The sequence below is a fragment of the Kribbella sindirgiensis genome (assembly GCF_004331435.1).
Taxonomy (GTDB): domain Bacteria; phylum Actinomycetota; class Actinomycetes; order Propionibacteriales; family Kribbellaceae; genus Kribbella; species Kribbella sindirgiensis.
Window position 1 is genome coordinate 337,603 of sequence record NZ_SJKA01000002.1, and the last position, 223,264, is coordinate 560,866.

At 68.8% G+C, this 223,264-nt stretch carries 234 protein-coding genes, 1 tRNA gene and 1 pseudogene (2 of these 236 running past the window's edge); 110 read left to right on the top strand and 126 right to left on the bottom strand.

What is annotated here, in order from left to right:
• Nucleotides 1–503 carry the 3' portion of an O-methyltransferase gene (locus E0H50_RS06155; RefSeq protein ID WP_131285588.1) on the top strand. It extends 199 nt beyond the left edge of the window, so only the last 503 of its 702 coding nucleotides appear in the window; the start codon falls outside the window, past its left edge; it ends in the stop codon at nt 501–503.
• 3 nt (nt 504–506) lie between these two features.
• On the opposite strand, the gene E0H50_RS06160 is transcribed toward E0H50_RS06155, so the two are convergent.
• The 8 genes from E0H50_RS06160 to glgC form a co-directional block, all read right to left on the bottom strand.
• Nucleotides 507–1,229, bottom strand: coding sequence for an alpha/beta hydrolase family protein (locus E0H50_RS06160; RefSeq protein ID WP_131285589.1), 723 nt, complete (start codon nt 1,227–1,229; stop codon nt 507–509).
• Nucleotides 1,222–2,220 carry an amidohydrolase family protein gene (locus tag E0H50_RS06165; RefSeq protein ID WP_131285591.1) on the bottom strand — a complete coding sequence of 333 codons (999 nt, stop codon included), beginning with the start codon at nt 2,218–2,220 and terminating at the stop codon, nt 1,222–1,224. Before E0H50_RS06165 ends, E0H50_RS06160 begins: the two co-directional genes overlap by 8 nt.
• A gap of 151 nt (nt 2,221–2,371) precedes the next feature.
• Nucleotides 2,372–2,890 (bottom strand): 3-hydroxyanthranilate 3,4-dioxygenase, encoded by a 519-nt coding sequence (locus E0H50_RS06170; protein WP_131285592.1) that lies wholly within the window; start codon nt 2,888–2,890, stop codon nt 2,372–2,374.
• Between the two features lie 3 nt (nt 2,891–2,893).
• On the bottom strand, nt 2,894–3,313 hold the full coding sequence (locus E0H50_RS06175; protein WP_131285594.1) for a RidA family protein: 420 nt from the start codon (nt 3,311–3,313) through the stop codon (nt 2,894–2,896).
• Complete coding sequence (locus E0H50_RS06180; RefSeq protein ID WP_131285596.1) at nt 3,310–4,812, bottom strand: 2-hydroxymuconic semialdehyde dehydrogenase; 1,503 nt, start codon at nt 4,810–4,812, stop codon at nt 3,310–3,312. The genes E0H50_RS06175 and E0H50_RS06180 overlap by 4 nt, the downstream gene beginning before the upstream one ends.
• Nucleotides 4,809–6,107, bottom strand: a complete 1,299-nt coding sequence (locus E0H50_RS06185; protein ID WP_131285598.1) for an FAD-dependent oxidoreductase — start codon at nt 6,105–6,107, stop codon at nt 4,809–4,811. Before E0H50_RS06185 ends, E0H50_RS06180 begins: the two co-directional genes overlap by 4 nt.
• Nucleotides 6,104–7,333, bottom strand: coding sequence for a kynureninase (gene kynU, locus E0H50_RS06190; RefSeq protein WP_131285599.1), 1,230 nt, complete (start codon nt 7,331–7,333; stop codon nt 6,104–6,106). The genes E0H50_RS06185 and kynU overlap by 4 nt, the downstream gene beginning before the upstream one ends.
• A complete protein-coding gene (gene glgC, locus E0H50_RS06195; RefSeq protein ID WP_131285601.1) occupies nt 7,330–8,592 on the bottom strand; it encodes a glucose-1-phosphate adenylyltransferase in 1,263 nt (420 codons plus the stop codon). The genes kynU and glgC overlap by 4 nt, the downstream gene beginning before the upstream one ends.
• Before the next feature lie 64 nt (nt 8,593–8,656).
• Here glgC and E0H50_RS06200 point away from each other — a divergent pair, with 64 nt between their 5' ends.
• The 3 genes from E0H50_RS06200 to E0H50_RS06210 all read left to right on the top strand — a co-directional run bounded on the left by E0H50_RS06200 (nt 8,657) and on the right by E0H50_RS06210 (nt 11,690).
• Nucleotides 8,657–9,205: a GNAT family N-acetyltransferase gene (locus E0H50_RS06200; RefSeq protein ID WP_131285602.1), complete on the top strand. Its 549-nt coding sequence runs from the start codon at nt 8,657–8,659 to the stop codon at nt 9,203–9,205.
• 19 nt (nt 9,206–9,224) lie between these two features.
• Nucleotides 9,225–10,382: a glycogen synthase gene (gene glgA / locus E0H50_RS06205; RefSeq protein WP_131285604.1), complete on the top strand. Its 1,158-nt coding sequence runs from the start codon at nt 9,225–9,227 to the stop codon at nt 10,380–10,382.
• A 69-nt stretch (nt 10,383–10,451) separates the two neighbouring features.
• Nucleotides 10,452–11,690: a dienelactone hydrolase family protein gene (locus E0H50_RS06210; RefSeq protein ID WP_131285606.1), complete on the top strand. Its 1,239-nt coding sequence runs from the start codon at nt 10,452–10,454 to the stop codon at nt 11,688–11,690.
• Here E0H50_RS06210 and E0H50_RS06215 read toward each other — a convergent pair.
• Nucleotides 11,662–12,522, bottom strand: coding sequence for a helix-turn-helix domain-containing protein (locus tag E0H50_RS06215; RefSeq protein WP_131285607.1), 861 nt, complete (start codon nt 12,520–12,522; stop codon nt 11,662–11,664). The two genes, E0H50_RS06210 and E0H50_RS06215, sit on opposite strands and share 29 nt — an antisense overlap.
• Nucleotides 12,523–12,625: 103 nt before the next feature.
• Between E0H50_RS06215 and E0H50_RS06220 the strand changes: the two genes are divergently transcribed.
• The gene (locus E0H50_RS06220) at nt 12,626–13,480 is read left to right on the top strand and encodes an oxidoreductase (RefSeq protein WP_131285609.1); all 855 of its coding nucleotides are present in this window, start codon (nt 12,626–12,628) and stop codon (nt 13,478–13,480) included.
• A 214-nt stretch (nt 13,481–13,694) separates the two neighbouring features.
• Here the strand turns inward: E0H50_RS06220 and E0H50_RS06225 are convergent, their stop codons facing one another.
• The 3 genes from E0H50_RS06225 to E0H50_RS06235 form a co-directional block, all read right to left on the bottom strand.
• Nucleotides 13,695–14,651, bottom strand: coding sequence for a type IV toxin-antitoxin system AbiEi family antitoxin domain-containing protein (locus tag E0H50_RS06225; RefSeq protein WP_165547011.1), 957 nt, complete (start codon nt 14,649–14,651; stop codon nt 13,695–13,697).
• A 189-nt stretch (nt 14,652–14,840) separates the two neighbouring features.
• Nucleotides 14,841–16,361 carry a leucyl aminopeptidase family protein gene (locus E0H50_RS06230; RefSeq protein WP_131285612.1) on the bottom strand — a complete coding sequence of 507 codons (1,521 nt, stop codon included), beginning with the start codon at nt 16,359–16,361 and terminating at the stop codon, nt 14,841–14,843.
• 297 nt (nt 16,362–16,658) lie between these two features.
• Nucleotides 16,659–16,826, bottom strand: coding sequence for a DUF3117 domain-containing protein (locus E0H50_RS06235; protein ID WP_012923066.1), 168 nt, complete (start codon nt 16,824–16,826; stop codon nt 16,659–16,661).
• A gap of 176 nt (nt 16,827–17,002) precedes the next feature.
• On the opposite strand from E0H50_RS06235, the gene E0H50_RS06240 reads away from it, so the two are divergent.
• The 3 genes from E0H50_RS06240 to E0H50_RS06250 all read left to right on the top strand — a co-directional run bounded on the left by E0H50_RS06240 (nt 17,003) and on the right by E0H50_RS06250 (nt 20,914).
• Nucleotides 17,003–17,821 carry a PaaX family transcriptional regulator gene (locus tag E0H50_RS06240; protein ID WP_131285613.1) on the top strand — a complete coding sequence of 273 codons (819 nt, stop codon included), beginning with the start codon at nt 17,003–17,005 and terminating at the stop codon, nt 17,819–17,821.
• Between the two features lie 32 nt (nt 17,822–17,853).
• A complete protein-coding gene (locus E0H50_RS06245; RefSeq protein WP_131285615.1) occupies nt 17,854–18,645 on the top strand; it encodes an enoyl-CoA hydratase/isomerase family protein in 792 nt (263 codons plus the stop codon).
• Between the two features lie 151 nt (nt 18,646–18,796).
• Nucleotides 18,797–20,914 carry an alpha/beta hydrolase-fold protein gene (locus tag E0H50_RS06250; RefSeq protein WP_131285617.1) on the top strand — a complete coding sequence of 706 codons (2,118 nt, stop codon included), beginning with the start codon at nt 18,797–18,799 and terminating at the stop codon, nt 20,912–20,914.
• Between the two features lie 226 nt (nt 20,915–21,140).
• Here the strand turns inward: E0H50_RS06250 and E0H50_RS06255 are convergent, their stop codons facing one another.
• From E0H50_RS06255 to E0H50_RS06285, 7 genes are all read right to left on the bottom strand, one after another.
• On the bottom strand, nt 21,141–21,701 hold the full coding sequence (locus E0H50_RS06255) for a DNA-3-methyladenine glycosylase I (protein ID WP_131285618.1): 561 nt from the start codon (nt 21,699–21,701) through the stop codon (nt 21,141–21,143).
• Nucleotides 21,698–22,162, bottom strand: a complete 465-nt coding sequence (locus tag E0H50_RS06260; protein ID WP_131285619.1) for an SRPBCC family protein — start codon at nt 22,160–22,162, stop codon at nt 21,698–21,700. Before E0H50_RS06260 ends, E0H50_RS06255 begins: the two co-directional genes overlap by 4 nt.
• Nucleotides 22,162–23,136, bottom strand: coding sequence for a DivIVA domain-containing protein (locus E0H50_RS06265; RefSeq protein WP_272948491.1), 975 nt, complete (start codon nt 23,134–23,136; stop codon nt 22,162–22,164). Before E0H50_RS06265 ends, E0H50_RS06260 begins: the two co-directional genes overlap by 1 nt.
• A gap of 214 nt (nt 23,137–23,350) precedes the next feature.
• Nucleotides 23,351–24,208 (bottom strand): LOG family protein, encoded by an 858-nt coding sequence (locus E0H50_RS06270; protein ID WP_131285622.1) that lies wholly within the window; start codon nt 24,206–24,208, stop codon nt 23,351–23,353.
• 37 nt (nt 24,209–24,245) lie between these two features.
• Entirely contained in the window at nt 24,246–25,310 is a 1,065-nt protein-coding gene (gene dapE / locus E0H50_RS06275) for a succinyl-diaminopimelate desuccinylase (protein ID WP_131285624.1), read from the bottom strand.
• Nucleotides 25,307–25,990 (bottom strand): VOC family protein, encoded by a 684-nt coding sequence (locus E0H50_RS06280; RefSeq protein WP_131285625.1) that lies wholly within the window; start codon nt 25,988–25,990, stop codon nt 25,307–25,309. The genes dapE and E0H50_RS06280 overlap by 4 nt, the downstream gene beginning before the upstream one ends.
• 10 nt (nt 25,991–26,000) lie before the next feature.
• Nucleotides 26,001–26,612 carry a CGNR zinc finger domain-containing protein gene (locus tag E0H50_RS06285; RefSeq protein WP_131285627.1) on the bottom strand — a complete coding sequence of 204 codons (612 nt, stop codon included), beginning with the start codon at nt 26,610–26,612 and terminating at the stop codon, nt 26,001–26,003.
• Between the two features lie 63 nt (nt 26,613–26,675).
• Between E0H50_RS06285 and E0H50_RS06290 the strand changes: the two genes are divergently transcribed.
• A complete protein-coding gene (locus tag E0H50_RS06290; RefSeq protein WP_165547012.1) occupies nt 26,676–27,326 on the top strand; it encodes a pyridoxine/pyridoxamine 5'-phosphate oxidase in 651 nt (216 codons plus the stop codon).
• Nucleotides 27,317–27,982, top strand: a complete 666-nt coding sequence (locus E0H50_RS06295) for a maleylpyruvate isomerase family mycothiol-dependent enzyme (protein WP_131285630.1) — start codon at nt 27,317–27,319, stop codon at nt 27,980–27,982. Before E0H50_RS06290 ends, E0H50_RS06295 begins: the two co-directional genes overlap by 10 nt.
• A 144-nt stretch (nt 27,983–28,126) precedes the next feature.
• Here E0H50_RS06295 and E0H50_RS06300 read toward each other — a convergent pair whose 3' ends face one another.
• On the bottom strand, nt 28,127–28,339 hold the full coding sequence (locus E0H50_RS06300; protein ID WP_131285631.1) for a hypothetical protein: 213 nt from the start codon (nt 28,337–28,339) through the stop codon (nt 28,127–28,129).
• A 428-nt stretch (nt 28,340–28,767) separates the two neighbouring features.
• Here E0H50_RS06300 and E0H50_RS06305 point away from each other — a divergent pair, with 428 nt between their 5' ends.
• From E0H50_RS06305 to E0H50_RS06315, 3 genes are all read left to right on the top strand, one after another.
• A complete protein-coding gene (locus tag E0H50_RS06305) occupies nt 28,768–29,430 on the top strand; it encodes a KpsF/GutQ family sugar-phosphate isomerase (RefSeq protein ID WP_238150805.1) in 663 nt (220 codons plus the stop codon).
• On the top strand, nt 29,427–30,365 hold the full coding sequence (locus E0H50_RS06310; RefSeq protein ID WP_131285632.1) for a ribokinase: 939 nt from the start codon (nt 29,427–29,429) through the stop codon (nt 30,363–30,365). The genes E0H50_RS06305 and E0H50_RS06310 overlap by 4 nt, the downstream gene beginning before the upstream one ends.
• Nucleotides 30,366–30,468: 103 nt before the next feature.
• The gene (locus E0H50_RS06315) at nt 30,469–31,467 is read left to right on the top strand and encodes a LacI family DNA-binding transcriptional regulator (RefSeq protein WP_131285633.1); all 999 of its coding nucleotides are present in this window, start codon (nt 30,469–30,471) and stop codon (nt 31,465–31,467) included.
• Nucleotides 31,468–31,518: 51 nt separating this feature from the next.
• Here E0H50_RS06315 and E0H50_RS06320 read toward each other — a convergent pair whose 3' ends face one another.
• From E0H50_RS06320 to E0H50_RS06330, 3 genes are read right to left on the bottom strand one after another with little or no spacing between them, the layout of a single operon-like run.
• On the bottom strand, nt 31,519–34,593 hold the full coding sequence (locus E0H50_RS06320) for a GH92 family glycosyl hydrolase (RefSeq protein WP_131286041.1): 3,075 nt from the start codon (nt 34,591–34,593) through the stop codon (nt 31,519–31,521).
• 54 nt (nt 34,594–34,647) lie between these two features.
• Nucleotides 34,648–35,541 carry a Rossmann-fold NAD(P)-binding domain-containing protein gene (locus E0H50_RS06325; RefSeq protein ID WP_131285634.1) on the bottom strand — a complete coding sequence of 298 codons (894 nt, stop codon included), beginning with the start codon at nt 35,539–35,541 and terminating at the stop codon, nt 34,648–34,650.
• Entirely contained in the window at nt 35,538–36,368 is an 831-nt protein-coding gene (locus tag E0H50_RS06330) for a phosphotransferase (RefSeq protein ID WP_131285636.1), read from the bottom strand. The genes E0H50_RS06325 and E0H50_RS06330 overlap by 4 nt, the downstream gene beginning before the upstream one ends.
• A gap of 54 nt (nt 36,369–36,422) precedes the next feature.
• Here E0H50_RS06330 and dapD point away from each other — a divergent pair, with 54 nt between their 5' ends.
• On the top strand, nt 36,423–37,361 hold the full coding sequence (gene dapD / locus E0H50_RS06335) for a 2,3,4,5-tetrahydropyridine-2,6-dicarboxylate N-succinyltransferase (protein WP_131285638.1): 939 nt from the start codon (nt 36,423–36,425) through the stop codon (nt 37,359–37,361).
• A 100-nt stretch (nt 37,362–37,461) separates the two neighbouring features.
• A complete protein-coding gene (locus E0H50_RS06340) occupies nt 37,462–38,439 on the top strand; it encodes a VldE C-terminal domain-containing protein (protein ID WP_131285639.1) in 978 nt (325 codons plus the stop codon).
• 64 nt (nt 38,440–38,503) lie between these two features.
• Here the strand turns inward: E0H50_RS06340 and fdxA are convergent, their stop codons facing one another.
• On the bottom strand, nt 38,504–38,830 hold the full coding sequence (gene fdxA, locus E0H50_RS06345) for a ferredoxin (protein ID WP_131285641.1): 327 nt from the start codon (nt 38,828–38,830) through the stop codon (nt 38,504–38,506).
• A gap of 116 nt (nt 38,831–38,946) precedes the next feature.
• Between fdxA and E0H50_RS06350 the strand changes: the two genes are divergently transcribed.
• Both E0H50_RS06350 and E0H50_RS06355 read left to right on the top strand, forming a co-directional pair.
• A complete protein-coding gene (locus E0H50_RS06350) occupies nt 38,947–39,879 on the top strand; it encodes a GNAT family N-acetyltransferase (RefSeq protein WP_238150806.1) in 933 nt (310 codons plus the stop codon).
• An 11-nt stretch (nt 39,880–39,890) separates the two neighbouring features.
• Entirely contained in the window at nt 39,891–40,328 is a 438-nt protein-coding gene (locus E0H50_RS06355) for a type II toxin-antitoxin system PemK/MazF family toxin (protein WP_131285643.1), read from the top strand.
• Between the two features lie 4 nt (nt 40,329–40,332).
• Here E0H50_RS06355 and E0H50_RS06360 read toward each other — a convergent pair whose 3' ends face one another.
• The 10 genes from E0H50_RS06360 to E0H50_RS06405 form a co-directional block, all read right to left on the bottom strand.
• A complete protein-coding gene (locus E0H50_RS06360) occupies nt 40,333–42,117 on the bottom strand; it encodes a VanW family protein (protein ID WP_131285645.1) in 1,785 nt (594 codons plus the stop codon).
• A 113-nt stretch (nt 42,118–42,230) separates the two neighbouring features.
• The gene (locus E0H50_RS06365; protein WP_131285647.1) at nt 42,231–42,749 is read right to left on the bottom strand and encodes a flavin reductase family protein; all 519 of its coding nucleotides are present in this window, start codon (nt 42,747–42,749) and stop codon (nt 42,231–42,233) included.
• Nucleotides 42,750–42,810: 61 nt separating this feature from the next.
• A complete protein-coding gene (gene mshB, locus E0H50_RS06370; protein ID WP_131285648.1) occupies nt 42,811–43,722 on the bottom strand; it encodes an N-acetyl-1-D-myo-inositol-2-amino-2-deoxy-alpha-D-glucopyranoside deacetylase in 912 nt (303 codons plus the stop codon).
• A gap of 45 nt (nt 43,723–43,767) precedes the next feature.
• Nucleotides 43,768–44,064, bottom strand: a complete 297-nt coding sequence (locus E0H50_RS06375; RefSeq protein ID WP_131285650.1) for a LuxR C-terminal-related transcriptional regulator — start codon at nt 44,062–44,064, stop codon at nt 43,768–43,770.
• A gap of 157 nt (nt 44,065–44,221) precedes the next feature.
• Nucleotides 44,222–45,919, bottom strand: coding sequence for an ABC transporter substrate-binding protein (locus E0H50_RS06380; protein ID WP_131285651.1), 1,698 nt, complete (start codon nt 45,917–45,919; stop codon nt 44,222–44,224).
• A gap of 189 nt (nt 45,920–46,108) precedes the next feature.
• Nucleotides 46,109–47,152, bottom strand: a complete 1,044-nt coding sequence (locus E0H50_RS06385) for an ABC transporter ATP-binding protein (protein WP_131285653.1) — start codon at nt 47,150–47,152, stop codon at nt 46,109–46,111.
• 16 nt (nt 47,153–47,168) lie between these two features.
• Nucleotides 47,169–48,239 (bottom strand): ABC transporter ATP-binding protein, encoded by a 1,071-nt coding sequence (locus tag E0H50_RS06390; RefSeq protein WP_131285654.1) that lies wholly within the window; start codon nt 48,237–48,239, stop codon nt 47,169–47,171.
• 14 nt (nt 48,240–48,253) lie between these two features.
• The gene (locus E0H50_RS06395; protein WP_131285655.1) at nt 48,254–49,258 is read right to left on the bottom strand and encodes an ABC transporter permease; all 1,005 of its coding nucleotides are present in this window, start codon (nt 49,256–49,258) and stop codon (nt 48,254–48,256) included.
• Between the two features lie 3 nt (nt 49,259–49,261).
• The gene (locus E0H50_RS06400) at nt 49,262–50,308 is read right to left on the bottom strand and encodes an ABC transporter permease (RefSeq protein WP_131285656.1); all 1,047 of its coding nucleotides are present in this window, start codon (nt 50,306–50,308) and stop codon (nt 49,262–49,264) included.
• A 147-nt stretch (nt 50,309–50,455) separates the two neighbouring features.
• On the bottom strand, nt 50,456–50,824 hold the full coding sequence (locus tag E0H50_RS06405) for a (deoxy)nucleoside triphosphate pyrophosphohydrolase (RefSeq protein WP_131285657.1): 369 nt from the start codon (nt 50,822–50,824) through the stop codon (nt 50,456–50,458).
• 49 nt (nt 50,825–50,873) lie between these two features.
• Between E0H50_RS06405 and E0H50_RS06410 the strand changes: the two genes are divergently transcribed.
• The 10 genes from E0H50_RS06410 to E0H50_RS06455 all read left to right on the top strand — a co-directional run bounded on the left by E0H50_RS06410 (nt 50,874) and on the right by E0H50_RS06455 (nt 63,036).
• Nucleotides 50,874–51,500: a hypothetical protein gene (locus E0H50_RS06410; RefSeq protein WP_131285658.1), complete on the top strand. Its 627-nt coding sequence runs from the start codon at nt 50,874–50,876 to the stop codon at nt 51,498–51,500.
• A gap of 107 nt (nt 51,501–51,607) precedes the next feature.
• Nucleotides 51,608–51,910 (top strand): hypothetical protein, encoded by a 303-nt coding sequence (locus tag E0H50_RS06415; RefSeq protein ID WP_131285659.1) that lies wholly within the window; start codon nt 51,608–51,610, stop codon nt 51,908–51,910.
• A gap of 80 nt (nt 51,911–51,990) precedes the next feature.
• On the top strand, nt 51,991–52,710 hold the full coding sequence (locus tag E0H50_RS06420; RefSeq protein WP_238150807.1) for a hypothetical protein: 720 nt from the start codon (nt 51,991–51,993) through the stop codon (nt 52,708–52,710).
• Nucleotides 52,711–52,728: 18 nt separating this feature from the next.
• Nucleotides 52,729–54,606 (top strand): fumarate reductase/succinate dehydrogenase flavoprotein subunit, encoded by a 1,878-nt coding sequence (locus E0H50_RS06425; protein ID WP_131285661.1) that lies wholly within the window; start codon nt 52,729–52,731, stop codon nt 54,604–54,606.
• Nucleotides 54,603–55,355, top strand: coding sequence for a succinate dehydrogenase/fumarate reductase iron-sulfur subunit (locus E0H50_RS06430; protein ID WP_131285662.1), 753 nt, complete (start codon nt 54,603–54,605; stop codon nt 55,353–55,355). The genes E0H50_RS06425 and E0H50_RS06430 overlap by 4 nt, the downstream gene beginning before the upstream one ends.
• Before the next feature lie 236 nt (nt 55,356–55,591).
• Nucleotides 55,592–57,568: an ABC1 kinase family protein gene (locus tag E0H50_RS06435; protein ID WP_131285663.1), complete on the top strand. Its 1,977-nt coding sequence runs from the start codon at nt 55,592–55,594 to the stop codon at nt 57,566–57,568.
• Nucleotides 57,569–57,602: 34 nt separating this feature from the next.
• Complete coding sequence (locus E0H50_RS06440; protein WP_131285664.1) at nt 57,603–58,994, top strand: MFS transporter; 1,392 nt, start codon at nt 57,603–57,605, stop codon at nt 58,992–58,994.
• A 130-nt stretch (nt 58,995–59,124) separates the two neighbouring features.
• Entirely contained in the window at nt 59,125–61,599 is a 2,475-nt protein-coding gene (locus E0H50_RS06445; protein ID WP_131285665.1) for a DUF4091 domain-containing protein, read from the top strand.
• Nucleotides 61,600–61,603: 4 nt separating this feature from the next.
• Nucleotides 61,604–61,891 carry a 4a-hydroxytetrahydrobiopterin dehydratase gene (locus E0H50_RS06450; RefSeq protein WP_131285666.1) on the top strand — a complete coding sequence of 96 codons (288 nt, stop codon included), beginning with the start codon at nt 61,604–61,606 and terminating at the stop codon, nt 61,889–61,891.
• Nucleotides 61,892–61,977: 86 nt separating this feature from the next.
• Nucleotides 61,978–63,036, top strand: coding sequence for a WD40/YVTN/BNR-like repeat-containing protein (locus E0H50_RS06455; RefSeq protein ID WP_131285667.1), 1,059 nt, complete (start codon nt 61,978–61,980; stop codon nt 63,034–63,036).
• A gap of 114 nt (nt 63,037–63,150) precedes the next feature.
• On the opposite strand, the gene E0H50_RS06460 is transcribed toward E0H50_RS06455, so the two are convergent.
• The 3 genes and pseudogenes from E0H50_RS06460 to E0H50_RS44370 form a co-directional block, all read right to left on the bottom strand.
• The gene (locus E0H50_RS06460; RefSeq protein ID WP_165547013.1) at nt 63,151–63,498 is read right to left on the bottom strand and encodes a VOC family protein; all 348 of its coding nucleotides are present in this window, start codon (nt 63,496–63,498) and stop codon (nt 63,151–63,153) included.
• 10 nt (nt 63,499–63,508) lie between these two features.
• Nucleotides 63,509–64,030, bottom strand: coding sequence for a helix-turn-helix domain-containing protein (locus E0H50_RS06465; protein ID WP_337590365.1), 522 nt, complete (start codon nt 64,028–64,030; stop codon nt 63,509–63,511).
• 27 nt (nt 64,031–64,057) lie between these two features.
• Nucleotides 64,058–64,321, bottom strand: a pseudogene (locus tag E0H50_RS44370) (DUF6597 domain-containing transcriptional factor); the annotation flags it as partial.
• A 70-nt stretch (nt 64,322–64,391) separates the two neighbouring features.
• On the opposite strand from E0H50_RS44370, the gene E0H50_RS06470 reads away from it, so the two are divergent.
• Entirely contained in the window at nt 64,392–65,216 is an 825-nt protein-coding gene (locus tag E0H50_RS06470) for an acyltransferase domain-containing protein (protein ID WP_131285670.1), read from the top strand.
• On the opposite strand, the gene E0H50_RS06475 is transcribed toward E0H50_RS06470, so the two are convergent.
• The 3 genes from E0H50_RS06475 to E0H50_RS06485 all read right to left on the bottom strand — a co-directional run bounded on the left by E0H50_RS06475 (nt 65,211) and on the right by E0H50_RS06485 (nt 68,368).
• Nucleotides 65,211–66,383, bottom strand: a complete 1,173-nt coding sequence (locus E0H50_RS06475) for a polysaccharide deacetylase (RefSeq protein WP_131285671.1) — start codon at nt 66,381–66,383, stop codon at nt 65,211–65,213. The genes E0H50_RS06470 and E0H50_RS06475 overlap by 6 nt on opposite strands.
• A gap of 75 nt (nt 66,384–66,458) precedes the next feature.
• Nucleotides 66,459–67,088, bottom strand: a complete 630-nt coding sequence (locus E0H50_RS06480; RefSeq protein WP_131285672.1) for a DedA family protein — start codon at nt 67,086–67,088, stop codon at nt 66,459–66,461.
• A gap of 98 nt (nt 67,089–67,186) precedes the next feature.
• On the bottom strand, nt 67,187–68,368 hold the full coding sequence (locus E0H50_RS06485; protein ID WP_131285673.1) for a cytochrome P450 family protein: 1,182 nt from the start codon (nt 68,366–68,368) through the stop codon (nt 67,187–67,189).
• A gap of 60 nt (nt 68,369–68,428) precedes the next feature.
• Between E0H50_RS06485 and E0H50_RS06490 the strand changes: the two genes are divergently transcribed.
• On the top strand, nt 68,429–68,746 hold the full coding sequence (locus E0H50_RS06490; RefSeq protein ID WP_131285674.1) for an ArsR/SmtB family transcription factor: 318 nt from the start codon (nt 68,429–68,431) through the stop codon (nt 68,744–68,746).
• Complete coding sequence (locus tag E0H50_RS06495; RefSeq protein WP_131285675.1) at nt 68,736–69,176, top strand: SRPBCC family protein; 441 nt, start codon at nt 68,736–68,738, stop codon at nt 69,174–69,176. The genes E0H50_RS06490 and E0H50_RS06495 overlap by 11 nt, the downstream gene beginning before the upstream one ends.
• Nucleotides 69,177–69,278: 102 nt before the next feature.
• Here the strand turns inward: E0H50_RS06495 and E0H50_RS06500 are convergent, their stop codons facing one another.
• Both E0H50_RS06500 and E0H50_RS42780 read right to left on the bottom strand, forming a co-directional pair.
• Nucleotides 69,279–69,539, bottom strand: a complete 261-nt coding sequence (locus E0H50_RS06500; protein WP_238150808.1) for a UTRA domain-containing protein — start codon at nt 69,537–69,539, stop codon at nt 69,279–69,281.
• 72 nt (nt 69,540–69,611) lie between these two features.
• The gene (locus E0H50_RS42780; RefSeq protein ID WP_157996243.1) at nt 69,612–69,788 is read right to left on the bottom strand and encodes a DUF5302 domain-containing protein; all 177 of its coding nucleotides are present in this window, start codon (nt 69,786–69,788) and stop codon (nt 69,612–69,614) included.
• 147 nt (nt 69,789–69,935) lie between these two features.
• Between E0H50_RS42780 and E0H50_RS06505 the strand changes: the two genes are divergently transcribed.
• From E0H50_RS06505 to E0H50_RS06515, 3 genes are read left to right on the top strand one after another with little or no spacing between them, the layout of a single operon-like run.
• On the top strand, nt 69,936–70,586 hold the full coding sequence (locus E0H50_RS06505) for a LysE family translocator (protein ID WP_202868031.1): 651 nt from the start codon (nt 69,936–69,938) through the stop codon (nt 70,584–70,586).
• A 34-nt stretch (nt 70,587–70,620) separates the two neighbouring features.
• Nucleotides 70,621–71,295: a hypothetical protein gene (locus E0H50_RS06510; RefSeq protein WP_131285676.1), complete on the top strand. Its 675-nt coding sequence runs from the start codon at nt 70,621–70,623 to the stop codon at nt 71,293–71,295.
• A gap of 44 nt (nt 71,296–71,339) precedes the next feature.
• On the top strand, nt 71,340–72,227 hold the full coding sequence (locus tag E0H50_RS06515; RefSeq protein WP_131286044.1) for an aminoglycoside phosphotransferase family protein: 888 nt from the start codon (nt 71,340–71,342) through the stop codon (nt 72,225–72,227).
• On the opposite strand, the gene E0H50_RS06520 is transcribed toward E0H50_RS06515, so the two are convergent.
• The gene (locus E0H50_RS06520) at nt 72,214–72,948 is read right to left on the bottom strand and encodes a class I SAM-dependent DNA methyltransferase (protein ID WP_131285677.1); all 735 of its coding nucleotides are present in this window, start codon (nt 72,946–72,948) and stop codon (nt 72,214–72,216) included. The genes E0H50_RS06515 and E0H50_RS06520 overlap by 14 nt on opposite strands.
• 218 nt (nt 72,949–73,166) lie before the next feature.
• Here E0H50_RS06520 and E0H50_RS44645 point away from each other — a divergent pair, with 218 nt between their 5' ends.
• Together E0H50_RS44645 and E0H50_RS44650 are read left to right on the top strand one after the other, a co-directional pair.
• Nucleotides 73,167–73,763 (top strand): helix-turn-helix transcriptional regulator, encoded by a 597-nt coding sequence (locus E0H50_RS44645; RefSeq protein WP_131285678.1) that lies wholly within the window; start codon nt 73,167–73,169, stop codon nt 73,761–73,763.
• A 110-nt stretch (nt 73,764–73,873) separates the two neighbouring features.
• Nucleotides 73,874–74,098, top strand: a complete 225-nt coding sequence (locus tag E0H50_RS44650) for a WCX domain-containing protein (RefSeq protein ID WP_475009211.1) — start codon at nt 73,874–73,876, stop codon at nt 74,096–74,098.
• A 3-nt stretch (nt 74,099–74,101) separates the two neighbouring features.
• Here E0H50_RS44650 and map read toward each other — a convergent pair whose 3' ends face one another.
• Nucleotides 74,102–74,875, bottom strand: a complete 774-nt coding sequence (map, locus tag E0H50_RS06535; RefSeq protein ID WP_131285680.1) for a type I methionyl aminopeptidase — start codon at nt 74,873–74,875, stop codon at nt 74,102–74,104.
• Nucleotides 74,876–74,920: 45 nt separating this feature from the next.
• Here map and E0H50_RS06540 point away from each other — a divergent pair, with 45 nt between their 5' ends.
• Nucleotides 74,921–75,187, top strand: a complete 267-nt coding sequence (locus E0H50_RS06540) for a helix-turn-helix domain-containing protein (protein ID WP_131285681.1) — start codon at nt 74,921–74,923, stop codon at nt 75,185–75,187.
• 3 nt (nt 75,188–75,190) lie between these two features.
• On the opposite strand, the gene E0H50_RS06545 is transcribed toward E0H50_RS06540, so the two are convergent.
• The 3 genes from E0H50_RS06545 to E0H50_RS06555 form a co-directional block, all read right to left on the bottom strand.
• On the bottom strand, nt 75,191–75,694 hold the full coding sequence (locus tag E0H50_RS06545) for a hypothetical protein (RefSeq protein WP_165547014.1): 504 nt from the start codon (nt 75,692–75,694) through the stop codon (nt 75,191–75,193).
• 482 nt (nt 75,695–76,176) lie between these two features.
• Nucleotides 76,177–77,253 (bottom strand): redox-regulated ATPase YchF, encoded by a 1,077-nt coding sequence (gene ychF / locus E0H50_RS06550; protein ID WP_131285683.1) that lies wholly within the window; start codon nt 77,251–77,253, stop codon nt 76,177–76,179.
• 42 nt (nt 77,254–77,295) lie between these two features.
• Complete coding sequence (locus E0H50_RS06555; RefSeq protein ID WP_131285684.1) at nt 77,296–77,817, bottom strand: GNAT family N-acetyltransferase; 522 nt, start codon at nt 77,815–77,817, stop codon at nt 77,296–77,298.
• A 76-nt stretch (nt 77,818–77,893) separates the two neighbouring features.
• Between E0H50_RS06555 and E0H50_RS06560 the strand changes: the two genes are divergently transcribed.
• The 9 genes from E0H50_RS06560 (at nt 77,894) to E0H50_RS06605 (ending at nt 85,838) form a co-directional block, all read left to right on the top strand.
• Nucleotides 77,894–78,760 (top strand): DUF817 domain-containing protein, encoded by an 867-nt coding sequence (locus E0H50_RS06560; protein WP_238150809.1) that lies wholly within the window; start codon nt 77,894–77,896, stop codon nt 78,758–78,760.
• 233 nt (nt 78,761–78,993) lie between these two features.
• On the top strand, nt 78,994–79,761 hold the full coding sequence (locus E0H50_RS06570; RefSeq protein ID WP_131285685.1) for a polysaccharide deacetylase family protein: 768 nt from the start codon (nt 78,994–78,996) through the stop codon (nt 79,759–79,761).
• 31 nt (nt 79,762–79,792) lie between these two features.
• Nucleotides 79,793–80,791, top strand: coding sequence for a methyltransferase (locus E0H50_RS06575; protein ID WP_131285686.1), 999 nt, complete (start codon nt 79,793–79,795; stop codon nt 80,789–80,791).
• Between the two features lie 46 nt (nt 80,792–80,837).
• Entirely contained in the window at nt 80,838–82,007 is a 1,170-nt protein-coding gene (locus E0H50_RS06580) for a DNA recombination protein RmuC (protein WP_131285687.1), read from the top strand.
• A gap of 46 nt (nt 82,008–82,053) precedes the next feature.
• Entirely contained in the window at nt 82,054–82,596 is a 543-nt protein-coding gene (locus E0H50_RS06585) for a DinB family protein (protein ID WP_131285688.1), read from the top strand.
• A 95-nt stretch (nt 82,597–82,691) separates the two neighbouring features.
• Complete coding sequence (locus E0H50_RS06590; protein ID WP_131285689.1) at nt 82,692–83,885, top strand: glycoside hydrolase family 64 protein; 1,194 nt, start codon at nt 82,692–82,694, stop codon at nt 83,883–83,885.
• A 45-nt stretch (nt 83,886–83,930) separates the two neighbouring features.
• Nucleotides 83,931–84,269: an ArsR/SmtB family transcription factor gene (locus E0H50_RS06595; protein ID WP_202868033.1), complete on the top strand. Its 339-nt coding sequence runs from the start codon at nt 83,931–83,933 to the stop codon at nt 84,267–84,269.
• The gene (locus E0H50_RS06600; protein WP_131285691.1) at nt 84,266–84,715 is read left to right on the top strand and encodes an SRPBCC domain-containing protein; all 450 of its coding nucleotides are present in this window, start codon (nt 84,266–84,268) and stop codon (nt 84,713–84,715) included. The genes E0H50_RS06595 and E0H50_RS06600 overlap by 4 nt, the downstream gene beginning before the upstream one ends.
• A gap of 7 nt (nt 84,716–84,722) precedes the next feature.
• Nucleotides 84,723–85,838: an aromatic ring-hydroxylating oxygenase subunit alpha gene (locus E0H50_RS06605; protein WP_131285692.1), complete on the top strand. Its 1,116-nt coding sequence runs from the start codon at nt 84,723–84,725 to the stop codon at nt 85,836–85,838.
• A gap of 662 nt (nt 85,839–86,500) precedes the next feature.
• On the opposite strand, the gene E0H50_RS06610 is transcribed toward E0H50_RS06605, so the two are convergent.
• Nucleotides 86,501–87,109 carry an NAD(P)-dependent oxidoreductase gene (locus E0H50_RS06610; protein ID WP_131285693.1) on the bottom strand — a complete coding sequence of 203 codons (609 nt, stop codon included), beginning with the start codon at nt 87,107–87,109 and terminating at the stop codon, nt 86,501–86,503.
• Nucleotides 87,110–87,186: 77 nt separating this feature from the next.
• Between E0H50_RS06610 and E0H50_RS06615 the strand changes: the two genes are divergently transcribed.
• From E0H50_RS06615 to E0H50_RS06625, 3 genes are all read left to right on the top strand, one after another.
• Nucleotides 87,187–87,546, top strand: a complete 360-nt coding sequence (locus E0H50_RS06615) for a winged helix-turn-helix transcriptional regulator (RefSeq protein WP_131285694.1) — start codon at nt 87,187–87,189, stop codon at nt 87,544–87,546.
• 83 nt (nt 87,547–87,629) lie between these two features.
• Nucleotides 87,630–88,148 carry a SigE family RNA polymerase sigma factor gene (locus E0H50_RS06620; protein WP_131285695.1) on the top strand — a complete coding sequence of 173 codons (519 nt, stop codon included), beginning with the start codon at nt 87,630–87,632 and terminating at the stop codon, nt 88,146–88,148.
• 3 nt (nt 88,149–88,151) lie between these two features.
• The gene (locus tag E0H50_RS06625; RefSeq protein WP_131285696.1) at nt 88,152–88,928 is read left to right on the top strand and encodes a hypothetical protein; all 777 of its coding nucleotides are present in this window, start codon (nt 88,152–88,154) and stop codon (nt 88,926–88,928) included.
• On the opposite strand, the gene E0H50_RS06630 is transcribed toward E0H50_RS06625, so the two are convergent.
• The 3 genes from E0H50_RS06630 to E0H50_RS06640 all read right to left on the bottom strand — a co-directional run bounded on the left by E0H50_RS06630 (nt 88,921) and on the right by E0H50_RS06640 (nt 91,016).
• Nucleotides 88,921–89,949 carry a 4-hydroxy-3-methylbut-2-enyl diphosphate reductase gene (locus E0H50_RS06630; RefSeq protein WP_131286046.1) on the bottom strand — a complete coding sequence of 343 codons (1,029 nt, stop codon included), beginning with the start codon at nt 89,947–89,949 and terminating at the stop codon, nt 88,921–88,923. The two genes, E0H50_RS06625 and E0H50_RS06630, sit on opposite strands and share 8 nt — an antisense overlap.
• Nucleotides 89,950–89,963: 14 nt before the next feature.
• Nucleotides 89,964–90,374, bottom strand: a complete 411-nt coding sequence (locus E0H50_RS06635; RefSeq protein WP_131285697.1) for a hypothetical protein — start codon at nt 90,372–90,374, stop codon at nt 89,964–89,966.
• A 144-nt stretch (nt 90,375–90,518) separates the two neighbouring features.
• Entirely contained in the window at nt 90,519–91,016 is a 498-nt protein-coding gene (locus tag E0H50_RS06640) for an HAD domain-containing protein (RefSeq protein WP_131285698.1), read from the bottom strand.
• A gap of 46 nt (nt 91,017–91,062) precedes the next feature.
• On the opposite strand from E0H50_RS06640, the gene xseA reads away from it, so the two are divergent.
• The 3 genes from xseA to E0H50_RS06655 all read left to right on the top strand — a co-directional run bounded on the left by xseA (nt 91,063) and on the right by E0H50_RS06655 (nt 92,998).
• A complete protein-coding gene (gene xseA, locus E0H50_RS06645; protein ID WP_131285699.1) occupies nt 91,063–92,277 on the top strand; it encodes an exodeoxyribonuclease VII large subunit in 1,215 nt (404 codons plus the stop codon).
• 17 nt (nt 92,278–92,294) lie between these two features.
• Nucleotides 92,295–92,489, top strand: coding sequence for an exodeoxyribonuclease VII small subunit (locus E0H50_RS06650; RefSeq protein ID WP_131286047.1), 195 nt, complete (start codon nt 92,295–92,297; stop codon nt 92,487–92,489).
• Between the two features lie 62 nt (nt 92,490–92,551).
• Nucleotides 92,552–92,998 carry a GNAT family N-acetyltransferase gene (locus E0H50_RS06655; protein ID WP_131285700.1) on the top strand — a complete coding sequence of 149 codons (447 nt, stop codon included), beginning with the start codon at nt 92,552–92,554 and terminating at the stop codon, nt 92,996–92,998.
• Between the two features lie 53 nt (nt 92,999–93,051).
• Here E0H50_RS06655 and E0H50_RS06660 read toward each other — a convergent pair whose 3' ends face one another.
• On the bottom strand, nt 93,052–93,678 hold the full coding sequence (locus E0H50_RS06660; RefSeq protein ID WP_131285701.1) for a TetR/AcrR family transcriptional regulator: 627 nt from the start codon (nt 93,676–93,678) through the stop codon (nt 93,052–93,054).
• 38 nt (nt 93,679–93,716) lie between these two features.
• Between E0H50_RS06660 and E0H50_RS06665 the strand changes: the two genes are divergently transcribed.
• Nucleotides 93,717–94,310: a flavodoxin family protein gene (locus E0H50_RS06665; RefSeq protein ID WP_131285702.1), complete on the top strand. Its 594-nt coding sequence runs from the start codon at nt 93,717–93,719 to the stop codon at nt 94,308–94,310.
• Nucleotides 94,310–94,630, top strand: a complete 321-nt coding sequence (locus E0H50_RS06670; protein WP_131285703.1) for a DMT family transporter — start codon at nt 94,310–94,312, stop codon at nt 94,628–94,630. Before E0H50_RS06665 ends, E0H50_RS06670 begins: the two co-directional genes overlap by 1 nt.
• Before the next feature lie 435 nt (nt 94,631–95,065).
• On the opposite strand, the gene E0H50_RS44180 is transcribed toward E0H50_RS06670, so the two are convergent.
• Nucleotides 95,066–95,722, bottom strand: a complete 657-nt coding sequence (locus E0H50_RS44180) for a nucleotidyltransferase family protein (RefSeq protein WP_131285704.1) — start codon at nt 95,720–95,722, stop codon at nt 95,066–95,068.
• 187 nt (nt 95,723–95,909) lie between these two features.
• On the bottom strand, nt 95,910–96,536 hold the full coding sequence (locus E0H50_RS06680; protein ID WP_131285705.1) for a DUF4245 domain-containing protein: 627 nt from the start codon (nt 96,534–96,536) through the stop codon (nt 95,910–95,912).
• A gap of 149 nt (nt 96,537–96,685) precedes the next feature.
• On the opposite strand from E0H50_RS06680, the gene glpX reads away from it, so the two are divergent.
• From glpX to E0H50_RS06695, 3 genes are read left to right on the top strand one after another with little or no spacing between them, the layout of a single operon-like run.
• Nucleotides 96,686–97,720 (top strand): class II fructose-bisphosphatase, encoded by a 1,035-nt coding sequence (glpX, locus tag E0H50_RS06685; RefSeq protein WP_131285706.1) that lies wholly within the window; start codon nt 96,686–96,688, stop codon nt 97,718–97,720.
• A complete protein-coding gene (locus E0H50_RS06690; RefSeq protein WP_131285707.1) occupies nt 97,717–98,661 on the top strand; it encodes a carbohydrate kinase family protein in 945 nt (314 codons plus the stop codon). The genes glpX and E0H50_RS06690 overlap by 4 nt, the downstream gene beginning before the upstream one ends.
• 3 nt (nt 98,662–98,664) lie before the next feature.
• Nucleotides 98,665–99,138, top strand: coding sequence for a hypothetical protein (locus tag E0H50_RS06695; RefSeq protein ID WP_131285708.1), 474 nt, complete (start codon nt 98,665–98,667; stop codon nt 99,136–99,138).
• On the opposite strand, the gene E0H50_RS06700 is transcribed toward E0H50_RS06695, so the two are convergent.
• The gene (locus E0H50_RS06700) at nt 99,127–99,795 is read right to left on the bottom strand and encodes a FadR/GntR family transcriptional regulator (RefSeq protein WP_238150810.1); all 669 of its coding nucleotides are present in this window, start codon (nt 99,793–99,795) and stop codon (nt 99,127–99,129) included. The genes E0H50_RS06695 and E0H50_RS06700 overlap by 12 nt on opposite strands.
• Nucleotides 99,796–99,982: 187 nt before the next feature.
• Between E0H50_RS06700 and E0H50_RS06705 the strand changes: the two genes are divergently transcribed.
• The 3 genes from E0H50_RS06705 to E0H50_RS06715 all read left to right on the top strand — a co-directional run bounded on the left by E0H50_RS06705 (nt 99,983) and on the right by E0H50_RS06715 (nt 102,662).
• Nucleotides 99,983–101,311 (top strand): 2-isopropylmalate synthase, encoded by a 1,329-nt coding sequence (locus E0H50_RS06705; RefSeq protein ID WP_238150811.1) that lies wholly within the window; start codon nt 99,983–99,985, stop codon nt 101,309–101,311.
• Nucleotides 101,299–102,087, top strand: coding sequence for an ABC transporter ATP-binding protein (locus tag E0H50_RS06710; protein ID WP_131285710.1), 789 nt, complete (start codon nt 101,299–101,301; stop codon nt 102,085–102,087). Before E0H50_RS06705 ends, E0H50_RS06710 begins: the two co-directional genes overlap by 13 nt.
• A gap of 92 nt (nt 102,088–102,179) precedes the next feature.
• Nucleotides 102,180–102,662: a hypothetical protein gene (locus E0H50_RS06715; protein ID WP_131285711.1), complete on the top strand. Its 483-nt coding sequence runs from the start codon at nt 102,180–102,182 to the stop codon at nt 102,660–102,662.
• On the opposite strand, the gene E0H50_RS06720 is transcribed toward E0H50_RS06715, so the two are convergent.
• The gene (locus E0H50_RS06720) at nt 102,659–103,351 is read right to left on the bottom strand and encodes a DUF1707 SHOCT-like domain-containing protein (RefSeq protein WP_131285712.1); all 693 of its coding nucleotides are present in this window, start codon (nt 103,349–103,351) and stop codon (nt 102,659–102,661) included. The two genes, E0H50_RS06715 and E0H50_RS06720, sit on opposite strands and share 4 nt — an antisense overlap.
• A 127-nt stretch (nt 103,352–103,478) precedes the next feature.
• On the opposite strand from E0H50_RS06720, the gene E0H50_RS06725 reads away from it, so the two are divergent.
• Entirely contained in the window at nt 103,479–105,143 is a 1,665-nt protein-coding gene (locus E0H50_RS06725) for a fumarate hydratase (protein ID WP_131285713.1), read from the top strand.
• 83 nt (nt 105,144–105,226) lie between these two features.
• A complete protein-coding gene (locus tag E0H50_RS06730; RefSeq protein ID WP_165547015.1) occupies nt 105,227–105,649 on the top strand; it encodes a nitroreductase/quinone reductase family protein in 423 nt (140 codons plus the stop codon).
• Between the two features lies 1 nt (nt 105,650).
• Here the strand turns inward: E0H50_RS06730 and E0H50_RS42785 are convergent, their stop codons facing one another.
• From E0H50_RS42785 to E0H50_RS06740, 3 genes are read right to left on the bottom strand one after another with little or no spacing between them, the layout of a single operon-like run.
• Nucleotides 105,651–105,809 carry a hypothetical protein gene (locus E0H50_RS42785; RefSeq protein WP_165547016.1) on the bottom strand — a complete coding sequence of 53 codons (159 nt, stop codon included), beginning with the start codon at nt 105,807–105,809 and terminating at the stop codon, nt 105,651–105,653.
• A gap of 55 nt (nt 105,810–105,864) precedes the next feature.
• The gene (locus E0H50_RS06735) at nt 105,865–106,533 is read right to left on the bottom strand and encodes a ribonuclease FAU-1 family protein (protein WP_131285715.1); all 669 of its coding nucleotides are present in this window, start codon (nt 106,531–106,533) and stop codon (nt 105,865–105,867) included.
• Between the two features lie 8 nt (nt 106,534–106,541).
• Nucleotides 106,542–107,945: a class II fumarate hydratase gene (locus E0H50_RS06740; protein ID WP_131285716.1), complete on the bottom strand. Its 1,404-nt coding sequence runs from the start codon at nt 107,943–107,945 to the stop codon at nt 106,542–106,544.
• A gap of 84 nt (nt 107,946–108,029) precedes the next feature.
• Here E0H50_RS06740 and E0H50_RS06745 point away from each other — a divergent pair, with 84 nt between their 5' ends.
• Entirely contained in the window at nt 108,030–108,407 is a 378-nt protein-coding gene (locus tag E0H50_RS06745; RefSeq protein ID WP_131285717.1) for a DUF3224 domain-containing protein, read from the top strand.
• Here the strand turns inward: E0H50_RS06745 and E0H50_RS06750 are convergent.
• Entirely contained in the window at nt 108,392–109,036 is a 645-nt protein-coding gene (locus E0H50_RS06750) for a spermine/spermidine synthase domain-containing protein (protein WP_131285718.1), read from the bottom strand. The genes E0H50_RS06745 and E0H50_RS06750 overlap by 16 nt on opposite strands.
• A 125-nt stretch (nt 109,037–109,161) precedes the next feature.
• On the opposite strand from E0H50_RS06750, the gene E0H50_RS06755 reads away from it, so the two are divergent.
• Nucleotides 109,162–110,121, top strand: a complete 960-nt coding sequence (locus E0H50_RS06755; protein WP_131285719.1) for a hypothetical protein — start codon at nt 109,162–109,164, stop codon at nt 110,119–110,121.
• A gap of 55 nt (nt 110,122–110,176) precedes the next feature.
• On the opposite strand, the gene E0H50_RS06760 is transcribed toward E0H50_RS06755, so the two are convergent.
• From E0H50_RS06760 to E0H50_RS06775, 3 genes are all read right to left on the bottom strand, one after another.
• Nucleotides 110,177–110,878 carry an aggregation-promoting factor C-terminal-like domain-containing protein gene (locus E0H50_RS06760; RefSeq protein WP_131285720.1) on the bottom strand — a complete coding sequence of 234 codons (702 nt, stop codon included), beginning with the start codon at nt 110,876–110,878 and terminating at the stop codon, nt 110,177–110,179.
• A gap of 172 nt (nt 110,879–111,050) precedes the next feature.
• Complete coding sequence (locus E0H50_RS06765; protein ID WP_131285721.1) at nt 111,051–112,382, bottom strand: PhoH family protein; 1,332 nt, start codon at nt 112,380–112,382, stop codon at nt 111,051–111,053.
• Between the two features lie 1,448 nt (nt 112,383–113,830).
• Nucleotides 113,831–114,610 carry an isoprenyl transferase gene (locus E0H50_RS06775; RefSeq protein ID WP_131285722.1) on the bottom strand — a complete coding sequence of 260 codons (780 nt, stop codon included), beginning with the start codon at nt 114,608–114,610 and terminating at the stop codon, nt 113,831–113,833.
• Nucleotides 114,611–114,870: 260 nt separating this feature from the next.
• Here E0H50_RS06775 and trhA point away from each other — a divergent pair, with 260 nt between their 5' ends.
• Complete coding sequence (gene trhA / locus E0H50_RS06780) at nt 114,871–115,566, top strand: PAQR family membrane homeostasis protein TrhA (RefSeq protein ID WP_131285723.1); 696 nt, start codon at nt 114,871–114,873, stop codon at nt 115,564–115,566.
• 173 nt (nt 115,567–115,739) lie between these two features.
• On the opposite strand, the gene E0H50_RS06785 is transcribed toward trhA, so the two are convergent.
• Complete coding sequence (locus tag E0H50_RS06785; RefSeq protein WP_131285724.1) at nt 115,740–116,183, bottom strand: MarR family winged helix-turn-helix transcriptional regulator; 444 nt, start codon at nt 116,181–116,183, stop codon at nt 115,740–115,742.
• A gap of 53 nt (nt 116,184–116,236) precedes the next feature.
• On the opposite strand from E0H50_RS06785, the gene E0H50_RS06790 reads away from it, so the two are divergent.
• Nucleotides 116,237–117,391: a phosphotransferase gene (locus E0H50_RS06790; RefSeq protein WP_131285725.1), complete on the top strand. Its 1,155-nt coding sequence runs from the start codon at nt 116,237–116,239 to the stop codon at nt 117,389–117,391.
• Nucleotides 117,392–117,488: 97 nt separating this feature from the next.
• Nucleotides 117,489–117,968: a hypothetical protein gene (locus E0H50_RS06795; RefSeq protein WP_238150812.1), complete on the top strand. Its 480-nt coding sequence runs from the start codon at nt 117,489–117,491 to the stop codon at nt 117,966–117,968.
• Here E0H50_RS06795 and E0H50_RS06800 read toward each other — a convergent pair.
• The 3 genes from E0H50_RS06800 to E0H50_RS06810 all read right to left on the bottom strand — a co-directional run bounded on the left by E0H50_RS06800 (nt 117,965) and on the right by E0H50_RS06810 (nt 123,789).
• Nucleotides 117,965–119,383, bottom strand: coding sequence for a M28 family metallopeptidase (locus E0H50_RS06800; protein ID WP_131285726.1), 1,419 nt, complete (start codon nt 119,381–119,383; stop codon nt 117,965–117,967). The genes E0H50_RS06795 and E0H50_RS06800 overlap by 4 nt on opposite strands.
• 140 nt (nt 119,384–119,523) lie before the next feature.
• Nucleotides 119,524–121,572, bottom strand: coding sequence for a M4 family metallopeptidase (locus E0H50_RS06805; RefSeq protein ID WP_131285727.1), 2,049 nt, complete (start codon nt 121,570–121,572; stop codon nt 119,524–119,526).
• A 252-nt stretch (nt 121,573–121,824) separates the two neighbouring features.
• Complete coding sequence (locus E0H50_RS06810) at nt 121,825–123,789, bottom strand: thioredoxin domain-containing protein (RefSeq protein WP_131285728.1); 1,965 nt, start codon at nt 123,787–123,789, stop codon at nt 121,825–121,827.
• Nucleotides 123,790–123,825: 36 nt separating this feature from the next.
• Here E0H50_RS06810 and E0H50_RS44185 point away from each other — a divergent pair, with 36 nt between their 5' ends.
• On the top strand, nt 123,826–124,353 hold the full coding sequence (locus E0H50_RS44185) for a nitroreductase family protein (protein WP_272948490.1): 528 nt from the start codon (nt 123,826–123,828) through the stop codon (nt 124,351–124,353).
• On the opposite strand, the gene E0H50_RS06820 is transcribed toward E0H50_RS44185, so the two are convergent.
• From E0H50_RS06820 to mca, 3 genes are all read right to left on the bottom strand, one after another.
• Nucleotides 124,350–125,348 (bottom strand): copper resistance D family protein, encoded by a 999-nt coding sequence (locus E0H50_RS06820; protein ID WP_238150813.1) that lies wholly within the window; start codon nt 125,346–125,348, stop codon nt 124,350–124,352. The genes E0H50_RS44185 and E0H50_RS06820 overlap by 4 nt on opposite strands.
• Before the next feature lie 168 nt (nt 125,349–125,516).
• Nucleotides 125,517–125,801, bottom strand: a complete 285-nt coding sequence (locus E0H50_RS06825) for a hypothetical protein (RefSeq protein ID WP_131285731.1) — start codon at nt 125,799–125,801, stop codon at nt 125,517–125,519.
• A gap of 43 nt (nt 125,802–125,844) precedes the next feature.
• A complete protein-coding gene (mca, locus tag E0H50_RS06830) occupies nt 125,845–126,708 on the bottom strand; it encodes a mycothiol conjugate amidase Mca (RefSeq protein WP_131285732.1) in 864 nt (287 codons plus the stop codon).
• 59 nt (nt 126,709–126,767) lie between these two features.
• On the opposite strand from mca, the gene E0H50_RS06835 reads away from it, so the two are divergent.
• Nucleotides 126,768–127,196 (top strand): DUF4307 domain-containing protein, encoded by a 429-nt coding sequence (locus E0H50_RS06835; protein WP_238150814.1) that lies wholly within the window; start codon nt 126,768–126,770, stop codon nt 127,194–127,196.
• A gap of 425 nt (nt 127,197–127,621) precedes the next feature.
• Here the strand turns inward: E0H50_RS06835 and E0H50_RS06840 are convergent, their stop codons facing one another.
• The gene (locus tag E0H50_RS06840) at nt 127,622–128,935 is read right to left on the bottom strand and encodes a peptidase MA family metallohydrolase (protein ID WP_238150815.1); all 1,314 of its coding nucleotides are present in this window, start codon (nt 128,933–128,935) and stop codon (nt 127,622–127,624) included.
• A gap of 274 nt (nt 128,936–129,209) precedes the next feature.
• Between E0H50_RS06840 and greA the strand changes: the two genes are divergently transcribed.
• A complete protein-coding gene (greA, locus tag E0H50_RS06845) occupies nt 129,210–129,722 on the top strand; it encodes a transcription elongation factor GreA (protein ID WP_131285734.1) in 513 nt (170 codons plus the stop codon).
• A 168-nt stretch (nt 129,723–129,890) separates the two neighbouring features.
• On the opposite strand, the gene E0H50_RS06850 is transcribed toward greA, so the two are convergent.
• Nucleotides 129,891–130,727, bottom strand: coding sequence for an ABC transporter permease (locus E0H50_RS06850; RefSeq protein ID WP_131285735.1), 837 nt, complete (start codon nt 130,725–130,727; stop codon nt 129,891–129,893).
• Nucleotides 130,724–131,701: an ATP-binding cassette domain-containing protein gene (locus E0H50_RS06855; protein WP_131285736.1), complete on the bottom strand. Its 978-nt coding sequence runs from the start codon at nt 131,699–131,701 to the stop codon at nt 130,724–130,726. Before E0H50_RS06855 ends, E0H50_RS06850 begins: the two co-directional genes overlap by 4 nt.
• Nucleotides 131,702–131,849: 148 nt before the next feature.
• Between E0H50_RS06855 and E0H50_RS06860 the strand changes: the two genes are divergently transcribed.
• Nucleotides 131,850–133,082 carry an MFS transporter gene (locus tag E0H50_RS06860; RefSeq protein ID WP_131285737.1) on the top strand — a complete coding sequence of 411 codons (1,233 nt, stop codon included), beginning with the start codon at nt 131,850–131,852 and terminating at the stop codon, nt 133,080–133,082.
• Nucleotides 133,083–133,141: 59 nt separating this feature from the next.
• Here E0H50_RS06860 and E0H50_RS06865 read toward each other — a convergent pair whose 3' ends face one another.
• Complete coding sequence (locus E0H50_RS06865) at nt 133,142–134,113, bottom strand: hypothetical protein (protein ID WP_131285738.1); 972 nt, start codon at nt 134,111–134,113, stop codon at nt 133,142–133,144.
• 274 nt (nt 134,114–134,387) lie between these two features.
• On the opposite strand from E0H50_RS06865, the gene E0H50_RS06870 reads away from it, so the two are divergent.
• The 3 genes from E0H50_RS06870 (at nt 134,388) to E0H50_RS06880 (ending at nt 136,525) form a co-directional block, all read left to right on the top strand.
• Nucleotides 134,388–134,711 carry a hypothetical protein gene (locus E0H50_RS06870; protein WP_131285739.1) on the top strand — a complete coding sequence of 108 codons (324 nt, stop codon included), beginning with the start codon at nt 134,388–134,390 and terminating at the stop codon, nt 134,709–134,711.
• A 240-nt stretch (nt 134,712–134,951) separates the two neighbouring features.
• On the top strand, nt 134,952–135,521 hold the full coding sequence (locus E0H50_RS06875) for a copper resistance CopC family protein (protein ID WP_131285740.1): 570 nt from the start codon (nt 134,952–134,954) through the stop codon (nt 135,519–135,521).
• Nucleotides 135,518–136,525: a CopD family protein gene (locus E0H50_RS06880; RefSeq protein WP_131285741.1), complete on the top strand. Its 1,008-nt coding sequence runs from the start codon at nt 135,518–135,520 to the stop codon at nt 136,523–136,525. Before E0H50_RS06875 ends, E0H50_RS06880 begins: the two co-directional genes overlap by 4 nt.
• Before the next feature lie 87 nt (nt 136,526–136,612).
• On the opposite strand, the gene E0H50_RS06885 is transcribed toward E0H50_RS06880, so the two are convergent.
• On the bottom strand, nt 136,613–138,076 hold the full coding sequence (locus E0H50_RS06885) for an MFS transporter (protein WP_131285742.1): 1,464 nt from the start codon (nt 138,074–138,076) through the stop codon (nt 136,613–136,615).
• Nucleotides 138,077–138,194: 118 nt separating this feature from the next.
• Between E0H50_RS06885 and E0H50_RS06890 the strand changes: the two genes are divergently transcribed.
• From E0H50_RS06890 to E0H50_RS06900, 3 genes are all read left to right on the top strand, one after another.
• On the top strand, nt 138,195–138,686 hold the full coding sequence (locus E0H50_RS06890) for a MarR family winged helix-turn-helix transcriptional regulator (RefSeq protein ID WP_131285743.1): 492 nt from the start codon (nt 138,195–138,197) through the stop codon (nt 138,684–138,686).
• A 126-nt stretch (nt 138,687–138,812) separates the two neighbouring features.
• A complete protein-coding gene (locus tag E0H50_RS06895) occupies nt 138,813–139,553 on the top strand; it encodes an alpha/beta fold hydrolase (RefSeq protein ID WP_238150840.1) in 741 nt (246 codons plus the stop codon).
• A gap of 33 nt (nt 139,554–139,586) precedes the next feature.
• Nucleotides 139,587–140,792, top strand: a complete 1,206-nt coding sequence (locus E0H50_RS06900; protein ID WP_131285744.1) for an aminoglycoside phosphotransferase family protein — start codon at nt 139,587–139,589, stop codon at nt 140,790–140,792.
• 52 nt (nt 140,793–140,844) lie between these two features.
• Here E0H50_RS06900 and E0H50_RS06905 read toward each other — a convergent pair whose 3' ends face one another.
• The 7 genes from E0H50_RS06905 to E0H50_RS06935 form a co-directional block, all read right to left on the bottom strand.
• Nucleotides 140,845–141,621 (bottom strand): hypothetical protein, encoded by a 777-nt coding sequence (locus tag E0H50_RS06905; protein ID WP_131285745.1) that lies wholly within the window; start codon nt 141,619–141,621, stop codon nt 140,845–140,847.
• Between the two features lie 68 nt (nt 141,622–141,689).
• Nucleotides 141,690–142,733 carry a hypothetical protein gene (locus E0H50_RS06910; protein ID WP_131285746.1) on the bottom strand — a complete coding sequence of 348 codons (1,044 nt, stop codon included), beginning with the start codon at nt 142,731–142,733 and terminating at the stop codon, nt 141,690–141,692.
• A 56-nt stretch (nt 142,734–142,789) separates the two neighbouring features.
• Nucleotides 142,790–143,872, bottom strand: a complete 1,083-nt coding sequence (locus E0H50_RS06915; RefSeq protein ID WP_131285747.1) for a hypothetical protein — start codon at nt 143,870–143,872, stop codon at nt 142,790–142,792.
• 46 nt (nt 143,873–143,918) lie between these two features.
• The gene (locus E0H50_RS06920) at nt 143,919–144,722 is read right to left on the bottom strand and encodes an ABC transporter permease (protein WP_131285748.1); all 804 of its coding nucleotides are present in this window, start codon (nt 144,720–144,722) and stop codon (nt 143,919–143,921) included.
• Nucleotides 144,722–145,504, bottom strand: coding sequence for an ABC transporter permease (locus tag E0H50_RS06925; RefSeq protein WP_131285749.1), 783 nt, complete (start codon nt 145,502–145,504; stop codon nt 144,722–144,724). Before E0H50_RS06925 ends, E0H50_RS06920 begins: the two co-directional genes overlap by 1 nt.
• A gap of 1 nt (nt 145,505) precedes the next feature.
• A complete protein-coding gene (locus E0H50_RS06930; protein WP_131285750.1) occupies nt 145,506–146,453 on the bottom strand; it encodes an ABC transporter ATP-binding protein in 948 nt (315 codons plus the stop codon).
• A gap of 10 nt (nt 146,454–146,463) precedes the next feature.
• Entirely contained in the window at nt 146,464–147,261 is a 798-nt protein-coding gene (locus tag E0H50_RS06935; RefSeq protein WP_165547018.1) for a MerR family transcriptional regulator, read from the bottom strand.
• Nucleotides 147,262–147,319: 58 nt separating this feature from the next.
• Between E0H50_RS06935 and E0H50_RS06940 the strand changes: the two genes are divergently transcribed.
• The gene (locus E0H50_RS06940) at nt 147,320–148,579 is read left to right on the top strand and encodes an amidohydrolase family protein (protein WP_131285752.1); all 1,260 of its coding nucleotides are present in this window, start codon (nt 147,320–147,322) and stop codon (nt 148,577–148,579) included.
• On the opposite strand, the gene E0H50_RS06945 is transcribed toward E0H50_RS06940, so the two are convergent.
• Nucleotides 148,561–149,289: an SDR family oxidoreductase gene (locus E0H50_RS06945; protein ID WP_131285753.1), complete on the bottom strand. Its 729-nt coding sequence runs from the start codon at nt 149,287–149,289 to the stop codon at nt 148,561–148,563. The two genes, E0H50_RS06940 and E0H50_RS06945, sit on opposite strands and share 19 nt — an antisense overlap.
• Entirely contained in the window at nt 149,286–150,059 is a 774-nt protein-coding gene (locus E0H50_RS06950; RefSeq protein ID WP_131285754.1) for a CPBP family intramembrane glutamic endopeptidase, read from the bottom strand. Before E0H50_RS06950 ends, E0H50_RS06945 begins: the two co-directional genes overlap by 4 nt.
• A 248-nt stretch (nt 150,060–150,307) precedes the next feature.
• Here E0H50_RS06950 and E0H50_RS06955 point away from each other — a divergent pair, with 248 nt between their 5' ends.
• From E0H50_RS06955 to E0H50_RS06980, 6 genes are all read left to right on the top strand, one after another.
• A complete protein-coding gene (locus E0H50_RS06955) occupies nt 150,308–150,910 on the top strand; it encodes a MarR family winged helix-turn-helix transcriptional regulator (RefSeq protein ID WP_131285755.1) in 603 nt (200 codons plus the stop codon).
• Nucleotides 150,907–152,517: an MDR family MFS transporter gene (locus E0H50_RS06960; RefSeq protein WP_131285756.1), complete on the top strand. Its 1,611-nt coding sequence runs from the start codon at nt 150,907–150,909 to the stop codon at nt 152,515–152,517. Before E0H50_RS06955 ends, E0H50_RS06960 begins: the two co-directional genes overlap by 4 nt.
• A gap of 165 nt (nt 152,518–152,682) precedes the next feature.
• The gene (locus E0H50_RS06965) at nt 152,683–153,276 is read left to right on the top strand and encodes a hypothetical protein (protein WP_131285757.1); all 594 of its coding nucleotides are present in this window, start codon (nt 152,683–152,685) and stop codon (nt 153,274–153,276) included.
• A complete protein-coding gene (locus E0H50_RS06970) occupies nt 153,273–153,593 on the top strand; it encodes a hypothetical protein (RefSeq protein WP_131285758.1) in 321 nt (106 codons plus the stop codon). Before E0H50_RS06965 ends, E0H50_RS06970 begins: the two co-directional genes overlap by 4 nt.
• 38 nt (nt 153,594–153,631) lie before the next feature.
• A complete protein-coding gene (locus E0H50_RS06975; protein ID WP_131285759.1) occupies nt 153,632–154,213 on the top strand; it encodes a hypothetical protein in 582 nt (193 codons plus the stop codon).
• A gap of 8 nt (nt 154,214–154,221) precedes the next feature.
• Nucleotides 154,222–155,391 carry a hypothetical protein gene (locus tag E0H50_RS06980; RefSeq protein WP_131285760.1) on the top strand — a complete coding sequence of 390 codons (1,170 nt, stop codon included), beginning with the start codon at nt 154,222–154,224 and terminating at the stop codon, nt 155,389–155,391.
• A gap of 54 nt (nt 155,392–155,445) precedes the next feature.
• On the opposite strand, the gene E0H50_RS06985 is transcribed toward E0H50_RS06980, so the two are convergent.
• The 3 genes from E0H50_RS06985 to E0H50_RS06995 all read right to left on the bottom strand — a co-directional run bounded on the left by E0H50_RS06985 (nt 155,446) and on the right by E0H50_RS06995 (nt 159,440).
• Complete coding sequence (locus E0H50_RS06985; protein WP_238150816.1) at nt 155,446–156,702, bottom strand: AI-2E family transporter; 1,257 nt, start codon at nt 156,700–156,702, stop codon at nt 155,446–155,448.
• Nucleotides 156,703–156,733: 31 nt separating this feature from the next.
• Entirely contained in the window at nt 156,734–158,110 is a 1,377-nt protein-coding gene (locus E0H50_RS06990) for a glutamate mutase L (protein WP_238150817.1), read from the bottom strand.
• Between the two features lie 175 nt (nt 158,111–158,285).
• Nucleotides 158,286–159,440: a cystathionine gamma-synthase gene (locus tag E0H50_RS06995; protein ID WP_131285763.1), complete on the bottom strand. Its 1,155-nt coding sequence runs from the start codon at nt 159,438–159,440 to the stop codon at nt 158,286–158,288.
• Between the two features lie 193 nt (nt 159,441–159,633).
• Here E0H50_RS06995 and E0H50_RS07000 point away from each other — a divergent pair, with 193 nt between their 5' ends.
• Nucleotides 159,634–160,215 (top strand): hypothetical protein, encoded by a 582-nt coding sequence (locus tag E0H50_RS07000; protein WP_131285764.1) that lies wholly within the window; start codon nt 159,634–159,636, stop codon nt 160,213–160,215.
• A gap of 10 nt (nt 160,216–160,225) precedes the next feature.
• Nucleotides 160,226–162,505: a DUF4097 family beta strand repeat-containing protein gene (locus E0H50_RS42790; protein WP_165547019.1), complete on the top strand. Its 2,280-nt coding sequence runs from the start codon at nt 160,226–160,228 to the stop codon at nt 162,503–162,505.
• A 44-nt stretch (nt 162,506–162,549) separates the two neighbouring features.
• Here E0H50_RS42790 and E0H50_RS07020 read toward each other — a convergent pair whose 3' ends face one another.
• Together E0H50_RS07020 and E0H50_RS07025 are read right to left on the bottom strand one after the other, a co-directional pair.
• Nucleotides 162,550–162,846, bottom strand: a complete 297-nt coding sequence (locus E0H50_RS07020; protein WP_131285768.1) for a DUF1905 domain-containing protein — start codon at nt 162,844–162,846, stop codon at nt 162,550–162,552.
• Entirely contained in the window at nt 162,843–163,424 is a 582-nt protein-coding gene (locus tag E0H50_RS07025) for a TetR/AcrR family transcriptional regulator (RefSeq protein ID WP_131285769.1), read from the bottom strand. Before E0H50_RS07025 ends, E0H50_RS07020 begins: the two co-directional genes overlap by 4 nt.
• Before the next feature lie 101 nt (nt 163,425–163,525).
• Here E0H50_RS07025 and E0H50_RS07030 point away from each other — a divergent pair, with 101 nt between their 5' ends.
• Nucleotides 163,526–165,685 (top strand): MMPL family transporter, encoded by a 2,160-nt coding sequence (locus E0H50_RS07030; RefSeq protein ID WP_131285770.1) that lies wholly within the window; start codon nt 163,526–163,528, stop codon nt 165,683–165,685.
• Nucleotides 165,686–165,757: 72 nt separating this feature from the next.
• On the opposite strand, the gene yczE is transcribed toward E0H50_RS07030, so the two are convergent.
• Nucleotides 165,758–166,417 carry a membrane protein YczE gene (yczE, locus tag E0H50_RS07035; protein ID WP_131285771.1) on the bottom strand — a complete coding sequence of 220 codons (660 nt, stop codon included), beginning with the start codon at nt 166,415–166,417 and terminating at the stop codon, nt 165,758–165,760.
• A 63-nt stretch (nt 166,418–166,480) separates the two neighbouring features.
• Between yczE and yczR the strand changes: the two genes are divergently transcribed.
• On the top strand, nt 166,481–167,920 hold the full coding sequence (yczR, locus tag E0H50_RS07040) for a MocR-like transcription factor YczR (RefSeq protein ID WP_131285772.1): 1,440 nt from the start codon (nt 166,481–166,483) through the stop codon (nt 167,918–167,920).
• Between the two features lie 200 nt (nt 167,921–168,120).
• Complete coding sequence (gene msrA, locus E0H50_RS07045; RefSeq protein ID WP_131285773.1) at nt 168,121–168,759, top strand: peptide-methionine (S)-S-oxide reductase MsrA; 639 nt, start codon at nt 168,121–168,123, stop codon at nt 168,757–168,759.
• On the opposite strand, the gene E0H50_RS07050 is transcribed toward msrA, so the two are convergent.
• Nucleotides 168,726–169,667, bottom strand: a complete 942-nt coding sequence (locus E0H50_RS07050; protein WP_238150818.1) for a lysylphosphatidylglycerol synthase transmembrane domain-containing protein — start codon at nt 169,665–169,667, stop codon at nt 168,726–168,728. The two genes, msrA and E0H50_RS07050, sit on opposite strands and share 34 nt — an antisense overlap.
• A gap of 117 nt (nt 169,668–169,784) precedes the next feature.
• On the opposite strand from E0H50_RS07050, the gene E0H50_RS07055 reads away from it, so the two are divergent.
• Nucleotides 169,785–172,070: a CDP-alcohol phosphatidyltransferase family protein gene (locus E0H50_RS07055; protein WP_238150819.1), complete on the top strand. Its 2,286-nt coding sequence runs from the start codon at nt 169,785–169,787 to the stop codon at nt 172,068–172,070.
• A gap of 7 nt (nt 172,071–172,077) precedes the next feature.
• Here the strand turns inward: E0H50_RS07055 and E0H50_RS07060 are convergent, their stop codons facing one another.
• Together E0H50_RS07060 and E0H50_RS07065 are read right to left on the bottom strand one after the other, a co-directional pair.
• Nucleotides 172,078–172,806, bottom strand: a complete 729-nt coding sequence (locus E0H50_RS07060) for a class I SAM-dependent methyltransferase (RefSeq protein ID WP_238150820.1) — start codon at nt 172,804–172,806, stop codon at nt 172,078–172,080.
• A gap of 89 nt (nt 172,807–172,895) precedes the next feature.
• Nucleotides 172,896–173,216 carry a nucleoside triphosphate pyrophosphohydrolase gene (locus E0H50_RS07065; RefSeq protein WP_131285775.1) on the bottom strand — a complete coding sequence of 107 codons (321 nt, stop codon included), beginning with the start codon at nt 173,214–173,216 and terminating at the stop codon, nt 172,896–172,898.
• Nucleotides 173,217–173,339: 123 nt separating this feature from the next.
• On the opposite strand from E0H50_RS07065, the gene E0H50_RS07070 reads away from it, so the two are divergent.
• Nucleotides 173,340–173,762: a hypothetical protein gene (locus E0H50_RS07070; protein ID WP_131285776.1), complete on the top strand. Its 423-nt coding sequence runs from the start codon at nt 173,340–173,342 to the stop codon at nt 173,760–173,762.
• Nucleotides 173,763–173,771: 9 nt separating this feature from the next.
• Here the strand turns inward: E0H50_RS07070 and E0H50_RS42795 are convergent, their stop codons facing one another.
• The gene (locus E0H50_RS42795) at nt 173,772–173,948 is read right to left on the bottom strand and encodes a hypothetical protein (RefSeq protein ID WP_165547020.1); all 177 of its coding nucleotides are present in this window, start codon (nt 173,946–173,948) and stop codon (nt 173,772–173,774) included.
• A 120-nt stretch (nt 173,949–174,068) separates the two neighbouring features.
• On the opposite strand from E0H50_RS42795, the gene E0H50_RS07075 reads away from it, so the two are divergent.
• Complete coding sequence (locus tag E0H50_RS07075) at nt 174,069–174,698, top strand: chloramphenicol phosphotransferase CPT family protein (protein WP_202868036.1); 630 nt, start codon at nt 174,069–174,071, stop codon at nt 174,696–174,698.
• Here E0H50_RS07075 and E0H50_RS07080 read toward each other — a convergent pair.
• Entirely contained in the window at nt 174,683–176,644 is a 1,962-nt protein-coding gene (locus E0H50_RS07080) for a heparinase II/III domain-containing protein (RefSeq protein ID WP_131285777.1), read from the bottom strand. The genes E0H50_RS07075 and E0H50_RS07080 overlap by 16 nt on opposite strands.
• A 178-nt stretch (nt 176,645–176,822) precedes the next feature.
• Nucleotides 176,823–177,344 carry a DinB family protein gene (locus E0H50_RS07085; RefSeq protein WP_131285778.1) on the bottom strand — a complete coding sequence of 174 codons (522 nt, stop codon included), beginning with the start codon at nt 177,342–177,344 and terminating at the stop codon, nt 176,823–176,825.
• Between the two features lie 140 nt (nt 177,345–177,484).
• On the opposite strand from E0H50_RS07085, the gene E0H50_RS07090 reads away from it, so the two are divergent.
• Complete coding sequence (locus E0H50_RS07090; RefSeq protein WP_131285779.1) at nt 177,485–178,309, top strand: alpha/beta fold hydrolase; 825 nt, start codon at nt 177,485–177,487, stop codon at nt 178,307–178,309.
• A 71-nt stretch (nt 178,310–178,380) separates the two neighbouring features.
• On the opposite strand, the gene E0H50_RS07095 is transcribed toward E0H50_RS07090, so the two are convergent.
• Nucleotides 178,381–179,244: an LLM class flavin-dependent oxidoreductase gene (locus E0H50_RS07095; protein ID WP_165547021.1), complete on the bottom strand. Its 864-nt coding sequence runs from the start codon at nt 179,242–179,244 to the stop codon at nt 178,381–178,383.
• Between the two features lie 109 nt (nt 179,245–179,353).
• Here E0H50_RS07095 and E0H50_RS07100 point away from each other — a divergent pair, with 109 nt between their 5' ends.
• A complete protein-coding gene (locus E0H50_RS07100) occupies nt 179,354–180,382 on the top strand; it encodes an NADPH:quinone reductase (protein ID WP_131285781.1) in 1,029 nt (342 codons plus the stop codon).
• Here E0H50_RS07100 and E0H50_RS07105 read toward each other — a convergent pair.
• Genes E0H50_RS07105 through E0H50_RS07115 form a run of 3 tightly spaced genes read right to left on the bottom strand, consistent with a single transcriptional unit; the run spans nt 180,369 to nt 182,402 of the window.
• A complete protein-coding gene (locus E0H50_RS07105; protein ID WP_202868037.1) occupies nt 180,369–181,019 on the bottom strand; it encodes a DUF2625 family protein in 651 nt (216 codons plus the stop codon). The genes E0H50_RS07100 and E0H50_RS07105 overlap by 14 nt on opposite strands.
• Before the next feature lie 15 nt (nt 181,020–181,034).
• Nucleotides 181,035–181,877 carry an AAC(3) family N-acetyltransferase gene (locus tag E0H50_RS07110; protein ID WP_131285783.1) on the bottom strand — a complete coding sequence of 281 codons (843 nt, stop codon included), beginning with the start codon at nt 181,875–181,877 and terminating at the stop codon, nt 181,035–181,037.
• Nucleotides 181,878–181,922: 45 nt separating this feature from the next.
• On the bottom strand, nt 181,923–182,402 hold the full coding sequence (locus tag E0H50_RS07115) for an NUDIX domain-containing protein (RefSeq protein ID WP_238150821.1): 480 nt from the start codon (nt 182,400–182,402) through the stop codon (nt 181,923–181,925).
• An 18-nt stretch (nt 182,403–182,420) separates the two neighbouring features.
• Here E0H50_RS07115 and E0H50_RS07120 point away from each other — a divergent pair, with 18 nt between their 5' ends.
• Together E0H50_RS07120 and E0H50_RS07125 are read left to right on the top strand one after the other, a co-directional pair.
• Nucleotides 182,421–183,188 (top strand): hypothetical protein, encoded by a 768-nt coding sequence (locus tag E0H50_RS07120; protein WP_165546995.1) that lies wholly within the window; start codon nt 182,421–182,423, stop codon nt 183,186–183,188.
• Nucleotides 183,189–183,204: 16 nt separating this feature from the next.
• Nucleotides 183,205–183,891, top strand: coding sequence for a DUF4389 domain-containing protein (locus E0H50_RS07125; protein ID WP_131285785.1), 687 nt, complete (start codon nt 183,205–183,207; stop codon nt 183,889–183,891).
• Here the strand turns inward: E0H50_RS07125 and E0H50_RS07130 are convergent.
• Nucleotides 183,888–185,267 (bottom strand): FAD-binding oxidoreductase, encoded by a 1,380-nt coding sequence (locus E0H50_RS07130; RefSeq protein WP_131285786.1) that lies wholly within the window; start codon nt 185,265–185,267, stop codon nt 183,888–183,890. The genes E0H50_RS07125 and E0H50_RS07130 overlap by 4 nt on opposite strands.
• A 184-nt stretch (nt 185,268–185,451) precedes the next feature.
• Between E0H50_RS07130 and E0H50_RS07135 the strand changes: the two genes are divergently transcribed.
• A complete protein-coding gene (locus tag E0H50_RS07135; RefSeq protein ID WP_238150822.1) occupies nt 185,452–186,675 on the top strand; it encodes a lactate racemase domain-containing protein in 1,224 nt (407 codons plus the stop codon).
• A gap of 22 nt (nt 186,676–186,697) precedes the next feature.
• A complete protein-coding gene (locus E0H50_RS07140; RefSeq protein WP_131285788.1) occupies nt 186,698–188,149 on the top strand; it encodes a flavin-containing monooxygenase in 1,452 nt (483 codons plus the stop codon).
• Nucleotides 188,150–188,365: 216 nt separating this feature from the next.
• Here the strand turns inward: E0H50_RS07140 and E0H50_RS07145 are convergent, their stop codons facing one another.
• Nucleotides 188,366–189,739, bottom strand: coding sequence for a cystathionine beta-synthase (locus tag E0H50_RS07145; protein ID WP_131285789.1), 1,374 nt, complete (start codon nt 189,737–189,739; stop codon nt 188,366–188,368).
• Between the two features lie 78 nt (nt 189,740–189,817).
• On the opposite strand from E0H50_RS07145, the gene E0H50_RS07150 reads away from it, so the two are divergent.
• Both E0H50_RS07150 and E0H50_RS07155 read left to right on the top strand, forming a co-directional pair.
• Nucleotides 189,818–190,834, top strand: coding sequence for an SGNH/GDSL hydrolase family protein (locus E0H50_RS07150; RefSeq protein WP_131285790.1), 1,017 nt, complete (start codon nt 189,818–189,820; stop codon nt 190,832–190,834).
• Nucleotides 190,835–190,949: 115 nt separating this feature from the next.
• Nucleotides 190,950–191,180 carry a DUF4287 domain-containing protein gene (locus E0H50_RS07155; protein WP_130384213.1) on the top strand — a complete coding sequence of 77 codons (231 nt, stop codon included), beginning with the start codon at nt 190,950–190,952 and terminating at the stop codon, nt 191,178–191,180.
• Nucleotides 191,181–191,234: 54 nt separating this feature from the next.
• Here E0H50_RS07155 and E0H50_RS07160 read toward each other — a convergent pair whose 3' ends face one another.
• The 3 genes from E0H50_RS07160 to E0H50_RS07170 all read right to left on the bottom strand — a co-directional run bounded on the left by E0H50_RS07160 (nt 191,235) and on the right by E0H50_RS07170 (nt 194,193).
• Complete coding sequence (locus E0H50_RS07160; RefSeq protein WP_131285791.1) at nt 191,235–192,284, bottom strand: VOC family protein; 1,050 nt, start codon at nt 192,282–192,284, stop codon at nt 191,235–191,237.
• A 95-nt stretch (nt 192,285–192,379) separates the two neighbouring features.
• A complete protein-coding gene (locus E0H50_RS07165; protein ID WP_131285792.1) occupies nt 192,380–193,213 on the bottom strand; it encodes a Bax inhibitor-1/YccA family protein in 834 nt (277 codons plus the stop codon).
• 230 nt (nt 193,214–193,443) lie between these two features.
• Entirely contained in the window at nt 193,444–194,193 is a 750-nt protein-coding gene (locus tag E0H50_RS07170) for a DUF4118 domain-containing protein (protein ID WP_131285793.1), read from the bottom strand.
• A 378-nt stretch (nt 194,194–194,571) separates the two neighbouring features.
• On the opposite strand from E0H50_RS07170, the gene E0H50_RS07175 reads away from it, so the two are divergent.
• The 3 genes from E0H50_RS07175 (at nt 194,572) to E0H50_RS07185 (ending at nt 197,798) form a co-directional block, all read left to right on the top strand.
• Nucleotides 194,572–195,762: a GNAT family N-acetyltransferase gene (locus E0H50_RS07175; protein WP_131285794.1), complete on the top strand. Its 1,191-nt coding sequence runs from the start codon at nt 194,572–194,574 to the stop codon at nt 195,760–195,762.
• Between the two features lie 189 nt (nt 195,763–195,951).
• Nucleotides 195,952–197,259, top strand: a complete 1,308-nt coding sequence (locus tag E0H50_RS07180; RefSeq protein WP_131285795.1) for an NAD(P)/FAD-dependent oxidoreductase — start codon at nt 195,952–195,954, stop codon at nt 197,257–197,259.
• Between the two features lie 98 nt (nt 197,260–197,357).
• Nucleotides 197,358–197,798 (top strand): nitroreductase/quinone reductase family protein, encoded by a 441-nt coding sequence (locus E0H50_RS07185; protein ID WP_131285796.1) that lies wholly within the window; start codon nt 197,358–197,360, stop codon nt 197,796–197,798.
• Here E0H50_RS07185 and E0H50_RS07190 read toward each other — a convergent pair.
• Nucleotides 197,795–198,454, bottom strand: coding sequence for a response regulator (locus E0H50_RS07190; protein ID WP_130384221.1), 660 nt, complete (start codon nt 198,452–198,454; stop codon nt 197,795–197,797). The genes E0H50_RS07185 and E0H50_RS07190 overlap by 4 nt on opposite strands.
• Entirely contained in the window at nt 198,451–199,563 is a 1,113-nt protein-coding gene (locus E0H50_RS07195) for a sensor histidine kinase (RefSeq protein ID WP_131285797.1), read from the bottom strand. The genes E0H50_RS07190 and E0H50_RS07195 overlap by 4 nt, the downstream gene beginning before the upstream one ends.
• 104 nt (nt 199,564–199,667) lie before the next feature.
• On the opposite strand from E0H50_RS07195, the gene E0H50_RS07200 reads away from it, so the two are divergent.
• From E0H50_RS07200 to E0H50_RS07210, 3 genes are all read left to right on the top strand, one after another.
• A complete protein-coding gene (locus E0H50_RS07200; protein WP_131285798.1) occupies nt 199,668–200,174 on the top strand; it encodes a glycine cleavage system transcriptional repressor in 507 nt (168 codons plus the stop codon).
• 23 nt (nt 200,175–200,197) lie between these two features.
• Nucleotides 200,198–200,713 (top strand): peptide deformylase, encoded by a 516-nt coding sequence (gene def, locus E0H50_RS07205; RefSeq protein ID WP_238150824.1) that lies wholly within the window; start codon nt 200,198–200,200, stop codon nt 200,711–200,713.
• A 19-nt stretch (nt 200,714–200,732) separates the two neighbouring features.
• Nucleotides 200,733–200,815 (top strand) — tRNA-Leu (locus E0H50_RS07210).
• A 307-nt stretch (nt 200,816–201,122) separates the two neighbouring features.
• Here E0H50_RS07210 and E0H50_RS07215 read toward each other — a convergent pair.
• The 4 genes from E0H50_RS07215 to E0H50_RS07230 all read right to left on the bottom strand — a co-directional run bounded on the left by E0H50_RS07215 (nt 201,123) and on the right by E0H50_RS07230 (nt 204,950).
• A complete protein-coding gene (locus E0H50_RS07215; RefSeq protein ID WP_131285800.1) occupies nt 201,123–201,800 on the bottom strand; it encodes a DUF4190 domain-containing protein in 678 nt (225 codons plus the stop codon).
• Nucleotides 201,797–202,474, bottom strand: coding sequence for a hypothetical protein (locus E0H50_RS07220; RefSeq protein ID WP_131285801.1), 678 nt, complete (start codon nt 202,472–202,474; stop codon nt 201,797–201,799). The genes E0H50_RS07215 and E0H50_RS07220 overlap by 4 nt, the downstream gene beginning before the upstream one ends.
• 145 nt (nt 202,475–202,619) lie before the next feature.
• On the bottom strand, nt 202,620–203,453 hold the full coding sequence (locus E0H50_RS07225) for a uracil-DNA glycosylase (RefSeq protein WP_131285802.1): 834 nt from the start codon (nt 203,451–203,453) through the stop codon (nt 202,620–202,622).
• Nucleotides 203,454–203,531: 78 nt separating this feature from the next.
• Nucleotides 203,532–204,950, bottom strand: a complete 1,419-nt coding sequence (locus tag E0H50_RS07230; RefSeq protein ID WP_131285803.1) for an MFS transporter — start codon at nt 204,948–204,950, stop codon at nt 203,532–203,534.
• A 152-nt stretch (nt 204,951–205,102) separates the two neighbouring features.
• Between E0H50_RS07230 and E0H50_RS07235 the strand changes: the two genes are divergently transcribed.
• Nucleotides 205,103–205,687 (top strand): TetR/AcrR family transcriptional regulator, encoded by a 585-nt coding sequence (locus E0H50_RS07235; protein WP_131285804.1) that lies wholly within the window; start codon nt 205,103–205,105, stop codon nt 205,685–205,687.
• Nucleotide 205,688: 1 nt separating this feature from the next.
• Here E0H50_RS07235 and E0H50_RS07240 read toward each other — a convergent pair whose 3' ends face one another.
• From E0H50_RS07240 to E0H50_RS07270, 7 genes are all read right to left on the bottom strand, one after another.
• Nucleotides 205,689–206,090, bottom strand: a complete 402-nt coding sequence (locus tag E0H50_RS07240) for a type II toxin-antitoxin system VapC family toxin (RefSeq protein WP_131285805.1) — start codon at nt 206,088–206,090, stop codon at nt 205,689–205,691.
• Nucleotides 206,087–206,383: a type II toxin-antitoxin system Phd/YefM family antitoxin gene (locus E0H50_RS07245; protein ID WP_131285806.1), complete on the bottom strand. Its 297-nt coding sequence runs from the start codon at nt 206,381–206,383 to the stop codon at nt 206,087–206,089. The genes E0H50_RS07240 and E0H50_RS07245 overlap by 4 nt, the downstream gene beginning before the upstream one ends.
• Before the next feature lie 38 nt (nt 206,384–206,421).
• Nucleotides 206,422–207,330, bottom strand: coding sequence for a Ppx/GppA phosphatase family protein (locus tag E0H50_RS07250; protein WP_165547022.1), 909 nt, complete (start codon nt 207,328–207,330; stop codon nt 206,422–206,424).
• Nucleotides 207,323–207,805 carry a DUF501 domain-containing protein gene (locus E0H50_RS07255; protein WP_131285807.1) on the bottom strand — a complete coding sequence of 161 codons (483 nt, stop codon included), beginning with the start codon at nt 207,803–207,805 and terminating at the stop codon, nt 207,323–207,325. Before E0H50_RS07255 ends, E0H50_RS07250 begins: the two co-directional genes overlap by 8 nt.
• Nucleotides 207,802–208,410 (bottom strand): FtsB family cell division protein, encoded by a 609-nt coding sequence (locus tag E0H50_RS07260; protein ID WP_131285808.1) that lies wholly within the window; start codon nt 208,408–208,410, stop codon nt 207,802–207,804. Before E0H50_RS07260 ends, E0H50_RS07255 begins: the two co-directional genes overlap by 4 nt.
• A 30-nt stretch (nt 208,411–208,440) precedes the next feature.
• Complete coding sequence (gene eno / locus E0H50_RS07265) at nt 208,441–209,721, bottom strand: phosphopyruvate hydratase (protein WP_131285809.1); 1,281 nt, start codon at nt 209,719–209,721, stop codon at nt 208,441–208,443.
• 360 nt (nt 209,722–210,081) lie between these two features.
• Entirely contained in the window at nt 210,082–210,915 is an 834-nt protein-coding gene (locus E0H50_RS07270; RefSeq protein ID WP_131285810.1) for a phosphotransferase enzyme family protein, read from the bottom strand.
• A gap of 209 nt (nt 210,916–211,124) precedes the next feature.
• Between E0H50_RS07270 and E0H50_RS07275 the strand changes: the two genes are divergently transcribed.
• Both E0H50_RS07275 and E0H50_RS07280 read left to right on the top strand, forming a co-directional pair.
• Entirely contained in the window at nt 211,125–211,358 is a 234-nt protein-coding gene (locus E0H50_RS07275; protein ID WP_131285811.1) for a CopG family transcriptional regulator, read from the top strand.
• Nucleotides 211,355–211,786 (top strand): type II toxin-antitoxin system VapC family toxin, encoded by a 432-nt coding sequence (locus E0H50_RS07280; RefSeq protein ID WP_131285812.1) that lies wholly within the window; start codon nt 211,355–211,357, stop codon nt 211,784–211,786. The genes E0H50_RS07275 and E0H50_RS07280 overlap by 4 nt, the downstream gene beginning before the upstream one ends.
• 1 nt (nt 211,787) lies before the next feature.
• Here the strand turns inward: E0H50_RS07280 and E0H50_RS07285 are convergent, their stop codons facing one another.
• Genes E0H50_RS07285 through E0H50_RS07305 form a run of 5 tightly spaced genes read right to left on the bottom strand, consistent with a single transcriptional unit; the run spans nt 211,788 to nt 218,331 of the window.
• A complete protein-coding gene (locus tag E0H50_RS07285; protein ID WP_131285813.1) occupies nt 211,788–212,777 on the bottom strand; it encodes a MazG family protein in 990 nt (329 codons plus the stop codon).
• Between the two features lie 9 nt (nt 212,778–212,786).
• Nucleotides 212,787–213,413: a SurA N-terminal domain-containing protein gene (locus tag E0H50_RS07290; protein WP_131285814.1), complete on the bottom strand. Its 627-nt coding sequence runs from the start codon at nt 213,411–213,413 to the stop codon at nt 212,787–212,789.
• Between the two features lie 28 nt (nt 213,414–213,441).
• Nucleotides 213,442–217,071, bottom strand: coding sequence for a transcription-repair coupling factor (mfd, locus tag E0H50_RS07295; protein WP_131285815.1), 3,630 nt, complete (start codon nt 217,069–217,071; stop codon nt 213,442–213,444).
• Nucleotides 217,068–217,643, bottom strand: a complete 576-nt coding sequence (gene pth / locus E0H50_RS07300; RefSeq protein WP_131285816.1) for an aminoacyl-tRNA hydrolase — start codon at nt 217,641–217,643, stop codon at nt 217,068–217,070. Before pth ends, mfd begins: the two co-directional genes overlap by 4 nt.
• A gap of 43 nt (nt 217,644–217,686) precedes the next feature.
• Entirely contained in the window at nt 217,687–218,331 is a 645-nt protein-coding gene (locus E0H50_RS07305; protein ID WP_131285817.1) for a 50S ribosomal protein L25/general stress protein Ctc, read from the bottom strand.
• Between the two features lie 287 nt (nt 218,332–218,618).
• On the opposite strand from E0H50_RS07305, the gene E0H50_RS07310 reads away from it, so the two are divergent.
• Nucleotides 218,619–219,287, top strand: coding sequence for a DUF3137 domain-containing protein (locus E0H50_RS07310; RefSeq protein ID WP_131285818.1), 669 nt, complete (start codon nt 218,619–218,621; stop codon nt 219,285–219,287).
• On the opposite strand, the gene E0H50_RS07315 is transcribed toward E0H50_RS07310, so the two are convergent.
• From E0H50_RS07315 to E0H50_RS07325, 3 genes are read right to left on the bottom strand one after another with little or no spacing between them, the layout of a single operon-like run.
• Nucleotides 219,280–220,041 carry a DUF1932 domain-containing protein gene (locus tag E0H50_RS07315; protein ID WP_131285819.1) on the bottom strand — a complete coding sequence of 254 codons (762 nt, stop codon included), beginning with the start codon at nt 220,039–220,041 and terminating at the stop codon, nt 219,280–219,282. The two genes, E0H50_RS07310 and E0H50_RS07315, sit on opposite strands and share 8 nt — an antisense overlap.
• 9 nt (nt 220,042–220,050) lie before the next feature.
• On the bottom strand, nt 220,051–220,692 hold the full coding sequence (locus E0H50_RS07320; RefSeq protein ID WP_131285820.1) for a response regulator transcription factor: 642 nt from the start codon (nt 220,690–220,692) through the stop codon (nt 220,051–220,053).
• Complete coding sequence (locus E0H50_RS07325) at nt 220,680–222,584, bottom strand: sensor histidine kinase (protein ID WP_131285821.1); 1,905 nt, start codon at nt 222,582–222,584, stop codon at nt 220,680–220,682. The genes E0H50_RS07320 and E0H50_RS07325 overlap by 13 nt, the downstream gene beginning before the upstream one ends.
• 137 nt (nt 222,585–222,721) lie before the next feature.
• Here E0H50_RS07325 and E0H50_RS07330 point away from each other — a divergent pair, with 137 nt between their 5' ends.
• Nucleotides 222,722–223,264, top strand: the 5' portion of a protein-coding gene (locus tag E0H50_RS07330; RefSeq protein WP_131285822.1) for a hypothetical protein. The gene runs 147 nt beyond the window's last position; only the first 543 of its 690 coding nucleotides appear in the window; its start codon is at nt 222,722–222,724; its stop codon lies off the right edge, out of view.

The following is a 223,264-nucleotide window of genomic DNA, read 5'->3' on the forward strand; positions in this document are numbered from 1 at the left end:
GCCTGCTCGCCGCCGGCGTCAGCGCGAAGGCGGTCGTCGAGATCGGCACCGGGACCGGCGTCTCCGGGCTCGCGCTGCTCCGCGGTATGCGCGCCGACGGCACGCTCACCACGGTCGACATCGACGCGGAGAACCAGCGGCTGGCCCGCAAGACGTTCCTGGACGCCGGCGTCGCGTCGAACCGGTTCCGCCTGATCGCCGGCGCCGGGCTGGACGTCGTCACTCGGCTCACCGACGGTCACTACGACCTGGTCTTCTGCGACGCGGACCGCCGCGAGAACACGGCGTACCTGCACGAGGCCCTGCGCCTGCTCCGCCCCGGCGGCATCGTCGCCTTCGCCGGCATCCTCACCGCCGGCCGCGTCGCCGACCCCGCCCGCCGCGACCCCGACACCATGGCCCTCCGAGACCTCGTCCGCGCCGTCCGGGACGACGACAACCTGGTCTCAGCCCTCCTCCCCACCTCCGAAGGCCTCCTCACCGCCGCCAAACGGCTCAAGTAGCGGCTAGCTCGTCAGGCGGGTCAGTTCGGTGGTTACTTCGTGCCACGGGTCGGACTGGGGATCTATCAGTTCGTAGTGGCCGCAGTGCGGGACGCGGTGGAAGTGGGCCGTGGGGTGCGCGGTGAAGTAAGAGTCGGTGATGGTGATGGGCACGACTGTGTCGTTGACGCCGTGGATGAGGGTCACCGGGGCTATCGACGCGGGGAGGTGGGCTGGGTCCAGGTCGTTGCGGACACCGCCTCCGATGAAGGCCTGTACGGCGCCTTCGCCGATGTGCTCGCGGTCGGCCTTCAGCAGGTCGGCCACGGGGGCCAGAGCGACCACACTGCGGAGCCGGACCGGGTTGTGCGTCGACGCGGCCCACAGGGCGAGCTGACCGCCGGCGGAGTGGCCCATCAGCACGTAGCCCGCGTGCACGTCCACGAGGTCGGGTAGCGCGTCCAGCGCCGTACGGATGTCGCTGGTGGTCGCGTCGGGGTTGCCGGGCTCGCGGCGGTACTCCAGGGACAGGACCGGCCAGCCGAGGTCGGACAGCGCCGCACCGAGTGAGCGGGCGTGCACCCGGTCGTACTCCGGCCGCCAGAACCCGCCGTGGATGAACACGATCAACGGCCGGTAGTCCTTCGCGTGCCAGTAGTCGATCACCTGGTCCGCGTGGTCGCCGTACCGCAACTCCTCGTCCGGTTCCGGTGCTTTGCGCGACAGTACCGATCGGTCTTCACTCATCAGACCTCCCGAGATAACGCAGGGCGTTCAGAGTCAGCAGTTTGTGCTGCTGCTCCGCGGTCAGGAAGCCGGCCTTCCGTACCACCTCCCCGACCGGCCGCTCGCCCAATGGATAGGGATAGTCACTGCCGACCAGAACGCGGTCTTCCCCCAAGGTATCGACAAGTAGCCGCAAAGGCGCTGATTCGAACACCACCGTGTCGACCAGGATCCGGTCCAGGTACGTCGACGGTGGGTGCTCGGAGCAACCACGGACGATGTCGCCGCGCCGGTGCCACGCGTTCTCCAGCCGCCCGAGCCAGAACGCGAAACTCCCACCCCCATGAGCGAAACAGATCCGCAAGGACGGCGGTAACCGGTCGAAGGCCCCGCCCAGCATCATCGCCAGCAACGACAGATGCGTCTCGGCAGGCATCCCGGTCAGCCAGCGCGCCATCCAGCGATCCAGCCGCGGACCGCCCGGCATGTCCCACGGGTGCACGAGGACCGGCGTACCGGTCTCCGCGCAGTGGTTGAAGAAGGCAACGATCCCGGCGTCGTCGAGGTCCTTGTCGCCGACGTGGTTGCCGATCTCCACACCGACGTGCCCAGCCGCGCGGCACCGGTCCAGTTCGGCGCAGGCCAGGTCCGGATCCTGCAACGGCACTTGGCAGAACGGCACGAACCGGTCGTCACCGGCCAGCGTCTCCAACGTGAGGTCGTTGAAGATCTCCGCCAGCTTCACGGCCTGCCCCGCAGGGCGTTCATACCCGAAGAACACCGGGGTCGGCGACACCACCTGGAGATCGATGCCGTCAGCATCCATATCGGCACGGCGTACGGCTGGATCCCAGGCCTGCGGTCCGATCGGGCGGAACTCGGTCTCGCCGATCATGATCATCGCGGCCCGCTCGGAGTCGATCCGCAACCACGGCCAGCCGTCGCCACCGCACGCCGCCGACAGATCCGGCCATCCATGAGGCACGAGGTGGGTGTGGACATCAACGGTCATCCGACAGCCCTTCCATCACCGCTCCCGGGTCCTCCCCAAACCGGTTTGGGGAGACTGTCTGCCCGATTCGGGGGGAACTTCCTTCCCAAACCGGTTTGGGAGCATCTTCGGCAGGTTCCCCAAACCGGTTTGGGGAGGTTTTCGGCCGCGGTCAGCCCTTGCCGGGGTGCACCGTGCCGCAGTTGGGGCAGGTGCGGGCGTCCTCGCTGTCGTAGAAGGCTTTGAACACGGGCGGCAGGTCCGCGACGATGTCGGTCACCTGGAGCTCGACCTCGTGCACGATCGCGTTGCAGTTGGCGCAGTACCAGCGGAACTTCTCCAGTACGCCGGGCTCCCGGACTCGCTCGATCACCAGGCCGATCGAGTTCGGGCCGCGCTGCGGCGAGTGCGGCATGTTCCGCGGCAGGACCCACATCTCGCCGGCGTTCACCGCGACCGTCGCGGGGCCGTCGTCGGTCATCACGTTGACCTTGAGCTCGCCGGAGATCTGGTAGAAGAACTCCTCGTACGGGTCGACGTGGAAGTCGGTGCGCTGGTTCGGGCCGCCGACCACCATCGTGATGAAGTCGTCCCCGGTCGGGAACATCTGCTTGTTGCCGACCGGCGGCTTCAGCAGGTGCTTGTTCTCCTCGATCCATTCCGGAAAGTTCGTCGACTCCAAGTTCGCCATACCCTATTCCTCCTTCGAGTGTTGCGGGATCGCCGCAACAGCCTGGATCTCGATCAGCAGCTGGGGATGCGGCAGCTGATGGACTGCGACGGTCGTCCGGGCCGGCCCGGACTCGTCGAAAAACTCACCATAGATCTCGTTGTACCCCCCGAAGTCGTTCATCGACACCAGGTACGTCGTCACGCTGACGAGATCCTCCAACCCGGCCCCGACCGCCCCGAGGATGTCCCGGATGTTCTCCAGCACCGCCCGCGTCTGCTCGCGAATGTCCAGCGCGACGGTGCCCAGCTCGTCGACGGATGCACCCGCGATCGTGTTGTCGGGTCGCCGGCTCGACGTCCCCGACACGAACGCGAACCCGCCCGCGACCCGCACATGCGGAAACCGGCCGCGCGGCGTGGCCTTCCCCGGCACAACGGTCATGAGAGCTCCACGCAGACATTGGTGATTTCGGTGTAGAAGTCCACCGAATGCCGTCCGCCTTCACGGCCGACGCCGGACAGCTTCACTCCGCCGAACGGTGTCCTGAGGTCTCTGAGGAACCAGGTGTTGACCCAGCACAGGCCGACGTCGAGGGCGGCGCCGGCGCGGTGGGCGCGGCCGACGTCGCGGGTCCAGACGGTTGCCGCCAGCCCGTAGTCGGAGGAGTTGGCGAGGGCATAGGCCTCCTCCTCGGTGTCGAAGGGTGCGATGTGGCAGATCGGGCCGAAGATCTCCTCACGATTGGTCCGAGCGTCCGGTGGTAGACCGGTGACCACGGTCGGCTGTACGTAGGACCCGCCGTCGCGAGCATCCCCGAACGTCGGTACGCCGCCACCGGCCAGCACCTCAGCACCTTCACGGCGGGCGAGGTCGTAGTACGACAGGACCTTGTCGCGGTGCTGCTTGGAGATCAGTGGCATGTTCATCGTCGCCTCGTCGGCGGGCCAGCCGTACGTCAGCTCCTCCGCCCGCCGCGCCAGCCGGGACGTGAACTCCTCGAAGATCGGGCGTTCGACGTACAGGCGTTCCGTGCACAGGCAGACCTGTCCGCCGTTCGTGAAGACGGAGCGCACCGAGCCCTCGACCGCGGCGTCGAGATCGCAGTCGGCGAAGATCAGGCCCGCGTTCTTCCCGCCGAGCTCGAAGGACACCGCCTTGACGCGGTCCGCGGCGACCTTCGCGATCGCCGTACCGGTCGCGGACTCCCCGGTGAACGTGATCGCGTCGACGCCTGAGTGCCGAGTCAGGTACTCCCCCGCCGACGACGGCCCGAACCCGTGCACGAGATTGAAGACCCCATCAGGTACGCCGGCCTCGGCCATCACCTCGGCGAGAACGGTCGCCGACGACGGCGTCTCCTCGGACGGTTTCACCACGACCGCGTTGCCGCAGGCAAGCGCCGGCGCGACCTTCCAGGTGAGCAGCAGCAACGGCAGATTCCACGGTACGACGATCGCGACCACCCCGACCGGTTTCCGTACGGCGTAGTTCAGCGCGCGCCGCCCGTCGGGGAGGACGGTCGTGTACGACTCGGTCGGTACTGTCGTCGCGAAATCCGCGAACGCGCGGAAGTTCGCCGCACCGCGCGGGATGTCCAGCGTGCGCGCCTGGCTGATCGACTTCCCGGTGTCGCCGACCTCCGCGGCCACCAGATCCTCGAACCGCCGCTCCAGCACGTCCGCGACCCGCCGCAGTACGACGGCCCGCTCCTGCTCGCTCATCCGTCCCCACGGACCGCTCAGCGCCTGCCGAGCCGCGTCCACCGCCGCGTCCACGGTCGACTGATCCGCCTCACAGACGTCGAAGATCTGCTCCCCCGTCACCGGCGAAACCTTCGCGAACCGCGAGGCACTCTCCACAAACGCACCCCCGACGAAGTGCCGCAGCACCCCAACCGACGACGGCTGCCCGGTGAGCAACTCCGCAGACCACAAACTCACCGTCGTCGCCTCCGAGCAAGTCCCAGCAGGACCCCGGCCGACGCGACCGCAGCAGCGCCGAGGAGCTGGTGCTGGCGGTGGACTCGGCGTTGGACTTCGGCGTACGGGGTGGTGGAGAAGGAGACGAGTTCGTAGCGGGAGACGTACTTGCCCGGGAGCAGGCGTTCGAGGGCGTGTTCCACCTGTTTTTGAAGGCGGAAGACGGGTGAGGCGACCTTGTCGCGCATCTCGACGAAGTTCGCGAGGGCCATCTCGGCGATCGCCTCGGTGTTCTCGCGCCGCCGGGTCTCGAACAGCGGCAGGGCCCGCGCCCACGAGCCGCCCGTGTCGTCCAGACAGCGATCCAGCTCGACCACGTCCTCGAAGGCGCAGTTCGCGCCCTGCCCGTAGAACGGCACGATCGCGTGGGCCGCGTCGCCGAGCAACGCCGTACGTCCGTGGGCCTGCCACGGGAGCGTGTGCACAGTCCCGAGCACCCCGACCGGATTGTGCAGATAATCGTCGACCAGTGAAGGTGCTAACGGCAACAGATCGGGATAGTGCTCCTGGAAATGCGCGGAGATGCCGTCGGCGGTAGTCAGTGCGTCGAACGACCCGGCCGGCCAGAACAGCGTGCAGGTGAACGAGCGGTCCGGGTTCGGCAGGGCGATCATCATCGACGTGCCGCGCGGCCAGATGTGCAACGCGCCGGGATCGAGTGCGAACTCACCGGATGCAGCCGGGATCGACAGCTCCTTGTAGCCGTAGTCGAGGAAGTCGACGTCCTCCGCGACGATGCCCTCGGCAAGCAACTGCTCGCGGACGGCGGACCCCGCACCGTCAGCGCCCAGCACCACATCGGCCGATGCCGACACCTTCCCGGACGGCGTGGCGAACACCAGCGAACCAGCCGCGGAATCCAGCTCCACCAACCGGTGCTCGAACTCCACCGACACACCAGGAGCCGCCGCTGCTGCCGACAGCAAGGCGTTGTTCAGCGCGCCCCGGCTGATCGAGTTGATCGCCCGGTCCCCGGACGCCGAGTACGCCTGGAAGTCCAGCGGACCCGTCACCGGATGGATCATCCGGCCCTTCATCGGCAGCGCGTCCGCCATCACCTCGTCGACCAGGCCGATCCGCCGCAACGCGTCCAGCCCGCGTTCGGAGATCGCCAGGTTGATCGACCGGCCGCGTTCCACCTGCGCGACCCGCGGATCCGGACGCCGCTCGTACAGCGTCACGGTCAGCCCGCGGCGCGCGAGGAAACACGCGAGCAGCGAACCGGTCAGTCCCGCACCGACGATCGCGACCTTCATGCCGTCACCGCGGCCATCGCCGCCCCCGCCCGCCAGCAGTCGTGGTACGTCGAGTACAACGGCACCGGCGCGAACCGCAGTACGTCGGGCTCCCGCGAGTCCGCGATCACGCCGTACTCGAACCGCAACCGCCGCGACAGCGCCCCGGCGCCGGGCACACGCACGGACAACTGGGCGCCGCGGCGCGCCGGATCGGCCGGGGTGATGACCTCGAAGTCCGCCAGCAGCTCCGCCAGGTACGCCGTCAACCGCACACTCCGCTCCCGTAGTACCTCGATACCGATCTTGTCGAAGATCTCCAGTGACGTCCGCACCGGGCTCATCGCGAAGATCGGCGGGTTCGACACCTGCCACGCGTCCGCGGTCGCCGGCGGCCGTGACTCCGGTGTCATCTCGAACCGCGTCTTCGCGTCGGTACTCCACCAGCCCTCGAACCGCGGCAGGTCCGCGCCGAGATGCCGTTCGTGGACGAACGCGCCGGCGATCGCCCCCGGACCGGAGTTCAGGTACTTGTACGAGCACCAAGCCGCGAAGTCGACGTCCCAGTCGTGCAAAGCGAGCGGCACGTTCCCGGCCGCGTGCGCGAGGTCCCACCCGACGATCGCCCCGGCCGCGTGACCGGCCTTCGTGATCGTGGGGATGTCCATCAGCTCACCGGTCAGGTAGTTCACGCCACCCAGCAGTACGAGCGCCACGTCGCCACCGAGCTGCTCGACGACGTCCGCCGTCCGCAGACTGTTCTCCCCCGGCCGCGGACGCAGCCGGATCACCGCGTCTTCCGCGTCGTACCCGTGGAACTCGACCTGCGACCGTACGGCGTAACTGTCCGACGGGAACGCCGAGTCCTCGATGACGATCCGGTGCCGGGACCGCGTCGGCCGGTAGAACGACACCATCAACAGGTGCAGGTTGACGGTCAGCGTGTTCATCACGACCGTCTCGCTCGGCAACGCGCCGACGAGCCGCGCCGCGGGACCGGTCAGCAGCTCGTGGTAGGGCAACCACGGGCGGGCCGCGTCCAGGTGCCCTTCGACCCCGAGCGCCGCCCACGAGTCCAGGTCCTCGAGCAGCTCGGACCTGGTCGCCTTCGGGCGCAGGCCGAGTGAGTTGCCGGCGAAGTACGCGACCTCCGGATAGCCGCCGCCCTCCGCGGGCGGTACGTCGAACAGCTCCCGGTGCCCGGGATCCGCGGCATCGAGCTCCAGCGCCTCGGCCTCGGTGATCACGCCTCAGCGACCTCGTCAGCTACGGCGGCCTTCGGAGGCTCGATCACCTGCCCCTTGCCGAGCACCGTGACGCCGCCCTTGGAGACGGTGAACCCGCGTTCCCGGTCGTAGTCCTGGTCGACGCCGATCTGGGTGCCGTCCGGGATCACGATGTTCTTGTCCAGGATCACGTTCTTCAGCACGACGTTCTTGCCGATCTTGCAGTTGTCCATGATCACGGAGTGCTGGATGTCGGCGCCGGCGCTGACGATCACGTTCGACCCGAGCACCGAGTGGTCCACGTGCGCGCCGGACACGATCGAGCCCTGGCAGACGATCGACTCGCCGACCGTCGCGTCGTCGGTGAACTTCGCGCCCGGCAGCTGCGGGTGCGAGGTGAAGATCGGCCAGTCGTTGTTGTAGAGGTTGAACACCGGCTGGATCGACACCAGGTCCATGTGCGCCTCGTGGTACGAGTCCAGCGACCCGACGTCGCGCCAGTACGAGCGGTCTCGGTCGAGCGCACCCGGTACGTCGTTGTCCTTGAAGTCGTAGACGCCCGCCTTGCCCTCGGCAACGAGCATCGGGACGATGTCGCCGCCCATGTCGTGCCGCGAGGCCGGGTTCGCGGCGTCCTTGCGGAGCGCCTCGACCAGCACGTCCCGGCTGAACACGTAGTTGCCCATCGACGCGAACGTCTCGTCCGGCGAGTCCGGCAGCCCGGGCGGATCGGCCGGCTTCTCCAGGAACTCCTCGATCGCGTGCCCGTCCGCGGCGGTCTTGATCACGCCGAACTCGGTGGCCTCGACCCGCGGCACCCGGATACCGGCCACCGTCACGCCGTTCCCGCGCTCGATGTGCGCGGCGACCATCTGCGACGCGTCCATCCGGTACACGTGGTCGGCGCCGAAGACCACGATGTACTCCGGGTCGGCGTCCTTGATCAGGTTCATCGACTGGTAGATCGCGTCCGCGCTGCCCTGGTACCACTGCGGGCCGAGCCGCTGCTGCGCCGGGACGCAGGTCACGTAGTTGCCGAGCAGGGTGGACATCCGCCAGGTCAGCGTCACGTGCCGGTCCAGCGAATGCGATTTGTACTGGGTCAGCACGCAGAGATTTCGATAACCCGCATTGACCAAATTCGACAGCACGAAATCGATGAGGCGATAACTGCCGCCGAACGGCACGGCCGGTTTGGCCCGGTCCGCCGTCAGCGGCATCAACCGCTTCCCCTCACCACCGGCCAGCACGATTCCGAGAACTCTGGGCGCCTTTGCCATGCCCGCACCTTAGCTCCGGATCCCCCGGTGCATAAGCCGTTGTGTGTGTCGCGACACTGTAAAGATGCCGATCCTCGTCGTACCGACCACTGCCGTTCACCGATCGTTTCTCGCGGCCTGGGACGAGCTCGGTCCGGATCATGAGCGGTGGATGGGTGCGCGCGCCCACGCCGCCGGAGCCGAGGAGGACTGGACCCGGGACCAGACCGCGGACCCGGCAGAGTTCGCGCGGCTGGTCGCCGAGATCCGGCGCGAGGCGGAGCCGGACACCGCACTGGCGCCGGGCATCGTGCACCAGACCGTGCTGTGGTTCGTGGACGGCGTCGAGTTCCTGGGCCGGCTCTCGATCCGGCACGACCTGACACCGGCGCTCACCGAGGTCGGCGGGCACATCGGGTACTGCGTCCGCCCGTCCGCCCGGCGGCGCGGGTACGCGACCCAGATGCTCACCCAGTCCCTCCCGATCGCCGCCGCCCTCGGCATCGAGCCGGCCCTGGTCACCTGCGACCTGGACAACACCGGATCGCGCAAGGTGATCGAGGCAGCTGGTGGCGAACTGGAAGACGAACGACACGGAAAGCTGCGCTTCTGGGTGCCGACACAGGTGACCTGATGACCTATGGTCGGAGCTTATGAAGGTCGCCATCCTGACGCGTGAGTTTCCTCCGGACGTGTACGGCGGGGCGGGGGTGCACGTGGACTTCCTGGTCCGCGAGCTGCGCCGGCTGATCGACGTCGACGTCCACTGCATGGGCGAACCCCGGAAGGGCGCGACCGCGCATTCCGAGGACGACCCGCGGATCCCGAACGCGAACGCGGCACTGCGCATCCTGTCCACCGACCTGACCATGACCGCAGCGGTCGGCGACGCGGACCTGGTGCACTCGCACACCTGGTACGCGAACATGGCGGGGCACTGGGCCAAGCTGCTGTACGACGTACCGCACGTGGTGACCGCGCACTCGCTGGAGCCGCGCCGCCCGTGGAAGGCCGAGCAGCTCGGCGGCGGGTACCGGCTGTCCAGCTGGGCCGAGCAGACGGCGTACGAGGCGGCCGACGCGGTCGTCGCGGTGAGCCGCGGGATGCGTACCGACGTACTGGAGTGCTACCCGTCGATCGACCCGGCGCGCGTTCACGTGATCTCCAACGGCATCGACGCCGACTTCTACCGCCCGGATCCGTCGACGCATGTCCTCGAGCGGCTGGGCGTCGACCTGAGTCGGCCGTATGTGACGTTCGTCGGCCGGATCACCCGGCAGAAGGGCGTACCGCACCTGCTCCGCGCGGGGCTGCGCCTGGATCCGTCCGTACAGCTCGTACTGCTGGCCGGCGCCGCCGACACGGTCGAGTTGAAGGCCGAGACCGACGCGCTGATCGACGACCTGAAGTCGGCCCGCGACGGCGTGTTCGTGGTGTCCGAGATGCTGCCGCGGGAGGAGGTCCGGCAGGTGCTGACGCACGCGCTGGCGTTCTGCTGCCCGTCGATCTACGAGCCGCTCGGGATCGTCAACCTGGAGGCGATGGCGTGTGAGACCGCGGTCGTGGCGAGCGCGGTCGGCGGCATCCCCGAGGTGGTCGACGACGGCGTGACCGGCACGCTGGTCCGGTACGACGAGAACGACCCGGACGGCTTCGAGCGCGGTCTCGCGGACGGGATCAACGCGCTGGTCGACGACCCTGCCCGGGCTGACGCGATGGGCAAGGCCGGGCGGGAACGCGCGGTCTCCGAGTTCGGCTGGGACGCCGTCGCGCAACGCACCGTCGACCTGTACAACAGCCTGCGCGGGTAGGCAAAACCCCACCTGCGACCGGGAGTTCGCACCATTCTGCGCGGTGACCGGCGGCGGTTGGCTTGAGGCATGACATCTCGCCTGACAAAGCCCATCGCCGCCACCCTCGCCACCGCCGCCCTCCTGGCGTTCCCGCTGTCCGCCTACGGCGCGGTCCACCAGCCGCCCCTCTCCGAGGCTGCGGTCTCCAGCGTGCATACGCCACGTGGTGCCCTCGTCTCGGCCACGCCGGTCGCTCACCTGACAGCAGCTCAACTGGATGCGGCCGCCGCCGACTTCCCGGGTACACCCCGGGCGGCGTACGGCGTCACGGCGTACCGCCTGATCTACCGGACGGTCGACGTGAACGGCCGACCGACGACAGCGAGCGGCCTCGTCGTGCTGCCCGACGGCCGCCGCGGCGCGCTCACCGTCGCGGAGTACCTGCACGGGACCACCGCGACCAAGGCGTACGCCGCCTCCGTCGACGACACCTCGACCGACCGCCTGGTCACCGCCCTGTTCGCCGGTCAAGGACTGGTCGGCATCGCACCGGACTACCTCGGCCTAGGCTCCGGCCCGGGCCTCCACCCATACTTCGACACGAAGACCGAAACCTCCGCATCCGCCGACCTGCTCCTCGCGGCACGGACATTCGCGGCCAAGCACGGCATCGCGCTGAAACGGGACGTCCTGGTGACCGGCTTCTCACAAGGCGGCCGAGCATCCCTGGCCCTCGGACGCGCCCTGAGCCGGGGCGAGGTAGGGCCGTTCCGCCTAGGTGAGATCCGGGCCGTCGCAGGACCGTACGACCTGCTCGGCGAGGAACTACCGGCAGCCTTCGACGGCCGTGTCCTTCCCCAGACCGCGACGTACTACCTCGCGTACTTCGTGACCGCCTGGAACCGGACCGTCGGCTTGTACAACAACCCGCGCGAGGCGTTCCAGGCGCCGTACGCCTCGACCGTCGAAGGGCTGTTCGACGGCACCCACCCCTTCGAGGAGATCGTGGCCGGGCTACCGGACACGCCGGAGAAGCTGTTCACGCCGGAGTTCGCCACAAAGCTGCAGCATCCGAGCGGACGGTTCCTGCGCGCCCTGCGGACGGCCGACCAGGTCTGCCGGGACTGGACGCCGCGAGTGCCGGTCCACCTCTACAACGGGACGGAGGACACCGATGTGGTCGCCTCCAACGCCGACTCGTGCGCGGCGTCGCTGCGCAAGCGCGGCGCGGACGTGACGGTGCACTCGATGGGCGCCGTCGACCATTTCGGTACGGCGTTCACGGCGTACCCGGAGATCATTCGGGCCTACGCTCGCTGGGCCTGACGCTCCGGTCGACCGGTTCGCTGGACGCGACGAGGCTGCCTAGCAGTGCTAGCAGCTCCGCGTCGCGCGATCCGGGCACCGCGTGGAAGACGACCAGCGTCATGTTGTCGGTCCCGCCGATGGTGAGCTTGTCGCTCTGCAACGCGAGGTCGCCCACCTCGGGCAGCGTCAACAGGCTCACCCGACCGCGGCGGGGCCGGACGTCGTGCCGGGCCCACAACTGCCGGAAGCGCTCGCTGCGCACCGAGAGGTCTCCGACCAGTTCCTTGAGGCGCGGATCGTCGACGTTCGACCCGAGCTCGGACCGAAGCGCGCCGACGCCCTCCTCGGTCAGGTCCTCCCAGTCCCGGCGAAGCGCACGCTCCGCCGGATCGAGGAGCACGGTGGTGAGCAGGTTGACGCCGACGGTGTAGTTCGGCGAGAGCGCCGTACAGAGCGCGTTGACCGCGAGCACGTCGGTGTACCGGTTCTGCACGTACGCCGGGTTGTCCGACCAGCCGTTGATGAGCTCGACGATGCTCTCCGGCGCCTGCTCGATCCGGGATCTTGGGCGCGGCGCCGACCGCTCCTGGGCCAGGCCGAGGAGGTAGCTCGTGGCGTCGGCGTCCAGGCGCAGTACGTCGGCGAGCGCTTCGAGGACCTGCACCGACGGGTTGCGGTCCCGGCCCTGCTCGAGGCGGAGGTAGTAGTCCGAGCTGATGCCGGCCAGCATCGCGACCTCCTCGCGGCGCAGCCCGGGGACGCGGCGCCGGCCGATGCTCCGGATGCCGACCTCCTCGGGCCGCACCTGCTCCCGGCGGGCCCGCAGATAGTCCCCCAGCGCGTTCTCCATGGTTTCCACGGTAGGCCGCAGAACGCCTGGTTGCCTGTGCCCTGTCAGTCCCAGGAACAGCGAGGTACTCCCTGTTCGGTGCGCGCCGACGAACAGTGGAGACATGACGAACTCAACCATCACCCTCGCCGAGGACCTGACCATCACCCGGATGGGGTACGGCGCGATGCAGCTCGCCGGTCCAGGTGTCTTCGGGCCGCCGAAGGACCGCGACCAGGCGATCGCCGTCCTGCGGGAGGCCGTCGCGCTCGGCGTCACCCACATCGACACCAGCGACTTCTACGGACCGACCGTGGTCAACGAGATCATCAAGGAGGCGCTGCACCCGTACCCGGCGGACCTGGTCCTGGTCACCAAGGTCGGCGCCCGGCGCGGCGACGACGCCAGCTGGATCCCGGACCTCGCACCGGACGCACTGCGCCGCCAGGTCCACGACAACCTCGAGCACCTCGGTCTCGACGTCCTCGACGTGGTCAACCTGCGCAGCATGGCGCACGAAGGCCACAGCGAGGAGTCGATCGCGGAGTCGTTCAGCACGCTGGTCGAGCTCCAGCAGCAGGGCCTCATCAAGCACCTCGGCCTGAGCAGCGTGACGATCCCGCAGATCCGTGAGGCACAGGCGATCGCGCCGATCGTGACCATCCAGAACCTGTACAACCTCGTGAACCGCTCGGACGACGACGTGGTCGACTACTGCGCCGACAACGACATCGCGTACGCGTCGTTCTTCCCGCTGGGCGGGTTCACCCCGCTGCAGTCCGAGACGCTGGCGAAGGTCGCGGCCCGGCTCGACGCCACTCCGCAGCAGGTCGCCCTCGCCTGGCTCCTCCAGCGCTCCACGACCAGCGTCGTCATCCCGGGTACATCGTCACTCGCCCACCTGCGCGAGAACATCGCCGCCCGCGACCTCGTACTCCCCGCCGACGCCGTCGCCGAGCTGGACGCAATCGGCGCCTGACCCAGCGCAGTGCGCGCCGACGCCAGCCTCCGCGATCCGATCGACCGTGGCCCTGGTATACCCGAGCTCATGCCCTCTCGTGGGTCCACCCATCAGATGCCGGGTTTACGTCCGAGATCCGGGACGCAAACCCAGCATCTCGGACGCCAACCCACCAGATGCTGGGGATCGCCGGGAGCACGGTCGGGTTCGCCGACCGGTGTGGGAGGCAGCGTCAGCTGGCGAGCGGGGTACGGCGGGCGCGGGCGAACGCCTGCCGGATGCGCATCGCCGTACGCGCCGGATGCTCGAGGTCTGCCCACATGATCCGGACGACCTCCAGCCCCAAGGCCCGGAGGCGGTCTTCGCGCAGCTTCTCGCGAATCAGCGCCTCACGAGTCCCCTCCCCGTACTTCGCCAGGCCGTCGAACTCGACGACGGTGTTGTACTCGGGGAAGTAGAAGTCCACGCGTCCGATGAAGCCGTCGGCATCCGCGAACTCCGCCTGCAGCACCGGCACCGGCATGCCCTCGTTGTGGAAGAGAACCCGCAGCCGGGTCTCGCCGACGGACTCGGCCTGAGCATCGGCGAAGTCGAGCACCGCACGAATCCGCGGGCCGCCCGGCCAGTTGTGCGTGACCTCGCGCAGCCGGAGCAGCTCGTCGGCGCTCACCTCCGGTCGCCGGAACGCCGCGTCGGCGCTGACCACCGCCGCCTCGAACGACGACGTACCGGCGACCTCGACCACTGCCCGGGTCAACGCGGTCACGGCGAGCCCGGCGACGGCTGTCACGTCCGAAGCGCCGAGCCTCGATCGGTGGTGACGCACTCCGGTCTTCGGTCCGCTCCGCATGCCGGCCGCACGCGTCAACTGGACCTCGGACAGGTCAGCCTGCCAGACCGGTACGCCGTGCATGACGAGCGCGGAGTGATGACTCACGATCGCGGATCCCGGGCACATGGAGTTCACCGCGGCGTGGACCAGGCGCCGGTGACGGAAGAGTTCGCGTTCCCACATCGGCAGGTCGCGCAGATCCAGGCACTCGGCGTACTGCCCATACCGGATCCGCTCCCAGCGTCCGTCGCCCAGCCGTCGATTGATCTGCTCCCGGGTGTACCCGGCGCTCATCGCCTGCGCTCTGCTGACCACACCGCCCTGCCCGGCCGCGATCGTCTTCAGTCGAGGATTCACCCCACCAGCATCGGGCCCAGACGCGCTCCCCCGCTGCCCGTTACCGCAATCTGTGGATAGCCCTCTCGTGGGTCCACCCATCAGATGCCGGGTTGGCGTCCGAGATCCGGGACGCAAACCCTGCATCTCGGACGCCAACCCACTAAATGCGGCTGGGGGCGGGGCGCGGGGGTGCGGGGGGTGCGGGGGTCAGCCGATGCCGGAGGTCGGCGTTTCGGAGGCCAGCCAGGTGCTGAGTAGGCGGGCGCCGGCGCCGGTGGCGCCGACCGAGTACTCGAATCGGTCGGCCGGGGACTCGGCGATCGACGAGAGGTCGAGGTGCGCCCACGGCAGGTCGCCGGCGAACGCCTTCAGGAACAGCGCCGCGGTGATCGACCCTGGACCCTTCGAGCTGTTCACCGAGTCCGCGATCGGCGTCGAGATCAGGTCCTCGTACTCGGCCGGCAGCGGCATCCGCCACAGCTCCTCGCCGGACACCCGGCCGGCGTCCGCGAGGTTGTCCGCGAGCGCGTCGTCGGTCGCGAACATCCCGCCGTACAGCATCGCGCCGAGCGACACCTTGATCGCGCCGGTCAGCGTGGCGATGTCGACGAGTACGTCGGGCTTCAGCTCCTGCACCGCGTACGCGAGCCCGTCGGCGAGGACCAGACGGCCCTCGGCGTCGGTGTTCTTCACCTCGGTGGTGCGGCCACCGAAGTGCCGGATCACGTCGTCCGGGCGGTACGCCGTACCGGACGGCATGTTCTCCGCGGCGCAGACGAGACCCGTCACGCGGACGTTCGCGCCGAGGTCGCGGAGCGCCGACAGGGTGGCGATCACGGAGCCGCCGCCGGTCATGTCGCGCTTCATCGACACCATGCCCTCGCGCGGCTTCAGCGACAGGCCGCCGGTGTCGTAGGTGATGCCCTTGCCGACGAGGACGACGTACGGCGTCTTCTTGGTCGCGCCCTTCGGCACGTAGTCGAGGCGGATCAGCCGCGGCGGGCGGGTCGAGCCCTGGCCGACCGCGAGGATGCCGCCGAACCCGTCGGCGGCGAGCTTCTTCTCGTCCCAGACCGTCACCTCGAGACCGGTCGCGGCGGCCACCTCGGTCGCCCGCGCGGCCAGCCAGGACGGGTCCTTCTCGTTCGACGGGGTGATCGCGAGCTGCCGCGCCAGCCAGCCGGTGCGCCCGATCACGACACCGCGGTCGATCACCGGCTGCCGCTTGTCGGCCGATCCGTCGGTCAGCGTGACGGTGCCGACGGCCGGCTTCCCCGCGTCGACGGTCTTCTGGGTGTACGAGAACGAGCCGAGGACGACGCCCTCGGCGAACGCCTGCAGCGCCGCGTCATCGATGCCCTCGGCAACGACAGTGGTGAGCTCGTCCTTGCCGCGGCCGAACCGCGCGATCGCCGCCCCGGCGTGTCGCAGGTCATTGGCGCTCCCGTCACCGGCACCGACCAGCAGGATCTCGGTCACCTCACCGGTCAGCAACGGGTACGCCGCGGTCGCACCGGCGGACGGGGTGAACCCGGTCGCGCGCTGCACCTCCAGCAGCCGGTCGAGGTCGACGCCGAGCCGCCCCCCGGCCTCCTTCGCGGCGGCCGGCAGACCGTCCTGCTCACCGACGACGACAACCCACGTCGACGACCCGTGCACCGGCAGACCCGGCTGCCAGGCAACGACCGGAAGACTGGGAAAGGGAGACGAACTACCACGGCGAGCCACTGGGTCGAACCTCACTGTTTGATCAGATATGAGCTAGGCAACCGTAACGACCCCGGCCGGTGCCGGAAAGAGGGTGTCTCGGGACTCTGCGCCGTAGCGAGCAGGTGCTCGGCGGAGTGCCTCGGTGCGCTGGAGCGGAGGGTTCGATGTGGTTTCATCGTGCCCTTCGCTCCAGTGCAGCGAGGTGCCCGCCGAGTGCCGCGCAGTAGGCGCGGAGTCCCGAGACGCCCTCTAGGGCACCCACCGGGGTCGGAGTGATGTAGGTAAGGGGCGCGGACACACCCCCGGAGGACGTGATCAGCCGACGACGGCCTTCAGTGCGTTGCCGAGCTCGGTCGCTTCGTCGGCGTTGAGCTCGACGACGAGCCGACCGCCGCCCTCGAGCGGAACCCGCATCACGATCCCGCGGCCCTCCTTGGTGACCTCGAGCGGACCATCGCCCGTCCGCGGCTTCATCGCCGCCATGCGCGCACCCCTTCCCAGTGTCGGTGTTGAGCGACGACACCGCGCTGGGAACCGTGACCGGCGCCGTTGCGGTGATGCGCCGTCGGCGCGTATCGCAGTGTGTATCTGTGTGCGTCAGGCCCCATTATTCCCGATCCCGGGCCAGAGCCGTGCACCATACGGCAGACTCGAGTCTTGTGCACGCCCGTTCAGCCCTCTTCGACCTGTACGGCGACCACCTGCGCGCGCGAGGTGCGCAGGCCCCGGTCGCGGCTCTCGTGCTGCTGCTCGCACCGCTCGGGGTCCACCCGCCCGCGGTCCGGACCGCCGTCTCCCGGATGGTCCGGCAGGGCTGGCTGGAGCCGGTCAGGATCGACGGCCAGCCCGGGTACGCGTTGACATCCCGGGCGCGTCGCCGCCTCGACGACGCCGCCGCGCGCATCTACCGGACCACACCCGACGGCACGCCGGTGGAGACCGGTTCCGAGGGACCGGGCGACTGGGACCGGCACTGGCACCTGGGCATCCTCCGCGAGGTCCCGAACGCCCGGCGCCGCGAGCAGCTGGCGAGCCAACTCTCCTTTCTGGGTTGGGCTCCGCTGTCCGACGGCGCGTGGGTCGGGCTGCGCAACGACGCCGAGGTGGACCAGATCCTGGGCCAGGAGGGCATCGCCGCGGACCGGTTCCGGGCCCCGGTCGATGCCGGCGCGGTCGAGTTCGCCCGGCGGGTCTGGAAACTCGACGAGCTCGGCGCGTCGTACGACGCCTGGCTGATCGAGGCGAAGGCCCTCGTGGACGCGGCCGGTACGGAAACCGGCGACGAGCAGGCGTTCGCCGTCCGGTCGGAACTGGTGCACGAGTGGCGCAAGTTCCTGTTCCGGGATCCGGGCCTGCCGGACGAGCTGCTGCCGGCCGACTGGGCCGGGACGAAGGCGGCCGCGTTCTTCGATTTCCATGCGGAACGATTGGGCCCCGCGGCCGGGCGTTTCGTCGACGACTGCCTGACACAGCACTGAAAATCTCACAGAACGTCAAGGAGCTGACCACGATGAGTGATTCCGTCTTGTACGCCGTCGACGCGGGTGTCGCGACGGTCACCCTGAACCGGCCGGATGCGATGAACGCGCTCGACACGCCGACCAAGGTGCTGCTCCGCGACACGATCCTGGGTGCCGCCGACGATCCGGCCGTGCGCGTCGTCGTACTGACCGGGACCGGCCGGGCGTTCTGTGTCGGGCAGGACCTGAAGGAGCACATCGGGCTGCTGCAGGCGAACGATCAGGCGGCGCTGTGGAGCACGGTGCCGGACCATTTCGCGCCGATCGCGCTCGCGCTCGCCGAGATGCCGAAGCCGGTGATCGCGGCGATCAACGGCGTGGCGGCCGGCGCCGGCGCGTCGATGGCGTTCGCGTGCGACTTCCGGGTCGTCGCCGACACCGCGGGCTTCAACCTCGCGTTCACCGGTATCGCGCTGTCCTGCGACACCGGGATCTCCTGGACGCTGCCCCGCCTGATCGGCCACGCGAAGGCACTCGAGCTGCTCTACTTCCCGCGTACCGTCCCTGCCGGTGAGTCCCTCGACCTCGGCCTGGCCACCTCGGTCGTCCCCGCCGCCGACCTCGAGACCGCCGTCGCCGAACTGGCCGCCAAACTCGCAGCCGGCCCCACGGTCGCGTACGGCGCCGTCCGCCAGTCCCTCGGCTACTCGGCAAGCCACACCCTCGCGGAGGCCCTGGTCTTCGAGGCCGGAAAGATGCAGCAAACCGGCGCCACAGAAGACCACCACAACGCAGTGGAATCCTTCGTAGCCAAAACCAAACCCACCTTCACCGGCCGCTAACCCGCGCCATCCACCGGGGGTGCGACCAGGAACCCGGGCCGGTGCACAGGAAATAACGTGTTCACCGGCCCCGCCACGCGGGCGCTCCCCCGACAACCTGGTGGCTCGCTCACTCTTGTAATCGTTTACGTAAGCGATTACAACCTGACGTGTGAGGAAACTGCTGCTACCTGTCCTGACCGCCGCCACGCTGGTCGGGAGCGTCGTCGTCCCCGGATCCACCGCCGCGCCGACCGCCGCGCCGGGTGTCATCAAACCCGCTGCCGTGCGGTCGGCGACGCTCGGTGAGGAGATCAACTACAACGTCTACCTGCCGGCCGGGTACGACGCTTCGGACCGGCGCTACCCGGTCATCTATCTGCTGCACGGGCGCGGGGACTCGATGAGCGCCTGGACGCAGGTCAAGAGCCGCCTGGACGAGCTGATCGGAAACGGCGAGATCCCGCCGACGATCGCGATCATGCCGGACGCGCCGTGGAGCAGCCGGGCGAGCTGGTACGTCGATTCGGCATATCAGGGAGTCGATCCGGGACGACCGGTCGAGACCGCGTTCTTCAAGGATCTCGTGCCGCAGATCGACGCGACGTACCGCACCATCGCGGACCGCACCGGCCGCGCCGTCGCCGGTTACTCGATGGGCGGCGCCGGCGCGCTCCGGTACTCGCTGGCGCACCCGGAGGTGTTCGGCGCGGCGATCGCCCTCAGCCCGGCCGCGTACTTCCCGCTGCCGCCGAGCGATTCGAGCACCCGCGATTTCGGTGCCTTCGGCAAGGGTCAGGATCCGTTCGTCGAGTCGACGTACCTGAAGCTGAACTGGCCCGCCGCGCTGAAGTCGTTCGCGGCGACCGGGTTGCGGTCGCATCTGTTCCTCGCGGTCGGCGACGACGAGTACAAGAACCCGAAGCCGATCGACGCCACCCACGACCTCGACTTCGAGACGCATGTGGTGTTCAACCAGGCGGCGCGGGTGCCGACCCTCACGTCGGAGTTCCGGGTCGTCGACGGCGGGCACGACTGGGACGTCTGGGGACCGACGTTCGCCGAAGGCGCGAAGTACGTCTTCCAGTACCTGGGCAAGCCACCCGCCACACCGATGCGGGCCGCGATCACCGGTACGGCGGGCGAGGACCGCGCCGGCGGCATCGCGACAGATGCCTCAGGCAACGTTTATCAGGCGGTCGCGGCGGCCGGCGCACTGGACGGTCAGCCGTACGCCGGCGGCACGGATGTCGCGCTGATCAAGTACCGCGCCGACGGATCGCGGGAGTGGACACGATCACTGGGAACCACCGGCACGGAACGCGCGTACGGCGTTGCCGTCGACGCCGAAGGGCGGGTTGTCGTGACCGGCTACACGAACGGCGACCTGGACGGCGCGCATGCGGGGAACGCCACGGACGACGCGTTCGCGGCGCAGTACGACGCCGACGGGAATCGCCGGTGGCTGACGCAGTTCGGCGTACCCGGGGTGGCGGATCGGGGCTACTCGGTAGCCATCGACGGGACTTCGGTGTATGTCGGCGGTTACACGAAAGGCGCGCTGGGCGGGGCGAATCGGGGCGACAAGGACGTGTTCGTCGCGCGGCTCGACGCGGACGGGAAGCAGGTGTGGTTGCGGCAGACCGGCAGCGCGGGTGAGGACAAGGGCATGTCCGTCGCGGTCTCGGGCGGCGCGGTCTACCTGGCCGGGATGACAGCCGGCGAACTCGGTACGTCGGCCGGCGGGATCGACGGATTCCTCGCACGCTACTCGAGCGGCGGCGATCCGGTGTGGACGAAACAGTTCGGCACTACTGCCTCCGACGAGGTGTGGGGCGTCGCGCCCGATCCGGCGGGTGGGGTCTATCTGACCGGTTACACCGCAGGCGATTTCGCGGGCCCGTTGATCGGCGACAAGGACATCCTGGTCGCTCGCGCCGACGCGGACGGCGTACTGACGTGGCGGGATCAGTTCGGCACGACCGGCAACGACAAGGGCGCCGCGGTGGCTGCGGATGCGGGCGGCGCCGTGTACGTCGGCGGCTTCACGGACGGATCGTTGGAGACACCAGTGGGCAAGTTCGACGGCGTACTGACGAAGTACTCGCCGGACCGTGCGCGCAGCTGGACGCGACAGTTCGGTACTGCGGACGATGACGCGGCAGATGCTTACGCCGAAGCGAATCTGTACCTGACGACGACCTCCACCGGCACCCAACTGTCCGGTCTGACCGGAACCGATGTGTTCCGGACGGCCTTCACCGCGGACGGCGCGAACACGCTGCCGTAGAGGGGTGTCCGGGGCAGATTCACCGGACACCCTCCAACGTTTGGTGGGCTCCACGACCACGTTCCGGCAGGGCGAGTCACGGCCGGACAACCACCTGACAGTCGGGGAGCCCGCTGAACACCTCATCACGTTCAGTGCCCGAAGCACAACTCGTTCAGCCGTTTGTCTTTTGATTCCGCCAAAGTTCCTTTTGCATCTGCAAAAGGCTTCTGCACGTGCACGCGGATTACCGGGCTATACAGGTCTTCAGGTGGTCGTTCACGATGCCGGTGGCCTGCATCAACGCGTACGCGGTGGTGGGTCCGACGAAGACGAAACCCTTCTTCTTCAAGGCCTTCGACATCGCCACGGACTCCGGCGTTGTGGCCGGTACGTCGGCGAGCGTCTTCGGGGCCATGTGCTTCGCCGGCCGGAACGACCAGAGCAGGTCGGTGAACTCGCCGTCGGCCAGCTCGAGCAGCGCCCGCGCGTTGGAGATCGTCGCGTTGATCTTCAGCCGGTTGCGGACGATCCCCGGATCGGCCATCAACCGGTCGAAATCCGTGTCGTCGAACTTCGCGATCGTCTCCGGGTCGAACCGCGCGAACGCGGCCCGGAAGTTCTCCCGTTTGCGCAGGATCGTGATCCACGACAGCCCCGACTGGAACCCCTCGAGCGTCATCCGCTCGAACAGCGCGACGTCGCTGCGGATCTCCTTGCCCCACTCGGTGTCGTGATACTCGACGTACTCCGGTGCGGACGTCGCCCAGCCGCAGCGTGGCTGACCGTCCGGTCCGACGACCGTCATGCGCCGGCCTCCTTGACCAGCCGCCGCAGCGAGATCCGCATCATCACCTCGAACGCCGGGCGCACGACCGGCCAGGCGAACGCACCCAGGCGCCCGAGCGGCGGTACGACGTCCTCCGACCAGGTGAACGTGCTGCCGACCGATTCGCCGCCGAGCGCTCTCGGCTCGATCGCGAACGTCCCGGTGCCGCGGACGACCTTGCCGAGATGTTTCACCGTGCACTCGCGCGGCGGATCCCAGTGTGTGATGACCATGTCGTCAGTGAACCCGACGCCACCGACAGAAGTCCGCGCCGCGACTCCCCCGCCGACGCCGACACCGTCGTTCTCGGTCCCCCAGACGCGCGTGAACAGCATCCAGCGGGACTGGCGCTCCCAGTCCATCACTACGTCCCAGGCGACCTCAGGTGCCAGCCGCAACCCGATCGACGCCTCCGCGTGACAGCTCCTCGTCGCGTCCATCAGCTCGGGCGCTGATACGCCCCTTCACCCTGCTGATCCGCAGGCGGCCAGAACCGCCACCCTTCCTCATCCCCCTGCTCCCCCTGAGCCTGCTTCTTCTCCTGGCCCGGCTGGTCCGCGGGCGGCTGCTGCGTCTGCACCTGCTGCTCCGGGGCCGGCTGGTCCGCGGGCGGCTGCTGTGCTGCGGCGGGCTCGTCCGGCGCCTGCTCAGGCGGCAGCGACGTCCAGTGGGCAGTGGGGGGCTCGACGGGAGGTTCTGCGGGAGCCGGGTCCGGCTGGTGGTTCTGCTGAGCGGGCGGTTGCTGATGTGGAGCCGGCGTACGGCGTGGGGTTACCGGTTGGGACTGAGCTTCCAGTACGGCGCGGGCCTCCGCCTGCAAGCGCTCGTACTCGTCGGCAGCTGCCTGGACCGCCCGCGGCAACTCGGTCGTCTCCGGCTCGTCGTCCGCCTCGTCGGCACCCGCCGACGAAGCACTTGTACCGGTCGCGGCATCTGACGCAGTGTCCGCTGCCTCAGCCGCCTCGGACCCGGCGGACTCCTCGGGGTCGGTGGGCTGGGCTGCTGGCGTGGGTTGGGTGGTGGGGTCCGGGAAAGCGCCGCCGACCAGGATCGGCTGCTGCGTCCCGGTGTCCTCGAACTCGGCCGGGTCGTACGGGCGGGAGCTGAACCCGTGCCCGTCCGGCGCCTCGACGATCGGGGCGACCGCACGCTCCAGGTCGGCGATCCGGCGGTCGCGTTCGGCGACCTCCTTCGCGACCCGTTCGAGCAGCGTGTCGACCTCGTCCATCCGGTAGCCGCGCACCCCGACCGCGAACCGCGCCGACTCGATATCGGTCGACGTGAGCGCCTGCCGGGCCGGCACGGTCATGTCGGGCCGGTCGTCGTACGCCGTGCTCATGGCACCCCAACGACCCGAGGCGACTACCGCGACAGCCCCGATCAACAGCACCACGATCAGCCCGAAGAACCACATCACGGGACCGATCGTGCCATGCCGGGCGAGTCAACCGCGAAAGTCCCCAGGATTTAGAGGTCGCGCAAGGCGGTGGCGCCGTCGCGAGCGTCGTCCCGCGGAGTGCTGGGCAAGGCGGAGGAGGGAGGCAGGACGGAGTCCTGTCGACCGACGACAACGCCGCCCAGTGCCCGCGGGACGACGCGCAGCAGGCGCCACCGCCTTGCGCGACCTCTCAGCTCCCGTCGGAGCCTAGGCGGTGTGCTCGGCGGGCCGGGTCGTTCGCCGCGTCGACCTCGCGGGCGGCCTCCTGGGCGGCTTCCTCGGCGGCCTCGTCGGCGAGTTCGCCGGCCTTCACGATGTAGCTGATCGCCTCGTCGACGTCGTCGGTGACGACGAACATCTCCAGGTCGGCGGCCGAGATCTTCCCGTCCTCGAGCATCGTGGTCCGCAGCCAGTCGACCAGCCCGCCCCAGTACGACGTACCGAACAGGACGACCGGGAACGACGTGACCTTCCGCGTCTGCGCCAGCGTGAGCGCCTCGAACATCTCGTCCAGCGTGCCGAACCCGCCCGGCATCACCACGAACCCCTGGGCGTACTTCACGAACATCGTCTTCCGGGTGAAGAAGTACCGGAAGTTCATCCCGATGTCGACCCACTCGTTCAGGCCGTTCTCGAAGGGCAGCTCGATGCCGAGCCCGACCGACACCCCGCCGGCCTCGGACGCGCCCTTGTTCGCGGCCTCCATCACGCCCGGTCCGCCGCCGGTGATCACGGCGTACCCGGCCTCGACCAGTTTCCGCCCGAACTCCTCGGCGGCGGCATACATCGGGTCGTCCACCTTGGTCCGCGCCGACCCGAACACGCTGATCGCGGCGCCGAGCTCGGCCAGCATGCCGAAGCCCTCGATGAACTCCGACTGGATCCGCAGCACCCGCCACGGGTCGGTGTGCACCCAGTCCGACGGCCCGCGGCTGTCCAGCAGCCGCTGCTCGGACGTCGAGTGCTGCACCTGGTTCCGCCGCATCGTGACCGGCCCGCGCTGCTGCTGGCCGACCGGACGGTCGGGGTGGATCGATGGTTCTGACATGCCTCCAGGTTATTGCCTGACCGGTAACCGGGCGCGATCACGCGCGGTCTGTCAACCAACTCCTCAGCCGCTGTTCACACAGCTCGATCTCGGCCTCGGGCACGAACTCGTCCTGCTTGTGCGCGTACAGCGGGTCGCCCGGCCCGTAGTTCACCGCCGGTACGCCGAGCAGCGTGAACCGGGCCACGTCCGTCCACCCGAACTTCGGCTGCGGCTCCCCGCCCACCACCTGCAGGAACGCCGCCGCGGCCGGCCGCTCGAGCCCCGGCAGCCCGCCCGGGGCGGAGTCCGTGACGACCACGTCGTACCCCTCGAAGACCTCGCGCAGGTGCGCCTCGGCCTCCTCCTCGGACCGGTTCGGCGCGAACCGGTAGTTGATCGTCACCGTGCACAGATCCGGTACGACGTTGCCGGCGACACCGCCCGTGATCGCGACCGCGTTCAGCCCTTCGCGGTATTCGAGCCCGTCGATCGGCACCCGTCGCGGTTCGTACGCCTGGAGGCGCGCGAGCACCTCACCCGCCGCGTGGATCGCGTTCGACCCCATCCACGACCGGGCCGAGTGCGCGCGCTCGCCGCGGGTGCTGACCTCGATCCGCATCGTGCCCTGGCAGCCGGCCTCGACGACCGCGTTCGACGGCTCCATCACGACCGCGAACACGCCTTCGAGCAGCTCCGGGTTGGAGCGGGTCAGCTTGAACAGACCGTTCCGCTCGGCCTCGATCTCCTCGCAGTCGTAGAACACGTACGTGACGTCCCGGTTCGGCGCGTCGAGGGTCGCGGCGAGCCGTAGCCCGACCGCGACGCCGCCCTTCATGTCGCACGCGCCGAGACCGTGGATCAGACCGTCGGCGCGGCGGGCCGGGAGGTTGTCGTTGAGCGGCACCGTGTCGAGGTGACCGGCGAGGACGACCCGCTCGGCGCGGCCGAGGTCGGTGCGGGCGACGACGGTGTTGCCGTGCCGGAAGACCTTCAGGTGCGAGTACGCCGAGAGCGCCTTCTCGACCTTGTCCGCGAGCTTCTCCTCCGTCCCGCTGACCGAGGAGACGTTGACCAGCGCCTCGGTCAGGTCGGACGCGGACACGGTCAGATCGAGCTTCATGGGGCCTCCGGGGGCAGGAACACGCAGAATTCGTTGCCCTCGGGGTCGGCGCAGACGTTCCAGCCGATCTCGTCGTCCTTGGGCCGCAGCAGTGTCGCACCAGCGTCGAGCACGGGCTGCAGGGCGGGTGCGGTGACGTCCCAGTGCACGCGGTTCTTGACCGTCTTCGGCTCCGGGACCGGGTTGAAGACCCAGTACCTGAACGGCAGACCGGGGACGTTCTCGAGCCAGTAGTACGGCCGGCCCTCGCGGCTCGAGAAGTCGCCGCCGACGACGTTCGCCCACCAGCGCGCCTGTGCCTCCGGGTCGGCCGAGTCGACGATCAGCTCCATCAGCCGGTACGCCGGGACCGTCTCGCGGACGAACCCGCAGAACTCACCGCCCTCCGGGTCCTCCAGCACCGTCCAGGGCTGGTGTTCGGTCTCGGGGGACCGGACCGTCGCGCCGGAGCGTTCGAGGTCCGCGACGGCACCGGTGATCACGTCGAGGTGCACGCGGTTCTTCACGGTCTTCGGCTCCGGGACCTTGCACATCCAGATGGTCTTCTCCGGGAGGTCACCGACGAGCACGTTCGGGTTGTCGGCCGGCGCGGTCAGCCCGATCGTCCGCCCCCAGAAGGCAGCCATCTCGCTCGGGCTCGCCACGTCCACACACAGGTCCTTGAACCGCGCGACGCTCATACCGCACAGATTATCCGGCGGTCCGTTTCCGGTAATGCCGGTTCACCCGCTCGCGATTCCCGCACGCCGGCGAGCACCACGTCTGCCGCGGGTCGTCCTGCAAGAAGTACTTCACACACCGCGCGGCCGGGCAGGCCCGCAACCGCGCGCGATCCGGCCCCGCCAGAAAGTCGATCGCCGACCGCCCAACCGCCCCCACGAGCAACTCCACCGGATCCGCGGTCCGCGGCACGCGCTTGGTCGCCGGAGCCGCGCCCTCCACCCACTCCAGCTGCTCACACCCCAACGCCTCCGCCGCCCGGTTCACCATCCGCAGCGCGTCCTCGACCCCCATCAACCGATCAGCATCCGCCTTACTGGCAGCCCCGGGCGCCACCGCCCGAGCAAACAGCGCCCGCACCGCCCGACGGATCCCCACCAGCTCATCTCTCACGTTGGGGAGGATTTCTTCCCGAATCGGGTGGGCGATCCTCCCCAACCCGTCGCCCAGTACCTGCGCGACCAGGGCGTCGTGCTGGTTCAGCCACGCGGCGGTCTGCTCCGGCGTCGACAGGAGGTCCGCGACGCCGCCGTGCCCGTCGTGCTTGATCGTGGCAGCCAGAGCGAACGCCAGCGTGGTCATCTGATGATCCTAATGGGATATTCGATTGATGGCATGTGGATTCGTGCTCTAGGGTCTCGAACCGTGAGCGATCTCCGCACGCGTCTCCGCGCCGCACCAACGCTGACCGGGACCCCGCCGTCCTGGGATCCGTCGCAGACTCCCGACGCGCCGTACGAGCTGTTCGTCGAGTGGTTGCTGGCGGCGATCGACCGTGACGTGGTGGAGCCGTGCGCGGCCACGTTGTCGACGGTCCGCGCCGACGGACGGCCCAACGCGCGCGTGCTGATCCTCAAGAACGTGACGGAGGGCGGCTGGCAGTTCGCGTCGTCGTCGACCAGCCGCAAGGGCGAGGAGCTCGAGACCACGCCGTACGCCGCTCTGACGTTCTACTGGATCCCGCTCGGTCGCCAGGTCCGCGTCTCGGGGCGAGTCGTGCCAGCCCCGGCGGACGAATCGGCCCGCGACTTCCTGCTCCGCCCGCCCGCGGCCCGGGCGGAAGCCCTCGTCGGCCGGCAGAGCGCCGTACTGGCGGACCGCGCCGACATCGATCCCGCGGTGCAGGAGCAGGCCGACCGGATCGCCGCGGATCCCGAGCTGATCGCCCCGAACTGGACGCTGTACACGCTGCACGCCGACGAGGTCGAGTTCTGGCAGGCCGACCCGGACCGCCGGCACCTCCGACTGCGTTACCGCCTGGACGAGAACTGGACCAAGGAGCTGCTGTGGCCCTGAACGAAGTACGCGCGATCGCCGACCAACTGCTGGCCGTGACAGCAGACCTCGACGACGCCACCGCCCGCGGCGCGTCCGGCCTACCCGGGTGGTCACGCGGGCACGTGATCACCCACATCGCGAACTTCTCCGAGGCGATGACGCGTCAGGTCGACGAGGCACTGCAGGGCCGGCTCGTCGAGGTCTACGACGGTGGGCGCCCGGCACGCGACGCCGCGATCGAGGCCGGCGCCGACCGCCCCGCCGCCGAGCTCCGCTCCCACCTGACGCAGGCCGTCACCACGTTGCTCGCCTCCTGGGAGAAGGTCGGCCCGACCGACTGGCCGCTCCCGATCCTGCACCGCAACAGCAACCTCTCCGCGGGCCTGCAGGCGACGTGGCGCGAACTCACCATCCACACCACCGACCTCGACCTCGGCATCACCGCCACCACCTGGTCCGCCGACTTCTGCCTCCACCTCCTGGACTTCCTCCGCCCCCGCACCCCCGACAACACCCACCTGACCCTCAAGTCCCCCACCCACACCTGGACCAACGGCACCGGCGAAAACATCACCCTCGAAGGCGCTCTCACCGACCTGACCGCCTGGTACGCCGGCCGCCCCACCCCATCTCCCATCACAGGCCCAACCCCCGACCTCCTCCCCTGGCCGTAGACCGTCTCGCCGGCTCAGCGGACGCCCACCACTCACTAACCCCACCCGCCAGCACCCCAGAAGCCACCGCCAAGCGTGCGACCACCCAACCCACCCCGCTTGCTGAGTGTCTGAGATCCGCCCGAGCGCACGAGAGCGCCGAAATCAGGTGCCGCTTCTGCTGGCCAGGTACGTGACGCCGCCCTGACTGATCACGCTCAGGTTGGACGCGTTCGGCCCGTACGCGTGCACAGACCCGTCCGGCGCGAGCGACCCGCCGCGCCGTAAGTCCGCGAACCAGATCGTCGTGAACACATGGTCCGAGAACATCGCGAGGTCCTGGACGGCGAGGTACATGGTGTCGCCGACGCACACCATCCCGGTCGGCTTCCGGTTGTACCCGGCGCCGCTCCAGACCGACCCGACCTGGTCCCGCGAGAGATCGTTGCCCCGGACAAGTTCCCGGCGTACCGGTGATCTCGCTGACCGCGATGTCGGCGAAGTCGCAGTCGCTCTTGCTGGACATGCCCTTCGACTCCACCTGGGCGGTGCCGATCGCAGCAAGGCCCCACGCTTCATGGGCTGTCCCTTCAAGGTGTGCCGTGTTCGTCCTCGCCGAGGGTAATCGATTTCTCGCAATGTACGAGTGCCGGGCGGAACGGTCAAGGGCCGATGGGAGGCCGATGTGACCACTGCGGGCGATTCCCGCCTGTGCACAAGGGTTTCGACCAGGGCTCACGCGTTGACACCACCCGATCCCACTGCCTAATCTGCGGAAATCGATTTCTGAGACGAGAGGCGCTGGGATGCCAGTTGTGCCGAACCGTGCGTCCGTCCACCGCACGGCCGACGAGCTGTCCAGAGACCTGGTGGCCAGGGGGCTGCAGGCGGCGCGGGACGCCATCGAGACCGAGGCCGCCGCCGTGTCGGCGCTCGCCGACCGCCTGGACGGGGTCTTCCTGGACGTCCTGATCGCGGTCGCCCGCTGCGAAGGTCACCTGGTGGTGACCGGCCTCGGCAAGTCCGGCCTGGTCGGGCGGAAGATCGCCGCGACGCTCGCGAGCACAGGGACGCCGGCCACGTTCATCCACTCCGGCGACGCGTTGCACGGGGACTCCGGCGCCGTGACGTCCCGCGATCTCGTCCTGGCGCTGTCCGCATCCGGCGAGACGGCCGAGGTGTGCGAGTTCGCCCGGATGCTGCGGACCCGCCAGATCCCCGTGATCGCGATGACCGGTCGCGAGGAGTCGACGCTCGCGCAACTGGCGACGTACACGCTGGACACGATGGTGCTCCGCGAGGCGGATCCGCTGAACCTGGCACCCACCGCGTCGACGGCGGCCTCACTCGCGATGGGCGACGCGCTGGCGTGCGCACTCGTCGTACTGCGGGAATTCAGCCATCACGACTTCGCGCGGTTCCACCCCTCCGGTGCCCTCGGCAAGCGTCTCTCGGAGGACCAGGCATGAACGATGTCTGTGTACTCGGGTCGTTCATGAAGGATCTCGTCGCGTCGGCGGAGCGGCGGCCGTTGCCGGGCGAGACGCTGCACGGGACCGGGTTCGCGGAGTTCCTCGGCGGCAAGGGCGTGAACCAGGCGATCGCCGCTGCCCGCATGGGTGCGCGGACCGCGATCATCGGGACGATCGGCGACGATCGGTACGGCGAGGAGTTCCTGGAGCTGCTGTCCGCGAACGGGGTCGACACCTCGTGGGTCGTGCGGCACCCGTCGCTCGGCACCGGGGTCGGGCTGCCGCTGGTACTGCCGGACGGCGGGAACTCGATCATCATCGTGTCCCGCGCGAACGCGGCGATCACCGCGCCGGACGTCGAGGCCGCGACCGACGTACTGACCGCGAGCAAGGTGCTGAGCGTGCAACTCGAGCTCCCGGTCGAGGCGAGCCACACCGCCCTCCGGCTCGCCTCGGCCGCGGGCGTCACCACGATCCTGACACCGGCCCCGGTCGGTCCGGTCGATCCGACGCTGGCGGCGTACGTCGACATCCTGGTGCCGAACGAGGTGGAGGCGGCGGCCCTCACCGGGCTGAACTGCGACGACGAGTCGCAGGTGCCGATGATCGCGCGCAAACTCGCCGAGGACTGGGACCTGCGGGCCTGCGTGGTGACGCTCGGGTCCCGGGGCGCCTACGTCCTGGACCGGGTCGGCGGGTTCGAGGAGCGGATCGCTGCGTTTGACGTGGACACCGTCGACACGGTCGGCGCGGGCGACGCGTTCTGCGGATCGCTGGCCGCCTCGCTCGCACATGGGGCCGACCTGGTGGACGCCGTACGGCTGGCGAACGCGGCAGGTGCCCTCTCGACCACGGTCAACGGCGCCGCCGACTCCGCCCCTTCACACGCCGCAGCGCTGGCACTACTGGAAGGCGTCACGTCGGTGACATGAGATCCTGGTGCCCGCCGAGCTACACCACTCCGTGGGCACTTCGGCTCGGATCGGAGTTAGAGTGCGATCCAGACGACCATCGGATCTCCAGCGGGGAGCGGGTATGACGACGATCTACGACGTAGCGCGTAGGTCGGGGGTGTCACCGGCGACGGTGTCACGCGTGCTGAGCGGCCGGCGGAACGTGGATCCCGAACTGTCGGAGAAGGTCCGGGCCGCGGTCGCCGAGCTCGGGTACCGGCCGAACGGAGTCGCGCGGAACCTGCGCAAGTCCTCGACGAACCTCTGGGCAGTCGTCATCTCCGACATCGAGAACCCGTTCTTCACCTCACTGGTCCGCGGCCTCGAGGACGTCGCGCAGACCGAGGGGTACCACGTCGTCCTCTGCAACTCCGACGAGGACTCGGCGAAGGAAGCGGCGTACGCGTCGGCGGTCCTGACCGACCAGATGGCCGGCGTCGTGATCTCCCCGACGTCGACGGCCGAGGGCGTGCACCTGCTCGCGAACGCGAAGATCCCGCTCGTGATGATCGACCGCCGCGTGGAGGGCGTCGAGGCCGACACGGTGCTGGTCGACAACGAGCACGGTGCGTTCGAGGGCGTCAAACACCTGATCGACGGCGGATACCGGCGAATCGCCTGCATCACCGGCCCGCGCAAGGTGTCGACCGCGATGGACCGCCTGGCCGGGTACCGGTCGGCGCTGCGGGCCGGCGGCATCCGGTACGACAAGGACCTGGTCCGGCACGCCGACTTCCGCGAGGCCGGCGGGTACGCCGCGATGGAAAGCCTGCTCGAACTCCCCGACCCGCCCGAGGCGCTGTTCGCCACCAACAACCTGATGACCGTCGGCGCCCTGGAATGCCTCGCGAAGAAAGGCCTGCGTGCACCCGACGACATCGCGATCGTCGGCTTCGACGACATCCCCTGGGCCGACCTCGTCGTACCCAGCCTCACCACCGTGGCCCAGCCGACGTACGAGCTGGGCCGCACCGCCGGCCTCCTCCTGAAAGACCGAACCGCCTCCCCCGGCCGCCCACCCTCCACCGTCACCCTCCGCACCGAACTCCACATCAGAGCCACCTCCGCCCCCAAGAAGTAACCCCACCAACAGGACACCGCTTCGCGGCGGTGTCCGTTTGACTGCGTGGGCTCAGTGCAGGAGTTCTAGTTGAGCGAGGGTTGCCGGGGTCGGTGTGGTTAGGCGGTAGTGCTGGTACTCGCCTGGGGTCTTGATGGTGAAGGGGCGGGTTTGGCGGGACCAGCGGAAGGTCTGGTTGGTGCGCTCGTCGAGCAGGGTCCACGTGGTGCCGTCGGTGGATGCCTCCAGTTGCCACGCGCTGGGGGCGTCCGCCGAGCCCGACGTGAGGGTGTAGAGGGTGGGCGTTGCGGGGGCCGGGAGGGTCCAGGCGACTCGTTCGAGGGTGGTTTCGGTGGCGGAGGTGTCATCGAGGAGCGGGTTGCTCGGGTCGACCGGGATCAGGTCGACGAGGGGCCTGGCGACGGCGTCGTTCGAGGTCAGCGCCGGCGGGAGTTCCAGGGTCGCCCAGTCGGACGGCTCGGCGCCCAGGGTGAAGTGGAGTTGGTCGGCAGCAGTCAGGTCCGCGTGGGTGATGGAGGCTACGGACAGCTGCTTGCCGTCGACCTGGAGGTCTTGTACATAAGGGTGTTCAGCACCTGAGGCAGTGATCGTGAGAGGGCGGCCGCCCAACGGGGAGACAAGTACACGCGGGAAGAGTGGCGAGCCGATCGCGTACTCGGGAGCGCCGACCCGGAGCGGGTACAGGCCGAGCGCCGCGAACAGGTACCACGCGGACATCTCGCCGTTGTCCTCGTCACCCGGGTACCCCTGCCCGATCTGCTCACCGACGTACAGCCGGTCGAGGACCTCGCGGGCGATCGCCTGGGTCTTGGCCGGCGTACCGGTGTAGTTGTACATCCAGGCGATGTGGTGCGCCGGCTGGTTCGAGAAGCCGAACTGCCCCATCCGGACCGCCTGCGCCTCGAGCATCTCGTGGATGACGATCGAGTACGTGCCCTTCTTGACCGCGAGTTCGGGAGTCGCGAAGAACGCGTCGAGCTTCGCCTCCAGACCGCGCGGTCCGCCGTACAGGTTGGCCAGGCCGCGCGGGTCGTGCGCGACGTGGAACGCGAAGTTCCACCCGTCGGTCTCGGTGAAGTCGCCGCCCCACTCCTCGGGATCGAAATCGGCAGCGGTCTTGGCGAAGGAGCCGTCCGCCCGCCGCCCCTGGAAGAAGTTCACCGAGTTGTCGAACAGCAGCACGTAGTTCAGCGACCGGCGCCGCAGGTACTCCGCTTCCTCCAGCAGCTGGTCACGACGCTCGGGATGCTCGTCGGCCAGACGCGTGGCCATCTCCGCGAGCGCGAAGTCGTTCAGGTACGCCTCGAGCGACCACGACACGCTCTCCTCGGTGTCGGTGCTCACGTACCCGGCGAAGATCCCGGTCTCGATGCCCTTCCGCCCGACCTCCGTTTCCGAAGGAGCGACAGTCGCGTTCCGCAGCCCCGCGTCGTACGTCGCCAGCGGGTCGGGCAACGTCACGCCCTTGAGGTACGCGTCCGCGAACGACACGTCCGAGCTCGTCCCGGTCATACAGTCCGCGTACCCGGGCGAGGACCAGCGCGCGATCCAGCCACCGTCGCGGTACTGCTGCACGAACCCGTCGACCAGCTCCGCGGTCAGCGCCGGATAGAAGAACGCGTACGCCGGCCACGCGGTCCGGTACGTGTCCCAGAACCCGCTGTTCACGTACATCTTGCCGCTCTTCACGACCGCGTTCGTGTCCCGCTCGGTCGGGTCACCTGAGGTGGGCAGGACCGGGCTGGCGTAGCGGTACTCCGGTGCGTCCGGCGTACCCGCGTTCTCGAAGTGTGAGTTCGGGTAGAGGTTGAGCCGGTACAGGTTGCCGTACACGGTCCGCAGCTGCGGCGGCGTCGCGCCCTCCGGCCGGATGACCTGCAGGCGCTCGTTCCACACCGCGTTGGCGGCGGCCTGGATCTCCTCGAAGGACCGCCCCGCGAGCTCGAGTTCCAGGTTGTGCCGCGCCTGGTCCACGCCGATGAACGAGGTCGCGATCCGCAACGTCACCTCTGGTACGTCGAACGTCGCGGCGCGGGCGTTGGCGCGACCACCGTGCGCTGCACCGAAAGCGATGGGAGCGGTCGAGAACTCGCCGTAGCAGTACATGCGGGTGCGACCCGTCTCCGAGCCGTTCTCGACCCAGCCGGTGATCGCGTTCCCGTCGTACGAGAAGGCGCCGTGCTCGTCGATCGTGTCGAAGATCAGGTGCCGTCCGGCCGCGTCCCGCGGGAACGTGAACCGGAAGATCGCGCCGTGATCGGTCGGAGTGAGCTCCGCGCGGACCCCGTTCGCGAGGTCGACCGCGTACAGGTCGGGGCGCGCGGTCTCGTCGTCGTGGCTGAACGCGGCGGCGCGCTCGGCGGGATCGCCCAGCGGCTCGGCGGCGGCGACCGGCATGATCGTCAGCTGATCGCGGTCGCCCATCCACGGGCTCGGCTGGTGCGAGAACGTGAGGCCCTGCAGCTCGGGGCGGTTGTCCGCGTTGTTGGCGCGGTGGTACTCGTACGGCCAGCGGTGCGTCGAGGCGTTCGTGACCGGGGTGAGGAAGTTGAACCCGTTCGGCCAGGCGGTGATCGGCAGCGTATTCCCGCGGGAGAAGTCATGGCTGGCGTTGGTCCCGCGGCGCGTGTCGACGTACGCCGCCAGGTCCGTCCCGTCGGGCTCCGCGGGCGCGGGACCGATCTCGACGTCGTCGATCCATCCCACGAACTCGTGGCCCGCCTCGGGCGCATCCACCACGAGCACGACCTGCTCGACGGTCCTCCCCGCGGCCGCGGTCAAGTCGACCTGGACGTCGTTCCACTGACCGGCGTACAGGATCTTCGCGGCACCCTGTCCCGCCGCGTCAGCAGCCTTCCCGTACTGGTCCCGCGCCCCGTCCAGCCCAGCCCCGTCCGCAAACACCACTTCGACGGCCACGTACGTCGCCGAGTAGCTCAGCCCCGCATCAAGCTCCGGATAAACCTTGTACCGCAGCCGATCCCCCGCCGCGACGACCCGATCCCCGCCAGGCAACGGCACCACCTGCCGCCCACCCGACGTCCCGGAGTACCGAGTCCCGTCCACGCCGCTGAACCCCGCCCGAGAACTAGTAGCCCCACCAGGCCCGCCACCACGCACAATCATCACGCCGCAATCCTACGAAGCATCGCTGGGCCGTGCGCCGGGTTGTCCACAACCTCAGTGAGGTGGGTCCGGCGGGATGTTTCCGGCTTGGATCCAGGTCACGTAGTCGTGGGCGATCGCCTTGTCGGGGCGGAGGTGGAGGCCGGCGTGGAGGGCTCGGGTGTTGTCCAGGTGGAAGGTGCCGTCGTTGGTGCCGTCGTGGGGGAGGTGGAAGCGGTCTACCTCGGGGGACCAGTTGATGGGGTGGGGGTTGGGTACGGCGGCGCGCCAGGCGGTGGCCAGGTCCGCCATCGTCTGCGTGGGGCCTACCGCGTTGAAAGGGCCCGGGATGCGCTTGGTGGTGAGGTGGAGGAGGAAGGCTGCCAGATCGCGGGCGTCGATGTACTGGATGGGCTGGTCGGGGCGGGCGGCGCATTCCATCGGGAGGTCGTGGGCCAGCGCCCAGCCCCAGTTGCCGAAGTCGGGGTTGTACGGGCCGACGACGAAACCGGAGCGTACGGCGGCGGTGCGGTCACCGAAGGTGGCGGTGAGCAACGACTCGTTGCGGACCTTCGACGGCCCGTAGAGGTCCATCGTGAAATGGTCCTCGGGGGCACCGGCCGGCCAGAGCAGCAACGGCGCGGACTCCGTCATACCGGGCGTGGTCTTGCTGGCGTACACGGCGATCGAGGACATGTACGTGTAGTGGCCACAGCGGTCGCGGAGTACGGACGCGCTGAGCGCGACGTCCCGGACCAGGAAGCCGGACATGTCGATCACGCCGTCCCACTCGCCCGCGGCGAGCGCGTCGGGCGCGGCGCGGTCGCCGGCGATCCGGCGTACGGAAGGGAAGAGGCCGGGGTTCGTCTGCCCGCGGTTGAACAGCGTCACCTCATGACCGTCCGCGAGCGCGGCCTCGACCACGTGCCGCCCGAGATTCTTGGTGCCGCCGAGGACGAGCAGCTTCATGCCAGGGCTCCGACGACGTCCTCGAGTTCGGTGAGCAGGCCGTCGATCCAGTGCACGGAGTCCGGGATCGTCCGCAGGCCCTCCTCGACCACGAACGTCAACGCCAGCAGGTAGAAGCAGCCGCCGCCCACCAGGAGCTGACGCTCCACCAAGGCGGGGTCGGCTCCGGCGGCGTCGACGTACCGCCGCACGATCGGCGCGCGGTCGTGGCCGAGGGCAACGGCATCGCGGATCAGGGTGTAGAGGTCGCTCAGATGCGGCGCCAGGTACGCGCCCGGCCAGTCGACCGCGGTCCACCGCCGGCCGTCGGTGACCAGGTTCTTCGGCACGAAGTCGCCGTGGACGACGGCCGTCGGAGCCTCCCGGTGCACCCCGGCCAGCGCTTCGGTGAGCGGGCCGAGATCGAAGTCGATCCGCCCGATCCGATCCGCCAGCTCCTTCACCCGCTCCGGCGGGAACTCGCTCGGCCCGCCGACCGGCTGTTTCCGGATCGCCGCGAGCAGCTCGGCGGCCGCAAGGAATCCTTCGGCGCTCGGCTCCTGCTCCAGCGTCACCCGGCCCACGTCGGCCAGCACGAGCACGCCGTCGACGCCGTACAGCAGGTCCGGCGCCGGCAGTTCGAACGGTACGACGAAGCGCTCGTAAGCACTCGCCTCGCCGGACTGCCCGTCGGTCCCCCGCTTCACGATCACGCTGCGCAACCCGTACGACAACCGCCGTACCTCCGACGACCCCCACTGCCGCAACAGCTCCGAGTGCACCGCGTCCTCCCCTGGTGCCGCCAACTCCTCCAGCACCACAGCACGCGGAACCCAGCCAGGAAGCATCCGAAAAGTAGACCACAGGGCCGTCCCCGAGCGCCGCCGAATTAGGGTAGGCCCATGACCGAGAACGCCACGCACGCCTGGGGCTTCGGCCTCGCGACCGTTACGACCGCTGGGGACGTCCTGGATGTCTGGTATCCGGCGCCCGAGCTCGGGACGCAGCCCGCGGACTCGAAGGCTCCGGCCGAACTGGTAGCGGCGGAGGGCAAGGACGACCTCCGGCAGGTACGGCGTGAGGTCGTGACGACCGAGATCGCGCTGGACGCGGCCCCGGACGGTACGGCGGACGCGTATCTCCGGCTGCACCTCCTGAGCCACCGCCTGGTCCGCCCGCACGGCGTGAACCTGGCCGGCATCTTCGGCGCCCTCCCGAACAACGCGTGGACGTCGCTCGGCCCGGTCCCGGTCGAGGAGATCGAGAACGTGCGGTTGCGGGCGCGCGCGGCGGGTCAGCACCTGAGCGTCACGAGCGTGGACAAGTTCCCGCGGATGACGGACTACGTCGTACCGTCCGGGGTCCGGATCGGCGACGCGGACCGCGTTCGGCTCGGCGCGCACCTCGCCGAAGGAACGACGGTGATGCACGAGGGTTTCGTGAACTTCAACGCCGGCACGCTCGGCACGTCGATGGTCGAGGGCCGGATCGTCGCCGGTGTCGTGGTCGACGACGGCAGCGACATCGGCGCGGGCGCGTCCATCATGGGCACCCTGTCCGGCGGCGGCAAGCAGGTCGTCTCGATCGGCAAGCGCTGCCTGCTCGGCGCGAACGGCGGTACCGGGATCTCGCTCGGCGACGACTGCGTGGTCGAGGCGGGCCTGTACGTGACCGCCGGCACCAAGGTCACCCTCCCGGACGGCAGCGTGGTCAAGGCCCGCGACCTGTCCGGACAGCCCGGGCTGCTCTTCATCCGCAACTCGGTGACCGGCGCGGTGGAGGCCCGCCCGCGCAAGGGCGAAGGCATCACGCTCAACGAGGCTCTGCACGCCAACGCCTGATCGTCCGAAAGTATGAATTCGCCAACCGACGTGAGGCTCGGCACGTCAACCCGTTCGTGAGGCAGGAACCTGTCACCCGCCCTCGGACGTTGGGAGCGGTATGCCGATAAAGCGTGGTGCCCTCGTGGCCGTCGGGGGCATTGGCGTGCTCAGCCTGGCGGTCGGGGTCGGCATCGCCTGGCTCGGCGGGAAGCACGTCGGCAACCTCCTGCCGCCGACCGAGGAATGCTCGGCGTCCGTGAACGGGCAGACGGTCGTGGTCGACTTCGAGCAGGCCGAGTCGGCAGCGATCATCGCGGGCGTCGCCGTACGGCGCGGTCTGCCGGCCCGCGCGGCGACGATCGCGCTCGCCACGGCCTACCAGGAATCCGGCCTGCGCAACCTGGCGCACGGCGACCGGGACTCGCTCGGGCTGTTCCAGCAGCGGCCGTCACAGGGCTGGGGTACGGCGGCGCAGGTGCAGGACCCGCACTACGCGGCCGGCAAGTTCTACGACGCGCTCGTGAAGATCAAGAACTACCAGAAGCTCGCCATCACGGTCGCGGCCGACAAGGTGCAGCGCAGCGCGTTCCCGAACGCGTACGCCGACCACGAGGCGGACGCCCGCGTGCTCGCGTCAGCGCTGACAGGGCAGTCGAAGAGCGTGTTCAGTTGCACCGTGAACACGGACGCGGTGCCGCAGGAGGTCATGGGGCGCAACGGGCTGACGCCGCGTGCCGACGCCGTACGGAAGGACCTGCTCCGGACGTTCGGGAGTGTGTCGACCGGTGGGTACGCCGCGGGCGGAGTGAGGACCGGGCACATGGAGGGATCGGCGCACTACGACGGGCGGGCGGTCGACGTGTTCGTGCGCCCGATCTCGGCGGCGAACACCACCAAGGGCTGGGCGATGGCGCAGTACCTGGTCGCGCGGGCGGATCTGCTGAAGATCAAGACGGTCATCTTCAGCGACAAGATCTGGACCGCCGGCGGCCGGTCGGACTCGGGCTGGCGGGACTACACCCCACCCGAACGCTCCGGAGACCCCAAGATCCTCCGCCACCTCGACCACGTCCACGTCGACGTCCTGGAGCAATAAACACAACGTCCGAAGAAACGTGCGCTCGAGGCCACGTTCCTTCGGACGTTGTGTGATGAATGAGTTACTCGTCGTGTTCCTGCGGGGGCAGGGCGGCGATGAACGGGTGGTCCTTGTCGATCTTGCCCATCTTGGACGCACCGCCGGGCGAGCCGAGGTCGTTGAAGAAGTCGACGTTCGCGGTGTAGTAGTCCTTCCACTGCTCCGGAGTGTCGTCCTCGTAGTAGATCGCCTCCACCGGGCAGACCGGCTCGCAGGCTCCGCAGTCGACGCATTCGTCGGGGTGGATGTACAGCATCCGGTTGCCCTCGTAGATGCAGTCGACGGGGCACTCCTCGACACAGGCGAGGTCCTTCAGGTCAACACACGGCTGCGCGATGACGTAGGTCACTGCTACTCCTCCTATGGCAGGCAAGCGCAGCGGGGACTGGGGTGCTGCGATGCGGTGGTGCTCGGTGTCTCTAGTATCACGGTAGTACGTTGACCACTGTGCCAGGAGTCCGGATCGTGTCAGGCCTGGGTGCCCGTGATATCGGCCACCGTGTCGTCGTCCGGCACCGGATTCCAGGCGGTCTGACCGACCTCATCGGCGTTCTGCAGTCGTGGACCCCCGCACTGGCCATTGTCCGCCACGCGGATGGCTCGGTCCATGAAATCCCGGCAGCCGATGTGACCGCCGCCAAGACGATCCCAGAGATGCCGCTCCGCCCGGTGGACGTCGACCAGCTCTTCCTCACGACCGCACTGGGCCGCCCAGCCGTCGAGACGGCGTACGTCGGCCACTGGTTGCTCCGAGCATCCTCCGGCTGGACGGGCCGCGGGAACTCGCTCCTCCCGGCCGGAGACCCTGGTATGCCGGTCCCCGACGCCCTCCACCAGGCAAGCACCTTCTACCGGGAGCGCCACCTTCCTCCACAGGCTCTGATCCGCGTAGGCAGCCCCGAAGACCAGGAGATTCGCGCTTGCGGCTGGGTGGACGCCCGCCCGGACCAGTCCGACGTACTGGTCATGCACACCACGCTGGACCACGTGAACGCGCTTCCCGGATACGACGTACAGCTCGACGAGGCACCGAATGACGCATGGTACGCCGCCGCTTTCCAGGGCCCGGTACCGGAGGTAGCCCCGAAGGTGCTCGAAGGAGCGCCCAAGGCGGTGTTCGCATCGGTGACTCTCGACGGGGTCGTGGCGGCTGTCGGACGTGGCTCCATGACCGGGCACTGGCTCGGGGTGGATGCGATCCGCGTGGCTGACGACTACCGCCGCCAGGGCCTCGGTACGGCGATTGTGCAGGCGCTGGCGCGCTGGGCGGGACCGCACGGCGGCCGCCGTACCTATCTGGAGGTCCTCGTCGAGAACACCGGCGCGATGGCGACGTACACCCGTCTCGGCTACCGCGAGGCCTACCGCTACCGCTACCTGACCAGCCACCCCCGCTAGGCTCCGGTGGCATGGCGGATCATGTGGTCGAGCGGCCGGAGTACCCGGGGGACTTCGAGGGCACGGTGCGGGTGGAGTACACGCCGCACCCGGACGACGGGGTCGCGGATCCCGGTGAGATCGTCTGGACCTGGGTGCCGTTCGAGGAGGACTTCAGCCGCGGCAAGGACCGCCCGGTGCTGGTCGTCGGCTGGGACGAGCCGTACCTGCTGGCGCTGATCCTCACCAGCAAGGACCACGACCGCGACGCCGCCGACGAGGCGCGCTGGGGCCGGGTCTGGCTGGACATCGGCAGCGGCTCCTGGGACAAGGAGCAGCGTCCCAGCGAGGTCCGCCTCGACCGCGTCCTCCGCATCGACCCACACCACGTCCGCCGCGAAGGCGCCGCGATCGCAGAACCGGTCTTCACCCAGGTCGCCGCCGGCCTACACACCCTCAACCGCAACTGACAGATCAGCTCGGTGGACGGGTTGTCGTTGTGGTGACGCCTGGTTTTCGGCCGGGTGGGGTTGAGATGCCGCCCGGTGGCGGGGTCACGGTGGTGCCTGGCTTCGGCCCGCAGCGGATGTCGTTGGCCGCGTTGTACTTCGTGGTGAACGACTCGGTCTTCACCCGGACGCCGTTCTTCGCGAAGTACCGGTAGATGGTGATGTCGAAGCCCGCGGTCGGCGCCTGCGGCTCGCACTTCGCGGCCGTGTTGTACTCGATGCTCGGCTGCCGAAAGTTCGTCTTCTCCGACTGCCCGGCGGTGACGTCGACGAACTTGGTGCCCCAGATGATCACCCGGATACTGCCCTTGCTGCCCGGCGTCGACGCCTTGAAGATCGTCTGCACCAGCAGGCCGTGCCCGGAGTCGTTCAGGAACTTCAGGTCCACGTTCGGCCAGGCCACGGTCGCTTCCCGCCCGACCGGGTAGCGGCTGATGTAGACGCTGTGCGCCTTGTGCGCGACGATCTTCAGCCCGGCGAAGAACGCCGCGTTGAACGTCGTGGTCGCCGACTGCGAGACACCGCCGCCGAAGTCCTTCTCGAACTTGCCGCCGCTGATGATGTACCCCTCGGCGAACCCGTTCTCCTTGGTCCGCTCGCCGACGATCTTGTTCAGGCTGAACTCTTCGTTCGGCTTCAGCAGCGTCCCGTTGATCTTGGCCGCGGCCGTCCCGATGTTGGTGTTGCGGTACGGCGCGTGCGGGAACTCGGTCTTGAAGTCGCCGATGTTCTGCGTGATCCCGAGCGCGGTCGCCTGCGCGGTGGTGAACTTCGCCGGAGTCGCCGTCAGCGGTACGGCGGCGCGCCGCTCACCGGTCGGCTTCGGCAGGATCGCGAGGATCGCCGCCCCGACCTTCGCCCGGTCGACGACCATCCCGTTGACCGCCGGGACGACCTTCGGACCGGCCCCGACGATCTGCACCGTCGCGTCCTTCGGCAGTGTCTCCAGCGCCTTGAACCGCTGCACGAACAGCGGCTCCAGCAGCTTGGTGTTCAGCGCCGGGATGACCTTCCCCTCCTGCACGCTGACCGCCAGCGCCGGCGCGAGCTCGGCCGGCTCCAGCTCGACCGACTTCGACCCGACGGTCAGCCGGATCGGGCCCGACATCGCGGGCTCGGCGAACTCCTTGAGCGCCTTGTCGATCGCCTCGGAGGCGGCCTGCGGCTTGGTGACATCGGCCGGCAGTTCCTTCGGGGTCCCGTCCGACGGGTACGCCGCGAGCACCGCGTCGACCGCCTTCGCGGTGTCCAGCTGCAGGCCGTCGGCCGGGTCGTGCTTCACCGGCTGCGTGCCCTTGAAGGTGATCGTGCCCTCGGTGGCCTTGCGGTTCACCTGGCCGGCCAGCTTGTCGACGGCCGCCTTCAGCTTCGCGTCGTCCTTGGTCACGACCGGCTCGACCGCGTCCCCGCCGCTCAGCGCGTGCCAGATCCGGCCGGGGGCCAGGCTGCGGCCCGCGCCCGCGGCGGCGACGGTCTTGTCCACGTCCACGGACAGCCCGGCGTCCGCCGGCTGGACCTGGAACTTGGAGTCGCCGGCCTTCAGCGCGATCGGCGCGGCCACGCGGTCCTTGAGGCCCGCGGTCAGCTTGGTCTTCGCGTCGGCCTCGGACAGGCCGCCGATCGGGATGCCGAGCACGGTCGTGTCCGTCGGGATCTTGGCTCCGGCGAACGCGAACGCCGCGCCGTACCCCACGACGACAACACCGAGCCCCGCGGCGGCGATGATCCCCGCGAGCTGCTTTCTCCCCACCGGACAGAGTCCTCCCGCTCGAGCGCTTGGTCAGGGCACAAGCGCACATCCTACGGGACGGGGCAGGCCCCACCGACCGTCGGGGCCGCCCCGCGATGCCCCGGCAGTAACAATCAGTTTCCGGGCAGTTCCCGGTAGTGACTGGAATGGTAGATCAGTGCGCTCGGGTCGCGTGCATCGCCCGTCCCGAGGCTCAGCACCTCACCCACCACGATCGTGTGGTCGCCCCCGTCGTACGTCGCCCAGGTCCGGCACTCGAGCCACGACAGGGCGCCGTCGACGGTCGGGCACCCGGTTTTCGGGCCGGCCGTCGTACCGATGCCGTCGAACTGGCTGTACAGATCCCGCCCGGACCGCGCGAACCGCTCCGCGATCGCCTTCTGCGCCCCGGAGAGCACCGACACGGCCCAGTAACCGCAGTCCAGGACGGCGGAGTGCATCCGGACGCCCTTGTCGACGCAGACCAGCACCAGCGGCGGATCGAGCGACACCGACGTGAACGCGTTGGCGGTCATCGCGTGCGCGACGCCGTCCTGCAGCGTGCTCATGATCGTGATCCCCGACGCGAACTGGCCGAGCGCAGCGCGGAACTCCGCAGGCGGGACGTTCCCACTCGACTCGGTTGAGGACACCTCAGCAGGTTATGCCCGCCGACAGGTTGATGCCTCAACCGAGCGTGTGGGAACGGTCACCTCACAGACCGGCGAACAGGTCGTGTTCCAGGCCGTCCGGGCCGGGGGCCGGGGTGCCCTTGACCAGGCGGTACGGCTCGGAGGCCCAGATCTGGTTGCCGTTGTTGTTGGACAGCGCGAAGAACGGTCCGTCGACAGTGATCTGGGTGGCGTGCGCCTTCATCGCGTTCATCTTGCGGTCGATGAACTCCTCGCCCTCGATCACACAGTCGATCAGCCGGTCCGGCGTGATCATCGGCGGCATCGGGCCGTCCGGGTCCATCCCCTCGAAGGTGGTGGTGTCCCCGGAGTCGCGGAGCGCCCGGAGCTGCTCGCGCATCCGGGACTCGGCCATCGCGGTCCAGTAGATCTTCGGGATGTCCCAGGCCGGTCCGAGGTCCTCCCGGTACGACCGGGCGGCGGCCAGCGCGGCGGCGTACGTCGCGACGCGGTGCGCCTTGATGTGATCGGGGTGGCCGTAGTTGCCCCACTCGTCGTAGGTCACCAGGACCTGCGGGCGGAGCTCGCGGATCACCGGGACCAGATCGTTCGCCGCGGCGACCAGGTCCGCCTGCCAGAAGCTGTCCTTGCGGGTCTGCGGCGGGACGTCCGCGTTGCCCTCGTCGTTGTAGATCATCCCGGTGTCGCGGTACTTCCCCGCGCCGCCCAGGAACCGGTGGTCGGTGACACCGAGCTCGGCCATCGCGTTCGCGAGTTCACCGATCCGGTGCTCGCCGAGGCCGTCGTCCTGGTCGGCGGCCAGGTGGGCCAGGTCGGGGACGAGGACCTCTCCCTCCTCGCCGAGGGTGCAGGTGATCAGGGTGACGTGGGCGCCCTCGGCGACGTAGCGCGCCATCGTCACACCGTTGTTGATGGTTTCGTCGTCCGGGTGGGCGTGCACCAGCAGCAGCCGGCGCTCAGCAAGCTCAACCATGCCGAAAGCCTACGTCGCCCTCCGGACAGTTCTCCCGGCAGCGGGTCAGCCGAAGCGGCGGACCAGCAGGCAGCCGGCCTGGAACCGCGACTTGGCGCCGAGACCGGCGATCAGCGCACTGATCTCCGAACGCACGGTGCGTAGCGACAGTCCGAGGTCGCGGGCGATCGCGGCGTCCTTCGCGCCGGTCGACATCATCCGGCCGATCGTCACCTGGCGACTGGTCAGCTCGTTGACCGCGGCGGGCGTCCGCCGGTGCGATCCGAGCTCGTAGACCTCGCAGACGATCTGCGGTGCAACGTCCTCGAGTCGCACCGCTGGAACTGCCGGATACACCGACATGCCTCACTCCTCCCCAAGAGTTCAGCAAGGATTCTCGTCTCCGGGCCCGGCCGCCTGCCAGGTACAACCCATACAAATCACCCATACAGTTGCTGTGTGTGAACAAGCGAGAAGGGCAGCACCCGGAGGCACTGCCCTTCTCAGAAGTGTGCTGGGATCAGCTCACTTTCTTCACACCGATCTGCGTCAGGTCGGGGAAGCCACCGGTGTTCGGGTCGGTGACCACGTTGTCGAGGTTCGAGCCCACGACGTAGACGTTGAGGTCCTGAACGGTCGGCACCAGCGGCGCCGTCTTCATGATCTCGACGTACAGGTCGGACAGACCGGTCTCGATCTTCGACTTGTCGGACTCCTTGGCCAGCTCGGCCATCTTGTCCCAGCCGGCCTGGCTGCGCGCGTAGTTGTTCTGCGCGGCCTTGCCCGGGGCGGTCGTGTCCGGTCCGAAGACCGACGGCACGATCGTCGTCAGGCTCGCCCAGTCGTAGCACCAGCCGGCGGTGATCAGGTCGGTCGCCGACGAGTCCTGCTGCTGGGTCGAGTAGTAGTTGTCACCCGGGATCTTCTGGATCTCGACGTTGACCCCGATCGCCTTCCAGGACGCCTGAGCGGCCTCGGCGGCCTTCACGGCCAGACCGGAGTCCGCCGTACCCAGGACGAGCTTCTCGCCCTTGTAGCCGGCCTCGGTCAGCAGCTGCTTGGCCTTCGCCTGGTCGCCCTCCGGCGGAACGTTGAACGTCTCCTCTTTCTTGTAGCCCTCCATGTCCTGCGGGATGATCGAGTCGACCACCGCAGAGAGCCGCTCGCCACCGCGGCCGTCGCGGTAGCTCGTCCGGTCCAGGCCGACGTACAGCGCCTCGCGCAGCTTCTGGTTCTTCAGCAACGGCTTCTGCTGGTTGAACGCGATGTAGCGGCGGCAGATGTCGGTGCCCTCGACGATGCGGTCCTTGACGCCGGCCCCGTTCGTCTTGGCGATGTTCTCCGGCTGCACACCGGTGAAGCTCAGCGAGCTCTGGTCCGCCGCGCCGTTCGCGATCAGCCGCTGGTCGACGGTCGCCTCGGCGTCACCGAACTTGAAGATGAACTTGTCCGGCCGGGCGTCGCGCAGCGGGTCGGTCTTCTGGTCCCAGTTGGTGTTGCGGACCAGCACCAGCTGCTTCTTCCGCGTGTACGACTCGATCTTGTACGGGCCGCTGGCGACCGGGCGGCTGTCGTACTGCGTCTTGGTGTCCTTGGCCTTCGGAACCGGCGAGAAGACCTTCATGCTCGCCGTACCGTCGAACGAGGCGACCGGGCGGTTCAGCTTGAAGACGATCGTCTTCTCGTCCGGGACCTCGATGGCGGTGCAGCCCTTGCCACCGTTGTTGTCAGCGACGTACGGGCCCTTGTAGCCCTTGCAGTCGAGGTACTCGTGCGCGTACGGCGCACCCTCGGCCATGTCCGCGGCGAACGACCGCTCGGCGTTGTACTTGATGTCGGCGGCAACGATCGGCGTGCCGTCCTCGTACTTCAGTCCGTCCTTCAGCTTGAAGGTCCAGGTCTTGAAGTCCGGGGTGGCCTCGTAACTCTCCGCGAGGTCCTTCTCGAGGATGATCTTCTTCGCCTTGGCGTCGTACCGGTAGTCCGTCAGCGTCCGGGTGATCAGCTTGCCGATCATCTGGGAGTCGGTGACGAAGTTCCGCGCCGGGTCGAGGTGTTCGACGTCGGTGACCGAGTAGACGGTGACGGTGCCCCCCTTGGCACCGGCCGAAGCCTGCCCGCTCGGCGTCTCGCTGTTCCCCCCGCCGCAGGCAACCGCGGTCAGGCTCAGAACCAACCCTGCGGCGATGGCCGCTCCGGGTCGTTTGAGGTGATCCATGGCCAGTGATTTCCTTCCTTGTGTTGACACTTGTCGCCGGGTCACGGCGGCATGGAGAAACTGATCTACGTCATGTGGCGGTCATCAACTCACGTGTTCACAAACCTGCGCAATGGAGTGTGGGCCGCTTGACCGGATCGTGATCCCTTCAATGCCGTCGCTACACCGGACGAACACTCTGTGTAGTAGTCACACCACGTCCCGTTCTTCCGGGAAGTGGCAAGCCGCTTGATGGCCCGGGGCTCCGATCTGCATCAGCGGCGGCTCTTCCGCAGCGCAGATTTCCTGTGCCTTCCAGCACCTGGTCCGGAAGCGGCACCCCGAGGGCGGGTTCAGTGGGCTCGGCACGTCACCGGTCAGCCGGATCCGCTCGCGCCGCTCCTCGGCGTCCGGATCGGCCTCCGGCACCGCGGACAGCAACGCGTGCGTGTACGGGTGCCGAGCATGGTTGTAGAGCTCGTCCCGGTCGGCGGTCTCGACCACCTTGCCGAGGTACATCACCGCGACCCGGTCGGAGATGTGCCGGATCACCGACAGGTCGTGCGCGATGAACAGGTAGGCGAGATCGAACTCCTCCTGCAGGTCCTCCAGCAGGTTCACGATCTGCGCCTGGATCGACACGTCGAGCGCCGACACCGGCTCGTCACAGACGATCAGCTTCGGCCGCAGCGCGAGCGCCCGGGCGACGCCGATCCGCTGCCGCTGGCCGCCGGAGAACTCGTGCGGATACCGGTTGTAGTGCTCGGGGTTCAGCCCGACCCGTTCCATCAGGGTCTGGACCGCCTTCTTCGTCCCGGTCTCGCTCTTCACCTTCTGGATGTCGAACGGCGCGCCGATGATGGTGCCGACGGTCTGCCGCGGGTTCAGCGACGAGAACGGGTCCTGGAAGATCATCTGGATCTCCCGGCGGAACGGGCGCATCCGGGCCCGGTTCAGGTGCGTGATGTCCGAGCCCATGAACGAGATCGTGCCGCCGGTCGGCTCGTCCAGCCGGGTCACCAGCCGGCCGGTGGTGGTCTTCCCGCAGCCGGACTCACCGACCACGCCGAGTGTCTCGCCGGCGCGGATGCTGAGGTCGACACCGTCGACCGCCTTCACGGCCCCGGTCTGCTTCTGGAAGATGATCCCCTGGGTGACCGGGAAATAGCGTTGCAGCCCCCGCGTCTCGAGCAGCAGTTCGCCGCCGGCGGCCTGCTTCCCGGTCGCCTGCTCGGCCGATGTCGTCGTACTCACCAGCACTCCCCCGCCATCAGAGACTCGGCTTGATCTGCTCGGTGAACAGCTGTTTGCGCTGCTCGGAGTTGATGTGGCACCGCACCCGATGCTGTTCCTGGCCGATCTGCAGCAGTTCCGGCAGCTCGGTGGCGCAATTCGCCCCCTCGACGTGCTCCTGGTAGTCACAGCGCGGCTGGAACGGGCAGCCCTTGGGCAGGTTGATCAGCGACGGCGGAGTACCCCGGATCGACTTGAGCCGCCCGTCGCCGGAGCGGTTCACCCGCGGGATCGAGCCCAGCAGACCCCAGGTGTACGGCATCTCCGGCCGGTAGAAGATGTCCCGGACGTTGCCCGACTCGACGACGCGGCCGCCGTACATCACGACCACGTTCTCGGTCATCTTGGCGACCACACCGAGATCGTGCGTGATCAGGATGATCGCGGAGTTGAACTCCTTCTGCAGATCCTTCATCAGGTCCAGGATCTGGGCCTGGACGGTGACGTCGAGGGCCGTGGTCGGCTCGTCGGCGATCAGCAGCGCGGGGTCGCACATCAGCGCCATCGCGATCATCGCGCGCTGCCGCATACCGCCGGAGAACTGGTGCGGGTAGTCGAAGAACCGCTTGTCCGGCGACGGGATGCCGACCCGGTCGAGCAGCTCGACCGCGCGCTTCTTGGCCACCGCCTTCGGCGCGTTGTTGTGTACCAGGAACGCCTCGGTGAGCTGGTCACCGACGCGGTAGAACGGATGCATCGCCGACAGCGGGTCCTGGAAGATCATCGCGACCTGCTGACCCCGCAGGGCCCGCATCTCGGGCACGGACATCGACACCAGCTCGGCGCCGTCCAGCCAGATCTCGCCGCTCACCTTCGCCTTGCTGCCCTTGTGCAGGCCCATGATGGCCAGGCTGGACACGCTCTTGCCGGAGCCGGACTCGCCGACGATACCGAGCGTCTTGCCCCGCTCGAGGGTGAAGTTCAGGCCGTTGACGGCCTTCACCAGCCCGTCGTCGGTCGGGAAGTGCACCTGCAGGTCCTTGACCTCGAGGAACGGCTTTCCGGCACGGGTGTCCGCCGGCGGCGCACTGGTCACGGATTCGGTCATCTCACCTCACCTGATCAGGACAGCCGCACGCGCGGGTCGATAACGGCGTACAGGACGTCGACGACGATGTTCGCGAGCACCACGAAGATCGCCGCGAACAGCACCACGCCCATGATCGCGGGCAGGTCGTTGCTGAGCACGGAGTCGATGGAGAACTTGCCGAGGCCGGTGATGCTGAAGATCTGTTCGGTGATCACCGCGCCGCCGAGCAGGCCGCCGACGTCCAGGCCGAAGATGGTCACGATCGGGGTCAGCGCGGACCGCAGCCCGTGCTTGAAGACCACGGTCCGCTCGCCCAGGCCCTTCGCCCGGGCCGTCCGGATGTAGTCCTCGTTCATGGTGTCGATCATGTTGGCCCTGGTGATCCGCGTGTAGAGCGCCGCGAACACCAGCGCGAGCGTGATCCACGGCAGGATGTAGAACTGCAGCCACTTCACCGGACCGACCGTGAACAAGGCCGCGTTCGCCGTGTCCGGGAACGGGATCCACTTCAGCTTCACGATGAACAAGAACAGCAGCAGGTAGCCGAACACGATCGTCGGGAACGACACCCCGAACAGCGCCAGGCCGACGCTGAACTTGTCGATGAACTTGCCCTTACGGAGCGCGGCGATCAGGCCGAGCATCACGCCGGACAACAACCAGAGGACCGCGGCCCCGAGAGCCAGCCACAGCGTCGCCGGGAACGCGTCCTTGATCGAGTTCCAGACCGGGATGCCGTTCTGGTACGACTCACCGAAGCACGGCCACGCGCAGTTGCGCTCGTTGCCCTCGGATCCGATCGTCCGCCCGCCCGGGCTCACCAGTCCCTGCATGTACTGGCCGTACTGCACGACCAGCGGCTTGTCGAAGCCGTACGTCGCGTTGACCTGCGCGACCGTCTCCGCATTGCAGTTCCTGCCGCAGATCAGCAACGCGGGATTCGCCGGCGTGGCCCAGAACAGGAAGAACGTGATCGCGCTGATCACCAGCAGTACGAACACCGCCTGGATCAGGCGGCGGATGAGATAGCGGCCCACCGGTCAGCTCCTTCCCGCACGCGGATCGAGGGCGTCCCGGACGGAATCGCCGAGCAGGTTGAACGCGAGCACGGTGATGAACAGCGCCGTGCCCGGGAAGAACAGGTACAACGGATTGCTCTCGATCCAGGCCGACGCGTCGGCGATCATCCGGCCCCACGAAGCGGTCGGCTCCTTGATACCGACACCCAGGAAGGACAGCGCGGCCTCCGCGGTGATGTTCGTCGGGAGCAGCAGCGTCGTGTAGACCAGCAGCGTCGGCAACAGGTTCGGCAGGACCTGCCGGAACAGCACGTAGTTCGGCCCGGCGCCGAGTGATCTCGCCGCCTCCACGAACTCGCGCTCACGCAACGAAAGCGTTTGACCACGGACGATGCGCGCGAGGTAGGCCCAGCCGAAGAAGCCGAGGACGAACATCAGCACGCCCATCCTGAGCTTGTTGTCGTCGGGTATGCCCAACAGGTCCTGGCCGCGCGACGCGACTACCGGTGTCAGAGCCATCACGAACAGCAGCGACGGGAAGCTCAGCATGATGTCCATCAGCCGGCTGAGCAGCGTGTCGACCCAGCCGCCGAAGTACCCGGACACCATGCCGATCACGGTGCCGAGCACGACCGCGATGATCGTTCCGCCGAGCGCCACGAGCAGCGAGACCCGCGTGCCGTAGACGAGCCGCGAGAAGACGTCGCGGCCGTTCTGCGGCTCGACGCCGAGCCAGTGCTCGGAGCTCGTGCCGCTGCCCCACAACCCGCCGATCGGGATACCGCCGTCGCGGGTGTTCAGCAACGGATCGCCGTTCGCGTTCAGCTTGTTGAACTGATCGGGCGGGAACCCGTTCAGCTTCACGATCAGCGGCGCGAACAGCGCCACCAGAATGATCAGCAGAATCACGATCGCACTGGCGATCGCGATCTTGTCGCGCCGCAGCCGTGCCCACGCGATCTCCCCCGGCGAGCGGCCCTCGATCTCCTTCGCTTCGGCAGTCTCGACCAGAGCATCTGTCGGCAGTCCCTCATCGGGAGACTGCGTCTCCGATACCCCCAGCGTCATCGCCTGTCACCCGTCCTTCATGGTGATGCACCCCGCACCTTTTGACCCGGGCTCGCCGGGTTGCCGGGAACCCTACGTATCTCGCAGTGTGGACGCCATGGGAAGCCGACGCTAGTCACCGAATCGTGACCGGTGTGACTTCCGCCACTACCGGCGAGTTCGCAGTGCCTTGACGAATGGACGATCGGGTACCAGCCAGTCACTCTCGTCGAGATCCTCGGGCGCGAACCACCGCAGCTCCGCGTGCTCCCGCAGCACCGGGTCGCCGGCGACGATCACGGCCCGGTAAACGTGCAGCCGGTAGGCCTCCGAGATGTCCACGCCAGGACCCAGCGACTCACCGACCTTGATCTCCAGGTCCAGCTCCTCGCGGAGCTCCCGGACGGCCGCCTGTTCGTCGGTCTCCCCCGGCTCGACCTTCCCGCCCGGGAACTCCCAGCCGCCGTCCGGCCCGGGCCGGTACGCCGCCAGCACCAGGCCGTCCCGCACCACCGCAACACCCACCACGATCCGCATTGTCGCGACTCTGCCAGAAACTGCCGCCCGCGTCCGGCATGATGCGGGGATGCCGTTGCAGAACAGGGTTCTGCCCACCCAGGAGATCGTCGCCGACCCCGGTCGCGGCCTGCTGATGGGCAACCGCGGCAGCCTGCACGGCGCCGATCGCCGCCTGGGAACGACCCGTTGGCGGTCGAAGGCGTGGATCTGCTGTGTCCTCGACTGGAAAGGGATCCGCCGCGATCCGATGCCGCCGGGACGCTGGACCGCACTGTTCTTCTTCGACGAAGCGGTCGCGCTCGCCGCCGGCCATCGACCCTGTCATTACTGCCGGCGCAGGGATTTCCTGCTGTACGCCGGTGCGTGGGCGAGCGCACAGGGTCTCGCCGAGCGACCACGAGCCGCCGCGATGGACGCCGTACTGCACAGCCAGCGGGTCGAATCGCGGAGCCGGCGGCAACGGACGACGATCCAGGACCTCTCCGACCTGCCCGACGGGGCGATGGTGCGGTTCGACGGTTCACCCGCGCTGGTGCTCGGTCAGCAGCTGCTGCCCTGGTCGTGGGAGGGGTACGGCGAGCCGCGGCGACCACCTGGGCTGGAACAGGTCGAGACCCTCACACCACCCGCGAATCTTCTTGCGCTGCAGGCCGGATTCGCTCCATTACTCCACCCGTCCGCAGGTCGCAACTGAGGTAACCCTAACTGGAAACACGCCGTACCGAGGGGTCTTCCGTTGGGCGCTCGGCAGGGGCAAAGTGTGCCCATACTGACAGCTACAAAACCATTACTGGAGTCGGCATGGGTGAGGGCAACAACAGCCCAGGCAACATCGCCGCGGTCGTCCGCGCGCTCGAAGGGTTACACGCTGCCGTCGGCAAACTCAGTCAGGAGTACGGTGACACCCTCGGCATCCGCCGCCTGGTGTCCGACGTGGCCCGGCTGAGCGACGATCTCGCGGAGCTCGGCCCGCCCGACCCCAGGCACAGGCCCGGACCCGTTCCGGAGGAACTCGAGGAGATTCCCGACGTGGAGTATGACGCGTCCATGTGGACCGACGCGGAACACGAAGGCTTCGGCGCGCCTGACAGGCACGCTCCCTGATGGCAACGGGGGTAGAAGCGCCGGGCCGCGCACAAGTAGGCCTCAAGACTGCAAGAACGGATCGATGGTGGCTCGCGCCGTTGCGTATCGGCGTGATCCTGGGCTTCTTCATCGTCTACGCGACGATCCGGATCTTCATGAACAAGTGGTACTGGGTCGACGCGTACCACTACCTCACGCCGCTGTACTCGCCGTGTGTGACCAGCAGCTGTGTCGAGGGTTCCAGCCATCTCGGCACCTGGTTCGGCGACTTCCCGCGGTTCCTGCCGTTCAGCCTGATCACGTTCGTGATCCTGGCCGGCTTCCGCGGCACCTGCTACTACTACCGCAAGGCGGGGTACCGCTCGCTGTTCTTCGCGCCGGCCGCCTGCGCGGTGCCCGAGCCGCACAAGAACTACACCGGTGAGCGGAAGTTCCCGCTGGTCGCGCTGAACCTGCACCGCTACTTCTTCTACGGCGCGCTGATCTTCGGTGTGCTGAACATCTACGACGGCGTCCAGGCCTTCCACGGCGACGGCGGTGGGTTCGGGATCGGTCTCGGCACGGTGATCATCTGGATCAACCTGGTGATGCTGTGGCTGTACACGCTGTCCTGCCACGCCTGCCGGCACATCGTCGGCGGCCGGCTGAAGAACTTCTCCAAGCACCCGATGCGCTACCGGTACTGGACCTTCGTGTCCAAGCTGAACCCGAAGCACGGCACCTTCGCGATGACGTCGCTGTTCACCGTGATCCTGACCGACTTCTACATCATGGCGGTCTCCGCCGGGTGGTTCTCCGACCTGCGCATCATCAACTGATACGGATCTGAAGACTCCATGACTGAGCTGGAACGACACTCGTACGACGTCGTCGTGATCGGGGCCGGCGGCGCCGGCCTGCGGGCGGCGATCGAGGCCCGCGAGCAGGGCAAGAAGACCGCGATCATCTGCAAGTCCCTGTTCGGCAAGGCCCACACCGTGATGGCCGAGGGCGGCTGCGCGGCGGCGATGGGCAACGCGAACTCCAACGACAACTGGCAGGTCCACTACCGCGACACGATGCGCGGCGGGAAGTTCCTGAACAACTGGCGGATGGCCGAACTGCACGCGCAGGAAGCCCCCGACCGGGTCTGGGAGCTGGAGACGTACGGCGCGCTCTTCGACCGCACGCCCGACGGCCGGATCAGCCAGCGCAACTTCGGCGGGCACACGTACCCGCGGCTCGCGCACGTCGGTGACCGCACCGGCCTGGAGCTGATCCGCACCCTGCAGCAGAAGATCGTCTCGCTGCAGCAGGAGGACTTCGAGGCGACCGGCGACTACGAGGCGAACCTCAAGGTGTACGCCGAGTGCACGATCACCGAGCTGATGAAGGACGGCGACGCGATCTCCGGCGCCTTCGGGTACTGGCGTGAGTCCGGTCGCTTCATCCTCTTCGACGCGCCGGCCGTCGTACTGGCGACCGGTGGGGTAGGCAAGTCCTTCAAGGTCACCTCGAACTCCTGGGAGTACACCGGTGACGGGCACGCGCTGGCGATGCGGGCCGGCGCGACCCTGATCAACATGGAGTTCATCCAGTTCCACCCGACCGGCATGGTCTGGCCGCCGTCGGTGAAGGGGATCCTGGTCACGGAGTCGGTCCGCGGCGACGGCGGCGTACTGAAGAACTCCGAGGGCAAGCGGTTCATGTTCGAGTACGTGCCGGACGTGTTCCGGGCGCAGTACGCCGAGACAGAGGACGAGGCGGACCGCTGGTACAAGGATCCGGACAACAACCGGCGCCCACCGGAGCTGCTGCCGCGCGACGAGGTCGCCCGCGCGATCAACTCCGAGGTGAAGGCCGGTCGCGGTACGCCGCACGGTGGCGTGTTCCTGGACGTGTCGTCGCGGCTCCCGGCCGAGGAGATCACCCGGCGGCTGCCGTCGATGCACCACCAGTTCAAGGAGCTGGCGGACGTCGACATCACCGCGGAGCCGATGGAGGTCGGTCCGACCTGCCACTACGTGATGGGTGGCGTCGAGGTCGACCCGGACACCGCGTCGTCCGTCGTACCGGGCCTGTTCGCCGCGGGTGAGGTCGCCGGCGGCATGCACGGCTCGAACCGGCTGGGCGGCAACTCGCTGTCCGACCTGCTGGTCTTCGGGCGGCGCGCCGGCATGGGCGCGGCGACGTACGTCGATCAGCTGCAGGAGCGGCCGAAGATCGACGACGCCGACGTCGACGCGGCGGCCGCGGACGCGCTCGCGCCGTTCGAGCTCGAGGGCGGCGAGAACCCGTACACGATCCACCAGGAACTGCAGCAGTCGATGAACGACCTGGTCGGCATCATCCGCAAGGAAGAAGAGATGGAGCAGGCGCTCGGCCGGCTGTCCGAGTTCCGCAGCCGGATCGCGAAGATGACGGTGGAGGGTCACCGGCAGTTCAACCCGGGCTGGCACCTCGCGCTCGACCTGCGCAACATGCTGACCGTCTCGGAGTGTGTGGCCGGGGCCGCGCTGATGCGGCAGGAGTCGCGCGGTGGGCACACGCGGGACGACTTCCCGACGATGGACCCCGAGTGGCGCAAGAAGCTGCTGGTGTGCGCGCTCGACGCGGACGGCGTCGTCAACGTCACCGAGGAGCAGCAGATCCCGATGCGCGAGGACCTGCTGGAGCTGTTCGAAGTCGACGAGCTGAAGAAGTACCTGACGGATGAGGAGCTGCCGGCCAAATGAGTTACAAGGGCAAATTCCGCGTCTGGCGCGGGGACTCCGAGGGCGGGGAGCTCAAGGACTACGAGGTCGAGGTGAACGAGGGCGAGGTCGTCCTCGACGTGATCCACCGGCTGCAGGCCACGCAGACGCCCGACATGGCGGTCCGGTGGAACTGCAAGGCCGGCAAGTGCGGCTCGTGCAGCGCCGAGATCAACGGTATGCCGAAGCTGATGTGCATGTGCCGGATGAACACGTTCGCCGAGGACGAGGTCGTCACGGTCACGCCGATGCGCACGTTCCCGGTGATCCGCGACCTGGTCACCGACGTGTCGTTCAACTACCAGAAGGCGCGCGAGGTGCCGGCCTTCAAGCCGCCGGCGGACCTGAAGCCGGGCGAGTACCGGATGCAGCAGGTCGACGTCGAGCGCTCGCAGGAGTTCCGCAAGTGCATCGAGTGCTTCCTGTGCCAGGACACCTGCCACGTGATCCGTGACCACGAGGAGAACAAGGAGTCGTTCTCCGGTCCGCGGTTCCTGATGCGCGTCGCCGAGCTGGACATGCACCCGCTCGACGCCGCCGACCGGCAGCACGCCGCGCAGGAGCAGCACGGCCTGGGCTTCTGCAACATCACCAAGTGCTGCACCGAGGTGTGCCCCGAGCACATCAAGATCACCGACAACGCCCTGATCCCGATGAAGGAACGCGTCGTCGACCGCAAGTACGACCCCCTGGTCTGGCTCGGCAACAAAATCCGCCGCCGCCCCGCCTGACCCCACCGCAAACGCAGTACCCGAGAGCCCCTGGCCCCACCGGCCCGGGGCTCTCCCATTTGCCTGGCTGACCCACGAATTTGCCTGGTTGACCCATCAAATGCGGGGTTCCTGACCCGTGTGCAGGGTGCAGAACCCCCAACTTCGTGGGTCAGCCAGGGAAATGGGGGTGGGGGATGGGTCACCCGCGTGTGGGGGAGTTGCCGGGGGTGGTCGGGTGTCTAGGGTTCGGGGCTATGGACGTTGTGGTGTTGCGGCTGGTGAATCTGGTCCTGTTCATGATGATCTTCGTGCCGATCTCGCAGCGGTTGCTCGGGGTGCGGTTCGGGTTCGGGCGGCTCGCGGTCGGTGCGCTGATCACGCTGAGCGTGTCCGGGCCGCTGGCGATCGCGATGATCGGTACGCCGCCGTGGACCGGATCGAGCGGCGCCGCGATCGCGTTCATGGCGCTGATCGCGCTCTGCTCGATGCTCGCGGGTCTGGTGTTCCTGGTGCTGGCGGAGGCGCTGGTACCGACCGGGTCGTTGCCGCGGGCCCGTGATCTGCGGCGGGACCTGAGCGGGCGGATCGCGCGCACCCGGCGGTACCTGCAGATTCTGCGGATCGCGATCAAGCACGGCCTCGGCCCGTATCTGCGCGGCCGCCGCCGTCCCGGCCGAGAGAACGCCGCAGGCCAGGCCGAGCTGGCCAGGTCGCTGCGGCTCGCACTCGACGAGGCGGGTGTCACGTTCGTCAAGCTCGGCCAGGTGCTCTCGACCCGCAGCGACATCATCCCGGCGGCGGTCGCCGACGAGCTCAGCCGCCTGCAGGACCAGGTCACCGCCGCGCCCTGGCCGGAGATCGAGCAGGTCCTCACCGAGGAGCTCGGCGGCCCCCTGGACCAGCTGTACGCCGCCTTCGACCCCGAGCCACTCGCCGCGGCCTCGGTAGCCCAGGTCTACACCGCCCGCCTACACACCTCCGACGATGTGGTGGTGAAGGTGCAGCGGCCCGGGATTGCGGGGGTGGTGGATCGGGATCTCGACATCGTACGGCGGCTTGCGCGGCTACTGGAGCGGAACACCGACTGGGGACGTGGGATGGGCGTGCGGGCGCTCGCGGACGGGTTCGCGGACGCGATGCGCGAGGAGCTCGACTTCACCGTAGAAGCCGGCAACATGACCACGGTCGCCGCCGGCCATTCCGTTGCTGCGAGCAATGATCTCGTCGTACCGCGGCTGTATCCGGAGCGCTCGACCCGCCGCGTCCTCACCATGCAACGGCTCGACGGCATCGGTCTCGGCAACGCCGGCCAGGCGATCGCCGACCGCGGCCTCGACCCGGCCCGCCTCGGTCGCGCGCTGTTCGAGTGCCTGCTCGGCCAGGTGGCGATCGACGGGGTGTTCCATGCCGACCCGCACCCGGGCAACTTCCTGCTGCTGACCGACGGCCGGATCGGCATGCTCGACCTGGGCTCGGTCGGACGCCTCGACCCGGCCACCCGCGAGGCCCTGCAACGATTCCTGCTCGCCATCGACCACGGCGACCCGGTCTCGGCCACCGACGCCCTGCTGGAGATCGTCTATCGCCCGGACGTCATCGACGAACGCGCGCTGGAGCGCTCCGTCGGCCAGTTCATGACCCGGCACCTCGCGGCCGGTGTGACGCTCGGCCCGGCGATGTTCAACGACCTGTTCAAGATCATCACGTCGCACGAACTCGGCGTACCGCCCGAGGTCGCCGCCGTGTTCCGCGCACTCGCCACGATCGAAGGGACGATCTCCCGGATCTCCCCCAGCTTCGACCTGGTCGCGGCGTCGCGGCAGTTCGCCGGCGCTCACGTCACCGACCGGCTCGCGCCCGACGCGCTCCGCCGTACGGCGACCGAGGAGCTCGCCACGCTGCTCCCGATGTTGCGCCGGCTGCCGCGCCGCATCGACCGGATCGCGGCCGCGGCGGAGAGCGGCCGGCTCGGCGTGAACGTTCGGCTGTTCGCCGACGAACGCGACCGGCGGCACTTCACCGGCCTGCTCCACCAGGCGCTGCTAGCAGTGCTAGGTGCGACCGCGGGCATCATGGCCGTCCTGCTGCTCGGTACGCCGGGCGGTCCGAAGGTCACCGACTCGATGACGTTGTTCCAGCTGCTCGGCTACAACCTGCTGGTGATCTGCGCGGTGCTCGTCCTCCGCGTCCTGGTGCTGATCTTCCGGCTGCCCGGAACCCGCTCGCCTTGACTTCAACCTAACTTGAACTTCGACGATAACGGGCATGACGACGACCGCCGCCGCTGAGGCCCGCCCGAAGCTGTTCACCGGACAGCACCTGCCACTGGTGCTCGGGGTGATCGGCCTCGTCACGCTCGGCGCGTTCGAGAACCGCGCGGTCGGTACGGCACTGCCCACGATGGTCCGCGAGTTCGACGCGCTCGGCAGCTTCGGTCTCGCGAACGCGGCGCCGAACGCGAGCTACCTGATCTCGCTCGCGATCGCCGGCCTCTGGTCGGACCGCCGCGGCCCGATCCCGACGTTGCGCGCGGGCGCGATCTCGTTCACCCTCGCGCAGCTTCTGGTCGGTACGGCGACCGCGATGCCGATGGTGATCGCGGGACGGCTGCTCAGCGGCCTGGCCGAGGGGCTGCTCGACGTGTCGTTGATGGTGCTCGTCGCCCGCGCGCTGCCCGCCGTACTGCGGCCGCGGATGTTCTCGTTGTTCGCCGCGATGTGGATCCTGCCCTCGGTCCTCGGGCCGGTACTGACGGGTGTGGTGACGGAGCAGTTCGGCTGGCGCTGGGTCTTCCTCGGCGCGCTCGTACTGCTGGTCCCGAGCTGGCTGCTGCTCCGCCCGGCGATGCGTCAATCCGCCGACGCCCCGGCGCCGGAGCGCACCGCCGAGGACGCGGCCGAGCTCCAAGCCTGGCGCGCCGCACTCCCCTGGGCCCTCGCTGCATCCGTCGCGCTGTTCTCCATGACGCTGGCCGGTGACCACCTGGAAGCGCACCCGATCCTCGGCGGTACGGCGGTTCTCGTGGCGCTAGCGGTGCTAGGACGGGCCGCGGTACGCGTGATGCCTGCCGGAACGTTCACCGCCCGACGCGGTTTCCCTGCGGTGGTCGCCGTCCGCGGGCTCGGCGGGGCCGCGTTCGCCGGAGTCGGCGCGTACCTCCCGCTCCTGCTCACCCTGCAGCACAACTTCAGCCCGTCGCGAGCCGGCGTGACGCTGTCGATCACTGGCGTCTGTTGGGCGTTCGGATCGTGGCTGCAGGGTCGCGAGCACGGGATCGAGCGCGTCGTCGTACTGCGGACCGGGCTGGCGTTCATGACGCTCGGGCTGGCGGTGACGTCACTGCTCGCGTGGACGCACGCGACCACCTGGATCGGCCTGATCGGCTGGGGCTTCGCGGGTATCGGCATGGGGCTCAGTTCCTCGAGCCTGTCGGTGCTCACACTGGACCTGTCCGACCAGAGCAACTCCGGCCGCAACACGAGCGCCGGTCAGATGGCCGCGACGATGAGCATCGCCACGGGGCTGGCGATCAGCGGCACCCTGCTGGCGTTCAATGCCGACGACCCGCAGCCGTGGGTCTTCGGCGTGATCGTCACCGCGGGATCGGTACTGGCGCTTCTCGGATTCCTCGCGGCGCCGCGGGCCCGGCGCTCCTAGCCACCTTTCGACGCTGATCGAAACTGCGCACAGCGACCCTTCTCCGGTCAGAAATCTCCACCTCACGCCTTGACGCACCTTCCCGCCCGTTTTACGGTGGGGACCGTAATTCCGGCGGGAGGAGCGGCTCGTGAGGAAGACCGGCTTGTTGCTGATGGCAATCACCTTGGTGGTGGGCGGCCTCCAGGCGGGCGCGGCGCAGGCCGCCGCACCCGCCGGAGTGTTCCAGGATTTCGAGACCGACGCGGATCTGCAGGGCGCGACCGTCACGTTGCCGCAGGTCGACCGGATCGAGCGCTCGGCCGACCCCACGCACGGCGACTCGGGCCTGAAGTTCACCGTTGGCCCGTCCAACACACCGGGAGCCAGTGCGTCGTCCGGCATCAACCTGTACGCCGGAACGCCGAGCCTCCCGGTGTCGGACTGGTCCGGCCACACCGTGCTGGGCTTCGACTTCTTCACCGAGCAGGACTACACGACGGTCGGCCGGATCACCGTCCGGGACCAGTCGAACAAGGCGTGGGGTATGGACTACCCGATCCGCGCCCGCGACTGGACGCCGATCACGCTGCGGATGAGCACGATCGCGGCCGCCGGTGTCGACATCACCCGGATCGCCTACCTCAGCTTCTCGATGCCGCGGGCCAAGACGCCGGTCATCGGTCACTACGACGCGTTCCGGCTCGTCGACAGCTACCCGTACGACCAAACGCCGTACGGCGACAAGGCTGCCGCCCAACTGTTGCGACTGGTCGACTTCAACGGCGTGCTGACGAAGCTTGCGGAGCAGATCGAGGGACTCGACCGGTCGCTCGGGCACGAGCCCGCGGACGAGCGGCTCAAGGCTCAGGTGCGGGCAGCGGAGGCACAGTGCGCCGAGCTGCGCCAGAAGCTGGGCCCGATGACGTACGCGCAGTACCAGCCGTTCAATGCGGGCGTCACCGCGTTGCAGCGAACCGTGCCGAGGTTGGCGAACACCATCCAGGCGCGAGCACACGACCGCCGCGCCGACTTCGGTGTCGAGTCCGCCGACTCGATGGCGCTGGTGTACCCGAAGGACCTGCCGTTCACCTCGACCGGTACGGCGCCGACGGTGTCGCTGACCCGTGGCGAGTACGAGAACGTGCAGGCCGTCGTACTGCCGTTCGCCGAGCCGCTGACCGGCGTACAGGCCCGCGTGACGTCCGTGTCCGGCAAGGGCGCACTGCAGGCCACGGTCGCTCCCGTCGGCTCGCTGAACGTGACGCCGACGAACGTGTACCACCGGCCCACGTACGCCGGTTGGACGCCGGACCCGATCCGTGACGACCTGACGTCGGTCGACGTACCCGCGGACACGTTCCAGCCGTACTGGATCCGGCTGAAGGCGGCGGCGACGGCCGCCCCTGGCACGTACCACGTGACGGTCGCGTTCTCCGCGGCCGGCAAGCGGACCCGGACCATGACCGTGGCCGCCAAGGTCTGGCCCGTGGCGGCACCCGACGCACCGAAGCTCAACACCACGTTCCAGTTCACGCCCGCGATCGTGAACGACATCTACGGGATCACCGACCCGGCGGCGCAGGAGGCGACCAAGCACCAGTACTGGTCCTTCCTGCACGACTACAAGATCGAGCCGGACCAGCTCTACACCTGCGCGTGCATCCCCTCGAACGCGAACCCGGTGATCGTGCCGACCCCGGTCGAGGACGTGCTGTACATCCGCGACCACTACGGACTGCGGGACTTCAACGCGTTCTACCTGTGGGCCGGTCTGCTCAACCCGTCCAAGCCGGAGACCTGGCAGGCGCAGATCGACACGTGGATCGCCCAGTTGCGGACCGCGATGGACAGCTACCGCGCCGCCGGTGTCGACAAATATGCATATGTGTACGGCTTCGACGAGGCGAACGGTCCGCTGCTGCAAGCGGCGAAGCAGACCTTCGCCGCGGTGAAGGAGGCGTTCCCGGACCTGCCGATCCTCACGACGCTGCGGGACAACTCGATGGGCGTCGACACCGGACTCGCCGGCCTCGTCGACGTCTGGGTGCCGCAGCAGGATCTGTACAACCAGCAAGTCGCCGAGCGGACCCGTGCCCGCGGCGACCAGGCCTGGTGGTACCCGGACATCGCTACCGGCTCACCGCTGCCGAACTGGTTCAACGGCTACCCGCCGATCGACGCCCGGACGTTGGTCGGGCCAATGTCCTACAAAGCCGGTGTGGAAGGCATTTTGTACTACGCGACCAACCGCTGGCTCCGATCCGACCACGCCAACCAGTTGCTGGTGAACGACGGCATCCTGTCCGCGTGGAGGGCGGCGACGTTCAACGGTACGGCGGGCGACGGGTCGATGTTCTACCCGGGACCGAACGGCCCGATGGCGTCGATCCGGCTGGAGAACTTCCGCGACGGGATGGAGGACTACAACCTCCTGTGGCAGTTGCAGCACGACGTACAGAGCAACCCGCAGCTGCCCGCGCCGCTGAAGGCACACGCCGCCAAACTGCTCGCGGCGGACGCCGTGGTGACCGACCAGCGCACGTTCACCGAGGATCCCGCGCGCTACCGCGCCTGGCGCACCGACGTCATCGCCACCCTCACTGCCGTCAGGGGTCTAGAGTGAGCGCATGAGTGAGCTCCTGACCGACGACCAGATCGACCTCGCGTTGCGCGACCATCTCCCGGAGTGGAAGGTCGTGGACAACGAACTGGTGCGCAGCGTCAAGAGGGACACGTTCCTGGACGGCATCCGGCTGGTGGCGACCGTCGGGCAGCTCGCGGAGTCGATGAACCACCACCCGGACATGGACATCCGCTACACCACGATCACGTTCCGGGTCAGCAGCCACGAGGCCGGCGGGATCACCGACGACGACCTCGTGCTCGCGCAGCACATCGACACCGCCGCGGGATAAGCACCGGCTGACCTGTTCTCGTCATGGCGCTTGTCGGCCACGGCAAGCGCTGGTCCGGTGTGCCCGGAATCCCTTACATCTAAGGGATGACCGTCGTCGGAACTGCCCTGACCGTCCTGATCGCGCTGACTCCTCCGTACGCCGGTGCCGCGGACCCCGGCTGGTTCTGGAACCGCCCGCACTGCGACACCGTGTACGGCGACGGCTCGGTGACGATCACCGAATCCGACGGCGCGACCCTCGCGCCGACGACCGGCAAGCTGCGCGCCGTCACGTACGCGAAGGTCGCCGCGCTGCAGGAGCCGAACACGCTCGTCAGCATCGGCCGGCAGGCGATCCAGCGCTCGAGTGACGCCGGTTGCAGCTGGCAGTTGCTCGACAAGACACCGGACGACCTGAGCACGTACGACGTACAGCCCGGGCCGGGCGATGCGGCGTACATCTACAGCGTCAACGACCAGCCCATCCATCGCGTGCGCGGCTCGCAGGTCAGCACGGTCCTCGGCCCGGTCGCGGGTGGTGGGCTGGCTGCGTTGCACGCACAGCCCGGACGGCTGCGGGTCGTGGCCGGCGACGGGCAGCTGTACGACTCCTCGAACGACGGCGTGACCTGGCAGCGGGTCGGCGTACCGCCTGCTCGTGATCTCTTCCTGTACGACGCCGTGGTGGATCCGAGGAACCCGGATCATGTCGTGGCCGGTGTGATGTCGGACGGCGTGTACGTGACGTTCGACGGCGGGCGGAGCTGGACCCGGTCGCGGCCGGTGGAACGGGTGAACGCGTTCAGCCTGGCGATGTCACCGGCCGATCCGTCGAAGGTCTGGATGGAGGGGTACGACCGGGATCGGTCGACCCGGTTCATCTGGGAGTCGACCGACGGCGGCCAGAAGTTCCGCGAGGTCCTGGACCAGAGCCGCGCCGACCTCATCAACGGCAACAAGATGTGGGCCTCACCGGTGGACCCCGACCTCCTCTACTTCAGCTACGGCACCTCCTTCGCCAACTTCGGCGCCGACCTGTACCGCTTCGTCCCCTCGACAGGCGCCCTCACGAAGAACCACAACACCTTCGACGGCATCCCGTCGCTGGCCTTCAACCCCGCCAACCCCAAGATCCTGTACCTGGGCCTGGCCGAGGAGCGGTGAGGTGGGGGCGGACCTGCGCCACTCACCAACCCTCGCCCAAGGGCCCTCCGAGGACAGGGCTGAGCCTGGACCGCGCGAACTGCCGGAGGTTGGTGAGTGGTGGAGGTCCGCGCCTCACGCCTGACGTAACCCGACGAGTACTCCCTCGGTGTCGCGGAGGTAGCTCAGTCTGCCGACACCGGGGAGGTCCTGGATCTCGCCGATCGGAGTGCCGCCTGCCGCGCGGGCGCCCTCCAGCGTCGCTTGGAGGTCGTCGACCTCGATCCAGGCGATGGTCGGTTGCGACTGGTACCGGCTGCTCATGATCGCTCCGTCGATCCCCTCCCCCGGCCCGGTCGCCGCGAGCAGGTATCCGTCGGGGACCGGCGCCGGCGTCACCTCCCAGGCGAACACCTCACGGTAGAACTTCGCGGCCCGATCGTGGTCCTCGGCAACTATCTCGACATGAACTATGCGTCCCATCCCCAGATCCTCACTCGCCGCGCGTGGAGTCGTCTTGGACGGATCTTCCATGCATCAGCGCGGCGATGCCGTTCTGTACGGCGAGGAAGGTCGTCGCACTGACGCCGGTGTAACGCTTGAAGTCGCGCGCCGCGTGCGCCTGGTCGTAGTACCCGTGCAACGCCGACAGGGTCGCGGCAGCGTCGGCGGGACCACCGAGCAGCCCGCCGACGAAGTGGTAGTACCGGATGATCTCGGCGTACCGCTTCGGCCCGATGCCGATGCTCCGCCGGAACAGCCGATACAAGGTGCTGTACGACGTACCGCACCGCCGCACCACCTCAGCCACGGCCACCTGGCCCCCCAGCTCGTCGATCGCGCGCACTGCCTCGATCACGACCGGCGGAGCGACCGTCGTCGTCAACCGAACCGCGAGGAAGCCTGCCAGCCGCTCGGCACGCTTCGCGCCGAACGGCACCGCCCGCAACTCCGTCACCAACCCGGCCACCGCATCCGCGCCGGCCCAGTCCCCCAGCGGCTGCACCTCGTCCACCAACGCGGTGAGACCGAACGACGCGAGCCCCCACGGCGTGAACTCGACGCCGGCGTAACTCGACGTACCTACCTGTCCGAGCACCTGCGGCCGGGTCATCACCCCGAACACCGAGGCCGCATTCGGCCACTCGACCTGAGTCACCGGATCATGCCGAGTCCCCGGCTCGCCGAGTGCCACGGCCAGCCCCGGCCGTCCGTTGGGAATCAGGATCTCCTGCCGCAACCGCGGCAACGGCGCCGATTCGACCAGCCAGACGTGGTCAACGACGTCCCGCAACCGCTCAGGAGGAGAGAACCGCTGTTAGCTCACGCCTGAGATCGTAAGTCCCTGGCTCGTTTGCATCAGTTACCGTTGATGAGTGACGAGTGTTGAGGAATATCGCCTGCTCGGGTTCGCCGATGCCGACCGGGACGCGGCCGAGGCGTTCGAGCCGGATCAGACGGCGGTGAAGGAGCTCGCGGACCAGATCCGCGGCGCGATCGGGAAGCTCGGCCGGGAGCCGGAGTTCACGATGCCGGAGGACCCGCGGAACTCGGTCCAGGCGTTCCTGGACACCGTGCCGGACATCCGCCGGTTCCACACAGAGCGAGGTATTCCGGACAAGATCAGCTGGGCGACGCTGGCCGATCTGGGTCAGCAGCTCAAGGTGAGTCGTCGTACGCACGGTGAGTACAGCCTGGAGACGCACTGGTGGCTGACGAACTTCTGGGTCGGCAACATCTACTGGCTCGGGCGCCTGCAGTACATGCTGCACCAGGTGCCCGAGGACAAGCCGGTCCCGGGCACCGAGCCGGGTGAGTGGATCATCGGCGTGCACATCCCGGAGACCGGTCCGCTGACCCCCGAGCTGGTCGACGACAGCATCCAGCAGGCCCGCGAGTTCTTCCCGCGGTACTTCCCGGAGTACCCGGTGCGGACGGCGAACCTGTGGTCCTGGCTGCTCGACCCGTACCTGCTCGACAACCTCCCGCAGGACTCGAACATGGTGAAGTTCGGCCGCCGCTTCACGCCGTACGGGACACCGAACGACAGCCAGGACAGCGCGATCTTCTTCACGTTCCGCACCCACGGCCTGGAGCATCTCGACGAGCTCCCGCAGGACACGAGCCTGCAGCGACTCGTCGTCGGCCGGATCAAGGACGGCGGCACCTGGCAGAGCGCGTACGGCTACACCAAGCTATGACGGCTGCCGCGGACCACGCGGTACGCCGTACTTCGCCAGCCAGCTTGCCAGCTCCATGTTGGACACGCACCGTACGTCGGCCTGCGTGCACGTCTCCGTGACGAAGGCGGCGAGCGCGTCGGAGTACACGCTGTTGTTCCAGCGGTTGAAGTGGTTGCCGAGGAACAACGGCGGATTGCCACTCGCCCGTGATTTCGCCAAGGCCGCCCGGTAGGTCGCGAGGACCTGTGCCTTGAGCGCCGGAGCCTGGGCGATCGGCGCCTTGCGCGCCTGCGTCTGCGCGAACCACAGGTTGTAGTCCATCGTCAGCGTCTTCTTCGCGGTACCGGCCAGCGTCACTGATTCCAGCGGGAAGTTCCACAGCCCGTCGGCCTTCTTCGGCCAGGCGATGTACCCGGGCGCGGAGGCGTCGTACAGCATGCCGCGCTGCGCCATCGCGAGCCGGTACGCGGGGCGGTCGCCTTCCAGGCAAGGTGTCCGCATGCCCTTCACGGTCGCCGGATCGAACGGCGGCTCGACGGTCTTGCCGGCTGCGAGTGACGGGCCGGTGCGCACCATCCGGTCGAACGCGCCCAGTTCGGCGGTCCACTGGGCGGTCGTCCAGCGGCCGATGCCGGTCGCGCCGCAGAAGTGCCCGTTGGCGTGCGTGCCGATCTCGTGGCCCTCGGCGATCGCCTCCCGCAGTACCTTCGTCCGGCCGAGAATGTCGGCCGGGTCGCCCCAGCCGATGTCGGAGGCGCCGGGCTTTTTGTACGGCGGTTTGTAGTCGGTGCGCCGATCGCCCGGGTACAGGTACGGGCCGGAGAGGAAGAATGTCATTCGCGCGTTGACCTGTCGCGCCACGGCCCGCCAGCGGGCCCAGAGCATGAGATCGCCGGCGCCGTCGAAGGAGACGACGACGAACAGCGGCGGTTTGCCGCTGGGCAGTCGTCCCGGGAAGGACCGCAGTACCGGAGCTGCTGCCGGGAGCTTTCCTGGCGGAGACGTCGAAGGAGGCGTCGACGCTGTGGTGCTGGGTTTGGGCGTCGGCGCAACGGTGGGCTTCGCCGTGGTGGGTTTGGAAGCAGAGGGGCTGGGAGCGCCTTCGAGGGGTACGTCGGCGCATCCGGCCAGCACCGCCGCGATCACCACCACAGCGGCCGCGAGGTTCGCCCCAGGCCTCACCACGGATCTACTGACGCACGAACGCCGGGACAGGTTGGCCCGGGACACGCCCCGGCGTGGAAACCGGGGCGGGGATCGTTAAGCGCCTGTGACCTTCATCGCGCGGCGCTTGACCACGATCCGGCGGGACGTCTCGACGACGAGACCGATCACCGCGGCCAGGCTCAGGCTGAACGCGAGCCCCTTCAGCTGGTCGTGCGCGAACGCGTCACCGCCGAGGTACCCGAGCAGGGCGACGTACGTGTAGGCGATCGTCACGCCGGCGAAGGTGAAGACGATGAACTTCTTGAACGAGTACCGCGTCGCGCCCGCCGTCAGCGTCGCGACCATCCGGGCGCCCGGGACGTAGCGGACCGTCATCAGGATCAGCCCGCCCCGCGAGTGCAGCGCGGCCGAGACCTTCTCGTACAGCTGCTGGCGGCGCTCCTGGCGCTTCATCCAGCGGTGCAGCGCCGGTCCGGAGCCGCGGCCCAGGAAGTAGCAGACGGACTCGCCGATGACCGAGCCGGCCATCGCGACCGCGATGACAAGCGGCAGGTTCTGGTGGCCGGCGGCCGCGGCCATACCGGCCGTGATCACCATGCCCTCGCTGGGCACCACCGGGAACACCGCGTCGATCAGGGCCGCGGCGAACAGGATGAGCAGCAGCCAGTGCGAGGCCATCGCAAGGCCGAGCAGGTGTCGCGCGACCTCTATCAGCTCCGTCACCTGGCCAAGGATGCCATTCATCGTCAAGAGAGCCGCAATCCCACCGCTGTGATTCAGGCCTGGTTCACCCGATGTTCAGCCGATGCCACTGGCTGAGGTCAGAGCAGCACAGGGAGTTCGCGGATCGCGTTCATCAGCAGGCTCGGGTGCCGCGGCGGATCCTGCTCGGGCACGGCGAGCCGCAGCCGCGGGAACCGCTCGAACAGCAGACCGAGCGCGATCCGGCCCTCGAGCCGCGCGAGCGGGGCGCCGAGGCAGTGGTGGATGCCGTGCCCGAACGCGAGGTGCGCGGTGTCGGTCCGGGTGATGTCGAGCTCGTCCGCCCGCTCGACCTTCCGTACGTCGCGGTTCGCCGGGAGCAGCGCGAACACGATCACCTCACCGGCCTCGATCCGGGTCCCGGCGATGTCGATCGGGGCGGCGGCGACGTACGGGATCGCGGCCTGCAGCGGACCGTCGTACCGAAGGAGTTCCTCGACGGCCGTGGGCAGCCGCTCCGGCTCGTTCTTCAGCAGCTCGAGCTGGTCGGGATGCCGAAGCAGAGCGTGTACTCCGTTGGTGATCAGGCTGACCGTCGTCTCGTGGCCGGCCGCGAGGAGCAGGAAGACCATCGAGGTCAGCTCGTCCTCGCTGAGATGGTCGCTGCCGTCGCGGGTCGCGATCAGGGCGGACAACAGGTCGTCGGTCGGCGCCTGCTGCTTCTGCACGATCAGCCCGTGGACGAAGGCGAGCATCGCGGTCGTCGCCTCGACGTACTCCTCGGCGGTGTACACGGCGGCGTTCACGAACACCGACGACCAGCGGCGGAAGTCGTCGCGCCGGACGGCCGGAATGCCGATCAGCTCGCAGATGACGGTGATCGGCAGCGGGTAGCTGTACGCGTTCACGAGGTCGACCGGCTCGTCCGCGGTAGCCATCTCGTCGAGCAGGCCGGTGGCGATCTCCCGGATCCTCGGCTCGAGCGCCTCGATCCGGCGCCGGGTGAACGCGGCCGTCACCAGTTTGCGCAGCCGGGTGTGGTCCGGCGGGTTCGCGCCCAGCATGTGCTGCTCGGTGCGCGCGATCAGGTCGTCCATGACGCTGTCGCGGTGCGGCCCGTCGAGAGGCGAGCGCACCACGTCGGGATGGGCGAGCAGCTCGCGCGTCTCGGCGTACCCGGTGACGAGCTGGACCGGTACGCCGGTGAACAGGGTCAGGCGCTGCACCGGGCCGGTGGACGCGAGGTCCTCGAACCCCCAGTGGCGGGCGATTCCGCTGACTTCGGTGAACGGCTGCCTCATGCGGCCAGCCTATGTCCGTCCCCTTGACAGAACAGTTCACCATTTGGTGAAGTATTGCGGGTGCTGAGTACGACGTTCGGAGCGCTCGCGGACCCGACCCGGCTGGCCGTCGTCGGCCGGCTGAGCCGGGGTGACGCGACGATGGGCGAGCTGGCCGAGCCGCACCGGATCACGCCACCGGCGATGACCAAGCACGTCACGGTGCTGGTCGACGCCGGGCTGGTGAGCCGGCGGCGGGTCGGCCGTACCGTCGTGTGCTCGCTCCGGCCGGAGGCGTTCTCCGAGGTGGAGCAGTGGCTCGGCGACCTCACGGCGTACTGGAACGGCACCGTGGACCGGTTGGAAGAACTCCTGCGAGGGGACGGCGATGGACACTGAGATCCGGATCGAAAGGGTGCTTCCGGCAACTATCGGACGGGTGTACGACGCCTGGACGCGGGCCGACCTCCTGGTCCAGTGGTACTGCCCGAACCCGAAACTCGACCTGAAGGTGCAGGCTGACGTCCGCACCGGTGGTTCGTACGTCGTGGAGATGGGGCCGTACGTGGTGCGCGGGACCTACCTCGAGGTCGAGCCGCCGCGCCGGCTGGTGTTCAGCTGGAAGTGGGACGGCACCGACGACGAGCCGACCCGCGTCGAGGTCGAACTGTCCGAGGTCCCCGACGGCACCCGCATGCTGCTCAGCCACACCGGCTTCGCGACCGCCGAGGACGCCGCGAACCACCGTCAGGGCTGGGAACCGGAGGTCCTGCGACTGGCCGAGCTGCTCACCGTTCGACAGCCCGACCCCGCAACCGATCGAGGCTGAGAACGAGGGCGACCGGTCCGTGAGCAGTCGGGGAACGCGGACCGCCAGGCCATCACAAGTGCGCTCGCGCGGGTGCCGATTGTGATGGCCTGGAGATCCGGGCTACGGGCGGAGGGTGGCGCGGAAGCCGACGCGGTCGCCGCGGTAGAGAGAGCGGACGACCTCGATGGGCTCACCGGCGGTGTCGCGGCTGTTGCGGCGCAGGAGGAGCATCGGCAGCGACTGAGTGGCCTTCAGGAGCTCGGCCTCGCGCGGGGTCGCGATCACCGGATCCCCCTCGGCGACCTTGAACTGCTCCGCGAGGTCGGCGTCGGCGGCCACCTCGTCGAACGCGACCACCTCACGCCCCGGCGGCTCACTCACAGTGCCGACAATAGTCGAGCCCCGGGCGGCAACCCGGGGCTCATGCGGATGGATGGAACAGTTTGGCGGAACTCAGCTGCCGGACTTGCGCCGGAACTGGCGCTTCTGCTTGTCGTTGTGCGCGTCGCCGACGCCCTGCCCCCGCACTCCGGATCCCGGATGCGAGTGCTTCCCGGCGTTCTTCTTCTCGAGCGCTTCCCGAAACTTCTTCTGCAGATCGTCCGCCGGCTCGCTGGACTTGTCGCTCATACCGTCTCCTTCACAAACCGTAGGCGTACCGACCCCACGCTAACCGAGGGTGAGTACTACCCGCGAGTGGATTCCAGCTCGCGGAAATTCCCGCCGGCGGGTCAGGCGCAGCTGTAGGTTCGGAGTACGTCGAGGGAGGGACAAGGAATGCTGGTCAGCAACGAGGCACTGCTCGGGATCGCCCTGGTCGAGCTGGGTCTGGTGATCGTGCCGGGACCGAACATGATCTACCTGATCTCCCGCTCGATCGCCCAGGGCCGCCGCGCGGGCCTGATCTCGCTGGCCGGTGTCGGCCTCGGCTTCCTCACGTACTTGCTCGCGGCAAGCGCCGGCCTCGCGACCCTCTTCGCACTGGTCCCCGAGATCTACGTCGCACTGAAGCTGGCCGGCGCGGCGTACCTGCTCTGGCTCGCCTGGCAGGCGTTCCGCCCCGGTGGTACGTCGGTGTTCGCCACCCAGGAACTCGAGCCGGACCGCCCGCGCAAACTGTTCGGCATGGGCCTGCTCACCTGCCTGCTGAACCCGAAGATCGCGATCCTCTACATCTCGCTGCTCCCCCAGTTCCTGGATCCGTCCCGCGGTCATGTCGGTCTGCAGAGCATGATCCTCGGGCTCACCCAGCTCACGGTCGGCGTGGCCATGAACGCCGTCTTCGTGATCACCGCCGGCTCGGTCGCCGTATTCCTGGCCCGCCGCCCGACCTGGATGCGCATCCACCGCTACCTCACCGGCACCGCCCTCGCGGTCTTCGCGATCCGCCTGGCCACCGACCGCGCCCGCCCTCTCGCCACCCACTGAGAACTGTCCGACCCGCCGACTAACCTCGTCCGGGATGAACGATTTCGTTGCCTCGTCCCTCGATCGGCTCGTCACGGCCTGGAGCACCGGCCCGGTCGCCGACCTCGTCCGCGACCGCGGCCTCCCCGCAATCACTCGCGAGTACCTGCTCGACACGTTCGCCTGGCAACGCGCCGAGGACGCCACCCGTGCGCTGACCGAGCACTTCGCCGCGGCCCGCTTCGCCGACGAGGTCGAGTACGGCGTACTCCTCGTCCCGGACCCCGCGCTGCTCGACACCCGCGGCCCGTTGCCGGACGAGGTCCGCCCAACGCCGTCGCCCGATGTGTTCGACGAGCGCCTGCCGGCCGGGGTCGTGCTGCCCGGCGATCGTCCGTGGCAGCTCGTGGCGACCGTCATCGGGTCGTACGGCCCGTCGCTCGGCAGCTACAACGACGTGATCGCCGCGGACGACTTCGTCGTGGACGGGCAGGACACCCGGCAATGGATGACCCGTCAGGTCTGGGGCGCTCGCGTCTTGCAATGTGGGGAGACGCCGCCGGACTGCGAGGACAACGAGCGGTGGACCTTCACGCTGTTCCCCGGCGAGGCTCTGGTCGACGGGCAGGCCGAGTCCGGGACTGTCCTGAAGGGCAAGGTCCGGTTCCGGCTGGGCAAACCGGACCGTGGGATCGGATCCGCTCGGGTCGCCCCTGCAGTCCTGGTCTAAATCGTGTGCGGCTGTCGTGCCGCTCCCGGATACTTCGGGGCGTGATGCACGAAGGGCAGTTGGAGGTAACGGTCGAGCTCGTCGAAGGGCTCGTCAAGGATCAGTTCCCGGACTGGAGTGCGCTCGCGGTGCGTCCCGTACCGTCGCACGGGACTGTCAACGCGGTGTTCCGGATCGGCGACGAACTGGCCGCCCGGTTCCCGATCCAGCCCGGTGACGCGGCGGAGGTGCAGCGGGAACTCGAGGACGAGGCCGATGCGGCGCGGCGGTTGCGCGCGATGTCGCCGTACCCGACTCCTGCGCCGGTCGCGATCGGTACGCCGGGCGCTGGTTATCCACTGCCGTGGGCGGTGCAGACCTGGGTCGACGGCACCATCGCGTACGACGCCGATGTCGCCGGGTCAACCGTCTTCGCCGAGGATCTCGCGCGTTTCGTGCTCGCCTTGCGGGCGCAGCCGACCGACGGACGCGTCTTCACCAGTCCTGGGCGTGGCGGGCTGCTGACCTCGCAGGACGAGTGGGTCGCGGACTGCCTGGAGCGCAGTCGCGGGATGATCGACGTCGACGCCCTGACCCGGTTGTGGGCCGACCTGCGGACGACGCCGCGCACCGAACCGGACGGGTGGACGCATCGCGATCTGATGCCCGGCAATCTGCTCGCCCAGGACGGCCGGCTGGCCGGCGTGATCGACGTCGGCATGTTCACGGTCTCGGACCCGGCGATGGACCTGCAGCCCGCGTGGAACCTCTTCGACCCCACCGCCCGCGAGGCCTTCCGCGCCGCGCTCGGCAGCGACGACGCCGACTGGCGCCGCGGCATGGGCTGGGCGTTCGCCCAGGCCGTCGGCTGCCTCTGGTACTACGTCGAAACCAACCCGGTCATGTCCCGCACCGCCCACCACACCCTGACCGCGCTGCTCAAAGCCGCCTAGCAATAAAGACGAACTCCTTGCCGGGGCGGTCCGGCGCGTCCCGTACGTCGTCGACCGCGAACCCGGCCGCGGTGAGCGACTGCTCGAGCTCATCACGTTCCCGGAACCGCAGCGTCGAGTCCGAGGTGAGTACGGCGCCGTCGGACGAGAACACGTACGTACCGCGGAACGACACGAACGGCAGCTCGACCGAGAGCAGCTCACCCCAGGTCTCCACCGTCCCGCCGTCCGGGACCGGCGCCACCTGGTACGTGTTCTCCCGCGTCCACTTCCCCCATTCCTCCCACACCCGCGCCGCGGGATCCCGCGTCTCGAACACGAAACGCCCGTCCGTGGCCAACGCCGCATGCACGCCGCGCAGCGTCGCGTCCCACTCCTCATCGGTCAGGAATACCTGCGCCACGTTCCCCGTCATCACCGCGAGATCCGCCTCGAGCGCCGGCAACGTCGTCGCGTCCCCGTGGATCCAGCGCACCCGGTCCGCAAACTCCTTGCCCCGAGCAACCTCCAGCGAAGCATCCGCCGGATCGACACCGATGACGTCCACTCCGTCTCTCGCCAGCAGACAAGCCAGCACCCCGGTCCCACAGCCCACATCCACCACCCGCCGCGCGGCGAACTCACCCACCATCGCCACGTAATGCTCCAGATCCACCCGATCCGGCTCAAACCCGTCATAAACCGCAGCCAACCGCCCGACCCCGAACTTGGCATCAACCATGCCGATCACGCTAGCCCGCCCGCCCGCCACCGAGCGACCGCATTTCCGTACCGAACGACGGGACGTAGCCATGTACGCATACCCCGCCGCACGCCGGCCTCGAAAGCGCGAGGCCCACAGCACCGCACCACTCATCGCTCACGTCGACGGCTGTCATGGGGCGAACGTAGGTTCTAAAGACGACAGCCGTTGGCTTGTTTTCTTGAGATAGTCGGAGGATGCGTGCCGAACGGCTCCTCCGACTGTTGCTGCATCTGCAGACTCGTGGTCAGTCGACGGTTGCGCAGCTGTCCGCCGCACTCGACGTCTCGCCGCGGACGATTCAGCGTGACCTCGACGCGCTGAGCCTTGCCGGTGTTCCGGTGTACTCGATTCGCGGGCGCGGCGGCGGGTGGACGTTGCTGCCCGACTACCGCAGCCGGCTGACCGGGCTGACGCCGTCGGAGGTCATGTCGGTCTTCGTCGGCGCGACCGCCCACGTCCTCGCCGACCTCGGCCTCGACGCCTCCAGCGAACTCGCCGTCACCAAGCTGATCGCATCACTCCCCGAAAGCACCCGCCGCGAGGCCGAATACGCCCGCCAACGCCTCCTGATCGACCACGCCGGCTGGGACGACCGCCGCGAATCCCCCCGCTGGCTCGACCTGTGCCGCCAAGCCCTCTGGGAAGAACGCCATCTAGAGATCACGTACGGCGAACCACCGCGCGGCTCGTTTGCGGTTGCGCCGCTCGGGCTCGTGGCGAAGGCGCGTACCTGGTATCTGGTCGCCGCGCGCACCGACGGCCGTCTCCGCACTACCGCCTGTCCCGCCTGACCTCGGCCGAGCTCACCACCGACATCTTCACCAGACCGGCCGACTTCGACCTGGCCGCCTATTGGTCCCAGTCCCAGCGCGAGTTCCAGGCCACGCGCCCGTCCTACCCAATAGTCCTGAAGGTCCGCGACCACGCCATCCGCCGCTTCCGCCCAACCGCCCCGATACTCCCCACCGAAGACCCGGCCTGGTGGATCGTCCACGCCGACCTCGAAAACCCCGACGAAGCCCAAGCCGCCGTCCTCGCCCAAGCCGGCGCCGCCCAAGTCATAGCCCCACCCGAACTCGTCACCCTGGTCCGCAACGCCGCCCGCGAAATCGCCAACACCCACTAGCCATCAGGCGCTCGGCTTCGTGAGGATCTCGGGGCCGTCCGGGGTGATGGCGATGGTGTGTTCGGTGTGGGCGGTGCGGCAGCCGGTGACGCTGCGGAGGGTCCAGCCGTCGTCGTCGGTGACGAGCTCGGCGGTGTCCTGCATGACCCACGGCTCGAGGGCGAGCAGCAGGCCGGGCCGGAGCTGGTAGCCGCGGCCAGGGCGGCCCATGTTGGAGACGTGCGGGTCCTGGTGCATCGTCGAGCCGATCCCGTGGCCGCCGAACTCCATGTTGATCTGGTACCCCGCGGCGCCGAGCACGGTCCCGATCGCTCGCGAGATGTCGCCGACCCGCGCGCCCGGCCGAGCGGCAGCGATCCCCGCGGCGAGCGCACGCTCGGTCGCGTCGATCATCGCGAGATCCTCGGGAGCCTTGGTCTCACCCACGATGAAGCTGATCGCAGCGTCGGCGGCGATCCCGCCCAGCGAAACGGCGAGATCAAGCGTCAGCAGGTCACCATCAGCGAGCTGGTAATCGGACGGCTTTCCGTGCAGTACGGCGTCGTTGACCGCTGTACAGATGTAGTGCCCGAACGGCCCGCGCCCGAACGACGCCTCGTAATCGACGTAGCAGGACTGCCCTCCGGCCTCGGCGATGAGTGCCTTCGTCCACTGGTCGATGTCCAGCAGGTTCGTGCCGACCACGGTGCGGCTCTTCAGCGACTGCAGAATCCCGCCGACCAGCGCACCGCTCTCTTTCGCCTGCGCCAGCTCACGCGCATCCAGGATCTCGATCATGCAATAACTATACCGGTCTTATTATCCCGGTACTATTATCGGGTCATGGTCAGACTGCCGCTCACCCCCGCAGAGGTCGAGCGCGGCGAACGCCTCGGCGCCCTCCTCCGCCGCGCCCGCGGCACCCGCTCGATGCTCCAAACCGCCCTGGACGCCGGCGTCTCCCCCGAAACCCTCCGCAAAATCGAGTCCGGCCGCGTCGCCACTCCGGCCTTCCCGACCATCGCAGCCATCGCCGACGTCCTCGGCCTGTCCCTCGACACCCTCTGGTCCGAGGTCAACCAGCCCGCAGCCAAGCGGCTGGTCTCCTGAGCATCAGGCTCTTTCGACCTTGGTCCTGCGACCCGACACCGCACCGGGCGCTCCGACGATCTCGCGTGCCTCGCGAGCGGACATCGTCACCGGGCTGGGCGACTCGAAGCCGGCCTCATTCCAGGCCCGATGCCACCGGCTCATCATCAGGCCGTGCCCTCCGCCGGCGGCGATCATCACGACGACGAGGACGATCACCGCGGGCATCACGACGCGCCGGGCCGCATCGACCCCGAGCCACCCGAGGACAACGCCGACCACGAAACACGCGAACGCCGCAGCGGTGAGGACGAGGAGCCCGCCGACGAACCCGCCGATGACCTTCTTGTCCCGAGCGAGCCGATAGTCCAGGGCATCAAGCTCCGCAAGCCCCAGCCGCCTGTTCGTGGTGTAACTTCCGTACAGCTGCTGATGCGGCTGGTCGCCCTTCGACCGCTGCCTGATCACGGTGCCGTCCGCGCCGATATGCCACTGAACGGTCCAGGGCTTCTTCTTCGAGCTCACCACGCCTCGCCCTCCGTCGGGAATCAACCAGACGCTACCCCGTCCCGGGCGACCTGACCGAGGACCTCGACCCGACCGGAATCCGCTTGGGTCTCTGAGGATCGGGCCGCTTGCTAGGCTCCGCTCGGGCCTCTGACCCACCTGTCGCCATCAGACCATGTCGGTATCGGCTGGCGAATCGACGCATCCATCGATCGGGTGTGAGCGTGCCTCACCCAGAGCGAACTCCTGCGGCAATGGGCTCCGCCGGCTAAGTGGCCTGCGCTGTAAGAGGGTGTCTGGGAGAGGGAGACAGCTGGTCCGGGGAGGGTTTTGCCCCCGAAACGGCACAGGATCCTCCCCGGATGCCCATCTCATCGGGTTCCCCTGCGGTACCGGCTTGGTTGGGGTGGGGAGTTCTGCTGGTCGTTTCAGGTGGGCAGCGCGAACCTGAATTCCACGAGGTCGCCGTCCGTCCGCCCCAACCCCGCCTCTTTTTCTGTTACTCAGACGTTGAACCTGAACTCGACCACGTCGCCGTCCTGCATGACGTAGTCCTTGCCTTCCATGCGGACCTTGCCGGCGGAGCGGGCGGCGTTCAGGGTGCCGGCTTCGATGAGGTCGTCGAAGGAGACGATTTCGGCCTTGATGAAGCCGCGCTGGAAGTCGGTGTGGATGACGCCGGCGGCCTCGGGGGCGGTGGCGCCGCGTTTGATGGTCCAGGCGCGGGATTCCTTGGGACCGGCGGTCAGGTAGGTCTGCAGGCCCAGGGTGTCGAACCCGACGCGCGCCAGTACGTCGAGACCGGGCTGCTCGATGCCCATCTCGGCGAGCATCTCGCGGGCCTCGTCCTCGTCGCCGAGCTCGACCAGTTCGGCCTCGAACTTCGCGTCCAGGAAGATCGCCTCGGCCGGCGCGACCAGGTCCCGCATCTTCTGCTTGAGGTCCTCGTCGGCGAGTTCGTCGGAGTCGCAGTTGAAGACGTACAGGTACGGCTTCGCGGTCATCAGCATCAGCTCGCGGATCGCGTCCCGGTCCACGTCGGTGGCAATGATCGGCGTACCGGCCTCGAGGTGCTTCTGCGCCTCCCGGACCGCCTCCAGGACGACGGCGCTCTCCTTCTTCAGCCGGGCTTCCTTCTCCAGCCGCGGGATCGCCTTCTCGACGGTCTGCAGGTCGGCGAGGATCAGCTCGGTCTGGATCGTGGAGATGTCGTCGGCCGGCGAGACCTTGCCGTCGACGTGCGTGACGTCGTCGTCGCGGAACACCCGGGTGACCTGGCAGATCGCGTCCGACTCGCGGATGTGGCTGAGGAACTTGTTGCCCAGGCCCTCACCCTCCGACGCGCCGCGGACGATGCCGGCGATGTCGACGAACTGGACGGTGGCGGGAATCACCTTCTGCGAGCCGTACAGCTCGGCGAGCTTCCCCAGCCGCGGGTCCGGGACACCGACCACACCGACGTTCGGCTCGATGGTCGCGAACGGGTAGTTCGCGGCGAGTACGTCGTTCTTGGTCAGCGCGTTGAACAGGGTGGACTTGCCCGCGTTCGGGAGCCCGACGATTCCGATGGTGAGTGCCACGGGCGTCAAGGTTACGCGGCGAACACCGAAGTACCCCAATCGTCAGATCAGGAACGCCTCGAGCTCCGCGCCGTACCAGCGGCTGGTGCGGCCGATCGGGCGCATGCCCAGCCGCCCGCAGACGGCCAGCGACGCGACGTTGTCCGGGCGGACGACCGCATAGATCTGCCCGACCCCGGCGCGGAACCCGTGCTCGATCGCACCCCGCGCCGACTCGGTCGCCAGGCCGCGGCCCCAGGCGTCCGGATGGAAATGCCACCCGACCTCGACCTCGCCACGGCCTGCGGTACCGTCCGTCGGGTCCGGTAGCGGGGCCAGTAGTACGGTGCCCGCGATCGTCCCGGTGGCCCGTTCCTCGACGGCCCAGACGCCGTACGGCGCCTCGCGGCTGCGCTCGTTCCACCGCATGATCGCCTTCGTCGCCGCCCCGCGATCGGTCATCACCCGGGGCTCGGCGCCGAGCCAGCGGGACACCTCCCAGCGACGGTAGATGTCGAAGACGCGGTCGCCGTCCGGGTCCGCCCAGTCCCGCACCACCAGCCGGTCAGTCTCGAAAACCACCATGCTCCCCACCTCCCAAGGCTGTTCCTAGATGTCCTAGATGTCCGAACCAGGCCATCGCAAGCAACGTCTCCATCCTGTGACCACTTGGACGGATCGGATCGGGATCTCCTCACGCTTCGTGTTCGGATGCCTGCAGTTCCTGCGGTTCGGGTGGCTGGAGGTGGTGTCGTGCCTGTTTCCGGGGTTCCTGTTCGCGGGCCTGGCGATCTCGAAGTACGTCCACCTCCCGATCGCCCGGTACGACGCCCTGCTGATCTACTGCCTCGGCCTGACGCTGCTGTTCTGGGTGGTGCGGCTGGAGACCTGGCGTGAGGTCGCGGTGATCTTCGGGTTCCACCTGGTCGGGCTCGGGCTGGAACTGTTCAAGGTCCGGGTCGGTTCGTGGCAGTACCCGGGCGACGCGGTGACGAAGGTCGCCGGCGTGCCGCTGTTCGCGGGGTTCATGTACGCCGCGGTGGGCAGCTACCTGTGTCAGGCCTGGCGCCGGTTCGACCTCCGGGTGAGCAACTACCGGCCGGTGCTGACCACGATCTTCGCGGTACTGATCTACGCGAACTTCTTCACGCATCAGTGGATCCCCGACCTGCGGATCCCGATCGCGCTCGGTCTGCTCGTCGTGTTGCGTCGTACCTGGGTCTTCTTCACGGTCGGCGTACGGCGCTACCGGATGCCGCTGGCGTTGTCGTTCGCGCTGATCGGGTTCTTCCTGTGGATCGCGGAGAACTTCGGCACGTTCCTCGACGCCTGGAACTATCCCGACCAGGTGAGTGTGTGGCGGCTCGTCCATCCGGCGAAGTTCGGCGCGTGGTCGTTGCTGGTGAGTATGAGTTTCGTGCTGGTCGCGAGCGTGAAGTCGCTGGAGGGAAGGCTGTACCACCGCGGCGGAACCGCAACAGTCGAGACATCACCGCAACACGGCAACGCCAACCAAGCTGACAGGTAAGGCGTCTTCTGTGGTGTGAGGGCGCCTGGGCTTGTCTGCCGGTCCCACGCCGTCGCGAGGAGGTGCTCGGTGCGGTGCATCGGCGCGCGGGGGCGAAGGTCTCGATGCGGAGCATCGTGGCCTTTGCACCCGTGCGGCGAGGTGCCGTGCCGAGTGCCCCGCAGTAGGCGTGGGACCGGCAGACAAGCCCCCAGGGGGCGCTGGGGAACCGCCTTAGGTACAAGGGGAAAGTCATGTCCCGTAAGTTCGCCGCATTCGTCGCGACCGGGGTGGCGCTGGCCGTCGTCGTCGGTTCGTTGCTGGTCCTGGCGCTCGGGCACGAGCGGCAACCGCGACCCGCCGCCGCGACCACGCAGAGCACGGCAACGCCGGCGCCGACACCTACGGAGACACCGACGCTCAACGCGCCGCCGTCGAAGCCGCGCAAGCCGGCGCCGAACCCGACCGCAGAATTTGCCTCCGGCAACAAGAAGGTGCTGTTCCTCAGTTTCGACGACGGGCCGGACCCGTACTGGACGCCGAAGGTCCTGCAGGTCCTGAAGAAGTACGGCGCCCACGCGACGTTCTTCGAGCTCGGCTCGATGCAGGCCGCGCACCCGGGGCTGCGCGAGCAGGTGCTCGCCGCCGGCCACACGATCGGCAGCCACTCGATCACGCACCCGCAACTGACCGCGATCTCGGCGGCGAAGCGGCACCACGAGATCTTCGACGGGCCCAAGTCGACCTGCTTCCGCCCGCCGTACGGCGCCTCGAACCCGAAGGTCCGCGCCGATATCAAGGCGGCCGGCATGGTCCAGGTGCTGTGGGACGTCGACCCGCGCGACTGGGCCCGCCCGGGGACGAACGCGATCGTGCACAACATCCTCACCCACGCGCACAACCACAACATCATCCTGATGCACGACGGCGGCGGCAACCGGGCCCAGACCGTCGCGGCCCTGGACAAGGTCCTCCCACTCCTGAAGGCCCAGGGCTACACCTTCCCCGCGATGAACTGCTGACGTCGGGGCGCTCGGGGCCGCACACTGAGCCATGGATGCTTCCCGGGAGCTGCACCGCCTGACCAGTGGGTACCAGGTATCTCAAGCGGTGCACGTCGCCGCCACGCTCGGCATCAGCGACGTCCTCGCCGAAGGCCCGAAGAGTCTCGCCCAGCTCGCCGAGTCCACCGGAGCGGACGCAGGGGCGTTGGCGCGCCTGATGCACGCGCTGGCCGCTCTCGGGTTGTACGCCGTCGACGACGGGAAGTACACCAATACGGAGCTGGGTACGGCGTTGCGGACCGACGTACCGCGCTCGGTCGCCGGCTGGGCGCGCTTCATCGGCAAGGGCTCCCACTGGCAGGCGTACACCGGTCTGGAGGACAGCGTCCGGACAGGTGAGACGGCATTCCCGGCGGTCCACGGCGAGGCAGTGTGGGAGTACCGCGCGAAGCATCCGGAGGAGCAAGCGGCCTTCGACGCGGCCATGACCTCCCTGTCGGAGACGATGTCCGACGCGGTCGTCGACGCCTACGACTTCAGCCGGTACGGGACGGTGGTCGATGTCGGCGGCGGGCGTGGCCGCCTGCTGATCGGCATCCTGTCGCGGTACCCATCGGTTCGCGGCGTGCTGTTCGACCAGCCTGACGTGGTCGCGGGCGCACCCGGCCTGCTGTCCGCGGCGGGCGTGTCGGAGCGTTGTCTCGTGGTCGGCGGCAACTTCTTCGACGCTGTGCCCGAAGGTGACGCGCACCTTCTCAAGGCGGTGATCCACGACTGGGCGGACGCCGAGTCGATCGAGATCCTCCGCACCTGCCGGAAGTCGATGCCCGCCCACGGCCGTCTCCTGCTGGTGGAGCAACTGCTGGACGAGTCGCCGGATCCCGTACGTACGGCGTTCTCGGACCTCAACATGCTCGTGATGACCGGCGGCCGCGAGCGGACGACGGACGAGTACCGCGCGCTTCTCGCAGCAGCCGGCCTCGACCTCGTCGCCACCGTTCCCACCGCCGGACCGGCGTTCGTCCTCGAGGCGGCGCCCCGGACCTAGGCGTGGTTCTCAGAAACTGTCGGTGGGGTTCGGCACTATCTGTGACATGACCGGTACGACGGTGTTGCTGATCCTGCTCTTCCTCGTGGTGGGGCTGTTGCTGGGGGCTGTGTTCGGCGTGCTGTGGGTGCGCGGGCGCGACGGTGCCGCGCTGGCGCGGATCACCGCTGAGCGTGACGCGGCCGAGGACCGGGTGGTCGAGTTGACGCAGGAGCGGACGAGCGTCGGGCAGCAGATGGGCGGGCAGGCCGTCGTCAAGGAAGCGCTGGATCGCCTGCACGCGCAGCTGAATCAGCTCGAGCAGGGTCGTGCCGCGTGGCAGAGTCAGCTGCATCAGCAGGTGAACGAGGTGCGGATGAGCGGCGAGGCCTTACGCCGCGAGACGGCCTCGTTGTCGACCGCGTTGCGCAAGCCGCAGGTGCGCGGACGGTGGGGCGAGCTGCATCTGCGCCGTACCGTCGAGCTCGCCGGGATGGTTGCCCACTGCGACTTCACCGAGCAGACGACGACCGTCGCGGAGGACGGCATCCTGCGGCCGGATCTCGTGGTGAGGCTTGCCGAGGGCAAGAATCTGGTCGTCGACTCGAAGGTGCCGCTGGCCGCGTTCCTCGACGCGAGCGAGTCCGACGACGCGGAGTACCGCGAGGACCGGTTGCGGGCGCACGCCCGGCACCTGCGCACCCACGTCGACCAGTTGGCGGCGAAGGCGTACTGGACCCGCCTGTCGCCGTCGCCGGAGTTCGTCATCCTCTTCGTGCCGGGTGAGTCGTTCCTGTCGGCCGCGCTCGACATCGAGCCTTCCCTGCTCGAGTACGCCGCTGAGCGCCGGGTGATCCTCGCGACGCCGACCACGCTGATCGCGACGCTGCGTGCGGCGGCGTACGCGTGGAACCAGTCGGCGTTGACCGAGTCCGCGCAGCAGGTCTTCGAGCTCGGCCGGGAGCTGTACGAGCGGCTCGGCACGATGGGTGATCATCTCGGCCGCGTCGGGCGCTCGCTCACGTCGGCGGTGGAGGCCTACAACGGGACGGTCGGGTCGTTCGAGCGGCGGGTGTTCATCACCGCGCGCAAGCTCCGCGACCTGCATGTCACCGAGGCCGAGCTGACCGCGATGGAGTCGATCGAAGCGTCCGTGCGTCCACTCACCGCACCCGAGTTCGTCGCGCTGGACGAGTCACCGACCACGAGGCGCTGGCCGCCGTCGCAAACCGGCTGAGCGTTCCGGAAGGTGATCGTCCGGAACCCTCGCTACTGTCCTTGCCATGAACAACGGACCACTCACCGAGCCGCCGGTCGCCGGACCCGAGGCCGACACCTTGCTGGGGGCGCTCGAGCGCAATCGGCGTACCTTCGCGTGGAAGTGCGGCGGGCTGGACTCGGCCGGGCTGAACAAGCAGCACCCGCCGTCGACCGTGACGCTCGGCGGGTTGCTCAAGCACTTGGCGCTGGTCGAGGACGAGTACTTCACCCGCCGGCTCCTCGGCAAGGAGCTCGGAGCGCCATGGGACACGGTGGACTGGGATGCCGACCCGGATTGGGAGTGGGGCAGCGCCGCGGACGACTCCCCGGAAGAACTGATGGAGCTGTGGCAGGCGGCGGTCGAGCGTTCCCGTGCCGCGGTCGCCGAGGTCCTCGCGGTCGGTGGTGTCGACCAACTGGCGCAGTGGAAGGGCCGCGGCGGGAAGTCGCCGAGCCTGCGCTACATCCTGGTCGACCTGATCGAGGAGTACGCCCGCCACACCGGCCACGCCGACCTGATCCGCGAATCCGTCGACGGCCTCACCGGCGAAGGCGTCCCGCAGTAGCTGTCGGAAAGCCGACAGTAGCGAGCTGTTGACAGTCGGTGTCCCCCTCACGCAACGATGAGAGCGCTCTCTCAGGCGGACGTGAGGAGAAAAGAATGCGCTTCAGAACCAGAGTGCTGGGTGTCATCGCGGCTGCGGTGGCTGTGGCCGGCGTGTTGTCGGCGACCCCGGACCGGCCGGCCGACGCGGCCGTACCGGCGACGATTCCGCTGACGATCACCAACAACTCGGGTCGCGGCGACCCGGTCTACATCTACAACCTGGGCACGAACCTGGCCACCGGGCAGCAGGGCTGGGCCGACGCCTCGGGGACGTTCCACGCCTGGCCCGCCGGCGGCAACCCGCCGACCCCGGCGCCGGACGCGTCGGTCGCCGGACCTGCCAACGGACAGTCCGTGACGATCCAGATGCCGAAATTCTCCGGCCGCGTCTACTTCTCGTACGGCCAGAAGCTCGTCTTCAAGCTCACCACGGGCGGCCTCGTGCAACCCGCCGTACAGAACCCGAGCGATCCGAACCGGAACATCCTGTTCCACTGGTCGGAGTACACGCTCAACGACGGCGGTCTGTGGATCAACAGCACGCAGGTCGACATGGTCTCGGCGCCGTACGCCGTGAGTGTGAAGGCCGGGGACGGATCCACGAAGACCACCGGCCATCTCAAGGCCGGCGGCTACAACGCGATCTACAACGGTCTCCGCAACGCCCCCGGCGGGTGGGGCGGCCTGATCCAGACGGCGCCTGACGGGTCGGTCCTTCGCGCGCTCTCCCCGCTGTTCGGCGTCGAGACCGGGGCACTCCCGGCGAGCGCGATGGACGACTACATCAACCGCGTGTGGTCGAAGTACAGCTCCGAGACCCTGACGGTCACGCCGTTCGGGGACCAGCCGAACACCAAGTACTTCGGCAAGGTCGAAGGCGGCGTCATGAACTTCAGGAACAGCTCCGGCGCTGTCGTCACGTCGTTCCAGAAGCCCGACTCGGCCAGCGTGTTCGGTTGCTTCAAGCTGCTGGACGCGCCGAACGACCAGGTCCGCGGCCCGATCTCCCGGACGCTGTGCGCCGGCTACAACCGCTCCACGCTGCTGACGAACCCGAACCAGCCGGACCCCAACGACGCGAACTTCTACCAGGACGCGGTCACCAACCACTACTCGAAGATCATCCACGCCCAGATGGCCGACGGCCACGCGTACGGGTTCGCCTTCGACGACGTCGGCAACCACGAGGCACTCGTCCACGACGGGAACCCGCAGCAGGCCGGACTGATCCTCGATCCGTTCAGCTGAGGCCGAGGCTTGACTCCTTGCTCGGTTAGTGGCAACTTACCGTTCGTGGGAACTTACGGATCACTCGAAGCGGCCGGACCGGTGCTGGACGCACTCGGCGACCCGACGCGCCGGGCGATCCTCGAGACGCTGCGTACCGGCGGGCCGTGCTCGGTCGGCGTACTGGCCGAGCGCGTGCCCGTCAGCCGGCCCGCGATCTCGCAGCACCTGAAGGTGCTCGGCGCGGTCGGTCTGGTGCAGCACGAGTCGCGCGGAACCCGGAACATCTACCGGGTCCATCAGGCGGGTCTCGGCGAGCTGCGCAGCTGGCTCGACCAGTTCTGGGGCGACGCGTTGCAGGCGTACGCCGACCACGTTCGCCAGACCGAGGAGGAACGGAAATGACTGTGGAACAAGACCTCTCGCCGTTGGTCAAGACCGTCGTCGTACCGGTCGGGGTCGACCGCGCGTTCGAGGCGTTCACCGCGGAGACGTCGGCGTGGTGGCCGCTGTTCAGCCACTCGGTCGGTGCGGCGGCGGCGAACGAGGTCCGCCTGGAGGGCGCCGTCGGCGGGCGCATCGTCGAGTACGGCGCCGACGGTGAGATCGCCACCTGGGGCACCCTGTCCGACTGGGATCCGCCGAAGTCGCTGAGCTTCAGCTGGCACCCCGGCCAGGATCCGTCGGAGGCCGGCCAGGTCACGGTGACGTTCGACGCAACCGACGACGGCACGCAGGTCCAACTCGTGCACTCCGGCTGGGAGCGCCGCGGCGACGGCGGCCGGGCCCGCCTCAGCTACGACACGGGCTGGGACTACGTGCTGGGCAAGTACGTCGAACACGCCCGATAGTTGGTGAATGGCGAATCCTCCTGTTGACGCGCCCGCACTGGAAGCCTCGCTGCGGCCGCATGGTGAATCGGTCATGCTGCCGCGGGCGGCGTACGTCGATCCGGAGGTGCTCGCCTGGGAACGCCGGCACTTCTTCGCCGGCACCTGGACGTGCCTCGGCCGCGTCGACGAGCTGTCCGACGGTACGACGTACCGCGAGGTGACCGTCGGCGACATCGCGACGGTCGTCACGTTCGGCGACGTACCGCGGGCGTTCGCGAACACGTGCCGGCATCGCGGTCACGAACTGCTCCAGCGGGACGAGACGAGTGACCGGCGGGCCGTGGTGTGCCCGTACCACGGGTGGTCGTACGAGCTCGACGGGTCGGTGAAGGCCGCGCCGCGGATGGGCGATTCCTTCGACACGTCGCCGTACAGGCTGGTCGAGCTGCCGACCGAGGTGTGGCAGGGCTGGCTGTTCGTCAACGCGACCGGTACGGCGGCGGCGTTCGAGGACCATCTCGGCGGGATCACCGGCCTCGTCGCGCCGTACGCGCCGGAAACCCTGGTTCTGAAGGCGCGACACGCGTACGACGTGGCGGCGAACTGGAAGACGATCGTGGAGAACTACCACGAGTGCTACCACTGCCCGCTGATCCATCCCGAGCTGTGCAAGGTGTCACCACCGACCTCGGGCGACAACTGGAACCTGCCCGGCGCGTGGGTCGGCGGGCTGATGGACCTGCGACCGGACGCCGAGACGATGTCGCTCGACGGCCGGTCGCTCGGAGTCCCGATCGCCGGCGTCGACCCGCGGCAGGTCAACTACCTCGGCCTGTTCCCGAACCTGCTGATCTCACTGCACCCCGACTACGTGATGACCCATCGCCTCGAGCCGCGCGCACCGGGTCTGACCGCGATCGAGTGCTCCTGGTACTTCCGGCCCGAGGTGACGGATCCGTCGTACGCCGTGGAGTTCTGGGACATCACGAACCGCGAGGACTGGGCCGCCTGCGAGTCGGTCCAGCGCGGCGCGGAGTCCCCGCACTTCCGCCCCGGCCCGCTGGCCCCGGCCGAGGACGCCGTCTACCAATGGGTGACGATGCTCGCCCGCGGCTACCTCGGGAAGCCGCTCAGCACCTGATCCGGGAACACCCGCCGGTGACTGGGCACAGGCAATAGCGGCTCTTGTGACCGATGCGTGGGCGGCGATCAACCCGGTCCGGGATCAGGGAACAGGCAATGGTGGGTAGGCACCTGGTATTACCTGTCCCCAGTCACCATTGCCTGTTCCCAGTCCCCAGTGCGTGCTCTCGGTGCGTGTCCTCGGTTGCCGCTATCGGTCGGGTGTATCGAGTCGTGGGTTTCGGCAGTGTCCCTTGACGGTGTGTTGTGTCGTCGGAGCGGGTGAGCTGTCTTGTTGGGAAGGAAACGGTCGGGCGATCTGCAACGTTGTTTCCCCGCTGTTCGGGATTCGCCCCGGGGTCGGGCAGCAGAGCAGAACCACACCTGCCCACCCACGACTTCCCCGGGGCACGACTTACCGGGGGCCGCGGGGCTCCCCGAACTGGTTTGGGGAGCCCTGTGCAGCGACCTGGGTTTGCCGGGGGGGTGCGGCGGCTCGGCAGGTAGAGCACCGGTGGGACGCCGTACGCGCCGGGCGCGGTCACGCTCAGGTGCACTACCCAGCCCCTCGACACGTCCTGTCGAGAACGCATACTCCGCCGCCCGGACCGTGCCAACCACCCAGATATCAGTCACAAGAGCCGCAATAGCCTGTTCCCAGTCCCCAGCGTCTGTCTCCAGTCAGTACCCCAGCGTGAAGCGGCGGCCGGTGTGGGCCGGCTTCTCCACCTCGTCGATCAGGGCTACTGCGTAGTCCTCGGCGGAGATGTTGGTGCCGACCGGCTCGTCGAGGCCGAGGCGGAAGGTGCCGGTGCGCTCGCCCGGGGCGATCACGAAGGCCGGGGAGAGCATGGTCCAGTTCACATCGCTCGCGCGCAGGTTCTCGAGTGCCTGCGAGACGGTGAGCGACTCGTTCTTGTAGTCGGCCGGGAACTCCGGGCCGTCGACCACCCGGTTGCCGTCGACCACCAGGCTGCCGGCGCCGCCGACCACGAACAGCCGGGTCGCCGTCCCCCGCACCGCGGCGATCAGGGTGTCGACCGCGTCCAGGTACTCCTGGTGGTCTCCGCCGGTCCGGCTCGGCCCGATCGCCGCGACCAGTACATCCGAGTCCGCCGCCAGTTCCTTGGCCGCGGCCACGTCGTTCGCGCTCCCCTGCACCGCGCGGACGCCGTCCGGAAGTTCGCCGCCCGAGCGCGTCACGCCGGTCACCTCGTGCCCGCGGCCCACCGCCTCGGCCGCCACCCGGCTACCGACCATGCCACTCGCGCCGAACACCGCGATCTTCATCTCTGCTCCTTGTCTGTTGACCTGACCTCGACGGTATCCATTGGTAACTGGCTACTTCAACGTGCTATAAGTACCTTGTGGTAACCAAAGGCAACGCGTTCGACCCGAACTGCCCGACCCGCACGATCCTCGACCGGATCGGCGACAAGTGGACGGTGCTCGTCGTCCTGAGCCTGCGCAGCGGCCCGCTCCGCTTCACCGAGCTCCGCGACCGCATCGGTCAGGTCGCGCCGAAGGTCCTCACCCAGACCCTGCGCCGGATGGAACGCGACGGCCTGATCACCCGGGAGGTCTACCCGGAGATCCCGCCGAAGGTCGTCTACACCCTGACCCCGATGGGCGCGTCCCTGATCGGACCGATCAGCGTGATCACCGACTGGGCCGAAACCCACCTCCCCGCGATCACGAAGGCACAGGCGGCGTACGACGGCGTCTGAAATCGTCCGTTTCCGCGCTCAACCTTTACGCTCCGCTCGGGCATCACAAGTCTGACCGAGTTGAACGAGATGGGGGGCTGGGGATGGACCCAGGACGCGACCACGAATTCGCAGAGTTCGTGGACGGGAGATTTACCGCACTGCAGCGGTTCGGCTACCTGCTGACCGGTGAGTGGCATCTGGCCGAGGACCTGGTGCAGACCGCGCTGACCAAGGTGTGGTTCCACCGCAACTCCTTGCGGAGCGGCAACGCGCTGGAGAGTTACACGCGGACCGTGATGGTGAACACCAGCACGCAGTGGTGGCGGCGGAAGTGGCGCGGCGAGACGCCGACCGAACAGTTGCCCGAGGCGCCGTCCCACGAGCAGTACGGCTCGGTCGACGACCGGGATCTGTTGCTGCGGGCACTGGCCACACTCCCCCGCCGTACGCGTGCAGCGCTGGTCCTGCGGTACTTCGAGGACCTGCCGGAGGCCGAGATCGCCCAGATCATGGGCTGCTCGGTCGGCACCGTGAAGTCGAGCGTCTCCCGCGGGCTGGCCAAGCTCCGCGAGCACCACCTCGTCGCCGCCGTTTCCGCTCCGGCCCAGAAGGAGGGCTGAATCATGACCGACGATCTCAAGCAGCAGTTCGAGCGGCTCGTCGCCGATCCGCCGCCGCCCAGTACAGTCCCGAGCGAGTCCGTATTCGCGCGAGTCCGTTCGGTACGGCGTCGTCGTACCGCCGGTGCGTTGACCCTGGCCGCCGCCGCGGTGGTCGCCGTCGCCGTTGCCACGAGCAACCTCACGGACATCGGCAGCAGCCCGCCGGTCACCAACACCCCGAGCGCACCGGTGACGATCGTCACCGGCCCCCCGACCAGCACACAGTCGACGGTGGCACCGACCACGACCGGAACGACCACGCACGGGACGACGACCGGCACGCCGGGCGCCGGGACCACCCAGGGCACCGTGAAGCCGACGGGCACGACGACAACGGGAGCCGGCACCACGAACACGCCACCGCCGGTCCAGCCGATCCAAGTCGGTGTCGTGCTCAAGCCGACCGTCACCGGCCGCACCGTCGCGGTGAAGGTGACTGTCTCGGGCACCGTCATCGTGCCCACGGTCGACGGGAAGAACCTGCCCGCCGGCACGTCGTTCCTCAACCTGTCCGGGGGCACGAACTACTACTGGGGCGATGGCGACCAGGGCGGTTCGGACGGCGGTTCGGCCGGATGCGGTGGTACGACGCGGAAGACCGGTCGCGAGACGTACTCGATCGAGACGCACACCTACGCGAAGCCGGGCACGTACACGCTGCGCTACGAAGTGCGGTACTGCACCGCCAAGAACAGGGCGTTCACGTTCACCAAGACCATCAAGGTGACGGTCAAATAGTCCAGGCGTGGTCGGAGGTGCCGGTGGTGGGGAGACCGGCTGCCTTCAGGTCGGCGCGGAGGTCGCGGGGGAGGGCGAAGGTCAGGCTCTCCTCCGCGGTCGTGATCTCCTGGACGTCGCCGTACCCGCGCTCGGCCAGCCGGCGCAGGACGTCGCGGACCAGGACTTCCGGCACGCTCGCGCCGCTGCTGACGCCGACCGAGTCGACACCGTCCAGCCAGGCGTCGTCGATCTCGTCGGCGTAGTCGACCAGGTAGCCGGCCTTCGCGCCGTGCTCGACCGCGACCTCGACCAGGCGCACCGAGTTCGACGAGTTCCGGGAGCCGACGACGATCATCAGGTCGGCTTCCGGGGCCAGCTTCTTGACCGCGGCCTGGCGGTTCTGGGTGGCGTAGCAGATGTCGTCACTCGGCGGGTCCTGCAGGTGCGGGAACCGCTCGCGCAGGCGCCGTACCGTCTCCATCGTCTCGTCGACCGACAGCGTGGTCTGCGACAGCCAGACGACCTTCTCGGGGTCGCGGACGGTGACGTTCGGTACGTCGTCCGGGCCGTCGACCAGCGTCACGTGCTTCGGGGCCTCGCCGGAGGTGCCGATGACCTCCTCGTGCCCCTCGTGGCCGATCAGCAGGATGTCGTAGTCGGTCGCGGCGAACCGCTTCGCTTCGTGGTGCACCTTGGTGACCAGCGGGCAGGTCGCGTCGATGGTCTTCAGCTGCCGCGCGGCCGCCTCCTCGTGCACCACCGGGGCGACGCCGTGCGCGGAGAAGATGACGGTCTCGCCCTCGGGCACCTCGTCGGTCTCGTCGACGAAGATCGCACCACGCTTCTGCAGCGTCTCGACGACGTACTTGTTGTGCACGATCTCCTTGCGCACGTAGACCGGCGGCCCGTACAGGTCGAGCGCCTTCTCCACCGCCACCACGGCCCGGTCCACACCCGCGCAGTACCCACGCGGCGCGGCCAGCAGCACACGCTTCGTCGTCGTACCGATGGCGTCAGGTTGAGGAGTCACGGTGCCCATCGTACGGGCCGCGTTCACACCCGCCGGAGCTGGACCAGATGGCCGATCGTCAGTCCGAGACCACACAAAGTCAGCGCCAGCCCGGCATTCCCGAAGGATGTCAGGCCCGGATGGTCCGACCCGGTCCCCGGCTTCGTGATCAGCATCACGGCGATCAGCACCGTGAAGATCGCGATCACGACCGGTGGGCCGGCTGTGGTCGCGGGCCGCAGGGTCGCCCAGGCGAGCGCGACGACCAGGCCGAACATCATCATCAACCCCAGAACCGCCGGGCCCCCGGCCGGTCGTGCGGCCGTCTCCCACAGCGTCCCGTAGGTGCCCTCGAGGATCGGCTGGAACGCGATCACGACACAGACCACGGCCAGCGGGCCGTACAGCCGGGCATAGCCGGCCGCGATCCGTTCCTTGGCCACGTGCGGCTCCACGTCGTACCTCCTCGTACCGTGCCGGCGAAACATCCAGCATGACGGCCGAAAGGGTCGAGGGCGGGTGGGTTGCCACGGGCAACGTACGTCGGGGAGCCGTCCGCCCTGTCCGGACGGCTCCTCCGCGGGAGGTGTACCTGCTGTTCAAGAATCGCGTGGAAACGCCTTGTGTGCAAAGGGTTTTCGGACCCACTCCCGCAGTACGGCGAAATGCTGATCGGTCAGCCCGGCGCGCGCGTCGACCGGAAGGATCAAAGCCTGCGGGAACCGGGCTCGCTCGGACTCCCCCACCTCGTCGTCCACCCACGCGAACGGACGGTCGCCCACCCAGTCCGCGACGTACGGCGCCTTCCAGGACCCCCGGCGTACCGGCGCGCGATCGGGCCAGAGAATCGTCGGCAGCTCAGGCAGACCGAGCAACGGTCCGAGCAGGCGGTTGGCGCCGTGCTCCCAACTGCTGGCCCACACCAGGTCGAAACTGTCCGCGAGCGCGTTGAGCTGCACCCCATGCACCGGATTGAGCAGAACCCGCCAGGTCTTCGCCCCTTCAGTGATCTCGTGCCGCTCGTACCCCGGCGGCACCCCGTCGGCCCGGTGCGGGTTCAGCGGACCGTCGAAATCCAGCAGGAGGAGTGGACGCATTACTCAACGTTAGGGAATGTCGGTGCGGGGTCGTAGGGTCTGGGGCGTGGCTTTGGAGACCTCGCCGGAAGCGCCTGCGGCCGTCCGGACGATCGCGAACGGGATCGCGAGCTGGATCAACCAGCTCGGTGCCGTGTGGGTCGAGGGGCAGCTGACGGACGTCTCGATCGGGCGCGGTACGACGACGGTCTTCGGGACGCTGCGGGACACCGACGCGGACATCTCGTTGCGGTTCACCTGCAACCGGCGGGTGTTCGAGGCGGTCGACGTCCACGACGGCTCGCGGGTGCTGGTGCACGCCAAGCCGAACTTCTTCGCCCGCCGCGGCACGCTCGCGCTCGCCGTCAACGAGATCCGCCACGTCGGGATCGGCGAGCTGCTGGCCCGGATCGAGCGGCTGAAACAGCTGCTCGCCGCCGAAGGCCTGTTCGAGCCGTACCGGAAGCGGAAGCTGCCGTTCCTCCCGCACACGATCGGGCTGATCTGCGGACGGGATTCGGCGGCCGAGCGCGACGTACTGGAGAACGCCAAGCGGCGGTGGCCGGCGGTCGCGTTCCGGATCGAGTACGCGTCGGTGCAGGGGCCGTCGGCGGCCGCTGAGGTGATGACCGCGCTGCGGAAGCTGGACGCTGACGACGCGGTCGAGGTGATCGTGATCGCGCGCGGCGGCGGGTCGCTGGAGGATCTGCTGCCGTTCTCCGACGAGGGCCTGATCCGGGCGGTGTCGAAGACGGGTACGCCGGTGGTGAGCGCGATCGGGCACGAGCCGGACTCACCGCTGCTCGACCTGGTCGCGGACCTGCGGGCGTCGACGCCGACCGACGCGGCGAAGCGGATCGTGCCGGACGTGCGCGAGGAACTCGACGGCGTGCGGCAGTTGCGCGAACGCGGCCTGCGGGCGATCCGGTCCTGGCTGGACCGCGAGACGCACGCGCTGGCGGCGATCCGTTCCCGGCCGGCGCTGGCGGCGCCGGTGTCCGACCTGCAGCGACGGTCCGACGAGATCGCGGCCCTGGTCGAGCGCAATCGGCGGACGCTCACCCATCGGCTCGACCGGGCGAGCGACGACATCACGCACCGGTTGGCGAGCGTACGGGCGTTGTCCCCGAAGGCGACGCTCGAACGCGGGTACTCCGTGCTGCAGTTGGCCGACGGCACCGCCGTACGGGAAGTGGCGCAGGTGGCGCCGGGTGACCTGCTGCAGGCGCGCGTCAGTGACGGCCGCTTCGCGGTCGAAGTCAAGTCCGAGGAGGACCAGTGAGCGGCGACCGACCCGAGATGACCTACGAACAGGCCCGCGAGGAGCTTGTCGAGGTCGTCCGCAAACTCGAAGCCGGCGGCACCAGCCTCGAAGAATCCCTCGCCCTGTGGGAACGCGGCGAAGAACTGGCCGGCACCTGCCAACGCTGGCTGGACGGCGCCCGCGAACGCCTCACCAAAGCCCAGGCCGCCCAGGAAGAGAAGTCCAACTGATCTCCGAGCTGACGACTCGGGCAGCTCGGGCCTCGGACCTGTTGGGGGCTGCCGAGGCTCGGGTGGCCAGCTGGCGAGGTGCTTTCACCGGGCTCGTACCGCAGGACTTTCTGGACGCGATGGACCCCGGCTCGATCGCGGCCTCCTGGGCGGACAGCATCGCCGCCGGACGGTCTCGGATTCACGTAGCCGTCCTCGGCGAGCAGGTGATCGGGTACGCCGGTGTCGGGCCGGAGCGTGATGAGTCCGCCCCACCGAACACCGGGGAGCTGTACGCGCTCTTCGTTCACCCCGACCACTGGGGAGCCGGCGCCGGACGCGCCTTGACAGACGCCGCCTGTGCCGATCTCCGCGACGCCGGATGCATCAATGTCCGTCTTTGGGTGCTCGAGGCAAATATCCGCGCGCGCCGCTTCTACACGCGCTACGGCTTCACGGAAACACCCGACCGCACCCACTCCTCGCTCGGTGACCTCCCCGAGATCAGGCTGACCGCACCCCTGGCGTGAAGGCCGTCACCGGCCAGGCGAGCGACATGATCACGATCAAAGGCAGGTTCTGATCAGGCGGGTAGCAGGCTTGTTGCTACTGCTTGGAGGCCGGTTTTCAGGCGGGTGAGGTCGTAGCCCTGTTCGCGGAGGGCGTTGTGCAGGTCGGCTGCTAGCGGTGCCAGCAGGACGTGCGCCGTGTAGTCGGCGTCGAGTTCGGGGCGTGCGGCTTCGATCAGGTGAGACAGGTGGCGGTGCCAGAGGTGGTACGAGCCGATGCGGTAGCGCGCGCCGTCCGACGCGTTCTCGCTGTCCATGAACAGCGCGACGTGGCGATCGAGTAGGTCGAGGTACGCGTCGAGGAACGCCATCACCCGGACGACGGGCGGCGCGCCCGGCCCGAGCGGCGGCGGGCCGCTGATGATCTTCGCCTGCAGTTCCTGCTCGCGCTCGTCGAGCAGCGCGACCGCCAGGCCGGCGCGATCACCGAACCGGCGGAACACGGTCCCCTTCCCCACGCCCGCTTCCGCGGCGATCGCGTCCAGCGAGACGTTCTTCACGCCCCGCTCGGTGAACAGCCGCTCCGCGGCCTCCAGAACCCGCAGCCGGTTGCGTCGCGCATCAGCCCGTTCCGGCCGCGGCTCCCCCACGACCGGCAGACTCCGTTGTAAAGCGGACCGCGGTCCGGTACTGTCGTTCATAAGACGGACTGTAGTCCGCTAAAGACTCAGGAGGAAGCATGAGCAACGCTCGGATCGCGATCGCCTATCACTCGGGCTACGGTCACACCGCGAAGCAGGCCGAAGCGGTGGCCGCGGGCGCCGCGTCGGTTCCGGGGACAACGACCGATCTGGTGCCGGTGGACGAACTGACCGAGGAGGTCTGGGAGCGGCTGACCGCTGCCGACGCGATCGTCTTCGGCGCACCGACGTACATGGGGAGCCCGAGTTGGGTGTTCAAGAAGTTCGCCGAGGAGAGCGTGCGGATCTGGGCGGCCGACCTCGGGTGGCGGGACAAGATCGCGGCCGGTTTCACGAACTCGAAAGCGATGTCCGGCGACAAGCTGAACAGCCTGGTCGATCTGTCCGTGTTCGCCGCGCAGCACGGGATGATCTGGGTCGGCCTGGACATCTACCCGGGCTGGGCGGAGAGCACCGCGAGCATCGAGGACCTCAACCGGCTCGGTAGCTGGCTCGGCGCGATGGCGCAGTCCGACGCCGACCTGTCCGCGGAGAAGGCGCCGCCGGCCACCGACCTGCGGACCGCGGCCGCGCTCGGCGCGCGGGTCGCGACCGTCACGCACCGGCATCTGCGAGGAGCACTGGCGGCCTGATGGCGTGGCTCATCCTGCTGGCCGCGGCGGCGTTCGAGATCGCGTTCGCGCTCAGCCTGAAACCGAGCGAGGGCTTCAGCCGGCTGTGGCCGACGCTCGGCGTGCTCGTGTTCGGCGTGATCTCGGTCGTCCTGCTCGCGAAGACACTCGATCGGCTCCCGGTCGGTACGGCGTACGCGATCTGGACCGGGATCGGCTCGGTCGGCGTCGTCACCCTCGGCATCGTCCTGTTCCACGAGCCGATCACCCCCACCCGCCTCGCCTGCATCGCCCTCATCGTCACCGGCGTCGTCGGCCTCCGCCTGGCCGGCGCCGACTAACCACCCACCCCGCTTGCCCACCCCGCTTGCCCACCCCGCTTGCCCACCCCGCTTGCCCGCCCCGCTTGCCCGCCCCGCTTGCCCGCACCCCGCCTGCCCGCACCCGCTCTCCCCTCCCCCTCGCCGCATCCGCCCACCCACCCACCCGCCTGCATTTGGTGGGTCGACCAGCGAAATGCGGGGTTCCACACCCTGGTTACCGGTCCAGAACCCCCAATTTGCCTGGCCAACCCAGCAATTTGGCTGGCCTACCCATCAAACGCGGAGGCGGGCACGGCGGGGAGCCCGCGGGTCAGGCGGTAAGCGGTGGGCCGCGCAGGTCGGTTGGTGTGTGGTCGGGCCGCCCGGGTGGGGTGGTGGCCGGGTGGGGTGGTGGCCGGGTGGGGTGGTGGCCGGGTGGGGTGGTGGCTGGGTGGGGTGGTTGTGGAGCGGGGGTTAGTTGGGGGCGCGGCGTCGGCGGCGGGCTCGGGTGGAGAGCGGGAGGGGGTGGGTGTCCAGGGGGAGGTCGTCGGTGGGGGCGGGGCCGCCGGCGAGGAGTTGGTGGTAGGCGGACCAGGTGGTGGCGCGGGGCGGGATGTTGCCGATGGCATCTACTCGGGTGACGGGGTGGGTGCCTTCGTGGATCGGGTTCCAGAGGTCGGCGTCGCTGCGCAGGCCGCGGAGTTCGCCGAAGAGCTCGCGGCCGAACCAGCACGGGTAGCTCTCGCCGTCGTCGTACCGGCTGACGCCGATCGGCGTGGAGGCCTCGGCGACGAGCGACCAGACGGTGGCGGACGTGATCCCGGGCTGATCACCGAGCAGTACGACGATCCCGTCCGCCCGCCGGTCGACCGCGTCCAGCGCCGGCACGATCGACGCACTACCGGTGTCGGAGTGCGGCGACTCGACCACCCGCACACCGTCGAGGTCGATCCGGTCGTGGACCTGCTCCGACGCGCTGCCGAGCGTCACGACCAGTTGGTCGAACGAACACTCCCGCGCGCTCTCCAGCGCGGCGCCGAGCAGCGTGCCGCCCTGATAGGCCAGCAACTGCCAGGGAGAACCGAGATGCGGCGAACTGTCCGCGCCCAGCAAAAGCCCCGTGATGAACATTTGCGGGTCAACTCCCCACCCGGGACAGCGCGACCATTCGACGACCCTTCTGCTGGTCCCCGAGCGTACGCAAGCCGAGCCTCGATCGAACCCTTTGCCATGGGCACGTGTCAACGACCGTCCGGAAAGTGGGCGGAAATGACCGGAAAATGGGCAGCCTGCGGCCTACCGCAGGTCAGCACAAATATCAGCGCAGGACCGAAGCGAACGCTTCAAGCGCCGGATATCCGGCATTTCCGGCGACGATCGTCGTCACCCCGGAACCCACCAGGAGCAAGGCGTTCTCGTTCTTCCGGTCGAGCAGCACCTTGCGTTGCCAGGTCACGCCGCCGACCGACGTCGTACCGTCGTCCGACGTCCGGCCGAGCTTCTCGGCGACGTATTTCCCGCCGCTGACATTCGACTGCTCGAGGCCGACGTATTTCTTCTCGTTCGTCACGATCCCGAGGTGCCAGGTGATCGGCTCCTGCTGCGGGGTGCGGAACTCCACGCTGGTCGCGGTCCAGCCGGACGGCATCGGCTCCGGTCCGCGGACCCAGGAGGCGGCCTTGCGGGCATCCTGCAACTGGGCGGTGTACTCGACCGCCTTGGGCTCCGCCTCTTTCTTCGGGCGCCACGTGACGGTGATCAGGAACGCGACCACGGCGAGGCAGATCACCAGCGCGAACACCATGTTCCCGACGGTCTGCGACTTCCGCTTGTCCCGCCGGTACGCCTGCCGGTACTCGTTCGCCTCCGCCTGGATCTGCGCCTTCTCGCGCGCCTTCTCCTGCGCTGCGGCGTCGTTGGAAGCGCCCTGACCTGTCGAACTCATACCGACAGTGTCTCGCGAGGTGCAATCCGCCCGAACAGCGGCCAAGGACGTTGGCTACGATCCGTTGGCATGAGCGAGCGCAGCGAGCGAACAACAACAGAGCCGACCTTGTCGCTCATGCTGGAGCCGAGCGCCAGCGAGGCGGAAGCATGAGCGACCCGACTACGCCACCTGCCCATCTCGAGGTCGACGCGCACGCGCCCGACCGGAACCTGGCGCTCGAACTGGTCCGGGTCACCGAGGCCGCGGCGATGGCGGCGGGCCGCTGGGTCGGCCGCGGCGACAAGAACGGCGCCGACGGCGCGGCGGTGAACGCGATGCGTACGCTGATCGGCACTGTCGGTATGGACGGTGTCGTGGTGATCGGCGAGGGCGAGAAGGACAACGCCCCGATGCTCTACAACGGCGAGCAGGTCGGCTCCGGCGAAGGCCCGGCCTGCGACGTGGCGGTCGACCCGGTCGACGGTACGACGCTGGTCGCGAAGGGCATGGCCAACGGCATCGCGGTGATGGCGGTGTCCGCGCGCAACTCGATGTACGACCCGTCCGCGGTCTTCTACATGGAGAAGCTCGTCGTCGGACCGGAGGCGGCCGAGGTGGTCGACATCCGGCTCCCGGTCGCCGAGAACATCCGCCGCGTCGCGAAGGCGAAGGGCAGCTCGGTCGACGACGTCACCGTCGTACTGCTGGACCGTCCGCGGCACGACGAGCTCGCCACCCAGATCCGCGCCACCGGCGCCCGGATCAAGTTCATCTCCGACGGCGACGTGGCCGGCGCGGTCGAGGCGGCCCGTCCGGACACCGGTCTGGACATGCTGCTCGGTATCGGCGGTACGCCGGAAGGCATCATCGCCGCCTGCGCGATGAAGTGCCTGGGCGGGAAGATCCAGGGCAAGCTCTGGCCGCGGAACGACGCGGAGCGGCAGCAGGCGCTCGACGCCGGGCACGACCTGGACCAGGTGCTCGACACCGACGACCTGGTGAGCGGCGACGACTGCTTCTTCGTCGCGACCGGCATCACCGACGGCGAACTGCTCCGCGGGGTCCGCTACGGCCGCTCGACCGCCCGTACGCACTCGCTCGTGATGCGCTCGCGCAGCGGCACGATCCGTTCCATCGAAAGCGTCCACCAGCTCGAGAAGCTCCGCGCGTACTCCGCCATCGACTTCGAGCACGCCCGATGAGCACACCTGTCCTCGTCATCGGCGAGGCTCTCGTGGACATCGTCGGGACCGCTGCCAAGAACCGCAACGGCAACGGCAAGCCGAAGGCGATCCCCGGCGGGTTCGCCGCGAACGTCGCGGTCGGGCTCGCGCGGATGGGCGTCCCGACCGAGCTGGTGGCCCGCTTCGGCACCGATCCGTACGGCGACCTGCTCGGCGCGCACCTGTTCGGGAACGGGGTCCAGCTCGCGCCCGGGACGGTGGATCCCGCCGTCCGGACCAGCACCGCGACCGCGACCCTGGACGCCGACGGGGTGGCGACCTACAAGTTCGACATGACCTGGGACCCGCCGGCGCTGTCGCTGACCCGCGGCTGCCCGGCGATCCACACCGGGTCGATCGCGATGATGCTCGAGCCTGGGGCGAGCGCGATTCGTGAGTTCCTGAAGTCGGTCGCGGATCAGCCCGTGACGGTCACGCTCGACCCGAACGCGCGGCCGGCGATCACCCCCGATCCGGTGCCGGCGTGGGCCGCCGTTCGCGAACTCGCGGCCCTGTCCGACCTGGTGAAGCTGAGCGACGAGGACTGCGAGTTCTTCCGGCCCGGTGTCTCGCTCGACGACATCGCGGAGGAGCTGCTGACGGCCGAGCGGACGCAGTGCGTGGTGATCACTCGCGGCGGAAGCGGCGCGCTCGGCGTCGGCCGGGGTGTGCGGGTCGAGGTTTCCGCACCGACGATCGAGGTGGTCGACACAGTGGGCGCCGGCGACTCTCTGATGGCGGCTCTGATCACCGGACTGCTCCGGCGCGGGTTGCTCGGCGAGCGGCGGCTGGCTGGACTGACGGTCGAGGACCTGCGGGACGTCGTCGACTACGCGGTGAAGGCGGCGGCGATCACCTGCACCCGCCACGGCGCCGACCCGCCGACCGCTGCCGAGCACACGGAGAAGTGGGGTTCCTGAGAGGTGTCTGCCGAGAGCTGGAGCTCCGAACTGGAGTCCAACGGCAGCGTGGACTTTCGCCCGCGCCGCAGCAGGCTCGCGGTGCGGCTGGTGGGCTTCGGTCTGCTGATGGTGCTGTCGGCCTGGACGAACGTCGAGCACCTGCGCGCGGACGGGATCTCGGGCGCACTCGGCGTACTGCGGCTGACAGCGCTCGCGGCGTTCGTCTACGGCACCGGCTGGACCGCGTGGCAGCTGATCACCAACCGCCCGGTCATCACGGTGGACGCCGAGGGCATCACCCGGGGCCGCAGCCTGCGGTGGTCCGGCATCACCAGCATCGACGAGCCCGCCGGCTGGCCGTTGGCGCGCGCGGTGCAGGTGAACCCGGCGGACCGCCGTACGCGGCCGATCTCCATCCCGCAGGACAACGTCGAGGACCTCAACGCCCTCACGCCCTGGCTGCGCTCACTCCACGAGCGACATCTAGCGGATTGAGCTCCGTACGGCGCTGAGGTGGTCGCGGGAGCGCGCCGCGGCGAGGTCCGGGTCCTTGGCGCGGATGGCGTCCGCAATCGCCTCGTGGGCGGCCTGGTCGTGGCGATGCCGGTGCTCCTCGTCGAGCTTGAGCATGTCGATCATCGCCCGCCGGATCCGCGGCACGAACGTGTCGAACAGCTCCGTGAGTACGGCGTTGTGCGCGGCCGTCACCACCGCGCGGTGGAACGCGAGATCGGCCTCGATGTACCAGTCGTCGGGCGCCTTCACCGCGGCCCGCTGACGGTCCGCGAGCGTGTAGCGGAAGTTCTTCAGGTCGGCCGGGGTACGACGGGTCGCCGCCAGCCGGGCGGCCTCGGTCTCGATCGCCAGCCGGCCTTCCAGTACGTCGGTGATGTCGGCCTTGCGCAGCACCTTGTCCCAGTCCTCGGCGGCCTGGAGCGCGATCACGAACACGCCCGCGCCCTGCCGGCTCTCCAGCACCCGCCGGCCGGCCAGTTCCCGCACGGCCTCGCGGATGGTGGACCGCCCGACGCCGAGCTGCGCGGCCAGCGTGGTCTCTCCGGGAAGCTTGGCGCCGAGGGCCCATTCACCGCTCCCGATCCGGCGCAGCAACTCCTCGGCTGCCTGCTCGGCCAGGGGGTGACGACGAATCATGGCGGACATTCTAGAGACAGGTCAGGTTGTCAGCTTGTCTGAGGAGTTGATACGGTGCTCGGCATGCGCTTGCTTCCGGGTCTCCTCCTTCTTGGCCGCCACGGCGGGAGCTGATTCGACCGGCGCTCCCTCCGTGGAGTGCAGTCGTCCGCCGGTCCTCCCCCGTTCCCCGGAAGGACCACCCGTCATGAACCGTCAGCAGCCCTCCCCGATGCCCAGCCACCGCTACCGCGACATCTTCGCCAGGGTCCCGGTCGCACCCGTCGACCGCACCTGGCCGGACCGCCGGATCACTCAGGCGCCGCTCTGGGTGCCGGTCGACCTCCGGGACGGCAACCAGGCGCTGGCCGACCCGATGGACCCTGAGCGCAAGCGCCGGTTCTTCGAGCTGATGGTTGCCATCGGCTACAAAGAGATCGAGGTCGGCTACCCGTCCGCGTCCCAGACCGACTTCGACTTCGTCCGCCTGCTGGCGGAGTCCGACCTGGTCCCCGACGACGTCACGATCGTCGTGTTCACTCCGGCGCGCGCGGACCTGATCGCCAGGACAGTCGAGTCGGTCGCCGGGATGCGCGGCGACGTGGTGATCCACATGTACGCCGCGACCGCGCCGGTCTGGCGGGACGTCGTACTGCGTCGTACGCGGGACGAACTGGCGTCGATGATCTACGCCGGGTCCCAGGAGATCCTGCGGCTGGCCGGGGACTCGGTGCGGTTCCAGTTCTCTCCCGAGGTCTACAACCTGACCGAGCCGGACTACGTGCTCGAACTGGCGGACCACCTCACCAAGCAGTGGGACGCGACGCCGGAGCGGCCCGTGATCCTGAACCTGCCCGCGACGATCGAGGCCGCGACACCGAACGTGTACGCCGACCAGATCGAGTACATGCACCAGAACCTGCCGCGCCGCGACGGCGTCATCCTGTCCGTGCATCCGCACAACGACCGCGGTACGGGGGTCGCTTGCGCAGAGCTAGCAGTGCTAGCGGGAGCGCAGCGCGTCGAGGGCTGCGTCTTCGGCAACGGCGAACGCACCGGCAACGTCGACATCGCCACCCTCGCGCTCAACCTGCACGCGCAGGGCGTCGACCCGATGATCGACTTTTCCGACATCGACGGGATCCGCTCGGTGGTCGAGTACTGCACCCGGATGCCGATCCATCCGCGGCACCCGTACGTCGGGGAACTCGTCTACACCGCCTTCTCGGGGACCCATCAGGACGCGATCCGGAAAGGGTTCGCCGTCCAGGGGCCCGGTGTCTGGGAAGTGCCTTATCTGCCGATCGATCCGGCGGACGTGGGGCGCGGGTACGAGGCCGTCGTACGGGTGAACAGCCAGTCCGGTAAGGGCGGGATCGCGCACGTACTGGAGTCTGTGTACGGCATTCGGCTGTCTCCGGAACAGGAGCGGGAGTTCGCGCAGCACGTACAGCGACGTACGGACGCGAGCGGGCGGGAAGCGAGTGCGGAGGAGTTGAAGGCGATGTACGAGGAGGTCTACGGGTGCTCGAACTGAAGGACGTCGACTTCGTCCGGGACGGCAAGGCGTTGCTGTCCGGGGTGTCGCTGACCGCGGGCGAGGGTGAGCGGTGGGCGCTGCTCGGGCCGAACGGTGCGGGCAAGAGCACACTGCTCGGGCTGTGCGGCGCGGTCACGCATCCGACCCGCGGTACGGTCGAGATCCTCGGACGCCGCCTCGGTACGGTCGACATTCGCACCCTGCGGGAATCCATCGGGCACGTGAATCCGCGGCACCCGCTGCGGTCGCCGCTGAACATCCAGGACGTCGTACTGACCGGTCTCACCGGGACGATCGAACGCATGCCGCGCTGGCAGCCGACACCTGCGCAGGAGGCGCGCGCTCTCGAACTGATCGACCTGCTCGGGATCGGCGGGCTGGCCGGCGCGCACTGGACCACGCTGTCCCAGGGCGAGCGTGGTCGCGCACTGATCGCGCGGGCGCTGATCTCCGACCCGCGGTTGCTCCTGCTGGACGAGCCGTCGACGGGCCTGGACGTCGCGGCGCGCGAGCAGCTGCTGGAGACGCTCGATCAGATCCACCTGAGCCACCCGCACCTGACGTGGGTCCTCGTCACCCACCACCTCGAGGAACTCCCCACCTGTACGACGCACGCCGCCCTCCTCCGCAAGGGGCAGGTGCTGTCCGCCGGGCCGGTCGACGACGTGATCAGCACCGAACTGATCTCGGCAACGTTCGACCACCCAATCGAAATCAACCGCCACGCCGGCCGCTGGACCGCCACCACCCAACGAGGCACCCGACACCACTGAGCACTCCGAGTACGGCGCATGCGCCGAGTGTGGTGCACTACAGTGGTCCCGCTCCGGGGGGAGTCGTGAGGGCTGGGGGCAACATGACCGTGATGGGTGAACGGCTGCCTGAGGCGTGGATGGTCGAGTGGCACCGCAACGGCCGCGTCGAGTTCCCACTCCGCCGCTGGTCGTTCCTGCAGTTCCCGCTGCTGTTGCTGCTTCCCCTGGGCGTCATGGGCCTGAACAGCGTCGCAGACATGCACGACGGCGGGTGGCCCGTCCCCGCCTACCTACTGATCACCGGGTACGCCGGGGTTGTCATCACCATCGCGTGGCAGCTCATCACCCAACGCCCGGTCCTCGTCATCGACCACCGAGGCATCCACCAAGGCCGCCGCCGCTTCATGCCCTGGGACGAGATCGGCTCCATCGGCCCCATCTCCGGCCCCAAGATGGCCCGCCACATCCAGATCAACCCCAAGAACGTCTGGGCCAAGAACCTGACGCTCACCCAGCAACACGTCAACGACCTGCAAGCTCTGCAGACCTGGCTCCAGGACGTGTTGGAGGAGCGCCGGAAGGCGGGTGTCTAGGTCAGGCCGAGGCGCTTGGACAGGCGGGGGCCGCGTTTGATCTTGATCTCGCCGAGGATGGCCGTGCCGCGGATGTGGAAGCGTTTGGGGGCGGTGGGCTGCGCGTTCGGGTCGGGGACGGCTTTGAGGCCGGCTTCCTGTTCGGAGACGGAGCCGAGGATCGGGTTGCTGTCGAGCAGGACGATCGCGTTCTGCGGGACCCGGATCTTCACGTCGGCGAGGATCGACTTCACGTCGATCGTGATCTCGTCGAACGGGATCTGCGCCTCGGTGTAGTCGAGCGTGACGTCGCCGAGCACCGCGTTCACCTCTTGGCGCTGCGGGACCAGCCAGCCGCCCATCCGCTTCGACTCGGACATGAACACGTTGATCACCGGCCCGGTCTCCACCAGCGCGCCGCCGTACTGCGGGGTGGTGGTCGACGGCACGCTCTGCGCACGCGGGCCGTTCGGCAGGTCGGCGGTCAGCTCGACGAGTTCGCCGTACGTCTTGGAGGCGTACAGCGTCTCGAGCCGGTCCTCGAGCTCGGTGTACGACAGCCGGCCCTCGCCCGCGGCGTCGCGGAGAATGTCGGCGACCTCCTCCCGCTCGAGGTCGGACACGCGCCGTCGCAGCGCCGGATCGTCACCGCCCTGCGCGGGCACGACATCCTGCGGGCGGTTCTCCTGGGGAACGTCATCCTGGGCCACCCCAAAACCATACGCGGGCCGACCACCGCCCGCAGACCCGTTTCCTCCCCGATTCACCCCTGATCCGACCCCTGAGCCAGAGGCCTAGACTTGGGCGTCCAGTCCAGTTTGTGTGGAGGTATGCCCGGTGTCTGCCGACTTCAACTACTCCGACCTGTTGCCGTTGGGTGCCGACGAGACGGAGTACCGGCTGCTGACGACGGAGGGTGTCAGCACGTTCACCGCAGGCGATCGGACGTTCCTGCAGATCCAGCCGGACGTCCTGCAGGCGCTGACCGCCGAGGCGATGCACGACATCTCGCACTACCTGCGCACCGCGCACCTCGCGCAGCTGCGCCGGATCATCGACGACCCGGAGGCGTCCGGGAACGACCGGTTCGTCGCGCTCGACCTGCTGAAGAACGCGAACATCTCGGCCGGCGGCGTCCTCCCGATGTGCCAGGACACCGGCACCGCGATCGTGATGGGCAAGAAGTCCGAGGGCGTCCTGACCGGCGCGGTCGACGAGGAGTGGATCAGCCGCGGCGTGTACGACGCCTACACCAAGCTGAACCTGCGCTACTCGCAGATGGCCCCGCTGACCATGTGGGATGAGAAGAACACCGGCTCCAACCTCCCGGCGCAGATCGAGCTGTACTCGACGCCTCAGCACGGCGACCCGGCGTACAAGTTCCTGTTCATGGCCAAGGGCGGCGGCTCCGCGAACAAGTCGTTCCTCTACCAGGAGACCAAGGCGGTGCTGAACCCGTCGCGGATGATGGAGTTCCTGGACGAGAAGATCCGTTCTCTCGGTACGGCGGCCTGCCCGCCGTACCACCTCGCGGTCGTGGTCGGCGGTACGTCGGCGGAGTACGCGCTGAAGACCGCGAAGTACGCCTCCGCGCACTACCTCGACACGCTGCCGACCACGGGATCGCCGGTGGGGCACGGGTTCCGGGACGTGGAGCTGGAGGAGGAGGTCTTCAAGCTGACGCAGGAGTTCGGGATCGGCGCGCAGTTCGGCGGGAAGTACTTCTGCCACGACGTCCGCGTGATCCGGCTACCGCGGCACGGCGCGTCCTGCCCGGTCGCGATCGCGGTGTCCTGCTCGGCGGACCGGCAGGCGCTGGCGAAGATCACGCCGGAAGGTGTGTTCCTCGAGCAGCTCGAGCGCGACCCGGCGCGGTTCCTGCCGGACACCACCGACGAGCACCTGTCCGACGACACCGACGTCGTACGCGTCGACCTGAACCGGCCGATGAGCGAGATCCGCGCCGAGCTGTCCAAGCTTCCGGTGAAGACGCGGCTGTCGCTGACCGGGCCGCTGGTGGTGGCGCGGGACATCGCGCACGCGAAGATCAAGGAGCGGCTGGACGCGGGCGAGCCGATGCCGTCGTACCTGCGGGACCACGCGGTGTACTACGCGGGGCCGGCGAAGACGCCCGAGGGTTATGCGTCCGGGTCGTTCGGGCCGACGACGGCGGGGCGGATGGATGCGTACGTCGATCAGTTCCAGGCGGCCGGTGGGTCGTTCGTCATGCTTGCCAAGGGCAACCGATCGGCGAAGGTGACGGCGGCGTGCAAGGAGCACGGCGGGTTCTACCTCGGGTCGATCGGCGGGCCGGCCGCGCGGCTCGCGCAGGACTGCATCAAGTCGGTCGACGTGATCGAGTACCCGGAGCTCGGCATGGAGGCGATCTGGAAGATCCAGGTCGAGGACTTCCCCGCCTTCATCGTCGTCGACGACAAAGGCAACGACTTCTTCACCGACACGCGGAAGCCCGTCCCGCTGACGGTCCGCCCGCGCAGCTGACGGGTTCTCCCCGGGCGGAGATGCGGGGCGAGGGCTTGACCTTGGCCGGCCGTCGCCGGACGCTCGGGGTGGGGGTGGTGGTGATGGGCAAGCGGATGTTGCGGGTGGGTGGCCGGATCGGCGTGTGGATGTACAAGACGCTGGACGGGCGGTGGGCGAGTGGGAGCAAGGACGTGCATGTCCTGATGCTCACCACCCCCGGCCGCCGGACAGGCGTACCGCGGTCGACGTGCGTGCGGTACCTCGACACGCCCGACGGCCTGCTCGTCTGGGGAACCGGGTCGGGCTCGCCGCAGGATCCGGACTGGTTTCGCAACCTTCGCGCGGCGCAGACGACCGACGTACAGATCGGCGCCGTGCACACCACGATGCGCGCACGGGAGCTGACCGATCCGGAGCGGCACACTGTCTGGACCGACGTGATCCTCCGCGAGGACCCCCGGATCGGCAAGTACGCGACGAAGGCTCAGCGGACGATCCCCGTCGCCGTACTGGAACCGGCCTGACTCAGCCGGCCTTGGAGTCGACGACCTCGGGCAATTTGAGCATGACCTTCTTGGCGGCCTGGACGAGATCTGCTTCGTTGTGGCCGAAAGCCTGGAGGTAGCTCCTGAGCGCGGATCGCAGAAGCTGAAGCTCCTCTGCTTGCAACTCGATGGTGTACATATCTCCAAGCTAAGTCCGTACCAGCCAGATGCAACCGCTCGTGACCCACCTGTTGTCAGCCGCTGTGGAGCTCCTCCGCGATCAGATCCGGCTGGTGAGAGGTCGGCGCGACGGGCACCCGCCAGGCCGGCGGAGCGGACCAGGTCTGCCAGTCGTCGGAGAACGGCGACGTCCAGGCCTCGATGTCACGGATCGCAGCGTGCGCGTCGGCGACGATCTGCTCGGCTTCGGCCGTGGTGAACCGCCCGGCGCCGACCGCACCCTCCAGCTCGTCCTCGTCCTTCCACTCGATGCTGCGGTCCGGGTTGATCCAGAGATCGAGCACATGATCGACAGTGCTGGTACGCCGGGATGCCGCGTCGCGCACATGCTCACGCTCGAGATTCACGTACCACCCGTGGAAGGTCCCGTCGGCGCCCCAGAAGTACCAGACCGACCATGGCTTCCCCGATGGGGACACCTTGAGGATCCCGGTCCCGCGCCAGACGTCGAGCTTCAGCACCCGGTCCGCGGTGAACATCCCGATCGGACCGGCGTGCCGCAGCTCGTGCCCGTCGGTGAGTACCGATTTGAGCAGTGGCGTGCCCGGCGCGAGCCACGCGACCAGCCCGTCCGCGTCGTCACGCACGACCGTCATCGGCCGCACGGTCGGCTTGTCCGCATGCGGCCCCCAGCCTTCGTACACCCACTCGATTGTCGTCCCCGGCTCCCAGTACCGCGTCATGCCATCGGTCACGACTGCGCCGGCCGGGTCATGGACAGTACGTCGAGGGCCGCGTCCAGCTGCTCCTCGGTGAGGTCGCCCTTCTCGACGTGACCGTTCTCGATCACGACCTCGCGGATCGTTTTCCCTTGTTTCAAAGCACTCTTGGCGACGGCGGCCGCGTTCTCGTACCCGATGTAGCGGTTCAGCGGGGTCACGATCGACGGTGACGACTCGGCCAGCGCGCGGGCGTGATCGACGTTCGCGGTGATGCCGTCGACGCAGCGGTCGGCGAGCAGGCGGGAGCTGTTCGCCAGCAGGCTGATGGATTCGAGCAGGTTGCGCGCGATCACCGGCAGCATCACGTTCAGCTCGAAGTTGCCTCCGGCACCGGCCACGGTGATGGTGGTGTCGTTGCCGATCACCTGCGCGGCGACCATCAGCGTCGCCTCGCAGATCACCGGGTTCACCTTGCCCGGCATGATGCTCGACCCGGGTTGCAGGTCCGGTAGTGCGATCTCGCCGAGCCCGGCCCGCGGCCCGGAACCCATCCAGCGCAGGTCGTTGCAGATCTTCGTCAGGCTGACCGCGATCGTCTTCAGCTGCCCGGACAGCTCGACCAGACCGTCACGCGCGCCCTGAGCCTCGAAGTGGTCCTCGGCCTCGGTCAGCTCCAGCCCGGTCCGGCGGTTCAGCTCGGTGATCACCGCGGCCGCGAACCCGGGCGGCGTGTTGATCCCGGTCCCGACCGCTGTGCCGCCCAGCGGCAGCTCGGCGACCCGCGGGAGCGTCGCCCGGACGCGCGCGGCGCCGCGGCTGATCTGCTGGGCGTAGCCGTTGAACTCCTGCCCGAGCGTCACCGGGGTCGCGTCCATCAGGTGCGTCCGCCCGGACTTCACCACCTCGGCGAACTCGGATCCCTTACGGGACAGGGAATCCGCGAGGTGCTCGAGCGCGGGCAGCAGCTCCTGCACGACGCCGGCGGTGGCCGCGACGTGGATCGCCGACGGGAAGGTGTCATTGCTGGACTGCGACGCGTTGACGTGATCGTTCGGGTGCACGTCCGCGCCGAGCGCGCGGGTGGCGAGGGTGGCCAGGACCTCGTTGGCGTTCATGTTCGTCGACGTCCCCGAACCGGTCTGGAAGACGTCGATCGGGAACTCCGCGTCGAACTCCCCCGCGGCCACCTGGTCCGCGGCGGCCACGATCGCGGCCGACCGGTCCGCGTCGAGCACCCCGAGCGACGCGTTCACGACCGCGGCCGAGGCCTTGATCTGCGCGAGCGCGTGCACGAGCGCCGGCGCCAGCGGCCGCCCGGAGATCGGGAAGTTCTCCACCGCACGCTGCGTCTGCGCCCGCCACAACGCGTCCCGAGGCACCCTGACCTCGCCCATCGTGTCGTGCTCGATCCTGAATTCCGCGTCATCACCCATGCCAAAAAGAGTACGTCGATCGGCGTTGTCGGAACGCCCTGATAGACAAGCTGTGGACAACGACACAACCGGAGGGGCGACGGGATGAAGTTCACCCAGACGTTCGAGATCACCCAGTGGGAGCAGGCGGCGTACGACGAGACGGGAACGATCCAGCTCGGCCGCGCGACCGTGGGAAAGACGTTCACCGGCAACGATCTCGACGGCACCAGTGCGGCCGAGCTCCTGATGGTGGGGACCACCGACGGTCCGGCGGCGTACACCGCGGTCGAGCGGTTCACCGGGACGCTGGGCGGACGGAAGGGCTCGTTCGTGATGCTGCACGGCGCGAGCGCCGACCAGACGTCGTCACCGGGCAAGATCGTCGCCGCGGAGGGCGACCTGGCCGGGCTGACCGGCACGATCGTCTACGAGCACGACGAGCAGGGCGCCCGGGTGACTGTGGACTACGAGCTGCCTTGATAGACGTAGTACAGCTCGGGCCTGCCCTGGAGTTCGACCGGGACGGGTTTCACGGCGCAGGTCCCGAAGACCGAGCCGACGGCGGTTTCCAGGGCAGCTGACGCGGACGAGGACCAGACGGTCAGGACGCCGCCGGCGCGGAGCTTGCTGCGACAGGTGGTCAGGAAGCCGGACGAGTAGATGGCCGAGTTCTCGTTGTAGACAAGGAAGTCCGGGCCGTTGTCGACGTCCAGCAGGATTGCGTCGACGGACGCGTCGGGGAGGTCCGTGACGACCGCGCGGACGTCATCGACCACGACACCGACTCGAGGGTCGTCGAGGATCGACGGGACCAGACCGGAGCGCATCCAGGACACCACGTCAGGCTCGATCTCCGCGACGATCACCTGACCGAGGCGGGAGTCGGCCAGCAGCGCGCGGACCGTGTACCCGAGCCCCAGCCCACCGACAAGCACCCGATCCGGATGCCGTACCGCCTCCAGCGCCGCCGACGCCAGCAGCTCCTCGCTCGATGTCTCCTGGTCGTCCATCACGAAGACGCCGTTGACCCGCAACTCCAACGCCCCGTCGTCGCGCCGCCGCAGCACCAGCTCGCCCCGCTCACCGCGACTCCGCGCCAACTCCGTCACGCGCACATCCTCCCCCATCCCTTTACGTCCGAAGAAGTCGCGGGACCTCCCGCCAGTTCTTCGGACGTAAAGGGTTTGTCCACAGGGGAGGGCGAAGGCGGTGGCGGGATCTGGGGAGGAAGGGGATGCTCTCGCGGGTGGAAGGAGGAGAGTCGCGGTCCGCGGTGCAGCGGTATCGGCGAGCCGAATGCAGCCGCGAGCTGTTCGACCTGCAGTACGGCGTCGCGAGCCGGAGGCAGCTGTATGCCGTCGGCGTCGGGCGCTGGGACGTCAGGGCAGAGCTCCGTGCCGGCCGCTGGGCGAGACGTGGACCGCAGTCGATCAGCAACGTGACCGGCGTACTCTGCGAGCGAGGGCGTTGGTGGAGCGCATTGATCGAGGTCGGGTCCCGGGCCGCGCTGGACGGTGTGACCGCGTTGCAGGCGGCAGGTTTGACGGGCTTCATCGAGCCGGTCGTCCACATCTCGATGCCGAAGTCCGGCCGCCCGCGACGATGGCCAGGCGTGGTGGTGCACGAAACCCGGCGCCGGTCGCCCGCGGATCTCGTCGCCACCGGAATCCCCCGCGTCCGACCGGCCGTGGCCGCGGTGCGAGCAGCACTGTGGGCCGCGTCCGACCGGCAGGCCGCGCTGATCCTGACGATGGCGACTCAGCAGCGGCTGGTCACCGTCGCGACGTTGACCGAGGCAATGACGGCAGTACGGCGCCATCGCAGACGCAAGTTCCTGCTCCGGGTTCTCGTCGATCTCCAAGGCGGCGTGCAATCGATGGCGGAACTGGACTTCGCCCGAATGTGCAGGACGGCGGCACTACCGGAGCCGGACCGCCAGGTGACCCATGATCTCGGAGACGGCTGGGCCGTGGTCGACAACGAGTGGACCGAGTACGACCTCGTGGTAGAGATCGAAGGTGTTCATCATCTGCACGGTCCGGTGACGATCGCCGACGCCTTGCGGCAGAACAGTCTGACGGTACGACGGTCGGCTGTGCTGAGGATCCCGGTCCTGGGACTCCGCACCGAGCCCGCACGCTTCCTCAATCAGGTGCGCGACGCCCTCATCGCCCGCGGCTGGCAGCCCGGTTGACCCACAACGTCCGAAGAAGTCGAGGGACCTCCCGCCACTTCTTCGGACGTAAGCGTCAGTACCAGCCCTTGGCCTGGGAGTGGCCCCAGGCGCTGCAGGGGGAGCCGTAGGTGGCTTCGATGTAGTCGAGGCCCCACTTGATCTGGGTGACGGGGTTGGTCCGCCAGTCCTTGCCGTACGCCGCCATCCGGTTACCGGGGAGCGCCTGCGGGATGCCGTACGCCGACGAGGTGGGGTTGTCGGCGCTGACCTTCCAGCGGGACTCCTTGTTCCAGAGCTTCTCCAGACAGCTGAACTGGCTCTGGCCCCAGCCGTGGTCGGGGAGGAGGTTCATCGCGACCTCCTTCGGCGTGCCCTCGTACTTCTTCCGCTCGGCGTCCCGGCTGGCCCGCTCCTCGCTCGACGAGCGCTGCGCCTCCCGAAGTGCCTGATAGCGCAGCAAAGCGGCGTTCTTGGCCTTCATCTTGACGGTCGCCGCGTCCTGCAAGGCGGTGCGCTGCTGCTCGATGGCCTCGACCTGGTTCCGCATCCGGATCGCCTCGGCGGCGATCTCGGCGGCCGTCTGCGGCTTGGCCGACGGTGTGGTCGCGGAAGGGATCGCCTTCCCACTGTTCAGCACGGCCATCTCGGCCCGCCCGGACACCTTCTCCGACGCACTACTGCTCCCAGGAGAGCTGAAGAGGTCGATACCGGCGACAACGGAAACCACGGCGATTCCAGTCACTGCGAGAACCGCGACGGAGCGCTTCGCTTTCATCTGTCCTTCCGAGAAAACCCGACCCCCGTCGGCTGCAACGAGAACATACTCTGGCGTAAACCGACCGTGATCACAAGCAGGTCACGAACGAACGGTGCGGTCGCCGCGTGGCGACCGCACCGTTCTTACCTCTGCTTTACAGACGCTTATTACCTAACTGAACGAACACTCCTTACAACTGCAGGTCATCGAGCATCTCGGTGACCAGCGCGGCGATCGGCGACCGCTCCGAGCGGGTCAGCGTCACGTGCGCGAACAGCGGGTGCCCCTTCAATTGCTCGACCACCGCGACGACACCGTCGTGCCGGCCGACCCGCAGGTTGTCCCGCTGCGCCACGTCGTGGGTGAGCACCACCCGCGAGTTGGCGCCGACCCGCGACAGCACCGTGAGCAGCACGTTCCGCTCCAGCGACTGCGCCTCGTCGACGATCACGAACGCGTCGTGCAGCGACCGCCCGCGGATGTGGGTCAGCGGCAGCACCTCGAGCATGCCCCGGTCGATCACCTCGTCGATCACGTCACCGCTGGTCAGCGCGCCGAGCGTGTCGTACACGGCCTGGGCCCACGGCTGCATCTTCTCCGACTCGCTGCCCGGCAGGTACCCGAGCTCCTGGCCGCCGACCGCGAACAGCGGCCGGAACACGACCACCTTCTTGTGCTGCCGGCGTTCCATGACCGACTCCAGGCCGGCACACAGCGCGAGCGCGGACTTACCGGTACCGGCCCGGCCGCCGAGCGAGATGATCCCGACGTCCGGGTCCAGCAGCAGATCGAGCGCGACCCGCTGCTCGGCGGAGCGACCGCGGATCCCGAACGCCTCCCGGTCGCCGCGCACCAGCCGGATCCGCTTGTCCGGCATCACCCGGCCCAGCGCGCTGCCCCGGTCGGACAGCATCACCAGACCGGTGTGGGTCGGAAACTCCCCGGCCGCGGTCAGCTCGACCGACCCGTTCTCGTACAGGTCGTCGACGACGTGCGTCTCGACCTCGAGCTCCGCCATCCCGGTCCAGCCGGACTCGAGCGTCAGCTCCGCGCGGTACTCCTCGGCGATCAGGCCGCACGCCGATGCCTTGACCCGCATCGGCAGGTCCTTCGAGACCAGCGTGACGTCCTTGCCCTCGGCCATGAAGTTGCAGGCCACGGCAAGGATCCGGCTGTCGTTGTCACCGAGCCGGAAACCGGCCGGCAGGGTCTCCGGATCGGTGTGGTTCAGCTCGACCCGGAGAGTTCCACCCTTCTCCCCCACTGGCAGGGGCGCGTCCAGTCGTCCGTGCAGTATCCGGAGCTCGTCGAGCAGGCGTAGTGCCGTACGCGCGAAGTAGCCGAGTTCCGGGTGATGCCGTTTGGCCTCCAATTCGGTGACGACGACCACCGGAACGACCACCTCGTGCTCGTCGAACCGCAGCATCGCGTGCGGGTCGGAGAGAAGCACCGAGGTGTCCAGCACGAAGGTGCGCTGGTCCGGTGTGGATGAGGTACTTGACGCCTTGGCGTGGATGGCCATGTCGCACGTCCTCTTCTAGGCCGTGACGTACACCCTCGCCCCGGCCCGCCAGTGGTTAGGTGATGGGTCGGGTGCCGCCCTCGGGGTCCGGTGTTGACCCCGTCCGCGCCGCCGCACGAGCGGCAACGGCGATCAGCGAGCTCGAGACCTGAGGTCTCGGGTACTCCGTTCGGCCCCTCATGGGGCAACCGGCTGGAACGAGATTCTCAAACTGATCGGGCCTCCCGTGACAGCCGGCTTCCCCTCCGACCGTCAATGTCAGGGTAGGAGCCTCCTGCAAACGGCGCAGCCCGACACGCCCGGCCACGGGGTTAACACGGTGTTACGCCTTCCCCCCACCCGAGGGAGCCAGGTCACTCCGCCGGGTGATCCCGTACGCCGGGCCGCGGGCGAGGCTCGGCGTATGACGAAGAACTGGCCGGCGTGGACCGGGTACGCCACCGCACTCTGGTCCCTCGTGTACGGCGTACTCGGGCTCTACTGGATGTTCGGCGGCGCCGGGTACCCGTTCGCGCGGGTGGCCGACGATCAGGCCTCCTCGTCGATCCTGGAGGGTACGCCGGTGCACGTGGTCGCGCCCGTGATGGCGGCGATCGGGCTCGGGGGCGCCGTACTCGCGCTCGTGATGACCCGGATGACGCCGCGCGGATCGATCCTGCAGGCAATCGCCGCCGTACTCGCCGTGGGCCTCGCGCTCGTCATTCCCGACTACACGCTGGTCGCGGTGGTCGCCATGGCCCCGGCGCTGATCGTGTTCGCGTTCACCGGCGTACCGGGGCCGCAGGACGGCGTCGGCGACATCCTGTACTGGCATCGCGTGAACCTGATCATCCTGTTCGTCGGCGGCCTACTGTGGGCGGCGACGGCGCTCGCGTACCACCGGCGCAGCCGCAACGCGTGCGTCTCGTGCGGCCGGGGCACCCACGATCCGGCCTGGATGCGACCGGAGGCTGCACTCCGCTGGGGTCGATGGGCGGTCGCGGTCGCGGTGGTGGCGAACCTTCCGTACGAGTTCACCCGGATCGCCTGGTACCTGGGCTGGCCGGTCGGGATCACCGACGAGTTCCACCAGATGATGGCCGACACGCCCGGAATGCTCGAGATGGGCCTCGGCCTGGCCGTGATGGGCCTGGGCGGCGGCGTCCTCACCCACGGGCTGGTGCACCGGTGGGGCGAGATCTACCCGCGCTGGATCTGGTTCAAGGCCGGCCGGCGCGTCCCGCCTCGCCTCGCCATCATCCCCGCCTCGATCGTGGCCGTCGTACTGATCCCGGCCGGCCTGATGAACACCCAGGCCCCACTCGACGGCGAGCTGTGGGCGATCAACGGCCCCGGCATCCTCTGGACCCTGTGGGGTACGGCGCTGGGCGTGGCAACGTACGCGTACTACCTGAGACGCCGCACCGCCTGCACACGCTGCGGCCGCGGAGCCCCTGAGGAGCTGCAGATCAGGTCCCGAAGCGACGCTCGCGCTGCGCGTAGCTTCGGATGGCGCGGAGGAAGTCGACGTGGCGGAAGTCCGGCCAGAGCGCCTCACAGAAGTAGAACTCGCTCAGCGCGCTCTGCCAGAGCAGGAAGCCGCCCAGGCGCTGCTCACCCGACGTCCGGATGACCAGATCGGGGTCTGGCTGGCCCTTCGTGTACAGGTGCCGCGCGATGTGCTCCACGTCCACACGGTCGGCCAGCTCCTCGATCGAGATGCCCTTCGCGGCCTCCTCGAGGAGCAGTGACCGGACCGCGTCGGCGAGCTCGCGACGTCCGCCGTACCCGACGGCGACGTTCACGAGCATCCCCTGGACGTCGTGGGTGGCCGTCTCCGCCGCTTTCAGCGCCTCGGCGGTGGTCCCGGGCAGGAGGTCGAGTGCGCCGACCGGGTGGATCCGGTAACGGCCGATCGCGGTCAGCTCCTCGACCGTCTGCTCGATGATCCGCAGCAGCGGCTCCAGCTCGTCGGCCGGACGGGTCAGGTTGTCGGTGGACAGCATCCACACCGTGACCACCTTGACGCCGACGCCGTCGCACCAGTTCAGGAACTCGGAGATCTTGTTCGCCCCGGCCTCGTGGCCGCGCGACACCGGGTCGCCGACCTGGCGGGCCCAGCGCCGGTTACCGTCGATGATGACCCCGATGTGCCGCGGGATCCGGTCCGGCGACAGCGATCGGGTCAGCCGCCGCTCGTACAGGCCGTAGACCGCGTCGCGCAGCTTCTGCTTGCCAGGTGTCCGCATGGGCAGGGTGCTCTCCTCAAAGACTCTCGGTCACGAGGCTAGCCCACATTCGCCCCGGTCGGAGAGGCCTTGGAGTGGCTCACAGAAACCTGCCGGAAAGGTCGAACTTTCTGCGAAGTTCGGGCATCGTAAACGCGGGCGTGCTGCATCACCCGGGTGACTTCGCCTACATTTCATTCTTCCGACCGATGCAACCTACGGTTCCGTAGGTTACGGTTGCGTAGGTATAAACCGCCCGGACACCCCTCGAAAGGACGGCGATGACCGCTACCAGCGCCCAGCCCCAGGAACTCGGTCACCGGCTCTCCGGGCGGCTCGGCCCGCTCAAGCCGAAGCTCCGCGGGTGGTTGCACGCCGGAACGTTCCCGTTCGCCACCGCGGCCGGCATCGTCCTGATCTGCCTGGCACCGCACGCGAACGCACGCTGGGCGGCCGCGGTCTATACCGCCGGCTCGATGCTGCTGTTCGGCATCTCCGCGCTGTACCACCGGTTCTACTGGGGCCCGACCGGTGAGGCGATCCTGCGCCGGCTCGACCACAGCAACATCTTCCTGCTGATCGCCGGCACCTACACGCCGCTCGGCATGGTGCTGCTGCACGGTAACGACCGGCTGCTGATGCTCGGTCTGGCCTGGGGCGGCGCGGCGCTCGGCATCCTGTTCCGGATCTTCTGGCTCAGCGCGCCGCGCTGGATCTACACCCCGCTCTACCTGGCCCTGGGCTGGGTCGCGATCTTCTGGATGGGTGACATCTACCACGCGGGCGGCGCGGCGGTCGTCACGCTGATCGCCGTCGGCGGCGGCCTGTACTCGATCGGCGCTGTCGTCTACGGCACCAAGCGCCCGAACCCCTCCCCCCGCTGGTTCGGCTTCCACGAAATCTTCCACGCCTTCACCGTCGCCGCCTTCATCTGCCACTACATCGCCGTAAGCATCGCGACGTACCGCGCCGGCTAACCCACGAATAACCGCGCCCACTGTCGCGTTGGAGACACCCGGCGGGGACTGGGAACAGGCAATAACTGGTGCCTAGAGCCCATGCCCTGTCCTCAGTGTGATCCGGTCTTGTACTGCGGAACATTTCTGTCACCAGGTGCAACATTTGTTCCGCAAGCAGCCCCGGCCGCGCTCTATGGCTGGGTGCCTAGTTCGTGGAGGGTTTGGCGGAGGTGGGCGTAGCGGGTGGGGCCTAGTTGGGTGGACCAGGATTGTTCTACCCGGGCTATGGCGGCTCGGCTGTAGGCGACCGCTTCGTCGCCCAGCGGTGTGCGGCGGACCAGGCGGACCCGGCGGTCGGTGGGAAGGCGGGAGGACTCGGTATATCCGAGTTTCTGCAGGTAGTCGACGTGTTGCCCGAGGCCTTGTTTCGTCATGGTCGCGACCTCGGCGAGGTCGGTGATGCGGGCGCCGTCGGGCGGGATCAGTTCGAGCAGGCGGTAGTGGGAGACGCGCAGCCCGGGGTGCTGGTCCTCGGACGTGGCCAGGATCTCCGACCGGATCCGTCGCAGCGCCAGCCCGAGCAGCGCGGCGATGTGATCGGCCCCGAGCCGGGGATCGTCGTTGACGGAAGTCATAAAGCAACTTTACTATCACGTGAGTAGGGTGACTCAACTTCCGTGGGGGGAACATGATCACCGGACTGGAACCGTTGGGCCGGGACGCGTTGGGGGAGGAGGGCCTGACCGCGCTCGTGCGGACGATCACCGGGGATCCGGCGGCCGTCGCGGGCGCGGTCAGGGTCGAGCCTGTCGACTATCGGATCGGTACGCCGAGCACCGAGTCGCTGCACCGTGTCTTCGGTACGACGCTCGACGGCGGCGACTGGTCGTGCTTCGTGAAGAAGCTCCAATCCGTTCGCCACTCCCCGATCATCGAGTTCGTGCCCGTGGAGTACCGGCAGAGCTTCATCGACTACATGCCCTGGCAGTTGGAGATCGCCGTTCACCAGAGCGGCATCGGCGACCTGATGCCACCAGGCCTCCGGTTGGCGCACGCCTACCGCATCGACGTGTACGACGACGACCGCGCGACGCTGTGGATGGAGAACGTCGTCCAGGAGTGGGGTCCGTGGCCGATGGACCGCTTCGAGCGGGCGGCGTACCTGCTCGGACGGCTGTCAGCTCGTCGGCAACCCCATCTCGTCGAGCCCCTGCTCGACCGGGTCGTCTCCAGCACTCCCGGTACGGCGCTGCGGTACTACGCCGGCGGCCGCGTCATGAGGTCTGCCCTGCCGGCTCTGGCCGATCCCCAGACCTGGCGGCACCCACTGCTGAGCGCCGCGGTCTGCCACCTGGGCGACCACCGTCTACGGGACGACCTGCTCGCGCTGGGCGAGCGCGTCCCCGCCGTACTCGATGCGCTCGAGGCGTTGCCGCAGTGCTACCAGCACGGGGACGCGAGCCCGCAGAACCTGCTGGTGCCGCACGACAGCCCGGACGAGTTCGTGGCGATCGACTGGGGTTTCGACTGCCCACAGGCGGTCGGGTTCGACCTGGGGCAGTTGCTGATCGGGCTGGCGCACGCGGGCGAGCTGGCGCCGGAGGCGTTGCCCGCAGTACACAGGGTGATCCTGAAGGGGTTCCAGGAGGGTCTCGCGGAGGATGGCCTGCAGGTGACCGAGGAGGAGGTTCTCTACGGGTACCTGGGGTCGCTGCTGATCCGGGCCGCGTTCACCGCATTGCCGCTCGAGATGTTCGGCATGGCCAACGCTCCGCTGGAGCTGTTCGAGCAGCGGGTCCAGCTGACCCGCACACTGGTCGACCTTGTTTCCCCTGTGGTTTGACGCGATCACATTTCAGTCGTGTCACAGCTGCAACGAACGGCGCCCTCACGTGTATCCATGATGCGTGAGGAACCTGAGCAGATACGCAGCAGCAACCGTGATCGCAAGCTTCGTACTGACCGGATGCGGAAGCGAGTCCGGCGCCGGAAGCCCCAACACGCCGTCGCCCAGCACGCCGACCCTGCCGACCGCGTCGGTGACCCAGTCGACGCCGGTGGGCACCGGCCTGCCGCTCACCGTCTCCAGGACCGGCGGGTTCGCCGGTTTCGACGATCAGGTGCAGATCGGCACCGACGGCGTCGCGACCGTGAGCAAGCGCGGCAAGGAGACCATCCGGTGCAAGCTCGACCCGAGCCTGCTGACGACCATCACCACGGCCGCTCAGCAGGTCGACTGGGCGAGCCTGGCCGCGACCAAGCCGGCTACGAAGCACCCGGACGACATGATCGTCGCGGTCTCCGCGAACGGGAAGACGGCCCGGATCGAGGATCCGGCGGTGAAGCCGCTGACGGCTTCGGTGACCAAACTGCTCACCGAAGCCGCCATCCCGCCAGGGCCGCTCTGTAAGCAGCTCTAGCTCGCGGTCAGGGCGACGTCATCGATCACGAAGCTCGTCTGCAGGGAGGAATCCTCCTGGCCGACGAACTTCACGGTCACCGTCTTTCCCTTGTACTGCGTGACATTCAGCGTTTTCTGCACGTAAGACGTGCTCTTGTTCAGGTTCGAGTACGTCGCCAGCGTGGTCGCGGTCGACCCGTCGACGATCTGCACCTTGACCGTGTCGTACACCGTGGAGCCCGTGGTCTCCGCGGTGTCGATCCGGATCCACAACGACAACGAGGCCGCTGTCGCCGTACCGGGGATCGCGACCGACTGCCCGAGGTTCTCGGTGCTGCTCCGGCCGTTCCCCTGCAGCCACGCCTTGTACGAGCCGGTGTGCGCGGGGCGTGAGGTGCTGTTCGTGATCACCCCGGTGTTCCCGGTCCAGTTCGCCGTACCGGACTCGAAGCCCGGGTTCTGCAGCAGGTTGTCGCCGGTCGGGGGCGGCCCGCCGGTGTAGTCCTTCTGCGCGTACGTCCACACCATGTGGCCGATGGCATCGATCTGGCGGTCCAGCGAGGTCAGGTCCAGGTTGTTGATGGTGTCGCAGGACCGGTGGTAGCACGGATCGAACGCGCTGCCCGCCGTACCTCCCCACTTCGTCGCCTGGGCGGACGTCTTGGTGCCCTCGGCGCCGGAGAACGTCCCGGCCGTTGGAATCCCCAACGAACGGAACGCCGCGTGGTCGGAGCGGCCCTGGACGTCGATGAACTCGGTCTGCACGCTCTTCGAGGTGAAGTACGCGACCAGGTCGTCACGGGCGCCGTCGCCGGCCGGGTTGTCGTCGTACACGAAGTACCCCGGGTTCGGTGACGCGATCATGTCGAAGTTCAGGTACAGCTCGACCTTGTCCCGCTCGGCGGCGGGCAGGTTGTTCACGTAGTACTTCGAACCGAGGAGCCCGAGCTCCTCCGCGCCCCAGAACCCGAACCGCACGCGGTTCTTGGGGGTTTGACCGCTGGCAGCGTAGGCGAGGGCGGTTTCGAGTACGCCGGCGCTCCCAGAGCCGTTGTCGTTGATCCCCGGACCGGAACTGACGCTGTCCAGGTGCGAGCCTGTCATCACCACGTGGTTCGCGTCGCCGTGCGGCCATTCCGCGATCACGTTGTACGACGTACCCGCCGAGGTGCTGAACGACTGCAGGGTCGTGGTGTACCCGGCCGCGTCCAGCTTGGCCTTCACGTAGTCGGCCGAGGCCTTGTATCCGGCCCGGCCGGTGTACCGGTTGCCACCGTTGCTGTTGGCAATGGACTGCAGCTGGTCGAGATGAGCCTTCGTGTTGGTGACCGAGATGTCAGGCGACTCGGCCGCGACCGCGCTGTTGCCGGTAGCAAGCAATGCTCCGGCGACCAGAGCTACTACGCCGAGCCCTGGGACGAGGGACTTGCGCATGATGAAACTCCTTCGGGCAAGAGGTACCGCGGATGGGCGGCGCGTAGCAGGCGCCACCCATCCGCGGGACCTCCAAGGAAATCCGGGGCGCGCGGGCCTGGGCGGAAGGCCTCGCACGCCCCGGACGATTCACCGTGAGCTCAGCTCGCGGTCAGCGAGGTGTCGTCGATGACGAAGCTGGTCTGCAGGGAGGAGTCCTCCTGGCCGACGAACTTCACGGTCACCGTCTTTCCCTTGTACTGCGTCACGTTGAGCGTCTTCTGGACGTACGACGTGTTCTTGTTCAGGTTCGAGTACGTCGCCAGCGTAGTCGTGGTCGACCCGTCGACGACCTGAACCTTGGCCGTGTCGTACACCGTCGAGCCGGTCGTCTCGGCGGTGTCGATCCGGATCCAGAACGACAGGGTGGCGGTGGTCGCCGAGGCCGGGATCGCGACCGACTGGCCGACGTTCTCGGTGGTGGTGCGACCGTTGCCCTGCAGCCACAGCTTCCACGTGCCGGTCCGCGCCGGGCGACCGGTGTTGTTGGTGATCGGGCCCGAGGTGCCGGTCCAGTTCACCGCGCCGGACTCGAAGCCCGGGTTCAGCAGCAGGTTGTCGCCGGTCGGCGGCTCCGGGTCGGTGCCACCGCCGCAGGCGGCCGCGCCGGCCGGGACGGAGATTCCGCTGAACGCCGCCTCGATGCCCTTGCACTGCGTCGAGTCCGCGCCGTACAGCTCCTTCGCGGAGTTGATCGCACCCTCACGGGCGTCCTTGTAGGTGCTGCCCGAGCTCAGCTTGGTGCTCAGCGTGCGGTACCAGACCTTGGCGGCCACGTCGCGGCCGACCCCGGTGATGGTGGCGCCGTTGCAGGCGGTGCTGCTGTGCGTCACACCGCCGATGACCTTGCTCCCGGTGCCTTCCGACGCCAGGTAGAACCAGTGGTTCAGCGGGCCGGACGAGTAGTGCGGGTCCAGGCCGCCGGTGCTGGTCGACCAGCAGTCAACGCTGCGGCCGTCCTTCGAGGGCTTGTCCATGTAGCGCAGCGGCGTGCCGTTGCCGTTGATGTTGATCTTCTCGCCGATCAGGTAGTCACCCGGGTCGGACGAGTTGTTGGCGGAGAACTCCACCGCGGTACCGAAGATGTCGGAGGTCGCCTCGTTCAGGCCGCCCGCGTCGCCGGAGTAGTCCAGGTTGGCGGTCGCCTCGGTGACACCGTGGCTCATCTCGTGGCCGGCCACGTCGATCGACGTCAGCGGGCGCGTGTTGCCCGAGCCGTCGCCGTACGTCATCTGGGTGCCGTCCCAGAACGCGTTCACGTACGCGTTGCCGTAGTGCACGCGGGAGCGAGCGCCCTGGCCGTTGTTGAAGATGCCGTTCCGGCCGTGGACGTTCTTGTAGTAGTCCCAGGTCAGCTGGGAGCCGTAGTGCGCGTCCACACCGGCGGTCTGGCGGTTCGACGCGGCGCCGGTACCCCAGGTGTCGTCGGCGTCGGTGAACGTGGTGCCACTACCGGAGGTCGAGCCGTTGAGGTCCGTGGTGTAGTTGCCGCCACGGGTCGGGTCGCTCATCGTGTAGCTGCCCGACGTACCGATGCTGACGGTGCCGGAGTACATCGAGTTTCCGGTACCGGTCTTGACCTCGTCGTCCTGCGCGAGCACCGCGCCGGACTTGGCGTCGACGAACGAGTGCAGCACCGACGGGGTCTGGTCGGCCTTCACACCGGTGGTGACCACCTCGTACGCGAGGACGGGCTTGGTCGGCGTCACGAAGACCACCAACTGCCCCTTGTTGCCGGTGGCCTTGAACTTCGCCGCCTGCGCGCCCTTGGTGAGCGCCGCCGACTGGGACAGAGTCGGCTTGGTGGCGACGGCGACCGCCTTGGCGCCGCGGTTGTACGTGACCTGCCCGATCGACTCGCCCTTGCGCTTGACGATCAGGTCACCCCCGACGACCTTGAGGCCGTTGAAGGTACGGTCGTAGCGGACGTACTCGGTGCCGTCCGCGTCCTTGACCACGTCGCGGACCTTGAGCTGCTCGCCGGTGCCGAGACCGAGAGCGGCGGCCGTCTGCGCGGTCAGCGCCTGTTCGGCCTGAACGGCGGCCGGCTGGTTGAAGCCGGATGCCGGGAGCGGAGCCGTCCGGTCGGCGGCACCCGCGTTCGAAGCGGTGAACGTCGTGGCAAGACCCGCTGCCGCGACAATGGCCACCGCCCCTGCTGATGTCAGTCGTTTCAAGACAACATCTCCTCACGGTGTGGTCGCTGTTTGGGCGCAGCGACCGAATTCAGTTGGGGACGCGCCGGATGCTGACGCAACAGTGCCACTGCCTCATTTGTGACACTTCGTGTCGATACATGCGAGTTCTGTTACATCCGACTGAGGACCGACTGTTGCCGTCCGCCGGCCGCGCGTCAAGGGATTTGAGCGAAACGGCAGGGAAAACCCGCACCAAGGACAGCCTCAGTCCGCCGGGCGCAACTCCTGGCGAAGGTGTTCCGGCAACGTCACGGGCAACCGGCAGGTGAATTTCTGACACACATATGCCGCCGGCAGGTCCCGCCCCGCCATCAGCGGTACGGCGGATCCAGGCGCACCGGACGCGATGGCCGTACCCCAAGGCGCGTCAGCGAACGCAACCCGCACAAGCTCCCGCGCGGCGTCGGGCGTAGTGGTGACGATGGCGATTTCGAGGGGGCCGGTGGCGATCGCCTCGGCGACTGCGAGGGCGCGGCCGGCGAAGCGGGGCGCGCGGTGTGCGATCGCGGACGAGGCACCCAGCGCCTGCTGGGCGGCGGCCTCATACCGGTCTGATCCGGTCAGGCTCGCGAGCGTGGTGAAGGCCTCGGCGGCCAGGCTCACGCCCGACGGGGTCGCGTTGTCCGTAGCGTCCTGCGGCCGCCACACCAACCGCTCGGCATCGGCAGCCGTGTCGAAGTAGGAGCCATCAGCAACAAACTGCTCCAGAACCCTGTCCAGCAAGGCCTCCGCGACCCGATACCACTCGTCATCACCAGTCGCACCCAGCAGCGTCAAGCACCCCTGAGCAACCGCCGCATAGTCCTCGAGTACGCCGTCCGCACTCCCCCGCACACCGTCCCGCGACGTCCGGTACAACCGCGCGCCATCCAGATGCACCTCCCGGATCAACCGCGCCGCCGCCTCGGCCGCCTCGACGTAATCGGGCCGCTCGAGCACAACCCCGGCGCGAGTGAGCGCCGTGATCGCCAACCCGTTCCACGCGGCCACCACCTTGCCGTCCCGCCCCGGGTAGGTGCGCGCGCCCCGTGCCCGCTGAAGCGCTTCACGCACCCGCTTCCACCGGTCCACATCATCCGGATCCTGCCGAAGCTGCAGAACCGACGTACCGTGCTCAAAGGTTCCGGTCACGTCGCACAGGTCGATGACCCAGTCGGCGTCGTCCCCGATGGCTTCGCGCAGCTGCTCCGGCGTCCAGGCGTAGTACTTGCCTTCCTCCCCGTCCGTGTCGGCGTCAAGCGCGGAGGCGAAGCCACCTTCCGGAGTCCGGAGCTCGGCGAGCAGGAAGCCGGCTGTCTCCTCGGCCACGCGCTTCGCCAGCGGGTCGCCGCTGATCGTCCACCAGTGCGTGTAGACGTCGAGGAGCAGCGCGTTGTCGTACAGCATCTTCTCGAAGTGCGGGACGATCCACTGGCCGTCCACGGAGTACCGCGCGAAGCCGCCGGCGAGCTGGTCGTACATCCCGCCGCGGGCCATCCGGTCGCAGGTGTGGGCAACCATCGCGAGCGCGTCCTCGTCGCCGGTCCGGCGGTGGTGGCGGAGCAGGAAGTCGAGCACCATCGACGGCGGGAACTTCGGGGCCTGCCCGAAGCCGGCGTCGACCGGGTCGAAATCGAGCTTCAGCAACCGAACCGCCTGCGCCAGGTCGAACGCCTGCTGGCCCGCTGGCTGCTGCGCGCCGAGCTGTTCGACGACGCGCTTCCCGATCCCGTCGAGCTGTTCACGCCGGTTCTGCCACGCGTCGGTGATTGCCTCCAGCACCTGCCGGAACGACGCCATCCCGGCGCGCGAGTCCTTCGGGAAGTACGTCCCGCAGAAGAACGGCTCCCCCGCCGGCGTCAGGAACACCGACATCGGCCAGCCGCCCTGCCCGGTCATCGCCACGGTCGCGGCCATGTAGATGGCGTCGACGTCCGGCCGCTCCTCCCGGTCCACCTTGACGCTGACAAAATGCTCGGCCAGGTACGCCGCCGTCTCGGCGTCCTCGAACGACTCGTGCGCCATCACATGACACCAGTGACACGCGGAGTACCCCACCGACAGGAAGATCGGCACGTCCCGTTCCCGGGCCTCGGCGAACGCCCGCTCCGACCACTCCCGCCACTCCACCGGGTTGCCCGCGTGCTGCCGCAGATACGGACTGGTCGACTGCCCGAGCTCGTTCGCCATAGTCCCCACCGTATGCGGCCGCGATTGAATAGGACCGTGCCCGTCCATCCTTTGCTCGCCAGCCGCTTCAGCCCGCTGATGTTCGACCCCGCCTGGACCGTCACCGAGGAGGACGTCGAACTGCTCCTCGACGCGGCGCGCTGGGCCCCGTCCGCGGGCAACTCGCAGCCCTGGGCGTACTTCGTCGCCCGCCGCGACGAGCCCGACCACAAGCGCGTCGTCCGGTACCTCGCCCGCAGCTCCGCCCGCTGGGCCCCGAGCGCCTCGCTGCTGATCGTGACGATGGCCCACCGGTACGTCGAGGACACCGACTGGGCGTACTCCGACTTCGCGGACTACGACCTCGGGCAGTCGGTCGCGCACCTCACCCTGCAGGCGCACGCCATGGACCTCGCCTGCCGCCAGTTCCGCGCCTTCGACCTAGAAACCCTGACCACCGACCTGCACCCCAGCCCCGGCTGGCACATCGTCTCGATGATCGCCGTCGGCCGCCCCGCCGAACCCCGCCCACCGGACCGCGACCGCCGCACCACCACCGACCTCCGAACGGCCCCCTGGGACTAGACGGTCTGGGACAGAGCGACCGAGAGGCCGAGGGTGACGGCCATGATGAGGAGTTCTATGCCGACGACGCGCCAGAACGGGCGGGCCGAGTCCAGGAGGTCCGGTGCGTCGGAGCGGCTGCGGTGGAGCGCGGCGAGGACGATCAGGAGCAGGAAGGCGGCGACCTTTGCGATCAGTAGGCCGCCGTACGCGTCCTCGGTGACGGTGTCGATGATCGAGCCCCAGCCGCCGCCCCTCGCGGCCAGTCGGCCGGCGGCGCTGATCAGGCCGCTGATCAGGACGGCGATCGACGAGATCAACGCGACCTGGCCGTACCGTTCCAGCACGATCGGCAGACCGGTCCGGCTCGCCCGGCCGTAGCGGACCAGGCCCGCGAGCCCGCCGACCCAGGTGGTCGCCGCGATCACGTGGATCACCAGGGCCGCTCCGGCGAGGACGACGTACGACTCGTTCCTCGGGTACGCCGTGACCGCGGTCGGGACCAGTGCGGCGATGGCGACCAGTACGCCGAGCCCTGCCGCCGAGGACGTCTGCACCCGGCGGATGCCGATCGCCAGCGCGAGGACCAGGATGCCGGTGATCAGCAGCGCCTTCACCTCGGGTACGCCGAGCGCGTCGTCGAGCCGTAGCCGCAGCAGCCGCACCGGGGTGTTGAGCAAGAGCGACGCCGTCACGATCGCGCCCGCGAACGCACACACCGCCCAGATGATCGCCGAGTTGCTCGCGTCCCGGACCGCGCGCCGGCCCTGCACTCCGAGCGGTCCGCCCTCGATCCGCAGCAGTACGACGGCCGCGAGCAGCGCGCCCGCACAGCCGACTGTGGCCAGCGTGGAGATCAACCGGAGCATCGGCAGCAGCCAGGACACGAACGTACCCGGCCCGCCGATCCCGCCGGCGTCCTGCGGCTCGCTGCCGGCGGCGTACAACGCTGCCACGAGCGCCACCGACGCGACGAGGACAGCAGCGACCCCACCCGCGACCAGGCGTCCGGGCATGCGGTGCCTGGCGGCGCGGGTCGCGGTCACCGGAGAGGCAGGTCGTGGGCACCAGTCAGCACGCGGCTCACTATAGGGTCAGCCGGAGGTGGGCTGCCCAGTCCGACACCATCTCGTGACCAGGGTGTTTCCCAGCTCCCAGGAATCAGTTACAGCACCGGCATCGAGTCAGTGCTCTGAGTGTTCCTTGGAGTCACTCGGCGTCTGGGTCGGAGCCGTAGTCGTCGGCGTCGCATCGGTAGCCGGGGTAGGCGAAGGGTCCGGAGTCGCAGGGCCGTCGGACGGTGCTGGGTCGTCCGCACCATCGCGATCGAAGTCGATCCGCTTCAGCTGCTTGCCCATGTTGCGCCACAGCAGCACCGTGGCGGCACCGAGCGCCAGCACGATCAGCAGCGCGACCCATCCCGGCTTCACGACGTTGGGGTCGATCTCGGCCGTCTGAAGGGAGATCATCGCTGTTACCACGCCACCATTGTCTCATTGTCCGCAGCCGCCCTCAGCACAACCCCGCGAACAGGTCGTTCTCGGGCAACTCCGACTCGACCAGACTCCGCGCCAACTCGTAGTCCTCGGTCGGCCAGGCCGCCTGGTGCACCTCCAGCGGTACGGCGAACCACGCACCGTCCGGGTCGATCTGGGTGGCGTGCGCGAGCAGCGCCTTGTCCCGCACCTCGAAGTACTGCGCGCACTCCACCCGCGTGGTGATGCGGCGCTCGTTCTCCGGGTCCGGCTTCCAGTCCTTCAGGCGATCGGCGTACGGCGACTCCAGGCCGCGCGCGAGCATCCCGTCGTGCAGCGCCTTCATCCGCTCGTAGTGGAACGTGTGGTGGTAGTAGAGCTTGAGCGGCTGCCACGGCTCACCGAGCTCCGGGTAGGCGTCCTTGTCCCCCGCGGCCTCGAACGCGGCGACGGTGATCGTGTGGCACATGACGTGGTCCGGGTGCGGGTAGCCGCCGTTCTCGTCGTACGTCGTGACGACCTGCGGGCGGAACTCGCGAATCAGCTTCACCAGCGGGGCGGCGGCGTCCTCGACCTTCTGCGCCGCGAAGCAGCCGTCCGGGAGCGGCGGCAGCGGGTCGCCCTCCGGGAAACCGGAGTCCACCCAGCCCAGCCACTCCTGCCGGATCCCGAGGATCTCGCGCGCCGCGTCCATCTCCTTGCGGCGGATCTCGGTGATGTTCGCCAGTACTTCCGGGCGGTCCATCTTCGGATTCAGGATCGATCCGCGTTCACCGCCGGTACACGTGGCGACCATCACCTCCACGCCGTCGGCGACGTACCGGGCGGTCGACGCGGCGCCCTTGCTCGACTCGTCGTCCGGGTGGGCGTGCACATGCAACAACCGAAGATCTCCACTCACAAGACACAATGGTCCTCCAACGCATGCGAAAACCCACGACCGACCCCCTGGACACCCCTGTGACCGAGTCTTCTGCCGCCACTCCGACCTCCGACCTGAACGCCCGCTACGGCCGCGGCGGGCGCTCGCGGCGGCCGCTGCTGATCGGCGCCGTGGCGGTGGTCGTCCTAGCTGGACTGACCTGGCTGATCTGGGTGGCGTGGGTGCAGTCGAACCCGCCGGTGACCTCGCAGCTGCAGGGATTCGAGATCGTGTCGCCGACCAGCGCGAAGGCGACGCTCAAGGTGGACCGCAGCAAGTCGGTGGAGGCGAACTGCCGTGTGCAGGCCAAATCCGCGGACTTCTCGATCGTCGGCGAGGTAACGGTCACGGTCCCCGCCGACTCCCCCCGTCACCAGACTCTTCCGGTAACCCTGACCACGCAGCGCTCGGCGACCTCGGTGGTCCTGGTCGGCTGTACGACGGCAGACCAGCACCGCCCGCGCTAGTGTCCTGCGCCCCGAAGTTCGTGAGCTAAGTCCAGGCCCCAAGACGTCATCACGGCCGGCCCGCGGCACCTCATCCAGCACGACCAGCGCCGACGGCATCTTTGTGCACCCACCAACCATTTTTCCGGCCGGTTTCTGGTCGAGCCGTGCACAAAGACGAACAGGCAACCCCCCCAAACCGGTTTGGGGAGGTCCGTGGACGGAACCGGGGAGCCCACAGCCCATTTCGGGAGGGTAAACCTCCCCAAAGCCCCGTCGCGTCGCGGCGCGGCGCTTCTTTGTGCACGGCTCGACCACGGAATCGGCCGGGATTTGGTTGGTGGGTGCACAAAGATGCCGTCGGCGCTGCTGGGGAATGTGCTGCGGGCCCGCCGTGATGACGTCTTGGGGCCTGGACTTATGTCGCGAACTTCGGGCGCAGGCCACTAGTTCGGACCGTCGTACTTCTTGAGCGCCGCGACCAGTGCCGTCTCACTCGACTTCAGGTGCTTACGGAGGACCTGCTCCCGAACGGCGGGTGCATCCGGTCCGCGCGCGAGATCGGCGTACAGCGAGTTCACGGCGGCCTGCCCGTACTTGGTCACGAGGTACTCGACGATGATCCAGCTGACGCCGTAGCTGTCCTCGTCGTAGTCGCCGTGGAAGACACCGTCGATCGGGAGCACCACCAGCGCCGAGATCTTCTCCCGGAGCAACGTACGGCGTTCCGCGGCGAGCTCTTGCTCGTACCCGTTCTGCGCGGCGAGCCGGTTCTCGACGTACATGGCGAATCCCTCGACCAGCCAGGTCGGCGCACTGTTGCCCAGCTGCCCCATCGCCGCATGGGTGAACTCGTGGGCGAGCAGCAGGCGGCCGGATCGGGTGCGCTGGCCGGGGTTGATCACCACCCGGCTGCCGACGACCTTGAACTCGCTCGCCTCCGGATTCGCCGGAGCGAAGTTGTGCGCGGCGACGGCGGCCGCGGGATGACCGCCGGTGCGCCATTCGGGATCCATCGAGCGGTTGTCGGCCATCGCGATCACCAGGATCCCCGCCGGGACCCGCCGGGTCGTGGATCGCACGATCGGGATCGCGGCCTGCGACTCGCGCGCGAGCCGTTCGGCGTTCCCTCGTTCGCCCGCGGGTACGACGACGAGTACGCCGGGCCGGCGCGCCACCTCGATCGCGCCGAGGTCCCAGGGTTCGCGGTACGCCTTGAGGTCCGCCTCGGCCGCGAGATCGTCGTCGTCCACCAGCAGCCAGCGACCGTCGCGCTCGGCGAAGGTGTAGCCGAGCCCGGTGGCGCGCGGAGCCGCGTCGATGCCCGCGATCTGGATCAGCATGAGAACGCGGACCGCGCGGGCACTCGGTCCGTGCTGCGCCTGTACTTCCGGCGCCCAGTTGGCATCTACCTGATAGCTCAGCCGGGAGAGGCCGAGCTTGCGCAGGTTGGCGAAGACCTGCTGATCGCGTTCCCGGAGCTTCTTGTTCGCCGGGTCGACGTACTGGAGGTACTGCGACAGCCGCCCGGTGAGCACGGCCGCCGCGCGAGTTTTCAGGATGGCGCCGGCACCGGCCAGCATCCGCTCCTCGACCGGCGGTTCGGACACCGTCGACGTGGGCGTGGCTGCCGATGACCCTGCGGGCGGGTCGTCCCGGCCGGCGACGGCCCAGGTCGTGGCAGCCGCTGCGATCGCGAGTACCGCGGCGATCGCAATCCACAGCCGGCCGCGAGTCGGTCGCGCGCCATCCGTTGTCACATCCACCATGTCCCCCCAAGCCCCCGGGCATCAGTCTCCGGGAGAGTAGAAAAGTCCAGGTCAGCGGTCAATCGGAGGACCTGGTGGCAACCGATTGCCGGGAATCTGCTCAGAGCGGACGGAATCGCGTTCAGCAAACGTTTTCCAAGCGTTTGAGACCGGCGAGAGCCCCTGCGTATCCGGCGGTCTCTTGCTACGCTCGTTTGATTGGTCGCCGTCGACGACGGCGGCCAGCAGTATTTCCTGCCCATCCCACCGACACAAGGAGCAGCCCGTGACGCAGAAGATCGACGAGGACAGCGTTGTCTGGCTGACGCAGGACGGTTATGACCAGCTGAAGTCCGAGCTCGAGCACCTCAAGGGCCCGGCCCGTGCCGAGATCACCCAGCGGATCAGCGAGGCCAGGGACGAGGGCGACCTCAAGGAGAACGGCGGCTACCACGCCGCCAAGGACGAGCAGGGAAAGATCGAGGCGCGGATCCGGCAACTGGAGGACATGCTCCGCCGGGCCCGGGTCGGCGAGACCCCGAAGGCGGGCGGCAAGATCGAGCCGGGCATGAAGGTGTCCATCAAGTTCGCCGGTGACGACGACGTCGAGACGTTCCTGCTCGGCTCCCGCGAACTGCTCGCCCTGGACGCGTCGGTGGACATCGACGTCTACTCGCCGCAGTCTCCGCTGGGCGCCGCGATCCTCGGCAAGAAGAAGGGCGACAAGGCCTCCTACGAGGCCCCCAACGGCAAGGACGTGACCGTCGAGATCGTCGGAGCGGAACCCTTCACCGGCTGACCCACCAAGCTCCAGCGCCCCGGTGGACGAACCACCGGGGCGCTTCCGTTGCGGCTCGGGTCGTACGCCGGGGCTTGGCGCGCGTGGTGGTGGGTGTGAACAGGAAATTCACTGTCCACACCCACCACGACCTGTTCAACGCCCTCGAGAGTCGGCTGCCCGGCGGGGCTAGTGGGTGGTTGCGCTGCGGTATTTGCGGACGGCCAGTGGGGCGAAGACCAGGATGATGGCCGCGCACCAGATGAGGGACAGCCAGACCGGGTGCTGGGCTGGGAAACCGTCCGGGCTGGCGAAGGGCGACGGGTTGCCGAACAGGTGCCGGCAGGCCGCGACGATCGAGGAGATCGGGTTCCACTCCGCGACGGGTTGCAGACCGCTCGGCAGGTTGGGGGTGGGTACGAACGCGTTCGAGAGGAAGGTCAGCGGGAACAGCCAGATGAGGCCCGCCGACGCCGCCACCTCGGCGCTGCCGACCGACAGGCCGATCAGCGCACCGACCCACAGCATCGCGAACGCGAACAGCAGCAGGATCGCGAACGCCGCGAGCGCCTGACCGAATCCGTTGTGCCACCGCCAGCCGACGATGAAGCCGCACAGCACCATGATCAGCATCACGAACGCGTTGAACACCAGGTCGCCGATCACCCGGCCGGCGATCACCCCGGACCTTGCCATCGGCAACGACCGGAACCGGTCGATGAGGCCCTTGGACATGTCGTCTGCCAGCCCGACGCTCGCCGACGCGACCGCGAACGCCATCGTCTGCGCGAAGATCCCGGACATCAGGAACTCCCGGTACGCGCGCGCCCCGGGGAAGCCCGGGATCGGGATCGCGTTCCCGAACACGTACGCGAACAGCAGCACGAACATGATCGGCTGGATGGTCGCGTAGATCAGCATGTCCGGCGTCCGCGGGAACCTCTTCAGGCTCCGCCACGCGAGCACCCCCGCGTCCGACAACGCCCGGCCGATCGGGTTCACCCGGGCCGGCAGCTCCACACTCACAGCGACTCCTTCTCTTCGGCCTCGTGCCCGGTCAGGGTGAGGAACACGTCGTCCAGCGTCGGGCGCCGCAACCCGATGTCGGCGATCCGGATCGCCGCGGCGTCGAGCGTCCGGATCACGTCGACCAGCGCGCTCGAGCCGCCCGGTGCCGGCACGGTGATCCGCCGGGTGTGCTCCTCGATCGTCGTCGCCTCCGGGTCGGCGATCCCGAGCGCGTCGGTCAGCAGCTCCAGCGCCCGCACGGTGTCGCCCTGATCGTGGACGACGACCTCGATCCGCTCACCGCCGACCTTCGCCTTGAGCTCGTCCGCCGTACCGCGAGCGATCACCGAGCCGTGGTCGACGACCGCGATGCTGTCGGCCAGTTCGTCGGCCTCTTCCAGGTACTGCGTGGTGAGCAGGATCGTGACGCCCTCGCGCACCCGGTCGCGGATGATCTGCCACAGGTCGAGCCGCGAACGCGGGTCGAGACCCGTCGTCGGCTCGTCGAGGAACAGCACCTTCGGGTGCGCGATCAGGGACCCGGCGAGGTCCAGCCGGCGCCGCATGCCACCGGAGTACGTCTTCAGCGTCCGGTCCGCAGCCTCGGTCAGGTCGAACGTCGCGAGCAGTTCCTCCGCCCGCTGCTTGGCCTGCCGGCTGCTCAGCCGGTACAGCCGGCCGAACATCCACAGGTTCTCGCGGCCGGTGAGCAGCTCGTCGACCGCGGCGTACTGCCCCGACAGCCCGACCAGCGACCGGACCGTGTCAGCCTCCTTCACCACGTCGTGCCCGAGCACGCGGGCGGTCCCGGCGTCCGGTTTCAGTAGCGTGGTGAGCACCCGGACCGCGGTCGTCTTGCCCGCGCCGTTCGGCCCGAGGAGGCCCAGCACGGTCCCTTCCGGCACGTCGAGGTCGATCCCGTCGAGTGCCTTGACCGCCGTCTTTCTGCCCTTGAACGTCTTCACGAGGCCGGTTGCCTCGATAGCAGCCATCCGAACGTCCCCCTTCTGGATGTGACGCAGGCCACCATCCTGCCCGAGAACGCCGACAATTTCACTCCCAAATTATATTGAGTCTGCTCGACTCAACTTTATTGATACTTGAGTCGACAAGACTCAAGGCAGCGTCTACGGTCGCGAAATGGGCATCCTCCGCCACCCCGATTTCCGCCGGCTGTGGGCCGCCGACCTGCTCAGTCAGCTCGGATCCCGCCTGAGCACGGGCGCGATCCCGCTGCTCGCCGTACTCACCCTCAACGCCTCGACGCTCCAGGTGTCGCTGCTCCGGACCTGCGAGACCGCCGCGTGGCTTGTCCTGGGCCTCTTCGCGGGCGCGTGGGCCGACCGGATCCGCTGCCGTCCGGTCCTCGTGTACGCCGACCTGCTCCGGGCGCTGCTCTTCGCGTCGATCCCGATCGCCTGGTGGTTCGACGTACTCACCCTCACGCAGGTGTACGTCGTTCTCGTGCCGGCCGGGATCCTCACGGTCCTGTTCGATGTCGCGCACACGTCGTACCTGCCAAGGCTTCTCGAGCGGGACCGCCTGCTGCCGGGCAACGCGAAACTGGCCGCGAACCACTCGATCGCGGCGGTCATCGGCGCCGGCGCGAGCGGCCTGCTCGTCCAATGGCTCGGCGCGGCGCTGACGATCGGCCTGGACGCGCTGAGCTTCCTGTGGTCAGCGCTCTGGCTCCGCTCGATCCGGACACCCGAGGCGGAGCCGGTGCGACCCGAGCGGCCGAACCTGCGCCGCGAGATCGGCGAGGGCATGCGCTACGTCTTCCGGCATCCGCTGCTGCGGCCGCTCGCCCTCACCACGATGACGACCATGCTGTTCCAGGCAGCCGCCGGCGCGATCATGGTCGTCTACCTGGTCCGCGGCGTTCATCTGCAGCCGGCCACCATCGGCGTACTCAGCATGATCGGCCTGCTAGGCGCGATCCTGGCGTCCGCCGTCACCGAGAAGCTCAGCACCCGGTACGGCGATGCGCGCACGCTGCTACTGTCGTCGACGGGCATCGGCGTCGCGTTCACCGTGCAGGCGCTGACCGCACCTGGCTGGATGGTGAGCTGGTTCGTCGTCGGCACGCTGCTGGCCGGCTTCTGCATCATCGTCAGCTACATCCTGCAGGTCAGCACCCAGCAACGCCTCTGCCCACCGGACCTGCAGGGCCGGGTCAGCGCCACGATGAGCTTCGTCAGCTGGGGCGCCGCTCCCCTCGGAAGCCTCCTGGGCGGCGCGCTAGGCACGGCGTTCGGCCTGCACACCACGCTCTGGATAGCAGGCCTGGGCACCCTCGCCGGAACCACGATCCTCTACGCATCCCCGCTCCGCACCCTACGAACGGTTCCCGGTGAGGTGGTTGCCCCCTGAGCTGGCGGGTTGCCCCCTCAGATTCTCAGTGGGCAACCCACCATCCGAGGGGGCAACCATCAGTCGGAGGTGATTTGGGCGGTGCCGACCAGGACCTCTACGTCGAGGGCGGCGCGGCCGCGGCCGATTTCTACGTCCTTGGACTGGCCGGAGACGGCGCCGCTCCAGGTGACGCGGCCGAGCTGGGACTCGGTGTGGACGTGGACGTCGGAGCCGCGGCGGAGCGCGACCTGCGCCGTACCGGACTCGACGCGGACGCGCGAGCGGCCCTTCGTGATCTGGGCGTCGAGGCTGGCCGAGCCGGCCTGGACGAGTACGTCGATCGGGCCGTCGACGTCGGTGACCTTCGCCGTACCGGCGGTGACGCGGACCCGAGTCAGGCCGGGCAGCCGCTCGGCGTTCACGCTGCCGCCGGTGACCTCGACCTCGACCTGGAGGTGCGGGTTGACGCGGATCGACAGCTCCTTGGCGAGTCCGTTGACGTGAGCCTTCAGGTCGGTGGGGTTGCGCAGCATGCTGAAGCCGTCGATCGAGACGCCCATATCGCCTTCGCTGCTGATCGCGAGGGTGTCGCCGTCACGCTTGATCACGTGCGGACCGTCGACCGCGACACCGTTCACGGCCGGCTCACCGATCAGCCGGACCCGCCGCCCGATCGCGCGCACGGTCACCCGCTGCACCCCGGACGGAATCGGCACGTTGCTGTGCTCCTCCTCGACCAGTTCGGCCTCCTCCTCCACCACGCTGTCCTGCACCTTCAACGGCTCGGCAGTCGGCTCGGAAGTCGGTGAGTCGACGGCGTCGGCCCAGACGGTCGTGGACGGGACGTCGTCGCCGGTCGGCCACGGCCACGGGGGCTTGCCTTCGGACGCCTCGTCGGCAACCGGAGCTTCGGCCGCCGGCTCGGCAGCCTCGGAGGGGGCGGTCTTGAGGGCGGCGATCAGGGTGGTGGCCTCTTCGGTCGAGAGGTGCCCCTTCGCGACTCGGTCCAGGATGTCCTTGACCTTCTCGTCGTAGCTCTGGTTGCTCATGCCACCAGTCCAGCACCCCGCCGGGTCGAAACCAATCGGGGATCGCCCCGAACCCGTCCGCCCCGCACCCTGAACCGCGCGGCCCGGAGCCTGACGAAGCAGCCGTCATTTCGCTCCGTGAACAAAAAACCACGAATTGCTTGTGGTCCACCCGGCGAATTCAATACATTCATTTCAAGCGACGCTTTGACTGGCCATCGGGCGCCGCGGCCGCACCATTTCAGCGGTCAACGACGACCGTATTCGTCCCACCCTCCCGCAAGGAGAATTCGTCATGCCCAATTTGAGGTCCCGCCTGATCACCCTGCCGCTCGCGAGCCTCGCGCTGGCCGCCGGCGGCGCTGCCCTGACCGCCACCACCGCGTCGGCCCACGAGCACCCGGCCCCGGTCGCGAACGTCGGGGACGCCGTCGACTACGCCACCGACCAGGTCCAGCTGCACGTCGACGACGAGGCGCTCGGCCTGTACCCCGCGGTGGAGAATCCGCTCGGCTACACGACCAGCCACGTGGTCCCGGTCGGCGTGAACGTCGTGTCGCTCACGCTCACCGGCCACAAGTCCGTCGACGACGGCACCGGTCACGGGCACGACCACTGACCCACCGGCGGCGGCTCCGGTCCGCCTGACCGGCGCCACCGCACCGGTATCGCCCGTGGCCGCGGACCCTCCTCCGCGACCACGGGCGATCCACATCCGGGCCCGATTCGTCCTCACACCTCAAAAGTAACCCAGAGAGGTTTCGACCGCATTTCCCGGGCCGCCGTAATTGTTACGGCGCAATGACCGGACTGCATTAATTCGAACATTCTCCGATATGTCTCCGACAGGAGGATCCGGATGTCTCTGCCCATGACGTCCTGGCTCTTTGCCCTGCGGCGGAACTATCTGCCGCTCCTCGCCGTCATCGCCCTGACCGTCGCACCGGCCGCCCCCGCCGCCGCGCACAGCAAGCTCTCCGCCAGTACGCCGGCCAACGGCGCCCGGCTCACGTCCACGCCGTCCGCGCTCGCCTTCACGTTCGACCAGACCCTGCAACCGGTCCCGGGGTGGGACGCAGTCCTGGTGACCGGCCCCGACGGGAACCGTCATCCCGCCCGCTCGGTGCGGATCGCGGGCCGTACGCTGCACGCCACCTGTGACCGGCTCGGTACGGCCGGTGTCTACACGATCAGCTACCGGGTGATCTCCGGCGACGGCCATCCGATCGCCGGCCACATCACAATCACCCTCGACCGGCCGGATTCCGGCCCACGCGCCGCCAGCGCGATGGCGCTGCCGACCGACGGCGTACCGGCGTGGCTGTGGTTCGCCGAGCTTGCCGTCGTCCTGTTCCTGGTGCGCGGGTTCCGGCGCTGGCGATCCGATCTGGCCGCTCCGCCCGAAGCAGTCGTCAGGGACCAGCGATGAACGTCGCCATCCCGTCCGTCAAGGCACGGCGCCCGGTCGTCGTCGGGGCGATCGCCACGCTCAGCACGGCTGCTCTGGCGTGGTCCATCGTGGTCACCCGCCCGGCAGCTGAACCGGGCCTGACCACGACCAGTCCGGGCATCCTCTACACCACCCCGGTCGCCCGCTTCGTCACCAACGCAACGGCCGTCCTCGCCGTCGGAGCCGTACTGCTGCTGCTACTGCTCGGCACCCAGGGCCGGGACCGGTACGGCGCGATCGCCGGTCGCGCCCGGATGATCGGCATCGCCTCCGGCACCGCCTGGGTCACGGCCACCACGACGACGTGCTGGCTCCAGGCCGCCGCGATCTCACAGTCCGGCCCGAAGATGCCGTTCGCGGGGATGGCGTCGTACGTCGTCGCCGTCTCCTCAGGTACGGCGCTCGTGGTGACAGTCGCTGCCGCGGGCGCGTACACGCTGGCCGTCGTCAAGCGCAGACCGGCGCTCGGCCTCGGTACGGCGCTAGTGGGACTCGTCGCCGTACCGGTCACAGGCCACGCCTCGCAGAGTGAGGCCCCCTGGCTCACCACACCCGCGATCACCGCACACATGTGCGCAGTGAGCCTGTGGGTCGGCGGCCTCGCGCTGGTCACAGTGCTGGTCGCCGGCAACCGTTCCGCATTGGCCCTGGTGCTCCCGCGGTTCTCGACCGTTGCCGGTGGAGCGATCGCTACGGTCGGCCTCACCGGCTTACTGCTCGCGGGACCGCGTCTGACGAAGGACCTGACCCCACATCTGTCCGTACTACTTCACGCACTCCTCGAGACCCCTGCAGGCTGGCTGGTACTCGGCAAGCTCGCAGCTCTCATGCTCCTGGCGGCGACCGGCGGTGTGATCCGCCAGATCCTCTTGCCGGCCGTACGCCGTGAAGAGACGTCCGCTCTCGCCACGCTGGCGACTGTCGAGCTCACGGTGATGGCTGTGGCCATCGCACTCGCCACGGTGCTGGCCAGACCGCTGTGAACACAGCAGTGCGGGCCCGGGAGAGTAGTCCTGGACCCGCACCGCGTTCTCTATAACCGCACAGCCTGGGAGGGCTGGTTGTTGTTGTCAGGCGGCCGGCGTCATCTCCTCCGCCTTGAGCTCGTCCTGTACGGCGGCCAGCTCGGCAGCCTCTGCTTCCTCGGCGGCCCGGCGGGCCCGGAGGCCGTGCAGACCGGTCAGTGCGATGACCAGGCCGAGGGCCGCGATCCCCGTCACGACACCGAGTCCCGACTTGTACGCCGACAGGACCCCGGCCGGGGCGGTGACGCCTGCGGTCTGGCCGCTGATCACCGCGGTCACGATCGCGAGAACCACCGCGCCGCCGACCTGGTTGGAGGTGTTGAACAGCCCGGAGGCCAGTCCCTGCTCGTGGTCCGGGACCCCGGACACGGCCTGGATGTTCAGCGACGGGAACCCGATCGCGAACCCGAGACCGAGCAGCATGATGGTCGGGAACATGGTCGAGAAGTACGCCGACTCCGGGCCGATCCGCAACGAGAGCGCGTACCCGGCGACGAACAACGCCATCGCGACGATGATCATCTTCTCGGTACCCACCCGGTCGACGATCTTGCCGACGTTCGGGGACAGCGTGGCGACCAGCAGCCCGGCCGGGAGGAACCCGAGCGCGGTCTCGAACGACGACCAGCCCAGCAGGTTCTGCAGGTACAGGGTGCCGATCAGCTGGAAGGCGACGTACGAACCGAAGACGGTCAGGATGGCCAGGTTCGCCCGCCGTAGTGAGGCGTTGCGCAGGATGCCGAGCCGGACCAGCGGGTGCTTGGTGCGCAGCTCGATCGCGACGAAGCCGGCCAGCAGCACGACGGCGAGCGCGAACAGGCCGATGGTCTGCAGCGACACCCAGCCGGCGTGCTCGGCGCCGACGACCGCGTAGACCAGGGACAGCATGCCGGCGGTGACGGTGATCGCCCCCGGTACGTCGTACCCGCCGGCGGCGTTGTCCCGCGGGCTGTTCGGGATCAGCTTGATGGCGAACAGCAGCACGATCAGGGCGACCGGTCCGGGCATCAGGAAGGTCCAGCGCCAGCCGACCTCGGTCAGCGCGCCGCCGAGGATCAGGCCCATCGAGAAGCCGCTGGCGGCGCAGGTGGTGAAGATGCTGAGGGCGCGGTTGCGATCCGGTCCCTCGTGGAAGGTGGTGGTGATGATCGAGAGCGCGGCCGGGGCGGTGAACGCCGCGGCGACGCCCTTCACGAACCGCGCGGCGATGAGCAGTTCGGGGTTGCTCGCCAGTGAGCTCAGCATCGAGACCACGGCGAAGACAGCGAGAGCGATCAGGAAGACCCGGCGCCGGCCGAGCAGATCGGCGGTCCGGCCGCCGAGGAGCAGTAGGCCGCCGTACCCGAGCACGTAGCCGGTCACGACCCACTGGAGAGAGGCAAGGGAGACGCCCAGGTCGGCGCCGATGGACGGCAGGGACATGCCGACCATCGACACGTCCAGGCCGTCGAGGAAGATCACGCCGCAGACCACCAGGAGCGCTCCCCAGAGGCGCGCGTCCCAAGTCATGCGAGCTGGCGATGTGGTTTGCGTAGTCACGAGGAGAGACTATTGCATGCGTGTGCATCTAATGTCTAGGCATTAAATGCGTTTGCATTGAATGCGCATGCATGCTATGGTCGCCGACATGACCGTTACTAAGGTCAGCGCTGGACCTGGTGAGACCAGCGCCGATGCCGGTGCCGACGCCAGTGCCGACGTGAGTGCCGACGTGAGTGCCGACGTGAGGGAATGGCGCGAACTGCTGGCCCGTCACGCGGACCTGACCTGCGCCCTCGACCGGGCGCTGCAGGCCGGTCACGCACTCGGGATGAGTGAGTACGAGGTGCTCGAGCGGCTCGCGGAGCTGCCGGAGCACTCTGCGAAGGTGGCGACGATCGCCAAGTCCGTGCATCTCAGCCAGAGCGCGCTGTCGCGCGTGATCGGCCGCCTCGAGGTGGCCGGCCTGGTCGAGCGGCACATGTGCCCGGAGGACCGTCGCGCCGTGAACGTCCGGCTGACCGACGAGGGTCTCAGGCGCCAGACCGAGGCTCAGCCGACCCAGCGCAAGGTGCTGGCGCAGCGACTCCACGCACCGCTGGTGAAGACCTGCGGACCCGTATCCTCTGTGGATGCCTGAGGCGTACGACGAAGCACGCGAGGTCATCGCAGACCTGCACCGGGTCGTAACGCCCAACGGCGTCCAGGAGAACTTTTCACGGTCGTCACCTACGACCAGCGCGCCGCCGGGCGGACCCTGCGCACAATCGACCCCGAAACCATCGCGGACACCCTCACGATCGCGCAGTACGTCGCCGACGCGATCGAACTCGCCGAGCAGATCCGGGAGCGGTACGGCGTCCCGAAGCTGATCCTGATCGGCCACAGCTGGGGCACCATCATCGCCACCCAGGCGGCACTCGACCGGCCTGACCTCTTCCACGCGTACGTCGGGGTCGGGCAGGTCATCGACGCCCGGGCCAACGAGCGGCTGTGCTTCGAGTACGCGCTCGACCAGGCGCGCGAGCACAACCACACCGAAGCGCTCGAGCAGCTCGAGTCGATCGCGCCGTACCCGGGTGACGAGCCCGTGACCCGCGAGCGGATCATCGTCGCCCGTCAGTGGGCGCAGTACCGCGGCGGACTGTCGGCGTACCGCGACGACTCCAAGTACTTCTTCGGGGCGCCCGAGCTGTCGCCGGAGTACACGGTCGAGGAGACCGAGACCATTGGCGAGGGCAACGAGTTCACACTGGGCCGGGTGCTCGACGAGATGCTGACGGTCGACTACACGGGCGTGACGGAGTTCCCGATCCCGGTGCTGATGTTCCTCGGGCGGCACGACTACACGACACCCGCACAGCCGCCCGCGGAGTGGATCGCGGCGGTCGAAGCGCCGTACAAGCAGGCCGTCTGGTTCGAGCATTCGGCGCATCTGGCGCCTTGGGAGGAGCCGGGGAAGTTTCTGGTCAGTCTGCTGACCTATGTACGTCCGCTCGCCGACTAAAACGGGTTGCGTCGGATACGTACGCTTCTGCAGGTGAAGGTAACGGCTGTTGTAGTGCGTCCGTCCGACCGGGCGGTCCTGATGGTGCAGTCGGGGCTCCCCGAGGTCGAGCAGGCGGACGGTTTCTGGTTCCCGGATGTCGAGTCTGTGCTACGGGGGCTGCGGGACGAGCACGGTATCGAGGCCGTTGTACTCACGTGTCTGTCCGAGGATCCGCTCACCTACCTGATGCTCCCGAGCGGGGAGCCGCCGGCCGGGGCGCGTTGGGTTCACGATCATCCCGTTAGCTCATCCGCTCTGCCGAGCTGGACGCGGCCGGAGTGGTACGGCGAAGCGCCGCAGTGGATCGCCGAGCGCGTGAAGGCGGCCGGACCGTGGACGCAGGTGAAGTCATGGGGCCTGTCGAACGTGTTGCGGATCCCGACCGCCGACGGCGACGTGTACTTCAAGGCGCTCTCGCAGGCGTCGACGGAGCCGGACGCGTTGCCGTTCCTGTTCGCGAACGAGCCGCTGTTCCTGCAGCGCGCCGCCACCGATCGTCCCGGCGCGGTGCCCACTCCGCTGGCGATCGACGAGGAACGCGCGTGGATGCTGCTGCCGGACCTCGGTACGCCGTTGCAGGACGCGAGCGACGTCGCGGTCTGGATCGATGCTGTGCGCAACCATGCCCGGTTGCAGCGCAGCTACGTCACGGAACCTGAACGCCTGCTGGAGTACAGCTGCGCCGACCGGCGGCTCGCTGTCCTCGATGCCGAGCTGGATCGGTTGCTCGAGCCCAACTCGCTGACCGGCCAACTCGACCCGGAGCAGCAGGCCCAGTTGCCGGAACGCGCGAAGCAGTTGCGCGAGGCAATCACCGAGTTGGCCGGGATCGGCGTACCCGAGACCCTGCTGCACGGCGACCTGCATCCACGAAACCTGGCCGTCCGCAACGGGGAGGTCCTCGCCTTCGACTGGACCGACGCGGCGCTGGCACACCCGTTCCTGGACCTGGTGACGTTCATGGAGGAAAGCTCGCCCCTGTCGAGCGACGCCCGCGTGCTGGACGCCTACCTGAGCGAGTGGGAAGAGTACGCCGCGATCTCGGACCTGCGCCGTGCGCTAACGCTCGCGGAGGAACTCGGGTCTCTGCACCAGACCATCACCTACCTGCATCTGGTGGATCACCTCACCGGGCCCAGCAAGAACTCGATGTCCCGCGGCGGATCGTTCTGGCTGAAGAAACTCCTCACGCCCTGACGATCCGCCGCGATTGCGTGGCGCAGGACTCCACCGCTGACCGGCCGGGCGGTTAGCGGTGGAGGATTGTTAGTTGGTTGTTCAGGCCTCGGCGGACGGGTGGGTCGAGGTGGCGGGACCATTCTGGGTGGCGTTCGCCGCGGAGTTTTGCGTAGTGGGCCAGGGCTTCGGCGAGGGCGGTTTCGCGGAGGTAGCCGCGGGCGAGGGGTTGTTTGCCGCGGCCGTTCGGGCGGGGGCGGCGTTCGTACGCCGCGTTCGCGGTGAAGATGCCTAGTCCGTAGAAGACCGTGACCAGGTCGGTGAGCGGCTCGTGGTCGGGTCGGCGGGCGAGGGTGATTCGGCCGCTGCCGAGGAGCAGTTCGTGGCCGGCCTCGTGGGCGTAGATCGCGATCAGCGCGACCGGGTCGGCCATCAACGCCGGTGCGAGCTGGATCTGGTTGCTGCCGTTTCCGCGGATCCAGCGCCCGGACTGTTCCTTCACCACGAGACCGCCCACCGGGCGCCCTCCACCGTGCAGACCATCGACGGGACGTCGTACGCCGTTCAGTTCGAAGCTCAGCGCGCACTGACCGGGCCGGAGATCCATCCGGTTGTCGACGCGGCCGCACAGCTCGGTCGCGGCGGCGAGGCTTCCGTCGTACCCATCCGGGATCAGGTCGACCGGCAGCGCGATCGGACGCAGCAGCACGTCCCGGCCGAACTCGCTGATGAACCAGTCCATCGACGTCCGGATCCAGCGCCGGCTCCCGCCCGGCAACCGTTCGCGGGGCGCCTTCAGCTTGGAGCGCAACTGCTGGCTGCGGCGGATCATTCCGATCGGATTCCTCACCCGCCGGATCATGCCTGTCCGACGCCGCAGCAAACCTCACGGTTCCGCAGCGTCACCGGATGTTGACATCAGGTCAGCGGTGCGCCTTCCTGGATCGAGTCGATCTCGGCGTCCTTCACCAGCGACGCGAGCCGGGCGAAGGTCCGGATCCGGACCGCCCGGTCGACCTCGGTCGGCAGCGCCGGAAAAAGCGATTCCGGAAACAGCAGGTGCCGGCGGAAACAGTACGCCGCCAGCGCGTCGGAGGCACCGCGCTCCCCCAGGTACCCGAGCGTCTGCAACGCCGAACGCCGGCCGGGAACCCGCTCGACCGCCTGGTTCGCGAGGAAGATCCCGAATCCGTGGAACACCGCGAACAGGTCGGTCAGCGCCTCGGCGTCCGGGCGGCTCCGGTCGATCAGGTGATACCCCCAGAGCACCTCGTGCCCGAGTTCATGGGCGGTGGCGGCAACGACCGCGGCCGGGTCGGCCAGTGTGGTTGCCGACAGCATCACCGCCGTTCCCTCGGTGCCGCCGGCCCGCAGGTCGAGCCAGGCCGCGCGTGATCCACTGCCGGCCGAGGTCGACCAGATCGCTTCGGCGCGCCGGCAGAGCTCGGCTCGGCGATCCAGGTCGGTTTCCTGGAGGATCGCCGTACTGCGTTTCACCTCGGCCTGCAATTCGCGCTCGGCGAGTACGCCGATCTCGGCCGCGAATCCGGCCGCGGCCAGCGCGTCCACCTCGGCCGACGTCATCGTTGCCCGCAGCCCCGAGATCGCGATCAGGTCGCTGCTCTGCTCGGCGTTCAGCCGGTGCACGGCCGCGCTGCGGGCGGCAGCGCGGACCTCCTCCATCCGGAAGCTGAACCGGATCCGGTCGTCGGGTACTTCCATCCACGCGCACACCTGCAGGCAGAGCTCGCGCGCCGCGCGCTCGGAGCCGTCGTACCAGGCGGGTACGAACTCACTGGGCAACACCGGCGGCCGACGCAGCGGCTCCGTCCCGAACCGGCCGATCAGCCAGTCCAGCGAGTCCTCGATCCACTGCTCCGGCCCACCGGGCAGCAGGACCTTCGGGCCGTACAACTGCTCTCGATGTCGTTGCCGACGGCGCCAAGCACCGATCAGATTCATACCCGAACTGACGCGGTCGCCCGAACGCCCGTTCCATCAGCAATGTTGCAGCTGGATCACCAACCCAACACGGTCGGCGGGCCGCCGGTCAGGTCGTCGAGGCGGGCCGCGAATCGGGCCCGCGGCTCCGGATCGAGAGCCTGATGCCACTCCGGCAGCAGCGGCCCGTCGCGAACCAGTTGATGCTGCCGGAACCGGTACAGCGCGAGGGCCTCGGCGAGGGCGTGCTCGCCGAGGTAGCCGGAGGTGTGGACCCATTCGTCGTCGAGTGTCGTCTCGTCGACCGCAGCGTTGACGAGGGCGATTCCGAATCCGTGGAACAGTGCGCAGAGATCGGTCAGCGGCTCTTCGAGCGGACCCGTAGCCCAGGGCAGCTCCGCCCGGGACAGCAGTTCGTGACTCAGCTCGTGCGACGTTGCCGCCAGCAACTTCAACGGATCGGCGAGGACGTCGGACCGGAGCAGGACCGCGGACTGTCCTGGGATCGGCGCGACGCCCGGGCAGTCCGCTGCCAGGTCGAGCCAGCGGCCGACGGCCGGTCTCCGGCGTACGTCGGACTCGTACGCCGCCCGCACCCGTTCGGCCCGCTGCTCCGGATCGGATCCGGACGCGATCAGCAGGCAACGCACCACCTCGGCACCGAACTCACCCATCCCCAGCCGCTGGACAACCGGCCTCAGGTCCACGCCTAAGTCGGTCAGACCGGACTCGATGATCCGGTCGACCTGCTCGAACGACGCCGTACCGAGCCGGTCCGAGTGGGCCCGCACAGCCGCGAGGTCACCGGGTGCCGCGCCTCGCGAGACCGGGTGGTCCGGATCGACATAAAGGTCAAGCATCGCCGATCCGAACAGCCCGGCCGCCTCGCTCACCGTCTCCAGCCGGAAGCTGAAATGGACCCGCTCGAACGGGACGCCCATCCGCTCGCACATCGTCGCGCAGAGCTCACGGGCGGCAGCTTCCGATCCGTCGTACCCGACCGGCACGAAATCCCCCGGCAGGACAGGCGGCCGTCGCAGCGGTTCGACACCGAAGTGCTCGGTCAGCAACCGGAACGAGTCCTCGATCCACCGCCGCGGACCACCAGGCAGCGCGAGCTTCGGCGCCCGCATCCCGTCCAGGAATGCGTGCTCGTCCATGTCCGCCATGCCAACTCCGACGCCGCCGGGATGACCTGCGTTCCGGTCATTTCAGGAGGAGTTTGCCGAGGCGGCGGGAGGCGACGTACATGCCGAGGGTGCCCATGGCGGCCAGGTAGAGGGCGTGGATCAGCAGGAACCAGCCGACGTTGCCGGTGCTGAAGGCACGTTCCAGGACGACGCCTTGGTAGAGCGGGGTGATCTCGACCAGCCAGCGGATCGCGCCGGGGTACGTCTCGACCGGGTAGAACGTCGCCGAGAACAGGAACATCGGCATGATCGCCAGCTGCACGAACTCGAAGTCCTGCCAGCTGCGCATGAACGTGGTCAGCGCCATCCCGGCGCCCGCGAACGCGAACCCGATCAGCACCGAGGCGGGCAGCGCGAGCAGCGCCCACCAGGACGAGATCAGCCCCATGATCAGCATCACCACGATGAACATCGCCGAATAGATCGCCCCGCGCAGCAGCGCCCAGGTGACCTCGCCGGTCGCGACGTCCCACGGCCGCAGCGGCGTCGCGAGCATCGAGTCGTAGAGCTTGGCGTACTTCATCCGGAAGAAGATGTTGTACGTCGAGTCGAAGATCGCACCGTTCATCGCGGAGCTGGCGAGCATCGCCGGCGCGACGAACGCGGCGTACGCGATCTTGGTGCCGTCGGACAGGGTGAAGTCGCCGACCAGGTGGGCGACGCCGATGCCGATCGAGAGCAGGTAGAACACCGGCTCGAAGAAGCCGGAGAGGAACACGACCCACGACCGCCGGTAGAGCAGGAAGTTCCGCTCGACGATGTGCCGGCCGCCGCCGAGCCGCACCGGAACCGGGACCACCCGGGCTGCGATCGTCGCCATCAGCCGATCAGTTTCTTGGTGAAGCCGCGGACGGCCAGCCAGGTGCCGACCAGGAACCAGGTCAGCAGGTAGGCGAGGTTGCCGAGGGCCAGCAACGGGTTCACCGTCCCGAGGCTGAGATTGCGGGACAGGTCGACCGCGTGCCACAGCGGACTGACATAGGCGAGCCACTCGATCCAGTCCGGCAGCTGCGAGACCGGGAAGAACGCTCCGGAGAACAGGAACGCCGGCACCACGCCGAACCGGAACACCATCGCGAACCCGGAGTCGTTGTCCAGGATCGTCGCGTACGCCGCGATCGGGCCGGCGACCGCCATTCCGACGAGCAGCGCGACCGGTAGCCCGAGCACGCCGAGCGGTGACTTGAGGCCGCCGAACAGCGTGATGATCACCAGGAACACCGCGCACGAGGTGAACACCCGGAACGCGATGAACCCGAGCTGCCCGTAGACCACGTCCGCCGGCCGCAGCGGCGTCGCGATCATCGAGTGGTAGAACTTCTGCCACTTCAGCCCACTCATCACCGGGTACGTCGCCTCGCCGACCGCGATCTGCAGCGCGGTGGACGCCAGCAGCCCCGGCGCGATGAACTGCAGGTAGCTGACCCCGCCGAGCGCGCCGGTCCCGTTGCTGTCCACGAACGACCCGAGCCCGATCCCCATCGCGGCCAGGTAGAGCATCGGCAGCAGAAAGCTGCTGATCATCGTGCCCTTCCAGGTCCGCTTGTAGACGGTCAGCCAGTAGTCGAACATCCGGCGACCGTTCTCCACAGCAAGCGCCATGTCAGTCCACCAACGTCCGGCCGGTGAGCCTGAGGAACACGTCCTCCAGAGTGGAACGGCGTACCAGGACGGCAGCTGGTTGCAGCCCGCGCTCGTGGACCTGCGCGACCGCGTGCTCGCCGTCGTCGGTGTAGAGCAGCAGGCGGTCCGGCAGCACCTCGATACGCTGGGCGAGGTCCTCGACCTTGCCGGCCAGGGCGTCGTGGTCGGCCAGCATCACGTCCGGCCCGAACCGCAGCTCGGTCACCTCACGGGTCGAGTAGTCGCGGATCAGGTCGGCCGGGGATCCCTCGGCCGCGATCAGGCCGCCGTCCATCACCACGAGCCGGTCGCACAACTGCTCGGCCTCGTCCATGTAGTGCGTGGTGATGATCAGCGTGACGCCTGCCTGTTTGAGCCGGAACAGCTTGTCCCACAACAGATGCCGGGCCTGCGGGTCCAGGCCGGTGGTGGGCTCGTCGAGCAGCAACAGGTCAGGTTTGCTGACCAGTGAGCGCGCGATCGTCAGCCGGCGCTTCATCCCGCCGGACAGCTCGTCGACCTTGACCTTCGCCTTCTCGGTCAGCGCGACGAACTCGAGCAGCTCGTCCGCGCGCTCGCGGCACTCCGCCCGGCTGAGGCCGAAGTACCGCCCGTAGATCGTCAGGTTCTCCCGGACGGTGAGCTCGGTGTCGAGGGTGTCGTCCTGCGGGCAGACGCCGAGCCGCGCGCGGATCGCCGGCCCGTCGGCGGCCGGGTCCAGGCCGAGGATCTTCAGCGTGCCGCCGCTGACCGGCGAGACCGCGCCGATCATCCGCATCGTCGACGACTTGCCCGCGCCGTTCGGCCCGAGGAACCCGAACGCCTCACCCCGCCACACGTCCAGGTCGATGCCGCGCACCGCCTCGAAGTCGCCGTACGACTTCCGCAGCCCGCGAACGTGAACCAAAGACTCCCGCTGGTCACTCACCCGACTGACACTAGACGGACCGTCGGACAGTTTGCTCGTCGTTTTGCTGATAGCCGAGCCGCTGCACGGCGTACGCCCGGACGCCCGAGGCGAGCCACTCGGGCAGGTCCCGGTCCACCATCTCGATGATGGCCCGCTGATCCGCGTTCTCGACCAGGAGGTCGCCGAGCGCATAGTAGGACGTCGGCGTCGCCGGCCAGAGCTCCAGCACGCCCTGGTGATGCTGCTCGATGAGCTCGAACGCCTCCGGTGAGTCCGGTTGTACGCCGCGGTCTCGCGCGGCGGCCATCCGCAGGAGCAGCCGACGGCCCTCGTCGCCCATCCGCTCATAGTCCTCGCGGGTCCAGCCGTCGGTCTCCCGTACGGCCTTCTCGAACCCTTCCGCGACGGCCTCACCGAACCGCTCGGCCAGGTCCTCCCGTAACCGTGTCCGCGCCTCCGACAGCCCGCGGAAGAACTCGTCGTCGGTCACCGTCTCGTCGCCGGACAACCCGGCGATGGTCCGCTCGATCGAACCGAGCATCACGTCGAGCCGCTTCCGCTCCTGCAGCAGCTGCTCCCGATGACCGTGCAGCGCGCTCACCTCGTCCTCCTGCTCGTCCAGGATCCGCGCGATCGACGGCAGCGGTACGTCGAGTTCTCGGAGCAGCAGGATCCGTTGCAGGCGGAGCAGCTCGGGCCGGCCGTAGTACCGGTAGCCGTTGGCGGCGACGCGGCCTGGCGGGAGCAGGCCGATGGCGTCGTAGTGCCGCAGCGTCCGCACCGAGACACCGGCTAGCCGGGCGACCTCGCTGACCGTGCGTTCCACAACGCCTCCTGCGTAGGGACTGGAGTATGACGTTACGTCAGCCTTTAGCGTCCGCGACATGGCATTCACGATCCTGCACACCCGACTGGCCGACCGCGGCGCGGCGCTGCCCGCGGACTGCCTGCGCGTCGCGAACGGTCGCATCACGGCGATCGGCGGCCCGGAGATCACACAGCCGGGCGACACCGTCGTCGACGGTTCCGGTACGACGCTGCTTCCCGGGCTGATCGACGCGCACATCCACCTGGCGCCGGGGTGCACCCAGCTCGCGGCGACGTACGGCGTGACCACGCAGCTCGACCAGTTCAGCATGCCCGAGGTGATCGATCAGGAGACACCGCGGTCGTCGTTCTTCACGTCGAGCATCGGAGCCACCGCGCCGGGCGGCCATCCGACGATCGCGTTCCCGCCGATTCCTTACGTCACCGGGCCGGACGACGCGAAGCGGTTCGTCGCGGACCGGGTCGCCGAGGGCGCCGATCACCTGAAGCTGATCTACGACGACGGCTCCGGCGCGGGCCTGAGCCTCCCGACGCTGGACTCACGCACTGTGCAGGCACTGGCCGGCGAGGCCCATACCCACGGGCTCACAGTGGTAGCGCATGTTTCGACGGCGGCTGCTGCGGTCACGGTCGTCGAGTGCGGCGTCGACGTACTCGCGCACGTACCCTCCGACCTCATGTCGCCAGAGGACATCGAAGCCGTGGCCGACGTAGCTGTCATCGCGACGTTGAGCGTTCTCGCGGACGGGTTCAACGGGCCGTCAGGCCATCTGCCGTTGCTGGACGAACCAGAGCTGATGGCACGCATGCCTGCGTTGTGGCAGGACCTGCTGGACCAGCAGTCCCGCCGTTGGATGCCCCCGGTGCCGCCAGACGGTACGGCGGCCCGCGCCAACACGCTGGCGTTGCACCGGGCCGGCGTACGCGTGCTGGCCGGGACAGACGCGCCGAACCCGGGCCTGGTGTTCGGAGCGTCGCTACACCGGGAGCTGGTCGAGCTGGTGCGTGCCGGCCTCACACCGGCTGAGGCTGTCGTGGCCGCGACCAGTGCGCCCGCTGAGGTGTTCGGGCTAGCGGACCGCGGCCGGCTGACAGTCGGAGCGCGTGCTGACCTGTTGCTGGTCGAGGGGAACCCACTGGCCGACATCACTGCCACGCAACGGATTCGCCAGACCTGGGCCGGCGGCGAACCGGTCAGGCCGGAGGAGTACGCCGGCAGCGAGCAGGAACTGGCCGGCATCCGCTTCCTGGGCGAAACAACGGACCGGATCCTCGCCGCTGTGAACGAGATGCTCCCTCAGCCTCGTCCTACGTAAGGCATCCCGGCTGCCATGACTGTCAGGGTGGGGACTGCGACGGAGGTCGGCAGTTCGGCGATCTGGACGACGAAGGCGGCGACGATCTTCGGGTCGAACGTCGGCTCGACCGCGATCGACCCGTCCGGCTGGAGCACACCCTGCTCCATCCGGGCGGTCATCGCGGTCGCCGCGTTCCCGATGTCGATCTGGCAGGCGGTGATGCCGTGCGCGCGCCCCTCCAGCTCGAGCCCCTTGGTCAGCCCGCTGATCGCGTGCTTCGAAGCGGTGTACGCGATCCCCTGCGGCCGCGGTACGTGCGCCGAGATCGACCCGTTGTTGATGATCCGCCCGCCCTTCGGGTCCTGCCGCAGCATCACGTCGTACGCCGCCTGCGCGCAGAGGAACGATCCGGTCAGGTTCGTGTCGACGACCTGCCGCCAGTCCTCCTCCCGCACGTCCTGCACCGCCGCGGCCGGCGACCCTGTGCCCGCGTTGTTCACGAGTACGTCGACCCGCTCGAGCCCCCCGAAGAACCGTCGCACCGCCTCCCCGTCAGCCACATCCAGCACAGCGAGCTCGACCCGGCCATCGCCGAGCGCTACGGTCTCGCGCAGCTTGTCCTCCGTCCGGCCCGTCACCCACACGTCGAACCCGGCCCCCGCCAACGCCAGAGCCATCTCCCGCCCGAGCCCTGACCCACCACCGGTAACCACTGCAACCCGCGTCATGCCGCCACCCTTCTACCTCGCCGGACAGGCGTCCAGGATGTCAGCAGGGCGGCTGCGACCGCAGTGAGGACCAGGAACTCCACCCAGACCCCATGACCGAGCGGAGGGACCAGCTCCTGCGTGAGGTTCCACGCCGCGTGCAGCAGGATCGCCGCCGGCACACCTCCCCGCAGCCGCTCGCTGACGAACAACATCACCAACGTCAGCGGAAACAGCTCCAGGAAGAACGTCAGCCCCTGCTGTGTGAACAGCCCGTCGTCTTGCTGACCCGTCCCGGGCAGGAAGTACAGCGGCACATGCCACACACCCCAGACCGCTCCCAGCACCAGGGTCGTCCCCAGCAGACCGAAGTACCCGCGCAGTCGCGGCTGCACGTACCCACGCCACCCGAACTCCTCAGCCACCGGCCCGGCCAGAAAGGTGTACGCCGCAGCGCCGAGCAGGCCGCCGGCACCAGAGATGACCGACGCGGCGTGATCGGGCAGCGCCGGCAGGTCCCCCATCACCGCGCAGGCCACGAGCGGCGGAAGCGCACCGAGTACGACGGCAGCGACCGGCCACACCAGCGACCACCGGACGACGCGCCGCCGCTCCCGGTACCGCAGCCACATCACCAATGCGGCCAGCGACGGCCCCGACGCCGCCAGCGCGAAGACCAGACTGCCTGCTCCCTCGTCCGGATTCGCACCGAGGACGCCGAGGACGCCCCAAGGCACCCAGGTCAGGACGAAACAGATGACGCCGAACTCCACCAGCCGCCGCTTGATCACCGACCCAGCCTCCTGGCCGCGACGGCGACCGACGAGGGTGCTGGGCCGACCCTTGGCCGGGGTGCCAGCACCACCTCGCGCCGATCCGCGTCACAAAACGCCCCCGTCCGCCGTCGAATTATTGTCCGCTTCTCGCACTCACTGCGGACAGTGACCATCCGGCGACCGAGAGCAAATGAGTGGCGGCTCAGTTGAAGAACCTGGAAACTCATTTGCGTGTATCACGCAAGCATGTATATGCTTGCAGCATGCAAGTAAACGACGCGTACACCCCACAGACCCCCATCGAGGGCGTCATGCACGCGTTCACCCGGATCGGGCGCCGCCTGAAGGCCAAGCAGCCCGGCGACACGATCGACCACAGCGCACACATCGTGCTGTTCGCGCTGCGCTGCAACGGAGCCTTGCGGCTGTCCGACCTGGCCGGAAAGCTCGAGCTCGACGCCTCCACCGCGAGCCGCCACGTGCGGTCCCTGGAGCAGCTCGGACTGATCCGCCGCTCCCCCGACCCGGACGACGGACGCGCGTTCCGCGTCGAGCTCACCGAGCAGGGCATCGAGCAGTGGGAGGCCAGCGCCCGGCACCGGATGGAGCTGCTCAGCGCGGCCATGGAGGGCTGGTCGGAGGAGGACGTGCAGACCTTCGAGCGGCTGATGACCCGCTTCGCGGACGGTGTCGCCGCCCGCACCGAGGCCCCCAGCAGCGCCGCCTGGGCCGACAAGGGCTGGGCGGCGGTCGCCCCGCGACTGCAGTCCGCCGCGGCACAGCGCCGTACCGACAAAGACTCCGCGCCCGGCAGCGACCCTGCCGCCCGCGAGAACAACGACAACAACCTGGAGAGCACCAGATGAGCACCACAGAACCCGCCACCGCCGGCGGGGCTGCACCAACCGACGGTGGTCCCAACTACCTGTCCCACAAGCAGATCCTGGTCGTCCTCGGTGGACTGATGGCGGGCATGTTCCTCGCCGCCCTCGACCAGAGCATCGTGGGTACGGCGCTGCCGCAGATCGTCAGCGAGTTCAACAGCCTCGACAAGCTGTCCTGGGTCGTCACGGCGTACCTGCTGACCTCGACCGCCTCCACCCCGCTGTGGGGCAAGATCTCCGACCTCTACGGCCGCCGCCCCCTGTTCATCGCGGCGATCCTCACCTTCCTGGGCGGCTCCGTGCTGGCCGCGCTGTCGCAGAACATCGAGATGCTGATCGGCTTCCGGGCCGTCCAGGGTCTGGGCGCCGGCGGCCTGATGTCGCTCGCGTTCGCCACCATCGGCGACGTGATCCCGCCGCGCGAGCGCGGTAAGTACATGGGGTACTTCGGTGCCGTCTTCGGCCTGTCCTCGGTGGCCGGCCCGCTGCTCGGCGGTCTGCTCACCGACGGTCCCGGCTGGCGCTGGATCTTCTGGATCAACCTGCCGATCGGCCTGGTTGCCCTGGGCATCGTCGGCGCGGTCCTGAAGCTGCCGCACGTGAAGCGCTCGCACAAGATCGACTACCTCGGCGCCTCCACGGTCGCCGCCGCCGTCACCTCGCTGCTGCTGGCCGTCTCCTGGAGCGGCCCGACCAACGGCTGGGGCACCGCCACCACGATCGCGCTGCTGGTCGCGTCCGTCGTCCTGGCCGTCGCGTTCGTGCTGATCGAGCTGCGGGTGGCCGAGCCGATCATCCCGATGGACCTGTTCAAGGGCCGGATCTTCTCCGGGTACGCCGGGTTCGCGTTCCTGCTCGGCTTCGCGATGTTCGGTGCGCTGATCTTCCTGCCGCTGTACCTGCAGGCGGTCAAGGACATGTCCCCGACCCGCTCCGGGCTGGCGCTGCTGCCGATGATCGTCGGCATCTTCTCCGCCTCGATCCCGAGCGGTCAGCTGATGAGCAGGACCGGCCGGTACAAGATCTACCCGATCATCTCCGCGGTCATGGTCGGCGCCGCGATGGTGCTGCTGTCCACGCTGAGCATGAACACGCCGTACTGGCAGCTGGCGATCTACATGTTCGTGATGGGCGCCGGTCTGGGCCTGTCGATGCAGATCACCGTCACCGCGGCCCAGAACAGCGTGCCCCGGCAGCACATGGGCACCGCGACGTCGTCGATGACCTTCTTCCGCTCGATGGGCGGCGCGATCGGTACGGCGGTCTACGGCGCCGTACTGACCACGCGACTGAAGGACCACCTGACCGACATCGTCCCGAACGCGACGCAGGGCATGGTCGACGGACTGGCCAAGGCGGCCAACTCCGTGCAGGCCCTGCACGGGCTGAAGGAGCCGATGAAGGGCTGGGCGCTGCACGGTCTGGTCGACGCGATGGGCGACGTGTTCCTGGTCTCCCTGCCGTTCCTGGCGATCGCGCTGATTCTCGCGATCATCACGCCGGAGCAGCGGCTGGCCGGCCGCAACGACGGTCCGAAGGCCGAGGGCGAGGACTCGCTGGAGTCCTCCGCGGCCGCCGCGATGCACTGACCACGATGCAGAACTGAGACCGAACTTCGGTTGACCTGCCCGACAGCCGCCCTGGGAAGCTTCCCAGGGCGGCTGTTCTCGTGCTGTCCACGAGCAGGACGTCCGCCTGACCCCTCCGGGGACTTAGTTTCGACATGTACCGCGACGACAGGGACTGCTGCACGGATGAAGACACTTGACCGGCCGCTGGACGACGACGACCGCGCGATGGCCGACATCGCGGAGGTCCGCGACTGGCGGCGCCTGGCCGGCCCGCAGGCCGGCGAGACCGGGCCGGTCCCGGTTCGCCGGCTGATCCGGCGCGTGAAGTCCGGGACGAACTGGAAGCCGTGGCCGATCAACCGCCGGACCGTGATCGACGACCAGCTCGACGGCTGGGGCTTCCTGACCCGCCGCAACACCGAGCTCGCCGTGTACGACGACCAGGTGCTGCCGCACAGCCCGTTCAGCGGCTGGGTCGCGTTCGCGATCGAGCCCGCGGACGTCGAGGAGGCGGCCGCCGGGCTCGACGAGCACTGGCCCGCGAAATTCGACCTCGCCTGCCGGCACTGGGGACAGCCTTCGTACGTCGGAATCGAGAGCAAGACCGGTTTCGAGGACGACTGGTCGCCCGGCGCCGGCATCGACCGCCGCCACCTGGCGGTCTGGACGCCCCCCGGCGCCGAGATCCACCTGTACAGCAACAAGCCGACAGCGAGACCGCTGTCGGTGTCGGTCGGAATCAACTACACCGTCTACCTCAACGAGGAGGGGACATGAGGACAGCAGAGAACCGGGCCCGCGAAGGTCAGCGGGACACCATGTTCACGAACGCTCCGGATCCGGCGCCCAAGGGACCCGTGCACAGCAGTGTCTCGGAGGCGTCGCTCACCGGACTCAAGCACGACCGCCTCGCGGCCGCGGCCGGGCGAGCAACTCTGTCCCCGGACCTGGCCAAGATCGCCGATGTGGCACGGACTCCGCCACTGGCCCCGGGCCAGGCGCGCATCGACGACACTTCCGGCGTACGCAACGAAACCAGCCGGTTCGAGCTCGGCAAAGGCACCGGCAAGGGCAACAGCACGCCCGAACGCTAGACCAGAACACCTGAACGACGGAAGGAACAAGCCCGGAAATGAAAACCCTGGACAGGCCACTCGACCAGGACGAGGCGGCGTTCGCCGACTTCGCCGAGATCACCGACTGGCATGCCATCGCGGGCCCCAACAACGACGCCAGCGGACCGGACGTCGTCCGGGCGATCGTGCAGCGCGTCACCGCCGCAACCGACTGGAAGCCGTGGCCACTCGCCCCCGGCGAGAAGATCGACCGGGCGGTCGCCTCCTGGGGTTTCACCACCAAACGCGGCAGCACGATCATCGTGTTCCCCGGCATGGCGTTCGCCGATGCCCCGGACAGTGGATGGTGCGCGTACCAGCTCGGCCCGGACGACACCGCGGAGGCCGAGGCCGGGCTCGACGCCCACTGGCCGGACCACGTGGCGCTGGCCCGTAAGTACTTCGGCGAGCCGGTCTACGTGAGCGACGACAGCAACCCGAACTTCCTCGACGAGTGGGGACCGGGAGCGGGGGCCGACAAGCGCCACCTGGCCACCTGGCCCCTGAACGGCGCTCACCTCCGGCTGTTCACCACCAAGCCGAGCCGGGACCCACTGACCGCAGCGGTCGGTGTCAACTACGCGATCTACATCGACTAGGAGACACGATGACGACACCATCAGAAGGCCCGGGCGCGTGGCAGCAGGGCAGCTTCACCGGATCCGTTGACTGGCTGCGCAACCTGTCGCAGCAGGAGCAGCAGAACCTGCAGGCATTCGTCGGGATGACGCCGCAGCAGCGCGAGACCGCGATGAACTTCGTGAACCTCGACGACCGCCAGCAGGCGAACCTGATGCGGGCGGCGAACTCCGACCCCTTGCGGGACCGGGTGAACAACGCGATCCAGGGTGCGGTCGCCCGGGTCCACCTGGCCTACGACAACACCCGCGAGCGGATCAGCGACATGGCCACGTCCCTGGCCTCGCAGGCCCGGGACTACCGCGACGTCGCAGTCCAGGGCGCGCGCGACGCCCGGGACACCGTCGTCCAGGGTGCGCGCGATGCCCGCGACACCGTCGTCCAGGGAGCACGCGACACCCGCGACACCGTCGTCCAGGGAGCCCGGGACACCCGCGACACGGTGGTGCAGGGCGCACGCAACGTCGCCGACCGGGCGACCGAGCTCGGCCAGCAGGCCGTCGGTGCGTACGAGACCGGCCGGGACCGGGTCGTGGACGCGGCCCAGCGCGGGCAGGTCCGGCTCGACCAGGCCTGGCAAGCGGGAGCTGACCGCGTCGGCGAAATGCGGGATACGGCTGTCGCAGGTGCCCGGGGCGCGCGGGACGCCGTGGTGCAGGGCGCGCGTGACACCCGCGACGCCGTCGTCGGCGCCGGCCGGAACGCCGTGGCCGCCGGCCGGGACGCGGTCGGGCGCGCGGGCCGCTGGTTCGAGGGCAAGTTCAACGGGACGATGCTCAAGGCCGAGAGCGCGCTCGCGAACTACAACGCCGGCCGGAACAACCCGGACCTGCAGGCGGACATGAAGCAGATCATGCCCGACAAGAGCCGGCTCGAGATGATCCAGCAGGTGAGCGAGAACCTGCACAGTGCGAACGGACCGGTCACGGCAGCGGAGAACGAGGCCATCCAGGCCCTCGCGCAGGAGTCCCAGACCAGGCTCGAAACTCAGACCGCGATGCGGGCCGGCCTGACCGGCGTCGCGCCGGCAGGCGGGCCCGCGCAGCCTCAGGGTGTGACGGGCGAGCAGTCCGGAGAGCAGGGTGCCCAGCCCAAGGTCAACATCACGAAGCCCAAGGGCAACAACATCCAGATCTGAAGCACCGATCCATCGAAGACGCCGCCGGCCTCAGGGCCGGCGGCGTCTTTTCGTTCAGTCTTCGGTGGTTGCTGGGTGGGCCCGGCGTCTGGGCAGGGGTCTGGGTGGTTCGGGGTCTACGTCGTGGCCGGCCAGGTGGTTGACGATGGCGTTCAGTACGGCGGCGGTTGGCACTGCTACCAGGGCGCCTACGATGCCGGCGACCACCACGCCGGTGGCGATCGAGAGGATGATCGCGAGCGGGTGCACGCGGACCGCGCGGCCGAGCAGGAACGGCTGCAGCACGTGCGACTCCAGCTGCTGTACGCCGATCACCACGGCCAGCATGATGATCGCGATCACGGGGCCCTTGGCAACCAATGCGACGAGGACCGCGACCGCGCCGCTGAGCAGCGCGCCGACGACCGGGATGAACGCGCCGACGAAGACCAGGATGCCGATCGCGCTCACCAGCGGCAGGCCGAGGATCGCGGCGCCGAGCGAGATACCGATCGCGTCGACCGCGGCCACGACCACCGTGGCGCGGACGAACGCGGTCAGTGAGACCCACGCCTTCCGGCCCGACGAGTCGGCCTTGTCGCGGGCCCGGCGCGGGAACAGCCGGATCAGCCACGACCAGATCTGCTCGCCCTGGTACAGGAAGAAGAACAGGCAGAACAGCGCGATGAACAGCCCGGCCACCGCGTGGGTCGCCGTCGTACCGACCGCCGCGGCCTGCTGGCCGAGGGCGCCGCCGGACGTGATCTGATCCTGCAACTGCTTGAACAGGTTGGTGATGTCCGCGTCGGTCAGGCCGAAGTTGATCCGGGCCAGGTCGCGCAGCTTCTGCACCCCCTCACCGACCTGGTCGGACAGGTCCTCGAACTGTCCGGCGATCTGCGTCCCGACCAGGGTCAGCAGGCCGGCGATCACCACGATCGTCGCGATGACGGTGATCCCTGCCGCGGGACCGCGCGGCAGGCGGAGCTTCTGCAGGCCCGTGGTGACGGGAATCAGCAGAGCGGTGAGGAGTACGCCGACGGTCACCGGTACGACGACCTCGGACAGGTACCGCATGCCGTAGCCGATCACGCCGACGGCCGCGACGATCACCAGGAACCGCCAGGCCCACGCGCTGGCGATCTCCATCCCCGGCGTCACGCCCCGGTCCGCCTTCGCCGTGCGCGGTGCCGGCTCCTCGACCGACGGCTCGACCGACGGCTCGACCGCCGCCTCGGCAACCGACTCGCTGGACGACTCCAGTACCTCGTTGTCCGCAACCGGGCTCTGCTGGTCGTGCTGTCCGGTCTCGTCCCGCCCCGACTCGCTCATCCCACCTCCGCAAGCTGATGTGGTGATGACACTAGTGCCCGGTCGGGCCCGTTCCATGAATGTGAGTGGCCAGGCCCTCGGCGGCCTTCGGGTCGTCGTCCGCGAGCAGACCGACCGCGGCGAGCACGTAGTCCGCGTCGACGCACACCTCGGCGTGCTGCGGGACCAGCCAGCCCTCCTCCTGCGCGTTGGTCCCGATCGCACCGAGGATCCGGGCCGCGACCTCCGGCGGGTTGTGCCGCAGCACTCCCCCGGATCCGACCAGCAGATCGACCTCGCGCAGATCCTTCCCGGAGCGCTCGATCACCCGGCCGCCAGGCCCGAACACGATCCGCTGCCGTCCCGCGTGCCGGCGCAGCGCGACCGTCGCGGCGACACTCGCCAGCGTCTCGTCGTACGACGCCTCACGTCCGCTGTCCGGAAGGTACGACGGGTCGGCACGCCGGCGTTCGGCCGCGGCGTGCACCTCGTCCACGTCCGCGATCAACCCCGCCTCGGTGCCGGCCGCGACGACGGGGACGGCGCTCCAGCGCATTCCGAGATCGCCTTCGACGGTCCGGGTCACGGGATGCGGCGCGACCACCTCGCGTCCGAGGTTCGCGTCCTCCGGGTCGAGCTCGATCACCGAGTGCACGTCGGTGGTGGCCCCGCCGATGTCCACGACCGCCACGTCACCGTGCAGCGCGGCGAGTACCTCGACACCCCGCAGTACGACGTCCGGCGTCGCGGCGCGGACCATCCGTGCGAAGGACGGGTCCCGCGACAGGTTCTTCCCGCCGATCACGTGCTCCAGGAACATCTCCCGGATCGCGGCCCGGGCGCTGTCCGGTGCGAACACACCGATCTCCGGTACGACGTTTTCCGCCAGAACATGCGGTACATCCGCCGCGGCCAGTGTTTCCGTGATTTCCGCCTGCGCATCGATGTTGCCCGCGACAACGACCGGTGTCCGCCACCGGTACTTCGCCAGCGTCTCGGCGGCCTTGAGCAGTACGGCCGCGTTGCCGCCGTCGGTACCGCCGAGCAGCAGCACGACGTCCGGGCGATCCTTGCGCAGCGCCTTCTGGCTCGTCGCGGTCAGCCCACCGCTGACGACCGCCACGACGCGCCCGCCGCTGGACAGCGCCACCCGCTTCCCCGCCTCCGCGGTCACGAGCTCCTCGTTGCCCACGACACCGATCCGCAGCCCGCCGCCGGCACTCGAACACGCCAGCACCTCGGCGTTCCGGACACCCCGGTCGGCCGCCTCGAGTACGGCGCGACAGGCCTGCCACCCGTCCATGACGTCGGTGTCGATCGTCGTACGGTGCTCGGCCCGGGCGACAAGCTCACCCGAGCCGGAATCCACCGCAACCGCCTTCGTAAACGTCGACCCGAAGTCAACAGCGACCACCAGGCTCACACTCACCCACCTCTCCATCGCAGCCACCCACCGAAGGACCCACCCACGCGCCCATTTGCTGGGCTGACCCAGCAAATTGCTGGGTCAGCCAGCCAAGTTGGGGGTTCCCCACCGCCATTCAGGGTCACGAACCCCGCATTTGGCTGGCTGACCCACGAAATGGGCGGGGGTGGGGCGAGGGTTAGGAGAGGGCGCGATCGAGGTCGAGGAGGAGGTCGTCGATCGTCTCGATGCCGACGCTCAGGCGGATCAGGTCCGCCGGGACCTCGAGCGGGGTGCCGGCGACCGAGGCGTGGGTCATCTTGCCGGGGTGCTCGATCAGGGACTCGACGCCGCCGAGGGACTCCCCGAGGGTGAAGACCTCGGCCTTGTTGCAGATGTCCAGCGCCTGCGCCTCGCCGCCGGTGACGCGGAAGCTGACGATCCCGCCGAACCGCTTCATCTGCTTGGCGGCGGTCTCGTGGCCCGGGTGCCCGTCGACGCCCGGGTACAGCACCTGGCTGACCGACTGGTGCCGCTGCAGGAACTCGACGACCTTCTCGGCGTTGTCGCTGTGCCGGTCCATCCGGACGCCGAGCGTCTTGATGCCGCGCAGCACCAGCCAGGAGTCGAACGGCCCGGCGACGGCGCCGATCGCGTTCTGATGGAAGGCGATCTTCTCCGCCAGCTCGGCGTCCCGCACGATCAGCGCACCGCCGACCACGTCGGAGTGCCCACCCATGTACTTCGTCGTCGAGTGCACGACCACGTCCGCGCCCAGCTCCAGCGGCTGCTGCAGGTACGGCGAGGCGAACGTGTTGTCGACCACCAGCAGGGCGCCGGCGTCGTGCGCGATCTGGGCGACGATGGCGATGTCCGCGACGTTCAGCAGCGGGTTGGTCGGGGTCTCGAGCCAGACGACCTTCGTCCGTCCCGGCTGGATCGCGGCCCGGATCGCCTCCGGGTGCGTGACCGCGGCCGGCGTCATCTCGACGCCCCAGGTGCCGAGAACGCGGGCGAACAGGCGGAACGTGCCGCCGTACGCGTCGTCGGGGAACACCACATGGTCACCCGGCACGCACAGTGAGCGGATCAGGGTGTCCTCGGCGGCGAGACCGCTGGCGAACGCGAACCCGCGGTTGCCCGCCTCGATCGCGGCCAGACACTCCTCCAGCGCCGTCCGGGTCGGGTTCGCCGACCGGGAGTACTCGTAGCCGTTGCGCAGCCCGCCGACGCCGTCCTGCTTGTAGGTGCTGGTCGCGTAGATCGGCGGGACCACCGAACCGGTGGTCGGGTCAGGCTCGTTCCCGGCGTGGATGGCGAGCGTCTCGAAGCCGTAGCGGTGTTCCGTGTTCACCGGACCAGCGTACGGCCTGGTCTGATCGGGTCCCGCACGACGTCCGGCGCTGAGACGATCCGGCGGATCCTGGTTGTCCACAGCTGCGTCGTACTCGCTGGCGAATGACCCATAGGGCCGCCTACGGTTGCGCACAGAGGGTCATCTGGAGGTTTGCGGTCATGGACCGGGCAAGGAAGGACGACGGCGCCGGATGAAGACGCAGGACAGGCCACTCGACCAGGACGACCTGGCGATGGCGGATCTCGCCGAGATTCCGGACTGGACCGTGATCGCGGGACCGGACGGCGACGACGCCGGGCCCGAGGTCGTGCGCGCCCTGGTGAACCGGGTGATGGATCAGACCTCGTGGCAGCCGTGGCCGCTGCAGGCCGGCGAGGTGATCGGCGCCGACATGGTCTCGTGGGGGTTCACCACCCAGCGCGGCACCACGATGATCGTGTTCGACGGTCTGGCGTTCCCCGACTGCCCGGACAGCGGCTGGTCGGCGTACGAGATCGGTCCGGACGACATCGCCGCCGCCGAGTCCGGGCTGGACGCGCACTGGCCGGACCACCTCGAGCTCGCGACCAGGCACTGGGGGGAGCCCGACTACGTCGGCGACGAGGGCAGTCCGACGTTCGCGGACGAGTGGGAGCCTGGCGCCGGGACCGGCCGCCGGCACCTGGCCGTCTGGCTGCGTCCGGGCGCCCAGATCCACCTCTACAGCACCAAACCCAGCAAGGACCCGCTGACGACGTCTGTCGGGGTCAACTACGCCGTGTACATCGACTAGGAGACCCCACATGAGCGAGCCCTCACAGGAAGGTACCGGCGTTCGCGCCAGGTACTCCCGTTGGCGTGCCACGTCGCGGGGTCGCAAGACGCTGAAGGCGGCGTACGCGCAGGCGGCCCGCGACGTGAAGCGGATGGACCCCGCGGTCCGTGAGCGGATCGGCCGCGCCAACATGACGCAGTCCGACCTGCAGCAGCTGGCGACCCTGCATGTCGACTCAACGATGCGCCCGGATCGGTCCGCCGGTCTCTCGGAGCGGCTCGGCCAGGCAGCGAACGCCCGGCTGCAGCAGGCGGGACCCGCCCCCAGGCAACCCCGGATCTCCAGGACCAGGAACCCGCTCCGCAGACTCGCCCGCAGGTACTCACGCTGGGGACGGAACGAACGGCGTGGGACGAAGACGCTCAAGGCCGCGCTGACGCAGGCGGCGAAGGATGTGAAACGTACCGATCCGGCCGTGCTGCGTACCATCGGTCGATCGACGCTGACCAGCGCGGACCTCGCGGCGCTCGCGTCGGGCCGGATGGATCAGGTGTTCCGGCCGGAGGGCCGGCTCCAGGGGCTGTCCGGGCAGCAGAACGGCGCTGGGCGGCAAGGGCAGGGCATTCAGTCGCGGGACGCAGTGCGGCAGGTGCCGCAGCTGTCCGAGCAGATGAGCCAGCGGATGGAGGCGCTGCAGCAGTCGATCATCGAGAGCCAGCGGCAGGTCATCTCGCTGATGGAGGAGAACAACCGCCTGCAGGCCGAGATGCGTCAACTGCTCGAGGCGCGCGTCCAGCAGCTGGAGCAGGAGAACGCCGCGAACCCGAGCCTGGAGCCCGCTCAGCAACGGGAAGCCGCCAACCAGCTGGAGACAGGCGCCGACCAGGAAGCGGGCGAACGCACCGAAGGCGAATCCGAAGCCCGCGCGGAGGGCGAACCCCGCACGGCAGGCGAAGCCGAGGTCGGCGAAGGCGAGCCCCGCGGCGCGGGCGAAGCCGGGGTCGGGGACGACAACGGGCAGCAGGTTGGTGATGGCGGGGAGCCGCAGACGCCTCAGGCCGGCCCGGAGGTCGACGGTGCGGAGACGCAATCGCCTGCGGAAGGCTGGACTGTCTCGTCCGAGACCCAGGGCGAGTCCGTCAGGGCCAGCGAGGCACGAGAGGACCGGCAGACCACAGGCGAGGTGGAGGCACCCGCAGCCAGCGCGCAAGATCCAGCGGTCACGCCGGCGCCTGCCGTCGACACCCAACAACCAGGCACCGACCCCCAGCAGCCTGGGGTCAACGGCCAGCAACCAGCGGGCGAGGCGCAGCAACCGCAGGAACCCGCGGCGGCGACGGCGCCGAGGACGCCTTCTACCCGTCGGGAACTCGTGGCAGACACGCCCGGACCCGTCACCATCGACGCCGAGCTGATGCGATCTGCCGGCAAGGTCACGGTCAGGGTCGATCCGAACTGCACGCAAGCCAGGCTGGAGATCTCGACCGCCGACACCGAGGGCCCCTCGGCCGAGGCGGTACAGCGCGCAACGCTCGGGCAGAACAGCGACGGCGTACTCTCCGCGAAGGTTGCCGGCACCTCGAACGGCGCTGTGATCAGCACGGGGAACAACGGCATCCAGATCTCCGGGTACAACGGTTCGATCCAGGTCAACGGCGTACAGATCAACGGCGACGGCACCCCGGCTCCGTCGCCGATCGAGGTGACCGCCGTCGTACCGCCCGGAAGTGCGCTGAGCGCGCGGACCCAGAGCGCCGATATCGAGGCCCATGGCCTCACCGATGTCGACGCACGGAGCCAGTCCGGTGATGTGAACGTGGACTCCGCGAGATCCGTCGTCGCCGACACCCAGTCCGGAGACGTCTCCGTCGGCCGGGTCCAGGACCTCGACGCCAGGTCACAGAGCGGGAACGTGTCGGCCCAACGGGTCGAGGGCGAGGTCCGGGCGAAGACACAGAGCGGGAACGTGTCGGTCAACCAGTTCGCCGGCGGGACAGCGCGCGTGGGCTCGATGTCCGGCAACGCCAACATCCACGTCGTCGATCCGGCCGCGAACGGGCCCAGGATCGTCCGCGCCGACTCGATGTCCGGCAACGCGACCGTCAGCACCTCGAGCGAGGGGGTCGCGCAGAACCTGAACGCCGACGCGACGTCGATGACCGGTCGCGCCAGCGCGCCGCCGCGTGCGTCCGCCACGCCCATGCACCAGTCGGGCCAGGGCGCCAGACCGGACCAGGGCGCCAGGCCTGACCATCAGATGCCAGGTCGGCAGGCCCCCACGGCCCGCGGCCCTGCCTCAGAAAAGTGACACGGGACCGCAGCGTCGACCGCGGCACCTGACCACGGGAACGGTCAGAAGTCGGTCAGCGTCAGCCGGGTTTCCACTGGGGTGCCCTCGGCGAGGTTCTCGGCGGTTCGGACCGGTTTCTTGACGGGGAGGACGTAGGTGCCGGTCTTGGTGGGAAACACCGAGGTCTGCCAGGTGGTAGCGCCTATGGTGACCGTGACCCGCACCGAGCCGAAGCCTTTCCGGCGGCCCTCGGTGAGGTCGGTGATCTCGTCGCTGACGTCCTCCGGCACCGTGACGAAGTACCAGCTGCCCTCGCCCTGGTGCTCCCACAGCGGCGCGGTGAACCGGTAGCCCGTCATTCGCCGACCGGCAGGCCGCGCCGAGCGAGGACGGCGCCGGCCGCGTCCAGCAGCACCAGGCGGAGCTCGTCGTCGGTGACCGGCAGATCGGCGCCGGCCGACATCGCCGCCCCGACCGTCTCGACGGCGGCCCCCGCGCGCAACCGGTCCGCCGGGCTCGGATCCGGTCCCGCCAGCCAGAGCTGGAATCGGCGGCTCTGGGCGATCAGCGCGTCGAGGTCGTCCCCGAAGGCCGCGAGTACGGCGGCGATGTCGCGGAGCAGGGTCGGCCCGGTCGACCGGTGCGCGACGACCACGTCGACGTACGCCCGCAGGACCAGACGCTCGTTCTCCGGGGACCACGGCAGCGTCTCGGGGAGCTTCAGGATCTGGAACATGTCGTCGAGGAACGTGCCGACGATCGCGCGCAGCAGCTCCTGCTTCGACGAGTAGTGGTAGTACAGCGACGCCTTGGTGATGCCGACTTGCTCGGCGATCTCGCGCAGGCTCGTCTTGTCGTACCCCTGGGTGGAGAACAGGTGGACCGCGGCGCGATGGATCTCCGCCTTGGTGTCCCGGGAACTGGTCGCGTGCTGCACGTCACCACCTTCTCACCTTCACCCGCCTACCGGTCGGCAGGTAGTCTACCTACCGACCGGCAGGTAGACAGTGTGTTTCAACCCTCAGGAGGGGGTTCGGGGTGTTCACCAAACTCGGACGCTTCGTCGTCCACAACCCGTGGAAGGTGATCGCCGCCTGGGTGGTCGCGGCGGTCGCCGTGATCGCGTTCGCGCCGACACTCGCGGACGTCACCACCAAGGACCAGGCGGCGCTGCTGCCCGACAAGTACGAGTCGGTGCAGGCGCAGAAGCTGGCCGCCGACGCGTTCGGGCAGACCAACGACGCGACCGCCAGCATCGTCGTCAAGCGGAACGCGGGCGGCGAACTGACCGCGTCCGACCAGGCGAAGGTCACCGAGGTGGCCACCAAGATCACCGCGGCGAAGATCGAACGGGTCACCGCCGCGATCACCGGCCCGCAGGCGGTCTCGCCGAACAAGCAGGTCCAGATCATCAGCGTCGGCCTCAAGGGCGCGCCGGACGAGCAGGCGGTGCTGGACGCCGTACAGAAGATCCGGGACGTCACCGGCAGCACCTTGACCGGCGCCGATCTCGAGTACGGCGTGACCGGCGACGCGGCGCTGATGCTCGACAACCAGGACGCGTTCGACAACGCCTTCATCGTGGTCGGCATCGCGACCGTCGTACTGATCGTCGGCCTGCTGCTGGTGATTTACCGGAGCCCGGTCGCGGCGTTCCTGCCGATCCTGACGGTCGGTCTGGTGTCGGCGATCGCGCCCGGCCTGATCGCGCTGGTCGCGAAGGCGACCGATCTGCAGGTCACGCAGGACCTGCAGACGATCCTGACCGTCGTGCTGTACGGCGTCGGCACCGACTACATCCTCTTCCTGCTGTTCCGGTTCCGTGAGCGGCTGCGCGCCGGCGAGGCGCCGAAGGAAGCGCTGGTGAACGCGGTCGCCCGGGTCGCCGAGGTGATCGTGTCGGCGGCCGGCGCGATCGTGGTCGCGTTCAGCGCGCTGCTGCTCGCGGTGTTCGGCGGGTTCAAGAGCCTCGGCCCGGGTCTCGCGATCGCGGTCGCGGTGATGGCGTTCGCGGCGATCACGCTGGTCCCGGCGGTCGTCTCGCTGCTCGGCCCGAAGGTGTTCTGGCCGTCGAAGTCGTGGCAGAAGACGCCGAAGGGCGCGATGTTCAAGCGGTTCGGCACGTTCACCGCGCGGCGTCCGGCGGTGGTCGCGGCGATCTCCGGCGGCGTGATGGTCGTGCTCGCGCTCGGCTCGCTCGGGATGAAGGTCGACTACGACGCGTTCAGCCAGCTGCCGGACGGCACCGAGTCCTCGCGCGCGATCAAGGACCTGCAGGCGGGTTTCCCGGCCGGCGCGCTGAACCCCACCACGGTCTACGTCCGGAGCACCGACGGTACGCCGCTGGATCCGGCCGAGCTCACGACGTACGCCGGGAAACTGGCGAAGGTCGACGGTGTCGGAGGGGTGCTTCCAGCCGGCGCCGACGGCAGCATGGCGTTGCTGAACAAGGACAAGGCCGTTGCCCAGATCAACGTCGTACTGAAGAACGCGCCGTACGCGAACGCCTCGCTGGACCTCGTCGACGGGAAGCTGCGTGACGTCTCGCACGCGGAGGCTCCGGAGGGTACGACGACGTTGCTCGGCGGCGTGACGTCCAGCTACACCGACATCCGGGACGCCAACAGCCGGGACCTCTCGGTGATCTTCCCGGTCGCGGGCGGACTGATCGCGGTCATCCTCGCGCTGCTGCTGCGGTCGCTGATCGCGCCGCTGGTGCTGATGCTCGCGGTGGTGCTGAGCTTCTTCAGCTCGATCGGCGCGACCGTGTTCGTGTTCCAGGGCGCCGCCGGGCATGCGGGCGTGACGTTCTCGCTGCCGATCATGCTGTACCTGTTCGTCGTTGCCATCGGCACCGACTACAACATCCTGATGATCGCCCGCTTGCGTGAGGAGGCCGAACGCGGGACCGATCCACGGACCGCGGCCGACCGCGCGATCGAGCACGGCGGCCCGTCGGTGGCGGCGGCAGGATTGATCCTGGCCGGTACTTTCTCGTCACTGATGCTGGCCGGTATGGCGCTGCTCACCGAGATGGGGTTCTCGGTCGCGGCCGGGATCGTGATCTCGGCGTTCGTGATGTCGAGCTTCCTGGTGCCGAGTGTGATCGCACTGCTCGGTCGCCGCGCCTGGTGGCCGCGCCGGATGAAGGTCGACTCAGCTGTCCCCGAGGAGCGCGAGCTCGAACCTGTCAGCTGACAAGAACCCGCAGGCTGAGGGGTCCTGCGAGAAGAACGGGTCCCGGACCGCTACTGGTCCGGGACCCGTCTTTCATTCGCGCTTCAGGCGGACGGTGAAGATCGGCAGCAGGATGTGGACGAGCGGGCCGATCGAGAGGGCGTAGACGACCGTGCCGACGCCGATCGAGCCGCCGAGCAGGAAGCCCGTGGCGAGGACGGTCAGCTCGAGCGATGTCCGGACGAGACGGACACTCAGACCGGTACGGCGTACCAGGCCGGTCATCAGGCCGTCGCGGGGACCGGGGCCGAACTGGGCGCCGATGTAGAGGGCGCCGGCCAGCGCGTTGAGAACGACACCGGACAGCATGAACACGATCCGCAGCCAGAGCGCGTCCGGGCGATCGACCGTGGCCAAGGTCAGGTCGGTGACCAGGCCGATGACGATCGCGTTGCTGATCGTGCCGAGACCGGGCCACTGGCGCAGCGGGATCCAGGCGAGCAGTACGACGAAGCTCATCGCGATCACCACGGTCCCGAAGCTGAGCGGGAGGTGCTTGGTGATGCCGGAGTGGAACACGTCCCACGGGTCGAGGCCGAGGTTGCCCTGGATCATCAGGCCCATCGAGGCGCCGTACAGCGTCAGGCCGACGTACAGCTGCACCAGGCGGCGCGGGAGGTGGCCTGCCTTCAGCTGCTGGATCGGGTTGAGCGGCGCGAGCTGACGTGGCGGGGCATCGGAGGTGGCGGTCACGAGATCCAGTGTCCGGCGTAAGTGGCCTGGTATTCGATAGCCAGTTGCGCGATAGTGGACTGCATGCGAGCCCGTTATCTTCCTGCCAGCACGTTAAGCGGCCTGCTCGGCGAGTGGGCCGACGGGACCGGTCCGGCGTACCGGATCCTGGCCGAGCGGCTCCGGCTGCTGATCGCGGACGGGCGGATCATGCCCGGCTCGCGGCTGCCGAGCGAGCGTGAGTTGACGGAGGCGCTGGGGGTCAGCCGTACGACGGTCGCGTCTGCCTATCGGGAGCTGCGGGACAGCGGGTACCTGACGAGCCGGCGTGGTTCGGGCAGCGTCACGGCGCTGCCGTCGAAGGTCGAGCCGGAGCTCGGGCGGCACCACGCGCCGGGGATCGACACCGACGGGCTGTACGACTTCACCTGCGCGGCGCCGGCCGCGGTCGCCGGGATCAGTACGGCGGTGGCGTCGGCGGCGCTCGAGTTGCCGCTCCATCTGGCGACACCGGGGTACCACCCGCAGGGGCTGCCCGTACTGCGTTCCGAGATCGCGGCGGCGTACAACGACCGTGGGTTGCCGACGACCGCGGACCAGATCATCGTCACCGCCGGGGCGCTCGCCGCGACGTCCATCGCGGTCCGGGCGATCACGCAGATCGGCGACCGGGTCCTCACCGAGAGCCCGACGCACCCGAACTCGGTGGACGCGATCCGGCGCAGCGGGTGCCGGGTGGTCGCCGTACCGATGTCACCCGGCGGCTGGGACCTGCCCTTGCTGGAGGCAACGATTCGGCAGACGGCGCCGCGGGCGGCGTGGATGGTGGTGGACTTCCAGAACCCGACCGGTTTCCTGATGTCCGCGGCGGATCGGCAGCGGCTGGCGCGGGCGTTCGCGCGGTCGCGGACGACGGCGATCGTGGACGAGACGCTGTTCGAGCTGTCGCTGGACGGGCAGGAGATGCCGCCGCCGTTCGCGTCGTACGACCCGGACGGTGTGATCACGGTCGGGTCGGTGAGCAAGTCGTTCTGGGGCGGGTTGCGGATCGGGTGGATGCGGGTGCCCGAGGCGCTGGTCGCGCGGATCCTCGACGCGCGGGCGTCGATGGACCTCGGTGCGCCGGTGCTGGAGCAGTTGGTGGTCGCGGACCTTCTGCGGCGCCGCTCCACGCTGCTGCCGGAGCGCCGGGCGTCGCTGGCGGAGCGGCGGGACGCTCTGGCCGCCGCGGTGTCCGCCGAGCTGCCTTCGTGGAAGTTCCGGATGCCGTCGGGTGGGTTGTCGCTGTGGTGCGAGCTCCCCGAACCGGTCGGTTCCAGCCTCGTCGGCGTCTCCCAGCGCAACGGCGCGCTCCTGGTCGCCGGGTCCCGCTTCTCCCCCGACGGCGGCCTCGAATCCTTCATCCGCCTCCCGTTCACCCTCGAGCCCGAGGCGCTGCGCGACGGGGTCGAGCGGCTGGCGGCGTCGTACGCCTCCCTGACCACCGGCGCTCCTACCCGGCGGGCTGGCGTGATGATCGCCTAGGCGGACCTCCACCACTCATCAAGCTCGCGCTGGCGAGCCGGTTCACGCTCAGCCGTCGCGTCCGACCGTCCCCTGCGGGCGGTTTGTGAGTGGTGCAGGTCCGGGGTCGGCACGTCATCGTGCCGTAAGGGGTGCCGGGAAGGTTCGTCTGGCCGGGGGCGTTGGGAGACTATGAGAGTCACACTGCGAGAGGCGTGAGAATGTCGTTCTTCAGCCGCAACACCGCCATGGTCGAGCCGGCGGCCGCGCTACCCGGCCGGCCCACCCCAGGCTTCGCCGTACCGGACGAGAACATCGTCCTGCACACGCCGCAGACCGCTGCCGCGCCCGAGGGCTTCGAGGAGGTCTGGTTCGGCACCGGATGTTTCTGGGGCACCGAGGAGATCTTCTGGCAGCAGCCGGGCGTGTACACCACGGCCGTCGGGTACGCGGGCGGTTACAGCCCGAACCCCTCGTACGAGGAGGTCTGCACCGGGCGCACCGGTCACGCGGAGGCCGTCCGGGTCGTGTACGACCCGACCAAGACCACCTTCACCGACCTGCTGAAGGTCTTCTGGGAGACGCACGACCCGACGCAGGGCATGCGCCAGGGCAACGACCTCGGTTCGCAGTACCGCTCGGCGATCTACTACACCACCGACGCCCAGCGCGCCGAGGCCGAACGCACCCGAGACCTCTACGCCCCCGTCATCAAGCCCCTCGGCTACGACGACATCACCACCGAGATTGCCCCCGCCACCACGTTCTACTACGCGGAGGCCTACCACCAGCAGTACCTCCACAAGAACCCGAACGGGTACCGCTGTCACAGCAATACCGGCGTACCGTTTCCTGCCTGACGTTCCTGAGGGCGGCCCTCACCGGTTGGTGGGGGCCGTCTTCGTTTGCTTGCCAGGAGGACGACGGCTCCGGGCAGGGTTGCGGCCAGTGCGAGTACGCCGTACACCACCGCGACCGTGAGGCCCAGCGTCGCGCCCAGCCCGGCCGAACTGAACGCCCAGGCGGCCGCGCCCTCGCGCGGACCCCAGCCTGCGATGTTCGTCGGCACCGCCGAGGCCGTCAGCACGACCAGTGCCAGGGGCAGGAGCCGAGCCGGCGACACGTCCGCTCCGGTCGCTCGCGCTGCGATCAGGAACACCGCGGCATGGCCGAGCACGGCGACGGTCGATGCGAGCACGATGCCAGGCCAGGCGCGCCGCGCGAGGACCGCGTCGCGGAGATCGCTGGTGAAGGCGCGTCCGATCCGCGAGGAGGCGCGACGTCGGTTCAGACAGAGGAGTACTGCAACCAGTGCCACACCGGAGACGACCACGACCGTCAGAGCGACCGGGGGAACGAAGGCGCCGGCGGGCCAGGACAGCATGAGCAGCACGCCCACCGTCAGCACGATCTGAACCGCAAATCCGGACGTCCGCTCCCACGCGACGGACCGCAGGCTCCGGCCCAGGTCGCCGACCTCGTGCCCGTGGCGCACGGCGCGATGTACGTCGCCCATCACCCCGCCGGGCAGCGTGGCGTTGAGGAACTGGGACCGGTAGTACGCAGCCACCGCGGTCCTCAGCGGCATCTCGACGCCAAGCCCGCCGGCGACGAGCCTCCACCGCCATGCGCAGCACAACGTGGTCAGCGACGTGATGGCAAGCGCGGCGGCGAGCGGCCAGCCGGTCGTCAGTCGAAGCCCGTCCACCACTGGCCCCGTACCCACGCGCCACACGAGAACGGCGAGGATCGCGCCGCCGCCCGCCACGCGCGCCCAGTTCCAGATGCTTCGTTTGATGGCAGTTCCGATCTCGTAGTGGGGTCCGGATGAACCGGTGCGAGGCTGTTCTCGTGTGACCGTCGTACCCGCAGATACGGAGGCATCGTGCGTCTGGTTCAGCGTCGAGTGCGCAGCCTGATCGGCCCGCTCGCCGGCTTCGCTTGCCTGCTCGTGCTGCTCGGGATCCTCGCGGCGACCACTGGCCTCGACGTCGCCGGCTGGGCGACCGGCGGTGCCTGCGGAGCCGGTCTTTCCGCGCTGACCGCCCGCTCTCTGGCGCATCACCGTCGTGACGGGCTGGGGCCCGCGGACAGAGTGACGCTGGCTCGGGCGATCCTCGCCTGCGGGGTCGCAGCGCTCACGGCGGACTCGTTCGGCGGCCGGACACCGGTGGCGATTTTCGTGACGCTCTCGACGATCGCGCTGATCCTCGACGGCGTGGACGGCCGGATCGCTCGGCGTACCGGCACCGCATCGGCGTTCGGGGCACGCTTCGACATGGAGGTCGACTCGTTCCTCGTTCTGGTCCTGAGCGTGTACGTCGCACCCACGATGGGCTGGTGGGTGATCGCCTTCGGCGCAGCCCGCTACGTGTTCGTGGCCGCCGGCTGGGCGGTGCCGTGGCTGCGCGGCTCACTCCCGCCCCGTTACTGGGCCAAGGTCGTCGCCGCGATCGTGGGCATCACCCTGACCGTCGCGGCTGCCCGCATCCTGCCCGATGCCGTGACCACGGTGGTGTTGCTAATCGCCCTGGGACTGCTGGCCGAGTCGTTCGGCCGTCACACCTGGGGCCTCTGGCGCCTCGCCGGAAGCCCGCGGGGAACTCGTGCCACCGTGACCTCGGCGCTAGCGGTGCTCCTGGTCTGGGCTGCGCTCCTCGTGCCGGACCACACCGGCGACCTGTCACCGGCCACGTTCCTCCGGATCCCGCTCGAGGGCCTGGTCTTCGTCGTTCTCGTATGGGTGCTGCCGCCGAGACCGGCGCGGATCCTCGCGCTGATCACCGGTCTCCTCGCCGGGGTGCTGATGATTCTGCGGCTGCTCGACAGAGGTTTCTACTTCGCCCTCGACCGCCCCTTCCACCCGGTGTACGACGCGGCGTACGCGGACTCCGCGCTGGCCCTGCTCGGCGACTCGATCGGCCGTGCCGGAGCCCTCGCCGTCTTCATCGGAGCAGGCGTCCTCTGTGTCGCCCTGCTCGCCCTCCTGCCACTGTCGGCCGTGCGGGTGAGCCGGCTCGTGGCGAGACACCGGCAGCCGACGATCCGGATCGTTGCGGTCCTGGCTGTGATCTCGATCGTCCCCACGCTGACCGGCGCCTGGCCCATACAACAGCTCGCCTCGACCTCCGCGGCTCGGCTCGCCACGCAGGTCCGTGACGACCTCCGCGACCAGCAAGAGTTCGTACGAGCGCTCGAGCACGATCCCTTCCGCGACACCCCGGGCAACGATTTGCTGACCGGTCTGAGGGGCAAGGACGTCCTCCTGGTCTTCGTCGAGAGTTATGGACGCACAGCACTCGACTCTCCAGTCGTCGGGGCGGCGCTCGAGGCCGGGGACCGGCGGCTCCAGCAGGCCGGCTTCTCCTCGCGCAGCGGCTTCCTCACCTCGCCGACCTTCGGCGGCATCAGTTGGCTGGCGCACTCGACCCTGCAGTCCGGGCTGTGGGTGGACAACCAGCAGCGGTACGACTACCTCGTCACCCTTGACCGGCTCACTCTCACCGGCGCGTTCGGCCGCGCCGGCTGGCGGACAGTCGCCGACGTACCGTCCAACGACAGGGACTGGCCGGTGGCGAAGACGTACTACCACTACGACGCGGTCTACGACCGCCGGAACGTGGGGTACGTCGGGCCGGCGTTCAGCTATGCCTCGATGCCTGACCAGTACACCCTGGCCGCGCTCCAGCGGCTGGAGCTGGAAAAGCCGAACCGCGCTCCCGTCATGGCCGAGGTCGACCTGGTTTCCAGCCACACGCCCTGGGCACCGCTCCCCCGGCTCGTCGACTGGAGCCGAGTGGGTGACGGCTCGGTCTTCGACCCGATGCCGGCCGAGGGCGACTCGCCGGAGGACGTATGGCGGCAACCGGACCGTGTGAAGGCCGCCTACGCACAGTCCATCGCGTACTCGCTCGACACCGTGAGCTCTTTCGTACAGCAGCGCCACGACCGCGACCTGGTGCTCGTCGTCCTCGGCGACCACCAGCCGGCCAGCATCGTGTCAGGCAACGGCTCGAGCCACGACGTACCGGTGAGCATCATCGCCGCCGACCCGGCCGTGACGGATCGGGTAGCCGACTGGGGCTGGACGGACGGGCTGCGGCCGGACGCCGGCGCACCGGTCTGGCCGATGGATACCTTTCGGGACCGGTTCCTCACCGCCTACGGCTGAACCGGGTTCAGTGGCGGCGGGCCAGGTGGATGTGGATCTGGGCGTCGACCTCCACGGTTTCGGGGAGGGTTTCGAGAGTTCGGCGGAAGACCTCGTCGCGGTCTGCGGGTGGGAGCATCAGGTACGCCGAGACTGTCGACAGCTGTCCGATGTAGTTGTGGGCGCTCATCGTGAGGCGGCGTTCGATGACTGCCTGCTGGACGTCGGTGAACCACTCGGTCTGCTGGAGTTCCGTGCCGGGCCATTGCATCGGGCGGTCCTCGGGGGTGCCGTCGGGTGACGGGACGCCGTCGTCGACCAGGTACGGCGTACGCGCCGCGCGGACTGCCTCTTTGAGGGCAGGGTCCGCCAGTTGGATCGGTACGCCGAAGGAGGTGAACACGCCACCCGGTCGGACGAGCGCCGCCATGCGCTCCCATCGGCCGTCGGGGTTGGTCCAGTGGAGGGCGGCGGCCGAATACACCAGGTCGTACGACCTATCCAGCGGGAGGTCCTCGAAGGCGGACTGCACGGTGGTGACATCGGCCGGCAGGTGTTTGCGCGCTTCCGCGAGCATGGCCGCGTCAGGATCTGTTGCCGTAATCGCGATACCTCCCTGCGCGAACAGACGGGTCGCCTTGCCGGTCCCGGCGCCGATTTCCAGGGCGGTCCGAAGCGGCGTACCGGCGTACGCCGTCACCAATTCGAGGAGCTCCACCGGATACCCGGGGCGGAACCGTTCGTAGGCTTCTGCCACTGACCCGAAGCTCAACGCGCGCACAACCATGCCCGCATCCTGACACCTTGCGTACCCCCACCGCCTGGCATTTTCGCCGAGTAGGCGGGTCAGGCGATGCCCGTCCAGATGGTTCTGTCGGTGAATGCTCCGCGGGCGGCGGCCTTCGCTGCCCGGGTTGTTTCCAGCGCATCTGTGGTGGTTCCCAGGTCGGCTGCGAGAGCGTAGACGACCTCAAGGATGTCGGCGAGTTCCTCGACCACGGTCGCGTCATCGGCCTCGAGAAACTCGTCGACCTCCTCGCGAAGCTTGTCGCGCAACCGCCTACGGAACTCGTCGGGCTCGGCCTGATACGTGACCGGATCGCCGCCGCCCGCCCGGATGATCTCCGGAATCCGATCCCTCACCAACTTGCCGCCAACACTCTCCACCTCGACAGCCTAGGTCAGACCGGGCGACAGTTCGCCCCAACCGCTTTCCGCTGTGCCAGGATCGCGTTTGTGACTCCTGAACAGGCAAGCCGCGGTCAAACGATTCCCGACGCGGAGCTGCCTATGCTCGCGGCTCTCTGGTTGGTTGAGGGATACGACTCTCCATTGCTGCGTGAGCTGGCAGGGCTCACCCGCCGGCAGTCCACCGAGGCACGACAGATGTTCGACGCGGTGCTCGCTGAGCTCGGACACCCGGTACGCACTATCACCACGCCGTACGACGAACTCCCTTGGCGCGGGTACTGGGAGCAAATCCGTTGGGCTGTGGACCAGATGGACAAGACACACACCGCGTACGCGTCGGCGCAACGTGTCCTGGAGGTCCTGTCCGACGTACCTGACCTCTGGGGCCCCGGTCGCGGAACGGATCTGGTGGATTTGCTGGAGCAGTGGAACGAACACCGTGATCGACGCAACGAGCTGACCGACCGCATCAGAACCCACCTCCGTTCCCTCCGCGAAGGCGACGTTCCACCGCTGGCGTGAAGCACCGTTTCAGTACTTCCAGGTTCCTAGTTGGTGGTTGTTGGCGTCGTGGAGGGTTAGTTGGCCGTGGCGGGTGGAGACGTCGAGGACCAGCCAGCCGGTGGCTTGTTCGCCTTGATTGAGGATTACTGGGTCGAGGGGTGGGCCGAAGGTGGTTGAGGTGACGATGGCGTCGCCTCTCGCCAACGAGACTGGACCGGATCTCGGTGACCACCTTGCCGGTGTCGATGAGCGCCTTCGCCGGCGTGAGTTTGTAGCTGTAGTCCTGGCCGCACCGGGGAAGAAGCCATCAGCGATGATGGGCCGGTGTCGATCACCGCGAGCCATGAGCTGACTCCCGAAACGAACCTCGGCCGCCCCGGCAGGCTGATTTTCCTCAACGGTACGTCGAGTTCCGGGAAGTCGAGTATCGCGGCCGAGCTGCTCGGCTCGCTGGACGGCACCTGGTTCCATCTGGCGATCGACCAGTTCCATCGGATCCGCGCCCGGCGGGAGATGCCGGACGAGGCCTTCCTGTCCGTGTTCCAGCGGACGGTGCTCGGATTCCACCGGGCCGTCGCCGGGATGGCGTCGGCGGGGAACGACGTGGTGGTGGATCACATCCTCGGCGAGCAGTGGCGGCTGACGGACTGCCTCACGGTGTTCGACGGGTTGCCGGTCCTGTTCGTCGGCGTCCGTTGCGCGCTGCCCGAACTCGAGCGGCGCGAACGCGACCGCGGCAACCGCACGATCGGCAGGGCGGCGGTACAGTTTCCGATCGTCCACGAGCACGGCGTGTACGACGTGGAGGTCGAGTCGGACCGGCATACCCCGGCCGAATGCGCTGCGCAGATCCGCGACCGTCTCGAGGCCGGCCCGCCAACGGCCTTCGACCAACTCCGAGCGAGGGGCGCCTCCACCGCGGGAGACGCCCCCACGGTTCATCCGGCGCGGTAGAGCGAGCCGCCTGCGGAGATGGCGATGCCGGCGCGCTGACCGCCGACGTTGAGGTTTACGATGAACGTCGTACCGACCTGACGCACGGTGTAGGTGACCGACCCGCTGGATCGGACCGGTACGATGAACGACAGGATCGACGCTGTTGTGCCGGAGCGAGCCATCATCAGCGTCGGCGCGGACTTCCGGACGTAGCTGCTCGGGTAGTGCCAGCCCTGGATCGGGTTGGTCTGCGCCTGTTTGACGAGAAGAGCGCCGGCCGGCAGCGCCTGTTTGAACGGCACCTGGAACAGGATCGTCTTGGACGTGTCGCCCGCCGCCATCGCCACGGCGGTCGTCCGCGAGTACACGCTCGCCCGCTGATCCGGCGGCAGGTGCCACAACGTCTGGAACGCCTGCGCGGTCTTCGCCGACGCACGGTCCCACACCACCAGCAGATCCGGATCCTTCAGCACCAGGACCGAGCGAACCCGGCTGATCCCGCTCCCCGGCGCATCCGCGAACACGTACGATTCCGCGTTCGCCTTCACCGAATACGCAGTCAGCCGCGTCACCGGATTCAGGTACGTCGACATCGGCGTCGTCATCACACTGTGCGCGCTCGGACCGACGGACCAGGTGCGATAGGCACCGGCGTTGTACGCCGCGTATCCGCCGTCGACCAGAATGTCCCGCCCACGTGCCGTGTACGTGATGCCGGTGTGGTCGAGATGCCCGTGGAACGCCCGCCCCGGACCGTACCTGATGCTGTACGTCGACTCGCCCGCGAAGCCCCTGGCGGGATCGCTTCCCCACCCCGTGCGACCGAACACGTAACCGGCCGAGTACACCCCGACCCGCCACAGCGGCATCGTGCCCGCCGTACCCTTCGAACCCGCGAACTGCAACGGCGTCCCTGTCCACGGGTACGTCGCCTGTACCTCGGTGTCACCGATCTGGTGGAGTCTGCCGAGCGAGTTCGTTGCCAGTGTCAAGAACTTGGCCAGCAACGCGCGCCGGGTGGCGATCGTCGTACCGGGGTTGACGCCGCAGTTCTGCATCACCGCGATCGCGCGACCCCACAGCGAGTAGTTGAACGCCGCGTAGCCAGTGGACTGTTCGTTGGTCCCACCCTCGGCATCGATCGAAGTCGTGATCCCGGCCGCGAATCGTTGCTGCGCGAGGTTCTTGTAGTCGGTCCGGCCGAGCACACAGCCGACACCGAACAGCGCGATACTCTCGTCGGTTCCATGGTTCCACGCACCACTCCAGTTGTAGGTCAGGAATCTCGCATGACTCAGCAGCGCCGCGTCCACCCAGGCGTAGCGGGCCGGCACGGTGCTCACGTGGAGCCCGGCCAGGATCGCCTGGCGCAGGCAGTTCAGCACGTTGGTGCGGTGCATGGTGGACTCCCACGCGCCGACGTTCGCCTTCCACGAGTACGGATTGTCGCGGTACCAGTCGTACGCGATCGTGTTCACCCGCGTCAGTGCAGCCAGGTCACCTTTGCCTGCAGCAACGATCCCTTGCCCGAGCCACCGCAGTGAGTGGAACCACATGTACCAGCTGGCGTTCTTGTACGGATTCAACGCCCAGTTGATGTTGCCGCCGCCGCTTCCGACCTTGTACGCCGCATACGGGCCCCAGGCAAACTTGTCGGCGTACAGGTTCACCAACGGGTTGGTCTTCTCGATCCCGCTGAACCCCGGGCACGCGTAGAACGGCGCCGCGAGTATTTGGATCTTGTTCGTGTCCGTACCGATGTCCGTCGCCGGCGCGGCCGTCGGCGGTACGACGTTGCTCGCGCCCGGCACGAACTGGGACTCGGCCGGATCGTCCGGTGCTGGGACGATCTGGATCCCGGGCGCTTCGCCCGGTGCACGAGTGTTTCCGGTTGCCGTTCCCGCCCCCAGCACCAGAACAGCGATCCCTACGGCCGCAACGGCCGCACTCCTCCTGAATCGCATGAAGTTGTCCCTCCCCGGACGTCGGTCAGCCCAATGGAGGCGGTCAACTCACCGAGGTTTGCTTCCCCTTATCTGCCTCGATGCGGAAACCCCGCGGAAAGTTGCGTTTCCGGCGCACTTTCCGGGCACAGCAGAGCGCCAGGACTCCCGAAGGAGTCCTGGCGCTCGATTTGTTGGCTCAGCCCATGGTTTTCTGGCCGTCGATCGCTTCCCGGATGATGTCCGCGTGGCCGGCGTGCTGGGCGGTCTCGGCAGTGATGTGCAGGAAGACCCGGCGGACGGTCCAGAACACACCCGGCGGCTGCCATGGCGCGGACGGAAGCTCGTAGCTGGCGTCCAGGTCGAGGGTGCGGACGAGGTCGTCGGTGGCGGCGGCGACCTTCTCGTAAGCCGCGAGAACGTCGGCGAGGGTCTCGCCCTCGACGAGGCGGAACTGGTCCTGCCAGGCCGCCATCATCTCCGGGGTGAACTCGGTCGGTGTGGACCCGCCCTGACCCTGCGCGAACTCGGCCCAATGCTGCTCGGTCGCGCTCACGTGCTTGATCAGCCCGCCGACGGTCAGCTCACTGATGGTGCTGCGGGTCGAGGCCTGCTCGTCGGTCAGCCCCTGAGCGGTGTGCCGCAGGAACCCCCGGTGCTTGCCGAGGAACTCCAGGATGTCGGCCCGCTCACCGGTCAAGCTCTGCTCGTTTGTCGTCATACCGCGACTCTAAACGCCATAGCGGCCAGGTTCTGTCCGCTACAGAAATTCATGTCCAGGGCGTGGTTCGGGCCGTGGCCCGCGACTAGTTTGGCGTGGGGGCGGCGACTGGGCCGAGCCCATTGCACAAGGGGGTTGACGTGGGAACGATCACGACCAGCGACGGTACGGAGATCTTCTACAAGGACTGGGGTACGGGCCAGCCGATCGTCTTCAGCCACGGATGGCCGCTGTCGGCCGACGACTGGGACAATCAGCTGCTGTTCTTCCTGTCGAAGGGGTACCGCGTCGTCGCGCACGACCGCCGTGGACACGGCCGCTCGACGCAGACCGGCGACGGACACGACATGGACCACTACGCGGACGATCTGAAGGCGGTCGTCGACCATCTCGACCTGCGCGACTGCATCCACGTCGGGCACTCGACCGGCGGCGGCGAGGTCACTCACTACCTCGCTCGGCACGGCGAGGACCGGGCCGCGAAAGCCGCGCTGCTCTGCGCCGTCCCGCCGCTGATGGTGCAGACCGACGCGAACCCGGAGGGCCTGCCGAAGGCGGTCTTCGACGACCTCCAGGCGCAGCTCGCGGCGAACCGGTCGGCCTTCTACCGCGCACTCCCGGAAGGCCCGTTCTACGGCTTCAACCGCCCGGGCGCCGTACCCAGCGAAGCGGTCATCGCGAACTGGTGGCGGCAGGGCATGATGGGCGGCGCGAAGGCCCACTACGACGGCATCGTCGCGTTCTCCCAGACCGACTTCACCGAGGACCTGCGGACGATCACCATCCCGGTCCTGGTCGTGCACAGCGAGGACGACCAGATCGTGCCGTACGCCGATTCCGGCCCGAAGTCGGCCGCACTGCTCAAGAACGGGGTCCTCAAGACCTACAAGGACCTCCCGCACGGCCTGCCCACGACGCACGCCGACGTGGTCAACGCCGATCTCCTGGAGTTCTTCCGGTCCTAGTCCCGAAAACTCACGGAGGATCGTGACGGCTTGCGTACGTCGGTGCGCAAGCCGTCGCGGCACGGAGATCCTCACCCGCTGACGCTGCCGAGTGCGTCGGCGAGCAACTCGACCTGGACCAGGTTCGCGGCGGCCGGGTAGAGGATGACGTCGGTGGCGCCGGCCGCCCGTAGTCCGCTCAGATGCGTCGTCAGCTGGTCCGGCGTCGTCAACGTGTCGGCCCGCGCGTGGTCGAAGTACGCGTCGCCGTAGTAGTGGCGGATGTACTCGTCGGCGACGGCATCCGCGTCCGGCCCGAGCGCGAAGTACCGCCCGGTCGCGATCCGCGGTTGCCCCTCGCGGCCGGCCTGCTGCCAGGCTCGTCGTACGGCGTCCGCACCCTGAGCGAGCGTGTGCGTGCCGAACAGCGGTGCCACCCAGCCCTGCCCAACTCTTGCCGCCCGCCGGTGCGCCGCGTTGGCCAGACCGCCGAACAGGAGTGTCGGCCGATCAGCGGGAAGCTGGTTCATCGGACCGCCGGCGCCGATCAGCTCGCCGGACCACGCACGCCGCCAGGTGTCCAGTGTGGCGTCCCACAAGGCGCCCAGACCCTCGCCGGCTGCGCCGCTCGCGGCGAAGTCGTCCTGCCAACCGCCCAGCCCGAGACCGGCCGTCAACCTGCCGCCCGACAGCAGGTCCACCGACGCGAGCTGCTTGGCCAGCAGGACGGCGTTGTTGCGCCAGCCGACGTTGAGCACGGTCGTCATCAACTCGACGGTCGACGTCCGGGCCGCTGCGGCCGCGAGTGCGGTCAGCGGCTCGAGATTGTCGTAGACCAGCCGGTCGATCACTCCCACCGCGGCGAACCCGTTCCGCTCGGCCTCGGCGGCCCACTCGCCCACCGATCGCGGGTCCACTCCCGGCACCGCCGCCGGCAACCCGATCCCGATCCGCATCTTGATTCTCCCGTCAACGGCTGTCCCACGACGGTAGGCAACCGGGCCGGCGCCGGTCTTGAACGAATCGGACAGGCGACGGCAGGGCAACTGAGGTAGCGTCGATGGGGTGCGCGCCATCCAGTACTCCGTGACCGGTGAGCCCGACGTCCTGACCCTCGTGGACAGGCCGCTGACCGAGGTCGGTCCCGGGGAGGTGCGGGTGCGGATCCACCGGTCGGGCGTCAATCCGACCGACTGGAAGTCACGCCGCGGCAGCGAGGCCGGTACACCAGTGCACCCGGCGCAGGTACCCAACCAGGACGGATCCGGTCTCGTCGACGCCGTCGGTCAGGGCGTGGACGCAGCCCTCGCCGGTCGCCGGGTCTGGCTCTGGGAGGCCGCGTACCAACGGCCTTCGGGAGGTACGGCGCAGGAGTACGCCGTGGTCCCGGCCCGCCATGTGGTGCCGCTGCCCGACGACGCGTCGTACGATCTCGGCGCCGCGCTCGGCGTACCGTTCCTGACCGCTCATCGCTGCTTGACCGTGACCGAGGACGGCCCTGATCGCCTCGGTCCAGGCAAGCTCGCCGGCCGCACCGTGCTGGTGGCCGGCGGCGCCGGAGCGGTCGGCAACGCGGCGATCCAGCTGGCCCGGTGGTCCGACGCGACCGTGATCACCACCGTGAGCAGTCCGGAGAAGGGCCGGCTGGCCGCGCTGGCGGGCGCCGACCACGTCATCGACTACAAGCAGCAGGACGTGGTCGCGGAGGTCCGCGCGATCGCGCCGCACGGCGTGCACACGATCGTCGAGGTGTCGCCGGCGGCGAACGCGGCGATCGATGCCGCGGTGATCGCGCCGAACGGCTCGGTGTCGGTGTACGCGACCGACGGCGGCGCGACGACCGAACTCCCGGTGCGCGCATCGATGGTGCCGAACGCCCGTTGGCAGTTCGTCCTGCTGTACACGGCCCCGGAGTCCTGGCGCCCGCGCGGACTGGCCGACGTCGCGGCCGCGGTCGAGTCCGGCGCGATCCGCATCGGCCCCGACGCCGGCCTCCCGCTGCACCACTACCCACTGGACCGGGCCGCGGACGCGCACGCCGCGGTCGAGGACGCCGTCGTGGGCAAGGTCCTCATCGACGTCATCCCAGACTGAGGAGCTCCTCGAACGGAACGGCCTTGCGCGAGGTGTTCTCGAGCGGATACGCCTCAGCCGAGAACAACGGCGGGTAGACAGCGATCCCTTCCGACAGAGGGGTTCGGCGCGTCTCGTCGAGCCAGGTCGGCCAGCGGAGGCCGGCGTAGAACTGCGTCGGGCCGTCGGTGAGCGACCAGAGGACGAAGTCGGTGTGCCCGACGCCGAGGCCGTCCCACTCGAGGGTGTCCGGCGCCCAGTAGCAGACCTGACCGGGCTGGACGCCCAGCCCGCCGCCGTCGACGGCGAACCGACCGCCGAGGACGTCGTAGGCGACGATCAGGTACGGCGGTGGCGCGGCGGCCTGCTCCGGGTCGACGAGGTCGTTCGCGGTCGCTAGATCGGGCAGACCGGAGCCACCGCCGCCGAGAATGCGCAGCCAACCTTCGTCGATCACCAGACCGCCGCAGTTCACCGCGAGCGCACCGAGCATCGACCGCGCCGTGACCTGCAGCCGAAAGAGGACGTCTCGCCCTGCCGCCGGATCGACGGGTAGGACGGTGGCGGGGCGGGCCGCCTGTGCGAGGGCGTCCTGCAGCACGGTCCAGGCCGGATCGTCGACGTCGGCCAGTACATCAGCGTTTCTGACGTGGGTCACCCGGCCGAGCATGCCCTACTCGGCGAGGGCAGCCAACCGCTGTTGCAAGGCCGCGGCGCAGCGGCAGGCGGGGTCGGTGGTGCAGAGGAGGGCGGCGGGGTCGGCTTCGATCAGCTGACGGGTCGCTGCGAGTACTGCCTGCTTGGGGATGCGGCGGATGCGCGCGTTTCCGATCTGGATTTCCTTGGTCGCAGAGCGCAGTACGGGCTCGATGGCGTCGAAGTGGTGGCTTGCGCCGGGGACGTTGGGGAGCTCGGTCCACAGGCCGTCGGCGGATCTCGCGTAGCGGTAGAAGCGCGACCGGCCGAGGTGCTGCTCGGCGAGGTGGATCGTGGTGTTCGAGGTGTGGGTGACGCCGAGCAGCAGGACGTCGCCGTCGAGGGCCTCGATCGGGCCGAGCGGCCAGTCGGGGCGCTGGGCCTCGAGGAGGCGTTCGGCGGCCGGGCCGGCGGCCTGGTAGGAAAACAGCGGATGCTCGGTCCGGAACGGCGAGCAGGTCAGGCGGAACGTTTCCGGAATCGTTCCGAGCCACCGGTCGATCGGGAGCCCGGCGCGGAAACTGGTTGCCTGCGACAACCGAGTGTCGAAGTCCGCCCAGCTGTCCGCGTTCCAGTAGGCGTTGTGCGGGCGCACCAGTCCGGGCGGCGCCGGGATTCCGGTGAGATCCCAGGTACCGGCCGGCATCAGCACGGTCCCGCACACCTCGGTCAGCGCCGAGCAGACCGCCTCCGCACCGCCGTCGACGTACCCGAACGAACTCAGCGAGGAATGCACGATCACCTCGGACCCCCGCCCCAGCCCAAGCTCCCGCAGCCCGTCGGCGAGCTCGGCTCCGGTCACGGCCTCTGGTGTTTCCATCCCCGAAATATCCCATCCGCACCGGGGAGGTCGCCTCGCATTTTCCTACCAGGCCTGGAACAGTCCCGTCTGCCGGTAGGTGGCGTGCAGACGCAGGACGAGCTCGGTCGGAGGATGTAGCGGGGTCGGAGGTGTGGGGAAGAAGGCGGCCTCCAGGACCTCGTCCTCGGCTGGGTGCAGTGTGCCGGTCCAGCGGCGGGCTTCGAAGCAGAGGGCGAAGCACTGGACGACGTCGCCGTTCGGGTACGTCAGCGTGTGGACGTCGGCGCGGGACAGGCTGGCGAACGGGATCAGGTCGTCCTCCGCGACGATCAGCCCTGTCTCCTCGGAGAACTCGCGGGCCGCCGTACGACGGAAGCTGTCCCCCGGTTCCGCTCCGCCCGCGGGGAGCTCCCACCGACCGGAGTCGCGACTCCTCTGGAACAGGATGCGTTCGTCCGCGTCGATCGCGAGGACCTGCGCACCGGGCAGCAACAGCAGGCGGGAACCGACGTCGCGGCGGAGCTGGGCAAGATAGGAGTCCACGGATGAGAGGGTAGGGCCGTGGACTGGGTGAGGCAGCGCGCGGGATCCCTGCTGGGGTTGGGGTTGATCGGCGGGCTGGTGTGGACGACGGTCGTCACGCTGTCGATGCCGAACTGGTACGACCCGAGCGAGGACTGCGCGCGCAAGGTCGGCGTGGACAACGCGCACCCACGCACCAGCTGGTTCCCGCCGTCGGCGAGCTGCGTGTCCGGCGACGAGGTCCGTCAGTACATGTCGACCACCCGCTCGGTGATCCTGTCCGTTGTCGGCGTACTGCTGCTGATCCTGATCGCGACCGGCCTGATCCTGACCGTACGACGCCTCACCGGCGATCCCGGCCCGCTCCGGACCGGTGACGACCTGAAGCGCCGGCGCCGCTCACACCTGATGTTCGGGGCGCTGGACATGGGTGTCGCGTTCGCGGTCGTCACGTTCCTGAACGTGGTGGCGATCGTGTTCGGCGACCTCCCCGGGGCGATCCTGTTCATCGTCACCACCCTCGTCGGCCTGAGCGCGTTCGGCACCCTGCTCGACCGGCACATGGGCCCGCTCCCGAGCACCGCCCTGGACTCACGCCGCCGCGGCACGGTCGCCGCCGTCGCGACCTACGCCATCGTCTTCACCGCAACCGCCCTCGCCGGCCAACTCCCCTTCTTCCGTTTCTGGGCAGTCCCCCTCAGCGCCGTCGCGTACGCCGCCATCACCGCGACCCAATGGTCCCGCGCGACCCGCCGGGCGGTCGTTGACAGGGTGGGTCCCACCGAGGATGGTGAAGAACATCTCTGACTGACCGGGGGTCGTCATGGCAGGATCTGTTGGGTATCCGGTGCATGTGAACGCTGCGCTGGATCCGGGGACTTCCAGGTGGTTGTGGCTGGTGAAGTGGATCCTGGCGATCCCGCACTGGGTCGTTCTGCTGTTCCTGTGGATCGGCTTCCTGGTCGTCTCGGTGATCGCGTTCTTCGCGATCCTCTTCACCGAGCGCTATCCGCGCGCCCTCTTCGACTTCAACGTCGGCGTGCTGCGGTGGTCGTGGCGCGTGAACTACTACGCCTACGGTGCACTCGCCACCGACCAGTACCCGCCGTTCACGCTCGCCGAGGTCGAGAGCTACCCGGCGCGGCTGACCGTCGACTATCCCGAGCGCCTGTCCCGTGGCCTGGTCCTGGTGAAATGGTGGCTGTTGGCGATCCCGCACTACATCATCGTCGGCATCTTCGTCGGTGGTGGATCGTGGGCCGCGAACGGTTCCGACGACTGGGCGTGGAGTGTCGCCGGCGGCCTGGTCGGCGTGCTCGTCGTCTTCGCGGCCATCGCTCTCCTCTTCACCGGCACCTATCCGCGCTCGCTCTTCGACCTGGTCCTCGGGCTGAACCGCTGGGCCCTGAGGGTTTCCGGGTACTCCGCCTTGATGACCGATGTCTATCCGCCGTTCCGCCTGGACCTCGGCGGCAGCGATCCTGTCGCCGAGGCCCCGACGCCTGACTAGCAGGGCCAGCCGGGTTCGATGTTCTGGTTCAGGTGGAAGACATTCTCGGGGTCGTACTGGCACTTCACCCGGGCCAGTCGCTTGTAGTTCTCCTCGCCGAAGCCCGCGATCACGCGGTTCTGGCCCTCGTTGCCGATGAAGTTCAGGTAGACGTAGCCGGTCGCCCATTCGGCGAGGTCCCAGCACACGTCGCGGGCCCACCTGATCCCGCGCGCGTCGTCGGCCGGGTCGGACCACAGGCCGAACGGGTGCACGACCCAGGCCGCCTGGCGATGCGGCTGCGGCCACTTGTCCGCGCCACGCTGTACGGCGCCGCCCCACGGCAGGATCGCCTGTTGCGACGGTGACGGCGAGATCATGTCCGTCGACCGGCTGGCGAACGCCTCGACCGCGGGGTCGGGGAACGACGCCAGGTGTTCCCCGGACCAGTAGTTGCGGAACCCCGGCGGATCGTCGAGCGCCGATTGAATGTCGGCGTACGGCATCTCGGCGACCAACTCGGCCTCGGGCTCCAGTGCGTACAGCGGCGCGAACACGTCCCGCAGCTCCGCCTCGCTCCCGGCGTACACCGCCGCGGCGCCGACGATCAGCTGTCCTTGCAGATGCGGAGGCACGAACTCCTCCGGCGGTCCGGTCAGGTAGATCACTCCGCCGCCGAGCTCCTCGGGCGCGCCCGCCTCGAACAGGTCCCGGTACGCGCGCAGCACCGTGGGACCGGCCGACGCCGGCCACATCAGTAAGGCCAACGTTGTCGTGGGCAACTGCTGGAGGTGGAAGGTCAGCGACGTCGCGACCCCGAAGTTCCCGCCGCCGCCGTGCAGCGCCCAGAACAGCTCGGTGTTCTTCGTCTCGTCCGCGATCAGCAGCCGTCCGTCGGCGGTGACGAGCTCGACCGAGATCAGCGCGTCACATGCGAGACCGTACTTCCGTTCCAGCCAGCCCGACCCGCCGCCGAGCGTCAGGCCGGCGACGCCCGTCGTCGACGCCCGCCCGCCGGTCGTCGCCAGCAGGTACTTCTGGCAGGCCCGATCGAGATCGCCCCAGGTCGCGCCCCCGCCGACCCGCGCGATCCTGGCGAACGGATCGACCTGAACGCTGTTCATCCGGCGCAGGTCGACCACCAGGCCGCCGTCGGTGACCGCGGTCCCGGCCACCCCGTGACCGCCGCCGCGGACCGCGATCTCCAGCCCCTGGCCGGTCCCGTACCGCACCGCCGCCTGGACGTCGCCCACCGATTCGCACTGCGCGATCATCGCGGGCCGCTTGTCGATCATCCCGTTGAAGACCGTGCGTGCGTCGTCGTACGCCGGATCGGTGTCGCGCAGCAGCACGCCCCCGAAGCCCGATGGGCGCAGCTGTTCGGTGGTCTCGGACATGGTGGATCTCCCCCTTGCTCACTCCCCCAGGCGATTCACCGATCGTCCATCGCACCCCGCCCGCGGTCAACGCCCGGTCGATTACCGCGTCCTGACACGATTCGGCTGTCCACCAAGGGCTTTCACCCGATCACGCCCCGAGACGATCTGTGCGCACCCGCCGTACGTCGGTAGTGTTCGAGGTGTGACTGATGTGGCGGTGATCGGTGGTGTGGGTCAGGTCCTGACCGAGGACGAGGTGACGGCGTTCGTCGGCGGTGTCCTGGCCGGCGCGGGCCTGGAGGGCCGCAGCGTCTGCGTGATCGTCCCGGACGCGACCCGCAGCTGCCCGCTTCCCTTGCTCCTGAAGGCGGTCACCGAGGCCCTGAAGGACAGCCAGGTCACGATCCTGGTTGCCCTGGGCACGCATGCGGAGATGACGCCGGAGCAGCTCCGCGAGCACCTCGGCGGCGACTACCCGAACGTGATCAACCACGAGTGGTGGAAACCCGAGACGTTCGCGGACCTCGGCACCATCGGTCCCGACCGGGTCGGGGAGATCTCGGACGAGATGCTCCGCGACGAGGTCCCGGTCCGCCTCAACCGGGCCGTCGTCGAGCACGACGTGGCCCTGGTCGTCGGGCCGGTGTTCCCGCACGAGGTGGTCGGCTTCTCCGGCGGCAACAAGTACTTCTTCCCGGGTGTCGCGGGGCAGGAGGTCATCGACTTCTCGCACTGGCTCGGCGCCCTGATCACCAGCGCGAACATCATCGGTACGCCGGGCATCACCCCGGTCCGCGCGCTGATCGACGAGGCCGCCGCGCTGATCCCGGCCGAGAAGCTCGCTCTGTCCGTCGTCGCGCAGTCGGGGACGGACGCCCTGCACGCGATCGCCTTCGGCGACACCACCGAGTCGTGGCGCGCCGCCGCCGAGATCTCCGCGCAGACCCACGTCCGCTACCTGGAGCATCCGGTCCGGCGGGTGATCTCGGTGATGCCGCCGAAGTACGCCGACATCTGGACCGCGGCCAAGGGCTTCTACAAGGTCGAGCCGATCGTCGCGGACGGCGGCGAGGTCATCCTGTACGCGCCGCACGTCACCCAACTGGCCGCGATGCACCCCGAGATCGAGGAGATCGGCTACCACTGCCGCGACTACTTCGTCGGCCAGTGGGACAAGTTCCGCGACCTGCACTGGGGCGTCCTCGCGCACTCCACGCACCTGCGCGGCGCGGGCACCTGGGACCCGGCCAAGGGCGAGCACCTCCGCGTCCGGGTCACGCTCGCCACCGGCATCCCGGAGGACGTCGTGCGCCGGGCCAGCCTCGGCTATCTCGATCCCGCGTCGGTCGACCTGGCCGCGTACGAGGCCGATCCGGAGACCTTCGTCGTACCGAACGCCGGCGAGACCCTCTACCGGCTTCAGTGACCCGCCGGTAACCTCAGGCGGTATGGCTGAGGTCGTCATCGTCGGGTCCGGGTTCGCCGGGCTGTGCATGGGAATCAAGCTGCGGCAGGCCGGGTGTGAGGACTTCGTCATCCTCGAGAAGGCGGACGACCTCGGCGGCACCTGGCGGGACAACACGTATCCCGGCTGCGCCTGCGACATCCCGTCGTACCTGTACTCGTTCTCGTTCGAGCAGAACCCGCGCTGGACGCGGATGTTCGCGCCCTGGGACGAGATCCTCGCGTATCTGCGGCACTGCGCGGACAAGTACGGCATCGCCGGCAAGATCCGGTACGGCGCCGAGGTCACCGAAGCCGTCTTCGACGAGGCGACCGGCCGCTGGACCGTCACGGTGAACGGCGACGAGACGCTCGAGACGCAGGCCCTGGTGACCGGCGTCGGCAGCCTGCACCGGCCGAAGCGCCCGGACCTCCCGGGCCTCGACTCCTTCGCGGGTACGACGTTCCACTCGGCCGTCTGGGATCACTCCGCGGACCTGCGCGGCCGGAACGTCGCGGTGATCGGGACCGGCGCGTCGGCGATCCAGTTCGTGCCCGAGATCGCGCCGCAGGTCGCGCAACTCGACGTGTACCAGCGGACGCCACCGTGGATCACCGGGAAGCCGGACCGCGCGATCGGCGGCTGGGAACGCAAGCTGCACGAACGGTTCCCGGCCGGCCAGCGGGCGATCCGGAACGCCATCTACTGGGGGCTCGAGGGTCGCGGCGCCGGGTTCGCGGGAAACCCGAAGTTGATGAAAGGCCTGGAAATCCAGGCGAAACGGCACCTGCACAAGCAGGTCACCGACCCGGAGCTGCGGGCGAAGCTGACGCCGGACTACCAGATCGGCTGCAAGCGGATCCTGATCTCGAACGACTACTACCCCGCGCTCGCCCGGCCGAACGTCGACCTCGTCACCACCCCGATCACGCGGGTCACCCCGACCGGCGTGGTCACCGCCGACGGCACCGAACGGGCCTGCGACACGATCGTGCTCGGCACCGGGTTCGACGTCTCCGCGAACCTGACCCGGATGCCGATCCTCGGCAAGGACAGCGTCGGCCTCGCCGACCACTGGAAGCGCAACGGCATCGGCGCGCACCTCGGCATCACGGTCGCCGGGTACCCGAACCTGTTCCTGCTGGTCGGCCCGAACACGCTCCTCGGCCACTCCTCGATGGTGTTCATGATCGAGGCCCAGGTCCGGTACGTGATGCAGGCCCTGCACCTGCTCCGCCGCCGCAACGCGACGTACGTCGAGGTCCGCGAGGAGGCCCAGGAACAGTTCGTCGGCGAGGTCCAGGGCGAACTCGGCGAGACGGTCTGGGCGTCGGGCTGCACCAGCTGGTACCTGGACAGCTCCGGGCGCAACTCCACCATCTGGCCGGAGTGGACCTTCGCCTACTGGCGCCGGACGCGGCGCCTCGATCCGGCCGACTTCGCGGTGGTCCATTAGGGGACAACCCGGACTCCTCAAGTAGGAGGCCGGGTGGCCCGGTGTACGACCTTGGGATGAACGGAAGACCGATCCGGAGGCCGATGTCTCAGGCCGTCAGTTGAAGGACTCTTGAGACATGGAAATCCTTCAGATCGCCGGAGCGGCGGCCATCGTGATCGGCATCGTGATCACGGCGCTGATCGCCATCATTCCGTCAGTTGTGGACCGTTGAGGTCAGTCGGCCGACAGATGGACCAGTAGGTCCTGCCGGGTCAGCACGCCCACCGGCTTTCCGTCGTCCAGAACCATCAGGGCGTCCCTACCTTCGAGCAGCTCGACCGCCTTCGTGACCGGTTCGCCGGCGCCCAGGGACGGGAGCGCCGCGTCCATGTGCTGCTCGACCATGTCGGCCAGCCGCGCCTTGCCGGAGTACAGGGCGTCCATCAGCGTCCGCTCCGACACCGCGCCGGCCACCTCGGCCGCCATCACCGGCGGCTCCGCACGGACGACGGGCATCTGCGAGACGCCGTACTCACGGAGGATCGCGACCGCCTCGGCGATCGTCTCGTGCGGGTGGGTGTGCACCAGCGGCGGCAGGCTGCCGTCCTTGCCGGCCAGCACGTCACCGAGCGTGGTGCCCTGCTTGGTGTGCGCGAGAAAGCCGTACTGCGCCAGCCAGTCGTCGTTGAACACCTTGGTCAGGTAGCCGCGGCCGCCGTCCGGCAGCAGGACCACGATGACGGCGTCGGGGTCGTCGAGCTCCTTCGCGAGCTTGATGGCCGCCGCGGCTGCCATTCCGGCCGAGCCGCCGACCAGCATGGCCTCCTCACGGGCGAGCCGCCGGGTGAGCGCGAACGAGTCCGCGTCGGACACCTCGATGACGCGGTCGCAGATGTCGCGGTCGTACGTCTCCGGCCAGAAGTCCTCGCCGACGCCCTCGACCAGGTACGGCCGGCCGGTGCCGCCGGAGTACACCGAACCCTCCGGGTCGGCGCCGATGATCTGCACCTTGCCGCCGGAGACCTCCTTCAGGTACTTCCCGGTGCCGCTGATCGTGCCGCCGGTGCCGACGCCCGCGACGAAGTGCGTGATCTTGCCGTCGGTCTGCTCCCAGAGCTCCGGGCCGGTGGTCTCGTAGTGCGATCGCGGGTTGTTCTGGTTCGCGTACTGGTTCGGCTTCCAGGCGCCCTCGATCTCGCGGACGAGCCGGTCGGAGACGTTGTAGTACGAGTCCGGGTGCTCAGGGGCGACCGCGGTCGGGCAGACCACGACGTCGGCGCCGTACGCCTTGAGGACGTTGCGCTTGTCCTCGCTGACCTTGTCCGGGCAGACGAAGACGCACTTGTAGCCCTTCTGCTGGGCGACCATCGCCAGGCCGACGCCGGTGTTCCCGGAGGTCGGCTCGACGATCGTGCCGCCGGGCTTGAGCTCGCCGGAGGCCTCGGCGGCCTCGATCATCCGGACCGCGATCCGGTCCTTCACCGAGCCGCCCGGGTTGAAGTACTCGACCTTGGCGAGCACGAGGGGCTTGGCGCCGTCTGTCGTTTTCGTCAGCCGCACCAGTGGGGTGTTGCCGACCAGGTCCAGGAGTGATTCTGCGTAGCGCACGATCTTTACTCTAGTGATATGCGCGTCGTTCCCCTATTTTCACTTGCGCCGGCGTAACTGCGTGTAATCCTTGTACTTGTGAGTAGAGCCAGGGCAGCCAAGAAGCTGGCCCAGGCCGCAGCCTTCGGGGGCGGGGGACTCGGACTCATCGGTGCCACGTTGTACGGCGTACTGACCGCTGAGGCCGAGTACGCGAAGCGTGTGATCGGCCCGATGCGTTACTACCCGACTCCGGGCAACGGTCTGTACGGCCGGTATCCAGGACATCCGATCACGTTCGCCATGCTCGGCGACTCGAGTGCCGCGGGGTACGGCACCGACTCGCCGGACGAGACTCCCGGGGTGCTGCTCGCCTCCGGGCTCGCGGAACTGGCCGAGCGACCGGTCCGGCTGGTCGACGTCTCCAAGACCGGGGCGAAGTCGACCGACCTCGCCGCGCAGGTGGACGCCGCACTGCAGGCCGGACCGCATGTCGCGGTGATCCTGATCGGCGCGAACGACGTGAAGGCGAAAATGCCCCCGTCGACGTCGGTCCGCTTGCTGTCCACCGCCGTACGCCGGTTGCGCGCCGCGAACTGTGAAGTGGTGGTGGGGACCTGCCCCGACCTGGGCGTGATCCGGACGATCCAGCCGCCGTTGCGGTGGGTCGCCCGGTCCTGGAGCCACCGGCTGGCCGCCGCTCAGACCATCGCAGTCGTCGAAGCAGGCGGCCGCTCCGTGTCACTCGGCTCGCTGCTCGGCGAGGTGTTCCGCACCAACCCGTCGATGTGGGGCCGGGACAACTTCCACCCGTCGGCCACCGGGTACGCCGCCGCGTCGGCCGCGCTGCTGCCGTCCGTGGCGGCAGCAATGGGCGTCGGGACCGAGTCGTTCGTGCACCCGGAGCAGTTCCGCGGCGAGGCGATCCTGCCGATCGCCGAGGCCGCCGTCCTGGCTGCCCGCCAGGCCGGCACCGAGGTCGCCGCCACCGAGGTCGCCGGGCGCGAACGCGGCCCGCGAGGCCGCTGGGCCGAACTGCGGCACCGGCGCCGGCACCCCAAGGCCGAGGTCGACCGTGTCGAGGAACCCACGGACAGCGTGCCCGTGGGCCAGTAGGTCATCGACTTGTGCGTCCGCTGAGCGGGGACTTTCATGTCGGGAGTCTTGCCTCCGGGCGGCCACGTGGTGCACAGTCGATAACTACGCGGTACCCCGATAACGGGAGGCGAAGATGGGCTTGAACCACTCCGAGGAGACGCATCAGCGTTTGGTGGAGGCCGTGCCCAGATGCACCGGACGCGCAATGACCGAGTGGTTCCAGCTGATGAACGACGGACCGTCGTTCCTGCGCTTCGACGACAGAGTGAGATGGCTAGCCGGCGAGTACGCACTCGCGCACGGGCACGCAACCGCCATCGTCCATGAGTTCGATCTGGTCAAGGCGCATCGGCGAATGGGCTGAGCCGCAAAGGAGTCGATTCGAAGACCTGCCCTTTCAGGTGGAGGGGCAGGTCTTTCACGTTCCGATGAGGACCTCGTTGCCCTCCGGATCCGCCACCAGGTAAGGCTTCTCGGACAACACCCGCCCACCCGTCGACAACGCCGTCCGCACCCGTTGCGCCACCGCGTCCTCCGGTAGGGCGAGCTCGAAGCGGATCCGGTTTCGCTGCTGCCGGGGCTCCTCCAACTGCTGGAAGAACAGCACCGGGTTCAAGCGCCGCGGGTCGTAGATGTCCGAGAGATGCGGTCGTTCGTCCTCCGCGTAGCCCAGCAGCGCCACCCAGAACGCCCGAACCGCCGGTACGTCGAGCGCGTCGATCCCGAACTGCACGAACCGCAACGGCGCGGGGTCCGCTCGCAGCCCGAGCTCCTTCGCCGCGTCCTCGATCCGCGTGGCCAGCGCGACGAACTTCGGGTCCGCGCCGTCCGCGTCCTCCCACCGGTCCTTCCCGCTGTCGATCACGACGCCTTCCGCCCGTACGTCGATCATCAGCGGAACGCCCGCGGCATCGGCCAGCTCGGCCACCTTGGTCGCCAGGTGCGCCGGTGCGGAGGTCGGGTAGAACGTCATCGCGCCGAACAGCGCGAGCCAGTCGGTCGTCCCCGGCAGCGGGTCCCCCGGCACCAGGTCGACCTCATTCCCCTCGTCGTCGGGCAGCATCACGCCGTACGCCCCGGACGGCTCCCGCCCCGTCACCGCGCGCGCCTCGTCCACTGCCGCCGCCGGCCGGACCACATCGACGTGGATGCGGTTCCGCAACGGTCGCGGCTCCGCGAGGCGCCGTACGGCGAACTTCGGGTCCCGGCGTAGGAGGTCCGGGCCGAGAACGGTGTCCCAGAAGGGCTGCACCGCGGCCGGATCTGCGGCCTCGATCACGACGTCGAGGGTCTGGTCACCGGCCGGGTTCGCGGTCAGGCCGAGCTCCGCGGCTGCGAGCTGGGCTTCTTCGGTGGCCCGTACCCGGACGCCGGTCGAGCGGATGTCGACGTCTGGCATGCCGTGCTGCACGAGGCGTTCGGCGAGCGCGGCGCCGGCGGCGTGCGAAGGAGCGTCGTACCAGGTCATGGGAACACCGTAGAGCCAGAACCGGACGAACTACGTCCGGAAAGCCGGAAGGGCCGGCCCACCTGGACCGGCCCTTCCGTTGACTTGCTGGTGTGTCAGTCGCCACCGCGGAGGATGGCGAGGATCCGCAGGATGTTCCAGTACAGCCAGACCAGGGTGACGGTCAGGCCGAACGCGGCCCGCCAGGCCTCGTTCTGCGGGGCGCCCTGGCGGACACCCTGCTCGATCATGTCGAAGTCGAGGATCAGGTTGAACACCGCCAGACCGGCGCCGAGCGCGGCGAACAGCAGACCCATCGGGCCCATCCCGCTGATGCCGGTGCTGACCCCGAAGAGGCTCAGGACCAGGTTGACCAGCAGCACGCCGGCGAAGCCCGCCGTACCGATGACCACCATCTTGGTGAACTTCGGCGTCACCTTGATCGCGAAGTACTTGTACGTCGCCAGCGTCAGACCGGCCGTCACCATCGTGGCCAGCACGGCCTGCACGATGATCGCGGAGTCACCGACCCAGGCGGCGATGAACTTGCTGCCGATCCCGAGGAACACACCCTCGGCGACCGCGTACAGCATCACGAGCGCCGGGTTCACCTTGCGGGAGAACGACAGCACCATGGCCAGCGCGAAGCCGACCAGTGCACCGGCGAGGAACGCCGGGGTGACCAGTGTCGTCGGGATCGCCCACCAGGCGAACGCCGCGGCCGCCACGACCACGCCCAGCGTGATCGCGGTCTTGACGATCACGTCGTCCAACGTCATGGGGCGGCTCGAGGCCGGAGCGCCCTGGTACTGCTGCTGCGGCGGCAGACCCGATCCGCCGTAGCCGTAGGGGCTCTGCTGCTGACCGTACGGAGCGGCCCCCGGATAGGCCTGGCCGTGGCCAGGCGCGAACGCACTCGACCGGTTCAGCACCGGGTTACTGCTCTGCATCTCTTCCTCCTGATGACCCACATCCGGGGCCGTATCGAGATACTACGGTCCCACCCTTAACAACATCTGAGAATCCATCAACCATTCCGCACCGAAAATCGGCGAATATCCATCGGTCACCGATGCATTTGCCGCTAATGCGAAGTCCGGTCGGGCGGCGTCGTGCCTGTATGGGCAGGCACGACGCCGGGGCCGGCGGCCACCCAGGACGTGTTGCTCCCGCAGGCCGGTCAGAGGTGGGGATAGGTGGGTTCTTGGGTGCTGAGGGCGGCTCCGACCTGGTCGGCGAGGGCTACGGCTACCAGGCGTTGTTCGAGGTCGGGGCGGGCGATGCGGGTGGCGGCGGTCAGGAGGAAGCTGCCGCGGTGCTCGCCGGCGTGCTGGATGGGGAGGTCGATCTCGGCGTTCGTCGGGAGACCGTCGCGTTCGACCTTCAGGACATGGGATCCGCGGGTGACCGAGCCGTCCGGGTTCAGCCGCGGCGCGTCGACCCGCTTGCTGGCGGCAACGAACTTCGCGCCGTCGATCCCCAGTACGGCGGTCAGCTCGGCGCGCACCTGCTCGATCAGGTCGTCGGTCGACCCGCCGGCCGCGACCGCCTGCGAGGTGGTGATCACGCCGTCCAGGTACCCGGCGCGCCGCGACGCCTTGGCTTGTTGCCCGCGGCCCCAGATCGCGATCTGGGTGACGGCGATCCCGATCACCAGCAGCAGTACGGCCTGCTCGACGTCGTTGCTGCTGTTGATGGTGAAGCTGTCGTACGGCACGGTCAGGAAGAAGTCGAACCACACCGCGCTCGACACCGCCGCGACCACGCCTGCGAGCCGGATCCCGAACACGGCCACCGCCACGATCACGACCACCAGCAGCAACGCCGCGTTCGCGTTGTCGAAGTGCTCCCGGAACGGAGTCAGCAACGCACACACCACCGGAGGCGCCAGCACCGAGGCAACCAGCACCGGGGTTCGATAGTTCTCCACCCGTCCATTGACCCTCACCACCGCCCCCGGATCAACAATTCTCACAAAGGTCTGTCACCGGCCTGCTCGACTTAGCCACCGTCGGACTCCGGCAGTTCGAGTCGTGGGTTTCGGCGGCCAACCGCAGCCCCGATCCACGACTCGCCGGTCCTGCCACCAACCAAACGCCACGACTCGGCGTGATGCACGTCGGCATACGCCAGCCCCCGACCGAGCATCGCCCGGGGGAACAGACATCTTCCGGGGGCTGCGGACAGGGAATATCAGGTGCGATCCCACCAGAACTTGTCCCACGGCCCCGCAGTTCACCCACACATCGGACAGAAGAGCCGAATAATCCCTCGCCCGTCGGACGTCCGGCTGCGTAAGTTCCTTCGCATGCACCGACTCCGACTGGCTACGGACGCGGACGTCAGGTTCCTGGCCGACGTGACGCTTGCTGCCACTGGTGCTCAAGGACGTCTGCCCGCGGACTTCGACGAAGCTGCCTGGCGGGACAGGTTCGCGGAGTGGACGCGCGAGTCGATCGAGGATCCCGGCACCGAGCTGTACGTCATCGAGGTCGACGACGTCGGTGCCGGGCGGCTGCGGGTCAGTCGTACGGCGGAATTCGTCGAAGTGAACGGGATCCAGCTCCACCCGGAGGTCCAGAACCGGGGCATCGGTACGGCGATCTTCACCGTGCTGCAGTCCGAGGCCGCGAGGTCCGGCGTACCGCTGAAGGTGAACGTCGAGCGGGACAATCCGGACGCGCGGCGCCTGTACGACCGGCTCGGCTTCGTCAAGATCGGCGAGGAGGGCGGCGAGGACGTCCTGGAGTGGTCGAAGGCTGCAGAGCAGAATCGGTTGTGGAACGCGGATGTCGCGGAGCGGTACGACACGCCAGGCGTCGGGATGTTCGCGGAGGACGTTCTCGGGCCGACCGTGCAGCGGCTGGCCCAACTTGCCGACGGCGGGCGTGCGCTCGAGTTCGCGATCGGCACCGGGCGGGTCGCCGTACCGCTGTCGGAGTACGGCGTGCCGGTGAGCGGGATCGAGTTCTCGGACGCGATGCTCGAACAGCTGCGGACGAAGGCCGACGCGGACACCATCCCGGTCGTCACCGGTGACATGGCCACGGCGCGGATCCCGGGCGAATTCACCCTCGTCTACCTGGTCTACAACACGATCGCGAACCTGCTCACCCAGGAGGAGCAGGTCGCCTGCTTCCGGAACGCCGCCCGCCACCTCTCCCCCGGCGGCCGTTTCGTGATCGAGCTCTGGGTCCCCGAACTACGCCGCCTCCCACCCGGCGTCCCCGCCACGGTCGGCACCGCCGATCCCGGTTACATCCTCCTGGACACGTACGACGTACTGAAGCAGCACGTCGTCTCTCACCACTTCCATTTCGGCGAAGGCACCGACGCCCAGCTCTTCCGCACCCCACACCGCTACATCTGGCCCGCCGAACTCGACCTGATGGCCCAACTGGCCGGCTTCACCCTCGAATCCCGCCACGCCGACTGGACCACCACGGAGTTCACCGCCGACTCCCCCTCCCACGTCTCGGTCTACCGCCTGCCCTCCTGAGCTTGCGGTTGTGTGTCAGGGGTGGTGGGTACCGCCCGACGGACCCACCATGAGGGGATGAAGGCTCCCTCGGCTGGGGGATGTTCGGTGGGTGAGATCACTCGCGGGAGGGTTTGTGAAATCTTTCACGAGTGTTTAGCGTTGAAGTGAACATCAAGTCTGAGAACCCACTCAGGGAGAGTGAATCGCATGACAGCCCAGGTGCCGCACATCCTCGTCGTCGGAGGCGGTTACGTCGGGATGTACACCGCGTACGGCCTGCGCCGGGCCGCCCGTCAGGGGCGGATCCGGGTGACTGTGGTCGACCCGCGGTCGGTGATGACCTACCAGCCGTTCCTGCCGGAAGCCGCGGCCGGTTCGGTGGAGCCGCGGCACGTCGTGGTGCCGCTGCGCAAGACGCTCAAGGGCTGCCGGGTGGTGACCGGCCGCGTGACGGGGATCGATCACGCGCACAAGGTCGCCAAGGTGATGCCCGAGGAGGGCCCGGAGTACGAACTCGCCTACGACCAGGTCGTGGTCGCGCTCGGCTCGATCGCCCGCACCCTGCCGATTCCCGGACTGGCCGAGGAAGCCACCGGCTTCAAGAACGTCGAAGAGGCCATCGCACTGCGCAACAAGGTCCTGGACCGGCTCGACGTCGCGTCGTCGCAGCCCGACCCGGTACTGCGCAAGTCCGCGCTCACCTTCGTCTTCGTCGGCGGCGGGTACGCCGGTGTGGAGGCGTTCGCCGAGCTCGAGGACATGGCCCGCTACGCCACCCGCTACTACGACAACATCAAGCCCGAGGACATGCGCTGGGTCCTGGTCGAGGCCACCAACCGGATCCTGCCCGAGGTCGGCACGGATCTCGGCAAGTACACCGTGGACCAGCTCCGCAAGCGCAACATGGACATCCGGCTCGAGACCCGGCTGGAGTCCTGCGAGAAGGGCCACGTGATCCTCAGCGACGGCGAGGAGTTCGACGCCGACACGATCGTCTGGACGGCCGGTGTGAAGGCCAACCCGGCGCTCGCCGCGACCGACTTCCCGCTGGACGAGAAGGGCCGGGTCAAGACGCTGCCGAACCTGCGGATCGAGGGTGTCGAGGACGCCTGGACCGCCGGCGACAACGCCGCCGTACCGGACCTGACCAGCGAGACCGGTGCGTACTGCGCCCCGAACGCGCAGCACGCCGTACGGCAGGCCCGCCGGCTCGCCGCGAACATCCTGCGCGTCGTCGACGGTCAGCCGCCGCAGGACTACAAGCACAAGTACGTCGGCTCGGTTGCGAGCCTCGGCCTGCACAAGGGCGTCGCCCAGCTGTACGGCGTGAAGGTGAAGGGCTGGCTGGCCTGGTTCCTGCACCGGACCTACCACGTGTCCCGCGTGCCGACCCTGAACCGGAAGGCCCGCGTCATCCTCGACTGGACCCTGGCGCTGTTCTTCCGCCGCGAGGTCACCAGCCTCGGCAGCCTGCAGACGCCGAACGAGGAATTCCGCCGGGCGACCCAGTCGTAGCCCCTCACCGATCGGCCGGGCCTCCAACTCGCCGGGGGCCCGGCCTTCTCTTCGCGGTCGCGCTCTGCCAGGCTGTGCGCGAGTGTCTGGAGGGGGACATGAGCAAAGCGAGGCTGCCACCGCGCTGGTTCATCCGCGCGGCGTGGAAGGTGCACCGAGGTCTCTACAACACCAGCGGTAAAGGCCTGTCACTACCGCGGGACAAGAAGTACGGCCTGTTGCGGCTCACCGTGATCGGCCGGCGGACCGGGGAACCGCGGAGCGTCATTCTGGGGTACTTCGAGGACGGGCCGAACCTGGTCACCCTCGCGATGAACGGCTGGGGCGCACCGGAACCGGCCTGGTGGCTCAACCTGCTCGCTCACCCGGACGCCGACGCGGTGCTCAAGGACGGACAGCTAAAGGTCCGCGGCCGCGCCGCCGAGGGCGAGGAACGTCAGCGACTCTGGGCCCGCTGGCAGCAGATCGACAAGAACCTCGACGCGTACGCCGACCGCCGTCCCAGAACCACCGCCGTGGTGGTACTCGAACCGCGCTAGTCATGCAGGAGGCCGGCGTCGTGGACGAGGAGGGCGATCTGGACGCGGTTGTTCAGGTCGAGTTTCGTGAGGATGCGGGAGACGTGGGTCTTCACGGTCGGGACGCTGAGGTAGAGGGTCGCGCTGATCTCGGCGTTCGACTTCCCCTCGCCGACGGCGACGGCGATCTCGCGTTCGCGGTCGTTCAGGTCCGCGAGACGGGCGGCGGCCTTGGTCTTGCGGTCGTTCTGGCCGGAGTCGGCGACGCGGGTGATGAGGCGTTTGGTGACGGCCGGTGAGAGAACGGGATGCCCGGCCGCGATCCGGCGTACCGACTCGACGATCTCGGCGGGCGGGGTGTCCTTCAGGATGAACCCGGCGGCGCCGGCGCGGAGAGCGCGCAGTACGTGCTCGTCGGCGTCGAAGGTGGTGAGGATGACGACCTCGGGCGCGCCCGAGCGACGGCGTACCGCTTCCGTCGCGGTAAGGCCGTCGGTCCCCGGCATCCGGATGTCCATCAGGATCACGTCCGGCGCGAGCCGATCGATCAGACCCTGTACGCCGGATCCGTCGCCGGCCTCCCCGACCACCCGGATGTCCTCGGCGCCGCCCAGCATCAACTTCAGCCCGGCCCGCAACAGTGGATCGTCGTCGACGATCAGAACCCGAATGGTCATGCGGGCCACGGTAGCCAGGCGAACAGGCGGAAGTCGCCGTCGGGGGTGCGGCCGTGTTCGACGCGGCCTTCGACCAGGGCGGCGCGTTCGCTGAGGCCCTTCAGACCTTGGCCGTCCCCGCGCCGGCGGTTCGGCGCCGGGTTCCGCAGCTCGACGGACAATCCGTTGCCTGGGGCACCCGTCACGCTGATCGTCACCGGCTCGCCCGGCGCGTGCTTGACCGCGTTCGTCAACCCCTCCTGCACGATCCGGTACGCCGTACGCCCGACGTGCTCCGGCATCGCGCCCGGCGCGTCGAGCGTGAGATCCACCGGAATCCCGGCGTCCCGCGAACCCTCGACCAGCGCAGGCAGGTCGGCGAACGCGGGCTGCGGAAGCTCGCCCACCGGAGCCCGCAGTACGCCGATCACCTCGCGGAGATCCTGCAGCGCCTGGTGTGCGCTCGCCCGGATGATCTCGGCGGCGCCCGCGACCTCGGCGGTGGACGCGTCCGGGCGGTACGCCAGCGCGCCGGCGTGCACGCTGAGCAGCGACAGCCGATGCCCGAGTACGTCGTGCATCTCGCGGGCGATCTCCTCCCGCGCCCGGAGCTGCGCCTGCTCGGCCTGCAGCGTCGCGACTGTCTCGGCCCGATCCGCCCGGTCCCGCAACGTCTGCAGGAGTTGCCGCCGGGACCGGATGTAGAAACCCCAGCCGGCCATCGCCAGGTACAGGGTCATGCCGATGACGAGCTGCGTCTTCCAGTCCTCTTTGTGCCGCACCTGGAGATAGGTGAGCGTGGCGGCGAAGTTCACCGCGAAGACCCAGATCGAGGTGCGCCACGGTTTGTGGACGGCGACGGTCATGATCAGCACCAGGGTCGGCCCCGCCGCGGCGTCGGAGTACACCGAGACGGCGGCCGCGAGCAGCGCCAACGGAACGGCCCAGCGGCGCCGGAACCACAGGGTCAGGCACAGCACCATCCCCGACCAGAAGTCGATCGCGAGCAGCAGGTGCGGCACCGGGTCGCCCTCACCCTCGCTGTAGGCGAGCAACGAGACCATGATCGCCAGTACGAACGACACGCTGTCCACAAGCCAGTTACCGGCGGTACGACGTGGCGCGCTCATGTCTTGAATGTAGCGGTGTGTAAGCGGTCTCCGGGGCGGGTGCGGGTGTCCGGATACCGAAGTCGGTGCGATCGGGTACTTAGGTCGGCGGTAGGTTGCCGGGCATGAGTCAGCTCGCAGTCACCGTCATCGGCCCGGACCGCCCGGGCATCATCGCCGACGTCACCGAGGCCCTGGCCGGTACCGGGGTCAACCTCGAGGACTCGACCATGACGCTCCTGCGCGGCCATTTCGCGATGATGATCGTCTGCGCCGGACCGTTCGAACCCGTGAAGGCGGCGCTCGAACCGCTGCGTGGCGAGCTGGTCATCACGGTCCGCAAGATGGGTCCCGAACACGAGCACGCGCCGATCGGGGCGCCGTACATGCTGAGCGTCCACGGCGCGGACCGGCCGGGGATCGTGGCGGCGGTGACGCGGATGATCGCGGCCGCCGGAGGCACGATCACGGACCTGGCGACGCGGCTGAGCGGCGGGCTGTACGTGCTGACCGCCGAGGTCGAACTGCCGCCGACCGCCGAGCTGGAGACGCTGGACCGGGCGCTCGAGATCACCGCCGAGGAACTCGGAGTGGGCGTCACGCTGCGCCCGGCCGAGAGCGACGAACTGTGATCACTGACTGGTCCCCTGCCCGGTTGGACGTCGCAGGCAACGTTGTGGAGGTCGTCCGGGCGCCGCACCCGGTGCTGGCCACGGAGAGCGCTCTCGTGGATCCGCTCGATCCGGAGATGATCCAGCTCGCCGCGGACCTGGTGGCGACCATGCGGGTCTCCCCCGGGTGCGTCGGTCTCGCGGCGCCGCAGGTGGGCGTCGCGGCGCAGATGTTCTCGCTCGACGTGACCGGTCACCCGAAGACACGTACCTGCCACGGCGTCTTCGTCCTGTGCAACGCCGTCGTCGTCGAAGCCTCGCGCAACGAGAAGGCTCGCGAGGGGTGCATGTCGGTCCCGGACTTCACCGGCGACGTCAAACGCGCCACCCGGCTGACGGTCACCGGCGTCCTCCCCGGTACGTCGGATCAGGTCACGATCACCACCGACGCCTTCGAGGCCCGCGCCCTCCAGCACGAGATCGACCACTGCAACGGCAAGCTCTTCCTCGACCGGGTAGCCGGCGCCCACGCCGTGTACCCCCGAAAGGTCTACCAGTAACGAGTACTCTCGTCCCCGAGCCCGGGTGGCGGAACGGCAGACGCAGCGAGCTTAAACCTCGCGGCCCTCACAGGCATACGGGTTCGAATCCCGTCCCGGGCACAAGCAACCCACGCGCCCGGTTAGTGCTGATCCGCGGCATGACATCCCCAGTGGCGGCACTGGGTTGTATGAGTTCTGGACCGCTGGTGGTGTGCCGGTTTATCTGCATGACACCACGTTGATCAGTATCGAGGTGCGGCCGCCCGAGCGCAGGCTGATCGTTCGGTTCGAGTACGACAAGCCGCGATGGACGCCGCCCGAAGCAGCTGAGACGCCGGTCATCGTGATGCGGTTCGATGAGGTCGCGATCTCTGAATGGACGCAGGATCCGGAGGTTGGCGTTCGATCGCCGCGAAGCAGGGCGGCGTTAGCTGATGGCGGTGCGGATGCCGCCGATGATGGCGAAGACTATGAAGAAGGCGTTGGCCAGGAGGGCTAGCCAGGCGATGGCTTTACCGCGTTGGCCGGTTGTTTGGATTGTTCGGAGGGCTGTGAATGCCAGGTAGATCGAGAGGGGGGCGCAGAACGCTACGGTGAGGAGTGCGGCGACTGCCTGGCCGTTGACGCCGCCGCGGCTGGGGGCCTGGTGTGTTGGGGCGGCGTACGTGTCGCGGTACGAGTCTCGGTAGGGCGGGTCGGCGTACGGGGACTCGGTGTAGGGGTCCTGGTACGACTGCTCGTACGGCGGCTTGTACGGGTCTCGGCGTGGCGGGGTTGATGTGCGGCCGGGGCCGGAGGCCCACGCGAACGGGTCTGCGGGAGGCTCGTCGGGTTCGGGCTGCGTGGGGCGGACGAAGTCCTGGGGGCGTTCCTTGCGGTGGAGTAGGAGGGCGTAGTCGGCGCGGCGGGTGGGGTCGGTGAGGATTTCGTAGGCGCGGTTGAGTTTGACCTGTTGGGTGGGGTCGCCGCCGACGTCGGTGTGGTGGCTTCGGGAGAGGCGGCGGTAGCTGCGTTTGATTTCGTCGGCGTCGGCGGAGCGGCTGACTCCGAGCAGCTTCCAGGGGTCGGCTCCGTCGAGGTCCCGGAAGTCCCGGCTCGAACTCATCGAGCGACGTCCGCCTGGTAGCAGGTCAGACGCCAGGCGGCGTGCTGCGGGTCCATTCCGTTGGGCAGGGTCCGGTGGCCGGTCGCGAACGTGACGGTCTTGTCGCCTGCGAGGTAGCACCACAGGTCGAGCTCTTCGTCGTTCCCGTAGTAGTACCACCGGTAGTGCGTGACGGCTTGCGACCCGAGGAACGGTGTCTGCAGGCGTTGCTGCGCCTCCAACGGCAGGTTGCCGAGGACGCCGCGCATCTCCTGCGTGATGTTCAGCTGCGGCGGGACCGACACCTGGGACTGCTCGTCCTTGCCACGCGACACGAGCGAGCGGAGACCGCCGCGAGGCTTCGTTGCCTGTTGCTGTACGACGGCGTGCTTGATGCTCGACGGTACGAACTGATCGATCCGCACGGTCTGCGTCCGCTGCCCCTGCTTGTTGACGCGCGGCGTGGTCACGGCCAGGCCATGAGGCCCGAAGACGACGGCGTACGGCCGGTCGCGCTCACGCTCGTGCAGGTCGGCCCACCACTCGATCGCCGGCCCTACCTTGCGCTCGAGATGCGCCTTGACGTCGTCGTGGAGTTCGCCCCACCAGTGGAACCGGTCCGGGCTGGGAACGAACCCCAACGGCGCGGCCTCGTGCGCGGCAGGCATCGACGGCGCGGCCGGCGCACGCTCCACGCCACCACCTGCGGGCCGCTGGGCAGCCGGACGTCCCCGAGATTGCTCGGGCAGGTTGTCACGAGCCATGTGGGCTGCGGCGTGGGGCGGCGGCATACATAGTCGAGAGCTTCCAACACCGCGCCTGCCCAGGTCAACTCTGGTTTCAGGAGTCTGTGGACAAGTCCTTGGCGCGGGTGAGTACGGCGTCGGTCATCTGCTCGGTGAGCTTGCCGGTGAACGTGTTCTGCTGGCTCGGGTGGAAACACCCCAGGACCGTGACCTCTCCGTACGGCGTCGCGATCCGGTACTCGACCGCGTGGCCGAACTTCGGGCGCGGCCGCGGTACGTCGGCTCCGAGCGCGAGCAGCGCCACGAGCAGAGCGTCGTACGCGAACTTGCCGAGGCAGACGATTGACCGGGTGCTGGGGAGGGTGAGCTCGAGCTCGCGCCGGTACCAGGGGGCGCAGGTGTCGCGTTCCTCCGGGGTCGGTTTGTTCGCGGGCGGGGCGCAGCGGACGGCGGCGATCATCCGGGTGCCGATCAGGTGCAGGCCGTCGCCGGCGTGTTCGCTGGTGGACTGGCTGGCGAGGCCGACCCGGTGCAGGCTCGCGAACAGCCAGTCGCCGGACCGGTCGCCGGTGAACACGCGCCCGGTGCGGTTCCCGCCGTTCGCCGCCGGTGCCAGTCCGACGATCAGGATCCGCGGCTCGGCGGCACCCCAGCCCGGGATCGGCCGTCCCCAGTACGGCTGATCCGCGAAGGACTTTCGCTTGCCGACAGCAACGTCCTCACGCCATTCGACGAGCCGCGAACAGGCCCGGCACACGGACACCCGCGCTTCCAGTTCCGCCAGTTCATCGGTCGCCGCCAGCTCGACCACGTCGCCCGCATCCTGCGCCACCGGAGTACGCCGTACCGCGGGATCCTCCGGCCACCCGGCCCCGGGCGGCACCGGGCTCTCGAACAACTCCCCGGTCAACGGATGCGGAAGCTTCACCCACCCAGCCTAGAGAGGCTTTGCGGAGACTTTTCGCCACCAGGCGCAACATTTGTTCCGGAAAGCCCCTCGGGCGGGTCAGGCGACCAGTTCTTCGGCGGGTCGCGGGGTCGCGACGGTACGGCGGGCACTCGGGATGGCCAGGGCGAGTACGACGGCCGCGGCGGCGAAGGCTGACAGGAGGAGGAAGGTGTCGGTGAAGCCGGCTTCCGCGGGGAGTCCGGAGGGCTGGATGTGGCCCGTGATGATCGAGCTCGCGAGGGCGGTACCGATGGAGCCGCCGATGGTGCGGATGTTGGCGTTCATGCCGGTGGCCGCGCCGGTCTGTTCGCGCGGGACGTTCTGCACGATCAGGCTGGTCATCGCCGCGTAGGCGAGGCCGAGCCCGACACCGAACAGGGCCGTCGAGACCGCCACCTGCCACTGCGCGTCGTGGAACTCCGCGAACATCAACGCCGCGACCAGACTCAACGCCGAACCAGAGACCACCTGCGCCTTGGCGCCGAAGTTCGGCGCGAGCGGGCCGCTCAACGACCCGACGATCGCCATCGTCACCAGCATCGGCAGCATCAGCAGCCCGGCCTTTGTCACGCTCGCCCCGAAGCCGAACCCGGCCGCCGTCGGGATCTGCAGGAACTGCGGCACGAACGCGTACACCGCGAACATCGCCGCCCCGAACAGCAGCGCCACGAGGTTCGTCGTCCACACCGCCGGGCGGCGCATCATCCGCATGTCGATCAGCGGGTTCCGCGAGCGCAGTTCGACCGTGATCCAGCCGGCGAACAGTACGACGGCCAGCCCGAAGAGCCCCACCGTCCGGAACGAGCCCCAGCCCCACGAGCGGCCGGTGCTCAGCGGGAGCAGCAGCGCGATCAGCCAGCCGGACAGGAACGCGGCGGCCAGCCAGTCGATCCGGCCCGGGACACGGTTCGGGGACTCCGGGACATAGCGCCGTACCATCACCGTCGACAGCGCGACGACCGCCATCGGGATCCAGAACAGCCAGCGCCAGCCGAGCCACTCCACGATCGGGCCGGCCAGGACGATCCCCAGCCCGCCGCCGGCCGCGATGATGGCCGACACCACGCCGACCACGGACGGCACGCGCTCGGCCGGGAACTCGTCCCGGATGATCCCGAACGCCAACGGGAACACGGCTCCGCCGACACCCTGGAAGATGCGGGCGGCGATCAGTACGCCGACGTTCGGCGCGAGCGCGGCGACCAGACAGCCGATGGCCAGCGCGCCCAGTGCGATGAAAAGCGTGCGTTCCTTGCCGACCATGTCGCCGATCCGGCCGAGCAGCGGGGTCGCGACCGATACGGAGAGCAGGAGTGCGGTGAACACCCAGGTGACCGTGCCGGGGGTGGTGTGCAGGTCGTGCTGGATGACGGGCAGCGCCGGGCTGACCAGCGACTGCAACATAGCGAAAGAGGCGACGACCGTGGCGAGGACCGCCAGGGTGACGCGGGGGTTTCCAGACCTGATGACAGGCATGCAGAAGTCCTTCGAACGTGTGCGAGCGAAGCGAGGTGGAGGTGTGAGCGCGCCAGAGCTTGGGCGCGGGATTTCCCCGGCCTGGTAAAGTCGAGGTATGCCTCCACTATAGCGGAGGGAAGCCTCCGCTATCAACTGGCTAAGGTGAGCGAATGGTGACCGGTGAGAGCAGGCCCGCGTTGCGGGTCGACGTACGGCGGCCGCAGCGCGCGGATGCGCGGCGGAACTTCGATGCCCTGCTCGGCGCCGCCCGGGATGCGTTCGCGAGCAAAGGGGTCGACGCGTCGCTGGAGGACATCGCGCGCCAGGCCGGCGTCGGGATCGGAACCCTGTACCGGAACTTCCCGCACCGTCAGGACCTGCTGAACGCCGTGTACTTCGGTGAGATCGAAGAGCTCTGCATCGCGGCGGAGGAGGCGGCCAGTCTGCCGCCGTGGGAGGCGCTGACCACCTGGCTGCACCGCTTCGTCGGGTACGCCGCGACCAAGCGCGCGATCTGGGAGTCGCTGAACCGCGAGACCGAGAGCTTCAAGGCCGCCCGCGAGGCGATGTACGCCGCCGGTACGCCGCTGTTCGAACGCGCCCAGGAGGCGGGTGAAGCGCGCAAGGACGTCTCCTTCGACGACCTGCTCCGCATGGTCAGCGGCCTCACCGCCGCCGGCTTCGTCGACCAGGCCCAACGCGACCGGGTCCTCACCATCGCCCTCGACGGCGTCCGCGCGCACCCATCCGCTTGAATCAGTCTCGCGGACCGAGGGTCTCGAATCCGGCGTCCTTACCTGCTGCGGCAAGCCTGTCGTCGTAGGTGACCAGCGCCGTGAGATCTTCGCCCAGCACGCGAGCGGTGGCCAGGTGGACAGCATCCAGCGACCGCAGCATGCGATCTGGTTCGTTCATCGCAGCATCCACGATGTCGTCGTCGATGCTGATGAAGTCAAAGGCGAGCAGCAGGTCCCGGGCGTCGGGCAACAAGGCTGGGTAGACCCGGGCGACCGCCCTCATCACCTCGATCCGCAACAGCGCGGAACTCACCCAGGCCGCTCCGGCGGCCTCGTCGTAGAACCGCGCGAACGCCTTTGAATCACGCTCCTCCACCAGGAGCTTGAGCGCCGCCGAGGTATCGACGTAATAGAGACTCACCACGACTCCTCGTCGCGCAGTGCGGCGAGGGCATCGCTCAGGCGATCAGTGCCGTCGCTCGCGCGCATTCGCGGCCGATAGCCAGGGCGCACCGCCGGCCGGACCCGGCCGTTCGCCGCCAAACGGTCCAGCACCGGCGTCGCGTCACGCTCTTCCACCGGCACGATTCGAGCCACCAGGCGGCCGTACTCGGTCACGTCGATCGTCTCGCCGTGCCGGACACGAGCCAGCACCTCACTGGTCCGGTGGCGCAGTTCCCGCAGCCCCACGGCATGCTCGTTCACGGTCGACATACCTCGAAAGTACCACAATTTTGTGACACAACTCGGTGCTAGGCGAGGGAGAGCGCTACTCCGTCGAGGATGTCGTGTTCGGAGACTGTCAGTTCGGTGACGGGTAGGCGGTCGAAGAGGCGTTGCAGGATGAGGGCGCCGGCGCCGATCACGTCAACTCGGCCGGGGTGGATCGACCGTACGGCGGAGCGTTCCGCGCGCGTGGTGGTTGTCAGCCAGGTCGAGGCCGAGCGCAGCTGATCGGTGTCGAGCCGGGCGTGGTGGACGGCGGTCCGGTCGTACTCGGCGAGGTTCAGCGCGACCGCGGCCACGGTGGTGCAGGTGCCTGCTACGCCGATGAATGCGCGGGCGTCCTCGAGCGGGACAGTGGTGGCGTCCAGGAGGGCGTCGATGTCTTTCGCGATCGCGTGCAGTTCTGTTGCGGAGGTCGGGTCGGTGGTGACGTGGCGTTCGGTGAGACGGACCGAGCCGATGTCGAGGGACTCCGCGGCGATGACACCGGTGGCGTCGCCGAGGACCAGTTCGGTGGAGCCGCCGCCGATGTCGGCCACCAGGTACGGCGCGGGGAGGTCCAGGGAGGTGGTGGCACCGCGGAAGCTGAGTTCGGCTTCCTCCTCGCCGGTGATGATCTCCGGTCGTACGCCGAGCCGCGCTTCGGTCCCGGCGAAGAACGCGTCGCGGTTGCTGACGTCGCGGGCGGCGGAGGTGGCGACGAAGCGGAGCCTGCTGACACCCGTGGACCGGATGACAGCTGCGAAGTCCTCACAGGCGCTGAAGACACGGGCGAGGGCTTCGGGGGCGAAGGCGCCGGTGGCGTCCACGCCCTGGCCGAGGCGAACGATCGTCATCCGACGCTCGACCTCGACGAGCCCTCCGCCGACAAGATCCGCGATCAGCAACCGGATCGAGTTGGTCCCACAGTCGATCGCGGCGACCCGATCAGACACACGGACCTCGGCGGCCCCAGTCCTCCAAAGCTTCCAAAGCCTCGTCGCCCAAGGGGTTGACCCCAGGGCCGGCCGCCAGCGAGTGGCCTACCAGAACATGCAGGCACTTGACGCGGTTCGGCATACCGCCCGCGGTGATGCCGGCGATCTCCTCGACGTGTTCGATCGACTCGCGATGCGCGAGGTAGGACTCGTGGGCGGCGCGGTACCGAGCGGCCAGGTCCTCGTCGTCGGCCAGCCGGTCGGTCATCTCCTTCATCAGCCCCGACGCCTCGAGCGTGCCGATCGCGGACGCGAGCCGCGGGCACGTCACGTAGTACGTCGTCGGGAACGGCGTACCGTCCGGCAGGCGCGGCTCGGTCTCGACCACGTCGGGGAGCCCGCAGCTGCAGCGGTGCGCGATCGACCGGATGCCGCGGGCCGTCCGGCCGAGCTGCTTGCTGACTGCTTCTTGATCCGAAGGGCTGACGCTCACCCGGTCACCTTAGGTGACGGCTTCAGGATCGTCGTCGGGGCGGGTTTGGCGGGGGTCGGCGTCGCGGCCGGCGCCGGCGGTGTGCCCGCGCCCTCGACACTCCCCCACAGCTTCGTGTACCAGGTCGGCTTCTGCGTGTCCGCCGTACCGTCCGAGGGCGCGGACGGCTCCGGCGGGGCACCGACCGGCTTGCCGTCCGCGCCGATCACGCGGTACCCGACTTCGCCGGGCATAACCCACCCGAGCCGCTGCCGCGCCTGCGCCTTCACGTACGCGTCGTCGTCCCAGCGGGTGATCTCGTCGTTCAGCTCCGAGACCCGCTTCTCGCGGTCCCGGATCTCCTGCTGCAGCGCAGTGATCTGCTGGTGCTGGTCGAACCACACCCGCAGGCTCTGCGCGTACGACACGATCAACGCGCCCAGCACGAGCAGTACGACGGCCGCCCGCCCGGTCAGGTTGCGGGACCCGCGGGTCCGGGCAGGCTCCGCCGACGTTCCCGTCGTACGGCGCTTCGGCTGGTCGCCCCGCCGGGCCGGTGGACGCGACTGCGTCCGGCTCGACGGACGCGAGCCGGGTCGTGCACCGGAATCCCGACGGGACGGCATACCTGAACCTCCCAAAAATCGGACGCAGTATCAGCCCTGGTACCGGGGGAAGGCCGAGCGACCGGCGTACGTCGCCGCGTCGTCGAGCTCCTCCTCGATCCGGAGCAGCTGGTTGTACTTGGCGGTGCGGTCCGACCGGGCCGGGGCGCCGGACTTGATCTGGCCGCAGTTGGTCGCGACCGCGAGGTCGGCGATCGTGGTGTCCTCGGTCTCGCCGGAGCGGTGGCTCATCATGCAGGTGAAACCGCTGCGGTGCGCCAGGTCGACGGCGTCCAGGGTCTCGGTCAGCGAGCCGATCTGGTTGACCTTGACCAGCAGGCTGTTCGCCGACTTCTCGTCGATGCCGCGCTGCAGCCGCTCGACGTTGGTGACGAACAGGTCGTCGCCGACCAGCTGGATCTTGCCGCCGAGCTCACCGGTGATGGCCTTCCAGCCGTCCCAGTCCTCCTCGTTCAGCGGGTCCTCGATCGAGACGATCGGGTACGACGCGACCAGGTCGGCGTAGTAGGCGATCATCTCGTCGGCGGACTTCTTGCCGCCCTCGAACGCGTACACGCCGTCGGTGAAGAACTCGCTCGCGGCCACGTCCATCGCCAGCGCGATGTCCTTGCCGAGCTGCAGGCCGGCCTTCTCGACCGCGACCGCGATCAGGTCCAGGGCGGCCCGGTTGCTGTCGAGGTTCGGCGCGAAACCGCCCTCGTCGCCGAGGCCGGTGGACAGGCCGCGCTCCTTCAGCACCGCCTTCAGCGCGTGGTAGACACCCGCGCCCTGCATGACGGCCTCGGCGTACGTCGCCGCGCCGATCGGGGCGATCATGAACTCCTGGACGTCGACGTTGCTGTCCGCGTGCGCGCCGCCGTTGAGGATGTTCATCATCGGCACCGGCAGGACGTGCGCGTTCGGGCCGCCGACGTAGCGGAACAGCGGCAGGCCGGAGCTCTCCGCCGCGGCCTTCGCGACCGCGAGGCTGACGCCGAGGATGGCGTTCGCGCCCAGCTTGGCCTTGTTCGGGGTGCCGTCCAGGTCGAGGAGCGCGTGGTCGATCAGGCGCTGCTCGTGGACGTCGTACCCGACGATCTCCTTGTCGATGTCCTCGAGGATCGCGGTGACGGCCTTCTGCACACCCTTGCCGCCGTACCGGTCCTTGTCGCCGTCACGCAGCTCCACGGCCTCGAACTGGCCGGTGGAGGCACCAGACGGGACGGCTGCGCGGGCGATGGTGTCGTCGTCGAGCAGAACCTCGACCTCGACAGTGGGGTTGCCGCGCGAGTCGAGGATCTCGCGCGCGCCGACGGCCTCGATGGTGGCCACATTGACTCCCAAGTTCTCGATGACGAATCGCTGCTGAGCCTAGTCCCCAGACCAGCAGGCTCAGTGGACCGCGTCGACCTAACGATCGCACCCGGAGGTACCTCCCGCGTCAGTAACACTCCGTTGGGCGCCCGATAGACCGCCAATTCACCACAATCCACACCCAGCAACACTTCTACGGCCGTCCGCCGCTGTCCTTCGCGGGCGCGAGCTGGACGTGCGTACGCCGTCCCGCCCGCACCCCGTCGCGGCCCGATCACCGCTTCTTCGAGCACACCGGGATCCCTGAGGGAACCGGTGGTGCCGTACCGGTACCTCTTCAAGGACTGGGAGACGACGGAGGCCGCCGTACGGCGTGATCTACAGGCCGAACGAGCGGCGGGCGTCGGCTAGGCCTTTGTGGTTTTCGGCCGGGTCGGAGATGCCGGTGAGGAGGTTGGTGGTGATGCGCCAGGCGAAGTAGCCGGCCTGGACGGCGTAGCGCACGCGCAGAAACGTGAGCAGGCCGTGCTCGAGTTCGGCGGTCAGGTCGGGGCGCCGACGCAGGTACGCCGGAACCACCGGGTCGCCGTTGTACATGACGGCGGACGCGACGTCGTACAGGATCGGGCCCCGCATCGCGCTCCCCCAGTCGATCAGCGCGACGCGACCGTCCGCCTGACGCCGGAAGGCCTCCGCAGCCGGATCCCCATGCAGCCAGGCCCACGAAACCGGTCCGAGCGCGATCGCGTCCGCGGTCGCCGCCTCGACGGCCGGCCGAATCCAGGGCTCGAGGTCCAACGACTCTTCGAACGGCAACAGGAATCGCAGCCAGTCGGCGGTCGCACCGGATTCGAGCGAAGCAGCCGAGTGGATCCGCCCGAGCACGTCCCCGATCGCCTCCTGATCCGCGGGCACCAGCTCGTCACCGTCGACGTACTCCAGTACGGCGACCTGCCGCCCATCGACCCGCTCCACCAGCCGCCCATGCTTGCTCCACCGCGGCCGACCGGTGGGCACACCCGCGTCGTCCAGCCGGACCGCCAGCTCCAACCCAGGCTCGAACGCCGCGTCATCCAGGCCAACCGCCTTCAGAACAACCCGCTCCGCCCCGGATGTCGCCAGCCAGGTCACCGAGTTCATCCCACCGGTCAGCACCTCCAACCGAGCCGGCTTCAGATCCCAGTGCTCCCGCAGTACCTCGGCGACATCCACGGACCCACCTTCTCAGTCACCCACCACCCCAAGCACCAGGTTTTGGTGACCACAAGAACAGGTAGTGCACCACCGAGACACCGTACACAAATCCACCTGCACGCTCAGGTGCACTACCTCACCACCAAACACCTCCTGTCCTTGGGTACGCCGACCACCTGCGGAAGTGGAACTTCCATCCCCAATCCCACCAGCGGTAGGATTGGCGTATGAGTGAGCCCGCGCACACGGACAAGCTGAGTGTGACCATCCCGGCCGACCTGGCCGATGAGCTGCGGTCGAGGGCCGGGCGCGGGAATGTGTCTGCCTACGTGACCCAGGCCTTGGTCCGGCAACTGGAGCACGACCGGCTCGGTGACCTTCTGGCCGAGCTGGCCGAGGTGCACGGGCCGGTGACCGACGAAGAACTCGCTCGCGCCCGCGCCGAGTGGCCCGAGCGGTGAGCCCGCGCAAGCGCGTCCCTTCGGCGCCCCAGGGATCGCTCGTCCTCGACAACGAAGGTCTGTCCCGGGCCTCGACCGACCGGGCGATGTACGTCAGGTTGTACGCCGCCCATGCCGACGGCCGCCGCGTCGTCACCTCGGCGGCGATCCTGGCCGAGGCCCTTCGCGGCAGCCGCCGCGATGCGGCCGTCTACCGGGTGCTCAGCGGGATCGTCGTCGAGCCCGTCAGCCGAGTTCTCGGCGAACGCGCAGGTCAGTTGATCGGAGCAGCCCGGCTCGGTTCCGGGCAAGCCGTCGACGCGATCTTGGTGGCCACCGCCTTGGCCGAGGCGGGACCTGTGGTGATCGCGACGTCGGACGCAGGCGATCTGAAGGCACTTGTCGGCGACGAGCACCGCATCGCAGTGGTAGCCGCAGACCGTTTCTGATCTAGCTGTTCTTCTCGGCGGCGCGGATCTCAGCGGTCAGTTGGTGGATGGCGAGGCGGAGGGCCTGTTCGGGGTCGATGCCCAGGGTGCGGGATTCGCGGGCGAGGGTGAGGAGTTGGTGGCCGATTCGGTCGAGGTCCGTGGGGCCTGGGGGTGGGAGGTCGGGAGGGAGGACCTTTGCGGCGCGGGCGAGGACCTTGTCGGCCAGGGCCAGGGCCGGGAGGGCTAGTGGGATGCCTTCGAGGACCGAGGAGCGTTGTTTCTCGGTGGCTTTGATGGCTTCCCAGTTGGCCTCGACCGCGGCTACGTCGGTGGCGTCGACGGTGCCGAAGACGTGCGGATGGCGGCGGATCAGCTTCTCCACGATGCCGCCGGCCACGTCGTCGATCGTGAAGCCGTCGTCGGGGTCCTCCTCGGCGATCCGCGAGTTCAGCGCGACCTGGAGCAGCAGGTCGCCCAGTTCCTCGCGGAGATGGCCGCGATCGCCGGTGTCGAGCGCCTCGAGGGTCTCGTACGTCTCCTCGAGCAGGTACTTCGCCAGGCTCTCGTGCGTCTCCTGCTGGGTCCACGGGCAGTCCCGCCGGATCCGGTCCATCACCCGGACCAGGTCGATCAGCCTGGCTCCGGGAACGTCGTACGAGCCGTGCTGGATCTCCACGCCGTACGCCGGTCGCGGGTCACGCGCCACCTGCTCGGCGACGACCCGCAGCAGGCTCGGCTCCCCGTCATCACCGACGAGCCACGCGACGTCGCGGCCTGCCTCGGCCGCCGACGACAACCAGGTCCAGTGCTCGCCGACACCGCCCTCGACGTGAGTGACGGCAAGCCCGGACCCGATCACAGCCTGTACGTCGGGACGATCCGGGCCGCCCGCCGCGCCGATCTCGTCGGCGGACTCCAGCGCCTGCCAGGTGGCACGCGTGAGGAGCCCGGGAGCGACACGAGGACTCGTGAGGACGACCTTGATCCCGCCCGCGGACTCGTCAGGCATACGACCTCGTCAGCCCTGGCCCTGTTGCTGCTGCTGTGCTTCCTCGGCGGCCTTGCGCTTGGCCGCGGTCTGGTCGGACTCCTTCGACAGCGACCCGGAGATCGCCGTGTCGAGCCGGCCGTCGCTCCACTGACCGAAGCGCGGCGCGACCGTGACCTTGATGTCCTTCGCGGCGGCGTTCAGGGCCTGCACGCCCTCCTGCGCCTTCTGCTGACCGTCCGCGTCGTGGATGCCCTTGCCGCCGGCGAGCTTGATCGTGACGATCAGGGTCGCGGCGAGCTTGTCCAGGAAGGCGCGGGACGCCGGGTCGGCCTGCAGTTTCTGGTACGCCTCGGGGCTCGGCGCGACGGCGTTCTTGGCCGCGTCGGCGATCTCCGCATCGCTGACCGAGATCGCCTTCTGCCGGCCGACCTGCGCCGCGAGCTCGTTACTGACCATGCCGTTCAGCGCAGCCTGGTCGGGGTAGGACTCACCGAGGGCCGCGCCGACGGCGCGCGAGGTCTTGTCGACGTCGCCGATGCTGATCTCGGTGTCACCGATCATCGCCGCCGCGCCGGGGTGGGTTCCCGCGGCACAGCCGCCGGTCAGCAGCACCGTCGCCAGCACCACACCGAGAGCCCGAAGCCGTGTACTCACCGAATCTCCTCGCACGTTCCTGTCAGTTTCACGCCGGAACCACAATAGGTTCGGCGATCACGTCGTCGATCAACCGGGTGCACCACTGCAGCAGCTCCTGGTCGCGGAGCGGCTGACCGCCGACCGGCCTGGTGGCAGGTCTCGGCACCAGAATGGTATGCAGTTGCGGCTTCACCAGACTCTTCGGGTACAGCCTGTTGAGCCGCAGCACCTTCGAATCGGGCAGTTCGACCGGCCCGAAGCGGATCATGTTCCCCTGCAGCGTGACGTCGTGCAGCCCCGCCCGGCGGGCGTGGTTGCGGAACTTCGCCACCTCGATCAGGTTCAGCACCGGCTGCGGAATGTCGCCGTACCGGTCGTGCAGTTCCTCGACCAGTTCGGCGATGCCGTCGGCGTCCCGGACGGCGGCCAGCCGCTGGTACATCTCCAGCCGCAGCCGCTGCGACGGGACGTAGTCGTGCGGCAGGTGGGCGTCGATCGGCAGCTCGATCTTGACCTCGGGCTCCTCGGCCTGGGTGTCGCCGCGGTACTCCGCGACCGCCTCGCCGACGAGCCGGACGTACAGGTCGAAGCCGACGTCCGCGATGTGCCCGGACTGCTCGCCGCCGAGCAGGTTGCCGGCGCCGCGGATCTCCAGGTCCTTCATCGCGACCGCCATACCGCCGCCGAGGTCGGCGTGCTGCGCGATCGTGGCCAGCCGGTCGTGCGCCGTCTCGGTGAGCGGCTTCTCCGGCGGGTAGAAGAAGTACGCGTACGCGCGCTCGCGGCCACGACCGACCCGGCCGCGGAGCTGGTGCAGCTGCGACAGGCCGAGCAGGTCGGAGCGCTCGACGATCATCGTGTTCGCGTTCGAGATGTCGATGCCGGACTCGACGATCGTCGTACACACGATCACGTCGGACTGCTTCTCCCAGAAGCCCTGGATCACGTTCTCGAGCGTGTGCTCGTTCATCTGGCCGTGCGCGACACTGACCCGCGCCTCGGGCACCAGCTGGCGGATCCGGGCGGCCGCCTTCTCGATCGTGTTCACCCGGTTGTGGACGACGAAGACCTGGCCTTCGCGGAGCAGTTCGCGCCGGATCGCGGCGGTCACCTGGTGCTCGTCGTACGCACCGACGAACGTCAGCACCGGGTGCCGCTCCTCCGGCGGGGTGGCGATCGTCGACATCTCGCGGATGCCGGTGATCGACATCTCCAGCGTCCGCGGGATCGGCGTCGCGGACATCGTCAGTACGTCGACCGCGGTCCGGAGACGCTTCAGCTGCTCCTTGTGCTCGACGCCGAACCGCTGCTCCTCGTCGACGATCACCAGGCCGAGGTCCTTGAACGCGACCTCGCCGCTGAACAGCCGGTGCGTCCCGATCACCACGTCGACCGACCCGTCGGCGAGGCCGTCGATCGTCGCCTTGGCCTCCTTGTCGGTCTGGAACCGCGACAGCGGGGCGACGTTGACCGGGAAGGCGGCGTACCGCTCGGCGAAGGTCGCGTAGTGCTGCTGCACGAGCAGTGTCGTCGGCACGAGTACGGCGACCTGCTTGCCGTCCTGCACCGCCTTGAAGGCCGCCCGGACCGCGATCTCCGTCTTGCCGTAACCGACGTCGCCGCAGACGATCCGGTCCATCGGCATGACGCGTTCCATGTCGTGCTTCACGTCGTCGATGGTGGCGAGCTGGTCGGGCGTCTCCACGAACGGGAACGCGTCCTCGAGTTCCCGCTGCCACGGGGTGTCCTTGGCGAACGCGTGCCCCTTGGTCGCCTGGCGCGCGGCGTACAGCTTGATCAGCTCGCCGGCGATCTGCCGGACCGCCTTGCGGGCGCGGCCCTTGCGCTTGGCCCAGTCGCCGCCGCCCATCTTGTCCAGGGTCGGCTGCTCACCGCCGACGTACCGGGTGACCTGGTCGAGCTGGTCGGTCGGCACGTACAGGCGGTCGCCGGGTTGTCCGCGCTTGCTCGGCGCGAACTCGATCACGACGTACTCGCGGGTGGCCTTCTGGGTCCCGGTGCCGACGGTCCGCTGCATCATCTCGACGTACCGGCCGACGCCGTGCTGCTCGTGGACGACGAAGTCGCCGGGCTGCAGCTCCAGCGGGTCGATCGTCTTCTTGCGGCGCGACGGCATCCGTTGCTGGGAACGGCGTTCGGCCGCCGACCGCTGGCCGGCCAGGTCGTTCTCGGTGAGCACCGCAAACTTGATGCCGTCGGCAATGAACCCGTGGTCGAGCTGCCCCTGCGAGACCAGCACGACGCCGGGCGCGGGCATCTCGTCGATCCCGTCGACCGTCCGGGCCGGCAGCTCGGCCTCGGAGAACACCTCGACGAGGCGTTGCGCGGGACCGTGGCCTTCGGTGACGCAGACGACCCGCCAGCCGTCCCGCAACCAGCCGCGGATGTCCTCGACCGCCGCGCCGGTCTCACCGCGGTACGGGTCGACCTCGTGGACGGCGAGGATCTTGCTGGTGACCGCACCGGCCTCGGTGTCGATGTCGAACGCGACCCGCGCCCCCATCGAGTCCCGCAGCTCGGGCTCGTCGGTCGGGGCGGCCGCGAACGGCGACAGGCTCCACCAGGCCAGGCCCCTGCCGAGAGCCTGCGACCGGACGGCGCCGAGCGACATGTACGCCGCCGCGCCCAGGTCGATCGGGGCCTCGCCACCACCGGCAGCCGCGGCCCAGGACGCCTCCAGGAACTCCTGGCTGGTCGCCACCAGGTCGTGCGCCCGCGCGCGAACCCGCTCGGGGTCGCTGACGACCACGTGCGTACCGGCGGGCATCAGGTCGACCAGCAGCTCCATCTCGTCGACGAGCACCGGCGCCAGGGACTCCATACCCTCGATGGCGTGCCCTTCGGCGAGCTTCTCGAACAGCTCGGCCAGCTCGGGATGTTCCTTGGCCAGTACGGCGGCCCGCGCGCGGACCTCGTCGGTCAGCAGCAGCTCGCGGCACGGAGGCGCCCACAGACCGTGCTCGGCGATCTCCAGGGAGCGCTGGTCGGCGACCGCGAAGTACCTGATCTCCTCGACGTCGTCGCCGAAGAAGTCCACCCGCAGCGGGTGCTCCTCGGTCGGCGGGAAGACGTCGATGATGCCGCCGCGGACCGCGAACTCACCGCGCCGCTCGACCAGGTCCACCCGGTGGTACGCCGCGGCGGCGAGCCGCTCGACGACGTCCTCGAGCTCGACCGTGTCGCCGACGTGCAGCTGCACCGGCCGGAGGTCCGCGAGGCCGGCGACCTGCGGTTGCAGGACGGACCGCACCGGCGCGACCAGGATCCGGATCGGCCCGGTCGTCTCGTCGGACGGATCCGGATGCACGAGCCGGCGCAGTACGGCGAGGCGCCGGCCGACTGTGTCGGAGCGCGGCGACAGGCGCTCGTGCGGAAGCGTCTCCCAGGCCGGGTAGTAGGCGACGGCGCTCGGCTCGTCGACGAGGCACTGGAGGGCCTCGGTGAGCTCCTCGGCCTCGCGGAAGGTGGCGGTGACGGCGAGCACCGGGCGGTCGGCGCCGTTCTGGGCCGCGGCCAGTGCGGCGAGCAGGACCGGACGCACCGGCGTCGGCGCGCTCAGGTCGAGGGTCGTGACACTGTCGCCGCGGGCGTCACGAACGGCCTCGGCCACCACCGGATCGGTGATCAGGGTGTCGACGAGACCGGTGAGCTTCACGAGTTGTACTTCCCTTGCGTGGCGTCGAGGCCGTCGGTGAGCAGGGATTCGACTGCGTCCGCGGTCCGGTCGACGGCGAACGGAAGGTCCTTGCGTTCGGTCGAGGAGAACTCGTTGAGGACGAAGTCGGCGGGGGCCTGCCGGCCCGGCGGACGACCCACACCGAACCGGACTCGATAGTACTCACCGGTGCCAAGCGATTTCCGCAGTGACTTGAGCCCGTTGTGGCCGTTGTCGCCACCGCCGAACTTGCAGCGCAGGACCCCGAAGTCGATGTCCAGCTCGTCGTGCACCACGACCAGGTTGGCCGGGTCCAGCTTGAAGAACTTCAGCAGCCCCGACACCGGCCCGCCGGACTCGTTCATGTACGAGCGGGGCTTGGCCAGAACCGTCCGCAGGCCGCTGATCCGGGTCTCGATCACCTCGGCCTTGGCCTGCTTGCTCTGCTTCCACTTCGCACCGGTCCGGGCCGCCAGTTCGTCGGCGACCAGGTGCCCGATGTTGTGCCGGGTGCGGGCATAGGAAGGGCCGGGATTCCCCAGTCCGACGACCAACCACACGTCGTCCGCCACGGATCCCGGCCCTCCCGAAGATGTCTGGTGCTGCGGCAGCAGATTACTCGGCCGCGGCAGCCACCGGCTCCTCGGCCGCGGTCGGCTCGTCGCGCTCGATACCGGCTTCGGCCTCGGCCTCGGCCAGCTCGGCCTCGGCCTGCTCGGCGGTCTGCTGGGCGGTGATGTTCACGACCAGGGTGTCCGGCTCGATGGCCAGCGTCGTACCGGCCGGCAGCTGCAGATCGGACGCGTGGATCTGGGCGCCGACCTCCAGACCCTCGATCGAGACGGTGACGCCGTCCGGGATGTGCGTCGCCTCGGCCTCGACCAGGATGCTCTGCGCCTCCAGGACGACCAGGGCGTCGCTGACGGCGTCGCCCTCGAGGTGCACCGCGATGTCGACCTGGACCTTCTCGCCGCGGCGGACGATGACCAGGTCCACGTGCTCGATGAAGCCCTTGATCGGGTCGCGCTGGACCTGCTTCGGCAGCGCCAGGTGGGACTCGCCGCCCTCGACCTCGATCAGCAGCAGGGCGTTGGCGGTCTTCAGGGCCAGCATGGTGTCGTGACCGGGCAGCGAGATGTGCACCGGGTCACTGCCGTGGCCGTAGAGGACGGCGGGAACCTTGTTGTCCCGGCGGATTCGGCGGGCAGCCCCCTTGCCGAACTCCGTACGCGATTCGGCTTGGATCTTGACCTCGGCCACGACTGAACTCCTCAAAAGCGTTGCGGTGATCTGTTGTCTGGATAGAACTCGGCTGCGGCCTCAGCGGGCGCCTGCTGACCCCGAGAAGGCGTCAGGCAACGAACCACCGCGTCGATCACGGAGCCGCGCCCAACAGTTCTCGGGGGGCGTCCCTCGCCGAGGCAACCAAAACAGTCTACCCACGAGCGTGGCCAGACGGGAAATCGTCGGGCTGAGGCACTTTGCTCCCGCCTGCCGATCTCGGCCGTCACCCGTTTCCGACCCGGCCGTTTCGGTACGTTGCCGGGGTGTTCGCGTTCCTCACAGCCCTGACCCTGCTGGTCCCGCTGGTCGGCCTCGCCGGCGTGATCTGGCTGGTCGTGTGGAGCCGGCGCCGACGGCGGGCGATGCTCCGACGGCGGGCCGCGGAAGTGGCCTCGGTCGGGTGGTACCCGGTCCCGCCGCACCCCTGGCTGCTGCAGATCGCCGCGAACCTGTACCGGGAGGGCGAGCCGGGTGAGGCGTACGCCGGCGTGTACCAGGGTCGCGGCCTGTGCGTCCTCGACTACACGTACGTGACCAGCAACGGCAAGACCCAGCAGACCCACACCGTCAACCTGATCGCACTGACCCTCCCGGTCGCACTGCCACCGCTCACGATCCGGCACGAGTCGGGGCTGCGGCGGATGTTCCAGGGACGCGATCTCGAACTGGAGAACCAGCAGTTCAACGACCAGTTCCGGGTGGAGTCCCCCGACGACCGGTACGCGTCGGCCGTCATGCATCCCCGGATGATGGAGTGCGTGCTGTTCAACCCGGGCCTGGAGTGGCAGATCGCCGGGAGCGCGTTCGTGTCCTGGTCAACCGGCGCGTTCGCCGTACCGGACGTGCTGGCCCGCCTGGACGCGATGACGCACGTGATCGACCTGATCCCGCCGTTCGTCCTCCGCGACTACGGGCAGCCGACGGTCAGCTGAGCTTGGTCCAGACCTGCCGAAGGGCTCGAGCCACATCGCCTTCGAGACCGGCGGCGTCGAGGGTCTCGGCCAGCTCGTCGAACTCCGGGCCCCAGCGCCAGGCGACGCTGCGGAGCTGCTCCGGAAGGCCTGCGTCCTTCAGCGAGCCGCCGTCCGCGCGGGTCTGCTGCGCGATCAGCGCCTCGGTGACGCCGTGCTTCTCGGCCAGCTGGAAAGCGAGCACCGCCAGCGCCGCCTTGCCCTTGTTGTACAGGGCGTACGACGACTTCGCCGCGCTGGCCGCGCCTGGTTCGGAGCCGACGACCATCGGGGTGACCGCGGTACCGGCCCACAATCCGGCCGCGGTCTCGGCGTCGGCACCCGACAGCATCAGATGGGTCGGACTCGGCCCACCGGTCGGAGGCGGCCCGACCACGCCCGCGTCGACGAACGTCGCGTCAGGTACGGCGGACCGCGCCGCCTGCAACGACTTGGGCGACAGCGGATTCGCCTCGACGTACAAGCCGGCGAACCCGGCCCGGCCGACCTGCTCCGCGATGTCCACGGCTCCTTGCGGCGCGCACGAGCACAGGACGGCGTCGGCGAGCGCGACCGCGTCGTCGAACGACGCACCGATCAGACCGGCCTCGTCGGCCCGCGCCTTGGAGGCGTCGCTGCGCCCGTCCGGCACCCACCGCACCTCATGCCCGGCGACGACCAGCTGCGCCGCGAGCTTCGAGCCCATCGCACCTGGGTGGAAGACCGCGATTCTCATGCGGCCAATCTAGTGGCCGCCGAGATAGGCCAGTACGGCGAGCACCCGGCGGTGCTGTTCGTCGTTGGTGAGCAGGCCGAGCTTCGCGAGGATGCTGCCGACGTGGGTCTCGACGGTCCGCTCGGTCAGGAACAGCCGCCGGCCGATGCCGACGTTCGTGCAGCCCTCGGCCATCAGCGCGAGGACTTCACGCTCGCGCGGGGTCAGCGGTGCGAGGCGGTCGTCGGCCTGCCTGCGGCCGATCAACCGGCCGACGACTTCCGGATCGAGGGCCGACCCGCCGGCCGCGACCCGGTCCAGGGCGTCGAGGAACTCGTCGACCGCCAGCACGCGGTCCTTGAGGAGGTAGCCGAAGCGACCGGTCGCGACCAGCTCGACGGAGTGCCTGGTCTCGACGTGCTGGGAGAGCAGCACAATCCCGAGCTCGGGGTGCAGCACCCGAAGTTGGCGGGCCGCCCGGGCACCGTCGTCGGTTCCGTCGGGCGGCATCCGGATGTCGATCACGGCCAGGTCGGGCCGGGTCTCCGCGATCACGGTCAGCAGGCTCGTGGCGTCCGCGGCGAGGCCGGCGATCTCGTGTCCCGCATCGGCCAGCAGCCGCGCCAGCCCTTCCCGGAACAGCGCCGAGTCCTCGCCGATCACGATTCGCACGGCAGCACCGCCTCGACCGTCGTACCGCGGCCGGCCGGACTCCGCAGCTCCAGCGCACCGCCGACGGCCGCGACCCGATCGAGCAGTCCGCTCAGCCCCGAGCCGGGCCGCGGTACGGCTCCCCCGCACCCGTCGTCCTCGATCCGGACCCGCATCACATCGGCCGACCGCGCCACCCGGACCACGATCGCCGTGGCGTTCGCGTACTTCGCAGCGTTCGTCACCGCCTCGGCAGCCACGAAGTACGCCGTCGTCGCGAGCTCCTCGGGCAGATCGGCCGGGATCTGCAGCCGGACCGGGATCGGCAGCGATTGGGTGATCGCGCTCAACGCGGCGTGCAGTCCGTCGTCGAGGCTGGTCGGGCGCAGACCGTGGGCGATCTGCCGCAACTCGGCGACTGCGGTCCCGAGCTCGGCGACGCCCTGGTCGAGCAGTCCGTTCACGTCGACCGTCCCGTCGTCCAGGTGCCGCTGAGCCAGCCGTAGCGCCATGCCCAACGCGACCAGCCGTTGCTGCGCGCCGTCGTGCAGGTCCCGCTCCAGCCGCCGCCGCTCCTCGTCACCGGCCTGCACCAACCGCGCGCGACTCGCAGCCACCTCGCGGAGTGCCCCGGCGAGCTCCGCCCGCAGCCGCGTCACCTCCACCAGGCTGGCCGCCGCGGCCGCCACGGCTTTCAGTACGGCGGGAGGCGTCGCCTCGGATGCGAGTACGCCGATCTGCTCGCCACCCAGCAGCACCGGGACCAGCCGCGGCTCGGCCACCGGAGCGCCGGCGGCGTCGACGAAACCGGACGCTCCGGGGATCAGCAGGCCGACCCGAAGGGCCGGATCGCGGAGCGCACCCCGCAGCGCGGACTCGAGGTCCTCGGGCTGGGCCTGCTCGGTGTGGATCCGGCGCTGCAGATCCTCGATCGCCAGCAAAGCGGCACGTCGCGGTGGATAGAGCCGCCGATCGACCGCGCGCTGCAGCCTGCTTCGCAACGGCGCCAGGATCAAAGCGCACACGGCGGTCGCTGCCGCGGCGACGACAGCCGAGTCACGTCCCAGTACCAGCCCGAGCGAGACGGCCGAGACGGCGTACGTGCCCAGCAGGACGACCATCACGATGCTGTAGCTGACCGTGTCGGCCAGCACCCGGTCGACGTCGTACAGGTCGTGCCGGAGCATCGCCACCGCGACAGAGGCCGGCAGGGACACCAAGGTGACGATCCCGAAGACGGTCGCCACGATGCCGCTGCGACCCGTGACCAGGATTTCGGCCAGGCACACGAGCGGGTAGACAACGGCGGCAAGCCCTGCGAGAAGCAGCCACTTCAGCTGCGCACGGACCGTGCCGGTCGAGCCGCGGTACCGGATCGCCGCCGGTACGACCGCGGTCAGGCAGAGCGCCAGGAACCCGAAGAACGCCACCTCGCTCACCACACCGAGAACTCCGGACAGCGGCACGTTCTGGAGAGCGCCGAGCACCAGCAAGGCTGGGGGAAGCGGTCGCCATCGACGACTCACCAGGTGACCTGTCGGGAAGTACAGCAGCAGGAAGGCCACCGCGGCCAGCAACCACCATCCGGTCTCCTCGAGCCAGGCGACCACCCGGCTGTCGAGTGGCAAGCGCCCCGGATCGTGGGCGACGGCGTCGTAGTAGACGTCGCGTGCGGTCAGGAACACGGCGATCGCGCCGATCCAGCCGAGGATCGCCCCGACCGGGTTGGCCGGCTCACGCCGGGCGACCGCGAGCCCGAGCGCGGCGATCGCGGTCCCGATCGCTGCCAGACCGATGAAGTTCCGCAGCGTGTGCGGGCCGGTGCGGTACGCGATCAACAGCCAGGAGCTTCCCGCCACGAGCATCAGAACGAGCAGGAAGGTACCGAGCGCGACCCACCGTGGCCACCGCATGTCGTCAGGGTAAGGCCGGTTTCGGCCGGATGACTCCGAGCCAGCACGGAGAACCTGGTCCGTGCTCCCTGCGATGTGCCGACCGGCCCAGCGGACGTTCTCTGGAGCTGTCCGAATTACTCGCGGGAGGGGTCCCGATGTCCACCACAACTGTCCGGCCGACCGTCGTACCGGCCGATCCTGTCACTCGCCGGCGCATCGGCGCGATCGGCCTCGTACTCACCATCAGCAACGTCATCGCGACGCCCGGCGGCGTGCTCTGGCCCGAGCCGTCCGGCGGCGGCGAGACCTACTCGTACGCCGACATTCAGCCACTGCGCGACCGCTGGTGGGGCCTGCTGGTCGTCCTGAGCGTCAGCGCGCTCCTCGGCGTGACGGCTCAGGCCTTCCTCACCGGCTACCTCGTCCGCCGGCGCGGTGCGGCGTGGGCCACGACGGGCGGGATGCTGATCTGGATCGGGATCGCGTTCCAGGCGGTCGGGGTCGGCGGGCTCGCAGCGGCGTACTACTTCACCACCGGCGTCGACGCCACGACGGGCGGCGCGGTGATTGGCAACGCCAACGACGACCTGGTGCACCTGTTCGGCCCGATGCTCGCCGGCGCACTGACGGTCGCAGTCGGAACGGTGGTCCAAGCGATCGGGCTGTGGCGGTCGCACGCCGTACCGCGCTGGGTGCCC

Coding starts and splice junctions, on each gene's coding strand:
- E0H50_RS07080 (WP_131285777.1), bottom strand. CDS start 176,644: ATGCGATTCAGGAGGAGTGCGGCCGTTGCGGCCGTAGGGATCGCTGTT.
- E0H50_RS06555 (WP_131285684.1), bottom strand. CDS start 77,817: ATGGTGGTTTTCGAGACTGACCGGCTGGTGGTGCGGGACTGGGCGGAC.
- E0H50_RS06735 (WP_131285715.1), bottom strand. CDS start 106,533: ATGACGCGGTACTGGGAGCCGGGGACGACAATCGAGTGGGTGTACGAA.
- msrA (WP_131285773.1), top strand. CDS start 168,121: ATGTCGTTCTTCAGCCGCAACACCGCCATGGTCGAGCCGGCGGCCGCG.
- E0H50_RS07160 (WP_131285791.1), bottom strand. CDS start 192,284: ATGACCTGGTACGACGCTCCTTCGCACGCCGCCGGCGCCGCGCTCGCC.
- mshB (WP_131285648.1), bottom strand. CDS start 43,722: ATGGTTGAGCTTGCTGAGCGCCGGCTGCTGCTGGTGCACGCCCACCCG.
- E0H50_RS06390 (WP_131285654.1), bottom strand. CDS start 48,239: ATGACCGAATCCGTGACCAGTGCGCCGCCGGCGGACACCCGTGCCGGA.
- E0H50_RS07235 (WP_131285804.1), top strand. CDS start 205,103: ATGGTGACCGGTGAGAGCAGGCCCGCGTTGCGGGTCGACGTACGGCGG.
- E0H50_RS07070 (WP_131285776.1), top strand. CDS start 173,340: ATGCTCGCGGCTCTCTGGTTGGTTGAGGGATACGACTCTCCATTGCTG.
- E0H50_RS07000 (WP_131285764.1), top strand. CDS start 159,634: ATGAAGACGCAGGACAGGCCACTCGACCAGGACGACCTGGCGATGGCG.
- E0H50_RS06310 (WP_131285632.1), top strand. CDS start 29,427: ATGAACGATGTCTGTGTACTCGGGTCGTTCATGAAGGATCTCGTCGCG.
- E0H50_RS06610 (WP_131285693.1), bottom strand. CDS start 87,109: ATGAAGATCGCGGTGTTCGGCGCGAGTGGCATGGTCGGTAGCCGGGTG.
- E0H50_RS06355 (WP_131285643.1), top strand. CDS start 39,891: ATGGCGGATCATGTGGTCGAGCGGCCGGAGTACCCGGGGGACTTCGAG.
- E0H50_RS06745 (WP_131285717.1), top strand. CDS start 108,030: ATGAAGTTCACCCAGACGTTCGAGATCACCCAGTGGGAGCAGGCGGCG.
- E0H50_RS06340 (WP_131285639.1), top strand. CDS start 37,462: ATGCCGATAAAGCGTGGTGCCCTCGTGGCCGTCGGGGGCATTGGCGTG.
- E0H50_RS07085 (WP_131285778.1), bottom strand. CDS start 177,344: ATGACGACAAACGAGCAGAGCTTGACCGGTGAGCGGGCCGACATCCTG.
- E0H50_RS06785 (WP_131285724.1), bottom strand. CDS start 116,183: ATGACTTCCGTCAACGACGATCCCCGGCTCGGGGCCGATCACATCGCC.
- E0H50_RS06580 (WP_131285687.1), top strand. CDS start 80,838: ATGACCGGTACGACGGTGTTGCTGATCCTGCTCTTCCTCGTGGTGGGG.
- E0H50_RS07200 (WP_131285798.1), top strand. CDS start 199,668: ATGAGTCAGCTCGCAGTCACCGTCATCGGCCCGGACCGCCCGGGCATC.
- E0H50_RS07095 (WP_165547021.1), bottom strand. CDS start 179,244: ATGCGGATCGGGATCGGGTTGCCGGCGGCGGTGCCGGGAGTGGACCCG.
- E0H50_RS06215 (WP_131285607.1), bottom strand. CDS start 12,522: ATGGAGAACGCGCTGGGGGACTATCTGCGGGCCCGCCGGGAGCAGGTG.
- E0H50_RS06700 (WP_238150810.1), bottom strand. CDS start 99,795: ATGATTCGTCGTCACCCCCTGGCCGAGCAGGCAGCCGAGGAGTTGCTG.
- E0H50_RS06220 (WP_131285609.1), top strand. CDS start 12,626: ATGACGAACTCAACCATCACCCTCGCCGAGGACCTGACCATCACCCGG.
- E0H50_RS06955 (WP_131285755.1), top strand. CDS start 150,308: ATGCAAGTAAACGACGCGTACACCCCACAGACCCCCATCGAGGGCGTC.
- trhA (WP_131285723.1), top strand. CDS start 114,871: ATGACCGCTACCAGCGCCCAGCCCCAGGAACTCGGTCACCGGCTCTCC.
- E0H50_RS06690 (WP_131285707.1), top strand. CDS start 97,717: ATGAGCACACCTGTCCTCGTCATCGGCGAGGCTCTCGTGGACATCGTC.
- E0H50_RS06200 (WP_131285602.1), top strand. CDS start 8,657: ATGCCGATCCTCGTCGTACCGACCACTGCCGTTCACCGATCGTTTCTC.
- E0H50_RS06665 (WP_131285702.1), top strand. CDS start 93,717: ATGAGCAACGCTCGGATCGCGATCGCCTATCACTCGGGCTACGGTCAC.
- E0H50_RS06400 (WP_131285656.1), bottom strand. CDS start 50,308: ATGACGCTGGGGGTATCGGAGACGCAGTCTCCCGATGAGGGACTGCCG.
- E0H50_RS06790 (WP_131285725.1), top strand. CDS start 116,237: ATGATCACCGGACTGGAACCGTTGGGCCGGGACGCGTTGGGGGAGGAG.
- E0H50_RS07315 (WP_131285819.1), bottom strand. CDS start 220,041: ATGAGAATCGCGGTCTTCCACCCAGGTGCGATGGGCTCGAAGCTCGCG.
- E0H50_RS06590 (WP_131285689.1), top strand. CDS start 82,692: ATGCGCTTCAGAACCAGAGTGCTGGGTGTCATCGCGGCTGCGGTGGCT.
- E0H50_RS06455 (WP_131285667.1), top strand. CDS start 61,978: ATGACCGTCGTCGGAACTGCCCTGACCGTCCTGATCGCGCTGACTCCT.
- E0H50_RS06315 (WP_131285633.1), top strand. CDS start 30,469: ATGACGACGATCTACGACGTAGCGCGTAGGTCGGGGGTGTCACCGGCG.
- E0H50_RS06960 (WP_131285756.1), top strand. CDS start 150,907: ATGAGCACCACAGAACCCGCCACCGCCGGCGGGGCTGCACCAACCGAC.
- E0H50_RS06510 (WP_131285676.1), top strand. CDS start 70,621: ATGAACGATTTCGTTGCCTCGTCCCTCGATCGGCTCGTCACGGCCTGG.
- E0H50_RS06705 (WP_238150811.1), top strand. CDS start 99,983: ATGAACCGTCAGCAGCCCTCCCCGATGCCCAGCCACCGCTACCGCGAC.
- E0H50_RS06375 (WP_131285650.1), bottom strand. CDS start 44,064: ATGTCGGTGTATCCGGCAGTTCCAGCGGTGCGACTCGAGGACGTTGCA.
- E0H50_RS06680 (WP_131285705.1), bottom strand. CDS start 96,536: ATGAGTTCGACAGGTCAGGGCGCTTCCAACGACGCCGCAGCGCAGGAG.
- E0H50_RS06715 (WP_131285711.1), top strand. CDS start 102,180: ATGGGTGAACGGCTGCCTGAGGCGTGGATGGTCGAGTGGCACCGCAAC.
- dapD (WP_131285638.1), top strand. CDS start 36,423: ATGACCGAGAACGCCACGCACGCCTGGGGCTTCGGCCTCGCGACCGTT.
- E0H50_RS06405 (WP_131285657.1), bottom strand. CDS start 50,824: ATGCGGATCGTGGTGGGTGTTGCGGTGGTGCGGGACGGCCTGGTGCTG.
- E0H50_RS06305 (WP_238150805.1), top strand. CDS start 28,768: ATGCCAGTTGTGCCGAACCGTGCGTCCGTCCACCGCACGGCCGACGAG.
- E0H50_RS06265 (WP_272948491.1), bottom strand. CDS start 23,136: ATGTGGTTCTTCGGGCTGATCGTGGTGCTGTTGATCGGGGCTGTCGCG.
- E0H50_RS06775 (WP_131285722.1), bottom strand. CDS start 114,610: ATGCGGACACCTGGCAAGCAGAAGCTGCGCGACGCGGTCTACGGCCTG.
- E0H50_RS06730 (WP_165547015.1), top strand. CDS start 105,227: ATGGGCAAGCGGATGTTGCGGGTGGGTGGCCGGATCGGCGTGTGGATG.
- E0H50_RS06870 (WP_131285739.1), top strand. CDS start 134,388: ATGCCCAATTTGAGGTCCCGCCTGATCACCCTGCCGCTCGCGAGCCTC.
- E0H50_RS07325 (WP_131285821.1), bottom strand. CDS start 222,584: ATGCGGTGGCCACGGTGGGTCGCGCTCGGTACCTTCCTGCTCGTTCTG.
- E0H50_RS42780 (WP_157996243.1), bottom strand. CDS start 69,788: ATGAGCGACAAGTCCAGCGAGCCGGCGGACGATCTGCAGAAGAAGTTT.
- E0H50_RS06650 (WP_131286047.1), top strand. CDS start 92,295: ATGACCTACGAACAGGCCCGCGAGGAGCTTGTCGAGGTCGTCCGCAAA.
- E0H50_RS06925 (WP_131285749.1), bottom strand. CDS start 145,504: ATGGCGCTTGCTGTGGAGAACGGTCGCCGGATGTTCGACTACTGGCTG.
- E0H50_RS06890 (WP_131285743.1), top strand. CDS start 138,195: ATGACCGTTACTAAGGTCAGCGCTGGACCTGGTGAGACCAGCGCCGAT.
- E0H50_RS06860 (WP_131285737.1), top strand. CDS start 131,850: ATGGGCATCCTCCGCCACCCCGATTTCCGCCGGCTGTGGGCCGCCGAC.
- E0H50_RS06280 (WP_131285625.1), bottom strand. CDS start 25,990: ATGAGCGTCGCGCGGTTCAAGGACCTGTGTGTGGACGTGGCGAGCCCG.
- E0H50_RS06285 (WP_131285627.1), bottom strand. CDS start 26,612: ATGACCACGCTGGCGTTCGCTCTGGCTGCCACGATCAAGCACGACGGG.
- E0H50_RS06920 (WP_131285748.1), bottom strand. CDS start 144,722: ATGGCGACGATCGCAGCCCGGGTGGTCCCGGTTCCGGTGCGGCTCGGC.
- yczR (WP_131285772.1), top strand. CDS start 166,481: ATGCGAGCCCGTTATCTTCCTGCCAGCACGTTAAGCGGCCTGCTCGGC.
- glpX (WP_131285706.1), top strand. CDS start 96,686: ATGAGCGACCCGACTACGCCACCTGCCCATCTCGAGGTCGACGCGCAC.
- E0H50_RS07185 (WP_131285796.1), top strand. CDS start 197,358: ATGAGCAAAGCGAGGCTGCCACCGCGCTGGTTCATCCGCGCGGCGTGG.
- E0H50_RS06410 (WP_131285658.1), top strand. CDS start 50,874: ATGCCGTTGCAGAACAGGGTTCTGCCCACCCAGGAGATCGTCGCCGAC.
- E0H50_RS06625 (WP_131285696.1), top strand. CDS start 88,152: ATGACCGACGATCTCAAGCAGCAGTTCGAGCGGCTCGTCGCCGATCCG.
- E0H50_RS42785 (WP_165547016.1), bottom strand. CDS start 105,809: ATGTACACCATCGAGTTGCAAGCAGAGGAGCTTCAGCTTCTGCGATCC.
- E0H50_RS06855 (WP_131285736.1), bottom strand. CDS start 131,701: ATGGCTGCTATCGAGGCAACCGGCCTCGTGAAGACGTTCAAGGGCAGA.
- E0H50_RS06505 (WP_202868031.1), top strand. CDS start 69,936: ATGCTGGTCAGCAACGAGGCACTGCTCGGGATCGCCCTGGTCGAGCTG.
- E0H50_RS07180 (WP_131285795.1), top strand. CDS start 195,952: ATGACAGCCCAGGTGCCGCACATCCTCGTCGTCGGAGGCGGTTACGTC.
- E0H50_RS06740 (WP_131285716.1), bottom strand. CDS start 107,945: ATGGGTGATGACGCGGAATTCAGGATCGAGCACGACACGATGGGCGAG.
- E0H50_RS06940 (WP_131285752.1), top strand. CDS start 147,320: ATGGCATTCACGATCCTGCACACCCGACTGGCCGACCGCGGCGCGGCG.
- E0H50_RS06660 (WP_131285701.1), bottom strand. CDS start 93,678: ATGAACGACAGTACCGGACCGCGGTCCGCTTTACAACGGAGTCTGCCG.
- E0H50_RS06945 (WP_131285753.1), bottom strand. CDS start 149,289: ATGACGCGGGTTGCAGTGGTTACCGGTGGTGGGTCAGGGCTCGGGCGG.
- E0H50_RS07260 (WP_131285808.1), bottom strand. CDS start 208,410: ATGCCGTCCCGTCGGGATTCCGGTGCACGACCCGGCTCGCGTCCGTCG.
- E0H50_RS06880 (WP_131285741.1), top strand. CDS start 135,518: ATGAACGTCGCCATCCCGTCCGTCAAGGCACGGCGCCCGGTCGTCGTC.
- E0H50_RS06605 (WP_131285692.1), top strand. CDS start 84,723: ATGGCGAATCCTCCTGTTGACGCGCCCGCACTGGAAGCCTCGCTGCGG.
- E0H50_RS06430 (WP_131285662.1), top strand. CDS start 54,603: ATGAGTTACAAGGGCAAATTCCGCGTCTGGCGCGGGGACTCCGAGGGC.
- glgC (WP_131285601.1), bottom strand. CDS start 8,592: ATGGCAAAGGCGCCCAGAGTTCTCGGAATCGTGCTGGCCGGTGGTGAG.
- E0H50_RS44180 (WP_131285704.1), bottom strand. CDS start 95,722: ATGTTCATCACGGGGCTTTTGCTGGGCGCGGACAGTTCGCCGCATCTC.
- E0H50_RS06910 (WP_131285746.1), bottom strand. CDS start 142,733: ATGAATCTGATCGGTGCTTGGCGCCGTCGGCAACGACATCGAGAGCAG.
- E0H50_RS06755 (WP_131285719.1), top strand. CDS start 109,162: ATGCTCTCGCGGGTGGAAGGAGGAGAGTCGCGGTCCGCGGTGCAGCGG.
- E0H50_RS07245 (WP_131285806.1), bottom strand. CDS start 206,383: ATGTCGACCGTGAACGAGCATGCCGTGGGGCTGCGGGAACTGCGCCAC.
- E0H50_RS06800 (WP_131285726.1), bottom strand. CDS start 119,383: ATGCGCAAGTCCCTCGTCCCAGGGCTCGGCGTAGTAGCTCTGGTCGCC.
- E0H50_RS07275 (WP_131285811.1), top strand. CDS start 211,125: ATGAGTGAGCCCGCGCACACGGACAAGCTGAGTGTGACCATCCCGGCC.
- E0H50_RS06915 (WP_131285747.1), bottom strand. CDS start 143,872: ATGGACGAGCACGCATTCCTGGACGGGATGCGGGCGCCGAAGCTCGCG.
- E0H50_RS06985 (WP_238150816.1), bottom strand. CDS start 156,702: ATGAGCGAGTCGGGGCGGGACGAGACCGGACAGCACGACCAGCAGAGC.
- E0H50_RS06235 (WP_012923066.1), bottom strand. CDS start 16,826: ATGGCGGCGATGAAGCCGCGGACGGGCGATGGTCCGCTCGAGGTCACC.
- E0H50_RS06820 (WP_238150813.1), bottom strand. CDS start 125,348: ATGCCCGGACGCCTGGTCGCGGGTGGGGTCGCTGCTGTCCTCGTCGCG.
- E0H50_RS06425 (WP_131285661.1), top strand. CDS start 52,729: ATGACTGAGCTGGAACGACACTCGTACGACGTCGTCGTGATCGGGGCC.
- E0H50_RS06435 (WP_131285663.1), top strand. CDS start 55,592: ATGGACGTTGTGGTGTTGCGGCTGGTGAATCTGGTCCTGTTCATGATG.
- E0H50_RS06620 (WP_131285695.1), top strand. CDS start 87,630: ATGGACCCAGGACGCGACCACGAATTCGCAGAGTTCGTGGACGGGAGA.
- E0H50_RS06825 (WP_131285731.1), bottom strand. CDS start 125,801: ATGATCTCCCTTCAGACGGCCGAGATCGACCCCAACGTCGTGAAGCCG.
- E0H50_RS06415 (WP_131285659.1), top strand. CDS start 51,608: ATGGGTGAGGGCAACAACAGCCCAGGCAACATCGCCGCGGTCGTCCGC.
- E0H50_RS06160 (WP_131285589.1), bottom strand. CDS start 1,229: ATGAGTGAAGACCGATCGGTACTGTCGCGCAAAGCACCGGAACCGGAC.
- E0H50_RS07195 (WP_131285797.1), bottom strand. CDS start 199,563: ATGAGCGCGCCACGTCGTACCGCCGGTAACTGGCTTGTGGACAGCGTG.
- glgA (WP_131285604.1), top strand. CDS start 9,225: ATGAAGGTCGCCATCCTGACGCGTGAGTTTCCTCCGGACGTGTACGGC.
- E0H50_RS06260 (WP_131285619.1), bottom strand. CDS start 22,162: ATGGACGCGACGAGGAGCTGTCACGCGGAGGCGTCGATCGGGTTGCGG.
- E0H50_RS06255 (WP_131285618.1), bottom strand. CDS start 21,701: ATGACGGTCGTCGGACCGGACGGTCAGCCACGCTGCGGCTGGGCGACG.
- E0H50_RS06765 (WP_131285721.1), bottom strand. CDS start 112,382: ATGGCCATCCACGCCAAGGCGTCAAGTACCTCATCCACACCGGACCAG.
- E0H50_RS07230 (WP_131285803.1), bottom strand. CDS start 204,950: ATGCCTGTCATCAGGTCTGGAAACCCCCGCGTCACCCTGGCGGTCCTC.
- E0H50_RS06245 (WP_131285615.1), top strand. CDS start 17,854: ATGAGTGATTCCGTCTTGTACGCCGTCGACGCGGGTGTCGCGACGGTC.
- E0H50_RS06570 (WP_131285685.1), top strand. CDS start 78,994: ATGTCCCGTAAGTTCGCCGCATTCGTCGCGACCGGGGTGGCGCTGGCC.
- E0H50_RS06300 (WP_131285631.1), bottom strand. CDS start 28,339: ATGGTGTGCGTCGGCGACACCATGTACCTCGCCGTCCAGGACCTCGCG.
- E0H50_RS06670 (WP_131285703.1), top strand. CDS start 94,310: ATGGCGTGGCTCATCCTGCTGGCCGCGGCGGCGTTCGAGATCGCGTTC.
- E0H50_RS06165 (WP_131285591.1), bottom strand. CDS start 2,220: ATGACCGTTGATGTCCACACCCACCTCGTGCCTCATGGATGGCCGGAT.
- E0H50_RS07130 (WP_131285786.1), bottom strand. CDS start 185,267: ATGTCCGAGACCACCGAACAGCTGCGCCCATCGGGCTTCGGGGGCGTG.
- map (WP_131285680.1), bottom strand. CDS start 74,875: ATGATCGAGATCCTGGATGCGCGTGAGCTGGCGCAGGCGAAAGAGAGC.
- E0H50_RS07110 (WP_131285783.1), bottom strand. CDS start 181,877: ATGGAAACACCAGAGGCCGTGACCGGAGCCGAGCTCGCCGACGGGCTG.
- E0H50_RS06485 (WP_131285673.1), bottom strand. CDS start 68,368: ATGAGGCAGCCGTTCACCGAAGTCAGCGGAATCGCCCGCCACTGGGGG.
- E0H50_RS07020 (WP_131285768.1), bottom strand. CDS start 162,846: ATGACGGGCTACCGGTTCACCGCGCCGCTGTGGGAGCACCAGGGCGAG.
- E0H50_RS06810 (WP_131285728.1), bottom strand. CDS start 123,789: ATGGCGAACGAGCTCGGGCAGTCGACCAGTCCGTATCTGCGGCAGCAC.
- E0H50_RS06520 (WP_131285677.1), bottom strand. CDS start 72,948: ATGGTTGATGCCAAGTTCGGGGTCGGGCGGTTGGCTGCGGTTTATGAC.
- E0H50_RS44645 (WP_131285678.1), top strand. CDS start 73,167: ATGCGTGCCGAACGGCTCCTCCGACTGTTGCTGCATCTGCAGACTCGT.
- E0H50_RS06630 (WP_131286046.1), bottom strand. CDS start 89,949: ATGGGCACCGTGACTCCTCAACCTGACGCCATCGGTACGACGACGAAG.
- E0H50_RS06965 (WP_131285757.1), top strand. CDS start 152,683: ATGAAGACACTTGACCGGCCGCTGGACGACGACGACCGCGCGATGGCC.
- E0H50_RS06760 (WP_131285720.1), bottom strand. CDS start 110,878: ATGAAAGCGAAGCGCTCCGTCGCGGTTCTCGCAGTGACTGGAATCGCC.
- E0H50_RS06640 (WP_131285698.1), bottom strand. CDS start 91,016: ATGCGTCCACTCCTCCTGCTGGATTTCGACGGTCCGCTGAACCCGCAC.
- E0H50_RS07155 (WP_130384213.1), top strand. CDS start 190,950: ATGGGCTTGAACCACTCCGAGGAGACGCATCAGCGTTTGGTGGAGGCC.
- E0H50_RS06210 (WP_131285606.1), top strand. CDS start 10,452: ATGACATCTCGCCTGACAAAGCCCATCGCCGCCACCCTCGCCACCGCC.
- E0H50_RS07190 (WP_130384221.1), bottom strand. CDS start 198,454: ATGACCATTCGGGTTCTGATCGTCGACGACGATCCACTGTTGCGGGCC.
- E0H50_RS06975 (WP_131285759.1), top strand. CDS start 153,632: ATGAAAACCCTGGACAGGCCACTCGACCAGGACGAGGCGGCGTTCGCC.
- E0H50_RS06980 (WP_131285760.1), top strand. CDS start 154,222: ATGACGACACCATCAGAAGGCCCGGGCGCGTGGCAGCAGGGCAGCTTC.
- E0H50_RS06185 (WP_131285598.1), bottom strand. CDS start 6,107: ATGAAGGTCGCGATCGTCGGTGCGGGACTGACCGGTTCGCTGCTCGCG.
- E0H50_RS06970 (WP_131285758.1), top strand. CDS start 153,273: ATGAGGACAGCAGAGAACCGGGCCCGCGAAGGTCAGCGGGACACCATG.
- E0H50_RS07165 (WP_131285792.1), bottom strand. CDS start 193,213: ATGCAGAGCAGTAACCCGGTGCTGAACCGGTCGAGTGCGTTCGCGCCT.
- E0H50_RS06380 (WP_131285651.1), bottom strand. CDS start 45,919: ATGGATCACCTCAAACGACCCGGAGCGGCCATCGCCGCAGGGTTGGTT.
- E0H50_RS06585 (WP_131285688.1), top strand. CDS start 82,054: ATGAACAACGGACCACTCACCGAGCCGCCGGTCGCCGGACCCGAGGCC.
- E0H50_RS06330 (WP_131285636.1), bottom strand. CDS start 36,368: ATGCTTCCTGGCTGGGTTCCGCGTGCTGTGGTGCTGGAGGAGTTGGCG.
- E0H50_RS06885 (WP_131285742.1), bottom strand. CDS start 138,076: ATGACTTGGGACGCGCGCCTCTGGGGAGCGCTCCTGGTGGTCTGCGGC.
- E0H50_RS07285 (WP_131285813.1), bottom strand. CDS start 212,777: ATGCCTGACGAGTCCGCGGGCGGGATCAAGGTCGTCCTCACGAGTCCT.
- E0H50_RS06540 (WP_131285681.1), top strand. CDS start 74,921: ATGGTCAGACTGCCGCTCACCCCCGCAGAGGTCGAGCGCGGCGAACGC.
- E0H50_RS07215 (WP_131285800.1), bottom strand. CDS start 201,800: ATGAGTTCGAGCCGGGACTTCCGGGACCTCGACGGAGCCGACCCCTGG.
- E0H50_RS06575 (WP_131285686.1), top strand. CDS start 79,793: ATGGATGCTTCCCGGGAGCTGCACCGCCTGACCAGTGGGTACCAGGTA.
- E0H50_RS06865 (WP_131285738.1), bottom strand. CDS start 134,113: ATGAGCAACCAGAGCTACGACGAGAAGGTCAAGGACATCCTGGACCGA.
- E0H50_RS06600 (WP_131285691.1), top strand. CDS start 84,266: ATGACTGTGGAACAAGACCTCTCGCCGTTGGTCAAGACCGTCGTCGTA.
- E0H50_RS06440 (WP_131285664.1), top strand. CDS start 57,603: ATGACGACGACCGCCGCCGCTGAGGCCCGCCCGAAGCTGTTCACCGGA.
- E0H50_RS07125 (WP_131285785.1), top strand. CDS start 183,205: ATGGCAGGATCTGTTGGGTATCCGGTGCATGTGAACGCTGCGCTGGAT.
- E0H50_RS06495 (WP_131285675.1), top strand. CDS start 68,736: ATGGACACTGAGATCCGGATCGAAAGGGTGCTTCCGGCAACTATCGGA.
- dapE (WP_131285624.1), bottom strand. CDS start 25,310: ATGAAGCTCGATCTGACCGTGTCCGCGTCCGACCTGACCGAGGCGCTG.
- E0H50_RS07175 (WP_131285794.1), top strand. CDS start 194,572: ATGCACCGACTCCGACTGGCTACGGACGCGGACGTCAGGTTCCTGGCC.
- E0H50_RS07140 (WP_131285788.1), top strand. CDS start 186,698: ATGGCTGAGGTCGTCATCGTCGGGTCCGGGTTCGCCGGGCTGTGCATG.
- E0H50_RS06450 (WP_131285666.1), top strand. CDS start 61,604: ATGAGTGAGCTCCTGACCGACGACCAGATCGACCTCGCGTTGCGCGAC.
- E0H50_RS42790 (WP_165547019.1), top strand. CDS start 160,226: ATGAGCGAGCCCTCACAGGAAGGTACCGGCGTTCGCGCCAGGTACTCC.
- E0H50_RS06460 (WP_165547013.1), bottom strand. CDS start 63,498: ATGGGACGCATAGTTCATGTCGAGATAGTTGCCGAGGACCACGATCGG.
- E0H50_RS06175 (WP_131285594.1), bottom strand. CDS start 3,313: ATGACCGTTGTGCCGGGGAAGGCCACGCCGCGCGGCCGGTTTCCGCAT.
- E0H50_RS06170 (WP_131285592.1), bottom strand. CDS start 2,890: ATGGCGAACTTGGAGTCGACGAACTTTCCGGAATGGATCGAGGAGAAC.
- E0H50_RS06270 (WP_131285622.1), bottom strand. CDS start 24,208: ATGTCAGAACCATCGATCCACCCCGACCGTCCGGTCGGCCAGCAGCAG.
- E0H50_RS06320 (WP_131286041.1), bottom strand. CDS start 34,593: ATGATTGTGCGTGGTGGCGGGCCTGGTGGGGCTACTAGTTCTCGGGCG.
- E0H50_RS06875 (WP_131285740.1), top strand. CDS start 134,952: ATGTCTCTGCCCATGACGTCCTGGCTCTTTGCCCTGCGGCGGAACTAT.
- E0H50_RS06515 (WP_131286044.1), top strand. CDS start 71,340: ATGCACGAAGGGCAGTTGGAGGTAACGGTCGAGCTCGTCGAAGGGCTC.
- E0H50_RS06325 (WP_131285634.1), bottom strand. CDS start 35,541: ATGAAGCTGCTCGTCCTCGGCGGCACCAAGAATCTCGGGCGGCACGTG.